This window comes from Flavobacterium salmonis (genome assembly GCF_903819435.1).
Classification (GTDB): Bacteria; Bacteroidota; Bacteroidia; order Flavobacteriales; family Flavobacteriaceae; genus Flavobacterium; species Flavobacterium chungangense.
Genome location: NZ_CAIJDP010000060.1, coordinates 115,343 through 346,028 on the forward strand (window position 1 = coordinate 115,343; position 230,686 = coordinate 346,028).

Below are 230,686 nucleotides of genomic sequence, written 5' to 3' on the forward strand. Positions count from 1 at the left end.
CCATGGCAAAGTTCGTTTGTGATATTATTGTTTGTCTTGAATCTGCATCTTTTAAGATTTTATTTAAATCAATCTTATCAGGAACAATCTTTATTAATTCTTCAGTATTATGCCAAGCTAATGGTCTTGAAGTTATTTTCTGATTCAACTCCTTTCCTCTAATATTTTCTTTGATATATTCAAATTCACTGGGTGAAAGAATTGTAGATAATAGAATTGGATATGTATCATTATTCTTTGAATCCTCTAAATAAATACCTCTAAGTCGAAGTAAATATTTTAACTTCGTATCTGATAATGATGGATGGTTCAAAACGTCTTGAAGGGTTGCTCCGAAAGGAATATGCTTATTTACTTCTAATTTTTCCATAGTATTATCGTAAAATTGGGTTATTATAATTAACAACTTCTAATTGAGAGGTAAAAGAAGCATCATTGAAGATTTGCTTAATATTATTTACAGTAGGTAAATGCTCAGTTTCTGAGTAGTTAGGAAAACTAATTACTGTTGATCCTTGTGAATTACATCCAATATTTTTGGCTATCCCCATATATTTCATCAAATCATCTCTATCAAAATTTTCTATTGCATTAATTATGATAGTTGTTTCATTATCTTTTGATGCTCTTAGGGGTAAAATGCTGGAATTAATGTATTGGACAGGCATAATTTTTCCATTCCTTGGATTTCTGTCATCATTATTCAATCCATTATTAAAATAGATGAAATCTATATCATGATAACGATATTTTAATTGGGCAAAACAAATTGAATCATATATAAATTCAATTCGCTTATTATCTACTAAAAAAATTCCATCATGATTAACACCTGTATTTAATTCAATCCTTGATAAGCGGCTTATTAAATCGTTTTCGCCTGTTCCGGAGTTATTAAGCCAAAAAAGAATTCCTCTATCGAAATGTGTATCAATGTTTTGATGAAGATTAATGGTGTATTGCTTTAGTTCTGATTTTTTAAAAGATTCAATTGCCTTAGCTAATTCAAGATAACGATCTTTAAATTGTGTGGTAATTTGTGATATAGGGTAAGGATCAGTACTATATTTTGAAGAGTAGATTACATTTTCAATGGTGCTACTGACCATTGGATTAATATAATGGAAATATCCATCAATACCATTTGTTCTTTTTCTGAAATCAGTATCAATACTTTCAATATCATCATTTCTCAAAGGATTTTTCCATCCAATCAGGTTTAAAAAATCTACTACAACATTTTCCCCAACCTCACCTATACGTTTTGAATATTCACCCATAAAATTTAATTAATTGAAGCTAAGCTTCTTTATTTTTTTAGACTTTTTTTTAATCACTAGATTATATTTTTATAATTTTTGCCTTAGTATTCTTTGTTTTAAGTTCTAAGTAATTAAACGACTAATATAAAAAAATTCTTGTTATAACTTCCACTTGCGGTCAAATAATTCCACTGACTGCCAGTTTATGATTACGCTTTGATTTCCATAACATCTTTGTTTTCAAATCCCGCAGGATGCGGGAAAAGAACAACAATTTAATCTGTTTTAATCATGGAAAAACAAAGAAAAAAAGTTTTGCTGGCAGGCCTGGCAATACTGTCAGGAATTAGTGCATCCGCACAGGGAAATGGTACTGCAGGTATCAATGAGGCGACCCAGATGGTCACCTCTTATTTCGATCCCGCCACTCAGCTCATCTACGCTATCGGTGCTGTCGTTGGATTAATCGGCGGTGTTAAGGTATATAACAAATTCAGCAGCGGTGATCCCGATACCAGTAAAACGGCCGCAAGCTGGTTTGGCGCGTGTATCTTCCTTATTGTAGCTGCTACGATTCTTCGTTCTTTCTTCCTTTAAAAACTGATATATGAACAATTACACTATCAATAAAGGGATTGGAAGTACAGTAGAATTTAAAGGACTCAAAGCGCAGTATCTATTCATTTTTGCAGGCGGTCTGCTAGGTATTCTTGTCCTGGTGATGATCCTGTATATCATTGGGATCAGTTCTTATATCTGTTTAGGGCTTGGTATTGGCGGCGCATCACTTATTATCTGGAAGACCTTTTCCCTGAATAATAAGTATGGAGAACATGGGCTAATGAAAGTGGGCGCAAAAAAAAGACACCCACGATACATTATTTGTCGCAAGCCCATCTACCGCTATGTTTCATCAGTAAAAACCAAACAGCTATGAGAAATACCTCAAAAGCCGCCACATTGGAAAATAAATTTCCTTTACTGGCAGTAGAAAACCATTGTATCCTTTCTAAGGATGCTGATATAACGGCATGTTTTCAGGTGCATTTACCCGAGCTGTTCACTGTAGCTTCTGCGGAATATGAAGCCATTCACTCCGCCTGGCATAAAGCAATTAAAACACTGCCAGATTTTACAGTGGTACACAAGCAGGATTGGTTTATTAAAGAAGACTATGCTCCAAAAATGGATCAGGAAGAAGTAAGTTTTTTAGGGAAATCCTATCAGCAGCATTTTAATGAACGCCCATTTTTGAATCATTACTGTTATCTCTTTTTGACCAAAACCACTAAAGAAAGAATGCGCACCCAGAGTAATTTCTCTTCCTTATGCAAGGGCACTTTAATACCAAAAGAAATTCGCGATAAAGAAACCATTCATCGTTTTATGGAAGCCGTATCACAATTTGAAAGAATTCTTAACGATTCGGGATTTGTAAAACTTACAAGGCTGAGCGAAGAAGAAATAGTCGGGACAGATGAAAAGCAGGGATTACTTGAGCAATATTTCACCCTCTCACGAGAATCCGGGACACCGATGCAGGACATTGTCCTGGGGACTGAAGAAGTACGCATCGGTAACAAAAGACTATGCCTGCACACCTTGTCCGACACAGATGATCTGCCCGGTACAGTATCGGCAGATACCCGTTACGAAAAGCTTTCCACAGACCGAAGCGACTGCCGATTGTCGTTTGCTGCTCCGGTAGGATTGTTATTGAACTGCAATCATATCTACAACCAATACTTGTTTCTGGATAACAGTGATGAGAACCTTAGAAAATTTGAGAAGTCTGCAAGGAATATGCATTCCCTGGCACGCTACAGCCGAAGCAACCAGATAAACAAAGAGTGGATTGAGCGTTACCTGAACGAGGCACATTCCTTCGGACTTTCTTCAATAAGAGCCCATTTCAATGTGATGGCATGGTCGGATGACCCCAGCGAATTAAAACAAGTAAGGAACGATACCGGGAGTGCACTTGCACTCATGGAATGTAAACCAAGACACAACACTACCGATACAACAACCTTGTACTGGGCTGGTATTCCTGGCAATTCCGGTGATTTTCCAAGTGAGGAAAGTTTTTATACTTTCATCGAGCCTGCTTTATGCTTTTTTACAGAAGAAACCAATTATCAAAATTCACTATCGCCTTTCGGAATCAAAATGTCAGATCGTCTGACCGGAAATCCCATCCATCTGGATATTTCCGACCTACCGATGAAAAAAGGAATTATTACCAACCGTAACAAATTCATATTGGGCCCTTCAGGAAGCGGGAAATCTTTCTTTACCAACCACATGGTACGGCAGTATTACGAACAGGGAGCCCACGTGCTTTTGGTAGATACCGGAAACAGTTATCAGGGATTATGTGAACTTATCAAAAGTAAAACCAAAGCAGAAGACGGCGTGTACTTTACTTATACCGAGGACAATCCGATTGCCTTTAATCCTTTCTATACCGATGACGGGGTATTTGATATTGAAAAACGAGAAAGTATCAAAACCCTGATACAGACGCTTTGGAAAAGAGATGATGAACCGCCAACCCGCTCGGAAGAGGTAGCACTTTCCAATGCTGTAAGCGGTTATATCGAGCGAATCAAACAGGAAAATACAAAACCTTCATTCAATGGTTTTTATGATTATGTACGCACTGATTACCGCAAAGTATTGGAAGAAAAACAGGTCAGGGAAAAAGATTTTGATATTGCAAATTTTCTCAATGTACTGGAGCCTTACTACAAAGGCGGTGAATACGATTACCTGCTGAATTCAGAACAACAGCTGGATTTATTATCCAAACGCTTTATCGTATTTGAGATAGATGCCATCAAAGATCACAAAATCCTTTTCCCGATCGTAACGATTATCATTATGGAGGTTTTTATCAATAAAATGAGAAGGCTCAAAGGTATCCGAAAGCTTATCCTGATTGAAGAGGCCTGGAAAGCGATAGCCAAAGAAGGTATGGCAGAATATATCCGCTATTTATTTAAGACTGTGCGTAAATTTTTTGGAGAAGCCATTGTAGTGACTCAGGAAGTCGATGATATCATCCAGTCACCGATTGTCAAGGAAAGTATTATCAACAATTCCGACTGTAAGATCCTGCTGGACCAGCGCAAGTACATGAACAAGTTTGATGATATACAGGCCATGCTGGGTCTGACCGACAAGGAAAAAGCGCAGGTATTGTCCATCAACATGAACAATGACCCTTCGCGATTGTACAAAGAGGTCTGGATTGGACTGGGTGGAACACATTCTGCTGTATATGCCACCGAAGTAAGCCTTTGTGAATATCTCGCATATACCACTGAGGAAACCGAAAAACTCGAAGTGATGCAGCTTGCCCAAGAGCTGGGCGGCAATGTCGAACAAGCCATTAAGCGAATTGCCATCAGGCGGCGTGATCAGGCAAATCAATAATAATTACTAATTTAAAAATCGAACAACAATGAAAAAATTAATGTTTTTGGTGTATACGGCGCTTATCCTTGCCGCAGCACCTTCCGTAAAAGCTCAATTTGTAGTTACCGATCCGGCAAATCTGGCCTCAGGTATTCTCAACAGCGCCAATGAAATAGTACAGACCTCTAACACGGTATCCAATGTCGTCAAAAATTTCAAGGAAGTAGAAAAGGTATACAAGCAGGGCAAAGAATATTACGACAAACTCCAAGCGGTAAACAATCTGGTGAAAGATGCGCGCAAAGTGCAGCAGACCGTTCTGCTGGTGGGCGATGTATCGGAAATGTATGTAAAGAATTTTGGCAAAATGATGAATGACCCCAATTTTTCTGCCCAGGAATTGACTGCTATTGCCAATGGCTATTCGGCACTTCTGGGAGAGAGTACCGAGCTGCTGAAAGAACTCAAACAGATTGTAAATTCCTCCAGCCTGTCACTTAATGACAAAGAGCGCATGGATATCATTGACCGTGTGTACAAAGAAGTCAAAGAATACCACAGCCTGGTGCGCTACTATACCAATAAGAATATCTCGGTAAGCATTCTAAGGGCGAAAAAGCAGCACAATACCAAAAGAGTGCTGGAACTCTATGGAACACCAAACCAAAAATACTGGTAAGCCATGGAATTTAATAACCTTCATCAGGTACTGCGCTCTTTGTATGATGAGATGCTCCCGCTGTCCGCCGATATGGCGGCAGTGGCTAAAGGGGTGGCTGGTCTTGGAGCCTTGTTTTATGTGGCATTAAAAGTTTGGCAGGCACTCAGCCGTGCAGAGCCTATTGATGTTTACCCGCTGCTCCGCCCATTTGCTTTAGGGCTTTGTATCATGTTTTTTCCGACCGTTGTACTGGGAACCATCAATGCGGTCTTAAGTCCCGTGGTTACAGGTACCCACTCCATCCTCGAAGACCAAGTGCTTGACCTGAACGAGCTGCAGGCAAAAAAAGACCAGCTCGACCGCGAAGCAATGCTCCGCAACCCAGAAACTGCCTATTTGGTGTCAAACGAAGAATTTGACAAAAAACTTGATGAATTAGGCTGGTCACCCGCCGATGTCGGGACAATGGCAGGACTGTATATGGACAGAGAGGCTTATAGGATAGAGAAAGCAATAAAGGAATGGTTTCGCAATCTGCTGGAAATACTTTTTCAGGCAGCAGCACTCGTGATCGACACCATTCGAACTTTTTTTCTTATTGTCCTATCCATACTCGGACCAATAGCATTTGCCATATCGGTATGGGATGGGTTTCAATCGACACTCACGCAGTGGCTCAGCCGATATATCAGCGTTTATTTATGGCTTCCGGTAGCAGACCTGTTCAGTTCGATGCTTGCCAAGATACAATCGCTGATTGTTGAAAGGGATATTGAAATGCTTGCCGATCCGACTTTCATTCCCGATACCTCAAACAGTATTTATATCATCTTTATGATTATCGGTATTGTGGGCTACTTCACTATTCCGACGGTGACGGGCTGGATCATCCAAGCCGGCGGTGCTGGAAACTTTACCCGTAATGTCAACCAAACGGCTATGAAATCGGGAAATATTGCCGGAGCCGGAGCGGGTTCGGCAGTTGGAAATATCGGCGGCAGGCTGATAAGCAAATAAAACAACTAATTATTCAAGAAAATGGAATTTAAAACGCTAAGAAATATCGAAAACAGTTTCAGGCAGATACGCCTGTATGCTATTGTGTTTGCAGTGCTCTGCACAGGTGTTGCAGGATATGCGGTATGGAAGTCCTACAGTTTTGCCGAGCAGCAGAGACAGAAAATTTATGTACTGGACAATGGGAAATCACTTATGCTGGCACTCGCTCAGGATGCCTCAATCAACCGTCCCGTCGAAGCACGGGAACACGTAAGGCGGTTCCATGAACTCTTCTTTACACTTGCTCCGGATAAAAACGCGATTGAAAGCAATATGAAAAGGGCCTTTAATCTTGCCGATAAAAGTGCCTTTGACTATTACAAAGACCTTTCCGAGAAAGGATATTACAACCGTATTATATCGGGCAATGTGCAGCAGCGCATCGAAATAGACAGTGTGTCCTGCAGCTTTGAGACCTATCCCTATTCAGTACATACCTATGCCAAACAGTTCATTATCCGTTCAAGCAACGTGACAAAACGTAACCTGGTTACGTCCTGTTTTCTGGTAAACTCCGTCCGTTCGGACAATAACCCTCAAGGCTTCAATATCGAAAAGTTCGCCGTGAGGGAGAACAGGGATATTGAGGTCGTTAAACGCTAAATTAAAAAGATATGAAACAGGTAATTGATTTAGAAACATTCTCAAAAAGCCTTTCGGATAAAGGCTATAATGGCTATTTCCATACGCAGTCTGCACATCCCGGCAGGTTAAAAGAAAGTATCAGTGACTATCTGGAAAGCTGCCAAAAAGGAAAGGAAGTTTTTTCTAACAGCGAGTTTACGGTCACCGGCTATCTTAAATGGACAGGTGATGAACACCCGAGAATTGAATGCCGTATGCGGGTGAAACATGAAAACGGAAATTTCGAGCTTCAAAAAATGGAAATAACCCAAAAAGACCAGTTCGGCCAGCTGTTAAAGCAATCGAAATTAGAAAATCTTTCAGTAGATACTATGCCAAAAGCAAGTGAAGCAATTGCTATGGTTAGTGATGTGATTGAGCAGGAGACTGTGCCAGCCCGCAGGCATTTCAAGCTATAGCTAGAAAACAATACGATTATGAAAAATCTAAGAACCAATATGAGCGAGTGGTTTGACAGGCTGGATCAGCGCTGGCAGGCACTGCCAGTAGAAAAACAACACAGCTGTACACTATACTTTTTTGCAGGATATGTACTGATTACTGCAGGGGTTATTTTTAAAACAGTACTCGATACCGCGGGATCCGATAATGATATGGAGATCAGGCATATTGAAAACCCTGCCCTGAAAAAGAAAGAAAGTCCTCCGACTTTAGGGGACAGTTTGATAACAATTCTAAAAAATAAAAATTATGAAGGAAAATGAAAAAAAGGTCAGCCTTCTTATTGAAGAAGGCGGCCAGAACAACACATCCAATCTTGCTGATGATCAAAAAAGCAAGCAGGAACGGCTTAAAAAACCACTGGTATTCGTTTTAATGGGCATCGTATTTTTAGGCTGTATGTACCTGATATTTAAACCGTCTTCCTCGAAAAAAGAAATCGAAAACATCGGACTGAACGATGCCGTACCGCAGGCAAGTGATGCAATAATGCAGGCAGACAAGCAAAAGGCCTACGAACAGGAGATGCTGGAAGAGAAAGACCAGGAAAAACAGAGTGCCCTTACCACGCTGTCAGACTATTGGAACCAGGACAATTCAGCCGATAACCCAACAGCGGCAGCAGCTGATGAGCAAGACCCGGACAATGGTACTGTCGGCGGTACTGGAAAACCCGGCAACCCGGCACTCAACAGCTATCGCAACGCACAAAGTACGCTAAGTTCTTTTTATCAGGACGATAACAGCGAAACACAGGAACTCCGCAGGAAGCTCGATGAGCTAAAGGAAAAGCTGGCTGAAAAGGAAGTGCCTGCCAGTGTAACGACAGCTGACCAACTGGCACTCATGGAGAAATCCTATCAGATGGCTGCCAAGTACCTTCCCTCAGGAACCGTTACCAATCAGGTCCCAAACAGCAATAGTATAAGTATTGTTACTCCTGCGGCAATACAGGAAGGAAATTTTGTACCAGTGATCAAAGCAACAAAAAATACAGTATCATCGCTGTACCGCGAACCCAGCGATAGTACTTTTTGGGCAGAATGGAGCGGCGCCAGAAACCGCAGTTTTTATACGGCTGGTTCGTCCAGACAAGAGGTACAGCCAAAGAACAGCATCAAAGCCTGTGTGCAGCAAACGCAGACCATTATCAGTGAAAGCCTGGTACAGCTGCGTTTATTGGAACCTGCCCAGACTTCTGGCCGTATCATTCCCAAAGGTACCATCTTAACGGCTGCGGCTAAGATTCAGACAGGGCGTTTACAGCTAAAAGTTACTTCTATAGAAATCGACGGTACTATCATCCCTGTCGAAATCACAATCTATGACCTTGATGGACAGCAGGGTTTGTCTGTTCCTTATTCAGCGGAAATGAATGCCCTTAGCGAAATGACCGGCAATATGAGCCAGCAATCAGGAACAAGCCTGATGCTGACCCAATCGGCAGGACAGCAGATAGCTGCAGAGATGAGCAAAGGAGTGGTTCAGGGGATTTCCGGTTACTTCTCCAAAAAAGTAAGGACACCGAAAGTTACCCTAAAATCTGGGCATCAGGTTTTTCTTGTTTCAAAAAATAAAAAATAATAGTAAACTTAAAATCAATAACATAATGAAAAATCATTTAAAAACCTTTTGGGCTTTTGCCTTAATGATCGGCTCTATTGTGTCCTCTATGGCACAGGATGCTGTACAATCGCCACTTACTATGGGCGCTATACAGCCCTATCAGATGGAAGTAACTTATGATAAGACTTCCCATCTGATTTTCCCCACTGCCATCCGTTATGTGGATCTCGGAAGTGAATACCTGATTGCCGCAAAGGCTGAAGATGCAGAAAATGTGCTTCGTGTAAAAGCATCGGTAAGGGAGTTTGAAGCTGAAACCAATTTTTCGGTGATTACCGATGACGGCCGCTTTTACAGTTTCAACGTGTATTATAATCCTTCTCCGGAGACATTGGGCTACAGCCTTATCACCATGCAAAAGACAATGGATAAATCTGCCGCAAACGATGTGCTTTTTGAAGAGCTGGGCAATAATTCGCCGTCTCTGGCAGGACTGGTGCTGGAAACCATCTATAAAAAAGACAAACGTTTTGTAAAGCATATCGGGGCGAAAAGTTTTGGCATTCAGTTTATCCTGAAAGGAATTTACATCCATAATGGTAAATACTATTTCCATACCCAGCTGGCAAACCGCACCAATGTTCCCTTTCAGATTGATTTTATCAATTTCAAAGTGGTGGATAAGAAAATAGCCAAACGCACCGTGATACAGGAAAGATCACTGATACCGCTTCGAACCTATAAGCCGCTGGATGAGATCGGCGCAAAAGCAAGCGAACAAAACGTGTTTTTGTTAGACCAATTTACCATGGCTGATGATAAAGTACTGCTGGTAGATATTTTCGAGAAAAACGGAGGCAGACACCAAACGCTTGCGGTAGAAAATTCGGATCTGATAAAAGCGCGACTCATTAATGATATGCACCTGAAATTTTAGTAATCCATTAAACGACAAAATAAAATGAAAAAATATATCTATACCGTGATGCTTGTTTTGATGGGCATCACAATAGCACAGGCACAACGCATGCTGGCAAAACAAAAAGGACTGGAAGTAAATGCAGGTGTATTATCCAATGATAAAATTGGCAATGATTATTACCTCAATATCGGTATGACCGTTAACGGAAAAAACGGCAATTACCTGCTTTGGGCATTGGAATACACGCACCAATACCACGATTATAAAAACCTCCGTATTCCGCAGGAAACCTATACCGCCGAGGGCGGGTACAGTTTTTTCCTATTGGGAGATGGACGTAAGAACATTACCCTCAATGCCGCAATAACCGGCGTAGCCGGTTACGAAAGCATCAATCGGGGTGAAACTATATTGTATGACGGAGCGAAAATACTAAGCGGGGATAATTTTATCTTCGGAGCTGGGGGGCGTTTGACTATTGAAACCTACCTGTCAGACCGATTTGTGTTAGTGCTGCAGGGACGTGCAAAGGCTTTATGGGGTACGGATCTAAAGCAGTTCCGGCCATCTGCAGGTGTGGGATTAAGGTTTAATTTTTAAAACAAAAAACGATGACAACATCTTTTAATAAGTTCAGAATAAAATTACTGCCGTTATTGCTGGCAGTGCTGATAAGCTCTGTTACGCTCTTGTCCTGTAATAAGGACGAACTGGAAATACAGAATGATTTCCCTTTTGAGGTAAAAGTAATGCCCGTACCTAAAGACATTTCGAGTGGTGATACCGTGGAAATAAGGTTAACCATACAGCCGGCGGGTAATTACACGGGCACGCAGTATTTCATCCGCTACTTTCAATTTGACGGGCAGGGAACCTTGCAGTATTACAATGAACCGCCTTACCAGCCCAATGATCTGTATCCGATATCAGCGGAGCAATTCCGGTTGTATTACACTTCAAATTCCACTGTTTCCCAGTCTTTCGAAGTATGGATTTCGGATAATTTCGGGAATGAAAAACAGTTGAGTTTTCAGTTTAATAATACTGATTAGGCTAATTGCTTACACGGCTTATCTTTTGGATAAGCCGTGCTGCTTTACAGGATATTTGTAAAAGAATAATTTTAGAAGTTCTTAAATATTTTTTAATTTTATATCAGGAAACTATTAAAAATAAAGTGTATGACTTCATCATTGGTAATAGGAATACTATTTTTGGTTTTGGGCTTGGGATTACGCTACTGGATTAACCGGCGAAAATTTTACAGGCGTGGTCCTATGGGAGCTGAGGGTTTCTCATCTTATGAAAAATCGGTTGCTATTAAGTTTATTGAACTAGTAGGAAAATGGATCGCTTATGCGATGATTATTTTTGGACTACTATCATTGTGGGTTTATTCACGTGAGAAAAAAGAAAAGGAAAAGCAGGTAACAAAAATAGAAAAAACTGTTCCATACTGATACTTATTCTTATTGTATAGAAACTGATACAGTGCAAAAGTTGATGCGAGGTCTAATGTTCAATTAACCAAACCAGCCACATTTTGTCAAACTGCTTCATGCTGTGCACTTCTTTACTTATTATATTATACTATATTATAGTGTTTAGATAAATCACACTATAAACAACTAAAAATAGCTTCAACCTTAGCAACGTACTTCTCTGCTGTAGGCTTATCAATAATATCACTGGTACAAACACTATTACTATAAGTGTGTCCTGCACAATTTCTCAAATCTAATATGTTTCGACAGGTGTTAAATAATCCTTCTGCTGTATTATAATCTGCAAAAATAATTTTCAAATAATTTGAAAATTCGACCATTAAAGGAACAGAATTGTAATTGTAAGTAGAATTTTTTGTCGGGGAGATATAGTAAAATAATTCAAAGATTTGAGTTAAGTTTCCAAATGCCCATTTATTAGCATTTTGCACGTAATTAAATAGATTAAATAGGTTTACTTTTTGATTTGTGTTTATCTCATAATTAGAATTACTATTATCAAGTGCTAATCCTAAATCAGTAAATACACTTCTAATTTCATTCGCATAGTCTGTGCACCATGTATTTATATCAGCAGTACTTTTAATGCCTTTAAAATCATTGACCCATTTTATCATCTCAAATTCAACTGCTCGGCCATACTGTATGATAACAGGTGCAAAATCTGCATTGTTGTCTAAATTCTTTAATAGAAATTTACCTGTTGATAAATATTTAAGTGTTTTTGAACTGTTAATTTTATTTTCATTTATAATCGTTTTAATTTCTGCTAAATATTTTAAATAATTAGTTTTATCTGTATAATTATCAATGTTATCTTCTTGCTCTTTTATGATTGCTTGAAGTTTTAATTCTTTTTCATCTTTCTCTCTTTTAATTCCATCAAGTTCCTCTTCTAATTCATTTTTTCCCGTAGTTGCAGTTGACAGTTTTTGATTGAGTTCCTCTATTTTGACATCATATTCTTCAAGCGTTTCAGTAGAATTTTTAAGTTTTTCTTTTATTGTTTCATAATCTTTTACAAAACTATTTCTTTCAATATTCAATAAACTTAGTTTCAAATTAGTCTGTTCGTCAAAAAATCCTTTTCCAAAATATTTTTCATAATCAATACTACCATCTTTACCTATTTTTACTTGATTAATGTAGTTATCTTTGAGTCCTTCTGTGACATCATTAGGATGATTGAAATAATACATCTTAACATCATTTGAAGAAACTATTTTTCGACCTATATATTCTTGAAATTTATAAATTAGATACTCACTATGAGTCTCTATAAGAAACTGAATATTGAATCTCGAAGCAGCATCAATAAATAACTCCGCCATTTTTGACTGTAAGGAAGGATGCAGGTTAGCTTCTGGTTCTTCTATTAACAAAGTGGAAGGACTAAAATATACTGCCTGGCTTTGATAATCCCCTTCATTATAATCATATTCATGAACCCTCTTTTGTTCTTGGGCAATAATGGCTATTTTCATAATGATTGGGAGTAACTGAGATATTCCATATCCTAAATCGATCAGAGGTGTTTTTGTTCCATCAAAATTAACTAGGAAAATTTTAGTTAACCCAATGGTTTCGTCTCTAAAAAATGAAAGCTCTTTTCCAATTTTAAAGCCTTTTTGTTTCTTTTTTCCATTTTGGTCAAATTCGTTAATCTCTCCTTTTCCAATCCAAAAGTTTACAAAATTTTTGATTTGAGGTTGACTATCTAAATGTATAGCGGAAAAATCTCTTACAATATGAATCTCTTCACCATTCTGTTCGTCAATAAACCATTCCCTGTTTCTGCCTCTTGAAGTGGGCAGAAAATAAACTTTTTTTAAACTGTCGATTTTTTTCTGAATAGCATCTGAAAAATCTTTTTCTATTGCTGCTAATAGGCTAGTAAAAACTTCGCTAGTAGGTGTTGTTTGAAACGGTGAGGAGTTATAACGAGCAAGTAAATCTTCTTCCTCTCCGGTTTTTTCTTTTTTCTCAGAGTTCTCTTTTTCTTGTTCAGCATTTACAATCTCTCTTTCCATTCCATTTAAGATATTGGAAAAACTATGTTTGAAACATTCGTGAACTTTGGATTGACTATTATTCTTCCCTTTAAGAAGATCAATAATAATTTTTTTTTCTATTTCTAAAAAATTTAACTTTTCTTCTTCTGTTAATTCTGAATAATCAGAGAATAAACTTTTCCCTTGGATAATTTTTTTTGTGAAACCTTCATAACCATCCTTTTTCTTTTTAAAGAAAGGTAAGTCTAAAACGACACCCCCGAATTTTTCAATTCTATTAAATAGATCAACAGTAAAATATTCTTCAGTTTGTTTATTGGGTTCTAATTCTGTTTTTATTTCTACGAAAGGTGTATCTATGATAAATTGAATAATTTTTTTTAAATCAAGACTTGTTATCATTTCCCATTCAGGAGATTCATCATAATACTCTCTGTAAGCGATTATATTCGACCAATGTAGATATTCCCCATTCTTTATAATCGCAATATTTTTAAAGTTGTGATAAATTTTAGTTTCATTGTTTTGTATAGATCGGTTGAGTTCATATCTAATCTCTAGAATCGCATTTATATCTCGACTGTTTCCAAATTTTATTGGAAAAGCAAATACTAAATCTTCATCTTCTTCAAAAATAGGTCGAGCACCTGAGTATTCATCATATTTTTCATGAAAATCTGAAATTCGCGAATACATAGTTTGATCTTTTGGAATTCCTGAGTTTTTAAAAACCGCCATTGTAGCTCGATTAAAGATTCGGTCAAGATTTCCAAGTTCATGTTTCATAGTCTTAAAATCTAAGGTTTCTGAATCAATTCCATCTTTAAAATTATGAACCAAAAATTGTATTGCTTTGAAAACAGAGCTTTTCCCCGCATTATTTGTACCTGTGATTAATGTAATAGGTGCAAATTCAAGATTTTCTTTATTATTGAAAGTCCTAAAATTTTGTAAACCTAATCCCTCTAAGTTTGGCATTATTATAGATTGTTATTTTTATGTGATATCCTTTATTGGCTTTGTCTTGAGTTACGACTTATCTCGAATATGTGCAATTCGCATTTTAATATTATTATACATTTTATTCGCAAAGTAAATTTACTAAATTAATTTTATCTACAGCAGACTGTAAGCCAAATCCATTAGAAACCAAGCAGCGTTCTTTTGCTCTTTTCTTCGGTCGCTTATGTGGAAAGAAAAGAAGCCCAAAATGTGGTTGAGGGATGTGTATCCCTGCCAAAAACGTCACAACCGCTTTGGTAAAATGTAAGGGAAAGGAATTTGGGAAGGGACATTTTTCCAATGTGGTTGTTCCGATTTTATGCAAAAAGACTGTCTCGACCATCGGAAGGGTCTGTCTTTTTGCCGCCGAAAATTGGTTTTCAGCCAACTTTTATCGGATGGGTTCGGAAATCCTTCAGATTGTGAAAAAATCCCCTGTATCGGGTCATTCCGTTGCGGAACAATCCCCAAAGCAATGAGCATCCCATCTGGGTCAAAGAAGAATTGATAAACAAATCCTGTTTGTCCAACGCTTCTGCTAAACTGCAACTTGGAGTGTCGTCCTGCTGTTCGGACTCTTTGAGCAGTTCTGCAAATTCATCTGTGACCATTGGCAGGCTTGCCACCGTTTGGTATTTCTCTGAACTAGGCTGTTTTATCTCTGTGATAGTAGATAGCAGGACTTGCCCTGTGTGCTGGCTGTTGCCAAAGTCCAGCCAATATTTTGGCTCGTCTTGGTAGTTTCTGCGGTTGCTTGCTTCTTTTAGGATTTCAGCCACTCCAAACCTTGCCTGTACGCTGTCCACACAAGTAATATAAAGTGTAGCCATTGCAAATTGGGGCAACCTGCCGAAATTGTCCTTTTCAAATTTTACCGTTTCCGCTTTCCAATTAGTACCTGAAAAGCGGTTGACACGATTGATTAAAGCAACGGATTTGTACAATCCTATTTCGCACTCTGCAAAACGCTGTCTGCCTAGATTGGCATTCGTTATTACATCATCATCCCAAAGTCGAACGGATAATCCTGCGTGTCCGAGTTCAATTAAACTGTGGTTCATTTCCATCAGGGCAGTCAAGACTTTTGAGCCTGTGCCACCTGCACCGATTAAATTTACGGCAATCGGATTGGCGGAATTAATCAGATAGTTGTCCGTAAAATGGACTTTTATTTTTTCAGTGTTCATCTGATTAGGTTTTTAAGTGTTTTGTTATTTGGTTTTAATACTTCTTTCGGAAAGGTTTTATCTGTGCCAATTAGGTTTTTCCATAGGGTTGCACAATTTCCTTTTATTGGATTGTAGTTTCCCAATAAATGACTGAAATAACTGTTGAAAAAGTAATGTTCCCAAGCAGTGGTAAATTCCTCTACCGAAACTGAATTTTTGATATCTATACTTACCGTTCCCATACATACGTTTCCGTTTTCATAGACATTGAAAAAAGGGGCATAATATAATGGTGTTTTCTCTGTGGGTCTTCTCTCGCTTGCAAGGGCAAATACGCAGAGGCTGTTTTTATTTGCATACCAAACCATTGGCGGAACATAAGACATTCCGCTCGAAATGTCCAAACCATTCACAAAAAACAATTGTCGCTCCTGTGCTTTGGTGTACCAAAGCACTGTCCCTTTTTCACTCGGGTTGATGTGCAGAATGTTGGTCGGCAAAATTCCCTTTGGCTTTAAAAAGGCTTTGCTTTTTTCTTCATGGGTCTGCAATGACTTTGCCAATACGCTGGCTTCCTTTACGGTCAAAGGATGGGCATTGATGGGATTTCCGTTTTTGTCCATATCAAAATGCTCCACATACATATTGGTGTCAGTTCCTTTGGTTTCATAAAAAACCAAAGCGGATTTCGGGTGGTACAATGTCCCGAAATTCTCGGTGATGTCGTTTAAATTGTTCATTTATATTCCGTTTTATATTCATATAACAACCCGCATAAATCGTTCAACAAGGGAAACAGGCGGTTCTCAAAATCAAGGCTTCCCGCTGTTATTGCACTTGCGTCAAAGTGCTTGCAGATGGTGGGTTCTTCCATTTCCCCGTACTCGTTAAATTCATTGTTGATGCTGTCCGAAAGGCTTTCGTATAGCCAGCCTTTGGTATAAGCTATAAAGGAAATGTACTTTTCCATCCCGATGGTTTCATTGTCACCCTCATCATTATAAGGGTCTTGTTCCGAAATAGGTGCATTTCTAAAAATGCCTGCTGTGGGATATTCCGTAAAAAGTGCAAAGGCATTGCAAGCTACCTGCCAACACTCTCGGTCAAAGGCATCAAGGCTTTTGAAGCTGTTTAAACGCTGTTCAAATACCTGCAAATTGATACGGTTGAATAGTTTTTGCTCTATCAAATCGCCAATCTGTTCAGCTTGCCTAAGTTCGCTTTTATAGCCCTCGGTTTCGTCCGTTTCATCGTCCTGTTCCACCCAATCGTTCATCATTTCATACATCCAGTAGAGGTACGTGTTTTCCTGTCTGTAATACGGAATGTCGGCAATATGGTACAGATAACTGCAAACCGACAGAAGTAACTGTGCGGTCTTTTTCCGATTTGGATCGTGGAGCATTTTAAAGAGCGGAACTATGGGGATATAATACAACGTAGTTCCTGTATTGTATCGCTCCTCGCTTACCAAAAAGGTTTTGTTACTGTCCTGTACCAATCGCAAACTATCCCAATTGGTATGGGTGCGTTTTAATTTAGTTTCTATATCCCGCATCGCCAAAGCGATATTGTAGGGATAGCCGTAAAGCTGTGTCTGCATCAATTCAATGCTGTAATGCTCGGCAAGTTGGGAAAGGGACTTATAAAAATCCCTTTCCAGTTTTGCTGTTTCCTTACAAGCTTGTACGAATGGTGCCGTTTTCAGTTTGGGCAGAAAGCTGCACTTTAGAATACCATTGGTAGCATGGCTGTCGGTACAGATTTCTGTTTGTCTTTGCCCACCTCGTTTGCATCTTTGGGTCTCTGCATCCAATTGGCGAACTCGCCCAATTGTCGGTGCAACTGCTGTTGCCGTTTGGGTTCGGGCAGGGTAATAACTCCCGATATGATGTTGCGCTTCATAATTCATCGTTTTTACTGTTTTGGTTTAACCTTTCGTACCCATTACACTTTCAAATTTGTACTCAACTGCATCGTCCCTGATTTGTGGAGCAGATACTTTTGCAGTGGTCAGTATTGGGTACGTATTGGCATAAAAATTCATTACGGCTTCCACGCTCCAACGTGGTTCGGGGTCGGTAAGTCTGATGTCCTGTCCTTTATCCTTGAGTATAAACACTCGTTCCAATTGCGTTGCTAATAACATAGTTTCTGATTTTGGGGTTAATATTCCTGCTCGTCTTTGTTTTCCAACTCCATTTCCTGTTCTGCATCGTTTATTGCATAATCGGGATAAAGTCCCTCTTTGGATGGTTCGGGTTTTGCTTCTTCCATTGCTCCGAAAAGGCTCGGTGTCGCAAACTTGTCGGACAATGCTGTTTTACGTCTGCGTATCTCGTCTGCTTTTTCAGGAAAAGCTGTTATTTCGGGCACTTTCATCCATGCTTCACGGAATCTGCCTTCTTTTTCGAGTTCGTCCGCTTTTACCATTGCATCATTAAACTTCTTGTCTTTGGCTTCCTGCTCTTTCTTCTGCTTGTCGGCTTTTTCCTTTTCCATTGCCGATTGCTTTTTGGCTTCTTCCAACTGCTTCATAAAGTCTTCCATATTGACCATTAAGCCCGAAGCAGTCTGTATGGGCGTAGTTATGGTCTGAAAAAAACCGTTATCAAGTTCCTCGGCTGTTCCCCGAAGATTAAGGGGCGGTATGATGTTCTTTGCAGTATCCCCGCACCCATCGTTTTGGAGCATTATCGATATTATAAGGTTGTTATCTGCTCCCTTTGCTATTGTCAGTTGCAGGTTACCTGTAAAATTCAACTGTGCTATCTGATTGAAAAAATTAGTTATCGTTGCCATAATTTAATTTTAATTTTTTAATGATTAATTCTATGATACTTTGTTCATCATGCCCTAACGCCCAAAGGCGTTTGATGAATTGCTCCATCTGCTGTTTGTATTCCTGTTCTCCCTGCTCTCCTCTAAGGAGTAGCAGATGGGTATTCCAATCCCTTACGGCTTCCCCGATTATATTGGAAAGCTTTTGGGCATATTGTCTTTCCTCTGCTTGATTTTCTTTTGAAAGACCAAGTTTTATGTAACTGCCCAAAACATACCAATACACTCTGGCATCTTTACCATATTTACGGTGGTTCTCTACAAATTCATTATAGAGATATTCCGCAAATTCAAAATTGTCTCCGTCTTGCTGTACCATGATTTTTATTTTTAGGTCATTCAAGTTAATTAAGGCTCATTATTTTCTCTTACCATCCCTGTATAGCTTTATAAGGGTGCTTTTTCTGACGTATAAACTCCATTATTGTAGTAGCCCAAAAGCTGTTCCCAAACTCGTATTAAGCTATCGGTATCTACATAGAAATTTCCTGTTCGGTTACAATGGATGATATATAAAGTCTTGTCTTTGTATTTCTTGTCAAGACTTTTCGCCTTAGCGTTGCTTTTCGCTCCTTCTAATGATTTGAATTTCTTCATAATTTGAATTTAAAGGCTACCACCGATTAAGGCGGTAGCCGTGGGTTATTTAATTAAAATGCAGGATTTCTGCGCCATCTGTTACAAATGAGGTACACAGTTCAAAAGCCTTTTGGGACTTTAGCTGTGCCGTACCACCTAATACAATACTCTGCAACTTTGCTTCGTCATTTTTGTAACTACGTACATTTTGATAGTAGCCAGTAACTGCATTGTATGCCCCGAACAAAGTGCCTTTTGTGGTGTCCATCTGCTGGGTTTCGCTTATCATCGCATAGGAAAAAGCATCATCAACGGTGTTTTTGAACACGGTTGAAATTTCATCTTCCGCACCTTTTTTAATTAAGTCAAGGGTTTCCTTGTTCGGGCAGAGTGCCAATTGGATTAGCTTTCTTACTTCTTGGTCAGTTACCTTAACTTTTGCCCACTTATTGAATATGCCCTCCAATTGACTGCTGAGTGTGTTGGCGAGTCCCATAATCTTGTGTGCGTTCTCAATACGCTGTTTTGCCCCTGAAGTGTGTTTGATACGCACTACATTGGTCATCGAACGTAATGAAGCATTAAGGGTATTTTGACATACAATCCGGATAGGTGTAAATGCGGCTGTAATGCTTCCACTGCCATCATGCGAAGTGGTCAGGAAAATGTAACGCTCGGTTACATCATCACCATTGCCCACACGGATATAATCAGGCAGTTTGGCTGTGATAAATATGCGTTCTCCCTGTCCCAATGCTCCTGCGGTTTCGTAGAGAATTCCATCGCCACCCCCTACAATGGCATCAAAAAAGTTGAAGGCTTCACGGTTTTGTACAATGTGGTAGTCTTTGCCTACCACGCCCAATACTGCATTGTTATCGGTGCGGATGTTGGCGAAATAATTAGGTACTTCCAATTCGTTACTGCCTATTTCAATGCCGTTAGCCGTTTCAATAATGCCCGAACCTTTGGTAAAGAGCGGGGATTTTGCGACTTGGTAATCCAATCCTGCATGCTTTATAGCTTCTTCACTGGTTGGGTACTCTGAAACGATTTGCCCTAAACCGTGCCACGCTTTCTGTTGAACACTAAAGAATGAATAACGTCCTGTTTTCTCGTTGAAATTGATATTATGTGCCATGATAAAATGATTTAAAAATTTGATAATTATTTGAATACTTCTTGATTAAAATGGGAGATCGTTTTCAGGCTTCTCATTGCTTGTTCCTTTGTTAGCCTGTGCCGTTTCCGATTTTTTACCGCCCGCATGCAGTTTGATTTGGGAGGTATTGAAATTCAGTCCTGCGCGGGCTTCCCCGTCACTGCCTGTCCATGCCCTTGCGCTTACCGTGCCTGTGAGTTCCACAAGAGAACCCTTGGTAAGTATTTTGGCAACCTTGGAGCTAATCCAATAAGCGCAGTCGAAGTACGTTGTCTGCTCTATGCGCTCGCCCGCTTTATTTTTGTAGCTCTCGTTGATAGCTACTGAAAAGTTTACTACTGTTTTGCTGTTCGACACATTGCGTACCTGCGCATCTGATGTCACCCTTCCAATGATGTTCATAATCGTTTTTTTAGTGTTATACAATCCTGTTACGTTTGTTTTTCTCTTAACCTGCCTGCCTCAAAAAATATTTATCCAAAAGAAAAAACGGAAAAAAAGAAAGCCATAAAAAGGTATGGACAATGCGGAAGGCCAAAAGGAAACGGAATAATTGGAGGGGTACCCTTTAGGGGAGGAGACCGTTTATGCCGTAGTCTTTTGGCGGGGGATTCGGCGGGTGTCCATAATACCTTAGCTGCCTTTTTATCCTTTTTCGTATTGGAAAGTATTCTGGTATCTGGATTCGATGTTTATTCTGCGTATCAATGCAGAACAACAAAAACAGTGTTGGAACTGACTCAGCCAGCCAAATACAGACCTAAGAAAGCTGTTTAGCGAAGAATAATAATCATGGACTTAGGAGAACTATTAGATTATCTGGCTATCATTGAAAATGACAGCAGACTGAATGTCTGGCATTTTGCCCTGTTGAGTGCTATCCTATATCTGGGATACCGTCAGGGACAAAAAAAATCCATAAATGTGAGCAGAAGCAAAATTATGGCCTTAGCGCATATCCATACTTTACCCACATACCACAAGTATTTTAAGCAATTGCAGGAAATGGAATATATCAGTTATCTACCATCTTATCATCCTGGTTACAGAAGTAAAATTGATTTACTGATAAAACTATAAAATTGTGTTCTGAATACAGAGATAGAGGCAACAATTGCTGAATGAGATAAAAAAACAGAAATAAATGGCTACGTAAACTCAAAAAAGTAGTAAAACAAACGAAATATATACCAATGCAATTAAAAAAAACTTTCCGCAAATTAAAAGTGTGTTTAATGATTTGTAAAAATATATTTATAAATTCGTAACACAATTTTTTCATACATTTATCACACATGTAATTAAGTTGGCAGTAATATTACCGCAGAAGAGGAGAATTCAATATGTTTAATAAAATGATAATAGAAGGTTTAAATATATTTATAACTTGGGATCAGTATAAAATTTTATTGAATGATAATGTTCGTGAAAAACTTGACAATTTACAACCAATCGACCCCGATAATGTCAAAAAAGTTTTCAAAGAAAAAAATAAAATTTTATTTGATGCAATAGAAACAAGATATAGAAATAAAGAAAATGCTCTTGAATTTCTAAATAGTTGGATGAAATTTGACATTGAAGGTAAAGAAGCAAAAGAAAATGCTTGGAATTTACTTAACGATTATTGCCGTGAAAAAGATTATACTTATCTAAAAGACAATAGAAGTTTTGACGAACAATTGAGAGCCGATTGTTTGGGAAATTCATATACATATTACCCATTGAGCAAGAAATTTTCATTAATTTACCATATACCTGAAAGAAAAAATTGGTTTGGCAAAATAATACAATTTAGTTCAGAAATAGAAATATTAATCGATACTGATAAAATAACAAGAATTGAAGGAGAATTTAAATTTATATTTAAAATTCACACACTTGAATATGAATATATTTTTGGTCGAGGATTATCTATAATTCCTAATAATAAATAAAAATACTACTGCCAAACATACGTTATTATAAAACAAAAAATGAGCCTAGAATTATTACAAAAAATTTATAAAAATAGATTTGACATGTCGGATTATCTAATTCATTTCACAAGAAAAAACGATGATAGTACCGCATTTCAAAACTTAAAAAAAATCATCAAAAGTGGAAAATTAAAAGCAGGCTGGTCTGTTAGAAACACCAAAAGAACAATTTTCGGAAAATATCCAGCTGTTTGTTTTACGGAAATGCCTTTGTTTAGTTTCTTAACATATGTACAAAATAGAAATGATATTGAAAAAATTGATTTATATGGAATTGCTATTTCTAAAGATTTTATGTTTAAAAAAGGAGCCCGAAATGTAATTTACGGACTAACCCGGGGAAATAATGACGAAACACATTCTGAAAACGGAGAATGGTTTACACCACATCTACCCGAGGAAGAACAATATAGGTATATGTTGACTGATTTTTCAGATAAAAATGATTGGACACATGAAAGAGAATGGAGATGGAGAAATTGTTTTGAATTTTCAAAAGGGGATTATTTCCCAATTTGGAAAAATGATGAAATAATAAGAGTTAGTGACAAAAATTGCGGTGATGCGCGCTTTAATCAAGATAAAAACATTTACATTATCGTCCGTAATTTGCTTGAAGCTGATGAATTAAAAGAAATTTTTAATTCATTAAATTCCGATGAATTTAATCCACGTAACATAGAAAAAACATATGTAATAGTAATAGAAAGTATTAAAAAACCATACAAATATGATTTATTAACTTTTGAGTATTTGATACAAAATAAAATTTGCATACCAATGTACAGCAGCTAACGGCCGTTACAAGGTATTTTATAAGTTAAAGTGGAATTAGTATTTTTTATCACATTTACGTTTAGCCGGAAATACTCAGTTTTATAACTCGCAATATCTTGTAGCACCAAGACGTCAGGCTGTGAAAAAACCTCTGAAAATTTAAGCAGTATTCGGATAGCTACCAAAGAAAAAACTCAAATACGGGTTTCTCAAGAGGGTAATTTTAGTTTTTTCACAGCCTAACGTTGTACCTCATTTTGAAACCAAAAAGACTTGCTCCTTAAATAAAATTTTATATGATTAACACATTAGAATACCAACTCTCGATTAATCGTGAACTTGACACAATAAAAAATCGAGTAAGAAATTTAATTGGAGATGCTCATTGGGGAGAAGACGGAAGATATAAAGAAGAAAAACTTAAATCTATTTTAAGAAGTAGATTGCCGAATAATTTATCTGTTGGGACAGGATTTGTTCTGAATCAAATTTCTCCTACTGAAAATACTGTTTCAAAACAGATCGATATATTAATTTATGACAATACTCAACCTACGATATTTAAAGAAGGAGACTTTGTAATTGTTACACAAAATAGCGTTAAAGCATTAATAGAAGTTAAATCAAAAGTATCGTCAAGTCGAACACATAAGAATGGATTGTATAAAGTTGTTGAAAATTTCAGTTCGATTCTTAGATTTCCAGAATTGTCAAGAACAGATAACAATCGAATATTCAGAGGTCTTATTTCTTTTGATTATCAAGGAGGGATAAAGTCATCCATTATTGATGAATCATTAAGACTTTCAGAAGGAATAATTAATCATTTTTCATTAGGTGGTAACATATTTATACGTCATTGGTTGACAAGTGAAGGGTTGTATCCGCCAATTCAAGCAAATTGCGACTCCAATTTCTATAATGTTTATAAGTTAGACGGATTATCTCATTCGTATTTTATTTCAAATCTTATTCATATGACTACAACTGCAGATTTGAGTGACAGATATTTTATGGACTTTCCCATAGAAGGAACGAAAGAGATCAAAAGAAACAGAACAGTTTGCCTATAAAAACGAGGCGTAATTGGAGTTACGTGATATTTAAGCAAAATGATAGAATTCAAAATTTAATAACCAAAATAAACTAATGAAAAATACACGAATTACATTTGCAATTATTATTTCAATGCTATTTTTTAGTTGCGGAAATCCGAAATCTGAAAAAACTGAAACTGTAATAGTAGCTCCAAAAACTGAAACTTCAAATTTGGAAAAATTAGAAGTTGAATCTTCAAGATTAAGAGCAGGTGGTTCAATAAAAAAAGTTGAACTTAAAAACGGAAAAGCAATAATTGAATATGTCAAAGATTATAATGAATACAAAAAATTAAATCCTCAATCAGGATTAACTGAATTAGATTTAGAAAATTATTGGAATTCCTCAGATGCTATTGAAAAAGCACTTGTTGATGGGTCAATTAAATTAATGACGAAACTTGATTTCCTTGATCAAGTAGAAATTATTTTGCCTAATAAAGGAACTGTCAATTCTATAAACGTTAAAAAATCTGAATTAGAAAAATTTATTGGGGCAGATTTTGGCACAATTAAAAATAACTTAGATGAAAAATTTTCAAAGCCATATGTTTATAATGACAGTGGAAGAGAAAAATTATTTTCAAAATTCGGAAAAAAGAAATAAAAAATTATAACAATAGGAGTCCGAATATAAAAAAATGGAGGTTTTTTATACAAACTGACGGTACCAGCCATATTTTGAAAATCATGCTAAATAGATACAAAACTCATCAAAAAATATTAACTCATTTAAAAGATGAGTATAAAAAACACAACCAAGAAAATTTAGATTTGTATGCTTTCAACTCTGAAAAAATCGCAGCAAAAGTAAATTTTACGATTACTAAAGTTGAGGCTGCTTTATATGAACTTAAAGAATTGAATCTTGTCGACTTTAGAAAAGATGGTGAAAAATTTAAAATTAGCGACTCTGGAATTGCTAAAGAAAAAACAAATTTTTACAGAGAAAAACAATATGATTATGTAGTTGCTCGGTTAAAAGACTTGGCTTTATTCACAACCTCAATACTTGCAATTTTTTCTTTTATGATTACAATTTATAAAATAAGCTCTGATAATTTTGAGAGTAAGGAATTGAAAAAAAGGATAAATTATTTAGAATTAAAATTAGAAAAACAAAAAAGTATAAATAAGACTGGTAAGTAAAATATAAACAGACTGTTATGAAAAGAATAGTATTTTTTATAATTATTGGTTTAGCATCAATTACGGCTCTTGCTCAGAATACAACTGGAGTACCTACGCAAAATATTTCTGGAGATAGTAATATTGCATATCGACTTTTTTCGACACGGAATATGTATACGTTTATTAAACTGGATACAAGAAATGGACAAATGTGGCAAGTTCAATGGGACACAGGAAAGAATCAATTCGAAACTCCTTTATCTCTAAAAAAATTTGCTTCCAGCCAAGAAGAAAAAACGGGAAGATTCTTTCTTTATCCAACGCAAAATATTTATAATTTCATTTTGCTTGACCAGCTTGATGGACGAGTTTGGCAAGTTCAATGGTCGACTGAAGTTAAAGAAAGGATAGTTGTCCCGATACAATAATTGAATGTTGTACATTTAATGTTGAAGTTAAAAAGTTGATTATGTATAAAAACAAACTGCAATTGGTTCGTGATAATAGAGTGGTATTACCAAATCGCCATAGTAAATAAATCTTATCGAATCGCCGAACCCATTACCTACGTTACAAATCATTGTGTGCTTTTGGGTAGCTGTAAGATGAAAGTTTCTCATGAAGCAGCATTATACTAAGGCAGAGAGAAATCAGCCCGTTTTTCAAGTAACATCGTGAAAACGGCCTAACGTTTATAGCAGATATTTAAAAAAAAACTAGGAAGAATGACAGAGAATGAACTAAAATATTACTTTCCATATTCAATTGATAAAGCATATAATTTCCGAGAACTCATGGGAAATAAGGAGTTGTTAGATAAGCTTCAGCCTGAATATGAGCGAATATTTGAAAATGGGAATTATGTGTCAAGAATTAAAGATTTTGATAAAAATCATTACAATCTTACTAAGAATAAATACATAAAAGAGAACTATAATAATTGGCTAAATTGGTATAAAAATGGACGTAATATTTTTTCTTTCTCAAAAGAATTGCTCCAAATGCTTGAAAAAACTGATGTCGGTGATGTTACATACAAATCTTTTAATTTACCTTATGATAATTTTTATGTTTCACTAAAACAACTAGAAATACCTGTCTCAAATGACAATACCAAAATAATTGATGGTGTTTATGTATCAATAGACAGGCGTGCGATGGAAAATACATTTAAAGATGAAAACCCATTAATCTATCTTTACGCAATAAGTTTTGATTTCGTTGGAGACTTTGAAGAAATGAAATTAAAGTTCTATGATAAAATTTGGGATAGTTACGGAGACGGAATTGGTGGAGTGAATTTTTGGCATTATTCTTTTTATTTCATTAATGATGAAATAGAGAGCGTTTTAACAATAGAAGATGCAATTTCGGACACAAAAAAAATGTTTAAATCATCATATTTTCCTGAAAACAGTGAAGAAATTGAAGATTACCACTTGGATGCTTATAATTATCAAATTGATTTTATTGAAAGAACATGTAAAGTTTTAGTAAATAGTCTGCTATACTTATCGCTTCCTAAAGAAGCTCAAGAAATAACATCATCTTATCCTGTTGATTTACCTCATAATTACAACAAAAAAATTAACTTTTCAGTAAATAATAATGATAGAAAAAAAATTGAACGCAAAATAAGCGAAAATGGTTTTTCGAAAATTAAATTTGTTGGAAGTTCTTTTAAAGATAACAATAGAAATAACTTTAATCGTGAAAGTGAAGTATCACCTCATTGGAGAAGAGGTCATTGGAGAAACCAGCTTTTTGGAATCGCTTTATCTGAAGCTAAACTGATTTGGATTAAGCCGACAATTGTGAACAAAGAAAATGGAGAACCTCAAAAAGGACATATTTACACTGCAGAATAAAAAAAACTTTTGCTAATCGTCTTGGTTAAGGAAAACGTTTATGTCGTAGTCTTTTAGGGTTTTATATATAGATTAATGGAAAACAACCTTACAGCTGCATACTTTCGAATAATCGAACGATTACCTTAATTAATTGATCCGAAAATTTGGGACAAAAATTTTGCTGAAATAAAAATAAAGTTTAATTTTACGCTTCAATAGGAAATGGTGTTCTTCCTAACCCAACCGCTTTTAAGTGCTGATGGCGCCTGATTATAGTAATGTATTACACATTTAATCAGGATAATTATGACCAATCGTAAGCAAAAGAAATCAGCAGCCAAAAAAACTCAAATTCGTTTCAATTTATTTTTTAGAAAATTCCCGGCAATCCCGTATATCATTAAATGGTTATTAATCTGTTTAATTTTAGGCATTTGTATAGGTTCCGCCTCGGCAGGATTTTTAGTTTCTCTTAACTGGGCTACTAATTTCAGAGAAAATCATTTATGGTTGATTGCACTGCTTCCTATCGGAGGGTTACTGATTGGCCTGCTTTATAATTATTTAGGCAGAGACATTGAGGCCGGAAATAATCTACTTATCGACAGCATACACGATCCCAAAAAAACAATTCCTTTTAGGATGGCTCCATTTGTATATATTGGAACTATAACGACCCATTTTTTTGGTGGTTCTGCAGGTCGTGAAGGAACTGCGTTACAAATGGCAGGAGCCATTGCAGATCAGTTTACCAAACCTTTCAAACTCAATTCAGGTGAACGTAAAATATTGCTGATTTCAGCTATAGCGGCAGGTTTTGGCTCCATTTTCGGCACTCCGCTTGCAGGAGCTGTATTTGGCCTAGAAGTATTTTTAATCGGTCGAATAAAATACGACGCCATCTTTCCCGCATTTGCCTCAGCAATTCTTGCCGATTTAGTCACCAGTCTCTGGCAGGTTAAACACACCCATTATCATATACCCATTATTCCCCATATCGCAGCACTTCCTATTATTTACAGCATTTTAGCAGGTATTGCATTTGGTTTGTGCGCGGCTTCATTTAGCAAAACCATACATTATGTTTCGGCTGTTTTTAAAAGCAAAATTACCTATGCGCCCCTTCGACCATTTATCGGCGGTATAATTGTTTCTGCCGCCGTATTTGCAATCGGCACAACAAAATATATCGGTTTAGGCATTCCAACGATTTTGGAGTCATTTGACCAGCAGCTTCCATTCTACGATTTTGCTTTAAAAATGGCTTTTACAATTCTCACACTTTCTGCCGGTTTTAAAGGCGGAGAAGTGACACCCTTATTTTTCATCGGTGCTGCCCTGGGGAGTGCTTTATCGCTCTTTATCCCCTTACCTACAGGTCTTTTAGCAGGGATGGGATTTGTAGCGGTTTTTGCAGGGGCAACCAATACACCCTTGGCCTGTATGTTAATGGCAATTGAACTCTTTGGGGCAGAATGCGGTATTTATGCCGCTATTGCCTGTGTGGTTTCTTATCTGCTCTCCGGTCACAATAGTATCTATAGCAGACAAGTCGTTGGAGAGCCTAAAAACTCGCGTTTTGAGAGTTATTCAGGGAAAAATATTAATCAATTATAAACCCCTGAAGCAGCAGAAAAACAGTATAGAGTTACAAAACAGAAAAATAAATTATTTTGTGAATTTGCGCATTATATAAGTTTAAGCAATCTGGACATTCATTAAATGATATTGGCGAATCAAAAGAAACCCAAAGAAGAACTTAAATCCTCAAGCAAAGTAAAACCCATTGGAACCAAAAATAAAAAACAATTTTAATAGTAAAAACAGTCTTTAAAAAACAACATCATGCTCGAAAAAATAAACCAATTTGATACCGAACTATTTCTCTACCTCAATGGTAAACACAATACCTTTTTTGATCCTCTCATGTATTGGGCAAGTGATAAGCTATTTTGGATTCCATTTTATTTGATTATGGTATTGCTGCTTATCAGGGAATACAAAAAACAAAGTATTTATATCCTAATTAGTATTGGAATCCTGATTACACTTTGTGACCAGACTGCATCTCACTTAATCAAAAATACAGTAAAACGCTTACGTCCCTCGCATGAGCCGTTGTTAAAGGATCTAATCCATTTAAGTGAAGCGGGACCCGGAGGCCAATACGGTTTTGTTTCGTCTCATTCTGCCAACGATTTCGGACTAGCAGCTTTTTTGATACTCTTGCTTCCTGAAAAATACAATCCTTTAAAATGGATTTTAGGTTTTTGGGCCGTTCTGGTAGCCTACAGCAGAATTTACAATGGTGTCCATTATCCAGTAGATGTAATAGTTGCAGCATTAATTGGAATATTTTTCGCAGTGGTCTTAATTAGAATTTTAAAAAGTGCTTTTTTTGCAAGATTACAGATATTTCAAAAAAAATAAAGAAACCATAGACTTCATGGTAACTTTTAGAAATTTCATAATTAAGTCTTCTTATAAATACTCCATTAACATTGATTTTAGATAGTAGTTTTAGAATGAAAAACGCTATCTAATGATTTTTATAGTTAGTGTATTCAAGTATATGTCATTTGTTTTTTTACAGCAAATTATCTTTCTTTATTTTAAATTTACTTCAAATTATTTTTTGCATGAAAAAATATATTCCATTTATTCTTTTATTATAATTTCCTGCAATCAACAATAAGGTAAAACTAAAATTTTGCAAACCCGGATTGATTTAATGTGACAATAACTCCTATCCCTAATGATGATTTTCAAATAAAAATTAACTATGTTGAAACAATTAATAAATACAGATAATTCAAAAACAACTATTTTGGTACGCCTGATCATTGGGGCAGTATTTCTCTCAGAAGGTATACAGAAGTTTTTGTTTGCGGATACTTTAGGCGCAGGAAGATTTACAAAAATTGGTTTACCAGCACCAGAATTTTTAGGTGGTTTTGTTGGTGTTTTTGAAATATTTTGCGGTGCATTAATCCTAATTGGGCTTTTTACACGTTTAGCAAGTATTCCAATTATTATAATTATGCTTGTTGCAATGGCAACAACAAAAGCCGAGGTATTAAAAAATGAAGGTTTTTGGGAGATGCTTCACGGCAGCAGAACCGATTGGGCCATGCTGCTCGGAGGGATTTTTCTTTTGATTGAAGGTGCAGGAAAATGGTCACTTGATAAGAAAATCAACCCAAATGGAAGATAAAGAAAATTTAAAAGAAATTGCTAAATTATTTTTAAAACTTGGCATTATTGGTTTTGGCGGCCCGGCAGTTCATATTGCAATGATGCAGGATGAAGTAGTAGTTAAAAAAAAGTGGCTTACCCAGCAGCATTTTCTTGACTTAATCGGTGCAACAAATTTAATACCCGGTCCCAATAGTACAGAAATGGCTATTCACATTGGTCAGGAAAAAGCAGGTTGGAAAGGACTGATTGTTGCGGGAATTTGTTTTATTTTCCCTGCTGTAATTATTACAGGATTTTTTGCATGGTTATATAAAGAATATGGACAAATTCCAGAAGTAGAACCATTTTTATATGGTATAAAGCCCGCTATTATCGCTGTAATTCTATCAGCGGTTTTTCCCCTGGCAAAACAATCTTTAAAAACCATTCCATTAGGAATTATTGGAGGTGTCGTTTTGCTGCTTTCACTTCTAAATTACAATGAACTATTTTTAATGTTTGGTGCAGGAATAATGGCGTTAATCATGTATTATCTAAAACAAAACCCGAATAAAAGTATAAATGCTTTTATTCCGCTGACACTTTTTCAGGTTTCAACTCATAATTTGATTACTGCATCAAACTTGAATTTATTTTTAATTTTCCTTAAAATTGGTGCCATTTTATACGGAAGCGGCTATGTGCTTTTCGCTTTTCTAGATGCAGAATTAGTTTCAACAGGTCTTTTGTCAAGGACGCAATTAATGGATGCAATTGCTGTTGGGCAATTTACACCAGGTCCCGTTTTTTCATCCGTAACTTTTATTGGTTATCAAATTAATGGATTCTCAGGCGCAGTGCTTTCAACTATTGCTATTTTCCTGCCCTCCTTCTTTTTTGTTGCACTGTTAAATCCTCTGGTTAAGAAAATGAGAAACTCTGCGGCATTCTCTGTTTTTTTAGATGCTGTAAATGCAGCTTCTATTGCCATGATAGTTTCAATCTGTTTAGAAATGGGAAAAGAAACGATAACAGACTGGCGAACTATTTTAATTACTCTGTTAAGTATTGTTATACTATTTAATTACAAGAAAATCAATAGTGCTTTTATAGTTTTTGGAGGTTCACTAGTAGGATATATATTGACTATAATTTAGATTTAAAAAGTTGAAATTAGGCAATTAATATTTTTTTTATATTAGTATGGTAATAATTTATTCCCCTTACACATCACATAGGTAAATAAATATAACTGATTCCTTTGAGATTCGATTATAAAAGGCTCATATACATCTTCCGCCAAGTTAACAGAATTTAAATAAATCTGTGGGAAGAAGTATTTAAAAATTCGCATCAGAGCGCAAGTTTTTAAATCCGAATTTGGATCGGGTCTATTTTTAACTTTCATTACATTTTTTAAATTAAATACTTTTCTTTTCAAACCTCTGTCAAGTTTTATAAAAGCTGAAAATCTTCAAGTAAAAGGTTTCGAATTTTGTACCAAGGAGTTCACAAGAAAAAAAGCATGAAAATCATTTTTTTTCAAGGCTTTTATATGGTTCGACAAAATCTTAGATGAATTTTATTGATTAGTAATCCCTTATGTTTATTGAGTTCTTCGTTTTGAATACTGTAATGTTTTTCAGCTTACATGTTTAACAATTGAAAGGACGTGAGTTTTAATTTATAATTCAATTTTTCTTAACTAACTGTCTACTTTTTGTTTGCACGTCCATATAAGCTTTAAATAGTGTCTGTTAAATGTTTTAATGGCAGGGTTACTGTAAATTCAGCACCATTGTCTTTTTCGCCTGTTGCGGTAATTGTGCCATTGTGCCTTTTTGCAATTTTTCGACAAAGGGAAAGCCCCAGTCCATTTCCTTCATACTGATCTTTGGAATGCAGTCTTTCAAAGGCAGTAAATATCCGCTCGGCAAAAGCAGGATCTATTCCTATACCATTATCTTTGATTGTAATTTGTATGAAATCCACTTCATCAATATTTACGGCACAACAGGTTATTATAACCCTTGGAGGCTGGTCTGCTTTTGAGAATTTAAGTGCATTTTGTATGAGGTTATAAAAAAGCTGTGTAATTAGAATAGGTGCGCCTTCTATCTCTGGAAATTCATACGTGATGAGTATGGCACCTTTCTCTTTTATGACAAGCTCCAGATCTGTTTTTATATTTTCAATAACCTCATTAAGATCTATTTTTTCAATAGGCTGCCTGGTTTTATCTAAAGTCGAGTAAGCTAGAATACCCTCAATGATATTCTGCATCCTTTGGGAGGACTGTTCTATTTTATTGAAGTATTTTTTAGCATTTTCACTAAACTCTGCTTCTTTTTCATTTCTTAAAAGATTATAGAAAATTCTAATTTTCCGAATAGGCTCTCTCAGATCGTGACTCACTACGTTGGCAAAGTGTAAAAGATCATCATTGGATCTGCGAAGTTCGCGGGTATTTTCAGCTACTTGTTTTTTTAATTCCTCTTCAAATTGCTTCTGCTCATTAATATCCTGAATAATGCCAATAATAGTTATGGGACTGCCGTTTTCATCCTTGATAATTTTACCATTAATCTTTACCCATTTTATGGTTTGGTCATCGTTTACGATTCGGGCTTCATAATATATTTTGCCGGTAATCTGGGCCTGCTTATGGGCTTTCTCACGTAATTCCTGGTCATCAGGATGCAGTTTTGCAATAAGCTGCTCATTGGTAATTTCATTGTCAATTGACCAGATGGCATTAAAATTTCCACAAGTAGAAATTTTCTTTGTGATAAGGTCTATTTCATACGTTCCCATTCCGGATGACTCTATGGCCATTCTGAGTCTTTCATCCGAACTTTGAACCTGCTCCTTTGCCAGATGCAGGTCAGTTACATCAGTACCTGTATTCATTACACCGTAGACTTTTGCTTCTGCATCAAAAAGAGGTATGAAACTATAGTTAAAATAATGAGATTTCATAATTCCGTTAATCACAAGATCTACTTTTTTGTCCTTGGCATGAAAAGGAATTCCGGTTTTAAACACAGTAAGGGCCTGGTCAAAAATTTGCTGTTTTTCAATTTCAGGGAGAATCTCCAGATAATTTTTGCCGACCACCTCATCTCCTTTGCCCCAAATCTCAATCATGGCAGAATTAGCAAGTTCTATTTTTAATTCTTCCCCAATGTATACCGCTATTGGCAGAGGGGTATAATCAACAATATCTTTTAAAAGTATTAATTTATCATACATCGTTGGCTGTCTTAGATTTACACGAAAATAAAATATTTAAAATTATATTTATTACATATTTTTGACAAACTATTTTATAATTTTAAGATCAAATAGTTTCTTTACTGTAATGAAAATATTTTTAATTAGTTAATAAGTTATTGTTACCTACCTTTGATTAAAGTCTTATTATTGCCTTGCATTATTTCGTCAGCACTTATTTTAAAGTTTACGATTTGGCGCACCTTTTAAATTGCAAAATCAAACAACATTTTCTTAACTTGGTCTTCAATTTGTAAAACCTCTTCAATCGGCATGCTGCACGGCAAACATGGAGCAAAAAAAGGAGTACCGCAATTACCATATTAAGCCATAAACTGTTAGAAAGAAGTTGGGCACATTCCTTAAAATTTAATTTTTTATTTTCTGCGAAATGAAAGGTGTTAATCCATAAGCTAACCCAATAACCAAAACCAACGTAAAACCCGAATGCACCAGCGAGACAGCAGCAAATGGTATTGTTCTTGCATAACGCCCGATAATAATGGTATCAGCAGTCTGCACCAAAGTATGGCTCAGCTGCGAAATTATAACAGGTCATACCTATTCCATCTGAAAACTAAGAAAATATTCCCTTTTGATAATCTGAAATAAACTCGCTGCTGGTTATTCCGGTTTGGGTTTTAAAAAATCGCATCATATGTCCGGGTTCCGAAAAATGAAGATCATAAGCGATCTCAGCAATAGTCTTTCCGGAATGTATCAGGTCATTTTTTATTTCAAACAACAGTCTCTGTTTCAAGAGTTCGGTAGCGGTAACATTAAACTGTTTTTTCACACAAGTATTAATGGTAATCCTGCTCACATTTAATAAATCCGCATAGTACTCAATTCGCTGTTTATCCCTGATATTCATCTCTAATAACTGCTTGAACTGATAAGCATAGTTATTCTCGGCCCTTTCAATCGAGAGATTGTTTCTCTCGGCATATACTCTGTTGAACTTCAAAAGCAGGTAGTACGTTAACGAGCGTATGATATGAATGCTGTCCTTCCTGCCATTTACAAGTTCCGATTTTATTTCCATAAGCTGATCCAATGCTTTTTGAAGCTGCTCATTTTCAATAGTAATATTTAAGGGATAATTCAACTGATAAAAATAAAGAAGCCGGTAAGTAAAGAATTTATCCGAGAAAAAATCGTTAAGAAAATTTTCCTGAAAAACCAAAACAGTGAAGTCTAATCCCTCTTTCTCCAAGTTCCATTGTCTTTTCTGAAAAGGCGAAATAAAAACAATTGTATTGTCAGAAATATTGATTTTCTGCTGATTTAAAATTAAAGATCCTTTAGCTTTTTTAAAAAGCAAAATTTCAAAAAAATCGGTATTATAACTATCACGTTCCAAATATGTTTCGCTCAGCACATCTCTGTGCAATACATTGAGAAGCATCTCAACACCACATTCGCTTTTATGAAATTTGACTGTTTTCATTTTAATTTATTTAATATCTAAAATATGAAATTAGTTGCTGTAATTTCCCAGGTCTTCTTAAATAGTATAATTAAACACAACCGTTTTTATCTATTCTTCACATTATAAAAAAGTGCAAAACTCTTTCTGATGCTGAAATTCTTATAAAGGTACACAGCCCCAAATATGATGATAGACATGAGCAGCACCTGAAAATAAAAATAGGAGTAAGAGGCATTATAGAGGATCATAGGAAGAATAGCCATAGCGTAAGCCGGAGGAAGCCTGAATTTAAAAATCTTTAAAATTAAAGCTACTGCCAGGATATCTGCCAAAACAACCAAGAGAAGGTTATTCAAAAAATGTAAGGCCTGTATTCCGACAAACGAAGCTAAAAAAAGACAGACAATCTGTTTTTTTAAGGTTACCATATCATACACCTCTTTGTGTGCCGCTTCATAACCAGTAACAATTACTGGAGGAAGAGCAGCCATAAACATCCATTTTTCCTGATCACAAATTAAAATCCATAGTGCAATGAATACCATATAAAGGATACCGTCCCTGGAATTCTCCTGTTTTGGCAGACCAATGTTTTTTTTCTCAGTATTTGACAAAACTACATACAATGATAAGGCACAGGTAAAAAGCAGAATCGAAATAATAAAAGAGTAAGAACTAGCATTAGTTATCACAGGAAGCAAACCTGTTGCCAATGCCGGAGCCAGGAAACTTTTAAAAAGTCTCAAAACCAGCAACATTAGAGCGAGTATTAAAACAAGTTTGTAAGCATATTCAATAGGAAGCATGTTGACTAAAAAGCCCAATACAGCAGTAATGGAAGGCAGTAAAAATAGGTGCAGAGGCTTCGAGAGCCATATTGGATTTTGATAAACCAGACATCCTACAGCCAATGCAGCAATTTCCGGAAGTATTATTTCCTTGCTTTTAAAAACCATAGCGGCAATTATCATTAAAATAATGATTGTAAATCCAACTATGCTTTTATTGTAAAATATTTTATTCATAGAAAATATAACTTGGTTGAGCAAATTTACAATTTCATTTGCAAATAATTTAAAACAACAAAAATGAGCAGTAATAATTTACCGCTCATTTTATAAAATTGATTGTTTATATGCGATCTATTTACGAAAGCAGATATTGTTCTGTTGTTACAATCTTGGCGTAAAAGAATTCTAATGCTGCTAAAAAGGCATTGTGTACATCGGCAGCCTTAACATTCTGACCATTAATCTGAAGGTCCATTGTAGCGCAGGCATCACCAATTACTGTGCACTCAAATCCAAAATCAAAAGCAGCCCTTGTTCCTGCATCAATACACATATGAGTCATCATTCCGGTAATTACTAAATGTGTTATCTCATTTGACTGCAAATATTCCAGCAAATCAGTCCCCCTAAAACTATTAGGAAATTGTTTCGTAATTATTTTTTCTCCTTCTAATGGTTTTACATTTTCATGAATTTCTACCCCTTGTGTTCCAGATACAAAAAAGGGAATTCCTTCTGCGGATATATGCTGCACATGAACAATGGTGTCATTTTCTTTCCTGAAATGCTCCAACACTCTTTTTGCATTTTCACTTGCGGGAATTGGATTTACCAGTTCTAATGCGCCATTTTCAAAATATTCTTTCTGTACATCTATTATTATTAAGGCTTTCTTCATTTTAGTTTATTTTTTTTAATTTTTATCTATTACAAAATTAAAACTTAGATTATCCCTATCAGATACCAAAACAGTTTCAATGCATACCATTTTGATAAGCAAAGTAATTTGCAGCCATATTAATAGTTCTGAACTATGCATCATAATCCTTTTGCTTCGCACCATTTTTTAATTTATCATCGAATTCACCAGCAGCAGTTATGGTTATGAAGAGTATCAGCATAATAAAATAAAGATCATTATAATCGGGTTTTGGCGCGAAGATTTCCGTTAAGCCGTCAAATACAAAAAAGGACAGCAGTACCAGGCTAAATTTACCAGTACTATTTTTAAAAGCACGTATAATGTCAAATTTTTCATCCGGCTTTTTAAATTTACGCAGACTAGGAATTAATGCAGGTACCTGCTCTGCCCATACTGAATATTTGAATCCATACTTTCGTTTGCAATGAATCTCTTCGGCAATCATAATTCTTTCAAAAAATACACAGCAGAAAAGCAGAAAGGAAATAATAAAAAAAAGATTACCCGTTACCAGAGCCGGTCCGAGCCACATTAGAAGCATACCATAACAAAGCGGGTGCCGTACTACTGAATAAGCCCCGTTTTTATTAAGCGTTTCATCTCTCCTGTCCCTACTGTCCAATGAAGTTCCATTGGCAGAATACCCATTGGTATATACCATAACAGCAAAGCCAAGCAAGCTGAAAAGCAAGCACGTTAATTCATAGATTGATTCATACTTCGAATTCTGAAAAAAATAATTTTCAGGATAAGTAGCTGATGTCAATAAAAATATATAACCCAAAATCAAAACAAACAAAGGAAGTCCCTTTGCTGAAGTGCTAAGATTAAAACCTTGTTTTTCTAACTCCTCCTGAAGTGCCATTATTGAGCCATAATTTTAGGATTTATTACTTCTTTAAAAAAGAAGCCCTGCGTGTGTCAGCAGCAACAGGGCTTCAGACTACCAAAATTTAAATGAAACTTTTTTTGTGGAACACTTTTTAACTAATACAGTCCCTTTATAAATTGATAATCCTTTTCTAGTGGGTTTTCTTTGTTATTTACTTCTTTTGACTTTACCAACTGTAGTGTAACTGATTTTATTTTTATCAGAAAAATAATTGCAAGAAGTACAAAAATTAAAATCATAATGGAAAAAACTTGAATCATAATATTCTTTTTTTTTAGTTAAAAAATCAATTAAAGTTGCTGGTTCATGAGCTGAATTATTTAAAATTGCGACTTGTTCTACAGTCTGACAAAGCACTCTGCTCTGTTATAATTTCTTTATCCTGCATTTTTTATTTCTTTTTAAATCTTGTTTATCCTGTATAAAACGCCCGTAACAACATGAAAACAATCAACGGAAAGAGATAGCAGACAGGAATTATATAAAATCATTTTAAATTTATTTAATCGTCAGGATATACTCTGCCAGCTGATCCAGCTTCTGTTGATCCAACTGCGATTCAAAACCTGGCATTTGTGGATAATCGGGACGTTTTTTGCCAGGATTTTTTATCCATTTCTGTAAATCTGCAGTATTACCTTTATAGATTTTTGCCATTTCCAAAACGGGCGGTCCCACTAATTTTTCATCGATTTTATGGCATGCAGTACAATATTGGCTGAATACCTTCTGCCCTTTCTCTGCCTCTGTCATATCTGCCGAAGCTGCTCCTGCTTCCTGGGCTTTCACTTTAGCCAAAGCTTCCTTTTTCAAAATTTGAAATTCTGCTGTTTTAATTTTTACCAACTCCTGATGTTTTTCAAGTGCATTGGCCCTGTATATCTGTCTTCCTGATCCCATACACAAAACAGTGACTCCCAAAAGAATTGCTATTTTATAAAAATCTTTTTCTATATTTTCCTTCTCCCCTGTAAGTCTTTTCCATATCAGCCACATGGCGGGAACAGCAAAAATAACTCCAGAGAAAATGATCAGAATCAGGTTCCATCCCATCCCTTTGGAAGGCAGGGTCAGCAATACCAGCGGACCAATCATGAACTGGCATATGGAGGCGGTAAATGCCAAAGAATAACCTTTCTTTTGAATATCATATCGGGTAAATTTTTGATAGATTTCTTCAAATGGGTAACTCTTGCGGCTGTTATACCAAAAAATAAATAAGCCTGTTACTGCCAGTGAAGACAAGATAAAGTGCAGGTATCTGGGAAAAATATTAGGGAGAAACAGTGCATCAACAAAACCTTTTACTACTGCCCACTTTTCAGGAAAGAGCATTAAATTGATATTGGTCAAAAATATAAAGGGGATAAACAGAAAGATAATGGTTGCCAAGGCCAAAATTGAAATATGAACTGCTTTGTGATTTTCTAATGTCTCCCAAGTATACTTATGCAGGTAAGTAAGCAGGAATGCTACAGTCACCAGCGGTATTACCGCGATCCACATCAAGCCTGTAAGTGCATTTGCCGAGTAAAAATAGATGGTATACAATACATTAATACTCAAAAGCGGTGCAATACCCAGTACAACAGCGATACTTTTGTTTACTGTTATTGTTTTTGCTATTTCATGTGCAAGTATATCGTATTCCTTATTTTTAAGACCTTTGATCTGAGCTATCAAAGCTAGAATTGAACCTCCAAGCATCAGGTTAACAAAAAGAATATGTAATAGAAATGACAGCACCAAAACAACTACAAAGAACCATTCAGGCATTGGCAGCGGCAGTGGAATATCTTTTGGAACCGGAACGTTGTTTTGCAACGCAATATATAAATTGATCATTTTAAACTTTATTATTTTTTATTTGCTAAAACTACTTTTGTATCTTGTAGTCCACTTACCTCTACACCTTCTGACTGTGCTCCTTCGAGAACATCTCCTGTATCCTGAATACTGCGGATATAGGCCGCCAAGGCTTCACTTTCTTCTTGGGTACCTGGAAAAGGAGGCATATAGGTTCTTCCGTTATGCATATTGGGAATATAAGATGCCATCGAGTTAATATCCAGCGGTTTTCCAACTCCATACATACGCTCAAAAACATCAACCACACTATTGACTCCCTGAGTTGTATGACAGCGACTGCATGCAATTGCAAAAACATTTCTGCCGGCTTCTACTTTGTTTTCCGCTGTAATCTCGGTTACTGTAGTATAGGTGGCATTTTTAAGAAGTCCGTATTGCTGGTAAACGGGATAATCTTCTTCCAATAATAAGTTGGAATACATATAACCTCCAATTACATATGGTTTTCGGACAAATTCACGCACCCTTTCAAAAAATCCAAGATATCCAAAAGCCATAACTACGGGAAACAATACAATATAACTTCTAATCCATCTGGCTTTAAATAACCCTAAAACTGCCATTATGAGAGAAGAGGAAATTCCAAATAGTATAAAATACTTCATCAAATCGTAGTATTTATTGAAATCCATTGTACCGACAGCTGTACTCATATTGGCGATCATAGCCTCAGGAATAGCACGATAGTAAATCACTGCCCCAATAAGCGAAATAGGAGCCCACAGAATGATCCATTTTGACACATATTTAACTGCCTTAAGCCTTAAATTGGTGCCTTTTTTAAAGAACAGCGTTACCAGCATCATTCCAAAACTGCCTGCCACCAGCATAGCAGTGGGCGTCCTGAATAATAATTGAGGAAGATATATAGGGTTGGTAAAACCATTAAGCAGACTCTTATGGGCGTTCCAGTTTCCTGGATCCATCATAAAACTCAAAATCGAAACAATGATTGCCATAGTAATCCAGGAGAACAAACTTAAGAACCATCCAAAACGAATGTGCAATAATTTAGCCTTTAGTGATGTATTGCTGCTCTTCCATGTCAAAAAGTAAATCATGATTAAAATCACTTCGGTAACAAAAACAAGCCATTCTATAAACCATGCCCAGTAAAAAACGCGTATTAAACTTCCAATTGAGGTGGGACTCACAAGAGCCACAGAGAACCATATACCCACACCGGTCATTGCCCCGAGTGTTGTTGTGATGATAAAAGCAACCTTCATCATATTATAAATCCTGTTGTCCCAATCTAAATCGGTAATCTGTTCCCTGCCGCTATTTTTTACGCCTTTCTGTTCCAGCCAGGTTATAAGTGGCATAAAACCAACTGCTAAACCGTGATTAATCATTACGTGAATAATGGCAATGATTGCGATAAGCATTCTATTGTTGAGCCAGTCTAAATGAAAAATTGGAAAGTCCATAAAATAATTCTGTTTTTATACCGCAAATTTCGGACAGTAATTCCAAAACTGCTAAAAACAAAAAAGCAGGAAGTTTAAAAAAACGTTACTTTCAGATTCGTTATTAGTACTTTTTATACCACACTTTATTACTCTTAATTTAGCTTTTCAATCCTTTCTATTTGCTAAATACACTATTCTCGTAAAACTATCTAAATATACATCAATCTAAATTCAAAAAAATAAACACAAACAACTCAAAAACAGATGCTTAATGCATAAATAAAAAGCTTTCTGCTAAAATCCGTGTACTGTTTTCAAACTGTAGCATATAGTTTATTTAAGATGTTTAGATTCAGCTATTTTTGTATTGCCAAAACATATTAAATAAATAAGAAATCCATCAATATTATATTTCAGTTTAAAAATTATAATTGCTTTTTTGTTTGACAAACAGATCAAAGAAAACGAATTACGGTGCAGCTAATACAGTTACGGTAAATTTTAATTTAACAAGCTGTTTTCAGGTAGGGAAAAAGCTTGTTTTACTGTTATATATAAATATTCAAATAATAATAATAATAATAAACGGACATGCCGAACACCGTTTTACAAAGTAGGCAGTTTAATCAAATTGAAAAAATGAACAATCAATCCAAATCACTGGTAATGCTATTCGCAACAATACTATTGGTCTCTTGTAACAACACAACAAAAACAGAAAAATCAAATTCACCTTCTACTACAAAAGAAAATTTAAAACCTGTAATTTCTCATGTAATGACCAAGGAAGAACAGACAAGGCTTACACCTGACGCTATTTTACAGGAATTTATAGAAGGCAATAAGCGTTTTCAAAGCGGCACTACTACGGTACGTGACCATAGTAAACAAGCCAGAAAATCAGCACCGGGCCAGTTTCCAAAAGCAGTTGTACTCAGTTGTGTAGACAGCCGTGTGCCGGTAGAAGATGTATTTGATCAGGGTTTGGGAGATATTTTTGTGGGAAGAGTAGCAGGAAATTTTGTAAACGAAGACTTATTAGGGAGTATGGAATTTGCCTGTAAAGTTTCCGGTGCAAAATTGGTTTTAGTAATGGGACACCAGCACTGCGGAGCTATAAAAGGTGCAATTGATGATGTAAAACTTGGAAATATTACCGCTATGCTTTCAAAAATAAAACCAGCTGTAGCAATGAGTCAGGATTTTAAAGGCAAGAAAACTTCTAAAAATGACGAATTTGTAAAACACGTTTCAGAAAACAATGTGCTTTATTCTATGGATCAAATTCGCAAAAAAAGCCCAATTCTTAAAGAAATGGAAGATAAAGGAGAAATAAAAATCGTAGGTGTGTTTTATAATTTGACAGACGGAACCCTTGAATTCTTAAAATAATGAGCATTAAAAATTATTTATTCACCATCCTTTTTTTAATTTGGAGTTCACAGTCAGTAATCGGGCAAAATAATCGTATTAGTACAAACAACAGCATTGGTTGGTATAACTTTTTTGGAACATTCAAAATCTCAGAAAAATTTGGAATACATAGCGAATACCAATGGAGAAGAAATGAAATGATTACCCAATGGCAGCAAAGTTTATTACGGATTGGGATAAATTACAACTTAAATTCAAGAGTGTTGTTCCGGATTGGCTATGGCTTTATCGAAACTTATCCTTATGGAGAAATACCCATAAATGGAATGGGCAGAGATTTTACAGAACATAGAATTTTTGAAATGGTACAGCTGAATCACAAAGAAGGAATCCTTGATTTCTCGCATAGATTTATGTTAGAACAAAGATTTGTAGGCAGGTACAGTTCCATAAATGAGACAACAGAAGACGAATTTCCGTTATTGAACCGAATTCGGTATATGATAAGAGTTCAGGTGCCTTTAAAAGGAAATGAGATAAAAGACAAAACACCCTATTTAGCTTTCTATGACGAAATTTTTATTGGATTTGGAAAAAATGTAAACATGAACGTTTTTGATCAAAACAGAATTGGAATTTTGTTAGGCTACAGATTTAATAAAAATATAAGAATTGAAGGTGGATATCTAAATCAAACCCTGCAATTGGGAAGACAGCTAGGCGGAAGAAATGTTTTTCAAAACAATAATGGAATTATATTGAATACCAATTTAAACTTTGACTTGACGAAAACAAATAAAACCATTGAATAGAACTTATTAAGAATCAGATAAAAAGACTAAAAAGTGTTACTTTTTAGCCTTTTTTATTTCCTTTAGAATTATTACTTCTTGTTTTTAGCCAGATATTCATCTGGTTTTTTCATAAAGTCATCTTTACATACCGTTGAACAAAACCCGTACAATTTCCCTTTATAAGTAACGGTATCACTAACGCCATACTTGCTGACATCCATATTACAGCTAAAGTCTATGTTGCTGGCGTAGGTCAATTTATTAAGCGGGTTTTTAGGATCTTTATACGTTGTTTCAGATTCCATCGTATGTGGATGATCATGTGGGTGTACTTTTGTTTCTTTTTTATTACAGCTTAACACAGCGGTGATGGCAACAATTACAAAGATTTTTTTCATAATATTAAATTTTGATGATTATTTTATTAGAGCAGAATTATAGCGGGCGCTCACTTCATTCCAGTTAATTACATTCCATACTGCCGATAGATAATCGGCTCGTTTATCTTGATATTTCAAATAGTAAGCATGTTCCCAGATATCAATACACAAAATAGGAATTCCTTTATTTTGCACATCATCCATTAAGGGATTATCCTGATTGGCGGTAGAACTAATCTCCAGATTGTTATTCCCAGACACACAAAGCCATACCCATCCGGAACCAAAACGGGAAAGTGCAGCCTGATCTAATTGTTGTTTTAAATTCTCAATACCTCCAAATTTTTCAGTTATAGCTTTGAGTAGCGCAGCCGAGGGTTTTGTATTTTTCTCCGGCGTTAAGAGCGTCCAGAACATCTGATGGTTATAATGCCCTCCTGCATTGTTTCTCACTGCCGCAGGCAAAGATGAAATCTTTGAAAAGAGCTGCTCCAGTGTCATTTTTTTATCTGCTGTAACTTTGAGCGCATCATTCAAATTTTTCACATATCCCGCATGATGTTTACTATAATGAATTTCCATCGTCTTTGCATCAATATAAGGTTCCAGAGCACCATAGGCATAAGGCAGTGGCTTTTGAACAAACTGAGCTGAGACTGATAAACTCAGGGTCAACATTACTATTAAAATCTTTTTGTTTAACATGTTTTTTGTTTTTATTGATTTGATAATCTTCGGAACTGCTCGGGTGTCGTGCTGGTCTGCCTTTTAAAAAAAGTAACAAAATAGGATGCATTTTCAAAACCCAGCTGATCCGCAATTTCATTTATAGAATAATTCGTAAAATGAATGAGCCGTTGGGCTTCTATCACAATACGTCTGCGTATGAGATCCCCTGCTGTATAATTTGTTACTTCCTTACATATCTTATTTAGATAATTTGGCGTTACGTGCAGCAGGTCTGCATAGGCAGCGGGCATTTTTTTCAATTTAAAATCCTTGTCAATAAGTTTCTCAAATTCTTTTATTTTTTGCTGTTTAGGCGTATTGTTTCCAACAAATCCCAAGGGATCATAAAGGTGCTCTAAATCGAAAAGCAAAATATTGAGATACGACCTAAGCACTTTCATCGACTCTCTTCTATGGAGAACAAACTCTTTAAAAAATATTTCCAGCAGGTATATCCACTTGTTTTTCTCCTCATCACTAAACCTTACAAATAATTTGGAAGTATCGTGAAGACAGGAAAATTGATCTAAAATGTTACTATTATAGCGCAGGGAGAAAAAATCTTCCGTGAAACAGATTATTTTTCCTTTCGCTTTCCTGTTAATGTCTATACTGCTTATGCAGCGTGGCTTTATAACGATAACCTTGGCATTATCGAGACGGATTTTCTGATTGTCAATGCTAATTTCTCCAGCTGCATCATCAATAAAGACAAGCATAAAGAAATCCTGCCTGTGAGGGTATTCCAATAAAGGAAATCGCTGCAGCAGGTTTGACAGGTTATCCATCCAGAAATGACTATCATCATCAGTAAATAAGCCCAGACCACGCAATGGTATTTCTGAGATTTGCATTTTTTTGATTTTATGATTAATACTAAAACGAGAGTATTACACGCATCTTGGAGGGTGGTAAATCGAAAAAACATAATTGGACTTTTGATTGCTCATCTGCAGCATTGGATGCTTTTTTTTTAATACAAAGCGTACCACTGTAAATGAAAACTGAACCTGAGTTTGTAAAAACAGCTGTAATTCCTTATAGGTTACCGTTGGAAATTTCTGCTCCTGCTTTTCATTTTCTTTTAATTTATTCTCCAGGTAGCATTTTCCATTACAAATCGGCACAGCATCAAACCTGTTGATACAGAAATTTTTGGCAATATAATCCTGATTGATGTAAAAATCACCAATAATCCAGATACTGCCTGCATTTTGAAATACAAGCAACATTAGAATAAATAAAGTGATACATTTTTTCATCAGTGAAAAATTTATTTAGTGGAACTTTCTTCTAAAAGATTTTTTACATCAGCGATCAGCCTTGTAGTTTCCTTTGGATTTGTCCCATCGTAAACACCACGAACATGCCTGTTCTTGTCAATGAGCAGAAATCCACCACTGTGCACAAAACCGCCAGGTTCATTTTTATCAGGATATGCTGTTGCAAAATAACTCTCGGTTGCAATTTTATAGATGCTGTCTCTGTGCCCCGTTACAAAATGCCAGTTCTTTTTTATACCGTTATCTACCGTATATGCTTTTAGGCGTGGTATAGTGTCATTATCCGGATCTATAGTATGAGAAAGAAACAATACCTCATCATTGGTTTTATATTCATCATATACTTTTTTGAGCTGCACATTCATTTTCGGGCAGATTGAAGGGCAGGAAAGGAAAATGAAATCAGCAATATAAATTTTGCCGTCAAAAGTTTTATTGTTTATCTCCAGACTGTCCTGATTGGTAAATGAAAAGTCTTTGATACGAGGGTACTGGGTTTCATTGCCCTTTACTATAGGATTTCCTAAAATTGGAAGCTTTTCCTGTGCTTTCTCACATGATATTACCAACAGACAGTGTATGATTATCAAAACTATTTTTTTCATGTTTTTATTTTTTTAAGTATTTATAAGAATAGATTATTATACAAACCTACACGTGATTTTTTTATAATGTGTAATTTAAATTGACACTCCATCTGTAATTGGCTTCCATTTTGCCCGATGATAAATTTTGATTAATTGGAAGCATGGCATTTACACCTATAGAAAATTTATCTTTTCCGGCTTCAAAACCAAATTTACCAAAGAGAATATCCCCAGCTGTATTGGGCAGATCCAGTCCGTGCTGTTTGTTGGTCTGGTAAACCTCACCTGCCACACCTGCCTGAGGTACTATTTGTACGGTATTTAAATCGAATAAATAAAACAGCGTAGCGGCATAATTGAACTGATCTCCATATTGATATTCTTTTTTATTCTCCGTTTTAAATACATAATTAAATGTCGTATTCAGACCTAAATCTTTTCTGTTGATGACATATTCCGAAACCACAGAATAGTCCCAGCTTCCGGTTCCAAGCTGGAAACTTTGATTGATACTTCCCCGATTATTAGCCTCGGTAAATTTACCAGTTGGCATTTTGATCCCTGCTCCAATGTTTATTTTATGAGTAAAAACCGCACTGTCTTTTTTTGTCTCAAAAACGGTGTACAATCCCATTACGGTAATATCGCCCAAACCGGAAATATTCTCAGTCCCTGTGATTAATTCCCTCTGGTGAAAATGATAGGGTAACAGTGCTGAAATCTGGATTTTATCAGTAATCGGAATCCTTGTCCATGCCTGAATCGTATTGAAAATTTCATCAATCCAGGGCGAATTGGCAAAGATTCCGTCTCGGCTGGTATAACTTTGCTTAAAATAGCGAATCCCTACAAAGTTATTATTGAGCATAGAACTAAATCCCATACTACCTCCGCTTGCAGAGCAGCCGCAGGCATCGCAGTCAAAGTCTTCCATCAGGGCCAGACGTTGAAAAGTAAATCTTGAAATACTATCTTTCTCTGTTGAACAGAAGGCTGTACTACTGACTAAAAGCATCAATACTGTTATTATCTTTTTCATTTTTTTGTTGTATTTATTCTGAAAACTGCTTATCGTTTAAATATTGATAATCGGTCAGCGTTTTCAAAAAGGCAATCAATTGTTTTTTTTCTGCTTCAGAAAGTGAAATGCCTAATTTTCCATTTTTATTCAATATAGGATCTAAAGTTGGCGAAGCCAAAACACCACTATTGTAATGTTCAACTACCTCCTGCAAAGTTCCAAATCTGCCGTCGTGCATGTAGGGACCTGTTTTTTCAACATTGCGAAGCGTTGGTGTTCTAAACTTTCCTAAATCTTCCAAATTATTGGTAATCCTGGCTCGGCCTCTTCTCATCATCAGCTCGGTATCATCTGTAAAATCATTATCGATTCCGTTATTATGGTATAAATTATCTGTCAGTAAAGGTGCTGCATGACAGGAAAAGCAAAATTGTTCTGCCAGTCCGAGTCCTTTAAGTTCCTCTTCATCCATCATACCGCCTGACTCACCACGCAGATACTTATCATATCTTGAATTTGCGGAGATCAATGTTCTCTCAAACTGAGCAATTGCCTTTACGATATCCGCTTGGTTAATTATCTTTCCAAATGCTTTTTCAAACATTTTCGGATAAGCGGCATCGGCATTTAATTCCTCAAGTAGTTCTTCCAGATTTTGGTGCATCTCATCGACGTGCGCCAAAGGGGCAAATGCCTGAGATTCCAGATTAGTAGAACCTCCATCCCAAAACAACCCATTATTGGCCCAGGCCAGATTGATGAGCGCCGGAGAGTTACGTTCCAGTGCATTTCCTGAAATTCCCTGTTTGGTAAGCGCAAAGCCGTCAGAGAAAGCTAAACTCTGCTGATGACAGGTAGCGCATGAAACCTGATTATTACCTGAGAGCCTTTTATCAAAAAACAACTTTTTCCCCAGTGCAATTCCGTCAAACGTCAAAGGATTTGTTTTTGAATCCACAAACTCAGGAAAATTACCAGGAACCAAAACCAATGGCTGTGGCTCCTGATAGTTATCATCAAGATCATTACAGGAAAAGCTTAAAAAAACCAAACCTGCAATGCTCCCAATTTTTATAATTCTATCTAACATTAATTATTCTACGCTTTTAACTGTAAAAACATTATTTTTATAATTATCAGCTGTTTTTGTCATTAATTCAGGCGTTTTAGCCGATACTTTTGGATTGGCTACCAAATCAATATCTTTTACAATTTTCTCCACATCAACATTCAAATTCAATTTGGCACTTTTGCCTGCGCTTACCACCAAAGGAGTCGGCAAAGTAATTTCTACTGTTCTGTAATTTGTATTTAAACCTGTTTCAACTGAGATAGCAACCGGAGTTCCCGGGCTAACATTTTTACCTGTAAGGCTGGAGAAAATATAACTTGTATGCCACATCCATGATACATTAGTCATACCGTTGAGTTGTGATAATTCACCATCCTGAATACTCATATTATCATTGTGGGCAGCATCAACTCCGACAGAGAAAATAACTTTAGTGTAGGATGCTGATGGAACATCTTTTAAATCAATGGTTTCTCTTTTAGCCGCTTTGTAGGTGAATTTTTCCTGAACCAGTATATCTGTGGTTTCTTCCATTAGAAAGAAAGAATTAGAAAGCGCATAAGTTTCATTTTTATCGCTTACCAGTTTAACATCACTGATCCAATAACGAAGATGGTCAAATTGAAACGACTGACCATTTATGGTAAAGGGAGTGTTTAATACAAAATCTGCAGCTCCTACCTTTGAATCAAAATTAAGCTGCGTATCTCCGCTTGTTGCCACCACTGCATCAGCAGCATCACTTGAACATGAATTGAGAGAAAGTAAGGCAATAAGGGCTAAAGAAATATTCTTAAAGTTTTTCATTGTTGTATTTTTTAAAATAAATTAAATTTTTAAAATTCCGAAAATCGTTTATCGGTTAAATATTGTGTGTCTGTGAGCGTTTTTAAAAAGGCAATGATCTGTTTTTTTTCTGTTGGTGAAAGTGCAATTCCAAGCCTGCCGTTTTTCTTTAAAAGCGGATCCAGTGTCGGGGAATCTTCTACGCCTGATTCATAATGATTCAAGACTGCTTCCAGTGTACCAAAACGACCGTCGTGCATATAAGGTGCTGTAACTTCAATATTACGAAGGCTCTGCACCTTGAACTTGTAATAATCCGAGGCTTTTTCAGTTACCTTGTAACGCCCCACGTCATTAACTTTTGGGTTTACAGCAAGACCGTTATTACGGAAAGAGTTGTCGGTCATTAGATCTGTTGCATGACAGGAAGCGCAATTGGTTTTAAACAAATTATATCCCGCAGTTTCATCAGCCGAAAAGTTACCTCCGGGTTCACTTCGCCTGAACTTATCAAACTTTGAGTTGGATGAAACCATCATCACCATAAATTGTGATAATGCCTTTAGCATATTCTCGGTTGTGATGGCTTTATCTTCAAAAGCCTGTCCAAAAAGCTTTTGGTATTCCTTATCACCTTTCATCATGGCAAGGATTGAATTCAGGTTTCCATTCATTTCAATTACGCTTGTAAGAGGAATAACAGGCTGTAAATCTAAATTTTCAGCCGCTCCGTCGTACATATAACTAGTTTGAAATGCCATATTTTGAATTGGCGGCGCATTACGAGTGCCTACTGCATTATCCACACCATGACTTACTGTATGCCCGTGATGGGTAAAGGCATTAGCCTGCAGGTGGCAAAAACCGCACGATACCAGTCCATCTGAGGCCAGCCTTCCATCATAGAAAAGTTTTTTTCCTAATTCAAAACCTTTTTCAGTGGGTTTGTTTCCTTCGATGTTATAGGCCGCAGACGGAAAGTTGGACGGTATCGCAAAATCCAGTGGAACATTGACGTACTGCTCTTCTTCATTATCAGAACAGCTTATCAAAAGGGGAACCACTAAACAAATAAAATATCTTAATTTCAACATATTTTTGAGTTTAAAAAAGCAAGTATCAATTCAACGTACATCAAAACAGGGAGCACTGCTTCATCCGCATAAATGCAGATAAAGGGGTATTCCGCGAAAAAAGAACGCGAATTAATTCCTGATTACTGTAAATATTTAGTCGTTGTGCACGTGATCTATTCTGAACATTTTTGAAATGTTAGTGGTTATTTTAGGCAAGGCTTCACCACCCATAATCATAGCTCCCATTTCGACTTCATTGTAGTCTGAGAGTTTTATGGTATTCTCTCCATCAAGAATTTTAGACAAGTCTGCTACGATATGAACAGCTGGAGTAATATTGCTTCTTACCAGTGCTTTTATAGGCAAATCCAAAGTTACCTCAGTATAATTATATGCACCTCCAATTTGTCCGGTATGAATCATAAAAGAAGCTGGTGAAGTAACACTTGCTGAAGTAAAAGTTCCCTCGAAAGCGAGATATTTATAACCCGCAGACCAGCTCCAAAGTAAATCTTTGGCCTGTGCTTTGGCTAAAAAATCACCCTGACCAGCAGCGCCCAATTGCCATTGCTCTTTATCAACTCCAATTCCAAATTTTACTTTGGTATAATCACCCGACGGAATATCGGTAAGATCAAACTGATAGCCTGTCGCCGTATCATTTTCATCGGCAATAAAATAGCTTTTTGCTTTTGGGTAGATAAAAGTCGTCCCGTCTGATTTGGTCAGGACAATGTTGCTTACAATGTAGCGTACCACATTTACCCTGAGTTTTTCATTGTTTGCTGTTGTATTGGTCTGGGTGTCCAGAATAAGATCATTACCATTAAAGGAATTATCAAATTTCAATGCTATTTTCCCCGTTTCAGCTGTTGTATTGTCCTGTTCCTGATCACTTGAACATGAGGTAATAAAAGCGCTCAAGGCTACTATTACTACTTTGTATAGTATCTTTTTCATTTGTATTTTATAAAAATTAAATTTAGTTCAGAGCATGAATGCTCCAATCACTGCGCAAAGCACAATGAGAAATTATCCCAATGAAATTGAGAAGGAATTTAAATTTATAAAATAGTGGTGGGTGGGCGGAAAGTAAGTGAGCAAACTCCAACAGGTTTGCTGTTTAAAAAAGCAAAAGTCTTTTGCTGTGCTTCTACAGGCTCCTCGAAAGTAAAGTTTACCTCAGATGAAATGCTGATATAGACAAGCTCTAATTTTTCTTTTAGGCTGTCCTGCATTTGTTTTTCGTTATCAGAATATTTCTTAAGGCTTTTCTGCAGTTCACATCGGCCGTTACACGAGTTAAAAACAAGTTTACGCTGTACACAGATGGTTTTGGCAATTTCCTGCTGATTTAATTTGAAGGAGGCATAAACAAACAAACTGCCCAGAGAAGGCAGAAAAATGAGACCGCAAAGTAATATGATAATATACTTTTTCAAGAATGTCAATTTGTTTATAAATGCAAAAATACACTAATTTTGTTTTTATTCTGAAGAAAGTTCCTGTTTTATTAAACAAAAAATATACTACAGGCTCTAATGGCGTCCTTTAGGGAAAGTAAATCAAAAGCCAGATAAAGTAAAAAAACAAAATTAAATTATCACCAATACTGGTTCGAATCAATGAGATACGGTCTGCTTCTGATCTCGCTTAGTAAACTGCGAAAATTCAAATAAAATTTTATCTTTACAAAAAAAGGGCATTGAAACAAAGCATTAAAAAAAATTCTATTAATGATATCCTTGAAGCATTGGGCGACACCCCTCAGTCGGAAGGACTTCATATCTATATGAGCAAGGAAGATATCAGCGAAAGCCCTTTTCCTTATCCATTCCGCTCAGACAGCTATACCATTATGATCATACTGTCCGGGAGTTCGAGAATTCAATTTAATTTACTTGATTACAGTATTCAGGCGCATGATATTGTGCTTATTTCTCCTCATACGGTCACTCACATTAAGGAGATAGAAAGCAGCATGTCCCTTATTGCAATTAGCTTCACCATGAATTTTGCATTAAACCACAGCCTTAACCGCACTGATGTAAACGCCTTTGAGTTTTTTGCTTCCAAAACTGCACTGAGCCTTAAATTAAAACAAGCGGAAATAGACAGCCTTGTGCAGCTTACTCAATTACTGTACGAAAAGAACACTACTGTAAGTACGTTTTATGGCAAGGAACTTTTAATACACAGTTTTAATTTATTAATGTATCAGGTTGCAGCCATTTACAGCGAAAAGTATGCTTCCATTGTTACTAAAATGACCCGCAAGGAAGAACTTACTTCCAAATTTATAAAACTCCTGGAGGAAAATTTCAAAAAAGAAAGAAAAGTACAGTTCTACTCTGACGCCCTGAACCTGACTGCAGCACATCTTTCTAAAATACTTAAAGAGGTATCGGGTAAGACAACGGGAGAACTCATAGATGCTGCCATTATTACTGAGGCTTGTATCCTGCTTTCCAATCCGGCATTAAACGTATCGCAGATATCTGATGAACTGAATTTCAGCGACCAGTCTTTCTTTGGTAAATTTTTTAAAAAACATATCCGTTTATCACCATCAGAATACAGGAGAAAGGCATAAGATACCAGCTGAAACAAACCTGCTTCATACTATAATTAACCAACAGTATCCCTCTATTCTCCTATTTCTGATTTTGCATTACCGGACGGAGTCGAAAACAAAGGAATCATTAAATTCTATAGGGCTGTCGGGCATGAAATACGAGATCCCCATATAACTTGCTACAACGCCTCGTCCCTGTTTTAGTTTATTCCCGCTGCGAAGAAAAATGATAGGGCTTATCGTCTTACTTCCCCCATAGCTGATGTATCTGAATTTACCCCGCAGGGTATCCCCAGATATCTCACCTTCCACGGCCCCCGAATCCTTCATAGAACGGCTGACGTAATACACTTGATAGGTGCCGTAAAATCTCTTTTCATATGCTGTGATCTCTAAAAATGCCGTATCCTTTGCTTTTACTGCGGTATATAAAATGCGCTGTTGTTTTACATCATTGCAGCTGAAGAGGCAAAAAAGTACAACAGCTATAACAGCCCCGTAAATCCCATATTTTAATATTTCAACCTTCATCTTAATAATTTTTAATACTACATTTATTTTTGAACATTCTTATCGCTAATAAAACCTGTAAAATGTTGGTTTAATGATAAAACCGACCCTGAGCATTCCCCGCTCTGATTTAAAATCAATAAGGCTCTCGCTATAGCCCTGCCACCACTGCAGGGTAATGAGCTGATTGGCATTTTTTGTAAGCCGGTAGCTCACAGCTGTATTAACACTACCCTTAAAATCCCAGTCTGCTCCTTTTCTTACCGTTATGTCAAAAAACAGTCTGTCTTTATCCAGTGCCCACTGCAAGTGCCCTTCCCCATAGCCAATATATCTGGGCAGAGAGGGATTATTATCAATTAGAAAAGGGATCCATGCTTTAAGGCTCAGAATGAGTCTTGGCGAAAATATCCTTGTAAACCCAACTGAAACAGTATTCAGGCTTCGTGAATAAATACTGTCACGCCCATTGGATTCATGCTCAATTCCAAGGGTTAGTGCTCCAAAGAACTTATCATCCCTAAATACAGGTTTTAACAGCATAAGGCCGGGATTATAGTTGCTTTCCTCAAATGGGCTTGATGCTTTATATACTTTCCAGAATGATTTCTGGGTATAGGTTAAATAGGGATAAAACCCCGTTAAAGGTTTATTGGATAAACGCTGTTTAAAACTGAATTGAAATTTTGCGTCCATAGTGTTTCTCGTAGGTGTCTGGCTGAGATCAACGCCGGTTACAAAATAATTATCCTTGTATATCGAAAATGCGGGAAGCCTTGTGATAACAGCATGGACCGAATCCCTTTCAAGGGGAATCTGTCCATAAGTCCATGCGGTAAAAAAAAGCAGTAAAAAATTTAGTTTCATGTAATGGTATTCATTACTGCAAATTTATTGCGGTAACCTTGTCTGGAAAAGGTCATTTTTAAGCCAAAATTAGTCAGTTTCTGGTTTTTTTTCAATCGGAGCTTATACCAATGAAATGATCAGGTGTGTTTAAACTCAGTTCCACCTTAAAGAGGAAATATATATCGTTTTTTACTTCTGTCTTAAATAAAAAATTCAAAATATTTTATTTTATAAATTTGACAGTTTACATTTACAAAGAATCTTTTAACAGAAGTGCATCTTTTGATCAAGATGTACAGCCGGGATTCCTATTCTCTATTTTCCTTTAAAGATTTTCTAACTATTTAATTATAATAAACAATGTCAACAACCAAAAATCTAAAATTTGAAACACTTCAGGTGCATGCAGGACAAGTCGCTGACCCGACAACGGGTTCCCGTGCTGTACCTATTTACCAGACAAGTTCCTATGTATTTGAAAATGCGGAACACGGCGCCAACCTGTTTGCCTTAAAACAATTTGGAAATATCTATACGCGGCTTCAAAATCCGACTACGGATGTTTTCGAAAAACGTGTCGCTGCATTAGAGGGAGGTATTGCAGCACTGGCTGTTGCCTCGGGACAGGCAGCACAGTTCATTGCCTTGAACAATATTTTAGAATCCGGAGACAACTTTGTTTCAAGCAGCAATATATACGGGGGCACTTACAACCAATTTAAAGTATCCTTCAAAAGACTCGGCATTACAGTTCAATTTACAAAAGAAACTTCAGCCGAAGGCTTTGAATCACTTATCAACGAAAACACAAAAGCATTGTATCTGGAAACAATAGGAAACCCAAGTTATGATATTCCGGACTTTGATAAAATAGCAGCTGTAGCTAAAAAATACGATTTGCCCCTTATAGTGGACAATACATTTGGAGCAGGCGGTTATTTATTCAGACCCTTGGAACACGGTGCGGCAATTGTAGTAGAATCGGCAACAAAATGGATCGGCGGCCATGGAACCAGCATAGGCGGAGTGATTGTCGACGGAGGCACTTATAACTGGGGAAATGGAAAATTTAAACAATTTTCTGAACCTTCAGAAGGCTATCATGGAATGGTTTTCGCTGATGCCTTTGGAATCAACAGCCCTTTTGGTAATATTCAGTTTGCTATTCGTGCCCGTGTTGAAGGACTTCGTGATTTCGGACCAGCTATCTCTCCATTCAACTCTTTCCAACTGATTCAGGGTTTAGAAACATTATCACTTCGTGTGCAGCGCCATGTTGATAATACCTTAGAAACTGCCAAATGGTTAGAAGCACATCCGCAGGTCGAGAAAGTAAATTACCCGGGGCTTGAAAGTTCTCCAAGTTATGCCAACGCCCAAAAATATTTTAAAAATGGATACGGAGCCGTTCTTTCTTTTCAAATAAAGGGTGATGTGACAAAAGCGGATTCGTTCATTGACAGTTTGGAACTGATCAGCCATCTTGCAAACGTGGGAGATACAAAATCTTTGATCATTCACCCTGCGGCAACCACGCATCAGCAGTTAAGTGCAGAAGCGCAAAAAGCGGCGGGCGTATTTGTGGGACTGTTGCGCTTATCTGTCGGTATTGAGCATATTGATGACATCAAAGCTGATTTACAACAGGCCTTTGACAAAATAAAATAATAGCTTTGCTTTACATGAAATCCTGCAAAGAGATTTAAGTAAGTCGAAAGTTTTAAAGTCAAAAGAATCATATTAAAATAAACAGCTTTAAACCAATACATTACATGATTTAAAAACACGGCATTATACTGTGTTTATTACTTAAATAAAAAAATAATTGAATAAAAAAAGCCTGCAAAAATAATATTGCAGGTTTTTTTCTGTTCATTATTTTAAAGAGTTTGTATATCTAAATATTACACGATTTACATTTTTAATAATTAGAGAACGCCAGTAATGGTATTTCCAATCCTGCTGCCATCATTCTGGTTTTACTTGTATGAACCAATGAATCCCAGAAGCCGTATTTTTTAGGCACCATCACTAAAACATCAGGATTATACTTTATAATTTCTTTCTTTATCTCATCAATAACGGCATTGGAATGCACTGTCTTATAAATGTATTTTTCATCTTCAAATTCTTTTGCTGAATTTGATCCTATCTGGTTCTCTTCTTTAAGTTCCTCTATGCTCTGATTAACATTAAAAAATTCGATTTCCATTCCAAAGCCTTCAACGAGTCCTTTAAGCCAGCCAAGTTCTTTAATGGTGCTCCAGCTTAATGCATCGCATGCATACAGTATTTTTTTCAGGCCTTGAAAACGGGCATTTTTCGGCACTGCCAAAACAGGAAAATTTATATTCTTAATTACCGATGTGGTGGAGTTCCCCAATAAGTCCTGTTCAAAAGAATGCTCCGCCATTCCCATCACTATTAGATCAGCACCTGCTGCATCAATGACAGACAAAAGTTCATCTTCCAAGAAAGAATAACTGCAGTAAGAACTTACTTCAATCTTGAACACGGCTGCTGTTTCACGGCTTAAAGTATCCAGTCTTGAACTGGCTTTATCTAATTCTTTCTGCATTTCATTGGCACTGATTAGTGAATTGGCGCTATGCACACTTAGTGAGAAAGCGTTAAATAAAACTAGTTTTGCCCCTATTGCTTTTGCAAATCCGGCTGCATAGATAACAGCATTTGATGCGGTTTGAGAATAATTCGTGGCGGCAATAATGGTCAGCTGTGAAGTCATTGTGTTTATTTTTAAATTTAAAAACTCATCGTATTCTATTTCTCAGGTAATTGAAGTACTATTTAATACTCCCCAATTGTTTTTTTGTATTTAGCTTCCATAATTTTATAGCCGGCTTTAGCATCAATAACCTCAGCGTATGCTTTCTGCCAGAGCACCTGTGCTTCTAAAACATCTTCTCCCAGAACTGTTCCTGCATCAAAACGGTCCTGATTCAGACGCAGGTTTTCTTCTGCCTGCTGCAGTGATTTTTTGCTGAGATCAATTTGTGTAACCGACTGGTTGAGCATGAGCCATGCATTTTGAATCTCGATGCTTAATAATTCTTTGGTTTCTTCCAGTTCAAATTTTCTGGCTTCCGTTTGAAACCCCTGCTCCTTAACTTTTTGCTTCCTCCCTCCCCAATCGAGTATAGGCACCGACAGGGTCACTAATCCTACAAAGGCCTGCATATCATCATTACCGTTAGAAAAATTGATCTTTTTGCCATAGGATGCAAGACCGTTAGCGCTCACTGCCAGTGTGGGCTTTTGGTTTCCTTCTAATAATTTACCCTGATACTGCTGAATTTCGACTGCCTTATTAAGTATACCAATTTCCGGACGTTTGTTTATTGCTGTTTTAACATCTGAATGGCTTATGAGCGCTACTTCTACAGCAGAATCCTCTTTAATATCAAAATCAACATTATACAGCCCTGTTATTTGTGTAAGGTTTAACTTCGCCATTGCAAGACCGTCATTTGCCCTTGTTAAATTCAGCATCGCTTCATTGTGTTGCACCTCAACTTTCAGAAGATCATTTTTGTAAATAAGTCCTGCATCAAAAGAATTCTGAAGATCATTTTTCAATGTATTTAATAGTTTCAGGTATTGCTCAGCCAGAGCTGCTTTTTCTTTTAAATTGACAACCTGCCAATAGGCTGTTTCGGCACTTAGTAATACCTCATCTTCTGTCAGCTCTTTCTGTGCAGTCTGCAGTTCAACAGCAGAACTTGTCATTTTTTTTACTGTCTGAATTTTATTTCCTGCATATATAACCTGCGTTAAAGCCACTGAACCGTTTGCACTATATTCCGGAAGTAACGTTTTAAAAGGATCCGAAAGATACAATCCAAAAACGCTTGCATCAATTGTGGGTTTTGCTGCCGCTTTTGCAGCCGCATTCGCCGCTATGGAGGCATTAATATTACTTTGTGCTTTTTTAAGTTTTTTATTATTTTCTAAAGCCTTACTTTTTACCTCCTGCAATGATAATTGCTGCTGAGCCTGAACATATCCTGACATCAACATCATCAAGACTAATAAAAATGCTGTATTGTGTTTTCTTTTCATGTCTATTCATTTTTAAAACTTTCCTGCCGAATCTTTTTATTCCGACTCAACAGGAAGTTTAAATTTGTTATTTATCAATGCGCCGGTTTGTACATTACATCATCTTCCCCATCAGGCTGATCTTCCGGCGCCTCATCATGGATAATTGGATTTTTTAAAAATTTATAATACATCACAGGAACTACAAAAAGTGTCAATATCATTGAGAAAATAAGGCCAAAGGCCAGTACGCTTCCCAGAGGCGCCCACATAGGTGACTTTCCTACAATCATAGGCACTACTCCCACTGCTGCTGCTGCTGAAGTAAGAAAAATCGGTCTCATTCTTCTTTTTGCAGCTGCTATTGCCGCCGCCTTATGCTTGTAACCATGATCCCGAATAAGCTCATCGGCATAATCGACCAGTATAATTCCGTTCCTCACCACAATACCAATCAGACTTATGATCCCCATAAAACCGGTCATTCCCAGAGGATTTCCTGTTACAAGAAGTCCTAAAAAAGCACCGAAAAGACTCAGTAAAAATGTACAAAGCACAATTAGTGCTTTTGCCAGACTCTTAAACTGAAAGAGCAGCGTTAAGAAAATTAAAATAAGACTTACCCCCAGAGACACTCCCATACGCGGTGCATTCTCTCCGCTTGATTCTGCATCTCCCCCATATTGTATCGTAGTTCCGGACGGTAGTTTAAGAGCATCTATTTCAGGCTGGATATCCTGAAGAATTCGAGACGGTTTTCTGCCCAGCTGCGCTTCAGAATATACGCTCAGCATTTTGAGTCCGTTTCTTCTGAGCAGCATTCCTGTATGCCACTGCGGATCGAGGGTAGCAACAGCTTTAAGCGGCACTTTTTTTCCATATCGGCTTGAAATGTGGAGGTTTTCCAGTGCAGTAAGGTCTTTTCTGCTCTTCTCATCAAAACGAAGAAATATGTCCACTGTTTTATCCCCTTCCCACAATGTTGAAATGGAATAGCCTTTTAAACCCGCCCCTAAAGTTTGCGTGATTGCCTGAGTGCTTATGCCCAGACGATTGGCTTTGGCATTGTCTACATTGAGTTTTACCCCCATATAGTCGTATTCATTACTCAGACGAACATAATTTACACCTTCCGCCTTTTCTAAAATTTTCTTTATTTGTAATGCTGTTCTTTTTTGATCCGCTTCATTTTCGCTTATCACACGAATATCAATCGGAGCCCCTTCCTGAAAGCTCAGCTGTTTGATCTTCACCGCGCCATCCTGCATAAAGCCTTTGAGCTTCTCTAAATACTCTTTTGCCATTTCATTGGTGGCATCACTATCCGTTGTAGTAATAAATACCTGTGCAAAATGTTTTCTTGGCGTTTCTGGAGCGTAAGAAGTATGGAAACGGGGCGAACTCATCCCGATAAAACTCGTCACATCAACCACACGCTGATCTTTTTTCAAGATTTGTTCGAGCTCTTTTACTTTTTCTACTGTTTTTTCCAATGATGTCCCATTGGGCATCCAGACTTCCATATTAAACTGGTTTCTTTCACTTAAGGGAAAAAATTCTGAGTCAACTTTAGTAGCTATAAAAAGAGCAGCTAGGATAGAAAGTACTCCCAAACCAATAGTGATTTTTGGATTTCGAAATGCGGCCTCTACCCCTTTATCAAAAGCAGACTGAAGATGATCCAGCAGATTTTTCTTTAAAGGCCTGTCGCTTACTTTGTGTTTTAACCCCTTTTTAATAAATACATAACAGGTATATGGAGTAAAGAGCAGGGCAACCAGCATGGAAACAATCAGCGCAATGGCTACTGTTACAGGCAGGTAAAACATAAAATCCTTGGCAATACCGTCCATGAAAATGGCCAGTGGCAAAAATGCAAATATGATGGCCAGCGTTGCAGTAAAAATAGGAACCATCAACTGTTTGGCAGCCTGCCATGCACCTGTCCAGGGTTCTACACCTTCATCCAGTTTTTCGATATAATTATCTACTACCACTATGGCATTATCCACTACCATTCCCAGTACAATGATAAGCGCGGCCAATGTTACCTGATGCAGTTCAACCCCCATCATGTTCATAAAAGCAAATGTGATCAGCATCGAAATTGGTGCTGCTGCAGAGGCCACTAAGGCAATACGGAAAGGCAGCAACAGCATAACCACCAAAAGTACTGATACAATAGCCAGTCCAAATTCCTTCATGAAATGGCTGATGCTGTGCTCGACATCATTAGGCTGGTTTACAATGGTTTTCATCTTCACATCCGGCGGGAAGGTTTTTTGTATAGCGGCAATCTTTGCTTCTACTTCTTCACCAAATGCTACGATATTATTTCCAGGAAGCATATCAACAGATAATACCATGGCTTTCTCTTCGCCTACGCGCACAAATGAGGATTTTTCTTCAAAACGCCTTTCAATCTGTGCAACATCTTTCAATCGTACAATGGTTCCCGAAGGTGTTGTATAAACAATCTGGCTGGCAATATCATTCTCATCCTTATAGCGGCTGTTGGTGTATACAGGAATAATATTATTGGAACCCATAGAAACTTCACCTGTGTAACCGGTAATATTCTGCTGCTGCAGCACTGCCATAAGTGCGCCGGCATCTAAACCGTATTGCTGCAGTCTTTTGTCATCTATCTTAATATAGATCTGCTGTCTTTGTCCTCCTGAACGATTGATTTTAGAAACCATCGGGATCACTTTGAGACCGTCTTCTAGTTTATCGAGGTATTTTTCTATCTCGGCGTACGAACGTTCCTTTGACGATACAGAGATAATCATCGCCGTTACATCTGCAAAATTACTGTTGATAAACGGGCCGATAACTCCCTGAGGAAGTTTTGAGCGCAGATTGGCATCCATATCCAGCTGGAGTGTATGCCAGAACTTTTTACGGTCTTGTACTGTTGTATAAATTTCTGTTGTTATAAAAACCTGTCCTTCACGAACCTCAGACTTTACTTTTTTCTTCTTGATTTCTTCAAATGAAAACAAGTACTGTTCTATTTTTTTTGCTACTTCTTCTTCTACCTGATGCTCGTCGGCACCCGGATAAATGGCATAAACCAAGGCTGTGGGCATGTCAATTCGGGGATTTTCGCTTCGGGGCATATTCACTAAAGAATTAATCCCCATAATCATCAAAAGGACAACAAGCACAATGACAACCTGTTTATGTTTCATTGCGGCTTCCAAAAAGTGTATGTTACGCTTTGTCATGTTTTAAAATAATTTTAGGAGATTAAAATTTGACAGGTGTCCCGTCTTCTAAATTGGTTTGTCCGTTTACAATAAGTTTATCGCCCGCCTGTAAACCATCATTCACAATAACATCACTGGTTCCTGTCATTTTAGAGATATTTACCCTCTTCTTGAATGCGGTATTATTAGCTTTGGCAATAAATACATAGTTTATATTATCGGCATCCCTCACAAGAGACTGTGCCGGAATGATTACAGCATTCTGAGTCCTGCCCGAGCTGATGCTGATATCGGTAATCATTCCAGGCAGAAGCCCACCATTTGGATTATCCAATCTTATTTTCACAGTATAAGTTTTAGACATATCATCGGCCTGGGGATTGATTATGGTAACTTTGCCGTTAATATTTTTATCCAGTGAAGGAATTGTAATTTTTGCATTGGCGCCGATTTTTAATGAACTGATTTCATTTTCATTAATAGCTGCAACAGCATAAACTTTATCTGTTTTAACAATCGTAAAGGCAGGAATTCCAGGCGCAGCAGTAGCTCCAGTTTCGGTTAGTTTATGGGTGATAATTCCGGAAAAAGAAGCATATAATTTGGTGTCTTGTAAATTTTTAGATGCGGTTTCTTTATTGGCTTTTGCTTGTGCCAGACTCGTTTTTGCTGCGATATGATCACGCTGCGGAAGACTTCCTTTTTTGTACAGCTGGTCGAAACGGTTGAAATTGTCCTGAGTTTGTTCAAGGCCGGCATTCGCCACAATAAGATTGTTTTGATAAGAGTTCTGCTCAATTGTGGCTAATAGTTGTCCTTTTACAACATACTGCCCTTCCTGCACCATTACAGCGTTTACCCTCCCTGGTACACTAAAACCTATCGAGACTGTATTATCTGCTTCAATAGTACCGCTGTATTGTAAAACCTCAGACTGAGGCGAAACCATTATCTCTTTTACATTAACTTTTACAGGTTCGGCTGCTTTGTTTTGATCTGGTTTGGTTTTACCACATCCCGCTCCTAATAACATGACACTTAGAATAAAAAAAATATTCTTTTTTAACATTACCATATGATTTGCTTTTAATTATCACTAAATCCCAATCGGTTCATCCAACTGATTGCTGCAAATCTCTATAGAATGGCTAAGGCATGAAAGGTCTGTTTCTTGCGCATATTGGTCAAAAACTCATTTTTTTAAAATTACTAAAAAACTATTCCCAGATATGGTCAGGTCTAAAGGTTATTGATTACAACTTCAAAGTATAAAAGAACTTCAGAAATACTGAAAAGCTTTTGATATTGAAAGAAATAGTAACGATTATCTAAATGAATGCACCAAAAATCAAAACAGACTAGCGCTTTTTTAAATTTAAATTTGCAACAAATCAATTTTAATCTACCTATTGAATTCAAAACTTGAAAAATAAGAATATCAGTATAGACAAACATGAACTTGTTTCGAATAGAGATCAAGGTATAAAACCAATCAATATGTTTAAAAAAAGTATTTTAGCATTAACCTCAATTGCTTTACTGGCTTCTTGTGAAAAAGATGAAGTATCTGCACCTGTAACAGGAGAATCAGGGAAATTCCAAGTAAATTTCGATAATATGGTCGGTACCGAAGATTTACAACTTCAGAAAAACTATCGTATCGATGGAAAGAATTACACATTTGAAAATTTCAGGTATTGGGTAAGCAACATTCGCTTACAAAAAGAAGATGGTTCCTGGCACAGCGTTACGAATTCCTATTATTTAATTGAAGAAACAGGTGCGATAGCCATTCAGGAGGGACAATATAATTATGCAGCCCGGAAAAGAGAAAATATAAGTCTGCCAAATATTCCACAAGGTACTTACAAAGCAATTGAATTTGGAATTGGTGTAGACAAAGAGAAGAATGATAATTTAAGTATTACTGGCGGAGAATTATCAATTATGAACGGAATGACAAATACTGCATGGATGTGGCACACCAGCTATATCTTTAGCAGCCTAAAAGGTATGGTCGAGAACAACACAACCAAAGTGCTCAAACTGGAAACCGGACTTAATGATAGTTATCGAACAGTTAGGCTTAATCTGGCTTCTACGATTACTTTCGAACTAGGAAAAAATGCTGTCATTTCTCTTAGAGGTGATATTCTTACACTGCTTGCTTCATTTGATAATTGGGAAAAGCCTACGGTCGGTGCCCAACAAGTCAAAGAGATGAAGAATATCTCAGATAATTTTAAAAATATTTTTTTCACTATTAAATAACCCAAAATGAACATTTTCAATAAAATAACTTTTTGTCTATTAAGCGTATCTTTTCTAATTACGAGCTGCTCAAATGATGATAAAAAAGCTGAACCAGAAAAAACTGAACCAGTTTGCCAAATAACGTCCTATACCGACCAATGGTTTATGGGAGAAAAATCAAGTAATAAAGTAGTAAGGAAATTTGTTTATGATGCTAAAGGCAGAGTAATAATTGCACCGGAGGGGAGTACTCAAATTTCATTCGAATATTATGATGATCAGATAATTGTAAAATATTCTAATCCAGCACCTAATATAGTTACAGACTATTATACCTTGGATGCTGAGAAAAAAATTACGCATCTTGTAAGAAAAGCAATGAATTCCTTTAGAGGAGATACAGAAATAAAAGATTATGTAATTTTGGATTTTGAATATAATCAAGACAAACAATTAACTGTAATTAAAGAAGGAAATAAAAAAGCCACTCTTACCTACTTAAATGGTAATTTAGTAGAAATGCATGATGGTTTGAATGGAGAAAATAAAACATATAAATTTTCATATAATCTCGAAGAAGAGTATCAAAATTTATTTTTATTTTCACTTTCACCAATCTACCATTTAAACTCCTTACATCGCATTCCAACTCCTAGCAATAATCCTATTGGAATGGGAGTGTTAACATCATCAGGATATTTTGGGAAATTGTCTAAAAATCAAATAAAATCCATTAATACTTATGAATTTTCCTATCGTAAAAATGAAAGCAAACAAACAATCGGTGTTGTAGAAAAGAATTCAGAAGAATCAATTGACTATACAGAATACAATTTTGAATACTTATGTAAGTAAATGACTAAAAATAGCATTTGCGACAGGATCTTCTTTTTTTTTATGTTACTCCAGTAATAATGATTTTATTGATTCAAAAAAACTACTGAACGATTTTTGTTTCCGAATGACTTTGAAATTTTCATAATAGAATGGCATTAAATTAAAAAAAAAACGGGACGGAATAGCTTAAAAAGCCAACCGTCCTTGTTTAAATATTACAGGTTTTGATTAACCCCAAAACTCATTTTCTGCAGCTTGGTTTTCTGAAAACAGCCAAACCTGAATAATTTTTTCATTTACAACTTCAAACAAATCGACACCATTCATGTCAACTGTTTTCTCGCCAATTTTACCACTGAAATGAACCGGGAAGGAAACTAAATTTCCGTTAGCCATCAAAGTGCCTGTAGGCTCTATAACCAATGAACCCTGCGTTGCACCCATCATATCACCAAGCATTTTTCCAATGGATTCAAGACCTGTTTTTGTTCCGGCAAACTGATGATCACCGGGCTGGTGCCATTTTGCATCTGGACTGAAATGTGAAAATGCTGTTGGAATGTCTCCTTGTGAAAGGGCTACTGAATAAGCTGTTACTACTTCTATTGCTGTCATAATTTAATTGTTTTTAAAGTTATTTAATTGTCACTTTTATTGAAAAATTTCACTAAAAAGTACTTAAGAATTGGATTATTGAAAATAATAACTATTCAATATTTCTTTATTTACTTTTACGTTGAGTTATATAAAAATAATGTATTTTATCTACTATTTTCTCCCTTTGATAAGAAAACAGCGTTATTAAAACGTAAAGTTTAAAAACAGGAACGATTTAGTTTAAATACTAATCATCCTGCTTAAATATTACAGGCTCTACTTTCCAAAGAAATCATCATCTATTTGTTGGTCATCTGAAAATGTCCAAACATGAACAATCTTTCCTTCTTTGACCTGAAAAAGATCCATCCCTCCCAAATCCATCGTTTTCGTTTCTTTTTTAGCTGTAAACCAAACAGGAACGGATACCAAATCACCGCTTTCCAGCATTGCTCCATTCGGTTTCACAACCATATTACCAGATGTATCGGTCATAATACCCTCAAGCATTTGGAAAATTTCACCAAGATTATTTTTTAAACCAGAAAATTTATTATTTCCTGGCTGGTACCATTTGGTTTGAGATGTAAAGTTGGAAAATGCTTTTTCAATTTCGCCATTTGCCAATGCCTCGAAATAGGCTGCTACAATTTCTTTTGATCCCATAGATTATAAATTCACTTATTTAATGAAATAAGATTTGTTCTCGCTTGCCCATTGTGCTAACGAAGTCATTTGAACAGGAAGTACTTCCAAAATTTCGTTCATTTTAGGATTAAATTTTGAAGGATATTCTGATGCGTTTTGAAGCATTTCATAGTAAGCTGCAACACTTGACGCTCCTGCTTCTCCTACAAATGGTTTTAATATATCTCCAAATTCTTGTGGTTTTTGTGGATAATAAACGATTTGCTGCTCAACACCTTTAGAAAATTGTGCTGCGGTATCATTTCCTTTTAGATTATCTAAACCGCTAATTTTAAATGAATCTGCTTTTAAATCATTGTTGTAAATCGCTTCAACAACAAAAGCACTTACATCTCTTGATGCAATCCAGCCAATTGGCATTGTTTCAGGCGTTGGGTAAGCCAATTTTTTCTCATTTGTTATAAATGGCGCGCAAAAAGGGCCCATCATATTTTCCATATAAATGGTAGGCTGAATGATTACATAATCCAAACCGCTGTTTTTTAAATAATCAAGAACATCCAATTTGACATCATCTACCGGAGAACCTACTTTTTGTGCTTCTAACCAGCCACTTGTATTCCAAACGAGTTTCTTTACACCATTTGCTTTAGCAGCATCAATCACATTTTTGGAATATTGTAATCCATCAAATGGATTCGGCAATGAAACCGGAATCATAAAAGCAATTGCATCAACGCCTTTGGTAATTTCCATCATTTTAGCTGCGCTATCCAAATTTGCCAGTACGGGTGTTGCACCTGCCTGAGCTAATTTTTCAAAACTTCTCTCTGAACTGGTCGCAGCGATTACCTCTGCTCCTTTTTTCTTTGCTTCTCCTATTACATTAAATTGTTGTGAGCCTGTAGCTCCAAATACTAAAATTTTCATATTTTTTATTTTTTTTATTTAATTTTAAAAAAAGTGTCTTTTTTATAGAATTTCTTTGTTTTTTCGAATAAAACTTGTACAAAATTACAAAAATACATACTTTTGCACAAGTACTTACCTGTTAGTTGGGTACATACCAAATGGTTAGAATAATTGAATATCAATGGAAAAAAAAATAAAAATAAATTCTCCTTGTGATGAAAGATGTCCTGTAAAAGCCTCTTTATCCCTTTTAAGCGGTAAATGGACACTGATGATATTGTTTCAAATCAACGATAAAGCGGTGCGATATGGTGAACTGAAAAGAGCCGTTACAGGCATTAGCGAAAAAATGCTCATCCAAGAATTGAACATGCTTGTTGAGAATAAACTGGTCAGTAAAAAAGTATTTCCCCAGATCCCTCCAAAAGTGGAGTACCGGCTCACTGAATTAGGATTGAAGACTTTGCCCATCGTTGATCAGCTGGCTCAATTCGGACTTGAAAATTTAGTTTGATGAACTTTTTATATTGATTTATAATAAAGAAAAATTAATTGTAATGACATCAAAGCCCTTAAGGAAATATCGATAAGAAGTCAATGCATATCCATAAAAAAGCCTGCAAAATAGTATTTGCAGGCTTTGTCACTTTGAAACCCTGTGGTGAAAAAATTATTGAATTCGGCTACTGCCTGTCGGAAAAAAATCGAAACAATTCTATTTAAAATTAAAATCCCAATTCAACCCCCATCCTATTTATTAATTTTTCACTTGTAGAATACGGAAATTTATTTACCGATGCGTAAAATGGTATTTTTTTTAGGTTGTCTTTTAGAGTTTTCAAATCAGAATCACATAACAGGGCCAAATCACTTTTACTGAAATTGACACCTTTTTCCAATCTTTTAAAATATTTGTCTTGATCCCTATTCAAATCCAGATTTTCCTCCGCCTTTAAAAAGAACGCTTCAAAAATCTCTATGTACTCGTTTATGGTAATCTTTCTATCTTTTCTAACAAATCTATCGTCAAAATGAATTTCAAGCCATTTTGTTAAAGTTCTCTTGTTAGATTCAAATTCTTTAGCGATAGATTCTTTAGTCATATAAACTATTTTTTTGGTAAGTTCTTTACTTTCTTCTCTGGTTTTACTCTCTAAATCAATGTCAAATAAAGTCTTAAGATGATATATTGCCAATGGTTTGTATATCTCCACCATCTTTTTAAAACCCTCATGATCCGTAATTAGGTTACATAATCCATCCGTGTCCTCATGCATCTTAGAGGTAGTTTTAATCACTTCTGTAATATTGTTAAATTGTATTCTTTCTAATACTTTTGAGAAAAAATCTAAATTAGTTTCAATTTTCAGAATTTTCAAAATTCCCTCTTCATACTTTGATTGTTGTTTCAGTTCAGTAAATCGGGATATTAATTCTTTTTCACCTCCATAGAACATGACAAAGAAATTATTTGTCATTTCCTGTTGTTTTTCAAAGGACAGCTTATTATAATTTTCAAAATAATTATCTGAGAATTTATTTAACATAAAGATGGTTTTCTAAAACTTGTAAAAAGAAGAAGATCTAAAAATAGTAAATTATATCAAGGCCTGATGATAGAAGTTTGAAATAAATCATGAAACTATTTTGCACTTAATTATGATTAAATTCCCAATCATCACCAAAAGCATCCTGATCCCAATCGCAATGCTCGTTTTTTTTCACATTTACTTTTGCATTATTTTTTTCACGCGAGTTACGATATTCCCTGTTATTGGGATTTAATTGATTCGACCTATTCTCTATTGATTTTTGTTTAACCTGATTTGTTTTCATTTTTTTTTGACATTTATAAGTTTCGTATTTCAAAAGTAAGACAAAGAAAAAACACCAATCTAAATTCTGCACGATAAGTCTATTTGTCCAGAGTGTGGAGTACAGAAAACCAAATTACCTGACAAGAATTATTTATACATTTAAAGCAAGCTAACCATGTGCATCATTTTAATATCAAGGAAGAGCATTGCCGAAATTTATATAAAGACTACTATTTTCATAATCCAATTACTTTAGTACTAAAATTTGCATTAATTAATTATGTAATTTTGTTATTAGTGATCAGAACTATATATTTTTGTAAAAACAAGTTATCTCTCTCTATTGGAATTTTCTCAAACAGCACTTCTTAAAAGTGATTTAAAAAATATATTCGACGCCTATTATGAATCCCTTGTTTCGTATGGCTGCCGGTTTTTATCATTGAGGGATGAGTGTGAAGATTTAGTTCAGGATATTTTTGTTGAGTTATGGGAAAAGGAACTTGCTTTTCCTGATGAGATATCATTGAAAGTTTATTTATACAAAGTAACACGTAATAAATGTTTTAACTTCATTAAACACAGCAAAGTAAAAGATAAATATACAGCCGGCATTATACAATCACTGGAAGACGATAGTTTATTCTTAGAACAAATTATGGAAGAAGAAATAGTAAGACAGCTTCATAAAGCCATTGAATTGCTTCCGGACCGTAAAAAAGAAATTATAAAGATGAGCCTTATCGGGCTTAAAAATACTGAAATTGCCGAAGCGCTAAATATAAAACTTCAAACTGTTAAAACCTTAAAATCGCAATCTTACGCTATTTTAAGAAGTCAGTTTAAGGATCTGGAAACGTTATTATATTTCCTGATTGCGCAATAATCTGTAAGTATTTACGTGGTTTTAACGAAAAAATCACTTTTTATTAAAAAAAAATCACTTTTCGATAGTACCTTTTCATTTCTTAGTTGTTCTATATAAAAGCACTAATAGAATGAAAAATATTTTCAATATATCCAAACTGATTATTAAAAAGAAATTGAAAATTTTAAACGATGAAGAAAAGTCACGTTTGAAATTATTCAAAGAGGAATATCCATTTGTGAAATCTGTCGATTTTCAAAAGATTGTCCAAAAAATCAGCGACTATTCTTTAATCAATAAAGATAGAGCATGGAAAGCCATTCTGGAAAAATCAAATAAACAAGAGAATAAACCTTCGGTTATTTCAATCAACAGATCGTGGTATAAGTATGCGGCAGCGGCTTCTTTGTTTTTTTTATTTTCGATTTCCTATTTGTTTTTTTTCAATAAAGAAACTTCCTCAAAAAATCCTGTTGTGGTCAATGCTGCTATTGAAATAGGAAACAGCAAAGCAACATTAACATTAGAAGATGGTTCTAAAATAGCTTTAGAAAAAGGAACTAATTACACCACAAACAACGTAAGTAGTAACGGGGAACATATTATATACGATTCGAAACGTAATTCAGGCTCAACAGCAATAGGATCCAATTTTTTAACGATTCCCAGAGGAGGGCAGTTTTTTATACAACTGGCTGACGGAACCAAGGTCTGGCTGAATTCAGAATCTCAATTAAAATATCCCGTTGCATTTATTGATGGCGAAGTGAGAAAGGTAGAATTAGTTTACGGAGAAGCCTATTTTGAGGTTTCTCCAAGCACTGCGCACAAAGGTTCAAAATTTGAAGTTTTTACCAAAAAACAAACTGTAGAGGTTATTGGAACGCAATTTAATATCAAAGCTTATCATGAGGAAAAGAATATCTACACGACACTGCTAGAAGGAAAAGTAACCGTAAATATTGCAGGTCAAAAACATCTGCTAATTCCTAAAGAGCAATCTAATTTTGATCTTACTGATAACCAAGTAAAAATTTATAAAGCAGATGTTTACAGCTCTGTTGCATGGAAAGAAGGACTATTCAGTTTTAACAATATGTCTCTTAAAGATATAATGAAAGTATTATCCCGCTGGTACAATGTCGATGTAACATTTGAAAATGCGAAACTTGAAAACGTAAAATTTAATGGCGTTTTGAGAAAAGACCAGGATTTAAAAGAAATATTAACAACCATAAAAACAACCAAATTTATCAATGCCTATGAAATAAAAAACAGACAAATTATTATAAAATAAAAAGGGAATAAAGTCACGACCTCTCACAGTAATGTACTTTATCCCTCCTATGATGTCACCTAATTAAAAAATTTAACTAACCAACATTCAAATTTATGAAAATTAAGTTTACTAACAATGTTTTCCTTTCCAGGAAATCGTTTACACTGTTTATTATGAAAACTTTTATATTTTTATTTTGCACAACAGTTTTCAGTTTTACTCCGGGGAAAATATTCTCTCAGAATGATAAAATCATAATTGATGCAGATAAAACAGTAACCGTTGACGAGGTTTTCGATATGATTCGAAGACAAACAAAATATGCTTTTATTTACCATGAAGATTTATTTGATAAAGTCCCTAAAGTCAGCCTTAAAAAAGGAACTATAGATGCTGGTAAACTTCTGGAAGAAAGTCTAAAAAAAGGTAATTTTGAAGTAACTGTCACGGCAAACAAGACCATTCTTATAAGAGAAAAAGAGGTAAAACCTGTATATGCGAGCAACATGATTACGGGAAAAGTGCTGGATGAAAATGGCCTGCCGCTTCCTGGTGTAACGGTTTCACTTGTGGGAGGAAACAAAAATGGAGTATCTGATTTTGATGGACAATTTTATATTGAACTGCCCTCAGGAAAGCATACCCTTAAAGTCTCTTACCTGGGGTATAAAACACAAGAAATTACAGTTGAAAACCAAACTTCCATTACCATCAAAATGCAGCCCGATTTAGCTAAGTTAGATGAGATAGTCGTGATTGGTTATGGAACAACTACCAAAAGAACAACCACAGGATCTGTTGTAAAGATTACTGCTGAAGATATTGAAAAACAACCCGTAACCAATATTCTGCAGACATTACAGGGAAGAACTCCCGGGGTTTTTGTTACACAGACATCCGGTTATGCAGGAAGTGATATGAATATCAGCATTCGAGGCAGAAATTTTATTGAGGGAAAAAACCTGCCGCTTTATATTGTTGACGGTGTTCCTTATATTGGAGACGACATTAAACAACAAACACAGAATGACAATGTACTGCGAGGAGCTCAAAAATCAACGAGTCCGCTAAACATTATTAACCCAAATGATATTGAAAGTATCGAAATTCTGAAAGATGCTGATGCAACCGCAATTTACGGTTCCAGAGGTGCCAATGGTGTTGTACTAATCACTACTAAAAAAGGAAAAGCAGGAAAAACAGAATTTACAGTAACCACAAACTCCGGATTTTCTGAAGTAGCCCATATGGTTAAAACATTAGAAACTCCTGCTTACCTAAATATGCTGCAAACGGCATTAACCAATAGTGGTGCTGTCGCCAATGTAAGAAATAATGGTATTGCTCTTAGGGAGTGGGACCCCAATGTTAACAATAACTGGCAGAAAAAACTAATAGGCGGTACAGGTAATTTTAATAATTTCTCTGCTTCCTTAAGAGGTGGAAACGAAACCACAAACTTTCTTGTAAGCGGTGCTTATCATAAAGAAACTACAGTGGTACCGGGAGATTTCAGTTATGACAAATTCTCGACCAACTTTAACATCAATCATACTACTCTAGACAAAAAATTAAAAATAGGGGCTTCAGTAATTTTTGCGACAGACAACAACAACCTTCCTTTCTTTGACATTACAACATATGCAGTAGGGATTGCACCAAACCGTCCAATATACAATGCAGACGGGAGTTACTACTGGTCCTCAACTTATGGTAGCGACATTAACCCACTGGCTGCTTTAGACAAAAGGGTAAGAGATAAAGGTATGAACCTGATTACAAGTTTAAGCCTTCAATATGATATTGCGAAAGGATTTTCTTTCAAGACTGATTTAGGATACGGCAGAGCGCAAATGCAGAGTAGTGAGACCATGCCCGGATCGGCAATCAATTATGTTTTTTTTGAATCAATCGGCAGTAATGTAAACTTTCAAAGATCCTATACAGCGTCAACCAATAATACCAATAATTTTAGTGTTGAACCCCAGCTTAATTATACAAAAGATTTATGGAAAGGAAATCTGACAGTACTTGTGGGAGGATCATGGCAAAATAGAAAATCTGAAATGCCTTCGTATGTTAGTTCAAGAGGATACAGTGCTGACAATTTAATTGGCAATATGGCTGCTGCAGAATCCATAACAGCTACTAATGGCAGTACGGAATATAAGTATATTTCACTTTTTAGCAGGATGAATTACAACATCCAAAATAAGTACATTCTAAATGCAAACTTTAGAAGGGACGGTTCTTCTAAATTTGGAGCTAATAACCGTTTTGGGAATTTTGGATCTATTGGAGCTGCCTGGATTTTTACCGAAGAGAATTTCTTAAAAGACCAAAACTGGTTAAGTTTTGGAAAACTGCGTACCAGTTATGGAGAAATAGGAAGCGATGACATTGATAATTATCAATTTGCTGATAGTTTTCAGACAGCTTCCTATGGCGAGGGAAACACGGCTATGACTGCTGCCAGAATTGAAAATCCTAACATTAAGTGGGGAACAACCAGAAAATTTGAAGCTGCATTAGATTTGAGTTTCCTTAAAGATCGTGTTTCTTTTACGGCTGCTTATTATAAAAACACTTCCATCAATCAGTTGGTAAGCTACACCCTTAGTGCGCAGGCAGGCTTTACAACTTACACTGCCAATTTACCGGCTGAAGTCGAAAATAAAGGTTGGGAATTTACGCTGGCTACAACCAATATTCGTAATAAAAGTTTAAATTGGTCTACCGCTTTCAATATCTCTACCAATTCCAATAAATTGTCAAGATTTGATGGAATTGAGTTTACAAGTTATTATGGCACCTATGAGGTTGGAAAGCCTTTAAACAGCAGGTACATATTTAATTTTACAGGTGTAAATGCTGCCGGAATTGCACAATTTGAAGATGTAAACGGAGACGGCAGAATATCAAGAGAACTTGCCCAGACAGGCAGAGGGGATAGAAAATACTACGGACCAACTTATCCTAAATACTATGGAGGAATTTCAAATACAATAAATTACAAAGCCTTTACACTCGACTTTCTATTTCAATTTGTAAAACAAGAAGGAACTACTTTAATGGCTTCTACTGGTGCCCAGCCTGGTTCTGCTACCATAATTGCGAATTTTCAGGTAGATGAATATAATGATTACCTGGAACAAGGAAATGTTTTAAGTTCCAGGTTCCAAAACACTTTTGTCAACTACATAGAATCTAATGCTTCTATTGTAGATGCATCTTATATAAAACTTAAAAATGTAAGTGCCTCTTATCAAATCCCTTTAGATGAGGCCACAAAGAAATATTTGCAAAGTATACGTCTTTCGCTTCAGGGGCAGAACCTGGTAACCTTTACCAAGTATAAGGGACTTGATCCTGAAACACAGGGATTGGCTTTGCCTCCATTGCGTACAATTACTTTAGGAACACAGTTTACATTTTAAATCTAAAAATCATGACAAATATTGCTACTAAATATACCTATATATTTTCGTTATTTCTTTTATTAGGACTAGCGGGCTGCGAGGAATCCCTTGAGGTTGAACTTCCGAGAAATCAATTATCATCAAAAACGGTTTATGAGTCAGATCCAACAGCTGAGGCTGCCGTAAACGGAATCTATCAAAGTATGGTTGCCGATTTTTATTACAGTACCGTACATGCTGTTCTTGGACAGACTGCTGATGAATTAGTCCCTACAACAGGTATTGCAAATGTTTACAGTTCCAATGAAATCCCAGTGACTGACGGCACCATGAACGGTAACTGGGGTGACTTGTATAAAACTATTTACAATGCCAACAACGTTATAGAAGGAGTATCCAAAAGCACTACTCTTAATGCTGTTAAAAGCAAACAATGGATTGCCGAAGCAAAATTTATAAGAGCGTATTGTTATTTTTACCTGACCAATCTTTGGGGGAATGTACCGTTAGTACTCACTACAAATGTAGATGTGTCTGCTTTGCTCCCACAATCCTCCCAAGAAGTTGTTTATGCACAAATTACACTTGATTTAACGGATGCGGCAAAAGATCTTCCAACAGATTATGCCAATTATAAAAGACAAAGAATCAGAGCCACAAAATGGGCCGCTGAGACTTTACTGGCAAGAGTAAATCTGTATTTAGGAAAATGGACCGACGCAACGGCACACGCCACTGCAGTAATTAACGAAACGGGAATTTACAAAATAACTACCGGTTTAACCAATACAAACAGTCCATTTGTGGCAGATAGTGAGGAGTCAATTCTTCAAATACCTTATCATAACATCTTGTACACTTATGAAGGCTCTACCGTATTTACAACAGCAGGGAACTTATTACTAAGAAAAGGAAATGCGCTTTTTGAAACAGGTGACGACCGAAAAGCCAAGTGGACAATTGATATTAGTAATAATAACGGCATATTTTTAGGCATTGCTCCCCATAAATATAAAAATGACTTTGGTGCTTCTCCTTCAGAACGCTCAACGGTACTTAGACTGGCAGAATTGTATCTGATAAGAGCTGAAGCCAGAGTTCGATCAAATGATATTACAGGAGCTCAGCAAGATATTAATGTAATTCGAAACAGGGCATTATTAGGCAATACGACTTTAACAAACACTAACCAATTGCTTGACTTAATTGCGCTGGAAAGACAACGTGAATTTTTCGCAGAAAACGGACACAGATGGCTGGATCTTAAAAGAACCGGCAAACTTGATGAAACCCTCTCTGTTTTATCAGATAAAATCTGGAAATCTACTGACCGTTTATATCCAATACCAGAACCTGCTCTTCGTTCTAATCCCTTTTTAATCCCAACTGAAGGATATTAAATAATAAAAATTAGGCAGGAATGTATTGTACTGAAAATACATTCCTGCAATTTTAAAAAATACTATGGAAACAACAATTGTAAGAGTTGAGGGCTTATCGCATCAATATAGTAAGGATTGGGCAATACAGAATATCAGTTTTGAAATCAAAGAAAACAGAATTTTAGGTCTTTTGGGTTCAAACGGTGCAGGAAAATCAACTACGATGAATATTCTTTGCGGGGTCTTAAACCAGACTCATGGAAATATATTTATTAACGGAATTAATTTAAAAGAAAACCCTGTCGAGGCAAAAAAGCTAATTGGTTTTTTACCACAAACGCCACCTTTGCATTTAGATTTAACAGTAAACGAATATTTAATACACTGTGCAGAACTGCGTCATGTTAAAAAAGAAAATTTACATGATGCTGTTGAGAGAGCCAAAGAAAAATGCGGTATTACACATTTCAGCCACCGATTAATTAAAAACTTATCGGGCGGATACAGACAACGTGTGGGAATTGCGCAAGCCATTATTCACGAACCAAAACTGGTAGTTTTAGACGAACCAACCAATGGACTGGATCCTAACCAGATTTTAGAAGTCAGAAATTTAATCAAGAAAATCGCCAAAGATAAAGCCGTAATATTTTCTTCGCACATTCTGTCTGAAGTTCAGGCAACCTGCCAGGACATCAGAATGATTGAGAACGGACACATGGTTTTCTCCGACACACTTGACGCTTTCAATAATTATATCGAAGCCGATAAATTGATTGCAAATTTTGAAAATCCGCCGGCTCTTGAAGCATTAAAAGAAATTCCTCAAATTACAGCTGCCGTTTTTATATCACCAAAAAAAGTTCAGGTAACCTTTACCGGAAGTCAGGAAGTTGCAGAAAAAATTATTTCGCTAAGTATATATAACAACTGGAAATTGCGCGAGATCCAATTCGAAAAAGTCTCCCTTGATGAAATTTTTGCCCAATTATCTAAAAAAGCACCTTCTAAAAACGCCATTCTTTCTTAAAAAAAAACAAATGAAAACAATATACAGAATTGCTAAAACAGAGCTCAACACCATGTTTTATTCACCGGTTGCATGGGTGGTTTTAGTCATATTTTCTATCCAGTCCAGCTGGAAATTTTTCGACTCAATTCAAGGTTTTGAAAAAGCACAAAAAATAGGAGAAAGCTTTGGCAATTTGTCGCAATATGTTTTTTCAGGCTTCAACGGATTGTATACTGAAATGCAGAATTACTTGTATTTATATGTGCCTCTTTTGACAATGGGACTAGTGAGCCGTGAGATTAACAGCGGATCTATCAAGCTTTTACTTTCGTCACCGATTAAAATTAGAGATATTGTATTAGGCAAATACTTGGCCATTGCAGCCTACTGTTTGTTATTCGTTAGTATATTAGGTTTACAGGTTATAATCGGTTATTTCTCTATTGACAATTTTGATTTAAAATTTGCTGTTTCAGGACTTATCGGTTTGTACCTGCTAGTTTGTACCTACGCCGCAATAGGGCTTTTTATGTCTTGCCTGACTTCCTATCAGGTGGTAGCTGCTATTAGTACTTTGGTAGTTTTGGCAGGTTTGAATTTTATTGGAAAATTATGGCAGGATATCGAGTTTGTAAAGGATATAACGTATTTCCTGTCCATCGCAGGCCGTGCCAATGAAATGCTGGAAGGACTCTTAATCAGCAAAGATATATTTTACTTTATTTTGGTAAGCGGTCTTTTTATTGGATTGAGTATTTATAAATTACAAACCGGACGAGATGCACAATCTACTGTTCAAAGAGTGGTAAAATATACTGCCTTAATAACTGTTGTTTTGGCATTGGGTTACATTACATCAAGAGCCTCACTTACGCTCTATCAGGATATGACTCGTACAAAAGCCAGAACCCTTACAGCAGCAAGTTTAGATGTCGTCAAAAAAATAAAGGGTCCGGTTAAAATAATTACGTATGTTAACTTACTGGATATAAACTATTCCATGGTCATGCCATATTCACAAAATTATGATATGGCCCGCTTTGAACAATATACACGATTTCTGCCCCAGATAGAGATGGAATATGTGTATTACTATGACAAATCAAACAATGAAGCCTTGTACACCCAGAATCCGGGATTAAATGACAAACAACTTGCTGATAAAATGATCGAAACACAGGATTTAAAGCTGAAAAAATTATATACTCCAGAGGAAATTAAAAAAGTTATTGATTTAGGCCCAGAGCAAAACCGAGTAGTCAGAACGGTAGAATACAACGGAAAGAAAACCTTTTTAAGAATGTATGATGATTTATTCAAAGCTCCGAGCGAAAAAGAAATCACTGCGGCCTTAAAACGTTTGGCTTTTCATGCTCCCAAAATTGTTTTTACTGCCGGAAACCTGGAGCGCAGTATTGACAAAATTGGGGATAAAAATTATAAAACAGGATTTAACGAAATTACATTCAGGTATTCGTTAATCAACCAGGGATTTGATGTGGCTTCTGTCGATATCAATGCACAGAATATTCCGGAACAAACCAATATTTTAATTATCGCCGATCCAAAAACGCAATTGAGCCATGGAGCTATTGATCGAATTACAAAATACATCGATCAGGGGAAAAACCTAATGCTTTTAGCAGAGCCTGAAACGAATTCGGCATTGGCTGCAATAACCGATAAATTAGGTTTAAGCTATACAAGACAAGCCCTAGTTCAGGAAAGTGAAACCAATGCTCCTGATTATTTAGTTACGGATCTTCAAAAAAATACAGCCCCAAATAGTTTTAAATTTAGTAAAAGCCGAGATAACAACCCCGTTCCATTTTTAGGTAGCAGCGGCATTAAAATTACTAAAGATGCTGGATTTAAGGTAACACCACTTTTAAGAACCAATAAACAGCCGGCATGGGAATCTCAAACTGCTATTACATCTATTTCAGAAGATTTAAAAAAGCAGCCTTCATCAACTGCTGTTCCCCTTGTAGTATCACTAACAAGAAATGTAAATGGTAAAGAACAAAAAATAATTGTTTCGGGCGATGCTGATTTCATGGGTAATGCTGAGTTAAGCCGTGGCGGTTCGGGAACATTTCAATTTTTTACAGATATTTTTAGCTGGTTCACTAATTACGAATTTCCAATTGATACGACGCGTCCTGAAAACACCGACAACAAAATAACCATTAATGCTAATCAGATTTTTATTAACAAAATTATCTTTATCGGACTGTTTCCTTTATTAATCATATTAAATGCCGCCTTTATATTAATTAGAAGAAACAGAAGATAAAAAATCTTCCCAGTGGTGTCGTTGGAAATGATATTTCACATGTTTTTGTTCCCCAACCAAAAACATTCCAATCGATTTTTTAACGACAACCATTGGATAAAAAATAAAAAAATGACTAAAAAAAATATCCTCTTTGGGATTCTGCTGCTGTGTTTTCACGCTGCTTTCTCTCAATTCAAAACTACAATTCCACTTGATAAAAATGTTACAACCGGAAAATTAAAAAACGGTTTAACGTATTATATCCTGCATAACGAAGAGCCAAAAGACAGAGCGAGTTTTTACTTTGTTCAAAATGTTGGAGCTATTTTAGAAGACGACAATCAAAACGGACTGGCGCATTTTCTGGAACATATGGCTTTTAATGGAACCGAGCATTTTAAGGATAAAGGCATCATTAAAATGCTGGAAAGAAATGGTGTAAGTTTTGGCAAAGACATTAATGCCTACACAGCTCACGATGAAACGGTTTACAACATCAGCACTGTTCCTGTTGGCAATGAAAAACTGATCGATTCTACCCTGTGGGTTTTACATGACTGGTCAGGATCCTTATCTTTAACCAATGCTGAAATCGATGCCGAGAGAGGCGTAATAAGGGAAGAATGGAGAACCCGAAGAACAAGTGATTTCCGTTTAAAAATGCAGACCGATCCGGTTTTGTACAAAGGATCAAAATATGCAAAAAGGGATGTGATTGGTGATTTGGATATCATCAATAGTTTCAAATATGCTGAATTGCACAATTACTATAAAAAATGGTACAGACCCGATTTACAGGCTGTAATCATCGTTGGAGATATCGATGTAAAAGCCATTGAGCAAAAAGTTAAAGCAATATTTTCTGATATTCCTCTGGCAAAAAAAGCGGCTGTAAGAACGTATGAAACAATTCCAAAACATGATGAATTGTATTTTGGAACCGCTTCAGATAAAGAAGCTTCATCAACAGTTATTACTTTGCGATATATAATTGACGAGCCAATGGTAAAAGACAGTATTACAACGCGTAAAAACATCATGAATTCTTTTTACACCAGTATATTAAACAATCGTTTCAAAGAATTACTTATAAAAAAACAAGGTTCAAGTTTAAATTTAAGCTCCTATTACAGCGGAATTTCAAGATTAAATACCACTTATAATATTTCGGCTTTAGCCAAAAAAGGAAAAACAATTCAGGCTTTTGAAGAAGCTTATACAGAAGCCGAACGCTTAAAACGTTTTGGTGCCGCAAAGGCCGAATTAGAGCAAACCAAAAAGATTTTTATAAGCTCGTACGATGATTTTATCGGCAATAAAGATAAAATCGACAACGAGAGCTGGGCAGATAAACTAACGAATTATTTCTTAAAAGCAAAACCTTTTCTTTCTGCAGAAGATGATTATAAACTGATTGTTGGCATTATAAAAAGCATCAGTTTAGAAGAATTGAACACTTACGCGAAAACCATTCAAAAACCTACAAACCAAGTGGTTTTAGTAACAGGCTCTGATCAGGATAAAAATGATTTTCCCAACAAGGAAGCTGTTGTGAGTGTGATGAAAAAGGTCGAAAGTATGACTTTAGCACCTTATATAAAAAAAGAAAATAATGCTCCTCTAATAGAAAAAGAATTAAAACCCGTTACCATCAAAAAAACATTTGAAGTGGCCGGAATCAAACAGGCAAAAGGGTATATTTTAGAGAATGATGCTAAAATAATTGTACTTCCAACCACGTATGCGCAGGATCAGATTGTTTTCTCTGCATTTTCAAAAGGCGGTAAATCACTCATAGAAACAGAAGATCTGGCTTCTGGCGAAATTGCGACAACATTGGCAAGATCTTCCGGTTTAGGCAATTTTGACAATATTGGCTTAAAAGAAAAATTAAGTGGAAAAGTAGCGAAGGTCTCCCCATTTATTGGCGAAAACACACAGGGTTTTCAGGGAGGTTCAAACAAAGCCGATTTCGAAACGATGCTTCAATTGGTTTATCTTTCTTTTGAAGTACCACGTTTTGACCCCAATATTTTTAATATTCTAAAAGAGCAGTATAAAAACAATCTGGAAAATATTAAACAAGACAACGCAAACGCATTTAAAGATTCTATTGCCCTGGCAAATTCAAATCACAATGCGCGTACTTTTATTTTCAACGAAAAATTCCTTGAAACTATTGATCTGAAAAAAGCAGAAGATATTTACCGTGACCGATTTAAAAACGCGGCTGATTTCACTTTTATTTTTGTTGGAAACATTCCGGATTCCGCCTTAGAGATGATTGAGAAATACATCGGAAACATCAAATCAAATCCGGCTTTAAAGGAAAATTATACCGATCATAATATTGAACCTAAAAAAGGAAAAACTGAAGTTCATTTCACACGTCCGATGGAAGTTGCCAAGACAACGGTTTATTTAAACTTAACCGGAACCATAGAATACAGTAAAAAAAATGTTTTGTCGATGTATGTCATCGGAGAACTATTATCAAAACGATTCCTGCAGACCATTCGCGAGGAAGAAGGCGGCAGCTATGGTGTTGAGGTTGGAGGAAATCTGGAATTACTCCCGAAACCTTCTTTTAGTCTTGAACTGACTTTTGACTGTAATCCTGATAAAAAAGAGAAATTAATGCAGATTGTCTGGAAAGAATTAAACGATTTAAAAACCAATCCGGTTAATGCAAACGATTTGGAAGACATTAAAAAAGCACTTCTTAAAAATAGGGAGGAGTCATTAAAAACCAATTCTTTCTGGAATACGACCCTTTACAACAACAGTTTAAATCAGATTCCTTTTTTACAGGATGAAGAATATAAAAATTTAATTTCTAAAATTAATCAAAAAACTATTCAGCAGTTTGGTAAGCACGTTTTGGATAGTTCAAGCAGTGTTGAAGTCATTATGAGCCCGGAGAATCCATCGGGAAAATAAGAGAACTGAGATACATTTTTTTTTATTTTATTAGTCATTAAAGGTTGTCTTTTGCCGGACAGCCTTTTTTGTTATTAATGATATCCTGGATATGCAAACAAAAAGTAGAAAAAAAGTTAAGCTACATTTTTGTAATTAGTTAATTTATTAAATTCTTTAATAGTTTTATAGTTCAAAGCAGAGTGTCTTCTTTTTTTATTGTACCAAATTCTATGTATTCAAAAATTTCAAGTTCCATTTGTTCTTTAGTAATTAGTTTATTTCCATAAATTAATTCTGTTTTTAGCGATTTGAAAAAACTTTCTGCAACAGCATTATTCCAACAATCTCCTTTACGGCTCATACTTCTATTTACAGTTTTAAAAGAGTCAAGCATATTGGTAAAGTTTTTATTAGCATATTGAATTCCTCTGTCGGAGTGGAATATTAATTCATTTGTGATTTTTCGATTTTTAAGTGTCATTTTCCAAGCTGATAAGGTAGTTTGTTTAGTACTCAAACCATTGCTTAAACTAGCCAATTATTTTCTGTCGAACAAATCCAAAATAATTGTGAGATACAAAAAATCCTTCCTTTGTTTGAATATAAGTTATATCTGAAATCCAAGCCTTAGAGGGTTCTTTTACTGTAAATTCTCTTTTTAAAATATTTGGGACAACGAAATGATTATGTTTTGAATTGGTTGTTACTTTAAATTTCTTACTCAATTTACTGTACAACCCTAATTGCTTCATGTATTTGGTTACCGTTATTCTGCATATTTGACACCCTATATTTTACAGTTCTAAAGTAATCCTTGGGCTTCCATATCGCTGTTTAACAGCATAATATATGTTTATTATTGCTTCTTTATATTAAAATCATTCGTTTTTGTCTTTCTGAAACAACCTGTTTTTTCCATTTATAGTAACTGCTGTTGCTTATTTCTAAAACTTTGCACATCTTTTCAATCGAATATATTTTTTCATGGTCTTTTATAAAAAGATAAATCATCGAACTCTCTTGGAAAAGATGCTTATTGACTTTTTTAAGATATCACGTTCTAATTCTGCTTCTTTTAATTTTTTTTCAAGTTCATTAATTTTTTCTTGTTCAGGGATTAGTTTTAAATTGCCTTTTCCAGTAAAACTCCCCTTTCCAAATTCTTGATAATATTGGTGCAACTTATAAAGCAAAGCAGCTGTTATCTCAAGTTCCTTGGCAAGTAAAGAGATATTGTCTCTTTCATAACTTAATTGGACTGCTTTCTCTTTGAAATGCGGTCGTAATTTTTACGATTTTCTTTCATGGTCTAAAGTTAATATTTTGTTCTTAACTAGAACTCTACGCTAAGTTGGCATATCCAAGTACTTTTGAGCATAATAATGTCCAAGGTTTAAAAGAACGTTTTTAGATAATAAAAAAGCTTTTTTGAACAATATATTTTATTAGTGTATAATATACATTTGTTTAGTTGAATTGATCCAAATTAAATAATAAAATTTTATATTTGAATATATATGTATAATATATAAATTATTTCTTCATGATATGATTTTATTAATTTTTGAAGCAAAGATTTTTATATTCTTTTTCAATAAATTTTTATTAAACGAAATAAGCAAAAGCGGAAATATATAATATGTTTAAAAATGTTCTTGTGATTTATTTACAATACAGAACTATCAAAAAATAAAATTAAAAATGAAGAAAATAACAATTATATTTCTCTTACTTATCCCTATGCTTTCTATTGCACAGGCAGTTAAAAGCTATAAAAAACAAAATGATAAAGTAGTTATAACTCTTGATAAAGGAGAACTTCATTTAATTCCTTTGACGGATAATACTATTAGAGTTCAGTATGGCTTAGATATGAAAAATCAATTGCCCGAGCTTGTTTTCGTTTCAAAAGTTAAAATGCCTGATTTTAAGGTTTCAGATTCCAATTCATTCCTTGAAATTAGTATAGCAAAAATGACTGTTGTAGTAGATAAAATTAGTGGTACAATATCTTATCGCAATTCTGAAGGAAAGGTCTTTCTTAGCGAAAAACCAGGTGGACGCATTTTTAAACAAAGTTCAGTACAAGGAGAACCAACTTCTATTGTGGAACAAGGTTTTACTTCTTTACCCGATGAATATCTGTTTGGAACTGGTCAGTTTCAGGATGGATATTTGAATATTAAAGGATTACCAAGGAGATTAACCCAAGTCAATACCCAAATTTCTATTCCATTTCTAATGTCTAGCAAAGGTTACGGTTTGTTATGGCACAATTACGGACTTACCGATTTTAACCCCGCAGACAATGTTGTCAATTTTGATGCAGCTGGTGCATCTGGAGAAGCTGTTACAGTTAATGTTACTACTACTAACGGCACCCAAAAGGAAACGCGCCAAAATGGTACGTTTAATGGAAGTTTTATTATTAAGGAAGCAGGTGAATATGCAATTTTGCTTGATGTCGGTCAAAAAATGGCTCGAAAATGGCAATTAACAATTGACGGAAAAGACGTTCTTAATTTTAAAAACCATTGGTTACCACCTACAACTAGTATATTAGTAAATCTAACAGCAGGCAAACACAATATGGTAGTTACAGGAGAAAAAAATGATCTTCCTGTGGTATATTATCGTAAAGTAACCAATGAAACAGTCTTTAGGTCTCCTGTTGCTAATGTGTTGGATTACGTTGTTTTCGCTGGAAATCCCGATGAAGTTATTTCAAGCTATCGTAATCTTACAGGAAAGGCACCACTTATGCCCAACTGGGCATTGGGATACATTCACTGTCGTGAACGCTTTACAACTCAGGATGAATTACTTGCAAATGCTAAAGAATTCAGAAAAAGAAAATTACCAATGGATATGATTGTTCAAGATTGGCAATATTGGGGAAAATATGGCTGGAATTCGATGAAATTTGACGAGAAAATGTATCCCAATCCCTCTCAAATGGTAAAAGAATTACACCAAATGAATATGCGATTGATGCTTTCTGTTTGGTCTAAAATTGATAAAGAAAGTCAAATTGGGATAGAATTTGATAAAAAAAAGTACTACATACCAGATACCCAATGGATAGATTTTTTTAATCCTGATGCAGCCAATTATTATTGGACAAATTTTAGTAAAAAGCTCTTAAAACCCTATGAAATTGATGCTTGGTGGCTCGATGCTACTGAACCAGAAAATGATGATTTAGTGGGACGAAAAATAAATAGCGGAACAATGTCGGGAGAGCAAATGAGAAATGTTTATCCTATGTTTGTAACTAAAACTGTATATGAAGGTTCCCGAAAAGATGCTCCAGATAAGAGAGTTTTTATTCTTACTAGAAGCGCATTTTCTGGACAACAGCGATACGCAACAGCAGTTTGGACAGGAGATGTAGGTAATGATTGGGAAACCTTACGCCGACAAATCACCGCTGGACTAAATTTATCAATAACAGGATTACCTTGGTGGACTTTTGATGCAGGAGGTTTTTTCCGTCCTGACGAAAGTCAATATACAGATCCTAAATTTCACGAACGTTTTTTAAGATGGTTTCAATTAGCGACATTCAGTCCCTTGCAAAGAGTGCACGGATATACAACCAATACTGAATTCTGGAGGTTCGGTGAAAAAGTAGAAACGGAAGCTTTAAAATACTTAAACCTTCGCTATCGTTTGATGCCTTATATTTATTCGCAAGCGGCAGATATCACATTTAAAAACGGAACATTTATGCGTCCATTGGTAATGGATTTTGCAAATGATACAAAAGCACTTGAACAAAACTACGAGTATATGTTTGGATCTGCCTTTCTTGTTGCTCCAGTGGTTTCAGAAGGTATGAAAAATTGGGATGTTTACTTGCCGGAAAACCAATCTGGTTGGTTTAACTTCTGGACAGGAAAACAATACAATGGAGGGCAAACCGTACAAACAGATGCATCTCTTACAACCATTCCATTGTATGTAAAATCTGGTTCTATAATTCCAATGGGTGAAAAAATGCAATATACAAATGAAAAACCTGCCGATACCCTTGACATTAGAGTTTATGCCGGCGCTAATGGTAAATTTGAATTGTATGAGGATGAAGGAGTAAATTACAACTATGAAAAAGGAGCTTTCTCAATCATACCATTTGAATGGAATGAACAAAAACAAACCCTAATAATTGGAAAACGTAAAGGGCAATCTTTTAATGGATTAATTAAAAACCGTGTATTTAATATCGTTTGGGTTGACGAATCAAATGGTATTGGTCTCGAAAATCAAAGAACAAATATTTTGGTAAAATATAATGGGAATAGTATTGAGGTTCAAAAGAAATAAAAAATGAATAACAAGAATTAAGTAGTTTCATTTTAACAATTACGCATTTAATTTAACATTTATCAAGGAGGATTTTTATAAAATCAATTACTAAAAAATACAAAATGACTGATTAAATCCTTTAAATTAACACATTATGATTTTTAAAAAAATATGTTACACCTGTGATTTAGTTGATAATCCAGAATTAATAGAAGAATATAAAAAATATCATTCTAAAGAAAAGACCTGGCCTGAAATTACTAAAAGTATAAGGGATTCAGGGATTATAAATATGGAAATTTACCTTTTAGCAAATCGACTGTTTATGATTATAGAAGTCGATGTAAACTATACTCCGGAACGCAAACAAAAAATGGATGAAGCCAACCCAAAAGTTCAAGAGTGGGAAAATTTAATGTGGAAATTTCAACAGGCACCTCCAGGTGCAAAAGATGGCGAAAAATGGTTACCTATGGAACAAATATATAAATTAGAATGATTTTATTAATAAATAATCCAAGTTTTTAGTTTGGAATGTTCAATTGTAAATGATATAAAATAATAATTAAAATAAAAATAATGAGAACGAAAATTTTATTCACGCTATTGCCTTTACTTCAGATTGGTCTTTATGCTCAAGAAAAAAATCCTATGCCAGCAATACCAGCTCCCTTAGCTTTGAATAGTGTACCAATGGGAGATTCGAATACATTCACTGAGGTAAACTTAGAAATACCTATTGCAAAAGGTCCTTTTGAACCTACTTGGGAATCTATAGAAAAAAATTATCCAGGAGAGCCAGCTTGGCTTCGTGAGGCAAAATTTGGTATATGGGTTCATTTTGGACCACAAGCTGCTGGAGAAAGTGGCGATTGGTATGCACGTAATCTTTATAATACAGATAAAGAAGCCTATAAAAATCATATTAAAAAATACGGTCATCCCTCTGAAGTAGGTTACAAAGAAGTTTTGCGCGACTGGAACCCTACAAAGCTTGATCCAGCGAAACTTACAAAAATTTATCAAGATGCAGGTGCTCGTTTCTTAATGATTCAAGGAGTACACCATGATAATTATGATTTATGGAATTCTAAATACCAACCTTGGAACTCCGTAAATATTGGTCCTAAAAGGGATTTGATTGGTGAATGGGCAAAAGCCTGTAAAGCAAACGGAATGCGATTTGGAGTCACATTTCATCACGAATATACTTGGTGGTGGTGGCAAACAGCTTTTGGAAGTGATAAAGAAGGAGCTAAAAAAGGAATTCCTTATGATGGTAATCTTACGCTTGCTGATGGTAAAGGAAAATGGTGGGAAGGATACGACCCAAAAATGCTTTATGGTATTGATTTGCGTGAGTACAAAGATGTAGAAAAGAGCGCTCATACTGATTGGTCACCGCCACCAGCAGGAATCTTTAGTAACCATTTAGGATATGCTAAATGGTATGCAACAAATTGGGCTTTAAGAATGATGGATGTTGTAAAAAATTACGATCCTGATTTTATTTATACCGATGGTACAGTTCAAGGACCATTTACAGGAGACGGAACAGGAACGGGTTATAAAGCCAATGCGATGCAAACTGTTATGGCTGATTTTTACAATACTAGTTTACAGCGTCGTGGAGAGGTAAATACTTTTAGCATTGTTAAGTTTCGCAATAATACTAATGGTACCGTAAATACCGAGGAGTTTGGAATTCCTTCAGAAATTAAAAAAGACCAACCTTGGATTGCTGAAGCTCCAGTAGGAGATTGGTTTTATGCTCCAGATTTTACCTATGATTCCGGTATGATGATTCGTTACATAATTGAAGCGATAGCAAGAGATGGAAATGCTGCAATATGTATTTCTTTATTGCCTGACGGTTCAATTAATGAAGAGAGTCAAAAGATGTTGAAAGAAGTAGGAAAATGGATGCGATTGAATGGTAAAGCAGTATATGGAAGTCATGCTTGGGTAATACCTGCAGAAGGAGAAATGATTAATGGAAAGTTAAAAATGCTTCCTGGAGGAAAATTGGGTAGTAAACAAGCTGAATTTAAGTTTGACGCTCAGGATATCCGATTTACAGTCGGTAAAAATAATAAACTGTATGCCTTTTGTATGAATGTACCAGCTCCAAATACTCAAATAAAAATTAAGTCTCTTGGTAAAGAGGTAAAGCAGTATGGCAAAACAGTTAAAACAGTTAAGTTGCTAGGTTATGAAGGACAACTAAAATGGAAAGAAACTGCCGATGGTTTATTGATTACTTGTCCTAACAGTATGCCATTCGTTACATCTGTAACTTTTGAAATTGAGTAAAATTAATTTAATTATCATTAGCCTATAATATTAAAAAACAAGAAAATGGCGACACAAGAAGAGATGGAAAATATAGGCATAATTCTGGGCGTGATTTAAATGAAGATTATACCATTTTGAAGAACCAATGGGGTTGGGCAATTTAAAAACTATCTTAAACCTCATTATGTTTAACAACAATTTATTTTAAAAATATGAAAGGACAAATCAAATCACTTTTAACTGTTACATTTTTAATTATAACTATTTCAGCTAGTGCGCAAAAAAACAAAATCAACACTATTAATTCAGGGATTCCATGGTTTGATACTAATTTAAATGTTGTGAGTGCACATGGAGCTGGAATAGTTAAAGATCTGGGAAAATATTATCTATTTGGCGAATTTAAAAGTGATTCAATTATTGATTTTACTGGATTTAGTTGCTATTCTTCTGATGATTTATATAACTGGAAATTTGAAAAAATAGTGCTACCTGTGCAAAAATCTGGAAAATTAGGTCCGAACCGTATTGGAGAGAGACCAAAAGTCATGAAATGCCCTAAAACTGGGGAATATATTATGTATATGCATACTGATGATCTAAAATACAAAGACCAAGCTGTAGGCTACGCAACATCAAAAACTATTGACGGTGTTTACATTTTTCAGGGCGCAATACTCTTTAACGGAGAACCTATTAAAAAATGGGATATGGGTACTTTTCAGGATACTGATGGAACGGGTTATATTATTACACATTCAGGAAATTTATACAAATTAAGTGAAGATTATAAAAGCGTTACGGAACAGATAGTAAAAGATATGACTGGACATTGTGAATCACCCGTTATTTTCAAAAAAAACAATACTTATTTTTGGTTAGGTTCTGGTTTAACTTCTTGGGAACGAAATGACAATTATTATTTTACAGCCACTTCGTTAAAGGGACCTTGGGAAGCACAAGGAAATTTTGCTCCTAAAGACTCCTCAACATGGAATTCTCAAACTACATTCGTACTTCCTATCGTAGGATCTAAAGAAACCAGCTATTTGTTTATGGGAGATCGATGGGCTTTTCCATATCAAAAATCAGCTGCAACGTATGTGTGGCAACCGCTTATAGTTTCTGGAACTCAACTCACAATACCCAATTATAAAGAAAACTGGAAAATCAATACAACAACGGGAAGATGGTCTAATGTGAAATTGAAAGGAAAAAATATTAAAAATACAGATGAAAAAATAATATACTCTGATAGTTGGATTAAATCTCCTTTGAAGGATATTTTTTCATATTACAATTCTAACAAAAAAGAAGCCTCTTTTTCATTATGTTTTAAGGGTACGCAAATTGGTTTATATGGAATAGCTAAACCAGACGGAGGATTTGCACATATTGAAATTCAAGATAGTAATAACAAAATAATTCATTCTAGTTTAATTGAAATGTATTGTAAATATGCGGAATCTTCATTGAAATATTTAAGTCCCGTTTTTAAGAAAGGAACTTATAAACTGATTGTAACCGTAGCCGGAAAACACGGTAATTGGTATAAAAAAGATGGAACTGAATTTGGTAGTACTGGAAATTTTGTCTCTCTGGACAAACTTATCATTATAAAATAACAATAATGTGAAGTCAAAAAAAAACTACAATTGAATTATCTAATATGTGTTTACTTTTTGTTATTGAGGGCAGATGTGTATGAAATGCCGACAAATTAAGTTTAAAAAAACTTAAGTTTTATAGATTATCAAAACGGTAGTTCTTAACTGTTTTTTGGTAGGCTATACTCTTCTTTTCTGAAGTAATTTTGTAAAATAATTTAAAGTACAAATTATGAAAAGTAAAGATATAGATACTACACAAAATAAAAAATCGGCTTTCGGAGCTGTTACTAAACAAGGAAATGCTCCCGTGCCTATTTCGATTCTAGATGTAGCAACCACAGGGAAAGGATATTCAGCTACAGAAGGTATTAACAATAGTATTGAACTTGCAAAATTAGCAGATCAACGAGGATTTGCCCGTTATTGGGTGGCCGAACATCACGCTATGCCTGCCGTTTCAACTTCATCACCTGCAATGTTACTTTCCAGACTTATCGGAGTAACAAAACAAATACGCTTGGGCTCTGGCGGAATGATGCTGTCTAATTTTCCGCCTTTGGTTATTGCCGAGCAATTTGGTATGCTTCAGGCAATGGCTCCCGGTCGAATTGATTTAGGGATAGGACGTGCTCCCGGAACCAACGGGCTTACATCTCACGCACTGCGTCGTAACCTTGTTGGAGAGGAAAATTTTCCTGCCCAAGTAACAGAATTAATGCATTTTCTGGATGATGATTTTCCATTAGGTCATCCGTATAAGGATAAAGTATTTGCGGTTCCTGGACCTGGACAAGATCGTGAAAATGGAATAGCAAGATCTTTTGATAGTCCGTCTTTGTGGCTATTGGGTTCTTCAGGATATTCCGCACAATTGGCTGGAAAGTTAGGATTACCTTTTGCTTTCGCAGCACAGTTAGCACCCGAAAATTTAGTAGTGGCATTTGAACTTTATCGAAAAAACTTCAAGCCGTCAAACGTCCTTGATAAACCACATACCATAGCCTGTTTTTCTGTATTTGCAGCAGACAGTGAAGAAGAAGCCAAGACACAAACTTTATCTTTTTCTCATAGTATGTTGCGTATGATGAGCAGTCAATCCTACGTAATTCCTTCTCCAGAAGAATTGAAAAACTATGTTTATAGCGAATCTGAACGATATGTATTGGAAAGTTGGAACGAAAAAATAATACAAGGGACCGCCGATCAAGTAGTAAGTCAATTGAATCAATTTCAAAAAACTTCGGGAGCAGATGAATTGATGATAGCCAACTTGGGGCATTCTCTCAAAGGTATATTGCATTCAGCGAAATTGATAGCTGATGCTTATGGAATGCCGAATAATTAAAACAGAAAAAGATTGGAACTAAGACCCAATAAATTACTATTTGATTATCAAAATGGTAGTTAACAGTGAACTATTGGTAGCATCAAAAAGTGAAGAGACTTGTAAATTTGCATTATAATTAAATACATAAATTATGAATATACAATTGATACGAAACGCCACTATTGTTATTGACTATGCTGGAAAGAAAATGTTAGTAGACCCTATGTTTTCTAAAAAAGGAGAATTAGCCCGTGGTCCAATGCCGTCCAAAGACTGGAATTGGAAAAGAAATCCGTTGCATGAACTTCCAATTTCAATTGAAAAAATTATTAAAGATATTGATTTTGTTTTTTTATCACATCTTCACTTTGATCATTGGGACAAAGCTGCCGCTGATGCATTGCCAAAAGATATTAAAATTTTTGTTCAGGATGAAAACGACAAAAAGGTAATAAGCAAATTAGGATTTAGCAATCTGGAGATTTTGGGTGAAAATTCAAACTTTGGCGATATTAAATTGATCAGAACTAAAGCCCAACACGGCAAAGGATTTATTCTCAATCTTGCAGGTCAAGTATGTGGAATGGTCATGCAGCATCCGTCAGAAGATACACTCTATATTGCAGCAGATACCGTTTGGTACAACGAAGTTGAAAAAACAATAAATACATATAAACCCGAAGTAATTGTGGTAAATGGCGGTGATAATCGATTCATCATTGGTGATCAATTAGTTATGAATAAAGAAGATATCTATCGCACATATCAAGCTGCACCAAAAGCAAAAATAGTAGTAGTACACATGGAAGGAGTATACCATAATACACTTTCAAGAAAAGAGTTAAAACAATTTGTTGACAAAAAATCAATTAGCAATAGTATAATCATTCCAGAGGATGGAGAAAAAATAATTTTATAATGGAAAATAATATAGAACAAAACAAGCAATTAGTGCGTGACTTTTATGCTGCTGTAAATGATGAAGATTACGACGCTGCAAGTAATTATTTGCATAACGATTTTACCTTTTACCATCAGGTGGATCACCGCATTCCTGGAGCCGAAGGATTTGTAGCATCGGAAAAGAAAAATTTTGATGCGTTTGGAGAGTTCTCTTTTCAGATCTTAGATCTTATTGCAGAAGGCAATAAAGTAGCAGCTTACATGATTCACGAAGGAAAGCATGATAAAAATCCGCTGATGGGACTTGAGCCGAAAGGAAATAATATTCGTTTTTCTCTAATGATGTGGCTGACTATTGAAGACGGAAAAATCATTGAAAAACGAGCTCATTTTGACAGGGCAGATATTAAAGAACAGGCAATTCTGTAATGACTAGCTGTTTTTCAAAATCAATAAGAAAAGCGAACAACATCAAATGAAAAATATTAAAATGCTTTTAATTAAGTGATTACTAATCTTGCATGATGGTGCTACGTTTGACTTTGTACTTATAAAAATTCAATAATAAATTTATGAAATCAAATATTAAAGCCGTTTGGCAAGGAAGTTTTAAAGAAGGAAAAGGAAAGTTCAACAATGAAAATTCAAAGTTGGATGCCGTAACTTTCAAGCCCTCGTATGCAAAAAATGATGGCAGTTTTACCAATCCGGAAGAATTGCTGGCTTCTGCTCACGCTTCCTGTTATACAATGACACTGAGTTACATCCTGTCAGAAAATGGATTTTCTGCTGATAATTTAGAAACAAAAATTTCACTGAGTATGGAGAATAACGTGATTATTCATTCAAGTTTAACATTGGAAGCTAAGATCCCTGCTATAACGGAAGAAAAATTTCAGGAACTTGCCATAAAAGCGAAAGGAATGTGTCCCGTTGGGAATGCTTTGAGTTTTGAAGTTAGTTTAGAGGCATCATTAATACAATAAATAAAGATTTCAAAATTTGAGAGCAGTATTATATTTCTCTGGAAGTGTACTGCTTTTTTTTTGTGATAAAATACATAAGACTGACAAACTGTACCAACGTCATTGAATCACCAGAGATGGTAAATCTGTGGAAAATGAATTTTCAAAAACGGATATATGAACTTTACCTGCTCCCCTAACTTTAAAGTAGATTTATCAGATAGTGACGATTAAGAAATGATACTTTGGTTAAATTCTCAACACTTAAAAACTGGTTATAAATTAATTCCGGAAGAAATTAATCAACATAATGCAACTATTCTCAGAAAACATGAGTAAAATATGACTGAGGAAGATTTAAAAAACTTTAAGAACATTGAAGGCGTTTTGAAAAAATTTAGCATCTGAGAAACATCAAAATTAAATTTATTAATAAATTTGATAATCAAAGCAATGTAGCTTTTAACTTTTGCTATATCTTCCGAATCAGTGATGTCTAGTTTTATGTAGATAACGTCTAACGACAAATCACGTAAAGTAGCTTCTGCATTTTTTCCTTCGGGTTCATTTCTTGCACCTAATGAAACCTTGATGTTGTGCTGTGCAAGTTGTTTTGCTGTTTCAAAACCAATGTCTTTAGCACTGGTCACTAATGCTATCTTTGTCGTATGGATAATTTTACTAAGGGTTCAAGTATTAAATTTAGATTATTATTAATTACTCCAAAGTTATTTTAAATAAACTTTGTTTGTTTTTTCTTGTAAGTTCATTTTATGAAAACTAATTTTGAACAAATCATTGATATCTTAATAAACTTATACAAAATAGTTTATCCTGGCATGTTTTTACCTTATGATTTTATTATTAGTAAGTTGTGTTATATAAAATAAATAATCGTAAAAGCAACGCACAAAAAAATATTCTTAGAGTTTATGCCATTTTGCTAACCAGATTGCTGATTTATTTTCCGACACAGATTGATGGTTTGAGGATATTTAATAGGTAAGTTATTGATTAAAAAAGATTACTTAACCTATTTAAAATAAAGTTCCTTATAATATTGATATTCATAAACTTCTAGCAGGACAAATTAGTCATCTATCAGATGATATACTTGAACAGCCTTCCATTAAATCTTTTATTAATTCTATAAACGAATCCTATTTTTCCTTTGAAAAAGAGAAGGAATTAATGAATCATTTTTTTAAAGAAAATGAAAACAAATCTGATAAGGCAGAAGTGAGCTTGAGAAATGAGCAAGAACTAAAACAGAAGTCTATTTCAAGTTTATTTGATAGCCTGCAAGAATTAGATCATAATTATACTTTAAGAGAAGATAAAAAACAAGATATTCTTTTCCTTTCTAAATATCTGGGAAAACAGATAAGTAAAAGAAAATACACTGAAAAGAAGTTATTTGAAACAGTTGAATTTTTGAAGGTTCTTTTAGATAGCCTACAGTCTGGAATTGTTGTAGTAGATAATAATGATACTATTTTGTTTGTAAACCAATATTTTTGTAATATCAGGGGATTAAAAGTATCTCCATCGGAAATGATTGGCCAGAAGCCAGAAAGATATCTTGATCAGGCGCAGTCACTATTTTATGATTCTAAAAATTACAGGGACAGGGTTGCTGAAATCTTAAAAGAGGGTAAAATTGTATTAGGTGAGATACTGGAAACCAGGGATAATAGGTTTGTAGAAAGAGATTATATTCCTATTATTATAGAAAACCAATGTATAGGACATTTATGGAAATCTCAGGATGTAACCTTACGAATAAAAAATAAGAATCTTTTAAATCAGAGTGAAGAGAGAAACCGTATTATAATGAACTCTTCATTAAATGCAATAATAACGGTTGACAATAGTGGCCGAATTACATTTTGGAATAATCAGGCTGAAGTCATTTTTGGCTGGAAAAGAGAAGAAATTCTTGGAAAGATGTTAAATGATACCATTATACACAAAAAGAATAAAAGAACGTATGTAAACATCTTAAAACATTATATTAATACTGAAAAAGAACTCGTACTAAACAAACCATTTGAGCTTTTTGTAATAGATAAAAATAATATTGAGTTTCCCATAGAGCTTTCATTAATCCCCTTGAAACAAAATGGCGAATTATTTTTCTGTTCTTTTATTCAGGATATTTCTGAACGCAAAAGGGCTGAAACGAAATTGAGATTTCAGGAAGAAAAATACAGGAATATTATTGCCAACATGAATCTAGGACTTATAGAGATCAACAATGATGGTGTTATTCAATTTGCAAACCAGGGATTCGCGAAAATGTCAGGATTTGAAGTAAGTGAATTAATAGGTCTAAATCCAACTGACATGCTTGTTTTTGAAAAAAAGTTAGATTTTATAAAAACTAAAAAAGAATTAAGAAAAAAAGGAATTTCTGACTTATACCAAATACCTGTAAAAAACAAATCAGGAGAACTTAGATGGTGGGCTGTAGGTGGAGCTCCTAATTACGATGACACTGGTAATTTAACCGGCTCAATATGTATCCAATTAGATATTACCGAGCAGAAGAAACTAGAAATTGAACTCGAGAATGAAAAGGTTAAAGCTCAGAAAGCATCAAAAGCTAAAGAGATTTTTCTGGCTGATATGAGTCATGAAATAAGAACACCCTTAAATGCTATAATTGGTTTCTTAAGAGAGATGGAAAGACAGCAATCACCAGATATTCAAAAACAGTACCTTAAGGACAGTACAATAGCATCAAACCATCTGCTTTCGATAGTAAACAATATTCTAGATATTTCAAAAATTGAGGCGGGTGAAATGGCTCTATTAGAAGAAGATTTTGTTTTTTCTGATGCCATAAATAATATAGTTACAGTACTAAAACATTCTGCCAAAGAAAAGGGGTTGAAGTTATCTTCACACATTGACAATGATATTTATCCGTATTTCAAAGGAGATTTTTTAAGATTAGGACAGATTTTATTCAACCTGATTGGCAATGCTTTAAAGTTTACAGATAATGGCGGAATCAGCTTAAGCTGTACTTTGATAAAAGACTTTGGATCATTTCAGCAGATAAAAATTTCTGTTGTAGATTCAGGTATAGGAATGGAAAAAAATTATGCAGAAAATATATTTAATAAATTCTCCCAAGAGAATACTGCCATAACAAGAAAATTTGGAGGAACTGGTCTTGGAATGGCTATTACAAAAGAGCTGCTTCATTTAATGAATGGAGAAATTATAATTCAAAGTACAAAAGGCAAAGGGACCACTGTAGAAATATTGCTTTCTTTTAACAAAGGAAATATTGATACTATAAGAAAAGCTTCGAAAGAAGTATTAATGGACATAAGTGGAATAAAGGTACTTTTGGTTGAGGATAATATTATCAATAGAAAGGTCGTGATTAATTCTCTTAATTATTTTGACTGCATAGTCACCGAAGCCGTTAATGGAATTCAGGCTGTGGAAATTCTAAAACAAAAAGATTTTGACATCATTCTCATGGATGTTCAAATGCCACAAATGGATGGTTTTCAAGCAACAAAATACATCAGAAATAATTTAAAAATAACTACTCCTATAATTGCCTTTACTGCCAATGCCTTTAAAAGTGAAGTTGAAAAATGTAAAACGGCTGGTATGGATGATTATGTTACTAAGCCTTTTGAAGAAAAAATATTAGTACAGACTATAGCCAAACATATAACTAAAAAACAAAATACTAATTTAATAATGCAGAAAGAAATAAAATTATATGACTTGAAAAATTTTCATCTAATGAGCAAGGGGAACCAGGATTTTGTTCAAAAGATGATTTCTGTTTTTATAAATAAAACTGTTAATGTTATTGATAAAATTGATTTTTTAATCGAAATCAACGATTTCCAAATGGCCCGCAAGCTGCTACACAAAATTAAACCCAGTCTTGAAATTATGGGAATAACATCATTTTACGATGATATGAAAGAAATAGAAAAAATGAAAAATGGAATTGAAGAAAAAGAAAAAGAAAAAATTACAATCCTATTTTTACAAATAAAAAGTACTTTGATCCAAACAATAGAACAGCTAAGAATAGAGTTGGAAAATATATAAAATAAAAAATATTTAAATGATATTTAGGTGAAATATTTTTGCTGTTAATGCATATATAATCCCAAAATTAAAGCAGTATTAAGAGAGAGTCCAAGAACAATTATTATAATTCCAATGTATCTCCAAGGAAAATGTAACCAGCGCTCGATTGGAACAAATCAATTGAGTAGTATCATCGCAATTAATCCTAAAAGAAAATAAATTGGAGGAGGTATTGAAGTTTTCATGATGATTTGATTTAAAAATTCCTTACTGCGAATAGTTAACAACAATGTACAAGTTTATTCTACTGCTTATGCTACGTTGAGTCAGACGCCATAACGCCAGCCGTATATTATATGCAGCTATTATTCTTATTTTGAAAAATCTTGTTCTGTCATTACTTTATTTAATAGTACGCCTGTATTATTCCCTGTTGGTACAGAAGGAATATAATTGGTATTGTCCCCTCCAGCGAATATATTATCCACCGTTGTTTTCTGAAATGCATCTACCTTGATAAGTCCCTGTTCTGTCAATTCACAACCTATAATTCAGGGATTTTACAGTGCTGTTCAAAAGGAGGTCTTGAATAGACAGCTGTCAATTCAAAAGTTGAATTGTCTGAAAAAATTATTTCTTCAACTAGTCCCTTTTTGTGTTTCAATGAGCTAATTTTCTTGTCAACTATTGAAATATTGTGTCTTTTTACCCGGAATAGACTGTTCACTTTACTGGTTCTTCGTCAATTTTTCTTAATAACGGAAAACTAGCCCTTCCGTACATCATTCTTTTTATATTCTTCAATCTGTTTACCTGACCTTCAACTTGCCCATTGCTATATTGAGTAACCACCGCATTATTAACAGCTTCATAATCTCTTAATAGATTTTTAGCAAAATTTTTAATGGGTGGACTGTCAATCATCTGCGCTTTAGCGATACATTTTGATAACGACTCCAGTTCCTTTCTTTTGAATAAATCCTTAAATTGCTTTACCAGCATTTCAATCTGTTTAATTTCTGGACATACATCAAATAACAGATTCATAAATTGATTATTTTCAACGCTTAATTTTTGTTCATCAGTGTAAAGTAGAAATGAAAGCTTATTTGGAGACCAAGTACGTATCTGTTCCACTTTTGGGGCAATAACTGTTTTCACAATCCTGTTTACACGTGTCATTCAATCAACAGGGAAATTAGGTGGTTATATATGGGGAACAACTCGTAAAACAGCAATTATTGGCTGGGAAGCTTCAAAAATAAATATTGAGCAAGAAATGGATTTTATAAAATAAGAAACAGTTGCAGTTTTGCATCATAAATTTAAAAGAATAAATGATGACAAAATTAAACAAAAAAGTAGCCTTAATTACAGGTGGAACAAGCGGAATTGGCAAAGCTACGGCAATAGATTTTATTGAAAATGGAGCATCTGTAATTATCACTGGCCGATTTCAAAATACGATTGACGAAACAATTAAAGAACTTGGAGAAAAAGCCAAAGGTATTGTTTCTGATGCAGGAAAGATGACAGATTTGTTGCAATTAGGTGATAAAGTAAAATTAATTTCCCCACAAATAGATATCTTATATGTGAATGCGGGTTTCGGAAAGTATGCTCCCATTGAAGAAATAGACGAAAATCATTTTGATGAGCAGTTTAATGTTATTGTAAAAGGAACATTATTTACAGTTCAACAAATTTTGCCATTAATGAAAGAAGACGGAGCTATAATTTTAAATACTTCTATTGTTACAGAAGTTGGTATGCCAAATTCTTCTCTTTATTCGGCTGCAAAATCAGCAGTTCAATCTCTGGTTAAAACGTTTGCTTCTGAATTAGCATCCAAAAAAATTAGAATAAATGCCGTTAGTCCTGGTCCAATTGCAACCAATTATTTTGATCGTTCTAATTTAACATCAGAACAAATAGAAGGCCTTGCCGGAGCAGTGCTACCACAAGTTCCGCTTGCCCGATTTGGACAACCATCCGAAGTGGCAAAAGCAATAACATTTCTTGCATCAGAAGACGCGTCTTTTATGCACGGAACAGAAATATTTGTTGATGGTGGATTTCCTAAAATTAAATAAAATAGCAATTTGTTAATCTTTCAAGTATCAATACATTTTGAAATAAAATTTTGCAAAGAGTAGAATAAAAAAACTTAATTTAAAATTAAGGATGATTGTTCAGTAACTTTGAAAAGGAATAAAGACAATCACCTTCACTAAAAAATGGAATTATTAAATATAACCACAAGACGACTTAATATTAGACATCTTAAATTATCTGACCTATCTGATTTTCATAGCTATCGTTCAAATCCAGAAGTTACAAAATACCAAGGTTTTGATGTTATGACAATCGAACAAGCCGAAGAATTTATTAAAGACAACTCAATAAAGTATTTTGGCAAAGCTGGAGAATGGGTTCAGTATGGAATTGAAAATAGTGTAACAAAACAGCTCATCGGAGATTGTGCAATTAAACTTGACCAATATGATAGCCGAATTGCAGAAATTGGAATTACTATTTCGCACCTTGAACAAAAAAAGGGTTACGCTAAAGAAGCGCTACTTAAAATTTTGGCTTTTTTGTTTGAAACAAAAGAAATGCACCGAGTTGTTGAAATTGTAGATGCTGAAAATAGTGCTTCAATTAATTTATTAAAAAGTACTGGATTTAAACAAGAAGGACATTTTATTGAAAATATTTTTTTTAAAGGAAAATGGGGAAGTGAATTTCAGTATGCCATGCTAAAACGAGAATGGAAAGACTTAAAAGAGACTGTTTAACAAACACGAGACTTAATCTATTTTATAAACGACCAAACTAATTGATAAAATTGATGACCAAAATTTACAGACAAGGTGCAATTGGCGCATTACTTGACGAATATGAAAGAGCAATTATAGACTTGCAACAGGTAATTGCTGATATTTCCGATAATCAACTTATTGCAATTATACACCATAAAACAACAGATGCTAACTGCGAATCGGTTCAGACAGTTTTAGCACACGTTGTTAGTTCAGGATTTGCTTATGCTATGGACATTCGACAACATTTAGGAGAAGAAGTAGATTATCCAGATGATGTACTGCATTTGACAGTAAATGATTTTCACAAAGACCTGAACAGTTGTTTTAAATTCATGGCAGAGACTTTTAAAAATATCCAAGACAATCAACTTGAAGAATTTGACAATGAAAAAAAAATAATTACTCCATGGAGACAAGTTTATGACATAGAACAAATAACAGAACACGCCATTGTTCACATATTAAGACATAGACGACAAATTGAAAAATTTAAGATTATAATTGATACACTAAAATAGAAACTTCCGATAAAGTTTCATTGGTCTAAAAAAGAATTAAATATTTGTATTTCTTGTTACTATTTAGACGTTAGCAGTCAGCTAAAAAACATCACATTAGATGATAGCTACTTAAAAAAAAATAGTAAATGATTTGAATTTATTTACCAATACATAAGAAAAAGAATGAAATTAAAGTTTAGTCATATAGATGTTTTAGTCAAAGACCTACAGGTTGCATGTGACTATTATGCTAAAATCCTTGGAGCTGAGATCTCAAAAAAATTCATATGGGAAAGAGATGGTCTTCATGTCACGTATGCCCTTGTGAGAATCGATAAAGAACTCTTTATGCTTGTGCAACCTTTTTCTGGAAATCTTAAAAACCTAATAGATACTAAAGGAGAAGGAACTATTTATCGTCACTGCTATTCAACTGTAGATATTGAAATGACCTATGACCAATTGATAGCTTCTGGTGTTCAACCAGAAGACGAAAATGGTAATGCTCTATATCGAGAAAATCTCAACTCTCCAAGTGGAGTTAGAATTATTTGGCTTCCAAAACGTTTTGGAGAATTCTCAATTGAAATACTTGAAGAAAAAGGAATACAACAATTCATTGAAGAAGCCTTTTCAAGCCAATAAATAAAAAAGCTCAAATTTGGCACTAGTATATTCAGATATAAAATTCCAAATAGTAATTATTGATTAGGATGCTTCAAAAATAGATATTTAACAATACATAAAAGAAATTAACAAAATAGAACAACGACTTTATAGGAACATTTTTTCAATAACACGTCATTTTTATATCAATTTACTCACTTCTGATTCAGTAAACTAAGCTTTTTCCTCATTTCATTTAACTCCTTCTCCATACTCTCAATGTTTGTTAAGTTAATTTACCGGAAACTTCTTCCTTATCGGCAAGTCTTTTTTTTAACCCTTGCATCTCACGACCAATGGAAATCTGTTCAGTTAAAGCATATTCCATAATTAAGTTTGTTAAATTCCATATCGTCAACCCCATATTTATAAAGTATAAAGTCTTTAACATGTTTTTTTGAAATTTCAAAACGTACATGGGTACCAATTGCATATTCACCCTTCTTGACTAGTGTAAGCATTTGATCATTATGATACTGAAATTCCTGAAGCACTATAGTTTTTTGTTTGGTTTTCCCCGCAATAAAATTAATCAGCTTTACGCTGCTGCTCAGGGATTCCTGCTTTTCTGTAATCTGGTCTGCAAACTTTCTTATTTTCATTTCAAGGGAGTGCAAAAAGAAATTTAAAGTTTTTGCATCTTCTTTATTTCCTGCTGTGCGACCTGTTCTCTGTTCAAACCTATTGGCGCTCCACTTGCGTTTGGTCGAAGTTTCTTTAGGCACACCATCGACGGTAACTCTAAGATAAATAAATCTTTTATTTGCTCCATTTGTAGAACTCTTCAAAAAGAAGCTAATTCCGTATGTATATTTCATTTTCTCAACAGATTTATAATCAAAATTTTAATTTGATTATCTTCAAAAATACTCAAATTTTTATGGCTGATTGTGGCATGGCAAATTTAATTTTTAAAAAGGCATGTAAATAAAAGACGAAGACTCTCAGGTTCGAATCTTTTATATCCTTGCTGGCTATTATCTATTTATTTCGATTATGATTATAATTCAATACTTCTGATTCGATTTCCTGTATTGTTTTCTTTTTCCCTTTAGAAATCCATTCTAAAAGTTCTTCTTCAAAAAAATAGAGTTTTTTACCATACTTATAACACGGGATTTTTCTCTGCCTTACAAGAGCGTAAATTGTAGGCTTTGCTTTTCCTATTAACCGGCTTACTTCTTCAATACCAATAGGAACACTTTTTTCTTTAGATTCATATACCTGCACATTCTGAATCATAAGTTTAATCTCGGCAATTTCTCTCGCTAAGTATGCTACTGCTTTGGGCAGGTTCTCAAATGAGATTTCATTTATGTCCATAACTATCGTTTTTAATTGTTATGGTGTAAAAGAAAAAAGTGTTTTCACTGTGTCCTAAACCACGACAAAAACACTTAAAAAACACATTGTTTTATAACTTTTGGTATTTAAAAATGAGTAAGATCTTCTATTATCTTTACACTCCCTTTTTGATCATCATCTTTCAGATGCGTTTTAATGCTGTTCTCTTCAACATCTTTTAAGGATTCCGCAAAAGTTAATTTTAAAAATTGTGCGACACTTTCCTGCTTACCTACTTTAAAACAATTCCAGATATTCCAGCCAAAATGATACAAATCAAGATTCGACAAATCTTTTACTTTTACCGGTTTAATTTTTTCGAAATTTATGTCTTCAGCATATATTATTATGTTCTTACACAATTGTTTCAAATCATCATCCATTGTGTATAGTGCGAATTGTTGTTGCGTATAACGAATTACAATATCAATTCTGACTTGTTTTTGTTTTTTGATTATATTTTGCTGCTGCTCCCTTATCTGTTCAATATCTCTGGCTGAATCTTTATTTTCAGACAATTCGGGTTTAATTAAAGTATCCTGACGCTCGTCTTCCATCTTTTCAAGGTCTTCATTGGCAATCTGGCTTTCAGGTGATTCATTTTTTTTAACCTTCAAAAAACGATTCAGTACGCGGGCGGCCAATTCGTTTAGAAATAAACTTAGAATTGCAAACATTAAAACTCCAAATCCAGTGCTGATCCAAAAGAAAACGCCGGCAGTATAATCATCAGCACCTTTTTCCAGCAGCACTAGTCTTCCGATTATGCCGACAAAGACACAGACTAAAAATACAGACAGGTAAACTGTAATATATTCGAAGTACTTTATTTTCATTTCTCTTTTTTCTTTAAAGATACCAATTGTATAGCTTCTGATGCTTTGTTCTTCTTTTCATCTATTACTTTTGCATAGATCTGAGTAGTTTTTATGTTGGTATGCCCCAGCATTTTACTGACCGTATAAATATCTGTCCCGCTCGACAATTGCAGTGTTGCAAACGTATGGCGAAAGCAGTGGAAGGTAATATTTTTTTTAATGCCTGCCGATTCAACCCATTTTTTCAGCGGGCGTGAAATCCATGACGGGTCCGGCAGATCCTCAAAAACAAGCTGCGCGGGAAGCCTCGGCTCTCCGCAGAGCTGTAAAGCCTGCTGAGAAATAGGCATATATTCAACGCCCTTTGTCTTTTTCTGTGTAAAATGTAGTTTCGCTATATCATTTTCCAGACTAATCTCTTTCCATCGGAGCTTCTGAATGTCGGAATGCCTCAGACCTGTAAGCGCGGAGAAAAGCGCAGCCCGTTTAAGGACGTCTTTTTCACAAGGCGTTGCTGCCAAGACATTCAATTCTCCAATTGTGAGATATTCGCGTCTTGACTCCTGCTCCGGGATGCCTTTTATTTTTGAAGATAAATCAACTATTAAATATCCATCGATGAAGGCCTGCTTCAAAGCTGCTTTAAATATGGCAAAATAGGTTCCTGCAGTGTTGCGGGAAATGGTTCCTTTTTTACTTCCTCCGCACGGAGCTGATAGTAAAAACATTTTAAAATCTTCAGCCATTCTGCTGTCAATCTGGGAAAAAATTAGGCTGCCTGTCGAATAGCTTTTTAAAAATTCTCTAGTCCGCTCCCAATGGATCTGAATGGATTTTGAACTGCGAGCGTGTCTTTTAGACGCCACTGCATCAATGTATTTAATAAAATCCTCTTTTCCTTTCTCTTTCTGTTCAGCCAATAGGTTCTCAACATCACTGTACAGATCTGTATTATCGTATTCTTTCTGCCTGATTTTGCGCACTCCGTCAGCATACAGCATTATTTCCCGGTCGCTTTCGCTTCTGCACATTATAATTCCGTTATCGCTGCGTCTGGGTTTATAGGATTTTATTCCCTCTGCATCTGTACGGGAAGATCTTTTTTTGTCCCACTCCACTGTTGTTACGATTCTGTTCAAATATTCACGGATTCTCTGTGGAGTTTTCTTTCCAGAAACCTCAACAGGATAGCTTTCTATGTAAACATACCATTCTTTTCGGTCTTGTGCCTTTCGTAGACGAACAGTAACCTTGGTTTTTGCTAATTGTTTCATATGAAATCATTTCCGTTATACAAGTTATCAATTTCACTTTTTGGAGCATATACATGCTTTCCAATCTGTCTGGTCGGAATTGAATATTTCCTGATATGGCTGTAGACAGAACCTTCAGATATTTGAAATCTATCAGCTATTTCACCGATTGAATAGCAGTCCTCTTTTTCAAGGCTGTATAGTTTTTTCTTCGGTGCGCTTTCAGCCTGCGGCAGGCTGCGAGCAGGGCCGAACATCCCTTCCATAACTCTGCGGTCTATTCTTATAAGGCGGGTTCCCAGATTAACTGAAGGAATTTTTCCCTGACCGACAAGCCGGTAAAGGGACTTAATGTGAATGCCAAAAAGTATACCAGCTTCAGGAACAGAAATAAATACCCTGCTATCGGGTATTTTATCCGTAATAGCTTTGAGCTCCCCTTCACTTTTAAGCCGTATCATCTTCTGTTTGTATGCTTTTTTACTGCATACATGCGAGCAGTAAACAGAAGTCACGGTTTTAGGCAGAAATTCCTTCCCGCAGTTAAGACATTGTTTATTAGCTCTTTTCATCATCTTTGTCTCCTAATTAAGTACCACAAGGGCATATAAGTCCCACTTTGTCTACTTTTAAGTGACAGGTACAAATATGGTACAAATATATGATAAAAAACGATTAAAAAACAGCACCATTAAAAAAGACGCCAAAAGAAAAAGCGCTGTAAACATAATGTTTACAGCGCTTTAGCACTTATTCTTAACTGATGTTAATCAGTACTTATTTGACTTATTCCAATATAACTGAAAAATCTAATGATGGGTATATTGAGTATTCTTACACTAATCAAGATAATGGCTATTTGGACAAAGACCCATTCGTTCACGCATCTTATAAATTGATTGCTTCAAATCCAAGAAAACTTTTTGGGAAATTAGATTTGGAACGCGGACAGCTTTTGAGTACAAAATATTATATGGAAGATAAGTTTTTACAAAAAAAAGTTTCAAATGAATATAATGACGATCCTTCAAGATATAATAGCTATGTCAGATCTGTAGGAGATATTACGGAATCATATACTTGTTTGGGTTATGCAAAAGCTTCAATTCCTATATATACATTCTACTCGTATATGAAAAAGCAAACAACCGAAGAATATTTTCGAAACGGCACTTCAAATAGTAATACCATTAGTTACACATATGATCCTAATAGTAATTTACTCAGAACAACTTCTACTATTAATTCTGATGGCAATGAAATAAAAACCAGATACAAATATCCCGGAGATTTCGGTTTTGTTTCCTTATCTCAAATAGCACCTACTAATGAAATACATGATATAGCACAATTACAAATAAACAATGTTGTTAATGTCCCTATGGAAATTAATAATTCTATAATAAAAAACGGAGTAGAATATATAACTGGTGGAAAACTGAACTATTTTGAAGATTTAAAACTTGAAAAAACTTTCGAGTTAGAGACCAATAGTCATATTAATATTACTAATTTTGAATTCTCAACAGTTAGACCATCTGCGGGTTTTTTATCTGATAGCAGATATAAAGAAAAAATATCTTTTATAAAATATGATAATAAGGGTAATATATTAGAAATAAGACCTACAAACGGCTTTTCTACCAGCTATATATGGGCATACAATAAAACTCACCCTATTGCCAAACTATTCAATACTACCTACAATCAAATTGAAACCCTATTAGGTGTAACTGCTCTTAACTCTTTAAATATAAGTTATGATAATGCTTTTATCAAATCATCTACAGATCAGTTACGTCAAGGATTGCATGGTGCTCAGGTATATTCATATCTTTATAATCCTAATATTGGTATACTATCAGAAACACCTCCTAACAATAATTCGACCAATTTCAACTATGATATTTTTGGAAGACTTGATTATGTTACAGACCATGCTGGCAATATTATAAAGAAAAATGAATATAACTACAAAAAATTCAAAAGAATAAGTTTATCAACCAATACTTTAAATTTTGAGAGCGTACCATTTGGAACTTCCAAATCAAAAAGTATAAGAGTTACAAATTCCAGTACTTTACCTTTTACAATAAGCGGTTTAATAATTCCATCTGGATATTCATATGTAATTAATGGTTCGAGTGTTTTATTACCAGGTGATTATGTTGATATTACAATTACTTTTTCACCTACAGCCGCCAGTACTTATTCAGGCAATATAACAGTTTTATCGGATGCAGATGGTGTAAATACAATTCCTGTGAGTGGAAGTGGTGCGATAACAAAAATTATTAATATTTCCGGAAATCTTGATTTTGTATTATTCGCTGATACAGGTTGTGTATTTCAAAATATGACCATTTCAAATACTGGTAATACAAATTTGAATATTACAGGAATAAATGTCGGGTCTCCATTTGCTGTTAATTGGACTAACGGAGTAATACCTCCAGGGCAGAGTAAAAATGTTACTGTAAGATTTTGTTCCATGGGTGATAGAATTTACCAATCTACAATAAATGTTCTTTCGGATAAAACAGATGGAGTTAGCACTATCGGAACTTACGCTATATTGATGGAGTAAATAGCCTATATTAATTTATGATATAATGATTATAGTAAAAAATAAAGTGCATCATATTGAATAACAATTAAAATAATAAGAACATAAGTAATAATATAAATTAAAAAATCTATTTCTTCAATTATATACTTTTTTTAAAATATAGCTATTGAGTAAATAATATCCACAAAATAATAATTAATATAAAATGAAGAATATAATCTTATTATTAATCCTGCTTCCTAGCTTACTTATAGGACAGACCCAGACAGAGAATTACATAAAGACGACTACCTACAAAGTAGAATCAACAACAATTATAACAGATCCTACAAATACACAAGCCAATCAAAATGTTACCTATTTTGATGGTTTGGGTCGTCCTATACAGGAAGTAGCTCATCAACAATCAGGAACAGGGAAAGATATTGTAACGGCTACCGAATATGATGCTTTTGGGCGTCAGGTAAAAGAATATCTGCCTTATGTTCCAGCGGCAGCTTCACTCAATTATAAAAGTACGGCACTAACCGATGTTGGTACATTTTATAATACAGCTACATACGAAAATACCCTAAACCCTTTTTCTCAAAAAGAATTTGAAGCATCTCCGCTTAACAGAGTTTTAAAACAAGCTGCACCAGGAGAAGATTGGAAACTTGGTAATGCTCATGAAATAAGATTGGACTACCAAACCAATACCAATACAGATCAGGTTAAACGTTTTGGAGTTTCTTTTATCGGAGACAATAAGAACTCTCCATATTTAGAGGATAATGGTATTTATGCTACTTCACAATTATACAAAATAATTATAAAAGATGAGAACTGGAAAGCAAATCAAACTTTTTCAGACGATCATACTACACAGGAGTTTAAGGACAAACAAGACCGAATTGTCTTAAAACGATCTTTTGATACTGGAAAATGGCATGATACCTATTATGTTTATGATGATTATGGAAATTTGACTTATGTACTACCTCCCAAAGCGGCGACATACAATACAATAGCGCAAGCTTACACTAATCAAGAAATATTCGAAGATCATGCTGATTTTTTTGTAAATGGTGTAGAAAACGACTATTGCATGATTTATATATATAAAGCATATAATGATTTTGGACTAGCTTTTTATGCATCAAATTTTACATCAGGGACTATATTGAAGTCTGGAAAGATAGCTCACTTAAATTTCAGTCCTAATTTGCCTAATATGTCTTTGGGGAACATTATGGTGCTAAATGCAAATGGTGAATCTGTAATAGGAGCTACTGCGTACATTCAGGACGGTGATTTGTATTTTTCTTCAACCGGAGCAGCGGTGTATCCAGACCAAAATGGAGAGTTTTGGTTTCAAACTCAGAATTTTGCCAATTCTGCCCTTGTAGCTTTTGACAGAACAGCTTTAAATGATCTTATCTATCAATACAAATATGATAAACGTAACCGTCTTGTAGAAAAAAAACTACCGGGTAAAGACTGGGAATATATTGTGTATGATGAACTAGACAGACCTGTTCTAACCCAGGATGCCAATTTAAGACTTAATCAAAAGTGGTTGTTTACAAAATATGATGTATTGGGTAGGACAGCTTATACAGGAATACACACGAACGGAACTTATCTTAGTAGAATAGATATGCAAAATTATTTTGATACCCAGAATGATGTAGCTTCTAAAATGTATGAAACAAAAGCAACCTCAGGGACAGGTTATGATAGTTCATATTACAGTAATACAAATTTTCCAAACACTAATATTGAAATTCATACAATTAATTATTATGATGATTATAATTTTGATATAAATGGAAGTAACCCGGTTACTCCCGTTGTCAATACGAAAGGTTTGGCTACCGGGAACAAAGTCCGCATATTAGGCACGACCAACTGGACAACTAATGTAAGTGGTTACGATGCAAAAGCAAGACTTATTTATAGCTTTAGTAAAAATGATTATCTGGGTACCACAAGCACGACTAAAAGCGAGCTCGATTTTATCGGACAACCTTTAAAAAATATTTCCACCCATCTCAGAGATGGTGTTACCACGACAATAGAAGATTCGTTTAATTATGACAATGCCGGAAGGCTTATCAAGCAAACACAAAGCATTAATGGGGCAGCAACACCAGAAGTGATTGCTGAGAATGTTTATGATGAACTCGGGCAGCTTATCCAGAAAAAAGTGGGTGGAAAAACGACCCAAAACGGTTTGCAAACAGTGGATTACAGTTACAATATTAGAGGTTGGCTGAAAGCAATAAATGATAATGATATTATTAATAATAATGTTATTTCTATGGGTTCAGGAGATTTATTTGGTTTCAAGATAAATTACAATAAACCATCTACAGGTATATCATTATACAACGGGAACATTAGCCAGACCTTTTGGAAAAGTGCCAATACAATGGACACAAATTTAAAAAACTATTCTTACACCTATGATGCATTAAATAGATTTAGGACAGCTAAGTATGCTGAAAATAATGTTTCAAATTCGAAATTTGATGAAACTATTTACGAATACGATCGTAATGGAAATATTTTGAACTTAGTTCGTAATATGCAAAGCCCTTATGATACCAGATGGTCTACCACTATTGATAATTTAGCCTACGAATACGACAAAGGAAATAAATTAATGAAAGTCAATGACTCTTATAAGGGAGCAACTTACGGTGGTGAAGGATTTAAAGACGGAAATAACACGGGGAACGATTACAGCTACGATGTCAATGGAAATTTAACTAAAGATCTCAATAAAAAAATAGGTACAGCTACATCTGAGGGAATTACTTACAACCATCTGAACCTTCCAACCAAAATAATTTTTAATACAGGAGAAACTATTGATTACATTTATGATGCAACAGGAATTAAACAACGTAAAATTGTCAGTACAGGAACAACAACCGATTATGCCGGAGGATTTCAATATGAAAACAATATTTTGAAATTTTTCCCTCAATCAGAAGGTTATGTAGAATATAATTCAGGAAGTTTTAATTATATTTACCAATACAAAGATCATTTAGGTAATGTACGACTAAGTTATAAAGACATTAGCCTTACAGCGACTCCATCTTTACAGGTTTTAGAAGAGAATAGTTATTATCCTTTTGGTTTAAAACACAAAAATAACGATGTTGTAAATTCTACCAATCCTGGTTTAAAGTATAAGTACAATAATAAAGAGCTCCAAGACGAGTTACAGCTTAATGTTTATGACTACGGTGCGAGAAACTATGACCCTGCTCTTGGACGTTGGATGAATATTGATCCACTGGCAGAGCAGATGAGAAGACATAGCCCTTATAATTATGCTTTTAATAATCCTGTTTATTTTCTTGACCCAGACGGAATGGCTCCTGATAATGAGGCTCCTGATAATGAATATGATATTGATTTAAAAACTGGAGCAACAACTCAAGTTAGTAATAAAGGAGGGGATATAACAGATTATCTAAACTTTAAAAAAGAAAATGGAGAAACTCTTTACACTCATGAAATAACTGTACAACATAATACTGAAAACATTCAAAGTGAAGGAGATGAAATTGGTCGTACTATTACCTCTAGACAGCCAGGAGAAGTACTGACGACTAATATCAAACCTACTGCGGGAGCTTTACATGATCCTTCTGCGGAGATATTTGCAGCTATCTATGGGGGCGAAATATTAGGATTAGGATTAAATGGTTTGTCAAAAGTAGCGACAAGTCTTTTTTCTAGAGGAGGAATGGCAGAGGCAAGAGCATTAGGTATTGCAGGAGAAGAAGCCGTTGGTATAACTGGCTCAAAAACTAGAATACCTTCTTTAACAGAAACAGCTAATTATAGAATTCCTGATAGACTTACCTCTACTACATTAGAAGAAGTAAAAAACGTAGGACATCAAAGTTTCACAAGTCAACTGAAAGATTTTTATAAATATTCACAAGAAACAGAACGAGAATTTATTCTATATACAAGAACAAAGACAACGTTTTCTCAGCCTTTGCAAAATCTTCTAAATGATGGAAGCATAACTCATAAAATAATACCAGGAAAATAATGATAGTTGAAGCAAACAAAATAAAAGCAGAATTAGCAAAAGTAGGTATTAATATAGAAGATATTTATGATTTAGTAAATACAGACAAACCATATCCAACAGCGATACCAGTTTTGTTAAATTTATTAAAACAAGGTATTGAGCATAGTGGTATCAAAGAAGGTGTTATAAGAGCATTAGCTGTTAAAGAAGGTATAGGATTAGCAAGTCCAGTTTTAATTGACGAGTATTATAAAACTCCAAAAGATAAAATGTTGTTACGCTGGGCAATTGGAAATGCCATTTATATGACTATTACTAGTAGTGATACAGAGAATGTTTTACAAATCGTAGAGAACAAAGAAAATGGAATGTCACGACAGATGTTTGTTTTAGCATTATCAAAAGTAAAATCTGAAGAGGTAGAAAATGTTTTAATTAAATTGCTGGATGATGACGAAGTTGCTGCACATGCTATTGAAGCTTTAGGAAAAATGAAATCACAAAAATCAAAAGAAAAAATATTTAGACTTTTAGATCATCCTAAAGACTTGATTAGAAAAGAAGCCAAAAAAGCGATAAAGAATTTTTAATTATATTTACATTTAGGTAATATACGATTGAGTTATAAAGATTTTAGTCTAACCCTACCAAGTGTTCTCATAAAAAAACTACAGTAGTGCGTATTCTATGATAAAAAACAAATAAAATCATTAAAAATCGAAAACTTATTCTTTATACTTTAAATTAAAATAATAATGAAATTCAATTGTCTGGGAAAATCGAGGAAAATATAGAATTGATTTAATTAGATTGGAGAGACAAAAAAAGACTGCTAAATTAGCAGTCTTTTTGGCTTAATGCTTATGCTCTAAACAAAGTATATTTATTATAATCGTATAAAACCTTATCGTAAGGCACTAATAAAGTCTCTATTTTTTCTGAAGACTCTTCAAAAGTGATTCCGTTATGTTTTCTGAAAAGATAAATTTCTTTCAGGCAATTCGATAAACTCTGATGAATTTCGGATGTAAATAATGGCAATTGTTTATCACCTACCAGCAAATCTATCTGATAATTTGAACTGCTTCTTGAAAGGTTGTTACCAATTATTCTGATGGTGAATTTCGTATTGTTTCCGTGTTGTTTACCCTGATAATGTATTACCATGACGTTATTATTAAAGATTAAAATTTATTTTAGCTGATTTGAACCGCATTTTGAATTCAATAATTAAAGTTATGAAAAAAAAGCAAAAACGTAAAATTAGGGGTATTAAATTATTATTTTTTTAGCATAAAAAAACCGTAACGAATTACGGTTTTTTCACAATTAACTAAAAATATTAATCAACTTTTTTCACGAGTAAAATTCATTCATAAGCAAGATTAATTTACGGTACTATTATTTCTAATTTCTTTTTCTTCATTTACATCCAGTAAAAACGGATTTCCTTTCTGATCAAACATGGTCATGTTTAAAGCGTCCAGCAAAGTGAGCTTTTTTGAAACAGAACCTTTAAATCTATTGTACGAAAGATTCATTTCAGACAAATGATTCAGGTTTTCAAGTTCCTTTGGAATTTCGCCTTCAAAACTGTTGTCAAACAAACTCAGATTTTCTAAAACATTAAAATTTCTTATTTTATAGCTAAGACTTCCTGAGAATTTATTATTATTCAAAAGCAGCACTTTCAAAGTTGAAATTTCGTATAATGAATCCGGCAGCCCTCCTCCTATCTGATTGTCAAAAAGCGCCAGTATTTGCAAATGCTGTAAACTTCCAATAGCCGAAGGCAATTCTCCTTTCAAATTATTATTGGACAAATTAAGTCCGACCACTTTTCCATTATTAATTTCAACACCAAACCAGGCAGAAACTGATGAGGTTAAATCCCATTTTACTTTCCATTCCCCTCCATTTGTCGCATGATATATTTTAATCAGAGCGTCCTTTTCTTTATCAGAAACCGTATCTGCAAAAACTGAATTTGACAAAGCAAATACTAAAAACAAAAAATAAATTTTTCGCATAGATTAAGGTCTGGAGATTTTCTGCAAAATTATATTTTTTAAACCTTTAAGACAAGCAATGTCGATAAAGTGTTAATAAGTAAAAACGGCCTTTTTAATACTTAAATAAAAATCTTTCAAGCTGAATTTTTAAGTAAATTTGATTCACTAATTATAAAACCTAAAATCATGAAAATTAACTTTATCACCTTTTTGGCTGCTGCAGTTGTTACACTTGTAATTGGATTTATCTGGTACAATCCAAAAGTTTTTGGAAAAATCTGGATGAGAGAAAATAATTTTACCGAAGATGATCTCAAAAAAGGCAATATGCTTAAAATATTTGGATTTACTTATATTTTCTCTGTACTGATTTCTATGGCTCTAATGTCGTTTACAATTCACCAGTCTGGTGCTTTGGGGATGATCGGCGGACCACCCATGATAGAAAGCGCAAAACCGTCATTTCACGCTTTCATGGCCGATTACGGAACTGCCTACAGAACATTTAAACATGGAGCACTTCATGGTTTTATGGCGGGTTTATTTTTTGCTTTTCCTGTCATTGGAATCAATGGTTTGTTCGAAAGAAAATCATGGAAATACATCTTTGTCCATGCAGGATACTGGATCGTTACACTTACCATTATGGGCGGAATTGTATGCGCATACGCCTAATAAAAATCATAAATTTCAAAATCCGTTTGAAATTCAATTTCAAACGGATTTTCTTAATAATAACTTAAAGAAAAAAAGTTATTGTAAATATTATCTAATTTTGAAGAAATTAGCACACACCCTTGAATACAATCTATTCTTTCCAAATATATAAAAGCGCGTCACTGCTGCCTTTTGAATGGAACTCGCTTGCTTTAGAAAACATTTTTTTGACACGTGAATATCTCGAAGTACTCGAAAATTCCTGTCCGGTAAACATGACTTGCCATTTCATCGGATTCTTTGAAGAAGAAAAACTTGTCGGAATTGCGCTGACCCAATTTTTATTTGCCGAAAAACTGGAATCATTTGGAGAGCGGGATAAATGTTTAAAAACTTCTGTTCGGAATTTTGCCCTTAAAAATTTCGCTTCGCATGTACTTTTTGTAGGCAACAATATGCTGACGGGACAAAATGCCTTTGCTTTTGATAAAAACGTAAGACAATCAAAAGCAATTAAAACGCTCCACAAAGCAATTACTCAGCTGAAAAAGGATTTAAAATCGAGCGGAAAAAAAGTTCACATTACCAGCATAAAAGATTTTACAGCTGAAGAAATCAAACCATTACAGGCTGAATTCAAAAACAATTATACGTTTTCCACACAGCCCAATATGATTTTTGAAATCAATAAAAACTGGAAGACTGAGCAGGATTATATTGATGCTTTATCAAAAAAATATCGGGACCAATACAAACGTGCCCGAAAAAAATCGGAAGGAATCATAAAACAAAAAATGTCTTTGGCTGATATTCGACAATATGAAGATGTTATTTATGAGTTGTATTTTCATGTGGCGAAAAATGCTCCTTTTAACACCTTTTTTCTTGCCCGGAATCACTTTAGCTTTTTTAAAGAAATCATGAAAGATGATTTTTTATTGTATGGGTACTTTTTAGATGAAAAACTAATAGGTTTCAACACATTGATAAAAAACGGAAATGTAATGGATACGTATTTTTTAGGGTATGACGAAAGTGTACAACGCGAAAAGATGCTGTATTTAAATATGCTTTACGATATGATTGGGTATTCCATTAAAAAAGGTTTTAAAACTATTGTTTTCGCGCGAACCGCCCTTGAAATAAAAAGTTCTGTGGGAGCCAAACCTGTAAAAATGTATGGTTTAATTACGCATAGCAATGCTTTGATAAATCACAACATTGCACACTTTTTTAATTACCTGGAACCTAAAACCGACTGGCAGGAACGAAATCCTTTTAAATAACCCTTCCTTTTTAAGGAATTGCAATTTTCATTTGCTTATGCAAAATATGGATCTCCAACGATGTCTGGGCTCCGCAATATTCACCGTCAATCTGAAAACTTACCGGATAATCTGTTTCTATCGTAGCTTGGTCTGTTGAAATAATAACAACTTCCTCTGAATCGATAGGCATGTTGCCTGTAATTATTTTCCCGATTAAAAGTAAATCAAGGTTTTTCAGGATAACCAATTCAAATTTACCATCATTCATGGAGCCATTTGGGTTAATAGTCACACCTGTTCCGTATTTTTGAGAATTGGCAATTACGATCATTCTTGCTGTATGTTCAACTGTTTTTTTATTGGCCGTAATTGTCGCCACAAACGGTTCGTTTGATTCTGTCAGGGTTGTAAATGCCTGCAAAGCGTATCCCCAAAAACCGCGTACATCGCTTTCTTCATAATTCTTTACCAAATCTGCATTTAACCCTAAATCGCTTAAATGAATACTCTTTTTACCGTTAATGCAAATCATATCCATTTCGATGTAATGGTTCAAAAAGGCAATTTTCAGATTTTCTTCTATTGTTGAAGGCAAATTTAAATCGACTGAAAGGCCATTTGCTGAACCGGCGGGCAAAATACCAATAATGACATCGTGCTGTTCCATCGCTTCGGCTACCATTTTAATAGTACCGTCGCCTCCAGCCACCACAATTCGTTCTGGTAAATATTGATTGTAGAGTAATTGTATTTCTTTCGAATCATTTTTTCCGGTAGTTTCATACACTTCTAAATCAAAATGATTTGTAGCCGCAAATTCGCTTACAGCCTCGATTAAATCTGATTTATCCAAATCTCCGGAAATTGGATTTACAACAAATAGGATGTTCTTTTTCAAAATTTTATTCTTAAAACCAATTAAATTAATTAAATTACAGTTACATAAATATACGTAATTAATGAAACCAATTTTACAATTATATCGTGGTTATGCAAATGAACAAGAGTTAATTGTGATGGGGCATGTTTTTAAGAGAACGTATGAATATGATTTCCAGAAGAAAAACTTAAAAAATGCACGTTCAATTATTAATCAGTTCAGGATAAAAACGATTCAAAATTTTGATGTTTACCTAAAATTTGGAGAAAAAGAAATCCATACCAAAACGTTGGATGATGGTTATTTCAAATTTTGTATTCCACTTGAAAAAGAATTTCATTTTGGATGGATGGAATATCAAGTCAGCATTAAATATAAAACAGAAACAATTACTTCCAAAGGGAGTTTTATAAGACCTCATGATGGAAATCTGGGAATCATATCTGATATTGACGATACTTTTTTGATTTCACATACAAAAAACATTTTCAGAAAAATTTATATCCTATTATTCAAAAATGTAAATGACAGAAAAGTTTTTAAAGATGTTGTTCAGCATTATCAGGCCTTAAGTTCTGCAGGAAGAAACAATAAAGATGAACAAAATGCTTTTTTTTACATTTCAAGCAGCGAATGGAATTTGTACCAGTTTATCGTAAAATTTACCAAAATACATCAATTGCCACGAGCTGTTATTTTATTGAAGGATATTAAGCGTGGCATTACTGATTTTTTCATGAGCGGACGCGGTGACCACAATCATAAATTTGATAAGATCAAACATGTTTTGGAGTTCTATCCGAATCTCAAATATGTATTATTGGGAGATGATTCACAGCATGATCCTTTTTTATATGAGCAAATCTGCAAAATATTCCCTGTTACTGTGATTGCGGTTTATATAAGACAAACCGGAAAAACTCAAAAAAAGGAAGTCAAAAAAATTATGAAAAATTTAGAATCACTTGATGTTTCTGCCTGCTATTTTAAAGAAAGCAGTGAAGCGATTATGCATTCAAAATCTATTGAGATCATTAAGTGATTTGTGTGTTGTTATCAAAACAACCATTTTTAATTGATTTATTGTAGCCCGGATTACTTCACTAAATTTTTATTTTAATCGGAGTTCAGTGAATTTCATTTGAAGTGGAAAGCCACGCAGCTAAAAAATATGATTTTTCTTACCAAAAAGCAGCAGCCAGCGGAAGCTTGTTTTATGATTTAGAAAAATCAGGGTTTTGTGTCCCGATAGCTATCGGGATGTAACGGAAAGCCGGATTAGCTCCCGAAAATTATATTAAGCGTTAAAATTATCAATTTCCTCCTGAACGATTTCCCAATCGAGAAGCAACTGATCCAGATCTGCTTTCTTTTTGTTGTATGCGGTAAAAAAAGAGGCGTCCTCGATATGCTTATCGTAGTTTGAAGCCAGCATTTTGTCATCGTGCTGAATATCTTTTTCCAATTGTTTGATTTGACTTTCGACTTTACTTAAGCGATTTTGCAAAGCTTTCCCTTTTTTCTGGTCTTCGTATGAAGTTTTATTGTTTTCTTTTGGAGCTGCTGTTTTAACAACATCTTTTTTCTCTACTTCACGCATGTTTTCGAGATTACGCTGTTCCAGAAAAAAGTTGATATCTCCTAAATATTCTCTGATTTTTTGATCTTTAAACTCATAAACGATATTTGACATTCCCTGAAGAAAATCTCTGTCGTGAGAAACAAGTAATAATGTACCGCCAAATTTTTGAAGCGCTGCTTTAAGTACATTCTTAGATTTAATGTCTAAGTGGTTTGTAGGTTCATCCATCAACAATACGTTGATTGGCTGTAACAATAATTTACAAAGTGCCAATCGGTTACGCTCACCTCCGGAAAGTACTTTTACTTTTTTCTCAACATCATCTCCACGAAACAAAAACGAACCTAGCATATCACGGACTTTCATACGGTTAGTATCGGTTGCCGCATCTTCCATCGTTTGAAGCAACGTAATTTCTCCGTCTAAATATTCAGCCTGATTTTGAGCAAAATATCCTAATTGAACATTATGTCCTAATTTAATATTTCCCTGGTATTCAAATTCGTTTACTAATGCTTTAATGAAAGTCGATTTTCCTTGTCCGTTTTGACCAACAAAGGCAATTTTGCTTCCTCTTTCTACTAATAAACTAATATCTTTCAGAATCGTTTTATCTCCGTAGGCTTTTGTAACATTTTCAGCTTCGATTACCACTTTTCCAGGCTCTTTTGAAACTGGGAAAGAGATATTCATTACCGAATTGTCATCTTCGTCAACTTCGATTCTTTCTACTTTATCTAATTTTTTAATCAACGATTGCGCCATCGAAGCTTTTGAAGCTTTCGCTCGGAATTTCTCGATTAATTTTTCTGTTTCTTCAATCTTTTTGGCCTGGTTCTTTTGAGTAGCCAATTGCTTTTCGCGAATTTCATGACGCAATTCTAAATATTGTGAATACGGTTTATTAAAATCGTATGCTTTTCCTAATGAAATTTCGATGGTACGGTTGGTCACATTATCCAGGAACATTTTATCGTGCGATACGATTACCACAACTCCAGGATAATTACGAAGAAAACTTTCTAACCAGATGATACTCTCGATATCTAAGTGATTGGTAGGCTCATCCAGCAATAGAACATCATTTGATTGCAAGAGAAGCTTAGCAAGCTCTATACGCATTCTCCAGCCTCCGGAAAATGTTTCGGTCTGATTATTAAAAACTTCTCTTTTGAAACCTAACCCCAAAAGGATTTTTTCTGTATCTCCTACATAATTGTAACCTCCCAAAAGTTCAAAACGATGTGTGTAATCAGAAAGATCCTCAATAATCTGGCTATATTCTTCACTTTCATAATCAGTTCTGGTAACCAGCCAATGATTAATTTCCTCCAGCTTTTTTTCAACAATCTTAATTTCAGTAAAGGCTTCATAAGCTTCTTCCAAAACAGTTCTCCCTTGTTCAAAATCAATATCCTGACGTAAAAACCCCATACGAATATCTTTTTCCTGAGAAATAACTCCAGAATCAGGTTTAAAATCTCCTGCCAGCATTTTAAGCATTGTCGATTTACCCGCTCCGTTTTTACCAACAAGACCTACGCGGTCACCGGCACCCAAACGAAAAGTAACTTCTTCAAATAAATAAGTTCCTCCAAAAGAAACCGAAAGATTGTGTATATTAAGCATTAAATTATTGTTTAATGTTTAAAGTTTCAAGTTTTGATACCTTAAACAGAGAATGAAAATTGTAAATTTGCTTCACCTAAATAATGGTAAACTAAATTTTTTGCAAATGTTAAAAAAAGGATCGAAATTAAATAGTATTTTAACAGGAAGTTGTCCAAAATGCCAAAATGAGAGCATGTATTCCGACAAAAATCCGCTAAACCTGACTAAAGTTCTAAAAATGAACGAAAAATGTAGCCATTGTGGATTAAAATACCAATTAGAACCTTCATTTTTTTATGGAGCAATGTATGTAAGTTATGGACTAAATGTAGCTGTTGGAATTCTAGCTTTTATCGTTTCTTTTGTGATTTTTGGAGCTAGTATTGGTTACGCATTTATATCTATAATTGTAACCTTAATTCTTCTGCTTCCATTTATTTTAAGATTATCAAGAAACATTTACATCAATATGTTTGTTTCGTATGATCCTTCAACAAGCTCAAAAAATAAATAATTTAAAATTTCAAAACAGTTTCTTCCTATATCTGTAATATTTTGAACCGAACCCTGAATTAAAAGGATTTCCATTTTTATGAACTAGCCATCCTTTTAAAAGAATATTTTATATCCAAGAATAAAAATCACTTTCTTTTTTTGTAAAAACGATAAATATCAATTGTTGGATCTAACGGTTTTTGATTTTCGATATAATCAAATAAATCTTTTGCCATTGCAGGTCCAAGCATAACACCACGGGTTCCTAATCCGTTTAGAAGATGTAGCTGTTGATGCTTATAATGAGTCCCAATCAGGGGTCTCCTGTCTCGTACTGTAGGCCTTACACCTGCAAAATGTGAAAAAATTTCGAAATCGCAGTTTAATATTTCCTGAATTCTTTCAAGTAGTTCTCTCTTTCCTTCATCTGTAGGTATATCAGTTTTGTCTTTCCAATTATATGTAGCTCCTACTTTAAAAAATCCATTCCCTAATGGTAAAATAAAGACGCTGGTATTCACAATTATATCCAAATCCAGTTCCGGAGCTTTAATAATAAACAGCTCTCCTTTGGTGCCATCAAGGGGCAAATCATTGAAAAATGGATTCGCAAGCATCCCGTATCCTTCCGCAAAAATTATATTACGGGCCTGATAATCTTTGTACTGAACAAAATCTTCATTAAAAATCAGTCTATGATAGTCAAATGTCTCTTCAATGAGTAAATTATTCATCATTAAATACTCCTGATATTTATCTAATAAAAGTGCTGTGTCAACATAACCGGTATGCAAGACCTCACCAAAATCGTGTGGAGATTCAATTCCATTGTATTTTTTATGAATTAATTTAGTCGAAAGAAAAGGTGCTAAAAAAGGTTTATCAGAAGCTGAAAACCAATTATTTTGTTCTTCTATAGAAAAGAACTTTCTAAGAATTGGAAGTTTAAAATTAAACTTTGTTTGCAACTTCGTTTCAACCTGATTGTAAAAATAATCCAATATAACTAATTGTTCTTCTGCTTTCCAAACCTCGCTAAAACGTTTTAGAATTACAGGATTATACAACCCTCCAGCTATTCTGGATGATTTTTGCGACTTATCATTAATTACTAAAATTTTTTTGTTATTTGCGAGGGCTATTTCTGTAAAAGATATGCCAGCTAATCCAGATCCAATAATCAGGTAATCAATCATGATAAATTTTTAAATAAATAAAAAACTCTTACTACAAAGGTAGTAAGAGTTTTTTGTTATAATGTAATTTGAATACTTAGTAGTTCCACATATCTTGTTCAAAGTTACGAATCTTCTCTTTTACTCTTTCAGACTCTAACAATTGATTTTGTGCATTATCCTTCATGTATTCCTTAATCTCACGATCTCCATACAAGTTTTCTTCTTTATACACAACCGCATTGAAGCGTCTTGAATTTAAGATTTGATCGAATGATATTGGAAGAGCTGAATTGGTATCGTTAAAAGCTTTTGCCTCATGTAAAGCCGCTCTTGAATTTGGATAAAAAATCCAAAACAATTCAATATAATCCTTTTCATCACTGTTCATAGTGTAAACATCAGGAGTTACCGGGCAAATTCCCAGTAAACGATATTTCAACTCACTTTGACGTTTGTCAAAATACCAGTATCCTTTTATTTTATACTGAGAAACATCAGCAGCAGTAAGATCCTGTTTCAAAATATACTCAGAAGGAACAGTTCTTGTAGGCCCAACAGTTTCGTCAACATAAGTAACTACTTTCTTTTTACCAGTACCAGTAACTACTTTTTTCTTAACAACATGTGCCTTGTAATCATCTGGATATTGGTTGATTAGTTCTCTACCAGCATCAGTTGTATCAATACGTGATAATGATCCTTCGATGTCTTTCAAAGATTTTTTAGTATTGAAATAACTATCAGAATAAACTTCAGTTATTTTGCCATTTTTCATAGCTTTCGTCAAAACATCATAAAGAGAACGTCTATCAGAACCAATATTTGCCGTATCTACAGGAAAATATAAAGGAAAGTTGATTTTTTCATTCAAATCAATAATTTCCCAAGTAGTTTTCCCCATTAATACATCTCTATCATCTACGTAACCATAAGCCAAAGGCTTGTCATTATCTGAGATAAGCTGTGCAGGAGTTTTAAGTCCTATCTGATCAGGTGTTTTTGCATTAAGCAAATTAGATTGCGCATTAGAAGCAAATACCCCTGCGATAGAAATAATAGCTATTAAAAAATTTCTTACTTTCATCATGATATCATTATAAGATATTGAACGTAGTTTTACCTACTTTATTATTGTATTTCGTAAATTACCGGAGCAGTTCTTGGTAATAAATAACTTCCAGCCCCAACAAGTTTTGTTTTAATTTCAGAAATAGTAACCTGATCTCCTTTACCTGCTTTTGAAAGAACTGATTTACACTGTGCATTTAATCTGTTACCGTTAACCACAACAGTAGGCTGTCCGGTAATTTTTAAATTAAATCCAACTACATCTAAACCAACCTCGAAATCAAAATCTTGTAATTTAGCGCCAATTGTAGCAATTTCTAAGTTAGATTTAGGCCCTTTAACAACACCCATTTCTCCTCTAATTGTACCTGTTGGACCAGGAATACCTTTAATTCTAAATGTTTTCTTATCTGTAACTTTATCTCCGTTTGGCAATGTTCCTGTAACAGAAATTGTAGCTTCTGTACCTGAACCAGGACTCATGTTATATTTACCTGGTTTACCAGCAGAATTTAATCCAGGAGCACTTGCAACAATCTTGTTAGCGTCAACTCCTGCAAATGAAACAGAAATTGGGTTAACAACACCTCTGTAGACAACATTCATCTTATCAGCAGAGATTGTAGCTGAATTTGGTCTTGGAACTACTACATATTTACCAGCAAATTTTAAAGGAATATTTTTACCATCTTCTAAGAATGTAAACTGTCCATTAATATCCTGCTCTCCAACACCTCCTGCAGTTAATGAAATAACTGCCTGTCCATTAACAATTTGTCCAGGACCTTGAAATGAAGTAGGTTTTGTATTTTCATCATAACGACCTAAAACTACTTTACCTGTTACTTTTTCACCTTGGAAATAAGCATTTTTATCCAAAACAACAATTGCCTGGTAGTTGCTGTAAGAAGCAGCAGCTACTGCAGCCTTTCCTAAAGCACTGTTATAAACATCAGTTTCTGCTTTTTGAACGTCATTTTGCCAAGCTGAAAGTTTAGCTAAAGAAGCAACTGCTGGAAAACCTTTAAAATGATAAGCTAAATATTTATCTTTTAAGCCTTCTTTGTTTTTAACATCTGAAACATCAAATTTCTTTTCAATCTCAGCAACAATTGCAGCATACTTTTTATCAGATAAAGCGGCTTTCATATCAGCTTTATACTTTTCAATTTTAGAAATAATATCATTTCCTTTAGCAGTATAACCTTCACCTGTAAACCAGTTATCGATATTATCACCTTTATCCATTGCTTCATAAGGTAATTTACCAGTTTCTTTATCCGTTTCAAAACCTTTTAAAACATCACCTTTTAAACCACCGATATAGGCATAAAATTCTTTTGAAGCTGTTTCAACTTTATGAGCTGTTATTGCTGCCGCTGCGAATTCTCCTTTTGCTTCAGCAGCTTTTTGATCTAATGACGATAATAAACCGGCATTTGATTGCTCAGATGACGTATTCGCACTTTCAAATTTTTCATTCATTAATCCAAAAGCAGACAATACTTCTTTGGACATATTCATTGCTAACATTGCGATGAAAACCAGATACATCAGGTTAATCATCTTCTGTCTAGGGGTTAATTTTCCTCCTGCCATTTTTTTCTAATTAGTTTTTATTAATAAATTTAATATATAGTTAAAAACTAATTATCCTTTGTTACTCATTGCAGAAAGCATCCCACCATAAACATTATTTAAAGAAGCAATATTCGCAGTCATTGATTGCATTTGCTCTTTTAATTTAGATGCATTCTCAGCAATTTCTTTATTAGCATCAGCATTTCTTGCAGCACTTTCTAATTGAACTTTGTACAAACTGTTTAATGATTCCATTTGAGCAGCAGCCATAGACAGTTCTTCACTGTATTTTTTTGTTGACGCAATAGAATCTACAGTTGGAGAAATTGCTTTAGCAGCTCCTTCAAAATTCTTAATACTGTTTCCTAAACTTGACATTAATTCTCCGTCAATTTTAGCTTCTTTAAGCATTACATCTAATTTTTGAGACAACAATCCTTGGGCATCAGATGGTGTTTCAACTTTATCAGCTTTCTTTTTAGCCTGACCATTTGCCAATTCAGGATACACAAGAGTCCAGTCTAATTCATCTTCTACAGGTTCGAAAGCCGATAGTGCAAAAATTAACGCCTCTGTTACTAATCCTACTGAAAGCATCAATGTACCTGTTAAAGGTCCAATCTCAAAGTGAGTAATTTTGAATAATGCTCCAATAATTACTACTGCCGCTCCCATACCATAAGCGAAATTCATTGCTTTTTTACTTAATAATGCCATAATAATACTCTTTTTTTAGGTTTTAAATAGATTTGGTTATTGAATTGAATTTAATTTACTTTTTACTTCCGGTAACTTGAGTCCCCATATAATCCTGAACGGTTCTGAAACCGATATAACTTCTTGCAGAATCTGCATATTCATGGTCACGAGTTCCTACTTGTAAAAAGTAAGCAACATCTTTCCAGGAACCTCCACGAACAACTTTTCTTTGATTGTTTCCATCAATCACGTTTGGATTCATTGTAGAAACATACTCATATGCATTTGGATTGTAAGCTGAATCTGTCCACTCCGAAACATTCCCCGCCATATTATACAAACCATAACCATTCATTTCATATGATTTAGCCTCAACTGTATACAAAGCTTCATCAGCAGCATAATCACCTCTGCTTGGCTTGAAGTTAGCTAAGAAACATCCTCTATCACTTCTGGTATATGGACCACCCCAAGGATAAGTTGCAGATTCTAAACCTCCTCTTGCCGCATACTCCCATTCTGCCTCTGTTGGCAACCTGAAAGCATTAACTAAGTCACGTCCTTTTTTCTTTGATTTAATGTAACTGTTTTTATTTAAAGTTCTCCATGCACAGAAAGCTTTAGCTTGTTTCCAAGTTACACCAACTACAGGGTAATCTCCATATGCTTTATGCCAGAAATAATCATTATGCATTGGCTCATTGTATGAATAAGCGAAATCTTTAATCCAAACAGCTGTATCAGGATAAATTGGCACTTCTTCAGTTTTCACGAAATCTTTTCTCTTACCAACTTTAGCTTTAGCAGCAGCCTGAATATCCATCCATGAATAACGGAATTTCAATTTATTTACATCAATTGTTCTTAAACCATTATATGATTCTTCAATTGGCAAATACATAGAATCCATTACCTCAGTATAATACTCATCCGGATAAGCTTTTGTATCTCTTATTAACTTAACCTTCTTATTTAATTTTCTACCAGCATAAGGATCATCTTTTGTTCCTACACTATAATAATTATCGTACATATATTTATCATAAGCCGTCATTTTATCCGGCTCTGAATCATTAAATGCATAATCTGCAATACTACCGGCATTTTTACCTTTACCCGTTGTACCAGCTGCTGATTTTTGTCCGGTTTCGTCTGCTAAAATAGCTAAACGTACTCGCATTGTAGAATCTTTTACCCATTCGACAAACTGACGGTATTCGGAATTTGTAATTTCTGTTTCATCCATATAAAATGAACGAACCGTTACTGTTTTTGTAGGAGCGTCTTCTACTGCAGCTAAATCACCATCGGATTTACCCATGATAAAAGATCCACCTGGAACCAAAGTCATTCCATAAGGCTTTTCAGGATGCCATTTTCCTCCTTGCACACCAACTAATTCGCCTTTATCACCGGATTTACCACAGCCAATTACTAGTGTTAACATTGTCGCAAATGCAATAAACTTCTTCATATAAATTTGGGATTTCTATTCATTATTATAAGTCGTAAACGTATTTATTATTTTTTAAAAAAACAATACTATATCTATATTTATTTCAGCGGTCAAAATTAATGTTAAAAAAAATAAAAAAAAAATATTTTGATGATTAAGTGTTTGAAATAATCACCATAAAACGTTAAATTTTATGTTTTACACTTCGATTTTTACTAAAACAGACAAAATAAAATATTCATAAAATCTAAAAATTAAGATTTTCAACAAAAAAACTGATTATAAAGCATTTTTTCGTTGCGCTTTCCACCACCTTTCCGGCAGTTCCTGATTACAAGCACACAAATACTCGTCATAAGAACAAGGTAACAACGTATTTCTTTTCAATTTATTGTGTCCATTTGACAAGGAAGGGATTTCAATCCACCAACGGTCTGTCTTGTCACTTTTGTAAAAAATCAACTCTTCATTTTCAAGCGGAACAATATACTTTAAGTAATTTGTTCTGCTTCCAAAAGGATATTCTTTAGAACGATAATGATAACCCTCAACAAAATACCAAATTATTTGAGCAATCATAGCCGATTCATGTACAGTACTATTATGATTAAAAATTCCAAATGATGAAACCTTATCACTAATTCCCGCATAACGCGCTAAGGAACAAATCTCTTTCCCATTAAAACCATTAGGTTCAAAAGAAACTGTGTTTCCAGAATCCGAAGACTTTACCGAATTCAAATCAATACTAACTAAATCCGCATCTCTAAAAACTGGTTCTGCTAAAGATATATTGTTGGAAATTTCACCTAAACGATAAGCATCAAAAAACAACTTTTCGATCAAATCAATTTCTTCCTGAGAATTATAATAGGTTTGATAACCAATATTACAATAGTTAAAAAGATTATTAGGCTCATCAATTATGATTTTTGTCAGGTAAGAATTAGACGAAACCGTTTCATCTTCTTTACCAAAATCAAATCTGTTATCCACAGAAACCATATTAACCATTTGCTCCAAATCATCATAAGCACGGTACAAAGCATAGGTCAAATCCTGTGAACCTCCCAGAACTATCGGAATCACTTTATTTTTTATTAATGCTGAAGTTACTTTTTTTAGTGCAAAATAAGTATCATCTACTGACTCGCCTGCCAAAATATCTCCTAAGTCAGCAATAGATGCATCCCAGTTACCAGGAAACATGCTATAAAGTTTTTTACGAACTGCTGTAAGATTAACTTCATTAACAATATCAATATTTCTACGATCTTCTAAAACACCAACAATAGCTATATTAATCTTGCTAATCTCAGGAAACTGATCCTGAGTATGCAAAACAATTTTACTACCTAATTCTTGAGAAGATAAAGAACTAATGAATTTTAAAACTCCTTCGCTAACTGGTTCCAGAAAATCAAATTCCATTTTTATTTCTTTTTAGCAGCTGTTTTTTTAGCCGGAGCTTTCTTTGCTGTTGTTGCTTTTTTTGCAGGTATTTTAGCAGCAATCATTTCCTGAACCTGAGCCAATGTTAATTTTGTTGCATCAACATCTTTACTTAATTCAATTTTGATTTTACCTTTTGTTATAACAGAACGCCCCCAACGTGCTTTTTCAACCAGAATTCCTTCGTCTTCCCAATTATGAAGCACTTTGTCAATGTTTTTCTGTAATTTATCTTCAATCAATTCCTCAACATCCGTTTGTGATAAATTATCAAAATTGTATTTTTTACTCACATTTACAAAAAGACCATTCCATTTGATGAACGGCCCAAAACGCCCCACACCTTTTTGAACTGCTTCTCCTTTATAAACGGCAATAGGTGCATCTGCAAGAGCTTTTTCATCTATTAATTCCTGAGCTCTTTCTTTTGTAACTGCTAGTGGATCTTCACCTCTTGGCAACGAAATAAATACACTTCCATGACGTACATAAGGCCCATAACGTCCATTACTTACCTCAACTTCTTCTCCTTTATACTCTCCTAAGTTTTTAGGCAATAAAAATAAATTCAAAGCTTCTTCCAAAGTAATATTTCCAATATTTTGATCCGCCATTAAACTGGCAAACTTCTTATCTTCATCATCTGCTTCTCCAATTTGAGCCATTGGACCAAATTTTCCTAAACGAACAGATACTTGTCTTCCATCTGCATCTTTACCCAGAATTCTTTCACCGCTTTCTCTTTCCGCATTTGCTTCAACATCTTTGACATTTGGATGAAACTTATCATAGAATTCCTGCATCATGGTTGCCCAGTCAATATTCCCTTCAGCAATTTCGTCAAAATCCTGCTCTACTTTTGCCGTGAAATTATAATCAAGGATATTTCCGAAATTCTTAACTAAGAAATCAGTAACAATTGTTCCGATATCTGTGGGAACCAACTTCCCTTTATCAGAACCTGTATTTTCTTTCAGCAATTTCTCTCCTACTTTATCAGCCTGCAAAGTAAGTTGTGTATAATTACGCTCCTGACCTTCAAGAGTTCCTTTTTCTACATAATTTCTATTGATAATAGTAGAAATAGTTGGTGCATATGTAGACGGGCGCCCGATTCCTAATTCTTCTAACTTTTTAACCAAAGAAGCCTCAGTATATCTTGCCGGCGGTCTTGAATATCTTTCTGTTGCCGTGATGTAGTTATTGGCTAATTTTTCATTCACTTTTAAAGCTGGCAACATTCCTTCTTGTTCTTCCTCGTCATCATCATGCCCTTCAAGATATACTTTAAGAAAACCTTCAAAAAGCAAAACTTCTCCAGAAGCCGTAAAGATTTCACTATGATTATTAGCTTCAATTTTCACGTTTGTTCTTTCTAATTGCGCATCACTCATTTGAGACGCCAATGTTCTTTTCCAGATCAAATCATATAAACGAGCCTGATCACGATCTATGTTTACCGTATGACGTGACATATCTGTCGGACGAATTGCCTCGTGCGCTTCTTGTGCACCTTTGCTTTTGTTAGCGAAAGTTCTCGGTTTTGAAAACTCTTTCCCGTATGATTTTATGATTTCAGCTTCAGCAGCATCCATTGCATCTTTTGAAAGGTTCACACTATCCGTTCTCATATAAGTAATAAGTCCGGCCTCATACAAACGCTGTGCAAGCTGCATGGTGATTCCTACTGGCAAATACAATTTTCTCGCTGCTTCCTGTTGAAGTGTCGAAGTTGTAAATGGTGCTGTTGGAGATTTTTTGGTAGGTTTAGTTTCTAAATCGGCTACCTTATATTTTGACCCGATGTTTTTGTTTAAAAAATCTTCGGCTTCTTTTTTTGTATTGAAATTTTTTGGCAATTTGGCTTTGAAAGCTTTTCCTGCTTCGTTTACAAATTCTGCTACAACTGAATAACTGGCAACTGCATTAAAACTTTGAATTTCGCGTTCTCTCTCTACAATCAAACGCACAGAAACAGATTGCACACGTCCGGCAGAAAGTCCTCCTTTAATTTTTCTCCACAAAACTGGAGACAATTCGTAACCTACCAAACGATCTAAAACACGGCGTGCCTGCTGGGCGTTTACTAAATTATAATCAATTTCTCTTGGATTATCGATCGCTTTAAGAATTGCACTTTTGGTAATTTCGTGAAAAACAATTCTTTTGGTTTTCTTAGTATCTAGTTTTAATTCTTCCGCCAAGTGCCATGAAATAGCTTCTCCTTCGCGGTCCTCATCACTTGCCAACCAAACCATTTCGGCATTTTTAGATAGTGTTTTAAGCTTGCTTACTAAGGCTTTTTTATCAGAAGAAACTTCGTATTTAGGTTTAAAACCATTTTCTACATCTACTCCTATTTCCTTGGAAGGCAAGTCCGCTATGTGTCCATAACTTGACTCCACCTGAAAATCGCTACCGAGAAATTTCTCGATTGTTTTCGCTTTTGCAGGTGACTCCACTATTACTAAATTCTTTGCCATAGTCTATTTTTCTGCAACAAAAGTAGAAGTTTTTTTTAAATATCAACCCTGATAATTCATTTTTGAAGTATTTTGACAATATGATTCTAAAAATTGCAGATTTGTCTATAAACAGATTGATTATATATATAGGTATGGTTTTTAAGAGTTCATGACCGAGAAATGTACTTATTATTCCTAAATACTTTTATTTTTCTTTTTGAAAAGCTTCCAAGACAAATTTATCTGTATTTTCAAAATCTTTATTAAACATTTCAAATAAACATTCTACATATTTAAACTCTTCACTTTCATTCTCCAAGTCCTCCAAAGTGGTTATGCTATCTAAATCAATTCTTTTTTTTTCTAAGAAAAATTTCTTGTGTATAAATTCATTAGAAAACTCATTCTTACGGGAACAAACGACATGTATAATATAACTACTTTCGTTATCGTAATTAATCATATATAAAGGTTCCTTTAAATTTTTAAATAGATTTTTCTTTAGCGGCTTATACTTTCCGATTTTATATGCTAATGCTTCTGAAAGATTTAAATTTCTATGTTTAAGAATATAAAAATTATTTTCAGATATTTCAAATTCGTCGCCATCTAATAAATTTAGAAAAGTTAATAATGTATTATTTCGCTTAAGAAGCCTAACAGGAATATATTTTTTCCCAATTCCACTATAACAACGATCTACTAAATAATAATAGTGATTAATTTTAAACACATTTTCTCTCTCTTTTCTTAATACATTTTCATTCATTTGTACGTGATTTTATGTTAATTCACAAAGATACAGCCTCTTATAAGTATTTCCAAATTACTTAATTTCAAACACATATTTCTTCCGAAACCGAATGCCATAGCCCGGATTGAAGTGTAAAGCCCGGAGTTAAAAAAGCAAAAGTTCCCGTTTTAAAAAAGCGACCAGCGGAAGCTCTTTTTAAAACATTAGAAACTTTGCTTTTTTAATGAGGACTTGAAACGGAAAGCCGGAAATAGCTCCTTATAAATAAAATGCAATTTGTAAAATGTATTTGCAAAATAGTATTGACAAACGCTTCTGAAAACATTGTTAATTCTTTATCTGACATCTTGTCATATTGATGGTATTTGCGTTATCTTTGCACTTTGAAATTTTACAATGGAAAAGATTATTGAAGAAAGCAAACAGGGCGAAAGTCTTGTTTTAGAAAATAAGCCTGAGAATACTAAAAAACTATTTATAGAAAGTTACGGTTGTGCGATGAATTTTTCGGACAGCGAAGTCGTAGCTTCGATTTTATCTGACGGTGGTTACAACACTACTTCGGTTTTAGAAGAAGCAGATCTTGTTTTGGTTAACACTTGCTCAATTCGCGACAAAGCCGAACAAACTATCCGTAAACGTCTTGAAAAATACAATGCGGTAAAACGTATTAATCCAAAAATGAAAGTGGGCGTTTTGGGATGTATGGCCGAGCGGTTGAAAAGTCAGTTTCTGGAAGAAGAAAAAATAGTAGATCTTGTTGTTGGTCCCGATGCCTACAAAGATCTTCCGAATTTATTAGCAGAAGTTGAAGAAGGACGTGACGCCATTAATGTAATTTTATCAAAAGAAGAAACGTACGGAGATATCTCGCCTGTTCGTTTGATGAGTAACGGAATTACAGCTTTGGTTTCAATTACCCGTGGTTGTGATAATATGTGTACCTTTTGTGTTGTTCCTTTTACACGCGGACGCGAGCGCAGTCGTGAACCGCAAAGTATTATGACTGAAATTCAGGATTTGTGGAGTAAAGGCTTTAAAGAAATTACACTTCTTGGACAAAATGTTGACAGTTACCTTTGGTATGGTGGTGGTTTAAAAAAGGATTTTGTAAATGCTTCTGAAATGCAAAAAGCGACTGCGGTAGATTTTGACCAGTTGCTTGAAATGGTTGCTGTCGGTTTCCCAAAAATGCGTATTCGTTTTTCGACTTCTAATCCGCAGGATATGCATGAGAGTATTTTGCACGTTATTGCAAAATATCCAAATATCTGTAAACATATTCACCTACCAGTTCAGTCAGGAAGCAACAGAATTTTAAAAGAAATGAATCGTTTGCATTCTCGCGAGGAATATATGGCACTGATTGATAAAATTAGAGCGATTGTTCCCGATGCTTCAATCTCACAAGATATGATTGCCGGTTTCCCAACAGAAACCGAAGAAGATCACCAAGACACTATGAGTTTGATGGAATATGTAAAATATAACTTTGGGTATATGTACTCGTATTCTGAACGTCCCGGAACTCTTGCGGGAAGAAAAATGAAAGATGATGTTGAGGAAGAAACCAAAGCAAGAAGATTACAGGAAATTGTTGATTTACAACAAAAACACGCCTGGTTTAGAAGCGAAGAATTCGTAGGTAAAACTGTTGAAGTGTTAGTAGAAAAAGTTTCTAAGAAATCTAAAGAAGAATTCTCAGGAAGAAATTCTCAAAGCATTACAGTTGTTTTCCCTAAAGAAAATTACAAAATTGGGGATTTCGTAAACGTAAAAATCACAAGTTGTACTAGTGGAACTTTGAAAGGTGAAGCGGTTGGGTATTCTGAAATGAATTAATAATTTTAAGTTATAAATTAAGAATGGAAAAAGAAATTATTATTGAATACAAGCCTAACGTAGATACATTGGTTAAAGTTTCTAAATACCTGCTTTTCAGGATGGGGTTTGTAAAGTGGATTATGTTTATTTTCTTTTTTGTTATTATACAAAATGCTATTTTATCAACCACGCAATCTGAAACTAATTTAGAGTGGAATTTTCTGGATTTTATTCCTTTCGGAATAGTTATTATAGTTTGGTTAGCCATTTATTTTCTGACTATTTCCAGTATTAAAAAAAACATTCTTAAAAACAAAAAAAACTTAGAGCTCCAAAAAATAACTTTCAATAGAGAGACGTTCACACAAGAGGGCGAAAGTTTTAAAATGTTAAATCTTTGGAAAGAATCTTTTCAAATCAAAGAAACCGATAAATGGTTTTTGATCTATCTAAATAAAACCTCTGCTTTACCTATTATCAAAGAAGATTTAAAAGACAATCAATACAATGAATTAAAACATCTTTTTAATTCAATCGATATAAAAAAAAGTTTAAAAAAATAAGATTTAAGTCTGCAAAGAACTTGAAGCTTGAAACTAATAAAACTTGAAACAAAAAAATGGAAACAGTTCAAGCAATAAAACAACGATTTGAGATTATTGGGAATGACCCAAAATTAAATCGCGCCATTGAAAAAGCCATTCAGGTTGCACCTACTGATATTTCGGTAATGGTAACCGGAGAAAGTGGTGTTGGTAAAGAAAATATTCCAAGAATAATTCATTCGCTTTCTCACAGAAAACATGGTAAATATATTGCTGTAAACTGTGGCGCTATTCCGGAAGGAACAATTGACAGTGAACTTTTCGGGCATGAAAAAGGAGCTTTTACAGGTGCTACAAGTACACGTGAAGGTTATTTTGAAGTAGCCAACGGCGGGACCATTTTTCTTGATGAAGTTGGCGAATTGCCTCTGACAACTCAGGTTCGTTTACTTCGTGTACTTGAAAATGGCGAATTTATAAAAGTAGGTTCTTCACAAGTTCAGAAAACGAATGTGAGAATTGTTGCAGCCACCAATGTAAATCTATTTAACGCAATCGAAAAAGGAAAATTTCGTGAAGATTTGTACTATCGTTTAAGCACAGTAGAAATTACTTTACCTCCTTTAAGAGAAAGAAACGACGACATTCATTTATTGTTCAGGAAATTTGTTGCCGATTTTGCACACAAATATAAAATGCCTCCATTACGATTAGGTGATGATGCTGTACAGCTTTTGCAAAAATTCAGATGGAGCGGAAATATTCGTCAGCTTCGAAATGTTGCTGAACAGATTTCGGTTTTAGAAACCAATCGCGATATTACACTTGCAACCTTAAAATCTTATTTGCCTGCTGAAGGCAGCAATCTGCCTTCTGTAATTAACGACAGTAAAAAAGAAAGTGACTTTAGTACCGAAAGAGACATTTTGTATAAAGTGCTTTTTGATATGAAAAGTGATTTAAATGATTTAAAAAAACTCACTTTAGAATTAATGAAAAATGGGTCTTCAAAAGTTCAGGACATCAATCCAAATTTAATTCAGAAAATTTATGGCTCACAGGAAAACGACAGTGAAATAGATTTTGAAGAAGAACCAAGGACAGCGGTTATGACGCCGGCAGCGCATGAAGATAATTATCATATACCAGACGACAACAACTATTTAGACGCTGAAACGATTGAAGAAGAAGAGATTTTACGTTTAGAACAAAAAGAAATCGAAATGATCAAAAAATCACTAGAAAAAAACAAAGGTAAGCGAAAAGCTGCGGCTGATGAATTAGGTATTTCTGAGCGAACTTTATACCGAAAAATCAAACAATTTGACTTATAAACTAATCAATTCCAAAAATTAAATTGCAAATTCCAAATTAGTATATTTGAACAAAATTAGAATTTCATTAAAAACTTTATGAAAAAAATATATTCTCTATTAGCCCTAATCAGTCTTTTAACACTGAGCGGTTGTACTGTAAAATATAACTTTACGGGCGCTTCTCCAATTGAAGGCAAAACATTTCAGGTAAACTTTTTTCAGAATAACGCTGATTTGATTGAACCTGGAATCGACAGAGAGTTCACATTGGCTTTACAGGATTTAATCATGAATCAGACTAATTTAAATTTAGTAAGCTCAAATGGTGATTTGCTTTATGAAGGTGAAATTACAGATTACCGAATTACTCCAATGAGTGCAAGTGCTGTGACTACAAATGGTGATGCAACAGCTTCCCAAAACCGTTTAACGATTCGTGTAATGGTTCGTTTTTCAAATAGAAAGAAAGAAACTGATGATTTTGAAAAAACATTCGAATTTTATCATGACTATCCGGCGCAATCTCAACTTGTAGGATCAGTCTTAAATGAAGCCATCAGAGATATTTTTGAAAGAATTACCCAGGATATCTTTAATGAATCGTTAGCTAAATGGTAAAATTGCTTAATCGGTTTTATTAACAATTAAACAACAATAACTAGGTTAAAATAATGAATGTAACTAATTATACATACTTAATAAATAAGCCTGATGCCATCACAGAAAAGCATACTGAAGCATTGGAAAATGTTCTGTATGAATTTCCGTATTTTCAAAGTGCCCGTGCATTGCGATTAAAAGGACTTTATAATAAAAATAGCTTTAAGTATAATTATGCCTTAAAAGTTACAGCAGCCCACACAACCGACCGCTCTGTTTTATTTGATTTTATTACTTCTGAAACTTTTACGACTATTCAAGGCGAATATTATGACCGTCAACTTAGAGATCTTTTAAACATAACGGTTTTTGACAGTGAAATTGTCTTAGCGGAAGAAAAGAAAAAACTGACAGAAGTTCACATTGATCCTATTGAGAAGTCTATTTTAAATTCTATTAAAGAGTCTACAACTATCCCAAACGTTACTTTTGAAGAAGCTGCAAAAATTGAAGAAAAACCAATTGACTTAATTACTGAACAATCGATTTTAGATTCTTTTAAAGAAGTAACAAACGTTACTTTTGAAGAGCCTGTAAAAATTAAAGAAAAGCCAATTGATTCAATTACTGAGCAATCGATTTTGGATTCTTTTAAAGAAGTAACAAACGTTACTTTTGAAGAGCTTGTAAAAATTAAAGAAAAACCAATTGACTCAATTACTGAGCAACCTACTTTAGATTCTTTTAAAGAAGTAACAAACATTACTTTTGAAGAGCCTGTAAAAATTAAAGAAAAGCCAATTGACTCAATTACCGAGCAACCAATTTTAGATTCTTTTAAAGAAATAACAACCACCACTTTTGAAGAGCCTCTAAAAATTGAAGAAGAGTCAATCGATTCAATTACTGAGCGACCAACTTTAGATTCTTTTAAAGAAATAACAACCACCACTTTTGAAGAGCCTCTAAAAATTGAAGAAAAGCCAACTGACTCAATTACTGAGCAACCAACTTTAGATTCTTTTAAAGAAGTAACTCCAGCTATTGAAGAAGTACCTGTTATAAAGGAACAAACACGAACTTTTTTTGATGAAATTGTAGAGGATGAAGTTCCCGAAGTAAGAGTTGAATCAATTGAAGAATGTGTATATACTTCATTACAAGATGCATCAACAGTTGTCTTTGAAGAAGCTGTTGAAGAACCTACAGAAACTAAAGTTCCGGAATCAGTAAAAATTGCCGAAGAAAATCTGGAAATTGGAAAACCATTGGATTTTTCTGTTAGCGAAAAGCATTCTTTTCAGGAATGGCTGCAATTAGCAAGACCGGAACCAATTGACAGAACAAATGAAGGTCCAAAAGAAGCAGTAAAAACAGAAATTGAAGTTGAAAACATAGTCGAAAATGAAATAATGGACGAAGAGAAAAAGAAAAAAGCAGAAATAATAAATAAATTCATAGAAGCGAATCCGAAAATTTCACCAATCAAACAAACCGCAATAACTCCGGCAGTACAACCTGACTCACATAAAGAAGATAACTCTTATTTAATGACAGAGACGTTAGCCAGAGTTTATTTGGAACAAAAAAAATATACAAAGGCAATACAGGCATATGAAATATTAATTTTGAAATATCCAGAAAAAATTACTTTCTTTGCAGACCGCATATCGGATATAAAGATTTTACAACAAAATAACAATAACAATAATTAAGTAATGAGTACATTTTCAATTTTTTTAGTTTTAATCACAATAGTTTGTTTTCTATTGATCGTAGTAATTATGGTTCAAAACCCTAAAGGAGGCGGATTATCGTCTACAATTAGTGGAACTCAAATGTTAGGCGGAGTACAAAAAACGACTGACTTTTTAGACAGAAGTACCTGGACGCTTGCTACTATTTTGATTGCTTTAATCTTGCTTTCAAGTTTAAGCTTCCCAAGTATTTCAGGGGGAACAGACTCTAAAATTATTGAAAAAACTGAAGCACCCGCAGCTAATACTCCTGCTGCTCCAGCTCAACAAACTCCTGCTCCGGCAACTCCGGCAGCTAAATAATAATTTAAATATAAAAATGAAATGCCAGCCTGTCAAAGCTGGCATTTTTTTTAGGAAAAAATGTCAGTTTTAAGAGCATGGCACAATTTCTGAAAGTCAAATAGAACATTAAAAAACGTATAACTATAATAATATAAAATCATGGCCTTAAACATTAAACCGCTTTCAGATCGCGTACTTATCGAGCCAGTTGCAGCCGAAACCAAAACTGCCTCAGGGATTTTTATTCCGGATACTGCTAAAGAAAAACCACAAAAAGGAACTGTAGTTGCAGTAGGAAACGGGTCTAAAGACCATACTATGACCGTAAAAGTTGGCGACACCGTTCTTTACGGTAAATATGCCGGAACAGAATTAAAACTGGAAGGAACTGATTATTTGATCATGCGTGAGGATGATATCTTGGCGATAATCTAAAAAAAATACAAGTATTAAGTTCTGAGTATTAAGAATTAAGATATTTCAAACTTGAAACAAACAAACTTTAAACAAAATTAAAAAATGGCAAAAGATATAAAATTTGATATTGAAGCACGTGACGGTTTAAAACGTGGTGTTGATGCATTAGCAAATGCTGTAAAAGTAACCCTTGGACCAAAAGGTCGTAACGTAATTATCGGAAAATCATTTGGTGGACCAACTGTTACTAAAGATGGTGTTTCGGTTGCAAAAGAAATCGAATTAAAAGACCCATTAGAAAACATGGGCGCGCAAATGGTTAAAGAAGTTGCTTCTAAAACCAATGATTTAGCGGGTGACGGAACTACAACTGCTACAGTTTTAGCTCAGGCTATCGTAAAAGAAGGTTTGAAAAACGTTGCTGCAGGTGCAAATCCAATGGATTTGAAGCGTGGTATTGATAAAGCTGTTGAAGCTATCGTTGCTGACTTAGCAAAACAAGCTAAAGTGGTTGGAAGCGATTCTGATAAAATCAAACAAATTGCTTCTATCTCTGCAAACAATGACGAAGTAATTGGGGAACTAATCGCTACTGCTTTTGCAAAAGTGGGTAAAGAAGGTGTTATCACTGTTGAAGAAGCTAAAGGAACTGATACTTTTGTGGATGTTGTGGAAGGAATGCAGTTTGACAGAGGATATCTTTCTCCTTATTTCGTAACAAACCCTGAGAAAATGGAAGTTGAATTAGACTCTCCATACATCTTATTATACGACAAAAAAGTATCTTCTTTAAAAGAATTACTTCCCGTTTTAGAGCCAGTTGCCCAATCAGGGAAACCATTATTGATTATTGCTGAAGATGTTGACGGAGAAGCTCTTTCTACCCTTGTAGTAAATAAATTAAGAGGTGCTCTTAAAATTGCTGCTGTAAAAGCTCCAGGTTTTGGAGACAGAAGAAAAGCAATGTTAGAAGATATCGCAATTTTAACCGGCGGAACTGTAATTTCTGAAGAAAGAGGTTATACTCTTGAAAATACAACTATCGAAATGCTAGGAACTGCAAAAAGAGTTTCTATCGATAAAGACAATACTACAATTGTAAGTGGTGCTGGTGAAGCTGATATAATCAAAAACAGAGTAAACCAAATTAAAGGTCAGATGGAAACTACTACATCTGATTATGATAAAGAAAAACTGCAAGAGCGTTTGGCTAAATTAGCCGGAGGTGTTGCAGTTCTTTATGTTGGTGCAGCTTCTGAAGTTGAAATGAAAGAGAAAAAAGACAGAGTTGATGACGCTTTACACGCGACTCGTGCTGCTGTTGAAGAAGGAATTGTTGCTGGTGGTGGTGTTGCTTTATTAAGAGCAAAAGCTGCTTTGGCAGACCTTAAAGCCGATAACGCTGATGAGGCAACAGGAATTCAGATTGTTTCTCGTGCAGTTGAATCTCCATTGAGAACTATTGTTGAAAATGCAGGTCTTGAGGGCTCTGTAGTTGTGGCAAAAGTTGGTGAAGGTTCTGGTGATTTTGGATACAATGCCAAAACTGACGAATACGTAGACATGCTTAAAGCAGGAATTATAGATCCTAAAAAAGTAACTCGTGTGGCATTAGAAAATGCTGCTTCTGTTGCCGGAATGATCCTTACTACAGAATGTGCATTAATTGATATTAAAGAAGAAAACGGTGGTGGAATGCCAATGGGTGGCGGAATGCCGGGAATGATGTAAGAACCCTTTCCAACTATATATAAATCCGTTTACTTTTGGTAAACGGATTTTTTTTAGCTTTTATTTTTTAATCTTATCATGATAAAAATTTTGATGTTTTAAACAAAACATTAAGAATGCGTTAACTACAACAGATTGTTATTGCAATTAAATTTATGTGCTGATTTATTCAACATATAATTTAGCTTAAACATTTCTTTGTATGAAACTATTTCCCAGATTTTTTAGTTTGTTATTCTGTTTGCAATCCTTTTCTCAAACTGCTAATAATTCGGAAAAAATAAAGGAATATATCAATACTTATTTTCATTATGACAGGGAAATTATCCATGTACAATTCAACAAAAATATTTACATAAACAATGAAGATATCGCTTTTAAAGGATATGTATTCAGCAAAAACAACAATATTCCAAACAACAATACTACAAACGTTGAATTGGTAGTCTATAATGATCAGCAGCAAATAATTCAACAGCAATTACTTTTTACAGAGAATGGCACTTTTAAGGGCGGAATTCATTTGAACGAGAAATTTAAACCCGGTAAATATAACTTCCATTTTTATACTAACTGGATGAATAATTTTAAGGAAGATGATTCTTTTAACCAAACAGTTGAAATTATAAGTAAAAACAATCCCTATGTTTTTGAAGCTAATGAACCTAACTGGAAAACGGCAGAAATAAGTTTATTTCCGGAAGGTGGTAATATAATAGACGGCATCATTAATACAGTTGGAATTAAAATTAAAGATTGTAATAAGAAAGGCCTTGAAATAATAAACGGAGTTATTTTGGATTCTAAATCAAATGAGGTTGCACATTTTCAAACCAACTCAATGGGAAATGGCGTTTTTTATTTAAAAGCGGATTTAAAAGAAAAATATACGCTCAAAATAAACTCTGAAAAATTAAACATATCACAGCCATTGGGCAAAATCGCTGAAACCGGGATTATTTTGAGTTACAATAATAATCTGGCAAAAAACAATTTGCTTGTTGTTCTTAAAACCAATGAAAAAGGTCTTCAGTTATACCAAAATAAAAAATTCATTTTGCTTATTGAACAAGATGGCAATTTTATGCAACAAGAAATTACTTTCAATAATAATAAAACAGAACAGCCTTGCTTTTTTGATAAAAAAAATTTATCAAATGGAGTAAACACCATTAGAGTACTGGATGAAGATTTGAATGAAGTTACTGAGCGACTTGTGTACATCGAGAATGATATTACTCCCATAACAACTCTGGAAGCAAAAGCAACATCAAATGACAGTATTATTTTATCCGGAAAGACAGAAGTCAATAAGGCTCATTTAAGTATCAGCATACTTCCTGAAAAGAGTGTTTGTATGAATCAAAAAAAATCAATTTCAGGTACCTTTTACCTGAATGCGTATTTAGAAAAACCCGAAACAAATACGTATCCTTATTATGATCCGGACAACAAGAATCGAAAACAAGACCTGGAACTCTTAATGCTTAATCAAAATAAGGGCAAATTTCTCTGGGAAAATATTAAATCTGATCCGCCAAAAATGAATTATCAATTTGAAAAAGGGGTTACTGTGAGCGGTAAAGTAGAGAAAGAACTAAAACCCAATTCAAAGAACAAAATTTCTCTTATATCCTTAAAAGATAATTTATTTGATGAAGCTAGTATAGATGAGCATAATGATTTTAAGTTTGAACATTTTTATGCGCAGGATTCTACGGTATTAGCTGTACAAATGATAAATGAGAAAAATTCTACAATATTTACTAAGATAGAAGCCCGAGTTTCCAGAGACGAACCCCGATTTATTTTAGGACCTTCATTCGAAAAAATTACTTGCCCTGCATTAAAAACTACAGATAATGTTTTTAATTTCGCTCCGCCAAAGCCAGAAGACAAGGCTATTGAACTGGAAGGAATCGCAATAAAAAACAATTTCAAAAAAGAGATTTTAACGCACAAAAACAGCATGAGTCCTGTTGCTAAAGCCTTTAAAATTAAAGAAGGAGAATACAGAACCGTTTTGAGCTTCCTGACATCAAACGGATACGATACCGGCATCAACCCAAATGATAATACTGTATATGTTCGCAACTCAAGAGGAGCATATTTGGGCGATTCAGCAAGTTCTCCATCAGTATATATTGATGACATTTTAGCTTTTGATTTTAATCAATTGTTAACTCTTACTTTAGATCAGATAGATGAAATTTATATTGATCAATCAGGCAGTTCGGATGTTTCAGCTGTAGGGCATGGTACGATTAAAATTTACATAAAAAAAGGACAGAAAAGTAATTATTTTAAGCCAAAGTTTACCACGTTCATAGTAACAAAGGGTTTCGCTCAAAACATTAATTACAAAAATAGCAGATTTGAAAATCAGGAGGAGTTTAATTATTTCGGCACTTTAAACTGGTCTCCGGATATAGATTTAAAAGACGACCACTTAGACTATCAGATAAAATTTCCTAAAAACAATCAAAAAGAAATTCAGGTCTTAATTGAAGGATTTTCTGAAGAAGGACAATTAATTTCAGAAGTCAAAAAAATTCATATTGGAGGAAATTCATAATTTCCTCATGATTATTAGAACTTAGTTTTTATGATGAAACCACTTTGTAGGCAGGATCTTCAATTACATTTACATTAATAACTGCATCGGCATTTTTCAGCAATTGACTGCAGTCTTCGCTTAAATGTTGTAGTTCGACTAGTTTATTTAACTGATTGTATTTTTTTGTCAGATTATTTAAAGCTTCAATTGCCGACATATCTGCAACACGGCTTTCTTTAAAATCTATTATAACATGATCCGGATCGTTTTGAATATCAAATTTTTCAAGAAAAGTAGTTATTGAGCCGAAAAATAACGGTCCATAGATTTCATAATGCTTCACTCCTGCTTCATCAATAAAATGACGTGCACGAATTCTTTTGGCACTTTCCCAGGCAAAAACCAAAGCTGAAATAATAACACCTATTAAAACTGCCAAAGCCAGATTGTGCAATACAATTGTAATTACAGCAACCAGAATTCCAACAAAAATATCATGTTTTGGCATTTTGTTTATAATCCTGAAACTTGCCCATTCAAAAGTTGTAATGGCAACCATAATCATAACGCCAACCAAAGCAGCCATTGGCAGTTTTCCAATTATAGGAGCTCCAAAAAGTATGATAATTAAAATGGTCAAAGCAGCTATAATTCCGGAAAGTCTTGCTCTGGAACCTGCACCAAGATTTACTAAAGTCTGCGCAATCATTGGGCAGCCTCCCATTCCGTAGAAAAAACCGTTTAAGATGTTCGAACTTCCCTGAGCTATACATTCTCTGTTACTATTTCCACGTGTTCCGGTAATTTCATCAACTAAATTCAGCGTAAGCAAACCTTCTGTCAAACCAACAGCCGACACAATTACCGAATACGGAAATATCACTTTTAAAGTTTCAAAAGAAAGTGGAATATCAGGGATATGAAACGGAGGAAATCCGCCCTGAACTGATGCTATATCTTCAACCGTTTTGGTTTCGATATTAAAAACAATTACCAAAGCAAAAACTACCATAATGGCTACTAAAGAAGCCGGAACTGCTTTTGTAATCTTCGGAAAAATTAAAACAATCGCAATTGTTAAAGCAACCAAACCAAGCATAATATATAAAGGAGTTCCCTGAAGCCAGGAAACCTGACCATTTACAATTGTTTTAAACTGTTCTAGTTGCGACATAAAAATCACAACCGCCAAACCATTTACAAAACCAAACATGACAGGCTGAGGGACTAAGCGAATGAATTTTCCGAGTTTAAAAAGTCCAATGCAGATCTGGACAACACCTCCTAATGCTACAGCTGCAAAAACATATTCAATTCCGTGCGATTTCATTAAAGCAATCAAAACGATTACTGTCGCTCCTGCTCCACCTGAAATCATTCCGGGTCTTCCACCAAATATTGCCGTTACCAGGCCAGCAATAAAAGCAGCATATAATCCAACTAAAGGCGGAAATCCGGCCAAAATAGCAAACGACAACGATTCCGGAATCATCGTCATAGCTACAGTTAAACCGGCTAAAATTTCATTTTTGTAATTGACTTTTTGAGTAAAATCGAAGAGTTGGAATGCTTTTTTCATAGGGCACAAATTTAAAAAAATAATGTGCATAAAATCAATAAAACCTTTCTCTACAAAAAGGAACTTCTGTACTTATAACTGCTCCAACAACAACATAATACAAGAAAAAATAAAGCTGATCATATTTTTTATTCTAAAGGAACACAAACGTATCCCAGATGATTTACATATTCTACAATATTTTCAGGTTGCAGTTCATCCCCTTCAACCCTTAATATTTTATCGCAGTCTTCTAAATCAAAATTGATTTTATAAGAAGGAAACTGAGTCTGGATAACAGTCATGACATGATTTTTATCTGCCTCTTCCTGAACATTTGTTTTAAAAATTTCGACTTCCATAATCATTAATTTAAATTATAAATCTAAGAACTACTGTTTTTTATTAAAAAGATTATATGAAATTCCAAATCTAAAATACCCCTGAGTATCTTCTTTCTGATCATAAACATATTGGTTGGTTCGTTCCCCTTTTTCGGTAATTCGGGTGGTCAACACATGATTAACACCTCCTTTTACAAATGCTATTATTTTGGGCGAAAAACTATATTCATACGTAATTCCGGATTTTAACTCTAACTGGTTAAGTTCATAGACACCTTTCAGATTGGCAGTGTCTAAATTGAGATAAAAGTTTTCAGAATTTAATTCTGTTCCAAAAGAAATTCTACCGTCTTCGAGCAATTCTCTTCTAAACAAAATTCGTTGTGGCAAAATAAAATCCATATCCCACTTTGAGTTTTTAAACTTATGATTCATCGAAAAAAGCGGCGTAACGGGAATTATCGATGACGGATCTAATAATGCTAAAGCTCCTGCGGTAATTGTAGTAGAAGGTGTTTTTTTAAGCACCAAAACTACCGAAACAAAACCTTTTAGACGCTGAAAATCATCTTCGTTCCCATCAACAGTAGCAGTAGCATTGTAAATAACCGGTTTGTGAAAGAGCGAAGACATGTAGGTTGCGCTTAATCCTCCTGCCCAATATTGCGTATTTCGATTGTCACGGGTATACGTTTGATCTGTACTGTAATTATAAATTTTTCCAAAATCATAACTTTCATATTTATACCGCAATGAAGTCGTCAAAACAAACTGTTTGGATTTTGAAGCATAAAAAGGCAAATTAAACGCTGCTTTAAACCGGCTATGATTTTCAATTCTGCCTCTTTCAAATTTATTCCCTAATAATTCCGAATTGTAATTTGATGGTCCTAATTGCTCATATTGAATATCAAAAGTTCTTGTACTGGGAAACTTATCAATTATAACTTTGCCAAACGTTTTCATATCAGGTTCTTTTTCCTGGGCTATTGTTTGCAAAGATGTAAATACAACGATTAACGAAATGATTTTTGATTTCATGAAAACTGTCTTATGATATTAAATCCGAATCAAAAATAATCTAGTTATCCTGATTTCAATCACAATTTTATACCAGTGGCGTATGTTTTATACGAATGGCGTTTGTATAATTTACCTATCACAAACAGTTATAAACTATACTATTATAGTATTTTTGCCGTTATGACAATTGCAAAAATTTATCAAAACTTTTTTCTACGCAATCTCTTCGTAAATACGCTCGTATATCTGATTATTCTGGCTTGTATCTACGATGAAGTAAAACTTGACGGTCATGACTGGACTTATATCCTCAGTAAAATTGCTGTTGGTTATTTTCCAACCATTGTCTGGATAACCTGCTTTAATCTTTTTATTATCAAACCTTTTTTATTCCGTAAAAAGTTCAAGCTTTTTTTTACGCTTCTTGTCGTTTACTGGACAGGTTTTTATTATTGTATGACCTGGTTTTTCCCCGAAGTCGGATTAGGAAACTTAAAAACCCTTCAAATATTGTCACTTATTATAAATGGTACTCTTTTCTATTTTGTACACATCTTTATTACTAAAAAAATCACACAGACAGATAAAGACATCATGAATTTTAAGTCGGAGCTTTTGTTTTTAAAACAACAATTGAATCCCCATTTTCTATTGAATGCCATGAATAATCTTTACGGGGAAGCATTGGCAGAACCGGACAAAGTTCCTGATCGAATCCTGAACCTTTCGGATATGCTTCGGTATCAGATTGAAGCGACAAAAAAAGATTATGTTTTAATTGAAGAAGAAATTGCTTTCATAAAAAAATACATTGAATATTACACTTTTAGAAATGAAAGATTGTCTGTAACCCAAAACATCGAAGGTGTTTATGATCTGACCGAGATTCCGCCATTGTTCTTTTTGCCACTGGTAGAAAATGCCGTAAAATTCTCTGCCGAAACTACAGAACCTTTTATTAAACTGGACTTAAAGGTAAAATGTCGAAATTTGACTTTTACTTTAAAGAACAATTATCTGGAATCATCACGGCTTTCGGGCACCGGAATTGGAATTGAAAACCTTAAAAGGCGTTTGAAAGTATATGGTTTAAAACACCATTTGAGCTGTAAAAAAGAGAAAAATATGTTTGTTGTAAAATTAAGTATATGGCAATTACCTACCGCTGTCTCATAATTGATGACGAATCGCCTGCACACAAAGCACTGATTTCGCATATCTCAAAATTTGATGAACTGGAACATTCCGGCAGTGCTTTTAATGGTATGGAGGCTATTAAAATGCTTAATGCCAATCAATACGATATTATTTTTCTGGATATCAATATGCCTATTATTTCGGGTGTAGAATTAATGGAATTACAACCCAACAGACCACTCACTATTGTTACAACTGCGTATTCTGATTTTGCGCTTTCGGCTTACCAAAATGATGCGATTGATTATCTTTTAAAACCTATTTCGCCTGAAAAATTTGCCAAGGCCATAGAAAAAGCCAAAACTTATTTTTCCGGAAACAGCCTTAAAAAAGAAATCAATACCAACGTAAAAACATTCTCCTATCGTATAAACGGACAAATGACAGACATGCCACTCGAAGATATTATTTATATCGAAAGCCTGGGCAACTACATGAAACTCTACAGCACCAGACTTAAATCGCCTGTTATCATTTACGGTTCACTTTCCAACATTGCTTCAGAAATTGAGTGCTCTAACTTTTTACAAGTACATCGCTCTTTTATTGTAAATGTGAATAAAATTACTGCTGTCACTTTTAAAAATATTACTATGCTTAATGGTGAAGTTGTTCCTGTAGGAAGGAAATATCAGATTTTATTGAACAATTTGCCAATTAGATAATTAGATAATTTTTGAAAAGCTCAACTTTTATGGTTGGGCTTTTTTGTTTTTAGTGTTTACACGAGAACGGGTATTTATACTTGGGGATTAGGGTTTATTTTGTGGAATAATTTTTTAGGAGATTATGGATTTACGTAAAGATTCAAATTTATAATTACAGATTTTTGTTTTTTTAACTAACTTAAAAAACTATATGTATTCAACAACTGAAAAAGAAAAAGATTTTTTGAACCAACAAAAATTATTGACAACAAGTTCTTTAAAAGATTTTAATGATCGGGAATTGCTGGAAAAGCAAACTATTTATTTAATGAATATTGAAAAAAGCAATGAAAGAATAAAAGTTAATTTGCAGTTTTGGTTTTATTTCGCAATTATTAGCGGCGTATCCGGTTTATTATTTTTAATTAATTAAAGGTTTTTCGAAGATTTTACACTAAAAACTGTGCAAACCTCTTTAAGTTTATGCAGGCTTTTTTATTCCTTACAAATCAAAATCTACTGACTCATAACTTGTTAAAAAACAATATTTGCCCTCATCCAACATTGTAATTTTAAACTTACTTTTACTGTAACTTTAATTCCATAAATTATGGCTGCTAAAACTACGCTTGATACGCTTTATTTAATTAATGATTCCAATCGAATAGTTTCAATCGAAATAATCGTTGGGGATCAGGGACAGACCTCAACTTTGAGTATTGCTTTAGACAAAGAAGACATTGTTGCTAATCATATTGGCAATTTGCCTAAAACAGCCATTCAGGAAAATAAATTGCTGCACGGAAAAAGTCTTAAAATACAGGCAACGATCACTGATACTTCTAAGGAAACCAATGTAACTTCGTTAAATATAAAGTTGTCCGGCGGTTTCTTAACCCGAAACTATCCTTTATATAAAATGGTTGATAGTGACGGAGATTCAGCAGATTATTATTGCAATATTGAGTTTATTAATCCTTCAAAATCATGATCATGAAAATAGCCCTAAAAATTATTTTTGTATCCATCTTGCTGACCAATTTTATACTGGTGGCACAGCAAAAAGACAACAGTCAGGAATTTGATTTATTAAAGGCGCCTATTTCTCCGGCTTCAAACTTATTAGGTTTTTCACAAAGTGATATTGATAAACCTACAGATGTTTCAGCTTTTATGACATCCCTTCAAACAGCGACCAATTCATTTTCGCAATTACCATCTAACTACGCTATTGATATTGCACCGTACTGGCTGTTCAAAAAAAATAGTTTAGGAGATATTTCTACTAAAGGTCTTAGCAATTCTTATGGCAAAAAAGTTTTAAAACAGACTTTGGTATTATCTTTTGCAGTTAAGAACACAGACTCGGTTTCGAATAATTTCAATCCTGAAAGTACATACGGCGCCATGGGTTTCCGATTTTCAATCTATCGGGGAAATTATGACAGTACAACGGTAAGTCAATTAAGGAAAATTGCAATACTGCAGCAGGAAAAACTTACGCTGATGAAGAAAAACCAAACTAAGGTATATGATAATCTTCCTCAGGAAATTGATAGTCTGAAACAAGCAAGAAAAAATATTTTTGCAGGATTCGATACTAAAGATGAATCAAAGGATAATCTATTACTTGGTGAATTATTACTAAAAAAAGCAAGCAAATTAGACTCCGTTATTGGTGCAAAAATAGAAATTCTCCTGGATGATAATAAAGATGCAGAACAATTTACTAAAATAGATTCCAAGGTAAAAGAATTGGCAGGCAAATTTCAACTGGCCAGAGTAAACTTTACGTGGGATATTGCGGGCGGTATCAGTGCCGAATTCAGGAACAAAAATTTTAATAACTCAAAAGTTTACAATACGGGAATATGGACCACTTTTGGATATACTTGGGAAAAAACCGGGTCTTTATTAGGGTTAATAAGATATCTGTATAATCCTGATAAAATTTTCGCATTGGATAATCAGGTTAATGAAATTGATAATATTTCTACTCTTGATACAGGAATTAGATATATTTTTGGAAAATCTCAGTCTAAATTTAATTGCAGTATCGAGGCAATCTACCGAAGTGCCTTGTCACAGGATTCTATTAATTCTTCCTGGAGATTTATAGCAAACGCAGATTATGCCATATTAAAAAATCAGAAACTAACATTTTCTTTTGGACGTAATTACGATGGAACAACAACTAAGGATGGCAATTTAATAGCTGCTTTGGGTCTTGTAGTAGGATTTGGCAATAATAGGTAATTAATATATTTAGTAAATATTATACTATAAATTTCATTTTTTACCATTCCATTAAAATAAAAGCAGATAAATTCTCAATCAGATCATTCTCTTTTAAACAATAACTAAACTTTAATACAATTACCACTTAAAATCAAATTTCGAGTGGTATTTTTGCGTTTAAGAAAATACTACTAAGATTAAAGTATCCAAATTCATATGACACGAGAACATTACATTCCTTTTAACAAGGAATTCTTACTCGATCAACAAATAGCTGCTTTTGCAGAAGATCAAAAAAAAGCAGAAGATTTTAAAAAATTATTCGATATCATCGAACATTACTATCATTATGAAGCTTTTAATCTTAATCGAAATCTAAAACAAAACTATGCTTTATTTGATCCGGATTTAAGTGAGAAAGAACGTGAAGGATTTGTAGGCAAGAGTGATTTTTCGATCTTTAAAGAAACACTTCTTAAAGTTTTAGATCATGGCAACTATCGCCGCGTTGAGCAAGAAGCATTGGACAAAGCTTTTAAAGATTCTGATTTGATTGGTTTAAAACTTTCAATAGACCTTAATGCTTTTAAAGAATATGAACTGTATGTTCGCGGTCATCACAAAGCGAAAGAAAAAATTACTAAACATATTTTCTGGAAAAAAGAAATAGAGATTGAATATTATGATCGCGTTATGATTTATCTAAATTATAATGAAGCCGATTATCTTAAGAAGAAAAAAGTAAAATTAGGAAAGATGCCTGTAGATCCGGGATCGATCGTTTTGAAAATATTTAAACGTGTCCCTAAAAACGATCTTGAAACCATTTTTCCAAATGCAATTCCAAGAATGTCTACTACCGATAAATTACTTCTTTGGATACCAGGAGTTTTTGGTGGAGTGTCACTATTAAGTGCAAAAGTAATTCCGGCTTTGATCAATATGTATGATGCCTATCAAACAGGTGAAGCTATTGATATACTAAACAGTAAAACTTCTTTAAATCAGGGATTAATTGCATTGGGAATTTTATCTGCTTATTGTTTTCGCCAATACAACAATTTTGTAAATAAAAAAATCAGATATTCTAAAATGCTTTCGGACAGCCTGTATTTTAAAAATTTAGGAAATAATAGTGGTGCTTTTTATTCGCTGTTAAATTCATCTGAAGAAGAAGTACTTAAGGAAACTATTTTGGCCTATACCTTTTTACACGAAAGTAAAATTCCGTTAACAGCAGAAGAAATTGATAATCAAATAGAATCATGGTTTAAAACTAAACTAAACACAAACCTTGATTTTGATGTAAAAGATGCTTTATTAAAACTAAAAAACATTGGTCTTGGAATTGAAACCAATACTAAATGGGAGGTTATTCCGCTCGACAAAGCTCTGATTAAAATTGATAAATTATGGGATGAAGCTTTTGATTATAACCAAAAATAACTTTCCTGTTTCCAAAAATCACAAGTAAAATTCTCTATCACAAAAGCACAACATACTAGTTGTGTGTTTTTTTGCTTTTTTTAGTTGAAATTCTATACCCGTATCAAGCAAAACCTCAGTGTTTTCAACCTATTATTAAAGTAAAATCCTGTTTATTTTTTTTAAAAAGTATTTTATCGGTTTATTTTGTAGTTTATCGATTTAATTCGTAATATTGACCTTATTAATAAATTTAACAAAATCAGTTAGTTTTATTTTTTTTGAAGTCGTTTTCAATCAAAAGTTAAAATTACAAATCATTAAAATCGAGAAAAGAGATGTCTCATACAAGCTATAAAAAAACAAAACATATAACGACAAAAATACTTCTAGTCTTATGGATTTCATTTGTTGTTGCCGCTATTATTGTCTTGCTTTTGCAAAATGAACTTTAACATCTGTCCTTCAAAACCTCAAAGGCGTTGCTATAGGATTGTACGCTTTTGAGAAAAGAAAAACTTGTTCTTAAGAGGGTTCTTGTCAAGAATAAATTCATACAAATTTTTACTATAAAATAAATAAAGTGCTTACCAAATTATTTAAAACAAAAAAGAGAACCATAAGTTCTCTTTTTTGTTTTATGACTAATTATCTCATTGATAATTAGTCTGTTTCTACTTCAGTAAAATCCTCTGCCGTTTCTCCCACAGCAACCAATTCTGGTTTAGAAGCTTTGAGGGCATTGAATCTTTCTAATTGCTCCAACTCTTCTTCTTCACCACTGAAATAAGGAAAAACATCCATAATTGGTGACTCTGAAATAGCCGGAATTGTATAATCGCCCATCGTGTTTTTCATTACTGAAACGGTGTTATCATATGCTTCTTTTACATCATTGGCCTGTACTAACAAATACATGTTTGTTTTGCGTTCTTTTCCAGTTTCTTCATCAAAAGCTATTAATGATACTTTCGATTTAAACCAACGGTCTGCATTTTCGAAAGGATGAATTTCTGCATAATTTGCCACTTTTATATTCGTGATTTTAAATTCTTCACTTACATACGCCTTCATTTCTTCATTAATTCTGCTTTCAGCTTCCGTGTAGGATATTGCGTCTACCAAATAAGGTTCTGTTGTAACCTTTTGTGATCCAATATCATCCGTTTTTCTATATTTTACCTTGCACTCATACCAAATTGCACTCATCTTTGTTTTTTTTAAGGAAGCCAAAGATAGATTTTAACGGAAATAAAATCGTCTTTTCGTAAAATAGATATTCACAATTTTGAAATCCAGAATTTTTAACGAAATTTACAACAAACTCAAAAATATTTAATAGCTTTGATATTCACCTAAACCCTGAAAAATGAGAACATTAGAACAATGGTTTGAAGAATATGCAGTGAGCCACCAAAATCCAAAGAACAAAGCGATACATTATATATGTGTTCCGGCAATTTACTTTTCTATAGTAGGATTATTAATGAGTATCCCGGCCGGGCTTATCTCAAATACTTTAAAATTAAATGCTCCAATTATTGAAAATTGGGCTTTTGTGGTTTTACTTTTTGTACTTATTTTCTATATCAGATTATCAATCGTTATGGCTCTTAAGATTGCTGTTTTTTCAGCACTTTGTTTGATTGCCAATTATTATATCGCACAGTTATTGCCCCTGTGGATATTTTCAATAGGTGTGTTTGTTATTGCCTGGATTGGGCAATTTTATGGTCATAATATTGAAGGCAAAAAGCCTTCTTTCCTTAAAGATATCCAGTTTTTAATGATTGGTCCGGCATGGGTTGTGGAGAATTTGTTTTCTAAGAAATAACTTCTCAACTAAATTTAATATTACGTTATGAAATTTATAGCTATATACTCTAAAGAGCAATATGAATTCATAAAAGAATCCCGTGGGATATTGTTTGAATTTTGTAAAACAATTTCAAATGAAGATTTTGTTAATCAAAATACTTCATTTGGCCGTGGAGGAAGCATTAGAAATCTGTTAGTTCATGTTGCAAACACTTACGAATACTGGATAGCGAATATTGTTTTGAAAAAAAATGTAATCTATGCTGAATACGAAAGCTTTAAAACAATACAAGACGTTATTAGACTGTTTGATGATGTAGATAATTTTATGTTGGAATTTATCTCAAAAATGGATGATTTTGAAGATGAAATAGTATATGAAGTACAAAACATCAAAAATTCAGCAAAACCGTTTAAGGTTTTTACTCATGTTATTACTCACGAATATCATCACAAAGGGCAAATTTTATCCTTAAGCAGGCATTTAGGCTATACTACTGTTGACACTGATATAATGCGGTAATTTCTATACCCAAAATAATCATTACCATGAAAATAAACAATCAGGAAGTAAAAATTGAAAATTATGATATTTTTACTTATCGAAGAATTCGACGTGCGATTGGTTATCTGGGAATTAGCCTGCCGATACTGTTAGTTGTTTTGTCTTTTATTTCTTTTTTCGAAACTCCTGTTCAACATTCGATAAGTCATTATTATTATACGAATCTAAGGGAAATTTTTACCGGAGCTTTATGTGCAGTAGGTTTATTTTTGATTTGTTATAAAGGTCGTGGCAATATTTCAGTCTGGAAAAACGACAACTTATTAACTAATATTGCAGGAGTTATGGCTTTGGGAGTAGCTTTATTTCCTACAAATCCTGATATTATATCCGATAAAATGTACAGCCTTATTCCGCTTAATGAAAAATGGATTGGCTGGCTTCACTATGGATTTGCGGCTTTATTGTTTTTAATATTCGCTTTACTGGCTATCAATGTTTTTACAATTCGTCAGGAAAAAGAAATTCAAACTCCTAAAAGTGTCCTGAATGAAAACAACATTTACCGATTTTGCGGCTATTCGATATTGATATTTATTATCATGGTACCTGTAGCGGAAAAATTTTATCTTTTTCCTTATTCGACTTTGGTTTTTGAATCACTTTCGCTTTTTGCTTTTGGAATTGCATGGTTAATCAAAGGACGGGCTTTAGGTGATAAAGGTGTTATTGGGCAAAAATTGTATCAGGAAAATAATTCTGTGAGTACCGAAAAAGTTTTTGAGGAGTAAATTATTCTTTTCTTCTACTGAAAACTAAAGCCCTAGCCCGGACAGTAGTGGCATCCTTTTGTGGCGGGGTTCGCCATAAAAGATATAGCGAATGGCCGGATTAAGCTTCTAAAATTGTAAAAGCACTTTTTTCTATTAGAAATTATCCCAATTTGTATTTCTGAACGCATTGGGATAATATTTCTATCCAAAATTAAAATGCAACAAAAGGTAAAAATTAAATTTTAGTTTATGAAACTAAATTTGTCTTCAAATATTTTTCCGATAACCGGAATTGGTTTCTTTTGTTCGTTGGCTGCATTGATTATTCCGAAAATCCACAGAATAAAAATGGCGTAACCAATGTAGTTAAGAAAATAAAGCGACGTAACCGTGAACACAACTACAGAAAGTATAATATTTACTGCGAAAGAAAATAGAAAAATTCCGAAGCCCTGCTTAAGATGATACGTTACAAGATCGCTTTTTGGCGTTATGTCTTTGCTTTTTACGAAGGCTATGATCCAACCAATAATGGTGATGTAGCTCAGGATTGATAAGGTTTTATTATTCATTGTTCTAATTATTAGTTGGACCAAAAATAGATACAATGAAACGAATGTGAAACCACCACTTTGTCATGGGTAGCTTTTGGTTGGTATTTGCCGTAGTTAAATTTATATACTGTAAATCGCTGTTGTAAAATTAAATTTCGTCTTTCATCAGTTTGAAAAATTGCTCCTTTTTTGCTCTCGAAATTGGCACAACCGATTTGTCATTCATGTGAATCATTCCTTCGCGGGAATAGCTCAAAATGGCATTTACATTGATAAGATGTGACTGATGTACCCGAAAAAAAACTGGCGGAACCAGAATATCCTCATAATTTTTTAGCGGTTTGGAGACCATGATTTTTCGGCCATCGGTTAGGAAAAAAGTGGTGTAGGAGCCCGAAGTTTCACATCTTAAAATTTGTTCTAATTTCACAACATACATTGCTTCCTGAGTTGGCAAAACAAGTCTGTCAGGCGTTTTAGAAAGATTGGTCTGCAATTCGGTGATTTGCTGTTTTTCCAGAACCCTTTCCTGCAAAATGGCAATACGTTCAATTGCGGTTTTTAGTTCCTGCGGATCTATAGGTTTGAGCAAATAATCAACAGCGCTGTATTTGAATGCGTTGATGGCATGCTGTTCATAGGCCGTAGTAAAGATGAGATGAAAAGCATTAAACGAAATTTGCTGCAGGACCTCAAAACCGGTTCCGTCTTTGAGCATTATATCCATAAAAACCAGATCAGGCTTGAGTCTGTCTATTACCTTTTTGGCTTCATCAACGCTTTCAGCATATCCGATAATCTGAATACTGTCCCCGGCAACCATTTCCAGCATAATCGACAAGGCTTCTCTTAATCGGTGTTCGTCTTCAATAATTATTGTTTTGTATATCATTGTAGTATTGGAATATTTATAATTACGATACAACCCTGCCCCTCAGTTTCCGGATCTCTTTCTTTTACCGTAAAACCGGCATCGGGATTCTCTTTTTGCATTTTTGTCAACCGTTCCTCTGTGATAGTTGTGGATAAAGATTGATGTGCATCGTTGATTTTTAATTTTCCCGAAGCTGCCAGCCCTATTCCGTTATCCTTAATTGTACATATTAAACTTTGCCCGTTCTCATCTTCTTTAAAATAAATTTCGATTCGTCCGCGTACATTATTCTCCTGTGGTTTTAAGCCATGTTCGACAGCATTTTCCACAAAAGGCTGAATCAATAAGGGTGGAATTAAAACATCTGTTTCAACAGCATCGTCGCATTCAATTACATAGTCAAAACCATTGTTTAGACGTAGCTGCTGCAGTTCGATGTAATTCTTTAAGGTATTGATTTCTTCTTCAAGAGAAATGGTTTCTTTGCGTGATTGTTCTAAAACCTGCCTGGTGAGTTTTGCAAATTTATTGAGATAAGAAACGGCCGGAATAGTATCTTTTTGCAAAATCATACTTTGGATGTTCCCTAAGGCATTAAAAATAAAATGCGGATCCATTTGCGAGCGCAGCAATCGTCTTTCTAATGATAATCTTGCCGAAAGGTTTTCGATGGTTTCTTTTTCCATCAACTGTACTTTAAGATAGCTATTGGCTTGTTCCTGCTTTAAAAAATCTTCTCTGTTCTGATAATAACGCTGACGGTAGTAATAAGACCTGAACATAAATATTAGTCCTATCAGTAAAACTCCTGCAATGGCATAACCCAACAGCTTATTTTTCTGTTGTAATTCGTTTTCGAGTTCCAGTTGTTTAATACGTTCTGCTTTTTTGGAAGATTCATATCTGGCCTCAGCATTTTGGAGTTTTGACTGTGTCGACTCGTTGTATTTTAACTGATTGTATTTTGCATAAAGCGTATCATAACCATAGTAGGCCTGAAAATCTTTTCGCTTTACCGAAACATCTTTTAAAGAGCTGTAAAATGTAGCTAACAGATAATTATCAGTATACGGAAGGCTTTTTTGATAATTGATTCCGTCAATAAAAAGAAGTTCTGCTTTTATATAATCGCCTTTTTGGGTAAAATAATATCCCTGAAGTCCAATCGCACTTCTATAGATGATTTTTACATTGTATTTTTTGGCAATTGCAGTGGCTTTTTCGAGGTTTTTCAGAAAAGCCTTTTCTTCAATTGGCTGTGGGCTTTTGGTATAAAGATCAGCAAGATTGATATAGGCAATTCCGATGTTGCTTTTACTCACAATTTGATCTGATTTTTTTTCTGCCAAAGAAACTGTCTCCTTAAAAAAATCCATGGCAGCTTCCCAATCTGCTATCCCTACGGTTTCGAGTTTATCGGTCAAAAAACTTCCAAAAGCTAATCTTGCATACAACTCGCTTTCAGCATCTCCGGATTTTGCAGCATGAACCATTGCTTCTCTCGCATATTTTTCGACTTTTGGAGGTGATGCAGGTGAAAAAAGGTACGAGATATCTGAAGCAATTTTGGCACATTGATCGTGTGCCTTTATTTTAGAAAACAATTTATAGGCTTCCAGAGAATACTCAAGTGCCTGAGGCTTATCATCGATATACGATTTTAAAGACCCCATTGCCCCAGCCGCATATGCTTTTGCCCTAACTTTATTTATTTTCTGCGAAAGGTAATAAGCGGTATCTGCATAATGCAAAAACTGTTTTAAATGCAACAGACGCCTCTGTGTTAATGCCAAATACGAATAACAAATCACTTCATCTTCTTTGTTCTTATTTTTTATTGCCAAATTAAGAGCCTGTTGCTGGATTTTAAGAGAAGCTACAGTATCAGAAAAACGTCTGGCATAACCATGACTCGCCATTTTTTCGACAGCAGAGACACTTTGCGCCTGCATTGCGATTGTCAATAAAAAGCAAAATAACACCAAAAAAGGGCAGTGAATTTTTCTCGTTTTTTTGAAATCAGATGTAAAAATTTGAAGCATAAATAATGGTAATTGTCGCCAAAGTACAAATTGTGATTAGACTTACCAAACATTTCATCATGGTTTTTAAATGATAAAAAGCTGATTAAAAATACTTAATTGGAGACCAAAAACTGCCTGTTTCCTGATATATTTTAGAATTAACCAAATAAAAATCTAAACATTCCATTTACCAATTCGCAATTGCTATTGGTTTTTGTATGGAGTAATCTTGTTCTGTTAAATTATTTTAAAATCAATACTATCATGAATAAGAAAATCCTTTCACTACTGTTTATCTTTTTCTGCTTTTTTACTCTAATCAGCTACGGTCAAACTGACGAAAAACGTACAAAAATTGAAATCACCGTAAAAGATGGAAATAAAACTATTACAGCAGCTGTTCGCTCTGCAACAGTTTCGTTTACGAGAAACTCAACTTTGCCATCAAAAGATTCGTTAGACAAAACAGATTCAAAAAATCATTATCTGGCAATTGATTTTGAAAAACAAAATATTGCTTTATTAAGCGCTTTTGCTAAAAATAAAAACGGAATCGACGGTGAACTGACTATGACTGATACTTACGGGAAAACGCCATCGAGAAAATTTGAATTTAAAGGTGCAACATTAGATGCCTTAAGCGATCAGCTAAACGGCGATTATTCGAGTTCATATTTTTCACTGAATTGCCGTTCCTTAATTATAGACGGTGTAACCATAGAATAAGTTCCCCATGACGCAGCTAAAATATTTTATAAAAGAGGGCAATAAATATGTCATGAAACGTGAATATGGCTTTTCTATAATGATCAGCACAGGCCTTGCTGCTTTTGCAATAGGCGGAATTTGGATCGACAATATGGCTATGTTCTGGATATTTGGTGTTTTGTCTGTTTGTGCTGTTATATCTATTTGGTCAAAACAGGTTATTATAGATTTAGACACACAGGAAATCATCATCAAAGTAGGACTAATTGGGAAACCTGTTCCTATTGCCCTGAAAGATTTTCAAAATTTTGAACTGATAAGAATGAAGCAATATTTTATTACTATCAACACTTCTCTAAATATCAATTATTTAAAAGACGGAAAAGAAAAAACGCACTTGATTGCTCAGGGCTTTACCACAAGAGCAATGCAGAATCTGGCAAACGAAATAGACGAAATACTTGACAAGAATGAACATACGGGAAAAATATAATATTGAAGAAAACTCAAATTCGTTTTCATTTCAGCCTGTAAAACCACTCCAGAAATTATCATCATGGTTTTTAGCAGGGATTTTTACGGCAGCAATTCTATTGCCATTATTTAGAGAAATACTGGATGAAACTTTATTTTTTGCCCTTTACTTTTTATTAGCCTATGGTGTTATTCATAGTTTATACGATATTCTGATAAGAGCAAAAATTAGCTATACTTTTGATCTGAGAGCTAACTCAGTTTACAGAATGAGTCCTGTTTCTGAAAAGAAAAAAATCATGAAACTGGAAGAAGCTGTGATCTTTGTCAGTTCCGAAATGGGCAGCTGGCATTATAGCCTTGGTGCAAAAAAAAGTCATTTTGTAAAAAGTTATGCGATAAGTGAAAATTTCAGTTCTGGAAAAAAAAGCGATGCGAAGCAGGAAATATATGAAGAACAAATACTGATCAGAATTAACAAAATGATTGACTCTGCTCAGGGTTTAACAAATTAGAATGTGCCAAAAAAGACAATCAATAAAACTGAGAAAATTAATATTAAAAATGAGTATTTAATTAAACAGAATAGTTTACATAGACAGTACACTTACGATTGCTTTTTCGAATTACCAATTGGTAGATAATAGAGTAAACCAATACCTATTAAAAATAATATAAAAGAAGCGAAAAAAGCAGGAATAAGAATTTCTTTATTATTATCCAAAGCATTGTTTAAGGAGGCATACAATTTAGAATGTTTTCACATTTCTACTACACTATTGTTTCTGACAGCTCTATGCAAATAAGCACCCAGCGAATCCTCAATTTTCAGATAACGTTTTTCATTCCAAAAGTCAACGAATATATCCTGCACTATGTCTTGCGCCATATCATAGGAGTCACAATATCTCACAGAATAGACACAAAGTATATCATAATACTGATCAAAAAGTATTTTGTAGGCTGAAGCATCTCCTTTTTTTAGTTTCACTAATATTTCGGATAATCCAGAAAAGCTTTTCACGAATTGTTCATTATTTTCAGAAAAAAAATACAATCTGGAAAGTATTAGAGGATCTGTTAGCCTAAAAAAACAAGGGAAGTTAAAATCCTTAATTTACATGGAACACACATCATTGCTTTTTTTATATACTTTAAAGTTTATGTTTAAAAGATTTAAGTACCAAAAATTACAACCAATAATTAAGAAACAATAATTTACATCTAAAACAAAAAAGGACAAATCAGAAAAACTGACTTTATCCTTTTAGTGAACACCTTGGCACAACATTCGAACCTTATGTTCGAAGGTTTCCATATTTTAAGTAAGTTGACAGAGATTGAAAAACATAAATACTTAACTTTCAAAGTTATACACAAGCATTAAATAGACTTGAATCTCTTAATTATGTAATTGATTTTTGAGAGCGTATAGCTTGCTTCTAAGATTTTTCAACATTAGAGGGTCAGAGACTTTGCCTTTAGTTCTAGTTAAAAAAATGGGCTCTCCGATATTCATCTTTAAAATATGTCCTTGTTTATTAAAGAGCTCCGAGATCAGTTTTAAAGTTTGTAACATGGGATGAATTGATTTTAACATACCGAAGAAAAAACCATTATTTCCATGAAAATATATAGGTAAAATAGGAACGTCTGCTTTACAGATAATTTTTCCTACCACAGGATGCCATTCCGGATCTGTGATTTTACTCGTCTTAAAATCATAAGATGAAACTTCTCCGGCAGGAAATATTGCAACAGGAATACCTTCTGATAAAGTTTTGAGTGTCATTTTTAATCCCGTAATACTCGCAGAATTTTGCACATTTTCAAATGGATTTACCGCAATAATGCATTTCTCAAGATTTGGTATTTCCTTTAATAAAAAGTTCCCCATATACAATGTATCAGGACGTATCTTCGCAATTGTACTTAATAAAGCCAATGATTCAATACCCCCATAAGGATGATTTGCAACAACTATAAATGCTCCTTCACGAGGAATGTTTAATAATTCAGCAGGATCAAATTGAACTTTTACACCAATTTTCATTAAAACATAATTAGCAAAATCTGCGCCCTCAAGATTACCAGCCTCTTTTACAACTTCATTTAAGTTGTTAATCTTCATTACTTTCATTAAATAAGAAGATAATCCCGGGATAGGAATTTTAGAAAGGCCAGCAGCTTCAGAAAATTTTTCTTTAGATATCAGTGTCATATGTTGTAACGGTTAAGGTTGAATACGAAAGCTAATAAACCTAAAAAGAACTAAAACTAGCAATGGTTATTGATAAATCTTGTTTACTATAACGTTATGACTAGAAACAAGAATTTTGTGTTATGAAAGGGAGAGATGGTTAATCATCTGCATATTCTTTATCGCAATCGTGGGTAAAGATACTCGATTTTACATGCGAAAGTTCAATAAGTAAATAAAACAATTATGAAAAGTACGGATTTCTTAACATTGTCTTTGTAATTATAGAAATAAAAAAAGGTAAAATACATTATGTATTTTACCTTTCTTGTGACCTTAGAAGGACCGAATACGAACCTTTTGCTTGAAGATTTGAAAACTTCAAATGAAATTTTAATATTCTAATTAAAAATTTAGAACTGCTCTTTTTAATTCATATTAAACCTTATTCTTTTGATTAATCTTTTTGAGTCTATATCTATTTCGTCTCGTCCATGCAGTAGTAAATCATTTCTGAATAATACTAAATCTTGCTTTTTTAATTTAATTTTAAACGAATTAGCTTCAAAAATTTTGTCCAAATTATTTAGTTCTTCAATTTCCTTCTCATTGATTTCGGAAAATGATTCCATAGTTATTCTATCATAACAAATGTGATAGTTGCCATTGTTGCCACTTAAAATACTTCTATACTGATTTCGGAATTTCCATTTTTTATGTAATAGATTATGGATTACATTTTCAGATAATTGATTTATTATTTTTCTTAAAAAAACAAAGTTATTTGCACCTTGTTCCTTGATGGCTGGCTCGACGCATAAAAAACCTACACAGTTTGGAATTACATCAAAATCAGCACAATCAGTATGTAAAGGAAAGGCAAAAGCAGAAGCAGCAATAGAAGTAAAAAAATTATTTTGCTTAGATATTTTGACATCAAAAATGTCTTGCCTACAATTGTTTCTATTTTCTTTTACAGAATCTCCAATACTATTGATAAATGATTGAAATTCATGATCTAATAAAGGGAAGTTTTCTATGAGAACTATAGTTTTCCCTTTTTGTAATGTTTTAATTATATTTTGAGAATTAAAATCTTTTTCAAAATCAAAACTAGTTAACAAGTCCAATACCTCCATCAATAAATAAGCTTAATTCATTATTAAATCCATTTTTCGGAAAACTATTAATTTTTTGATTTAAATTCTCAATAATTGTAAATTCTCCAAATTCATTTCCTGATTTATAATAATAACTACAGGATATTTTCTCTACATTCCCACCCCATTTTAACTCTCTGAAAACCGGAATTTCAGTCATTTCATGGATTTTTGAAAAGAGTTCTCCAATTGTAAAGCTTTCATTAATATCAAGAACATTTAAAATTACTGGGACTTGGTTGTCATCATTCAACTCTGAAAAAAATTCAATTTCCATCTCTTCGTATTTAGTTACTTAGCTTTTACTTAAATTTTCTGGCTAATATAAATATTTTTATCTATAAAAAGCATTATAAAAAATAGCTACACTTTCGCTGGTTCGGGCCAAAATTTATCATAACCACTGATTTTATAAAAATGAAAAAAAAATCAAACTACAAAAAAAGCCTGAGAATATGTATTCTCAGGCTTTAAAAAAACTTATAGTGACCGCGACAGGGTTCGAACCTGCAACCCTCAGAGTCGAAATCTGATATTCTATCCAGTTGAACTACGCAGTCAGTATTGTAATAATTTAGATTGTATTATCTTAATTATTAATTTAAACTAATAATTTTTTCACAATTGCAGAAATGGTTTTTCCTTCGGCAGTTCCGCCCAATTGAGCAGACGCCAATCCCATTACTTTGCCCATTGAAGCAATACCTGAAGCTCCGGTTTCAGCAATAATCTTAGCGATAATGCCTTCAACTTCTTCTTCACTTAACTGAGCTGGTAAAAACTTCTCGATTACCGCAACCTGAGCCAATTCTGGTTCAGCTAAATCAGGACGGTTTTGCTCTGTAAAAATTCGAGCACTTTCTTTACGTGTTTTAACTAATCTCTGAAGTAATTTAATTTCTTCATCTTCTGACAATTCTTCTTTAGAACCAGATGCAGTTGAAGCTAATAATAATTCAGATTTAATGGCTCTTAATGACTCTAATGCTACTGTATCTTTTGCTTTCATGGCAGTTTTAATCTCATCCATGATTTGTACTTGTAAACTCATCTTTAATTATTTTATTTAAATAAGCTTAGTTGATGCTTATCCTATTCATTTGGATTTGTTTTGACTTGGTTTGCACTGAATTAATAGATCCATTTTCAATATTTTTAAATAGCTATTCAAAAAGTCAAATTCTAAATTCTGTGCGAAGATAAAAAAAATAACCCGAAAATTAAATCCAATTTTCGGGCTATCCAAATATTATGATTTTTAAAACTAATCTACGTTGTCGTGTAAGAAAGAATTATTTGAACGCAATTGCAAATCATTATTACTATCTGTTCCGACTGAGATTCTGGAATTAGTATTATTTGACTGTGAATTAGACAAATCGATTCCTAATCTTTTGTAAGCAGGCTCTTTTTCAAGCTCATCAATTCTCGAAACGTTATTATGAAATTTATAATTAAATTCTTTTAATTTCTTTCTTCTTTCCTCAGCTCTTAAGCGCAGAGTTTCTTCAATTGTCAATTCCAGAGGAGAAATTTCTGAAGTCGTTGTAAAATCAGGTTGGCTTTCAAAATCACCTCTTGGTTTCAATGTGATATTTAATTCTTCCGGAACTACATTTTCTATCACTTTTTCAACTGGTTTTGAACCCATTAAATCATTCTCAACCTCCATATATTCTTCCAGTGAATATTTGATGATTCCATTTTCAGAAAGTTCTGTTACCGGCACAAATGAAACTGGCTCGTTTACTTTTATATTACGAGTCTCATTTGTCAATTCAAATAAAATTTTATTATCCTCAACAACCAGCGGTGCTTTTTTCACTTCAGGTTCAGCTCTAAAAAGTGGCAAATCAAAAGAAAAAGCAGTCTGCTCTTGTCTTTCGAAAACTCTTTGCTCAACTTGTTTCGTTTCCTGAAAAGATTGCACTTCCGGACTTGAAATAGTAAAATCAATATCTGTAATTGGTGAAACGATTTCAAAAGTTACATCAAGATTTTTGATAAACTCTGACATCACCACTAATTCTTCCTGATTAATTGTTGGTGTAACTACCGGAGCAACTGGGGTTTGTACCACAGGAGCAACAACCGGATCTTCCATCAAATCAAAAACAATTTTTTCCTCTGATTTTATTACTGGTGTTTCAGTATTTAAATCAAAAGAAGCAAGAGACCTGTTTGTCAGATTATGAACACTTCTTTGCTCATCTTCTAAGGTATGAATAATTTTTTTAGGCTCAGTATTTACTATTTCGTTTTGTTGTTCAACATCAAAACCTGTAGCAATAATAGTTACAGCAATAGCTTCACCAAGAGTTTCGTCTTCACCAACTCCCATGATAATATTAGCATTATAACCTGCTTCTGCCTGAATATGATCATTGATTTCTCCTATTTCATCAAGCGTTATTTCATTAGATCCAGAAACGATAAGCAACAATACGTTTTTGGCTCCTGTAATTTTATTATCATTTAACAATGGAGAATCTAATGCAGACACTATAGCATCTTTAGCTCTATTGTCACCCTCTGAAACTGCTGATCCCATAATAGCGGTTCCGCTGTTTGCCAAAACCGTTCTGGCATCACGTAAATCGATATTTTGAGTATAATGATGCGTAATTACTTCGGCGATTCCTCTTGAGGCTGTTGCCAAAACTTCATCCGCTTTTGAGAATCCTGCTTTAAAACCAAGATTTCCGTATACTTCTCTTAATTTATTATTATTGATTACAATTAGCGAATCAACCTGCTTACGTAATTTTTCAATTCCTATAAGCGCTTGTTCCTGACGTACCTTCCCTTCAAACTGAAAAGGAATTGTAACGATACCTACCGTTAAGATTTCTCTTTCTTTTGATAATTGTGCTATAACAGGAGCAGCACCCGTACCGGTTCCACCACCCATACCCGCAGTAATAAATACCATTTTAGTACCACGATCAAGCATCTTTTCGATATCAGCGATACTTTCAATAGCCGATTGTTGTCCTACATCAGGATTTGCACCTGCTCCAAGACCTTCTGTTAAATTTACTCCTAACTGAATTTTGTTAGGTACCGAACTATTTTGAAGTGCTTGTGAATCTGTATTACAAACGATGAAATCAACACCCTTAATACCTTGTTTAAACATATGATTGATAGCATTGCTACCGCCTCCACCTACACCTATTACTTTGATAACATTTGATTGGTTTTTTGGTAAATCAAATGAAATACTTCCAAATTCTGAGTTGCTCATCATCTTTTTGGTTTTGAAATTCTTATTTAATACATTTTTTACTTCTTGACTTGGGGCCAATAGTAATTCCTTTTCTTTATTCTGCGTTATCTAAAAAATCTTTTATTTTATCGACATATCTGTCAAAAAATGATCTTCTGATTTTTATTTCGGTAGATTCTTCTACAACAACATTATTTTTAACTTCTCTTGGTTGTTCAATAGTTTCAACTCTTTCAACGTAGTTTTCTTCAACTTCGTATCGCTGTTGCGTTACCGGAGGAACATTTCTGTAAACCACCCTTGGCTGCTCATTTACAACCTCCATTCTAACAGCGCTTTGCGTACTGTTTTCAATACTGTTCATTACTAATCCAACAGCAGTTGCAAATAACGGACTAGAGATTTCTTCACTTGAATTACCTGCTAAATGCTCGTTTGGATATCCAATTCTGGTATCCATCCCTGTGATATATTCTACTAACTGCTTAATGTGTTTTAACTGGGCTCCTCCGCCTGTAAGCACAATCCCGGCAATTAATTTTTTACGTGGATCTTCATGCCCGTAAGCTTTAATTTCAGCAAAAACCTGTTCTATTATTTCTACAACACGAGCGTGGATAATTTTAGATAGATTTTTAAGCGAAATCTCTTTTGGCTCTCTTCCTCTTAAACCCGGAATAGAAACAATTTCGTTATCTTTATTTTCTCCCGGCCATGCTGAACCGAATTTTATTTTTAAAAGTTCTGCCTGCTTTTCAATAATCGAACAGCCTTCTTTTATGTCTTCTGTAATTACATTTCCTCCAAAAGGAATAACTGCAGTGTGACGAATAATACCATCCTTAAAAATGGCTAAATCTGTTGTTCCGCCACCGATATCGATAAGTGCCACACCAGCTTCTTTTTCTTCCTGACTTAAAACAGCATCTGCAGAAGCTAATGGTTCTAAAGTCAATCCTGATAATTCAATTCCCGAGCTCTGAATACATCTTCCAACATTTCTAATTGAAGATGCTTGTCCTACTACAACGTGAAAGCTTGATTCCAGTCTTCCGCCGTACATTCCAATTGGCTCTTTTATCTCAGATTGTCCATCGATTTTAAATTCCTGAGGCAAAACGTGAATGATTTCCTCTCCCGGCAACATAGCCAGTTTATTTACCTGATCAATCAAAAGCTGAATGTCTTTTTCGCCAATCACTTCCTCAGGATTACTACGGCTAATATAATCTGTATGCTGTATACTTCTAATGTGTTGTCCGGCAATCCCTACAACTACATCCTTAATTTTGTACCCTGAATTATTTTCGGCTTCCAGAATAGCTTGCTGAATGGATTGAATGGTCTGCGTGATGTTATTTACAACACCTCTCGCAACACCCAGACTTTTGGATTTACCAATACCCAGAATTTCCAATTTCCCATACTCATTCTTCTTGCCTATCATGGCAACTATTTTTGTTGTTCCAATATCTAGACCTACTGCAATGTTATCTTTTTCCATTTTCTATTATTTTGTGCAAACTACTTGTTCCGTAAACCTGAGATCAATTTTATTGTATTTATATAACGAACTATCTAAAACTGCTTTTTGAAAAAAGGCTTTATAATTCCTGAATTTTTCATCAACATTCATCGTTCTTCCAAAATCAATGATGTAATTGTAATTTCTATTAAACATTTTTAAGCTGCCATTAGGCATAATTTCGATTGCAATGATGTTTTTTTTCAAAAACGCATCGTCATAAATTGTGCGAAATAGGGCAGCTAAATCTTCGTTATTTTTTTTATTTATTGTTCCCGAAACAAGAGGAACACGCGCTGTAAAATTGTCTGACAAAGGCATTTTATTTCCCTCATAGTCAATATAGAAAGAGCCTGCACCATCATAAACTCTTACTATCGGTGTTCTCTGTTTTACCCGCGCTTTTAGAACTCCATCGATACTTACAAAAACATCTGACTTTTCAATCATCTCTTGCGTATCAAGGGTTTTTTCTATTTTATTCAAATCTAACTCATCTTTTCGGATACTGGAAGCGTCTCTTTTATTTTCTATCAACAATTTATTAACCGTTTCAGGCTTCACAAAAAGCATATTATCTCCTACAAAAACCACCATGGATTTCTTCAGTTTTCGATCTCCGTTTCGATGTTGCGCAAACGAATACAGAAACAAAACAAGTCCGAAAATAAGTACTAATCTTATGTTTGTCCAGTTAAATATTTTCATTCAGCATCTTTTTAATTGAAGGTACCATTTCACCAATATCACCAGCCCCTATTGTCACAATTATTGGCGCATCACTGGTTTTAACAGCAGCCAATAAATCTTCTTTAGCAACAATTCTTTTGTTCGAATTTGTCATTTTTTCCAACAGCCAGGACGATGTAATTCCTTCCATTGGTAATTCTCGTGCCGGATATATATCCATTAATAGTACATCATCAAATTGAGACAGGCTTTCAGCAAACCCATCAGCAAAATCCCTTGTGCGGCTGAATAAGTGCGGCTGAAAAACAGCCAGTACTTTTTTACCCGGATACAACTCCCTAACTGCCTGATGAACAGCATTTATTTCTGTTGGATGATGTGCATAATCATCAATATATACTAATTTATCAGTCTTAATCTGATAAGAAAAACGTCTTCTGATTCCATTAAATGAAGCAAGTGCTTTTGCAATAGAATCTGTAGGCGTACCATAAGTTCTTGACATTGCAATAGCCATTAATGCATTCATCAAATTGTGTTTTCCGGGCAAGCCAAAACGCAGATCCTTCATTATTTCTGATGGAGTCTGAACATCAAAAACATAACTTCCGTCTTCAATTCGAACATTGTAAGCTTTATACACAGCATTTTCATTTATGGCGCATTGAACACCATTTAGAGGCAACTCTTTTGTTATAAACAGCTTATTTACATCTTCGACTTTAGAAGCAAATTCAACAAACGAAGCTTCAATTGCATCACTTGTACCATAAATATCCAAATGATCGGCATCCATAGAAGTTATACAGGCTATATCCGGATGAAGGTGCAAAAATGACCTGTCAAATTCATCTGCTTCTACAACTGTAACTGTCTTTCCTGTTCCAATCAAATTGGAATTGTAATTCTCAACAATTCCGCCTACAAAAGCTGTAACATCCGCACCGCTTTCATATAAAATATGCCCTAAAATACTGGATGTTGTTGTTTTACCGTGTGTTCCGGCCACTGCAAAACTAAAAGTATCTCTGGTAATAATTCCTAAAACCTCAGCACGCTTTTTAACTTCGTACTGTCTTTCTATAAAATAATTCCATTCTGAATGGGTTATAGGAACAGCAGGTGTAAAAATGACTAATGTATTTTCTACAAAATAATCCCCCTGAATCAAATTAATATTATCCTCAAAATGAATATCGATACCACTCTCCATCAATTCATTTGTTAGCATTGATGGTGTCTTATCGTAACCTGAAACTTTTTTCCCGATATATTTAAAATAACGGGCCAAAGCACTCATACCGATTCCTCCGATGCCAATAAAATAAACGTTTTGTATTTGATTTAAATTCATTTCAATTTTAATTTTGAGCTATTTACATAATTAAAAAACTAGTAATTAAGCTTTTGTGTTTTCTTTATTTAATAACTCAAAACGCCTAAAAATAACGTTCTGATTTGTTTTTCGTGTTGTATAATTATAGTTTAAAGTTATATTATAACAACTTTATAATTTCATTTACAATAATTTTTGTCGCATTTGGCTTAGCTAGTTTTTTAATATTTTCGCTTAATTGTTTTTGTTTACCCTGATCTTTTATTAAAGCTTCAAAAATAATATTAAACTGAGTTTCCAATTCTGTTTCTTTCAGTAAAATTGCTCCTTTTGCATCTACAATAGCCTGAGCATTCTTAGTTTGATGGTCTTCAGCTACATTTGGAGACGGAATAAAAATTACTGGCTTCCCAACAATACATAATTCCGATACCGATGATGCTCCTGCACGGGAAACAATTACATCTGCAGCAGCGTAAACAAAATCCATTCTTTCAACAAAATCAACCACTATTATATTTGACTGATTGTGTTTTTTATAATCCTCAAAATATAATTTTCCACACTGCCAAATCAACTGAATATCTTGCGAAACAAAATTTTGCAATTCTTTTTCAACTAACTGATTAATTCTTCTGGCACCTAAGCTTCCTCCTAAAATCAATAATGTTTTTTTATTAGGATCTAAACCGTAATAAGAAATCGCTTCTTTTCTTTTACTATCAATATCAATTAAATCCTGACGAACAGGGTTTCCCGTAAGAACTATTTTTTCTTTTGGAAAAAATCGCTCTAGATTTTCATATGCAACACAAATTGCATTTGCTTTTTTGCTTAGCAATTTATTTGTTATCCCCGGAAACGAATTCTGTTCCTGAATTACTGTAGGTATCCCTGCCGAACCAGCTGCCTGCAGTAAAGGTCCGCTCGCAAAACCACCTGTTCCTATTACCACGTTTGGCTTAAACTGTTTGATAATTCTTCTTGACTCTAATAAACTAGATGCTAATTTTAAAGGAAACATCAAATTTTGCAATGTCAGTTTTCTTTGTAAACCAGCAATCCAAAGCCCTTTTATTTCGTAACCTGCCTGAGGCACTTTTTGCATTTCCATTTTATCCTTGGCACCTACAAAAAGAAACTGGGCATCAGGAAATTGTAATTTTAACTCGTTTGCAATCGCAATTGCAGGATAAATATGTCCTCCTGTCCCTCCACCACTTAGTATGAATTTATACTTTGTCATATTATTTTAAAGGCTATAGTATTTAAAACTATTCTCTTTTTAAATTTTACTTATTCAATACCGCATTCATTGGATTTCTGGAATTATCTTCAATAGAATACCTCAATCCTTCTTCTTCATAAATTTCATCGGCCGGCAAATCTTCTTCAGCCAATTCTTTATCTATTAATCGTTGAAGTGCTTCTTTTCGTTTTTCCTTCTCTTCCCTTTCTTCTGCAATTTCTTCTTCTTTTTTGGTCACACTTATAATAATTCCAAGAGCAAAACAAGTCATCCAAATCGAACTACCTCCACTACTTATCAGTGGAAGCGTTTGCCCTGTAACCGGTAATAATTCGACCGCAACAGCCATATTGATCATTGCCTGAAATATCATCGGAAAACCAAGTCCAACAACAACTAATTTTCCAAACAAAGTATTTGCTTTATGAGATGCAATTACAAATCGGAATAACAGCAACAGATACAAAATCAATATTGAAACTCCCCCAACTAAACCATATTCTTCAACTATAATAGCATAAATAAAATCGGAAGATGATTGCGGTAAAAAGTTTTTCTGAACACTTTTACCTGGTCCTAAACCACCTAATCTTCCTGAAGCGATCGCAATTTTTGCTTTTTCGATTTGATAATCATCTTCATCAGGTTTATCTGTTGTAAAATTCATAATACGACTTTCCCAAGTCGATACCCTGCTGAAGAATCTTGAATCCGGAAAAGCTTTCGCCACCAAAAGAAAAAATACCAACATTGCAATTCCTGAGCCAATAATAAAACCGATATATTTTAATGGATATTTACCAATGAAAGTCAGCATCATAACCATACAAAAAATCAACGCTGTTGTCGAAAAGTTTGCCGGTAAAATAAGCGCCAATGTGATAAAAACCGGTAACCAAAGCTGTATTAATGAAACCTGAAAAGGTTCGTTTTCTTCTTTGGTTTTTGACAAGTAACGTGCCACGAAAATAAAAAGAACAATAGAAGCTAAAGTTGAAGTCTGAAAGGTGATCCCAATAAATGGTACCTGAATCCAACGACTTGCATTTGCTCCGGCAATTACAGTTCCTTTTAACAAAGTATAAAGTAATAAAAACCAGACTACAGGCAATGCTATTTTTGATATAGCCCTGAAATAATGATACGGCACTTTGTGCACCCAATAAATGATCAAAAATCCAATACAAATATGCGCCAGATGTTTTACAAGATACCCTAAAGTATTTCCCGTTCCATGACCTATATAAGCTAAATTACTACTCGCACTAAAAACAGGCATAAACGAAAACAATGCCAATAAAGCCACAAATGACCATATTACCCTATCTCCTTTTAATTTGTTAACCAGCTCTTTCATAATCACTTTTATTTCAGGTTTCTCTTGCCTCAGGTTTTAAGTTTCTTCATAAAGTAAAACTAAAACTTGAAACTTTTTTTTACAAGTTGTGCACCGCTTGTTTAAATTGTTTTCCTCTTTCTTCGTAGTTTTCGAATAAATCAAAACTTGCGCAGGCTGGGGACAATAAAACAGCATCTCCTTTTTCAGTTAATCGTTGTGCTGTTTTTACGGCGTCATTCATATTATTCACTTCAACCATGATATCCACCACGTTACCAAAAGCTTCGATAATTTTTCGATTATCAATTCCTAAGCAAATAATTGCTTTTACTTTTTCACGAACTAATGACATTAATTCGTTATAATCATTTCCTTTATCAACACCACCTACAATCCAGACAGTTGGAACATTCATACTGTCTAATGCAAAAAAAGTAGCGTTTACATTTGTTGCTTTTGAGTCATTTATGTATTGTACATTCTGAATTTTAAGAACTTTTTCTAAACGGTGTTCAACACCTTGAAAATTTGATAAACTTTCTCGAATTGTTGCTTTTCTAATTTGCATCAACTTTGCTACAGAGCTTGCTGCCATTGCATTTTTTAAATTATGTTTTCCTTCTAACGCAATGTATTCTGTTTCCATTGTAAACTCTTCGTTGTTGATGTTTATTTCCATTTTGTTATTTTTTATGTAAGCTCCTTCACCGAATTGTTTAGATAATGAAAAAGGAATTAATTTTGCTTTTGTTTTATTATTTTTCAACCACTCTGTGATTGCCTCATCATCTGCATCGTAAATAAGATAATCGTTTTCGGTCTGATTCATTGTTATTCTGAACTTTGAATCAATATAATTTTGATATTTATATTCGTAACGATCTAAATGATCCGGGCTAATATTGGTTATAATTGCTATATCTGGCCTGTATTCTATTATTCCATCAAGCTGAAAACTGCTTAATTCCAGCACATAGGCATCGTATTTATTTTCTGCTACCTGCCAGGCGAAACTTTTTCCTATATTCCCTCCCAAACCAACATTTAAACCTGCTGATTTTAGCAAGTGATGCGTTAGCATTGTTGTGGTCGTTTTACCATTACTTCCGGTAATTCCAATTGTCAATGCTTCTGTAAAAGGTTTGGCAAATTCTATTTCCGAAATCACTTTAACTCCAGCTGCAATAAGCTTTTTTACTATCGGGGATTTTTCAGGAATTCCCGGGCTCTTCATTACTACATCGGCATTCAGAATTAAATCTTCAGTATGCTGTTCCTCTTCCCATGCAATTTTATTAATGATAAGAACTTCTTTATAACTTTCTTTTATCTTTCCAAAATCAGATACAAAAACATCATATCCTTTTTTCTTTCCGAGGATAGCAGTACCTACACCACTTTCTCCCCCTCCTAAAACCACCAGCCTCATCTATCTTAACTTTAAAGTAACGATTGACAATATGGCTAACATGATGGCAACAATCCAGAATCGGGTTACAATTTTACTCTCATGGTATCCCTTTTTCTGATAATGATGATGCAACGGAGACATCAGAAAAATTCTTCGGCCTTCACCAAAACGTTTTTTGGTATATTTAAAATAGGCTACCTGAATAATCACTGAAGCACTTTCTGCAAGGAAAATTCCGCAGAATAAAACAATCAATATTTCTTTACGAACTGCAATGGCCAATACAGCAATGATTCCTCCAATGGTCAAACTTCCTGTATCCCCCATAAAAACTGAAGCAGGAAAGGAATTATACCACAGAAACCCAATCAAAGCACCTGTAAAAGCAGAGATAAAGACGGTCATCTCTCCCGAATTAGGGATGTACATTATATTAAGGTAATTTGAAAAAATAATATTCCCCGAAACGAATGTAAAGATCCCGAGCGCAAGAACGGATATCGCCGAAGTTCCCGCAGCAAGACCATCAATTCCGTCAGTTAGATTTGCTCCGTTTGATACAGCTGTGATAATAAAAATAACAACCGGAATAAAGATTAACCATGCCCATTTTTCGTATCCTTCTCCCATAAAGGACAGAATTTCGGCATAATCAAATTCATTGTTTTTCACAAACGGAATTGTTGTTGCTGTTGATTTTTCTTCAACCGGAGCTGGCAAAACTACTGTTGAACTTACATTTTTATAGACACTTGTTCTTCCGGTATCTGTTCTTACCGTTACAGCCGGATTAAAATATAAAACAGCCCCAACAATAATTCCAAGACCTACCTGACCAATAACTTTAAAAATCCCTTTAAGACCTTGCTTATCTTTTTTAAATATTTTAATATAATCATCAACAAACCCAATTGTACCCATCCAAAGAGTTGTTACAATAAGCAATACGATGTAAATATTATGCAATCGTGCAAATAACAAAACGGGGACCAGTGTTGCAAAAATGATAATAAGTCCTCCCATAGTAGGAGTTCCTGCTTTCTCATTCTGACCTGCAAGACCTAACTCACGCACTGTTTCACCAACTTGCTGATTACGCAAAAAATTGATAATTCTTTTTCCGTAAATAGTTGACAAAAGCAGCGAAAGCATGAATGCCAAAGCCGATCTAAAAGTGATATACTGAAAAACTCCCGTTCCGCTTATATCTAATGTTTTGTCAAAATATTCAAATAAATAGTATAGCATATTTTTCTATTTTTTAAATTCCAATTTGAAATTCCAAATTCTAATGACCCTTGTGGTATTTGAACTTAGAAATTCGTTGTTATTTATTTAGTTGATCTAAAATTTCTTTTACCGTTTCCATATCATCAAAATGATGCCGAACGCCATTTATTTCCTGATACGTTTCATGGCCTTTACCGGCAATCAAAACAATATCATTAGGCTGGGCTAATTGACAAGCTGTTTTTATCGCCTGTTTTCTATCTGTAATACGTAAGAGTTTTTTATAGTTATGAGGTTCAACACCTTTCTCCATTTCATCCAAAATTACTTCCGGATCTTCATTTCTTGGATTATCAGAAGTCAAAATAGCTTTATCAGTTAAATTGGTAGCAATTTGAGCCATAATTGGTCTCTTGGTTTTATCTCTGTTTCCTCCACAACCTACAACAGTAATCAATTGTTCATTTTTAGTCCTGATATCATCGATTGTTTTTAAAACATTTTCCAAAGCATCCGGTGTATGTGCATAATCAACAATCGCTGTAATATTTCCTCTTGAAACGATATATTGAAAACGTCCCGAAACACTTTCTAAATCAGAAAGCAAACGCAACGCTTCGAGACTATCCATACCTAACTCTATGGCAGTGCCGTAGATAGCTAAAATATTATAGGCATTAAAAGTGCCAATCAGTTTTACCCAAACTTCATTATCGTTTACTTTTAACAATAATCCGGACAATTGGCTTTCTAAAATTTGTGCTTTAAAATCTGCATATGTTTTCAAGGCATATGTAAACTTTCTGGCAACCGTATTTTGTAACATTACTGCTCCGTTTTTATCATCAATGTTTGACAAAGCGAAAGCTGTCTTTGGCAACGAATCAAAAAATGATTTTTTTACATCTCTGTATTCTGCAAAACTGGGATGATAATCTAAATGATCGTGTGAAAGGTTCGTGAAAATTCCTCCCACAAAATGCAAAGCTTCTGTTCTTTTTTGATGAATTCCGTGTGAACTCACTTCCATAAAACAATTCGTCACTCCTGCTTCAATCATTTCATTTAAATAATGATTAATTGTAATGGAGTCCGGAGTTGTATGCGTTGCTTTATATTCTGTTTCATCAACCATTATTTTTACGGTTGATAATAAACCAACTTTAAAATCTGCTTTTTGAAATAATTGAAATAATAAGGAAGCAATCGTTGTTTTTCCGTTTGTTCCTGTAACACCAACTAATTTTAATTTTTCAGAAGGATTTCCAAAATAATTGGCAGCCATAAAAGCCAAAGCCGTATTGGTATCCTTTACCTGTATATAAGTTATTCCTTTTTCAATATGTCCCGGTAATGTATCGCAAATAATTGCTGTCGCACCTAACTGAATCGCTTTTTCAATATATTCATGCCCATCAGAAAGTGATCCGCGAATAGCTATAAAAACATCATTTTCTTCAATTTTTCTTGAATCAAAATCAATTTTATGAATAGCAATTTCTGTTGAACCTATTACCGATTCAATGCGTACTTTGTATAATATGTCTTTCAGTATTTTCACGATAATTCTAATACTATTGTTGCGTTTTTACTAATACTTTCCCCAGCTTGTAAAGACTGTTTTTTTACTTTTCCTACTCCGCTTACTTTCACTTTCAAACCTAAATTTTCCAATAAAGCGATTGCATCCATCCCCGGCATTCCTTTTAAATTTGGAATCAGTTTTGGCTTTTTATTTGATTCTACATCAAACTTATTATAACTATTTTCCTGTTTTGGGATTTTTAAATCTAAACGCTTGATTTTATTTGTTGAAGGCGCATCTGTAAATATTTTTTGAGCGATTCTTTTAAAAACCGGTCCTGCAACATCTGCTCCGTAATAATTATTCATAGCTGTATTTGGTTTATGAACCACTACAATACAAGAATACTTCGGATGATCTGCCGGAAAATATCCTACGAAAGATGATGCATAATACATTCCTTCCCTTCCTGCTTTATTATAATTAACCATAGCTGTTCCTGTTTTTCCTGCCATTGGAAAATCTTTCGAATACAGTTTAGAAGCTGTTCCTTTTTTTACCACATTCCCTAAAACTGCCCTTACTTTTTTAAGTGTTTCAGGCGAACAAATTCTTGGATTAATTACCTCAGTATCAAATTTTTTAATCGTTTTGTTCCATTCTTTAATTTCTGAAACAAATTGAGGCCTTACCATTACGCCATTATTTGCAACCGAATTATAAAAGGCTAAAGTTTGCATTGGAGTAACTGAAACTGAATATCCAAAAGCCATCCACGGAAGTGAAATTCCGGACCAAATTTTATCACCAGGATGTGGAATAATTGGCCTTCCTTCTCCTTTAAAATGCAATCCTAAAGGCTTATCCAAACCAAAACTTCTGATATGATTTACAAATTTTGCCGGATTATTTTTATAATTATCATAAACTGCCTGAACCATCACTGTATTTGATGAAAGTTCAAATCCACGGGCTAATGAAATCTTTCCATAACCACCTGTATGCGAATCTCTCACAGCTCTTCCGTAATACTTAATTATACCACCATGACTATCATACACCGTGCTTGTATCAGCAACCTTATCTTCTAAAATTGCCATTAAATCAACCAACTTAAAAGTCGATCCCGGTTCGTGAGATTCTGCTACTGCATAATTTATAGTTTCTGTATACGATCCGTCTTCTTGTCTTCCTAAATTAGAAATTGCTTTTATATGACCCGTTTCTGTTTCCATTACGACTACACAACCATGATCAGCTTCGTAATCCTGAAGCTGTTTCAATAAGGCATGGTGGGCAATATCCTGAATAAAAACATCAATTGTTGAGATTACATCGTAACCATCTATAGGATCAACTTCGTTCAAATCACGAATGGGTTTCCACTGCCCTTTAGCAATTTTTTGCTTTAAGATTTTACCATCTTTTCCGTTAAGATAACTTTTAAAAGCCCATTCAATTCCTTTTCCAACTTCAACACCCGTTGCAGGATCAATACGGTCATACCCAATTGTTCTTTCAGCAATTTTCCCTATCGGATGTTTCCTAACGGTTTCCTGCTCAACGATAATTCCTCCTTTGAATGCACCTAAATTAAACAACGGAAACCCTTTAATTCTCACATAATCAGTATAGCTTAATTTACGTGCAATTAAATAATAACGATTTTTATTGTTTCGTGCTCTTCTTAATTCATTTTGATAGTAACCGCTTGGTCTGTCAAAAATAACGGCCAAAGAATCTGAAAGAGGTTTTATATATTTTTCAAAATTTTCTTCTTTTGGTGCTTTCGAATCAAAACGGATTTCATAATTTGGAATTGATGTTGCAAGCAAACTACCATCAGCAGAATAAATATTTCCTTTATTGGCCGGAATCACAAAATTTCTTACTGTACGCTGTTTGGCTAATTTTCGATAATAATTACCCTCAACCCACTGAATATTAGTTAATTTAACAACAATAGCAATTGACATCACAAAGATGAAAACTGCTACGAGGTAAATTCTGTAGGATATATGTTTATCGTCTACTGCCATATTCTTTTAAAAAAACTTTTTTCTTCTTCTTTTTTAACTTCTATTTTTGTCGGAGGAACCGTTGATGGATAAATTTGTTTTTCAAGCATTTTATTAGAAACTGTTGATTCCATTTTCAGTTTCATTAGTTCTGATCTTCTGTCTACAAATTCAGAACGTAATTCTTTTACTTCATTATTCAGTTTTGCAATTTCAAAAACCTTTTGTTCATATCGTTGTGTATTTGCAATCATTATTATAGCAAGCAGAATGATAAAAACAATGAATCGCCAGTTTTTCACAGCGTCATCATTAATCAAGAATCTTGCTTTTAATATACCAAATACACCACTTTTCATTTTACACCTATATTATTATATCTTTTCAGCAATTCTAAGTTTGGCACTTCTTGCCCTGTTATTAATTTTGATTTCGGCATCATCCGGGACAATCAATTTACCGACAGTTTTAAACGGAACTGAAAAATTTCCATAAAAATCACGTTCAGGCTCGCCTTCAAACATTCCGTTTTTAATAAATCTTTTTACCAGCCTGTCTTCTAACGAATGATAAGATATCACAGAGAATCTTCCGCCGGGTTTTAAAATTTCTAGTGATTGCTCAATAAATTCTTTTAAAACATCCATTTCCTGATTCACTTCAATTCGAATAGCCTGATAAATTTGAGCCAATACTTTATTACGAACCCTTTCAGGTAAATATTTCGCCAAAACCTCTTTTAATTCATCAGTCGTTTTTATTGGATAATGCTCTCTGGCTTCTATAATTGTTCTTGACAAAACCGGTGCATTTTTCAATTCTCCATAATCCGAGAATACTCTTCTCAAATTTGCATCATCATATTCATTAACTACACGATAAGCATTTAAATCATTCTTCTGACTCATTCTCATATCCAGCTCGGCATCAAACCTTGTTGAAAAACCTCTTTCAGGAACATCAAACTGATGAGATGAAACTCCTAAATCAGCCAGGATTCCGTCTACAGTTTTTACACTGTGAAAACGCAAAAATCTTTTTATAAATCTAAAATTCTCATTAATTAAAGTAAACCTTTCATCCGGCAATGCATTTGCAAGAGCATCTTCATCCTGATCAAAAGCAAACAACTTCCCGTTTGGACCTAATCGTTTCAAAATTTCTTTTGAATGTCCTCCGCCGCCAAACGTTACATCCACATATATTCCGTCAGGTTTAATATTTAAACCATCAACTGTTGGATGAAGTAAAACCGGATTATGATATTCCATTGTCGTCGTCATTAATATTTCCCATTACTTCTTCGGCTAAATCTGCAAAATCCATATCTTCGCCGCTTATTGATTTTTCATATAAATCCTTATCCCAAATTTCCACAATATTAACCGCAGATGAAAAAACCACATCTTTCGAAATACCCGAAAAAGCAACCAAATCTTTCGGAACCAACAATCTACCTAATGCATCGATTTCTACTACTTTAACTCCCGCTGTAAATCTTCTGATAAAATCATTATTTTTTTTTACAAAACGGTTTAGCTTGTTAATTTTTTGCATCATCAAATCCCATTCTTCCATTGGATACAATTCTAAACACGGCTGAAAAACTGAGCGTTTCAAAACAAATCCGTTTTGAAGAGAGGAAGCTAATTGCTTTTTCAAAGGTGCAGGCATCATTAGCCTTCCTTTAGCATCCACTTTACACTCATATGTTCCTACAATAGTGTTCAAAAAAAATCATTAACATGTTACACAGCAAAAATATAAAAAATATTACCACATTTTACCACTATATACCACTTTGTTGATAAGTTTACCCACTTTCACTCCGCTTACTTTAATCAATAGACTATCAAGATGTTATACATTAATCATTTTCTAAATCCATTCCTTTCGCAATTATAAAAAATACATAGTCTTTCTCTTAAAAAACCAATTATAACGCAATGATTTTAACAACTTAAAAATTCAACAAAAACCACTCTAAAAGCTGATTTTTAAACAATTATAAATTCTACTTAAATTATATAGTTAAAAAATGACAGCAAAAATTCATTTTTATTTATTAAACCCTATATTTGTCCAAATTGAAATTGGCATTAAATTAAATGGACAAACACTACAAAAAAGAGGGCAAATACAGCTATTTTGAAGCTGGTGAAGGAACTCCTATCGTAATTCTTCACGGATTAATGGGAGGTCTTAGTAACTTTGACGGTGTAGCGCAATACTTCCCAACAAAAGGATACAAAGTTGTAATCCCGGATTTGCCAATCTACACTCAAAGTATTTTAAAAACAAACGTGAAAAGTTTTGCGAAATACGTTAAGGATTTTATCAATTTTAAAGGTTTTGATAAGGTAATTTTATTAGGGAATTCTTTAGGAGGACATATTGCCCTTTACCACACTAAACTATATCCTGAAAAAGTAGCAGGACTAGTAATTACAGGAAGCTCAGGTCTTTACGAAAGCGCAATGGGAGACAGCTACCCTAGAAGAGGTGATTATGAATACATCAAAAAGAAAGCTGAAGCTGTATTTTATGACCCAAAAATTGCTACTCCTGAACTTATTGATGAAGTATACGCAACCGCAAATGACCGTATAAAACTGATTAAAACATTAACGATTGCCAAGAGTGCAATTCGTCATAATATGGCAAAAGATTTGCCAAAAATGACAGTTGAAACCTGTATCATCTGGGGTAAAAATGACACCGTAACCCCTCCAAATGTAGCTGAAGAATTTGATAAGTTATTACCTAATTCAACTCTATATTGGATAGACAAATGCGGACACGCTGCTATGATGGAACATCCTCAGGAATTTAATGAAATTCTTGAAGAATGGCTTGCTAAAAAGAATTTTTAGTATCTAAACTGTAGAATTTAAGAAGTTTTAAAAATCAAAAAAACATGAAAATTACTACTGCCGAATTCATTGTCAGTAATTCTGAAGTTGCAAAATGCCCACAAGAATTTTTACCGGAATATGCTTTTATCGGAAGATCAAATGTAGGAAAGTCTTCTTTGATAAACATGCTTACAAACCATAAAAATCTTGCAAAAACTTCAGGCAGGCCTGGTAAAACACAATTGATAAATCATTTTAAAATCAATAATAATTGGTTTTTGGTCGATTTACCGGGTTATGGATATGCCAAAGTTTCTAAAAAAACCAAATCGGTTTTCCAGCAATTTATTACTGATTATTTTGAAACCAGAGAACAATTAGTTTGTGCTTTTGTTTTAATTGATATACGCCATGAAGCTCAGAATATTGATATTGAATTCATGTCTTATATGGGCGAAAGCGAGATTCCGTTCTGTATTATTTTCACAAAAGCAGACAAAATCAGCAAAGTAAAAATTGATTCACATATTGCAGCATACAAAAAACAAATGTTTGCCAACAACTGGGCAGAAATGCCTCAGTATTTTGTTACCTCATCAACAGAATCAACAGGAAAAGAAGAACTTTTATCCTATATAGATGAAGTAAATCAGGAGGTTTTTAAAAACAATAGCGGATTTTAAACCTAAATTCGAATCTTTAAATACTCCTGGCCGCACCTTCATTTTATCATTCTCTTTGAAGAACAAGAAGATACTTCTTTGGATCTGAATTTTATTTTACGGATATAACCAAGTCAATATCTTTTTTTAAATTATATTTGAAACAAATTAATTTCATTCTTTTATGAAGAAAACTCTTTGCTTTTTACTTTTATTACTCTTATCTGCCTGCAATGTCACTCACTACTTTTTACACAGTACAGATAAAGCGAATAGTTTGGATTTCACTAAAGGCACATGGCTTGTTGGCGATATTGAAGTTGATCAAAATACCAAAACAAAATTAACCCGTTATGTAATGGCTGATTTTTCTAAATATTTAGGAAGGAGAGCAAAGTATTCAATGGACGAACGAAAATACTTCGCTACCAAACAAGTCCCATTGAAATTAGACAAAGCAGCAATTTTAGAGCTTAAAAAAGCAGCTGATGCTGATTATTATGTCAATATAAAATGTAAAAATGCAAAAAATGACTTTAGTAGTTTTGAATTTCAAAATCATTTTTACTACAAGAAACAAATGACATACGCTGAAGTCATTTTAGAAGTCTACGATTTGAATCGCGGAGAGATAATTTACTCTCAAGCATCGGGAGGATGTCTGGAAGAAGAGCTTAGTATTACAAACTACCCCACATCCGTAGTGATAATGGGATGTTACAGGAAAATTATAAATGACATCAAAAAGAATTCTATCAAGCCTGTAAATCGCCTGCCGACCTATCAGGAGAAAAAAAATTCCAGATCCTAGTGTAATACATGGAATCTGGATTTTTTTTATTAGATACTACTTGGTAAGTTCCAGTTTTTCTGCAAAATAATCACAGAAATCTTTCATTGTATCTGACATTTTTACATCATCAGTTGCACGTTTAAAAGTGTCAGACATCGCTACCAAAGTTTGGTGAAAGAAAATTTTCATTTCATCAACAGGCATATCTTTCGTCCAAAGATCAATTCTCATTGTTTCTTTAGCTTTGCTGTCCCAAATCGACAACATAATTGCCTTAGCTTCTTCGGCCTGAACTCCTCCATCCTGAGCGCTCCATGTTAGCTTTTCAGGAACACGGTTTTCATCTAACTCAATATTGAATTTAATTTCTGAATTTATTGTATCTGACATTATTTCTTAGGTTTGTATTTTGACTTTTCAAAGATTTCTTTCGCGCTTGTTTTTAATAACTCCGGCAAAGTTACGGTATTATTTTTCATGTACGAACGTACCATTTGCCACCCTATCCAGGCACCAACCCTTCCTGGAGAATCATTATCTATTTCCAGATAAAATTTTGAAAAAGGTGCCGGAGCAATAAATCGGGTTGTCAACTTTGGATCGACACTATACAACATCTCTTTTTCTATAAAATAACGCCACATGTATGCTTCATTTTCTTCACACCATTTTATCTGCTCAGTTGTGTAACCTATTTTTTCAGCATCTGTATATTCAGGTAAAAGCAAATCTTTGGCATATAATTGTTTTCCTTCGAAAATCATTTGAGATACCAGATTTTTATCAGCATAAGCCGGAATATTCCTGTAAGCAAAACTTGAAACCACATCTGGCATTATTTGTCTTTCTTCAAAATTTTGTTTCAGGTAATTTGGAAACTGATAAAATTTATGCTCCTTTCCCAAATATAATTCAAGTGCTACTATAACCAGACTATCGGCATAAATAGCTTTGGCATTATAATCCATTTCTCCAATCACCGTAATTACTTTTGGCGTTTTTGATTTTGGAAAATAATATTTTACATGTTGAAAAAGCGCATTAAACTCCTGACGAACCGGCTCAAAATTTGAATATTTTTTTTGAACTTCAGTATAGACTTCTCTCCAAATCGGTTCCTGCATTTTACTTAACCAGACGCTATCATCGTTTCCTGCAGGAAAAAAGAAAGGGAACTGTTTTTTGACTTTTTCTAAATCTTCAGGTTTGGTTTCAAAAAAAACTTTATCAAAACGTTCAACCTTAATGTCAACCGGAATTTCTTCAACAGCTTTTTCTACTTTGTTTTTTTGATTACAGGATAAAAAAAACAAGGACAGAACCACTACAAAGCGATATAATTTCATTTTATTTTAATTAGATTTGTGTTACTTATCTTAAGTAAACATATACTTAAAAATATTTGTGCAAATATACATCCCTACATCTTAAAACTTGAATTATTATGGCTAAAAAAAGCACTATTCAGACAGAAAAAGTAAATAACCACATTGTAGAGTGGCTGAAAAATTATGCTAATAAAGCAAAAGTTAACGGTTTTGTAATTGGAATTTCCGGTGGAGTTGATTCTGCTGTAACTTCTACATTATGTGCTCAGACAGGATTGAAAGTTCTATGTGTAGAAATGCCTATTCATCAGGCACCAAATCAGGTTTTGAGAGGAAGAGAACACATTGAACAATTAAAAAAACGTTTCCCAAATGTTTCAGATGTCAAAACAGATTTAACAGCAACTTTTGAAGCATTCAAAAGTACAGTTCCAAGATCTGATGATGACGCAAAAGTAAATCTTTCACTTGCAAACACCCGTGCTCGATTAAGAATGACTTCTTTATATTATTTAGCCGGAATTCATGGTTTATTAGTTGCAGGTACTGGTAACAAAGTAGAAGATTTTGGCGTTGGTTTTTATACAAAATACGGAGACGGAGGTGTTGATTTGAGTCCGATTGCAGATTTGATGAAATCTGATGTATATGCTCTTGGAGAATTTTTAACAATTCCTGACTCAATTTTAACAGCTGCTCCCACAGATGGTCTATTTGGTGACAACAGAACAGATGAGGATCAATTAGGCGCAAGTTATGACGAACTGGAATGGGCTATGTTAGCCGAAGAAGCAGGAAATACAGCAGATAATTTTAGTGGAAGAGAAAAATCTGTCTTCGAAATTTATAAACGTCTAAATACCAGCAACAAGCATAAAATGGAAGAAATTCCGGTCTGTATCATACCAAAAACGTTAAAATAATACTTTTTAACATTTGTCAGCTATAAACTACAGAATTTATTTATTAATTTTACAGCTCCAAAAACAATGTACAATTCTAAAAAGGTAAAATTATGATTAAAGTATGTCTAGCAGACAACCACCCTGTGACTCACTTTGGCGTTAAGTCTTATTTTAAAGACCACGATCAAATTTCAATCGTTGCCAATGTAGGTAATTTTTCAATGGTTAGAGATATTCTTCAGACGAAGGAGATCGACATCCTAATTCTAGATTTAGAGTTAGAAGGTCTTTCGAGTATCTTTGAAGTGAAATCTATCCTGAAAAATTTTCCTAAAACGAAAATTGTAATCTTCAGCGATCTGGCCGAGCAAATGTACGCTCCTAATGCGATTAAAGCGGGTGTTTCCGGGTACGTGCACAAAACAGAAAAACTTGAAACATTAGGTGTTTCAATTATTAAGGTACACGAAGGAAAAGTTATTATTAACGAAACTGTACGTAAAAACATGGCACTTATTGCTAAACAAAGCAAAAGTGAGCGTTTGTACAGAAAACTTTCCAATCGTGAAATTGAAGTTTTACGTTACTTAAGTGACGGTAAGAAAAACAACGAAATTTCTAAAATTTTAAACCTGAATGAAAAAACAATTAGTACTTATAAACTAAGACTATTGACTAAATTGAATGTGACCAATTTAGTTGACTTGGTTAATAAAGCTAAGACTTTAGAAATTATTTAAACAATATGACTGATTCTTAAGTGAATCATCAAAAGTAAAAAGCTCTATATTGAAAAATATAGAGCTTTTGTCTTTATGAATGATAAGGTACGACAACCCTACCTAATTTTTTTGAAAAATTATTAAGCAGTTTAGAATAATCAACAACCATAGATAATATTTCTGAATTATCTTCCTGAGGGTCAATTAATAAGGTATTTTTTAATTCATGAATAATTTTAGAAATTAAATACCATCGCATTGAAAAAATGGTATCTGACACATTTTGCTCAATGGTTGCATCTTTGTGTTTTGGAAAAATATTCTGTCCCTCCCAGTTGTGAATAGTCAGTCTTTCATCTTCCATCAAAATATTCGTTACTTCCTGAGCAAACTCTGGTTGAAGATGCATCAAATATTTATCTAAGCTAAAAGTTTCATTTTGATTATAAAAATCAATTATATTATTAAAAATATTTTGAAATAATTGATTTGATAGTTCTACTTCGTCTTCCTGCAAACTCAGGTAAACTTTCTCATAAACCTTATATTTTCTTTTTTCTGTAACCTCTTTTACATTTCCTTCTTCGTCAGCCTTTAAGAAAACGTCTTCAAAATCTTCGGTAACACTTCCATAGAGCAATAAAATTTCAATGATTTTTCTTTCTAAACCGTACAAAATATCTATTTTTTCAGACGGCTGTTCCATATCTCCAGGAAAAGTTGGGTCATCATAATATCTAGGATCATCCGGCGGATAATTATTTCTATGGACCTCAAAAGCTTTTTGTTCTTGCTTTTGCTTTTTACCAGCGTCAGCAATCTCTTTTTGAGTTAACTGTGCCAATGTACTTACCAAAACCTGCTCAGAAATATCCATTATTCGAGCACATTCCTGTATGTAAACTTCACGCTGAATACGGTCTGGAATTTTAGAAATACTGGTAACCATATCCCGGATCAAATCGGCTTTTTTTATAGGGTCGTTTTTTGCTTCTCCTATTAAAATTGAAGCTTTAAACTGTATAAAATCTTTACTATTGTTTTCTAAATAAGCAACCAAATCATCATGTGAATTTTTTCTGGCAAAGCTATCAGGATCTTCCCCATCCGGAAAAGCACAAACCCTTACATTCATACCCTCTTCCAGAATCAAATCGATTCCGCGAATTGCAGCCCGGAGACCCGCAGCATCTCCATCAAAAAGAACCGTAATATTTCTGGTCAATCTATTTACCAAACGAATCTGATCCGGAGTTAAAGCTGTTCCGGAGGAAGCTACAACATTTTCAATACCGGCCTGATTAAACTGAATCACATCCGTGTAACCTTCAACCAAATAACAATTATTTAGTTTAGCAATTGATTGTTTAGCCTGAAAAATTCCGTAGAGCACTTTACTTTTATGGTAAATATCACTTTCAGGTGAATTCAGATATTTTGCTGCTTTTTTATCATTGGTTAAAATACGCCCTCCAAAACCCAAAACACGACCCGACATACTTTGTATCGGGAACATTACGCGTCCTTTAAAACGGTCAAAAGGTCTGTCTTCTCTTGGAATTGTTAAACCGGTACTTTCCAGAAACTCTAGTTTATAGCCTTTCCCTAAAGCTTCTTTGGTCAGAGCATCCCAAGTCTCCGGCGAATACCCTAAATTGAATTTTTTGATAGTTTCATTTGTAAAACCTCTTTCTTTAAAATAAGACAACCCTATGGCTTTCCCTTCTTCTGAATTCAAGAGAGTATCATTAAAATACTTTGCAGCAAATTCTGAAACCAAATACATACTTTCGCGAACATCTGTTATAGCTTTTTCAGCATCCGTTTGTTCGGTTTCTTCTATTTCAATATTGTATTTCTTGGCCAGGTATTTAATAGCTTCCGGATAAGTAAACTGTGAGTGTTCCATTAAGAATTTAACAGAATTCCCACCCTTTCCTGTACTAAAATCTTTCCAAATCCCTTTTGCAGGCGAAACCATGAATGACGGTGAGCGCTCATCTGAGAATGGACTCAATCCCTTAAAATTACTTCCGGCACGCTTTAAATTAACAAAATCACCAATAACCTCCTCTACACGAGCAGTTTCAAAAACAGTATCAATTGTATTTTGTGAGATCAAACTTAAAATATTTTTAAAAAATAATAGCCTGTAAAAGTACACAAATCCTTCTTTAATTTACTGCTTTTACATAAAAAAAAGCGCCTCTTATAAAGCGCTTTTTCTACTAATTAACAAAATTGTATACTTAATTAAAATCAAACCTTAAGCCTAATGAAATATTATTTTCTTTAACTAAATTGTCCTGGAATAATGGATTTAAATCATACTTTAAATACAAGCTCAATTCTTTGTAACCAATATAAGAACTCAATCCGTAAATAAAATTATTCACGTTATAATCGCCTTTTATTGTCGTTTTATATTTCAGATCATCTTCTTCAAATTTTAAAATCTGTTTCGATTTCACATTGATTCCGGCATACCCTCCAATTCCAAAACGAAAACTTTTATGCGTTCTAAAATACGTTTTCCCATCTTTTTCTTTGGGTTTTGTAAAATCAAATTCTAAATGTACCGGCAAAACTAAATATACATTTCTAAAACGTGATTCTTTTAAATTTACAGGATTTATCTCTAAATCGGTCTGATCTCCGTTGACTACAAAACTGCGATTATTAGTTGGGCGAATATTATTGTACATTAATGACAACCCGTATTTTGCATGCAATAAATTATAGTTTTTCATTAATCGTGAATTATAAGTAAAACCCCATTCGTAAAAATGTGAGCCCATAAACTTATAATTAGAATCCTGCAGTTCCCCATCTGCTATAATATTATTGAGACCAATGGCAAAAACAAATTGCGAAGTTGTTCTTTTTTCTCCACGAATAGAGTCTTTACCATTTTTATTATTCCAATCGTTTCTGTCCCAATGAATTATTAACCTGTTTTTCTTTGTTGAATCCTGCTCTTTCAGATTCCCGTCTACTTTCTGCTGAACCAGGTCATTAAGTTCATTTTGAGCAAGAGTTACTTTCTCTTCGATAATGACAGCTCTTGCTTCTGCTAACTCTTTTTTACGTTTATCAGCCTGCTCTCCAGTAATTACTCCATTTGAAAGCTGTACATTTATTTCTTCAACTTCTTTTTTAAGGGTTTCTTTTTCCTGTTTAGTAATTTTTTCAATTTTATTTGCAATTTGTTTTGCTCTTGATTCAAAAGTTTCCTGTCCCAGCACTTTACTGACAAATAAAAAGACTAAAATAACGAGGTAAATGGTAAAATTTTTCATGATTGATTTTTAAATTGATTGATGATTTTATTCTTATTTTTTTGCATTGAATTTGTTATTTGCAATTGAGATTGAATTTGCAATTATTCCTGCTGATTTCTACTGGCTACGGCAACTTTTACTGTCTGATAATTTTTATTGACTTTTGAAATTACTTTTTCCCTAAAAGACAGTTCTAATTCTCCGTCAACCTGATTGAGTAAATCATTGGCATTGACTTTTACCTTTGATTTTGGTTTAGCCGAATTTTCTGCTATGACTTTATTTTCTGCCGTTTCTAATAATTGATCTACATTTGAATTTTTAGTGCTTTCGGCAATTACAGTTTGATTGTTGATTGATTGTTTTTCCTGATTGTTTTTGATGATGACTGAAGACTCCGTTATTAGATTTGATTCATTTTTAATGATTTTATTTGAGATTTGATTACGTTTTTTTTCTTCTTTATTTAAACTTTCTTTCAAAGGATTTTCTGAGACAACAATTTTTGTTTTTACTGAATCTGTATTATCCAAAACCGGTTTCAGAACCGAATCTTTTTTAGTATTTTCCTCAATAACAACTTTCTTTGGCGTTTGGGTTGCATTATTATTTTGAGTAAAAAAGAAAGTTCCAACCAATAAAATTCCCATGACACTCGCTGCAACATAAAGCCATTTATTACTCTTTTCCGGCTTCTTTTCTTCGGCAATACTTAACATGGCATCCAATCTGTCCCAGGCTTTATTGCTTGGTTCAATTTTGCGCTGATTTAGTTTTTCACGGAAATCCTTTTCAAAATTATTCGGTTCCATTTTCTTGTTTTTTTAAAATAGTAATTTGTGTTTGCAGCATTTTCCTTGCATGCGATAATTGCGATTTTGATGTTCCTTCATTAATTCCTAACATCTTAGCAATTTCATTGTGTTTATAACCTTCAATTGCATATAAATTGAAAACCATTTTATATCCGTCCGGCAAGGCATCTATTAAAAACTGAATCTGATCAACAGTAAACTGGCTATCAATTTCGTTGAAACTTTCTTCTGTAAAAAACTCATCTTCTGCAAATTTTACTTTTTTCTGAACTCTCAAATACGAAATACATTCGTTAACCATTATCCGGCGGATCCAGCCTTCAAAACTTCCTTTATGTTCAAAGTTCTTTAGATTCGTAAATACTTTCATAAAAGCGGTTATCATTACATCTTCTGCTAGCTGAATGTCCTTTATATATTGTCGGCACACACTTAACATTTTCGGAGAAAACCTGCTATAAATCTGCTGTTGTGCTTGTCGGTTATTTTCGACAGCCAACTTTATGATTTTGGTTTCTTCGTGATGTAACTGAATAATTTTCATTAATAAGCGTTCAGATTTTGTTTTACTAACAGACTTCTATTAGCATAGACGAGTATTGTTTTAAAATGGTTGCATGTGAGTAGAAAAAAATCAAAAAATAAATTTAAAATCCTAATACATAAATACAAATTATTGATTTACTGATACTTAAATTCATGTTCTTTTTATTTTGATTTAATAAAAAAAACAGCATCCGGCTAAAACCAAGAAAACATACAATAAAAAAACCTTGCTATAAAATTATTGCAAGGTTCTTCAAAATAAAATATTTTTCAAAATAACTCTTTACAGGCAAGTTTTACCAACCGCCTCCGCCTCCGCCGCCACCGCCGCCACCGGAACTTCCGCTACCAGAGCTACCGCTGCTCCAACTGCCACTACTTCCTGATGAAGAGTTCGATGATCTGGAGGGTGTTGGATCGGTTCCTGCTGCACTTACAGAATTTCCAAAACCTGATAAAAACAGTGTTGGCTGTCTGTAAAAAGTATCGTTTCCTTGATACCAATCCGGATTATATTTTGCGAGTTCTAAAATTTCTTCAAATTGTTTTCCCCATTTTATTTCGACTCCCAATGCTATTGCGTACGGAAGTAACTTTTCGAATAATTGAGGTGTCAGCTCAGGCGGATTCAACATATTCATTCTGTCTTTCTCCGCTGTTTCGAGATATAACTTAAATCCTTCTAATCGATTAAATTCTTCTGCACCTTTTTCTGTAAATTTCCCCAAAGTCACTACGTAGAAGATATACATTAAAAAAACGATACCAATAACTACAATTTGTATTGTGCTTAAAAAAGGAATTGTCATTAAAAAAATTCCAATTGCCAGTGGATAAGTAAAGAAAGCAAAAAGGAATCTTAAAATTACTAAACCAGTTCTCTCTTCTTTTTGTAAAAACCAATAGGTTAATGCCGCCACTGCACAAATTAATCCTGTATAAAAAGTATAATTTACGAATCCTTTGTTTTTAGACAATATTTCATAAATCAATCCTCCAATTACAAAAACGGCAAAACCAATCCATTTTAATCGCGTATTGTTTTGGTAAATCTCTTCTAACTTAATTTGATCTTCTATCGCTTTAGTCCATTTAGAATAAGCTTTCTCAAAAATCCTATAGTTAGAATCCTGCACTTTTATTTTTGCTTTTTTAGAAAAACTATCTACTATTGCTGATTCTTCAGAACTTAAAGATTTTGAATCTTTTTCTAAAACTTCAATTTCGTATTTGTTTTCGTTTACAAAAATACCGCTTTCTATCGTAGAAGAAATTTTAACAGCACCCTTTACTGCGGTATTTATAAGGGAAGCCATATGTATTTTTGCATTGAGTTCTCTATGATAGACATATCCTACAAGCGCAGGAGACCAATCAAAAGGAGGCAAAAATTCTGGTATTACTGTTCTTTTAACGGGATCTTTTCCATGTTTTCTCCAACTAAAAAAGAAAAAAATAAACATTCCAATTCCAAAAACAACAGACCAGAAATAGGTTTTGATTTGTTTATAAAAAGAATTTGATTTTTGAGCAAGAGTTGGAGGATCAATAATTCCTTTAGGAAATGAAGCTGCAACTGTTAAACCTTCATTTGATCGAAGTTGGCGAGCGGAAAAAGTAACAATTGTTTTACTGTCATTTAAGGAACTAATACAATTTGAAGCCGAAGATCCTTCACTACCGGTATAACAATGTAAGTTTTCAAATTTATTATCTTCAGATGGGAGATAAAATTGGCAGGTTGCTTTGTCAATAGGAAAATCCCAGCCATTTCCGGTTACATTCCAATAGAGTTCATCATAATTGTCAAAATATCCAATCTGAAACGGAACGCTGTAACTGATCTGGTATTTATACGCTCCGTTTTCTAATTCAACAGCTGCATCTCCAATGTAAATTTTCCAATAATTTCCTTCTTCTTTTGTAAAATAAACTTCGGTTTTTCCGTCTTTTTCAATGGAGTTTATCGAATATTTTACATCGATCTCATTACCGTCTTTATCTTTTCGGGTTAGCGGAAAAGTTCTTAAAAGTCCGTGTTTAAAAACATTTCCTTCTGCTTTTATCGTAATATTTTCGACAACCTCAATGGTTCCTGATTTTTCGATTTTAACTTTAACATCAAAATTTAAAATTCTTTCCTGAGCGTGCAGTTGATTTACGAAAATAGAAAATAGAACAAAAAATATTTTTTTTAGCTGCATATAATAAAGGAATTAAAACTGAACTTTTGGTGTTTCTCTTTGATCTTGCTCTTTTAATTCGAGGTAATCTTTTTTCGGAAAACCAAAGATACCGGCAATTAAATTACCCGGAAAAGATTCTACAGCAATATTGTAATCTCTTACTGTTCCGTTGTAATATCGTTTAGAGCGTTCTATTTCAGTTTCTATTTCTCCTAAATCAGATTGCAGACTTAAAAAATTAGTATTGGTTTTTAAGTCGGGATAACTTTCTGCTAAAGCAAAAACTGATCCCACAGCATTATTAAGTTTTTGATCCAGTTTTAATCTTTCATCTGGATTATTAGTGTTCAAAGCCTTATTACGAAGATTTACAATAGAACTAAATGTTTCTTTTTCATGACTCATATATCCTTTTACGGCTTCTATAAGATTCGGAATCAGATCGAATCGTTTTTTTAAGATAATGTCAATGCCGCTAAAAGCCTCTTCTGCCCGATTCCTTCTGGAAACGAAACCATTATAAAGTACAATAAAGAGAATAAGAATTAGTAAAGAAAAAGCAGATATAAGTATGATAATCATATTTTAGAATTAAATTCGGAATCAAATTTAACAATAAAAATATTAAAAAATTACACAGAATTATTTCTTTCTCTCAATAACGTAATTCACCATTAAGGTAAGCGCTGCTTTGAATTCAGAATCCGGGCAGTTTTCTAAAAGAGAAAGTGCTTCCTGCTGAAACTGCACCATTTTGTTTTCGGCATAAGCCAAACCATTATTGTTTTTTACAAAGGCAATAACTTCTTTAACGCGCTTTTTGTCTTTGTTATGGTTTTTGATGGAGTTTATCAGCCACTTTTTTTCCTGCGGGGTACAGGTATTTAAAACGTGAATTAAAGGCAAGGTCATTTTTTGCTCTTTAATATCGATTCCGGTTGGCTTTCCAATGGCTTCTTCACTGTAATCAAATAAATCGTCTTTGATTTGAAATGCCATTCCGATAAGTTCGCCAAATTTGCGCATGTTCTCAACCTGAATATCGTCTTCAATTACCGATTTAGCACCAAGCGCACAACAAGCTGCAATAAGTGTAGCGGTTTTCTTTCTGATGATTTCATAGTAAACATCTTCCGTAATATCGAGTCTTCGTGCTTTTTCAATCTGAAGTAATTCGCCTTCACTCATTTCGCGAACGGCTACCGAAATAATTTTCAAAAGGTCAAAATCGCCATTGTCGATGGAAAGCAGTAATCCTTTTGAAAGTAAATAATCCCCAACCAAAACTGCAATTTTATTTTTCCAAAGTGCATTGATAGAAAAAAATCCACGGCGGCGATTACTGTCATCTACCACATCATCATGCACTAAAGTAGCAGTGTGAATCAGCTCAATTACCGAAGCTCCACGATACGTTCTCTCATTTACAACACCCCCAGAAACCATTTTTGCGGTTAAAAAAACAAACATCGGACGCATTTGTTTTCCTTTTCTATTTACAATATAATAGGTAATGCGGTTGAGCAAGGCAACCTTTGAAGTCATCGATTCATAGAACTTTTTTTCGAAAAGTTCCATTTCATTAAAAATAGGCTGCTTTATTTGAGAAGTAATATTCATTTCGTTTTCAAATATACTACTTTGAAAATAAATCTGGCACTTGAAAACTACTTTTGGAAGTAAATTTATATAACATTTAACCTTCTTTATTTGCCAATTGTCCGCAAGCAGCATCAATATCTTTTCCACGGCTGCGGCGTACTTTTACCACTACTCCAATATTCTCCAATGCTTTAATATACGCCATGATTGATTCTTCTGAAGCCTGCTGAAATTCACCATCATCAATTGGGTTGTATTCTATTAAATTTACTTTGCAGGGTACATATTTGCAAAACTTAACCAAGGCATCAACTGAAGCTTTATCATCGTTGATTCCTTTCCAGACCACATACTCGTATGAGATTTTGCTTTTAGTTTTTCTGTACCAGTATTCCAACGCTTCACGCAGGTCTTTTAATGGAAAGTTTTGACTAAAAGGCATAATTCGCGCACGAATTTCATCAATCGCAGAATGCAGGGAAACCGCTAATTTGAATTTCACATCATCATCGGCCATTTTTTTAATCATTTTTGGGATTCCTGAAGTTGAAACCATAATACGTTTTGGCGACATTCCTAAACCTTCTGTAGAGGTAATCATATCAATAGCCTTAATTACATTGTTATAATTCATTAAAGGCTCCCCCATTCCCATAAAAACAATATTCGAAAGCGGATGATTATGATACAGACGGCTTTCTTTATCGATTGCCAGAACCTGATCGTAAATTTCGCCCGGTTCCAGATTTCGCATACGTTTTAATCGTGCAGTTGCGCAAAAGTTGCAATCCAGACTGCAGCCTACCTGACTGGAAACACAAGCAGTTGTTCTGGTTTCGGTAGGAATCAAAACTGATTCTACTACCAAACCATCATGCAGCCGAACAGCATTTTTTACAGTTCCATCACTGCTTCGCTGCATCGTATGAACCTCAATATGATTGATTACAAAATTATTTTCAAGCATCGCCCTTGTAGGTTTTGCTACATTGGTCATATCATCAAAACTATGTGCTCCTTTGCTCCATAACCATTCATAAACCTGATTCCCGCGAAAAGCTTTGTCATTATTAGCGACAAAAAACTCACGCAACTGATCTTTTGATAAGGCTCTTATGTCTTTTTTCTCGATTTGCATGATGCAAATTTAATCACTTTTGTTCTTTTTAAATGCTTTTTTGAGTCATTCTTGCCGGTAAAGCCCAATTTTTAAAGTTATTTTAGGAAATTCTCAATTATTTTGTCCAAATAAAAGACTTTATATACCACATCCAAAATATTCAGACATCGCAATTAGCATCACCAACAAGTTGTTAAATTTCAAACAGATACAAATTTCAAACCTTTTAATCAGAGCTCATTTTAGTAATAAAAGATTGTACCTACTATTATTATAGTCTTTTAAAACAATTTTATCTATGATTTTTATCATCAAATATGCTTTGTATTCACAATAAATTTGATACAAGAATTAAGGAGATGATTGTTGACATAAGATTTCATTAGACTATTAAAACATCATTCCCTTAATTAAATGATTAACAAAATAAATCAATAAAAAATGAAAACTCTCAAATCTTTTTTTCTAACAGTTATCTGTTTAGGAATTACATTTTACACCAATGCTCAAAAAAATTATACGGTAAATACAAAATCAAAATTTGAAGTCGCGGGTACTTCCACTGTTCACGATTGGGTAATGAAATCTACAGAAGGAACCGGCACCGCGAATTTAACGGTTAAAGATTCTAAACTAACCGATATAAACAGTTTAACGATTATATTACCTGCAGAAAGTTTAAAAAGCGGCAAATCAAGTATGGATGACGTGGCTTATGAAGCTTTAGACACAAAAGCACACAAAAACATTAAGTATGTTTTAAAATCTGCTGATAAAGTAAATGAAACCGTTTGGAATCTAACCGGTACTTATACCATTTCTGGTATCAGCAAAGAGTACAGAACGCAGGTAAACGTAACGGCTGTTAATGGGAATTTTGTTTTAAGAGGTTCTAACCAAATTACTTTTGCTGATTTTGGAATATCTCCTCCAACGGCAGCACTTGGAGTTGTGAGAACAGGAAAAGATCTGACTATCCTTTTTAATATTACTTTAAATGATTATACACAAAGTGAAAATGTCTTAGTAATTAAATAAATCCTGATTGAAGTAAACTATATTTACTACTTTCAAAATGAAAGGAGTCGAAGGCTTTTTATCCAAAAAGGCTTTGACTCCGTTTTGCTTTCCTGCTGTTTTGCTTTCCTGCTGTTTTGAATTAGATACAGTCGTAAAAATATTTTTCTTTAAAAAAAATCAACAGCATACCTAAAAAAATAAATTTTGGCACGGGAATTGTCTTGCACTCGATAGGAAAATAATCTTACAAAGAGCGCTTAATTTTAAAATTTGTACTTTTATTTTTTCAGCTTTATACCCTTTATATATTATCAATTTTAAAAAATTAAATTATCATGAAAAAACAAATTTTAAGTTTAGCAGTTATCGCTTTGTTAGCATTCGGTGTTCAGTCTTGTGAAGACAAAAAAGCAACTAAACCTGAAGAGGAATTAACTCTTGGAAACAAAGTAGACTCATTAACAACAGATATTGAAGAAGTAAAAGACAGTGCTGTTGTAAAAGCAGAAAATGCAGCTGATAAAGCAAAAGCAGCTACTGAGGAAGCAAAAGAAAAAACCAAGGAAACGATAGAAGATGTAAAAGATGCTACTAAAAAAGGTGCTGAAAAAGTAGAAGCTGCTGCTAAAGCTGCTAAAGACGGAACAGTGAAAACTGCTAAAGAAGTAAATGAAGCCTTGAAAAAATAATTTCATCAGAATTCAACATTAAAACCATCCACTTTACGGATGGTTTTTTTATGACCAAAAGTGAGCTTATATTTTGTATTTTTACAGCCAAATTTGAATAGACTACGCAATGCATTTTATCTCACAAGACTTAGAAGATTATATTGAACAGCATTCTGAAAACGAACCGGAATTGTTAGCGAAACTTAATAAAGAAACGTACCAGAAAATCCTTTTGCCAAGAATGTTAAGCGGGCATTTTCAGGGGCGTGTTTTAAGTATGTTGTCTAAATTGATCCGACCGGTGAATATTTTAGAAATTGGAACTTATACGGGTTATGCCGCTTTGTGTTTGTGTGAAGGAATGCAGGAAAACGGACAGCTTCATACCATTGACATCAAAGAAGAACTCATTGATTTTCAGCGTAAATATTTTGATGCATCACCATGGGGTGCACAAATTTTTCAGCATTTGGGTGAAGCAATCGATATTATTCCGACTCTGGATGTAAAATTTGACTTGGTTTTTATTGATGCCGACAAAGAAAACTACATTAATTACTGGGAAATGATTGTTCCTAAAATGAATAAGGGCGGAATCATTTTGTCTGATAATGTTTTATGGAGCGGAAAAATCCTGGAACCGGTACATCCAAATGATGTAAGCACCAAAATACTTTTAGAATATAATTTACTTTTGAAAAATGACCCAAGAGTAGAAACGGTTTTATTACCAATTCGCGATGGATTGACAGTCAGCAGGGTTTTGTAAATTTTAAGATTCTGAGACGCTAAGTTTCTAAGATTTTTTCGTAATAAACGTGATATTTCAAAATTTAAAATGAAGAATTTACATCAAATAAACACTGACGGATTTACAATTATTGATAATGTTTACAACGAAGAGGAAATTCAAAAAATAATTTCTTTAATTGAAAACACAACGGAAAATAATCCAGAAAATGATACTTTCAGAAAATCTCAGGATTTATTTGCTGTAAGGCAATTTCATAAAGAAATTCCTGAGACTTTACCTTTTATATTCAATCAAAAATTACAGAAAATTATAGAAACTGCTTTTGGAAAAGGCTATTTTATAACCAAATCCATTTATTTTGACAAACCCGAAAAATCGAACTGGTTTGTTGCCTACCATCAGGACCTGACTATTTCTGTCAATAAAAAAATTGAGGTTGAGAGTTTTGAAAACTGGACTGTAAAACAAAATCAGTTTGCGGTTCAGCCTCCTGCAGCAATTCTTGAAAATAATTTCACTATCAGAATTCACATTGACAAAACCACAAAAGATAATGGTGCTTTGAAAGTCATCAATAATTCACATTCAAAAGGAATTTTAAGAATTGAAAAGCTTGATTTCGAAAACGAAAAGGAAACTATCTGCGAAGTTGAAAAAGGTGGTATTATGATTATGAAACCTTTACTGTTTCATGCTTCAAACAAAACTACAAACAACGAACGAAGAAGAGTTATTCATATTGAATTCAGCAAGCAGGAACTTTCTGATGGATTGGAATGGAGCGAGAAAACGGTTCTTTTGAACTAATGTTTTCTTTTTGAATTATAATCCGAGAGTTTAGATTTGTTTTCTATTTCCTAATTCACGAAGATCTTGCGGTAAGTCAAATTTATAGAGAATATTTAAATGTTTGAATCATTCATCTATGTAAAAAAATAAATTTTGAATTGGATAATAAGAAATACAGAAAAATTATACTGCCACACAAACTTAAATGATCTTTTAAATTCATCATGGATAAACATTTCCGAATTTAATTGGGTGATGTCTGACTTAGACATTATAAATTTTTCAAAACAGCAATTACCAATTGATCTGGAAGATGATTATTCAATAATAACACCTGAAAATTTAAAAAAAATAGTTAAAACAGATTCTCAAATCATATGGGGTGTAATATCTGCCGTAAAAAAAACTGAAGAGCCAATATTTGATATAAAAAACCCTCCATTTGCAGAAGGAAATAATGATGTTTGGATTAATGACAAATTTCAAGTTGAAAACTCATCCTGCGAAATTACCGCTTGGGATAGTTCTTTTACAATTGTAAAATTTAAAGATGGAGAATTATCTAAAAAGTTTAAGGCTTATTTTGACGAAGCAATAGAATTAGAAGAATTTAATTTCTAAGAAAGTATTTTTAAAAACAGGTATATTTAATAATTACATCTGTTTTTAAAAATTTCTTTTTGAAAACGAGTGCCCTAGCCCGGATGGAAGTGAAATCCTTTTGTGCCAGGGTTTGGCTCAAAAGATATAGCGGACAGCCGGAATCAGTTCCTTCTTTCGACTACGCTCAGGATGACAATAAGTATTATTCCGGAAAGTATTTTGGTTTTAAATTTTGATATACTTTGAACATCAAAAATCCAAACAAAGCTCCAAAGAAATAGCCAGTCAGAATGTCTCCCGGGTAATGCAAACCTAAATAGATACGGCTATAGGCGAAGATTAATGGCCATAAAAACAGAAACCCAAGGTATTTGAAATGGCGTTTTAAAACCAGAAATAAAAACGTAGCCACAGCCATTGTGTTAGCAGCATGCCCAGAGAAAAAACTATACGATTTTCGGGATTGCACTACCCTGATAATTGTGTTGATTTCAGGATTATTGCAAGGTCGTAAACGCTGAAAAGTGTTTTTAAAAAGATTGGTTGTCTGATCTGTAAAAGCAATCAAAACTGCTATAAAAAGCAATAAATACAAGGTTTGTTTTCCTCCAATTTTTCTATAAATAAGATAAAACATTAATAAAAAAACGGGAGTCCAATTTAACTGACTTGTAATAATCAGCCAGAAATTATCGTATGTTTCAGAACCTAAACTGTTAAGATAAACTAATAAATGAGTATCTAATTCTTGTATTTTTTTAAGCATATTATCTTTGACGTTTTACAGGTCCTGCGATGGAATCAATATCTTCTTTTACTTTGTCAATTTCTGTAGCTGTGTCGCCCAATAAATTTGTTGTATCACCTAATAAATTAGATTTGGCATCATTAATTTGAGCGTTGATATTACCTGTTATATCTGAAAGCGATTTTGCATCAAGACCATTTGCTTCAGCCCCTTTTTGAATTTCGCTTTTAATATCATTTGTTGCATTTTTTAACTGCGCCATCGCTTTACCCATTGTACGGGCAATTTCAGGCACTTTATCTGATCCAAAAAGCATTAGTACTATAAAAAGTATAAAAACTAATTCTCCTCCTCCTATACCAAACATATCTTTTATTTTTTGTGTCACAAAGATATTAAATTTTACAGGCTGGTGTTTTAAAATTTACTTAAAAAAAAAGACTCTTTTCAGAGTCTTTCTAATTTTATATTTAATCAAATTTTGACTTTTGCTCGATTTTTGGCCAAGAGTTGTTGGTTACATCAATATCAGCGGTCAATAATTTCGGGTCTATCTGAATGCTTTTGACAGGTTTTTCAGTTGCATACACTTTTTTGGCTGATTCATTGCCTTTTCTCCATATTTGTGCAGGATACTGATAATTGTCTTTTGTACCGTCTTCATAGGTAATTTCAACCAAAATTGGCATAATCATTCCGCCTGGTTTATTGAATTCTACTTCGTAGAAATATTTAGGCGATTTAATGCTTGCTTTTTCCTCTGCCGTAAAAGTCTGATCTACATAATCAGCCAAAGGCTTAAAATCTTCTACTTTTAAAGCCTTTTTCTTAGATTCCTCTACTTCTGTATTATCACCTGCCACTAAATAAACAAAAGGTCCTTTTTCGTACCCGAAACGTCCTTTTCTAACTTTGACATCTTTGATATCTGCAGTTGGAGTTTCTGAAACATAATATTGCTTTACCTCTTTGATTCCGATATCTACAAAGTCAGTTGAATAAAACCACCCTCTCCAAAACCAGTCTAAATCTACTGCAGAAGCATCTTCCATCGTTCTGAAAAAATCTTCCGGAGTTGGATGTTTAAATTTCCATCTGTTTGCATAGGTTTTAAAAGCATAATCAAACAATTCTCTTCCCATCACTACTTCTCTTAAAATATTAAGTCCTGTAGCCGGTTTTCCGTACGCATTATTCCCAAATTGATGAATGGTTTCAGAATTAGACATAATGGGTTCCAAAAACTTCTGGTCTCCGCTCATGTACGGAACAATATTTTTTGCAGGTCCGCGTCTTGAAGGGAACTTTGGATCCAATTCCTGTTCTGCCAGATATTCTAAAAATGAATTTAAACCCTCATCCATCCAGGTCCACTGACGTTCATCAGAATTTACAATCATCGGAAAGAAAGTGTGCCCAACTTCGTGGATTACAACACCAATCATTCCGTTTTTTACTTCTTTGCTTGTTACACCATTTTCGTCAGGACGACCAAAATTCCAGCAAATCATAGGATATTCCATTCCCTGATCTTCTGCAGAAACGGATACTGCTTTTGGATATGGATAATCAAATGTATGTGACGAATAACTTTTTAAAGTATGGGCAACTGTCATAGTTGAAGTTTCTCCCCAAAGCGGGTTTGCTTCTTTCGGATAAACAGATTCAGCCATTACTATTTTTCCACCCAATTTTACAGCCATTGCATCGTAAATGAATTTTCTTGAAGAGGCAATTCCAAAATCACGTACGTTTTTTGCACTGAACTTCCATGTTTTTTTCTTTTCAGAGAAACCTTTTTCAGCAGCTTCAGCTTCTGCCTGTGTAACAATTACAACCGGTTTATCAAATGATTTTTGAGCCTGTTCATAACGTTTTACCTGTTCTGCCGTAAAAACTTCAGCTCTGTTGGTCAATTCTCCCGTAGCATCAATAATATGATCAGCAGGAACTGTAATATTTACATCAAAATTTCCAAAAGGAAGTGCAAATTCCCCGCTTCCCCAAAATTGCATATTTTGCCATCCTTCAACGTCATTGTAAACTGCCATTCTTGGATAAAACTGGGCTATTACATATAATTTATTACCGTCTTTTTCAAACAACTCATAACCGGAACGTCCGCCTTCTTTTCTGTAATTATTGATGTTATACCACCATTTTACAGACAATGAAATCTTTTCTCCATGTTTTAAAGGCGAAACCAGATTAATACGCATCATGGTTTCATTGATGGTGTAGGACATCGGATTTCCTTTAGCGTCTTTTACATATTCGATATTAAAACCGCGTTCTAAATCTTTCTTTAGATATTTACCCGAAAAACCCTCCAAAGGCAAGACCTGATTAATTTTCTCTCCTTCGGCCAAAGCAGATTGTGTATTGGCTTTAGCCTGATTTTGATCCAGTTGAATCCATAAATACTCTAAATTGTCAGGTGAATTATTTGTGTAAGTAATCGTTTCAGATCCGCTTAATCTTGAGTTTTTATCATCCAGTTCAATATCAATCTTGTAGTCTGCCTGCTGTTGATAATAAGCAGGACCCGGGGCTCCTGATGCCGTACGAAACATATTTGGCGTAGCCATCAAGTCATACATCTGGCTAAACTTGTTTGTATCATACTTTCCCTGTTGTTTTGGAGCAACAGTGGTATTTTTCTCCTGAGCCATTAGCACAGCAGGAAAAAGCAATAGTAATGAAAGTCTTTTCATAAATATTTTTTGGAGTTTTTGAAGCCGTGAAAATAGGAATTAAAACAACAATTTTACCCGTTCATTAATACTTTAACACTTCTTTCTTTGAAGATTCTGTAAAAAGCACACTTCGTTTAGTTCCATATGCTGAAATATGTGTAATGTTTTGCTGTTCAGCATTCCAATCAACTAAAACTGTATTTGAAATTTCTAATACTTTAAATTTCTCTACAGCAGTAATTCTGGAATAACAAACCAAAACATCATCGGATTCGAGTTCTTTTGATAAAAAAGTAATAGGTTTTAGCTGACCATTTATTTTTATATTAAAATTTTCTGAAAGGTATCTTTTTAATAAATCAATATCAGCCTGAGTTTCCTTATCAGTAGCCAGAAAGGTCTTTTTATTGTATTTTTTTTCTATCCCCTTATTCAGATCATCAACAAATATTCTGGAGGTAATTTGAATCATTTTTTTTTCAGTCGAATAACTAACCTGAAAAACTCCCATGTAGAATTTATGGAATGCAAATGCAGACAGGGATAAAAATAATATTCCAATTAAGGAATAAAGGAGATTCTTTTTCATTTCTGTTTCACCACAACCTTTTTGAAATCTTTATTTTTATTAATCATAAAATCCATCAGTTCAAATTTTTGATCTGTTTTTAAATGTCTTTTAGACTCTGAATCATTCGAACAGTACATCAAAAACAAATCGATTTCATCTTCTTTCAGCCCTAATGTCTTTATATAAAAATCAGGTGTAAAATTATCTTTCGAATATTCAACAAAAGCGATGTCACTTATCACTTCCTCTTCAACTTCTTTATCTTTTCGAAGCAGCTTTTTAACATCTTTAAAAATTCGGACAAAATCAGTTCCGTATTTAATCGTCTGATTTGAATACATTGCCGTGTTTTTAGCAGTTGATTGTTTGTCGTCTTCAAATTGCATATCAACAAAACGCTGCGAACCACCATCCAAAGAATTAATTTTTAAGTCTTTATGAACCAAAACTTCTTTTAACTCAATATTGACTAAATCTAAAGAGATAAATAAAAGCGTTTCCGCACAGTCTTTTTCTGTTAAAACAATTTTTTTAGACTGAAACGCCAAACCCGTAAACAATAGAGTGTCTTTTGGTCTTGCTAAAAGATCAAACAATCCTTTTGGACCAATGTAAGTTCTTATTTTAGCATTTATATTCATCACATAACCTGTCTCTATTGGAAGAGAACTGTTAACTACCTGGCCGTGTAAAGTTTTTCTCGAATTAGTTTGCCCCACTACAAATTGACAAAACAAACACAGTACAAATATTCCTAATTTATTTTTCATACTCTATAATTGTTAGATATTCCTGCGCCAAACGAGTTATCAAAAACATACTCATTGTTTTGTTCTTAGTATCCAAAGATACAGCAAATTCAGGATTATCCACACAGTAAAGCTGAAATCCTTTTATATGTTCTAACGGAATTTTAAGACGATCCGTGTAATATGCTTCCTCAAAAAGATATTCCAACTTCTTAAAAAGGGTTTCTTTTTTCTCAACTTTAACCTCCTTTTTTAACATCTTAGTTCTTCCGGAAATTGCATTTATTACTTTATCAACAGAAGTCGATGTTGCTGTACGAAGCTTTCTTTCAGCCGGAGTGTATTTTTTTTGTCCATGTGGAATAATCCCGAGATTTTCAGCTGTGATATTAGCATTATCATTTACAACTACTTCTTTTAGCTCAATTTGTTTTGCTGTCATTTTTATTACAAGCGAACTTGAATTTAGATCATCAGCAGTAATGCGGCGCTTTAAAGGCTCTAAATTTACTGATGAAAAAACCAGAACATCTCCTGATTTTACCACAATAGAAAACATTCCATTTACATCTGAAACAGTAGTAATTTGTGTGTTATTATTAATAATATTTACACCCTCCACAGAAGTAGACTGCTCAAAAATTTGTCCAAAAATTTCTTTTGAAACTTTATTTTGCCCAAGACAAATTTGAACAAAAAAAAACAAGATTATATATAAGGTATTATTTGTTTTCAATAGCAATTATCTCTTTGTATTTAACAGCCAATTCTCCTAATAAAAATTCTGTCGAAGTTTTATTTTTAGAATTTAAAATAGCTGTAAATTTATCATTTTCTACGACATAATACTCAAATCCTTTTACATATTCAAGAGGGATTTTTAGTTTGTTTACAAAATGATCCAATGTAAATAAATTTTCTAAAAGCCGCATGTAAGACTCTTTTTTCTCTACAGCAACTTCCTTTTTCAACATTGCCGTGCGCCCTGAAAAGAAATTCAATAAAGGATCAACAGAAATAGAACCTCCAGCCATTGTTCCTGCATTTGCAGTAGGATTTAATGCCGTAGCTGTGTGCAACTTTCTCTCAGCATCTGTATAGCTTTTTTGTCCCGAAGGAATAATACCTAAAGCAACAGCATTAATATTATCGTACCGTTTTACAATTACCTCCTGCAATTGATACATGAGAAGATTTAATTTTACAGTATAATTAAGGTCTGAAAAATTTTCAGGCGTCAATAGCACCCGGTTTTCCTTAAATTGAATTGACGAAAAAACAAGTGTATCTCCACTTCTGGCCTTTATAGAAAATGATCCATCTGCAGTAGTTGTTACCATTACTTCAGTTTGCGCATTCACCACATATACTCCTTCCAAATCATTTGTGTTTGAATTAATCCTTCCGTTTAAAACAATACGTTCCTGATTCTGAGACCAAACAACCTGACTCAAAAACACTACTACTAAACAGATAATTTTATCAATCAAAATCAAAAAATTAGAATTATTCTTAAAAATGTAAAAATATCCTAATGTGTTCCAAATTTAATACTAACAGCATGGTAAAAATATGTTAATTTAAAAAGGCTTTTAACAACAGAACAGGCTTTTCAATACCTTTATCCTTAAACAATCAGAGTTTCTAATTTTATGAAAAACATCATTATTGCAAGCACCTCTACACTACATGAAGGCCGTTATTTAGAATATTTGCTACCTGTATTGCAATCGCATTTTAAAAATTGTTCAACTATCTTATTCATCCCCTATGCCCGTCCTGGCGGAATTTCGCATGATGAATATACTCAAAAAGCAGCTTCAGTTTTTCAAACTATCAACATTTCAGTAAAAGGAATTCATGAATTTGAAGATCCTGAAACAGCTTTAAAAAACGCTGAAGGAATATTTACTGGAGGAGGAAATACTTTTTTACTGGTTACTCAATTATACAGAAATAATATTATGCAGATTCTTTCTGAAACGGTAAAAAACGGAATACCTTATTTAGGAACCAGTGCCGGAAGCAATATTTGCGGTCTTTCAATGCAAACCACAAACGACATGCCTATAGTATACCCTCCTAGTTTTCAGACATTAGGATTAATTCCTTTTAATCTAAACCCTCATTATTTAGATCCTAATTTACAATCCAAACACATGGGAGAAACCCGCGAAACAAGAATAAAAGAGTTTCATGCTTTTAATACTATTCCGGTTTTAGGATTAAGAGAAGGCAGCTGGATTGAAGTAAAAGGAGAAAAAATTACTTTAAAAGGAAATCTATCAGCCCGTTTATTTCTTCAGAATCAACAGCCAACTGAGTTAAATCCCGAAAGCGACCTTAGTAATTTAAAATAACCTAAAAACAAAAAATCCTCAAACAAATTGTTTGAGGATTTCGAAGAGCGAAAGACGAGGCTCGAACTCGCGACAACCAGCTTGGAAGGCTGGAGCTCTACCAACTGAGCTACTTTCGCATTAACAGGGTGCAAATATAAAAAAATAAATCTTTTAAAAAAATAAAAAACAAATTATTTACATTTTAAATCTAAACCTAAGTTTTGATTAGAGCGAAAGACGAGGCTCGAACTCGCGACAACCAGCTTGGAAGGCTGGAGCTCTACCAACTGAGCTACTTTCGCATTACTGTGGTGCAAATATAAAAAATAAGTAAGGTTTAAAACAAGCTTTTTTTGAAAAAAAATAAATTAAAAATCACTATTTTTAGTAATCTATTTAAAATTAAAATGTTATAGCTTTGTTTTTTTATTCAGAACATGACATTAATTAAAGAAATATCTGCACAGGAAGCCATTATTGTAAGACATCCTGTACTTCGAAAAGAAAAATCCATCGAAACCTGCATTTTTGATGGGGATGATTTAGAAACAACACATCACTTCGGATTATTTAAAAATTCAAATTTAACAGGAATAATTTCGTTATTCCTAAAAAGCAATCCTATCTTTGCAGAAATTTTTCAGGTGCAAATTCGTGGAATGGCTATTTTAGAATCACACCAAAAAAAAGGTTTTGGAGAGAAACTAATAATACATTGTGAAGAATATTGTATATCAAACCAATTCGATTTGATATGGTTTAATGCAAGAACAGTCGCTGTTGGATTCTATAAAAAACTGGGATATAAAATCAAGGGAAATCCGTTTGAAATCCCAAATATTGGAGAACATTATTTAATGTACAAAAAAATATAAAATGAATAAACTTTACTTTCTGTTGATACTGTGTTTCTTTATAAGCTGCAAAAAGAACCAAAAAGACGCACTTCCAAAAATAAAAAAAGCTTTACCTGCCATAGTAATTACAGATGCAAGAACTGTTGACATAGATACTGCACTTATAAACGCTTATAAAAGTGAAACATTAAAACAATTTTATCTTTCATCTGACAATAAAACCATTTGGGGAAATCTAAAAAAAAGAACTTATATTTTATCGCAACTAAAAAAATCAGAAGATTTAGGTTTAAATCCAAATGATTATCGCGTAAAGAAAATGGATGTTTACGAGAATCAAATCAATAAATTAAGCAGCAAACAACTAGCCGAATATGATTTGCTGCTGACTCATAATTTTGAAAAATATGTTACCCATTTATACGAAGGAAAACTAAACCCCAAATTTTTATATCGGGACTGGGCACTTGAAGACAAGGATTTAGACATTAACACTGCATTAGTAAAAAGTTTCAATCACAATACTTTGGATAGTTTAGTTAAAAATATCCAGCCTAAATCGGAAACTTATAAACAATTACTAAAAGCCTTAAAACTTATCAATAGTTTTCCTGACGACCCTATTAGTACTATTGAATCAAAAGAAAAAATAGTACTGCATGATACTAATCGCGCATTAATCAATATTAAAAAAAGACTTTTATATTGGAATGATATGTCAGGTAAAGACAGTTTAACGGCTATCTACGACAATAAAACATTTGAATCTATGAAAAAATTCCAATCCCGTCACGGTTTAGTTCCGGATGGTGTCATTGGAGCCAGCACTATTCATCACCTAAACTTTTCTAAAGAAAAAAGAAAACATCAGATTATTACCAATTTAGAGCGCTGGAGATGGTATCCGAATGAATTTGCTGAAAATTATTTTATAGTTAACATTCCTGATTTTAGTTTGCATGTTGTAGAAAATAAGGATACGACTGCTGTTAGAAATGTTGTTGTTGGAACCAGTAAAAGAAAAACACCGGTTTTAACCTCTACTCTTAAAAGCATCGTTTTCAATCCAACATGGACTGTTCCTCCTACTATTTTAAAGGAAGATGTGGTTCCTGCAATGAAACGAAACAGAAATTATTTGAAAAACAAAAACATCACCATTTATGATAGCGCCGGACACGAAGTCGATCCTGCAAACTGGAACATAAATAAACCCCGCAGCTACAGGTATATTCAAAAACCAGGTTATTATAACTCACTTGGATTAATAAAAATTATGTTTCCTAACAATTATAGTGTTTACTTACACGACACCAATCACCGAAATTATTTCGAAAGAAGTAATCGTTCTTTGAGTTCCGGCTGCGTACGTGTTGAAAACCCATTAGAATTGGCACAGCATATTTTAGATGATTCTAAAAACTGGTCAAAAGATAAAATTGACACCATAATTGCCCGTAAAAAAACAACGAGCATTAAGATTACCAAAAAATATAAATTATATCAATGGTATTGGACTGCCTGGAGTAGAAAAAATCAATTGATTTTCAGATATGATGTTTATGATCTCGATGAAGATTTGTATTCTAAATTACGAAATTAGTTGCTCCATAGGAAAACTTCGCGAAGGGTGATAGATATACAAACATGATTTACCCTTTATGGCCTGAATAATTTCATCTGTCATTTCAACGGGAATTGCCGGACATCCCTGACTTCTTCCTAATCTTTTGTGATCTCTGATAAACGATTCAGAAACATAATCGGCTCCATGCATGACAACGCCTCTGTTACGAGCCTGATCATTTATTCCTTTTTCTAAACCATCTAAGCGTAATGAAATACCATGTTTTCCCTGATAAATTTCTCCGGTACTATAAAACCCTAAGCTGCTTTTAAAAGATGAACTAACATTTGAAAATGCTGAAGCAAACTCTTCACCGGTATTTCTGCCGTGCGCTACAAGAGATTGAAATAAAATAGTATGGGTCGATAAATCAATAACCCACAGACGTTTTAAGTTTGATGACAAACTAAAATCAACCAGAGTTAAAATATCTTTTTGAATAAAACCTTTTTCTTTCAATAAGTAAAAACCTTTCAAGGCTTCCGTAAAAGTTTTTAGTTCAGGAAGAATAAAACTATTCGTATTTAATGTGTTATAAATATTTTCAATCTTCGCATCAATAGCCAGTTTTTCAACTTTAGCAATGTTGCGTACTGTTACTTCTTTAGCTTCAGTGTTATTTTTAGTATCTGTACCAAAAGACAAAAACAAAAATAAAATTGCGGGATAAATCTTATAAATCATTGATTTCGTTTAGATTACACTTCTTTTGAGGTTTGACAAATTTATACTTTATTTGTAATTACAAAAATTAATATCACTAAATTAGGTGATATTTGTTCAAACTTTAACACTAAATCGCAAAAAAAGTTAAATTAAGCTAAATATATCATTTTTTTTTGCAGGAATTTACCTTGTTTCATAAACATAATTCATTATTTTAAAAACAAATTGAATTGTTTTTAAAACCTAATTAATATGAAATCAAAACCTTAGTAATATTTTTGTATCTAAAAAACGTATAAATCACTAAAACTATTTAGTTAACATAAAATACTATTCAACTACTACAGAATCTCAAACCTGTCTGCATTAATTTTAAAAAACAAAGCTTTCTTCAATTAAATTATTATTTTTTTGCACTGTTCATTTTATAAAACATAATTGTCACAATCGTTTCTTGCCTGTTTTATAAATGGTTTATCTTTGCCAAAAACTAAAAACCATGAATAAAAAAGTAATCCTTATGATTTTAGACGGTTGGGGAAAATCTCCTGACCCTAAAGTATCTGCAATAGACAATGCAAATGTTCCTTTTATAAATAGCCTTTACCAAAATTACCCAAGCGCACAACTTCGTACCGACGGATTAAACGTTGGCTTACCCGAAGGACAAATGGGAAACAGCGAAGTTGGACATATGAACCTGGGTGCCGGAAGAATCGTTTATCAGGATTTAGCCAAAATAAATTTAGCAGTAGCACATCAGACACTTGCCAAAGAGCAAGTTTTGGTTGATGCTTTTACTTATGCTAAAGAAAACAATAAAAAAGTACACTTTTTAGGATTAGTATCTGATGGAGGCGTACACTCTCATACCTCACACTTACGCGGGCTTATCGACGCTTCTCAGGAATATGGTTTAGAAAATGTATTCGTTCACGCCTTTACAGACGGACGTGATGTCGATCCAAAATCAGGTGCCAAATATATTCAGGATTTAGAAAACCATATTAAAGATACTACTGTAAAAATCGCCTCAATTGTTGGACGTTATTATGCAATGGACCGTGATAAACGCTGGGAGCGTGTAAAACTGGCTTATGATTTGGTTGTAAATGCAATAGGAACTCCGTCAAAAAATGCTGTCGCGAGTATTCTTGAAAGCTATTCAAAAGATGTAACCGATGAATTTATTGCACCAATCGTAATGGTTGATGAAGAAGAAAAACCATTAGCAACAATTGTCGAAGGCGATGTTGTGATTTTCTTCAATTTCAGAACCGACAGAGGCCGTGAACTTACAGAAGCCCTTTCTCAACAAGATTTCCACGAGCAGAACATGCACAAATTGAACTTGTATTATGTTACGCTTACCAACTATGACGAAACTTATTTAAATGTAAAAGTTGTTTACAATAAAGATAATATCACTGAAACCCTTGGTGAAGTTTTAGAAAAAGCCGGCAAGAAACAAATTCGAATTGCTGAAACAGAAAAATATCCGCACGTAACTTTTTTCTTTTCCGGAGGAAGAGAAGTACCTTTTGAAGGAGAATCACGTATTTTAAGAAATTCTCCAAAAGTGGCCACTTACGATTTACAGCCTGAAATGAGTGCATATGAATTAACAGATGCCCTTGTTCCTGAATTAAACAAAGGTGAAGTAGATTTTGTTTGTTTAAACTTTGCTAACGGTGATATGGTTGGACATACCGGAATGATGGAAGCAGCAATTAAAGCTTGTGAGGCTGTTGATGCCTGCGCAAAACAAGTTATTGAAACCGCTCTTGAAAACAATTACACCACCATTGTAATTGCCGATCACGGTAACTGCGAAACGATGATCAACCCTGATGGAAGCCCAAATACAGCGCACACAACAAATCCGGTGCCGATTATTTTGGTTGACAAGGAGTTAAAAAACATCCAAAATGGTGTTTTAGGCGATATTGCCCCTACTATTTTAGAATTGATGGGTGTTCCACAGCCTGAAGCAATGACTTGTCATTCATTACTATAGAAAACCACTTTTTTTAATAGAAGAGAGACAAGTTTTAGGATTTGTCTCTCTTTGCTTTTATTTACATTACAAAATAATGGTAGGTACATTCAACTCCATATATTATAAGTCCGATAAATCCGCCCACTAAAGTTCCGTTGATTCTGATGTACTGAAGGTCTTTTCCGATTTCAAGTTCTAATTTTTCAGAAACCTCTTTTCCATCCCAACTTTTCACAGTTGAAGAAATTAAATCCCCAATTACCTTTTTATTATTCAGAAGAACAGAAAGCAAATCGTTTTTAATAAAATTATTGATTTTATCAACCATTGTCGAATCTTCTTTGAGTCCGTTTCCAAAATTCTGAATCAAACCGGCAATGTTTTTTCGGATTGAAGATTCCTCACCTTTCTCTAAATCATTTGTAATTGATAATTTTATTTCATCCCAGATCCCGTTAATGTAATCCTGAACTTCTGTTTTTCCGGCAAAACCAACAATCAGATTATTGATTTTGATTCGCATTTCTTCCGAGTTCTTTACCTTATTCAGGAAATCAGAAATGTATTCATCTATTTTAATTCTAACTGCGCTCTCCGGATTTTTGGCTTCATCAAGAAACTCCTGCAAGCCATTAAAAATACCTTCCGAAATGCTTTTATCAGCAAGGCCAAAACTCAAAAAAGGGGTAGATTGTTTTACTTTCTTTCTAATTAAGTCTTTATTTTCGCTTAATTCGGCACTCATCACTTCAAGAAGATTATTCAATAATTGGTCTTTTACATTCCGTTTTTGTAAAGGTTCAAATGCCAGCGCCACCCAGTCTCCGAAATTAATTGCTTCGAGTTTTTCTTTAAACTGTACCTGAATGAATCGCTTTATATCTTCATCTTTTATCGTTTTTAAAACCCCCGGAATAATATTTAGAGTTATAGCATCTGCAACTTTATTGGCATTTTCATCCTGCGAAAGCCAATCAGATGCTTTAGAGGCAAAATTGAATTCATCTAACTTAATTTCCAGCTTTTCACGATTCAGAAATTCTTCAGAAACAAAATTGCCGAGATTTTCACCAATCTCATTTTTTTTGGTCGGAATAATTGCCGTATGCCAAATCGGAATTCCCATCGGATGGCGAAACAAGGCTACAACTGCAAACCAATCCGCAATTCCGCCCACCATTGCTGCTTCGCTAAACGCCTGCAGCATAGGGATTTTAAAATAAATGGCAATTATAAACAACAGAACTGCCACGCCCAAAAGTGCCAAAGCATTTCGCTTCATTTTCCTAAGAGCGTTTACTTTATCAATATCCTGATCTGTAATAGTTTTCATGATTAATAAGGTTTTACTACTAATTTATGTCTTTTTTCCGAAATGCTTTTTAAAAAAAATGTTAGAATTGAAAAGAAACTTTGATTTTTAGATAAATTATTGAAATTTCAGTTCTAATTAATTTCAAAATCAACTTAAAAAAAATAAGATTAAAATTGTACTTTTGCGAACTGAAAATCTGAAAAATATGATTATCCAAAAAAACCGTGAGGAAATAGAATTAATGCGCGAAAGCGCTTTGATCGTATCGAAAACATTAGGAATGATTGCTTCTGAAATCAAAGAAGGAGTCACTACATTATATCTTGACAAATTAGCCGAGGAATTCATTCGCGATCACGGTGCTGTTCCAAGCTTTCTTGGTTTGTACGATTTTCCGAATTCGCTTTGCATGAGTCCGAATGCTCAGGTTGTTCACGGAATTCCGAATAATACGCCTTTACAGAATGGTGATGTTATTTCTGTAGATTGCGGTGCTTTCAAAAATGGATATCATGGAGATCATGCCTATAGTTTTGAAATTGGAGAAGTTGCACCAGAAACCAAAAAGCTTTTGCAGGTAACCAAAGAATCTCTTTACGTAGGAATCAGGGAATTTAAAGCCGGAAACCGTGTTGAAGATGTTGGAAATGCCATTCAAAAATATACTGAATCTCACGGATACGGAGTTGTCCGTGAATTAGTTGGACACGGATTAGGTCAAAAAATGCATGAAGCACCGGAAATGCCAAATTATGGTAAAAAAGGAAGAGGAAAACTTTTCGTTGAAGGAATGGTGGTTGCCATTGAACCTATGATCAACATGGGGACAAAAAATATCAAACAGCTTAAAGATGGCTGGACAATCCTGACTGCTGACGGAAAACCAAGTGCGCATTTCGAACATGATGTTGCTTTAATCGACGGAAAACCGGAAATTTTATCGACTTTCTATTACATTTACAAAGCATTAGGAATTGAAAGTACCGAAGAAGACGAATTTAGAAAAGTGCCTTTAGTTTTATAAGTTATTCCACAGAGATTCACAGAGATAAATGCCAAGATTCATAAAATTATTTATTTACAAGCCTTTTAAATGTTTGAAGAAAACAATGAATCTCGTAATAGATTAGATGCAATTACTTATAAAATAATTGGTGTTGCAATTGAAGTTCACAAATAATTAGGTCCTGGGTTATTAGAATCGGCTTATCAAGAATGTTTGTATTATGAAATAGTAAATACCGCCCTGACTGTTGAAAGACAAAAAGTTTTACCAATTGTTTATAAAGATATAAAACTTGATCATGGATATCGAATCGATTTATTAATAGAAAACACAATTGTCATTGAATTAAAAACTGTCGAAGCATTTACAGATGTTCAATTTACACAAATATTGACTTATTTGAAACTCGGAAATTATCCATTAGGATTACTCATTAATTTTGATTCAAAAATTTTAAAAAATAATATAAAAAGATTTACAAATACTTTGTGAGCCTCTGAGCTAACTTTTTGTAAATCTGCGAAACAACCCCAATGAAAAAACTATTCAAATTAGTACTTAATACAATACCCCGTCCATTATTAATTCGTTTGAGTTATGTGGTGCGCCCAATTTTGGCTTTATCGTTAAGAGGAAGCAAATTTACCGATCCTATTGACGGAAAAAGCTTTAAGTCGTTTTTGCCTTACGGATATGGTAAACAACGTAATAATGTACTTTCGCCAAGTACACTTTCATTAGAAAGACACCGTTTGCTTTGGCTGTATTTAAACGATCAGACTGATTTTTTTACAGCACCGAAAAAAGTATTGCATTTTGCTCCGGAACAGGCATTTTACAAAAGATTCCGCAAGCAGAAAAATCTGGATTATACAACAACCGATCTACTTTCGCCTTTGGCAGATGTAAAAGCAGACATTTGTAATTTGCCTTTCAAAGACAATGAATATGACGTTATTTTGTGTAATCACGTTTTAGAACATATTCCGGACGATACCAAAGCGATGCAGGAATTATTCCGAGTTTTAAAACCAGGCGGAATGGCAGTTTTGCAAATTCCACAAGATTTATCCCGCGAAGTTACGTTTGCAGACGATTCGATTACAGATCAAAAAGAGCGTGCTAAAATCTTCGGGCAGTACGATCACGTTCGAGTTTACGGACGCGATTATTTCGATAAATTGAGAAGTATAGGTTTTATTGTTATCGAAGAAGATTACACGAATAAAATTGCACCAGAGTTGGTTGAGAAATACTGTTTGGCAAAAGGCGAAATTATTCCGCTTTGCTTTAAACAGGAAAACTAATTTTTTTTTCACCATATAAGTGATATAAGTTCATTTAAAAAAGCGTTTTCAAAATAGAAATAATTTGAAAACGCTTTTTTTTAGCACAATTCCCAAATTACAAGCCTAACCAAACCTTTAAACCTTGGAACCTATTAAATCATTTCAGTTCTGTTTTGACATTAGTTTTGAAAAAAATCTGAATACCTATATTCCTACAGCCTATATTGTTGAGAATACGAGCGAAATAAAATATCTCAACAAAAAAGCTACAAAAGTTGTATTGGATAGTTTCGGAATTGATTTTGAAAATTTAGATTCAAATACTAAAAAAATCCTGACAGCCTGCGAATCCTTAAAACCTGAATTCATTTTCAAGAAGTTCGGTGCCAAAATCAAATCAGCGAAAACAATAGCTGATCTGCAAAAAGATTCTAAAATTGAGTTTGCAATCCGTCAGTATTTAAAATTTAATTTAAGTTCCTTTTATTATTTAATCGTGAAGGAGCAATTTCCTTTATCACTTAACATGAGCGCTGAAAAGGACTTTTACCGTTCGCGAGTTACAGTTGAACCACTTGAATTTGAACCTCAGATACAATTTGAAAAACATTCGAAAGGTATTACTTACACCCTTTCGCTAAAAGAAAATAAAACTACTTTTTCACCCATGAATAGTAGTATTGATATTCTTTTGGATGAACCGGGGTGGTTAATTATTGATAAAAAATTAGGGCAGCTAAAAGAACTGAATGCTAAAAAACTGACTCCGTTTTTAAAGAAAAAATCAATTGAAATTCCATCAAAATTGGTGGATGATTATTTTAAAGGATTTATACCCGAAATAGCTAAAAAAATTGATATTGAAGCTACTGGTTTTGAAATGGAACTTCGTGACCAAATAATTTCGAGTACAATTCAGCCTGTTTATGATTTTTTTAAAAACTGTTATTACCTAAATCTTTACTTCGATTACAACGGTTATGTTTTTGATGCCGGCAAAACCAAAAAAACACATTCTTTTGTTGATTTCAGTATTGCTAACGAACCCAAAATAATTCAGTTTAAAAGGAGTGCCGTAGAAATTTTATACACAAAAAAATTACTTGAAATTGGTTTAGTAAAAGTCAAAAACGAATTGTTTGGACTTGAAACAGAAGTGAATGATCCTTATATCAATATTCAATTGATTATTGACAACAAGGAAAAGCTTGAAAGTTTAGGCTTTACAATCCAAAACCTGAAACTTGAAAGCAAAGAAATCATTACAGAAAGTAATACGATTTCGATTGCAAAAGAAACAAAAGCCGATTGGTTTGATATTAAAATCATCGTTACTATTGGCAATTATAAAATCAATTTCAGCGAAATTATTCCGAATATAAAAAGCAAGGAAAGACTTTTTATGTTACCTGACGGAAATTACTTTTTAATTCCGCTGGAATGGTTTAGCAAATATGGTTCTTTGGCAAAACTGGCAAAAACAGAAAACGGAGCATTACTTTTACGTAAAAGTAATTTCACCGCTTTGGACGGAATTTCAGAAATTGATAATAATGTAATTACTCATGCTGAATATACTCCCTCAGATTTACTAAAAACAACTTTAAGACCGTATCAAATTGAGGGTGTAAAATGGCTTTTGGGACATTTCAATTCTAATCTGGGTGCTTGTCTCGCGGATGACATGGGACTTGGAAAGACATTACAGACTTTAGCTGTTTTGGTTTCTGTACAGGAGCAATTAGGCTTTACAACGAAAACGACCAATTTTGATTTGTTTGCAAATGAAACGACTGTTGAAAGAGAGCCTCTAAAAGCTTTGATAGTGCTGCCTTCCTCTTTGGTTTTTAACTGGTTTAATGAGACTGGAAAGTTTACGCCACACTTTTCAAAAATGCAATATGTGGGTAATGACAGAAAATTACTCGCAGGCAGATTAGATTCAACTGATTTGATTTTTACCAGTTACAGCATCGTTCACCGGGATATTTCCATTTTAGAAAAGTATAATTTCCGCTATCTGATTTTAGATGAAAGTCAGTATATTAAAAACAAAAATTCTAAAATTTTTAAAGCCATCAATAAAATCAGTACAGGTCATAAAATTGCGCTGAGTGGTACGCCAATCGAAAATTCGCTTGACGATTTATGGTCGCAGATGCAGTTTATCAATCCGGATATTCTGGGCAGTTATGCTTTTTTTGTGGGAAATTTCAAAAATCCGATTGAGAAAAAGCAGAATGAAGAAGTTTTAACCGAATTAAAAAACCTCATCCAGCCTTATATTTTGCGACGAACCAAAGAACAGGTTTTAAAAGATTTACCGGAATTGACAGAGCAGATTTATTATTGCGATATGGATCCGGAACAGGAAAAATTATATGAGAAAGAAAAATCTAAAGCTCGTAATTTCCTCCTTAAAACCGATGGTTCAAGCCCAGATAAAATCAGTATTATCAATACTTTGATGAAACTGCGACAATTGAGTAATCATCCGAAAATGGTCGATGCAGATTCCGAAATTGATTCCGGAAAATATATTGCTGTTACCAATTATCTTGAAAATTTAGTTAAAGTAAAACAAAAAGTAATCATTTTCAGTTCGTTTGTTACCAACCTGAACTTTTATACCGATTGGTGCAAACAAAACAAAATCGAATTTTGCGAAATTACAGGAGAAACCCCAGCCGGCAAACGAGAACAACAGGTAAAATTGTTTCAGGAAAACGAAAATCCGTTGTTGTTTTTTATTTCGTTGAAAGCAGGTGGCGTTGGTCTAAATATCACAAAAGCTTCTTATGTTTTATTTTTAGATCCGTGGTGGAATCCTTTCGCAGAAAAGCAAGGAGTTGCACGAGCACACCGAATTGGGCAGTTGAATAAAGTAAATGTAATTCGTTTTATCTCGAAAAATACAGTTGAAGAAAAAATAGTGAAACTTCAGGAAAATAAAAAGCTATTGTCTGATTCTCTTTTGGAAGAAAGTTATATCAATGACGAACTTGAAGGCAACTTAGCCTATATTTTGGGATCTTAATGATGAAATCCAATACAAAAGCGTCTTTTTCGTTCTATAAAATTGTTATATTTACAATCTTACAAACGTAATCTGATGTTAAAATTTTCATATACAAGCTTTATTTTTCTTTTTATTTTCAGTTTGGCGAAAGCCCAGGAAAAAGAAATTAATCCGCCATACAATATAAAAACAGTTTCATTTGTACAAAATGGCAGCAATGTAGTCCCAATATTTGAATTAGGTTCCACATTTGAACTTCAATTTGATGATTTATACGGCAACGAAGCCAATTATTATTTCGAAATTGTACATTGTGACTACAACTGGAAGCCTTCAGAAATCCCTAAAACAGATTATATTCGGGGTTTTGACAATCAAAGAATTATGGATTATTCGAATTCTTTCAATACGCTCCAGAATTACTCGCATTATAAGTTACCTTTTCCAAATCAGTTTGCTACTCAGCTAAGAATTTCAGGTAATTATATGGTCAAAATCCTAAATGAAGACAGAGAGCTTATTTTCTCCAGAAAGTTCATTTTATACGAAAATCACTCTACTGTAGCAGCTCAGGTTAAACGAACCCGAAATTTAAACAACATTGAATACAAACAAAATCTTGATATTGCCATTACTTCAAATGACATTGCTTTTCAGACACCATTACAAAACGTAAAAATACTTTTAATGCAGAATGGTGATTTTAATACGAGTATTAAAAATATTCCCCCACAATATACACTTGGTAATCAATTGGTTTATAAATACGACAGTGAAACACAATTTTGGGGCGGAAATGAATTTTTATACTTTGAGAATAAAGATATTAGAGCTGCAAATAACAATGTAGCGAAAGTAAATTCAAGCAGTGATATTTACAGTTCATTTTTATACACAAGCCCAGCAAGAGGCAATCAGATTTATACGGTATATCAGGATGTCAATGGAAATTTTGTAGTCAAAAATATTAACGGATCCAATCAGGAAATTGAAGCTGATTACGCCTGGGTCTATTTTAGCCTTTCAGCTCCTGCATTCAGGTTAAACAAAGACATTTATATTACCGGAATGTTCAATAATTACAGTTTGTCGCCAGAATACAAAATGGATTATAATGCAGATAAAGGTATTTATGAAAAAGCCGTAATGATTAAACAGGGTTTTACAAATTTTCAATACACAGTTGCTGACAAAAATGGTGTTATTGATTATGAAAATGCCATCGACGGAAACTTTTATCAAACTGAAAACGAATACACTATTTTAGTCTATTACCGTGAAAATACAGACCGTTACGAAAGAGTTATCGGAAAAGGAAACGCCAACTCATTGAACATTATTAACTAAACATTCTAAAAAAGGATTTCAATCGAATCATTTTTTTTCGTAATAGTCTATTACCGTGAAAATACAGACCGTTACGAAAGAGTTATCGGAAAAGGAAACGCCAACTCATTGAACATTATTAACTAAACATTCTAAAAAAGGATTTCAATCGAATCATTTTTTTTCGTAAGTTTGCACATATAACGCACACATATATACTACGTTAGTTATGGTTTCTCAGATAACAAGAGGCATAAAAATATCTGTTTTGACTAGTTTTGAAGGTACTTACTTCAAGAACTACAAGATTCATTTTGCTTTTAGTTATGTGGTCACAATCGAAAACCACAGTAAGGATTCAGTTCAATTAACATCCCGCCACTGGGAAATTTTCGATTCCCTAAATGACTTAGAAGTAGTTGATGGAGAAGGTGTTATTGGAAAAAAACCTGTTTTAAAACCAGGCGAAAATCATACTTACAGTTCAGGTTGTTTATTATCATCACCTTATGGTTCGATGAAAGGTCATTTTAATATGATTAATTTTACTACAACCAAAATATTTAAAGTTATAGTTCCTACGTTTAGGATGTGTGCTCCATTTGCTTTGAATTAAATTAGTTTTTAATTTCTATTACTTCTCCTTTTGCAAGAGCATACACTTTGTCATTTTCTTCGGGAATCAGATAAAAATTACCTGTAAATTCTCCAAAAGCCGGAAAAATCATTTGATTCGTTTTTCTGAAAAAACAAGACAAGCTTAAGAATTGCTTTCCTAATCCTTTTAGTTTAATTCCCGGATGAATGTGTCCGCAAAAATTGAAGAGATTTTCTCTTTCTGTTGGATGATGTGTTAATAAAAAATCATGAATTATGAGTTCTGAATAAATTTCTATATGTAAATCTATATAATTTTTTTTCGAAATGATATCGTGATTACCTTCCACCAAAATAATCTGATTTTTTATCCTTTTAGTCCAGTCTGAAAACAAATTCCATTCTTTATTCATTTTACTATGAAATAAATCCCCTAAGAAAATTATAGTTTCAGCATCAAATAATTCTAAAATATTGTTTAACCGTTTAAAATTCTCCGGAATCGCTTTCTCCGGAATCGCCATTCCGTGTTTTCTGAAGTGTGATACTTTGCCTAAATGCAAATCTGATATTAAAAGTATTTTTTTTTCTTCCCAGAAAGCCGCACCGCAAGGATGTAAAATAAAATTTTGCTTATTGATTGTAATTTTCATATTATTATTTCATATAACTCGCTGTCATCTTTTTGATTCTTTCCGCCAATGTTTCGCTTGATAATTTTTCCCTCAAACGATCTGTAATGATTGGAAAACTGAATGGTGTAGGTTTTTTGCATTGTTTCCAGACAATAGTCTGTTGATTTACCCTTTCTAAAGCCTGAATCAAACGACCTTCTTCCAAATGATGTTCAAATGTTTCTGTATAAGCCTGCTGGAGTAATAAATTATCCGGCTCATAATCTCTGAAAACTTCAAAAAGCAATTGCGAGCCACTCTGCAAATGTTTTGTTTTAACAGGTCTTCCGCGCATTCCGGTAAAAACTAGTCCTGCAATTACGGCAATATCCCTGAATTTTCTGCGAGCCATTTCTGTTAAATTAAGGCTCTTCTGCAAATCATGATGCACATATTCGGTAGAAAACAAATTGTTATCAAAAACCGACTGCATGTCAATTTCCTGATCGGAGAGCAATTCAAACCCGTAATCATTATAAGCCAAAGAAAAAGTAATTGGAGATAATAAACTAATGCGATAGGATAAAATACTGGCTAAAGCTTCATGCACAAACCGACCTTCGAAAAGATAAAAAACAGCATGAAAACCTTCTCTGGTTTTAAAGGTTTCAATTAAGAATTCATCATCGCCAGGGACAATACTTTCCTTTCGCTGCCTTGCAAAGATAGGCTGCAAAGCTTTTAATTCCGGGGTCAGATTCTCACTATTAGCAGCGTATAATTCTTCCCGAAGCAATTCGCTCATCTGGACAGATAATGCCATGCGCCCTCCCATCCAGCTCACAGTTCGTGACTCTTTTTTGGGATCAGCCTTTCGAACCAAAACCTGCATATTTTTTACACGAAATAATTCCAAACGTTTTCCTGCAAAGGTAAAAACATCTCCCGGCTGTAGTTTTGAGGCAAACCATTCTTCAATATTTCCAATATAACCTCCGCTTAAAAATTTCACATTTAATGAAGCATCACCCACGATGGTTCCTATCTGCATTCGGTGATGCAGTGCAATCAATCGACTGTTAATTTTAAAACGTCCGTCTACTTCAATTTCTACTTTTTTGAATTCCTCATACGCTTGTAAACTTTGACTTCCGTTGGTAATAAAGTTCAGAATCCAGTTCCAGTTTTCTTTTGTAATATTTTGATAACAGAATGTTTGTCGGACTTCTTCAAAAATTTCATCCGGAAAAAATCCGTCAGAAACAGCTAACGTATTCAGATATTGTACCAAAACATCCCAACTGTTCAAATAGGGTATTCGGTCTTCGACAATAGTTTTGGCAACCGCTTTTTTCAGTGCTGAAGCTTCAATTAGTTCAATGGCATGTGTAGCAAGAAAATAAATTACACTTTCTTTTCCGGGTTGATGGCCACTTCGTCCTGCTCTTTGCAGAAAACGGGCAACACCTTTTGGTCCACCCACCTGAATGATGGTTTCAACAGGAGCAAAATCAACTCCTAAGTCTAAACTAGAAGTACAAACCACTACTTTTAATTCTTCATTTCTAATCGCATTTTCAACCCACAAACGGGTTTCCCTGCTTATGCTTCCGTGATGCATGGCCATATCTCCGGCAAACTCCGGATATTTCTCCAATATTGCCTGAAACCACATTTCGCAGGCAGATCGTACGTTGGTAAAAATTAAAGTCGTTTTGCTTTTCCGAACTATTTTGGCCACCTCATCAATTAGATGTAATCCCATGTGACCACGCCACGGATAACTGTCCATTTTGTCGGGCAATATTGAAAGTACTTTTATTTTTTTGTTGATATTGGCTTTAATCAAAACCGAATTATTATAAGTTTCTGAATTTACACCTAACAATACCTGTTGCGCCAGTTCAAGATTTCCGATGGTGGCTGAAATTCCCCAAATACGCATTTTTGGTGCAATAGTTTTTAATCGGGATAAAGCGAGTTCCATTTGAACGCCCCTTTTTGTACCTAATAATTCGTGCCATTCATCGACCACAATGGCGGAGCAATTGGCAAAAGTTTTTGCAAATTCTTTAGATGCCAAAAGCAATTGCAGACTTTCAGGTGTCGTAACCAACAGATCCGGCATTTTTTTACTTTGCTTTGTTCTTTCGCTCTGGGAAGTATCTCCAGATCGGATTCCGACCGTCATTTGTGTATCCAGATCGTTAAGAATTCTTTCAGCTGCTTGTTTTATTTCTACTGAAAGAGCGCATAACGGTGTTATCCAAATCGCCTTTAATCCTGGTTTATGTTTAGCTACGCTCCGTTCGGCTTTGCCTCGGGTGGTTTTATAATTCGGGTTTTTCTTCATGTAATCGAGAAGGATCGGAAACCATAAGGCGTAGGTTTTTCCGCTTCCTGTTGGCGCGTTTAATAACCCGTTTTTGCCTTGCAGAAAAGCTGTCCACGTTTGGGTTTGGAATGGAAATGCTTTCCAGCCCTGATCTTGAAACCAGTTTTCTGCAATGGTATAAAGTTCGTCTCTGTTCATTTTTATGATTTTGACTTCTAAGAAATCATACTTTTTAAATCTTCAATTGAATTGGCTTCCTCAATTTTCTTATCCTGTCGCCACCGCAAAATTCTTGGAAAACGGGTTGCAATCCCACTTTTATGTCTTTTGGAAAGTGCGATTCCTTCGAAACCAATTTCGAAAACCAATTGGGGCGTTACACTTCGAACCGGACCAAATCGTTCCAACGTATTTTTTTTGATAAAGTCATCTACTTTTCTGAATTCCGCATCCGTTAAACCGGAATAAGCTTTGGCGAAGGTTACTAATTCTCTTTCTCCGTTATCGTTAATCTGCCAAAGTGCGAAAGTATAGTCTGTAAATAAATTAGATCTTCTTCCGTGACCGCGCATCGCATACGTTAAAACGGCATCAATCACCAACGGTTCTATTTTCCATTTCCACCAATCACCTTTTTTTCTTCCCACCTGATAGGGCGAGTCGTTTCGTTTTAACATCAAACCTTCGCTTTTCATTTCGCGGGCACGCATTCTTTCGTTTGTAACATCTTGCCAGGAATGGAGCAACACCCTTTCTGATAATTGAAAAGAAGCCGTTTTATCTTTAATTGAATTGTATAATTGTTCTAATAATAATCTTCTTTCGGAATACGGTAAATTTCGAATATCCTGACCTTCCCATTCTAAAATATCATAGGCTTTTAATATTACAGGCACTTTTTCAAGTAAACTAACTGATATTGTTTTACGTCCAATTCTGGCTTGCAAATCATTAAAAGTCCCAATTTCTTTTTCGGGAAAAGCTAAAATTTCCGCATCAATAACGGTACCATCCGGAATAATTCCGACGAAAGACCGAAACTCAGGGTATTTATCGGTAACAAGCTCCTCGCCTCTTGACCAGACATAAATTTCATTGTCCCTAATAATCGTTTGCGAGCGAATTCCGTCCCATTTATGTTCAATTGACCAGTCTTCAGGATTTCCTAAATTATCGACTTCGCCTTCAATTGGATAAGCTAAATAAAACGGATATGGTTTTGACAAATAATCACTGCTTTTTTCATCCAGAATCAATTCCTGAAACGTAATTTTATTCGGATCCCAATTTCCCATTAATTTATAAGCCAAAGCATCTTCATCTACATTTTCTGCTTTAGATAAAGCTCTGGTCATTAATTTTTGGCTTACGCCGATTCTTAAACTTCCGGTAATTAATTTGGTAAAAACAAAGCGTTCGTAATAATTGAGTGCTAACCAATTTTCGTGCAAATATTCTTTTTTCTCAATATCTGATTTCTTTTTTAACGCAATAATTTCCTGAAGATATTCGGTTAAACTTTTGTCAGAATGTTCTTTGGTTGTTGGAATGATTAAAGCGATAGTTTCCGCCAAATCCCCAACAATATGATAACTTTCCTCAAAAAGCCATAGCGGAATATTCGCCAATTCATTTGCCCAAATCCGCAGTAAAGTGGTATTAACCGGTCTTGGCGGACGACGATGTGACAAAATCGCAATCGTCCATACTTTATCTTCTGGCGATGCATTTTTAAAATACGTCGTCAGAGCATCGACTTTTACGTTGGTTTTATTAGAACTGTCGAGTGTCTTAATGAGTTGGGCGAAATTTTTCATCTACAGTTCCTTATTTTCAGAAATATCCGAAGTTTCATTTTGTTCAAATACAACTTCCTTATTGTCTTTTTCCATTTCTGCTGCTTCACCTTCGTACTGTGTTTTTTCAGTTCTGGCATCGTAACCTAATTCCCTTAAATATTTGGAGAAAATATCGGTATAACCATGCGTGCAGATTATTTTTTCTGCTCCTGTTGATTTGATACTATCTAAAAGCGAATACCAATCGCAATGATCGCTTAGAACAAAACCTTTGTCAATGGCACGTCTTCTTCTGGCTCCGCGAAAAGCCATCCAGCCGCTTGCTGCACCGGTTACAAAAGGCGTCATTTTTCTGATCCAGATACTTCCGTGGGCACTTGGCGGAGCGAGAACAATATTTCCTGCGAATTCTTCTTTTTTAGTTTCGCGTTTTACTAAAGTTGTTGGCGGAAAATCCACCATCGGACGTAAAACATTCGTCATATTTTCGATAGCACCATGCGTGTATATTTTACCGATATCGGTATCTAAATATTTCAAAAGTCGTTGTGCTTTCCCTAGAGAATATCCAAAGAGAATGGAGGTTTTTCCCTCTGCTTTATTTTCTGCCCACCAATTATTGATTTCCGTAATGACTTCTGCCTGTGGCGTCCAATTGAAAGCTGGTAATCCAAAAGTACATTCCGTGATGAAAGTGTGGCATTTTACCACTTCGTACGGAACTGATATTCCATCGTGTTCGGTTTTGTAATCGCCAGTAAAAACCCAGACTTCGCCTTTGTGTTCAACGCGAATTTGAGAGCTTCCTATAATATGTCCAGCTGGATGTAATGAGAATTTCACATTATTAATCACAAAGGTTTCTCCCCACTCTTTTCCGGTCACATTTATTTCTCCCAAACGATGCCGAATTATCGGAACATTTGTATGATGTGTAATATAATTTTGATGTCCCCAACGGGAGTGATCTGCGTGACCGTGCGTAATAATAGCATTTTTTACCGGCCGCCAGGGATCAAGATATACATCAGCCTGTTGGCAGTAAATTCCTTTATCGTTAAAAGCCAGAAGCGGAATTTTCATAGTCCTGTAAATTGAAGTCACTCAAATTTAAACTTTTATACAAACATGCGTTTTATAGCTTGACGTGATTAGTTTATTAAATTACAACATTTTAGTATTGTATTGTGATATAATCAAAATAACCTTTGTACTTTTGCCTAAAATTAAACAATTCGTAATTTTAAAATATCTCATCCCATGTTAAAAGGATTTTTTAATGTACCTAAAGCGGTCAATGAGCCCGTAAAAGGATACGCACCCAACTCTCCGGAAAGAGCAGCTGTTCAGGCAGCTTACACTACAATGTGGAATTCTCAAATTGATGTTCCTTTACATATTGGAAGCGAAGAAATCAGAACCGGAAATACAAAAAATATAACAGCTCCTCATGATCACCAGCACGTTGTTGGAAAATATCATCTGGCTGAAAAACAACATATCGAAAAAGCGATTGCCAATGCTCTTGAATCAAGAGCAGCGTGGGCAAATATGGCGTGGGAACAGCGTGCTGCTATTTTCTTAAAAGCGGCAGAATTAATCGCAGGACCTTACAGAGCACGTATTAACGCAGCAACCATGATTGGCCAGTCTAAAAATATTCATCAGGCAGAAATTGATGCTTCTTGTGAATTGATCGACTTTTTACGTTACAATGTAGAATTCATGACGCAGATTTACGGAGATCAGCCAAAATCTGACTCTACAACCTGGAATCGTTTAGAATACCGACCTCTTGAAGGTTTTGTTTACGCTATTACTCCTTTTAATTTTACGGCTATTGCTGCCAATCTTCCTGCAAGTGCCGCGATGATGGGTAACGTTGTAGTTTGGAAACCAAGTGATAGTCAGGTATTTTCTACAAAAATTATTTTGGATGTTTTCAAAGAAGCGGGAGTTCCTGATGGCGTTATCAACGTTGTTTTTGGTGATGCTTTAATGATTACCGATACTGTTTTGGCAAGCCGAGATTTCGCTGGAGTTCACTTTACAGGATCAACCCATGTATTTAAAGATATCTGGGCTAAAATTGGCGCCAACATCCACAACTATAAAACATACCCAAGAATTGTTGGTGAAACTGGTGGTAAAGATTTTATTATTGCACATCCAAGTGCTAATGTAAAACAAGTAGTAACCGGAATCACTCGTGGAGCTTTTGAATTTCAGGGGCAAAAATGTTCCGCAGCTTCCAGGGTTTATATACCGCAAAGTTTATGGCCAGCTGTAAAAGAGCAATTAATTACGGATGTAAAATCTATGAAAATCGGTTCTCCGGAAGATTTTGGAAACTTCATTACAGCAGTTATTCACGAAGGTTCTTTTGACAAATTGGCCAGTTATATAGATCAGGCTAAAAAAGACGCTGATGCTGAAATTATTGTTGGAGGAAATTACGACAAATCTGTAGGTTACTTTATTGAACCAACGGTTATTGTAACGACAAATCCAAAATATACTACGATGGAAACCGAATTATTCGGACCAGTTGTAACGCTTTACATTTACGAAGATGCAAAATGGGAAGAAACTTTAGAATTGGTTGATACTACTTCTGAGTATGCTTTAACAGGAGCTGTTTTCAGTCAGGATCGCTATGCTATTGAAGTGGCTACTGTGAAATTGCAAAATTCAGCAGGTAACTTCTATATCAACGACAAACCAACAGGTGCAGTCGTTGGAATGCAGCCTTTTGGCGGAGCAAGAGCTTCAGGAACAAACGACAAAGCAGGTTCAGCATTGAACTTATTGCGTTGGGCCTCTCCAAGAACGATCAAGGAAACTTTTGTAACTCCTGATGATTACAGATATCCATTTTTGGGATAATCTTTTGTTTCAAGTTTCAGGTTTCAAGTTCGAAACTTTGTCTATATAAAAAATCCGTATCTAAATTAGATTCGGATTTTTTATAGGTTTCAAAACTTGAAACCTGAAACTTTTAAACTTGAAACCTTTTTAAGCCTTAAACTTCAATGGTAAATGAACCACTTTTTTAGTTTCGAAAAACTCATCCTCAAAAATACCAGCTAAATCATATAAGGTTGCTTTTGGAAAATCTTTCAATTCCTCAGTCAAATCACCTCCTTTTAAATATAGGATTCCATTTTTTAAAGTGTGTTTGTGCTGCTTTTTGATTTTATCATGAATCCAGGAAACAAAATCCGGCATATTGGTTACGGCACGGCTTACTATGAAATCGAAATCACCTTTTACCAATTCAGCACGTTTTTGTTCTGCTTTTACGTTCTTTAATTCCAAAGCATCTACAACGCCCTGAACTACCTTTATTTTTTTGGCAATCACATCAATTAAATAAAAACGGGTTTCCGGAAAAAGAATGGCAAGTGGAATTCCGGGAAAACCTCCTCCGGTTCCAACATCCAAAACGGTTGCTCCGGGTTCGAATTTCATGATTTTTGCAATTCCAAGAGAATGCAAAATATGTTTGGTATATAAGGCATCAATATCTTTTCTTGAAATAACATTGATTTTTTCATTCCAGTCGTGATATAAAAAGTCTAATTTTTGAAACTGTTCGATTTGAATGTCGGTCAAATCCGGGAAATATTTCAATATCTCATCCATTGCTCTAAATTTTTAACAAAAGTACTACTTTACGATTGAAATATTTAACTCAATTTTGCAAATTGAAAATTTATAATAATTACCTTTGACAACTATTTAAAATTAATATGAATAATACCGCACCGACATTTTCAAAGCAGGATAATCTGAAGTTTTTCAGAACGCTTAACTCACGGGTAAACAATTACTTCAAGGAGAACAATATCCAAAAAACCGGAAACTGGAAGTTGCACTTAAAGGCGATTATTCTTTTCTCCATCTTCCTTACACCTTATTTTTTAATTTTAGCACTGGATACCATGCCTTTCTGGGCACAATTATTATTGAATATTTTGATGGGAATAGGAATGGCCGGAATCGGTATGAACGTAATGCATGATGGTAATCATGGTTCTTACTCATCAAAATCATGGATCAATAAAATTATGGGCGGCAGTATATACGTTTTGGCGGGAAATGTTTACAACTGGCAAGTGCAGCACAATGTTTTGCATCATACTTATACAAATATTCATGGTCATGATGAAGATCTGGATGCAGGAAGAATTATCCGTTTTACACAAAATGCCGAGTGGCATCGTTTTCATAAATTCCAGCATTATTATTCTTTTTTCTTATATGGTTTGCTGACTTTCAATTGGGCTTTAACAACCGATTTTAAGCAGATGAAAAATTATCTGAAAAGAAAATTATCATACGGAACTCCTCAAAGTCCAACTAAATTATGGACGGTTTTAGTAATTACAAAGATAATCTATGTCATGATTTGGATGGTTCTACCAATGCTTTTAGGAGTAATCTGGTGGAAAGTTGTTATCGGATTTTTTGTAATGCATTATACTGCCGGATTAATTTTAAGTATCGTTTTTCAATTGGCACATGTTGTAGAAGAAACGACAAATCCTATTCCGAATGAAGAAGGGGAAATCGAAAATACCTGGGCAATTCACCAATTATATACTACCGCTAATTTTGCACCAAAAAACAAAATTGTAAACTGGTTTACCGGTGGATTAAATCATCAGATTGAGCATCATATTTTTCCAAATATCAGTCACATCCATTACGGAAAAATTGCTGAAATTGTAAAACAAACAGCCCGAGAATGCAATTTGCCTTACCATGAATTCAGAACGATGAGGGGCGCCGTTTGGGCACATTACAAACACTTAAAAGATCTTGGGAGAAAACCCGAATTAGCATAATCAAAAATCTATTAATAATTAACCTCTCTTAAATACACAGCAAATTAAGAGCAATTAAATTTTTTATAATGAACCATATTCTTTCAGACAGAATTAACAACTTAGCTACTTCGCAAACTTTAGCGATGGCCGCATTAGCTCGCGAGCTAAAAGCACAAGGAAAAGATATTATCAGTTTAAGTTTGGGGGAACCTGACTTTAACACCCCTGATTTCATTAAGGAAGCGGTTAAAAAAGCAGTAGACGAAAACTATAGCACTTATTCTCCGGTAGAAGGATATTTAGAATTAAGAGAAGCCATTTCCAGAAAATTCACAAGAGATAACGGATTAGATTACAAACCTTCTCAAATCGTAGTTTCTACAGGAGCAAAACAATCTTTATACAACATCGCACAAGTAATGCTTAACAATGGTGACGAGGTTATTTTACCTGCACCATACTGGGTTTCGTATTTTGAAATCGTAAAACTTTCAGGAGGAGTTCCTGTAGAAGTTCCAACTTCTGTTGACACTGATTTCAAAATTACACCTGCTCAATTAGAAGCTGCCATTACACCAAAAACAAAAATGATGTGGTTCTCTTCTCCATGTAATCCTTCTGGTTCCGTTTACAGCAGAGAAGAATTAACAGCTTTGGCTAAAGTTCTGGAAAAGCACCCAAACATATATGTTGTTGCTGACGAAATTTACGAACACATCAATTTCTCAGGAACTTTCTGCAGCATTGGTTCAATCCCTGGAATGTTAGAAAAAACAATCACTGTAAACGGAGTTGCAAAAGCATTCGCTATGACAGGATACAGAATTGGTTATATAGGAGCACCGGAATTTATCGCAAAAGCATGTACAAAAATTCAGGGCCAGGTAACTTCCGGAGCAAATTCAGTGGCACAACGTGCTACTATTACAGCTGTAGATGCTGATCCAAGTGTATTAAACCATATGGTTCAGGCATTCCACACTCGCAGAGATTTAGTAGTTGGATTATTAAAAGAAATTCCAGGAGTAAAAATCAACGTTCCGGAAGGAGCATTTTACGTATTCCCAGACGTTTCTTCTTTCTTCGGAAAAACATTAAAAGGAACTGAGATTAAAGATGCAAACGACGTTTCGATGTACCTTTTAGCAGAAGCAAACGTTGCAACAGTAACCGGAGACGCATTCGGAAATCCAAATTGTATTCGTTTCTCTTACGCTACCAGCGACGATATTTTAAAAGAAGCATTACGCAGAATCAAAGAAGCTTTGGCTGCATAACGACATAATCGTTTTATTAAAACGGCTTAAGGTTTAAAGTTTCATCACTTTATACTTTGAGCTGTTTTTTTTTGGCGTGTCCCAAAGGCCGGGCTATTCGCTAAATCTTTTATGGCGAACACCGCCATAAAAGGATATCGCTTCTATCCCTCACGCAAAAAAGAACATCAGAAATATCATTTTTTTCGAGGAAGAGTCTGCTATCATCTGCATGAACTGTTTTTATAGTTTCAAAATTTCCATTCCATAATAATATAAAATAACAGCGTAATCCTGTAAAAAAGAAAATGTTATAAATTCCATCTTTGTAATATATAAATTTTAAATCATATTTATCATGATACATACACATGAAACTACAAGAGAAGCAGTTAAAACTTTAGAAGGATTAATTTCAATTTTGGAAGATGGAAAACTGGGCTATACTAATGCAGCTGAACATGTAGAAAATTCGGCAATGAAAACTGATTTTCTGGAGTATGCCCGTGAAAGAGCCTTATTTATTGTCGAATTACAAGACGAAATCAATAAATTAGGTAAATCAACAGATACTTCTGGCGGAGGCCCGCTTGGAGCCTTACACCGTACCTGGATTGATATCAAATCATCTTTTACAGGGGGTGACACCGAAGCAATAATCAACGCATGTGTCACTGGTGAAGAAGCAGCCATCGAAAAATACAAAATGGCACTTGAAGAAAACCATTTAGAACACAATCAGGTTTCTGTTGTTTCAAAACAATTAAACAGCATTCAAAATACTTTGTCATTAATTAAAACGAAATCCAATTAATCGATCGATCGATTAATGCTTTTTTTTTGAGAAACTGCCTTGTCTTCGGATTGGGCAGTTTTTTGTTTATTTTTAAGACCATCCTCAAATTGAAAATAGGTATATTTTTTTTATACTTTTGACTTCAATCAAAAAATCAATCATACATGAGATATATTTTTTTTACTTTAATAATTTTTCTTTTATTAACCAACTGTGTAAAAAAGGAATTAAAAAATATTAATATTAAATTCTCATCAGAAGAAGCTTTTGATTCCGGCTATTTAAAAAGAAATGAAAGTAAAACTGCAGAATTAATTACATCTAAAAAAACAAAAAAGGGAATTGAAATCATAATTGAAAAATATGAAACAGGAGGCCTAAAATATTATGGAGATGCAAAAGTAATTAATGACACTTTATTTCTTTACTATTGGATTAATACAGATCCAATGGATATATCAGCAGTATTAATCCCAAAAAGATTTAAATACGAAATTAGAAATGTATCCTATAAACAAATACAATTTGAAAACTTAGGAAATAAATTCAAAAGCAAGGCAGAATAAAATATCAACTCTTTCTATATTAAGTTAACAATTTCAAAAAAACACCTTTAACATTAGCAATCTCAAATAATTTATAAGACCTTTGCACACTTTTTTTCGTGAATACCACAAAAGCTAAAGTTTTAGAAATGAAGAAGAAAATAGAAATATTAGCTCCGGCAAGAGATTTAATTGGCGGAATGGCAGCTATAAACAGCGGTGCAGATGCAGTATATATTGGTGCGCCGCAATTTGGAGCACGTTCTAATGCCAACAACTCAATCGAAGATGTTGCTGCTTTAGTAAAATATGCACACTTATTTAACGCTCAGGTTTTTGTGGTAATGAATACCATTTTGTACGACAACGAATTAGAAACTTGTCGCTCGATGATTTGGGAATTATACGATATTGGTGTCGATGCCCTGATTATTCAGGATATGGCGATTATGGAAATGGACTTACCCCCTATCGTACTTCACGCAAGCACGCAAGCCAATAACCGTGACGCAGACAAAATCAAATTCCTTAAAGATGCCGGAATTAAACGTGTGGTTTTAGCACGCGAATTAAACCTGCATCAAATTAAAACAATATACGACCACGCTGATGTTGAATTAGAGTTTTTCGTAACCGGGGCTTTATGTGTATCCTTCAGTGGAAACTGCTATATGAGTGTAGCAAACGGAGAACGAAGCGCCAACCGTGGTTCCTGCGCTCAAAACTGTCGTCTTCCATATAACTTAATTGACGGAAACGGAGAAACTTTAATCAAAAACAGTCACTTGCTTTCGATTAAAGATTTAGATGTTTCAGATCAGATTCCGAATTTGATTGAAGCCGGAATCGTTTCTTTTAAAATCGAAGGCCGATTAAAAGATGTAGCTTACGTTAAAAACAACGTATCTTAT

General features: G+C 34.2%; 219 protein-coding genes, 3 tRNA genes, 1 pseudogene and 1 riboswitch (2 of these 224 cut by a window edge). Of the genes and pseudogenes, 106 read left to right on the forward strand and 117 right to left on the reverse strand.

The window, feature by feature from the left end; all coding sequences use genetic code 11:
• Positions 1-370: the start of a GapS4b family protein gene (gene gapS4b / locus FLACHUCJ7_RS05160; protein ID WP_180908144.1), read on the reverse strand. It extends 767 nt beyond the left edge of the window; the window shows 370 of its 1,137 coding nt (coding positions 1-370); its start codon is at positions 368-370; its stop codon lies off the left edge, out of view.
• 4 nt (positions 371-374) lie between these two features.
• A complete protein-coding gene (gene gapS4a, locus FLACHUCJ7_RS05165) occupies positions 375-1,280 on the reverse strand; it encodes a GapS4a family protein (protein ID WP_180908145.1) in 906 nt (301 codons plus the stop codon).
• Between the two features lie 273 nt (positions 1,281-1,553).
• Here gapS4a and FLACHUCJ7_RS05170 point away from each other — a divergent pair, with 273 nt between their 5' ends.
• From FLACHUCJ7_RS05170 to FLACHUCJ7_RS05230, 13 genes are all read left to right on the forward strand, one after another.
• A complete protein-coding gene (locus FLACHUCJ7_RS05170; RefSeq protein ID WP_180908146.1) occupies positions 1,554-1,859 on the forward strand; it encodes a DUF4134 domain-containing protein in 306 nt (101 codons plus the stop codon).
• 10 nt (positions 1,860-1,869) lie between these two features.
• Positions 1,870-2,199, forward strand: coding sequence for a DUF4133 domain-containing protein (locus tag FLACHUCJ7_RS05175; RefSeq protein ID WP_180908147.1), 330 nt, complete (start codon positions 1,870-1,872; stop codon positions 2,197-2,199).
• Complete coding sequence (locus FLACHUCJ7_RS05180; protein ID WP_180908148.1) at positions 2,196-4,700, forward strand: TraG family conjugative transposon ATPase; 2,505 nt, start codon at positions 2,196-2,198, stop codon at positions 4,698-4,700. The genes FLACHUCJ7_RS05175 and FLACHUCJ7_RS05180 overlap by 4 nt, the downstream gene beginning before the upstream one ends.
• 28 nt (positions 4,701-4,728) lie before the next feature.
• Positions 4,729-5,361 carry a DUF4141 domain-containing protein gene (locus FLACHUCJ7_RS05185; protein WP_180908149.1) on the forward strand — a complete coding sequence of 211 codons (633 nt, stop codon included), beginning with the start codon at positions 4,729-4,731 and terminating at the stop codon, positions 5,359-5,361.
• Positions 5,362-5,364: 3 nt separating this feature from the next.
• On the forward strand, positions 5,365-6,360 hold the full coding sequence (traJ, locus tag FLACHUCJ7_RS05190; RefSeq protein WP_180908150.1) for a conjugative transposon protein TraJ: 996 nt from the start codon (positions 5,365-5,367) through the stop codon (positions 6,358-6,360).
• A 21-nt stretch (positions 6,361-6,381) separates the two neighbouring features.
• On the forward strand, positions 6,382-7,005 hold the full coding sequence (gene traK / locus FLACHUCJ7_RS05195) for a conjugative transposon protein TraK (protein ID WP_180908151.1): 624 nt from the start codon (positions 6,382-6,384) through the stop codon (positions 7,003-7,005).
• 11 nt (positions 7,006-7,016) lie between these two features.
• Entirely contained in the window at positions 7,017-7,445 is a 429-nt protein-coding gene (locus FLACHUCJ7_RS05200; protein ID WP_180908152.1) for a hypothetical protein, read from the forward strand.
• A gap of 18 nt (positions 7,446-7,463) precedes the next feature.
• The gene (locus FLACHUCJ7_RS05205; RefSeq protein WP_180908153.1) at positions 7,464-7,751 is read left to right on the forward strand and encodes a nitrogen regulatory IIA protein; all 288 of its coding nucleotides are present in this window, start codon (positions 7,464-7,466) and stop codon (positions 7,749-7,751) included.
• Positions 7,738-9,072, forward strand: a complete 1,335-nt coding sequence (gene traM / locus FLACHUCJ7_RS05210) for a conjugative transposon protein TraM (protein WP_180908154.1) — start codon at positions 7,738-7,740, stop codon at positions 9,070-9,072. The genes FLACHUCJ7_RS05205 and traM overlap by 14 nt, the downstream gene beginning before the upstream one ends.
• Positions 9,073-9,097: 25 nt before the next feature.
• Positions 9,098-9,991: a conjugative transposon protein TraN gene (gene traN, locus FLACHUCJ7_RS05215; protein WP_180908155.1), complete on the forward strand. Its 894-nt coding sequence runs from the start codon at positions 9,098-9,100 to the stop codon at positions 9,989-9,991.
• Positions 9,992-10,015: 24 nt separating this feature from the next.
• Positions 10,016-10,576: a conjugal transfer protein TraO gene (locus FLACHUCJ7_RS05220; RefSeq protein ID WP_180908156.1), complete on the forward strand. Its 561-nt coding sequence runs from the start codon at positions 10,016-10,018 to the stop codon at positions 10,574-10,576.
• An 11-nt stretch (positions 10,577-10,587) separates the two neighbouring features.
• Positions 10,588-11,028 (forward strand): DUF3872 domain-containing protein, encoded by a 441-nt coding sequence (locus FLACHUCJ7_RS05225; RefSeq protein ID WP_180908157.1) that lies wholly within the window; start codon positions 10,588-10,590, stop codon positions 11,026-11,028.
• 129 nt (positions 11,029-11,157) lie between these two features.
• Positions 11,158-11,436, forward strand: coding sequence for a molybdenum ABC transporter permease (locus FLACHUCJ7_RS05230; protein ID WP_180908158.1), 279 nt, complete (start codon positions 11,158-11,160; stop codon positions 11,434-11,436).
• Between the two features lie 158 nt (positions 11,437-11,594).
• On the opposite strand, the gene FLACHUCJ7_RS05235 is transcribed toward FLACHUCJ7_RS05230, so the two are convergent.
• The 11 genes from FLACHUCJ7_RS05235 to FLACHUCJ7_RS05285 all read right to left on the reverse strand — a co-directional run bounded on the left by FLACHUCJ7_RS05235 (position 11,595) and on the right by FLACHUCJ7_RS05285 (position 20,648).
• Positions 11,595-14,471, reverse strand: a complete 2,877-nt coding sequence (locus FLACHUCJ7_RS05235) for a DUF3696 domain-containing protein (RefSeq protein ID WP_180908159.1) — start codon at positions 14,469-14,471, stop codon at positions 11,595-11,597.
• A gap of 103 nt (positions 14,472-14,574) precedes the next feature.
• Positions 14,575-14,883: a hypothetical protein gene (locus FLACHUCJ7_RS05240; protein ID WP_180908160.1), complete on the reverse strand. Its 309-nt coding sequence runs from the start codon at positions 14,881-14,883 to the stop codon at positions 14,575-14,577.
• Entirely contained in the window at positions 14,876-15,682 is an 807-nt protein-coding gene (locus FLACHUCJ7_RS05245; RefSeq protein WP_180908161.1) for a PRTRC system ThiF family protein, read from the reverse strand. Before FLACHUCJ7_RS05245 ends, FLACHUCJ7_RS05240 begins: the two co-directional genes overlap by 8 nt.
• Positions 15,679-16,404, reverse strand: coding sequence for a PRTRC system protein B (locus tag FLACHUCJ7_RS05250; protein ID WP_180908162.1), 726 nt, complete (start codon positions 16,402-16,404; stop codon positions 15,679-15,681). The genes FLACHUCJ7_RS05245 and FLACHUCJ7_RS05250 overlap by 4 nt, the downstream gene beginning before the upstream one ends.
• Complete coding sequence (locus FLACHUCJ7_RS05255) at positions 16,401-17,576, reverse strand: hypothetical protein (RefSeq protein ID WP_180908163.1); 1,176 nt, start codon at positions 17,574-17,576, stop codon at positions 16,401-16,403. The genes FLACHUCJ7_RS05250 and FLACHUCJ7_RS05255 overlap by 4 nt, the downstream gene beginning before the upstream one ends.
• An 18-nt stretch (positions 17,577-17,594) precedes the next feature.
• The gene (locus FLACHUCJ7_RS05260) at positions 17,595-17,813 is read right to left on the reverse strand and encodes a PRTRC system protein C (RefSeq protein WP_180908164.1); all 219 of its coding nucleotides are present in this window, start codon (positions 17,811-17,813) and stop codon (positions 17,595-17,597) included.
• Between the two features lie 17 nt (positions 17,814-17,830).
• Positions 17,831-18,466 (reverse strand): PRTRC system protein E, encoded by a 636-nt coding sequence (locus FLACHUCJ7_RS05265; RefSeq protein ID WP_180908165.1) that lies wholly within the window; start codon positions 18,464-18,466, stop codon positions 17,831-17,833.
• On the reverse strand, positions 18,450-18,824 hold the full coding sequence (locus tag FLACHUCJ7_RS05270; protein ID WP_180908166.1) for a hypothetical protein: 375 nt from the start codon (positions 18,822-18,824) through the stop codon (positions 18,450-18,452). The genes FLACHUCJ7_RS05265 and FLACHUCJ7_RS05270 overlap by 17 nt, the downstream gene beginning before the upstream one ends.
• Positions 18,825-18,892: 68 nt before the next feature.
• Entirely contained in the window at positions 18,893-19,102 is a 210-nt protein-coding gene (locus FLACHUCJ7_RS05275; RefSeq protein ID WP_180908167.1) for a DNA-binding protein, read from the reverse strand.
• Positions 19,103-19,151: 49 nt separating this feature from the next.
• Positions 19,152-20,225, reverse strand: a complete 1,074-nt coding sequence (locus FLACHUCJ7_RS05280) for a DUF932 domain-containing protein (protein ID WP_180908168.1) — start codon at positions 20,223-20,225, stop codon at positions 19,152-19,154.
• 45 nt (positions 20,226-20,270) lie between these two features.
• A complete protein-coding gene (locus FLACHUCJ7_RS05285; RefSeq protein WP_180908169.1) occupies positions 20,271-20,648 on the reverse strand; it encodes a single-stranded DNA-binding protein in 378 nt (125 codons plus the stop codon).
• A 390-nt stretch (positions 20,649-21,038) separates the two neighbouring features.
• On the opposite strand from FLACHUCJ7_RS05285, the gene FLACHUCJ7_RS05290 reads away from it, so the two are divergent.
• From FLACHUCJ7_RS05290 to chrA, 12 genes are all read left to right on the forward strand, one after another.
• Positions 21,039-21,326, forward strand: coding sequence for a hypothetical protein (locus tag FLACHUCJ7_RS05290; RefSeq protein WP_180908170.1), 288 nt, complete (start codon positions 21,039-21,041; stop codon positions 21,324-21,326).
• Positions 21,327-21,601: 275 nt separating this feature from the next.
• A complete protein-coding gene (locus FLACHUCJ7_RS05295) occupies positions 21,602-22,183 on the forward strand; it encodes a hypothetical protein (protein WP_180908171.1) in 582 nt (193 codons plus the stop codon).
• Between the two features lie 39 nt (positions 22,184-22,222).
• Entirely contained in the window at positions 22,223-23,020 is a 798-nt protein-coding gene (locus FLACHUCJ7_RS05300; protein ID WP_180908172.1) for a hypothetical protein, read from the forward strand.
• 278 nt (positions 23,021-23,298) lie between these two features.
• A complete protein-coding gene (locus tag FLACHUCJ7_RS05305; protein ID WP_180908173.1) occupies positions 23,299-24,075 on the forward strand; it encodes a DUF6602 domain-containing protein in 777 nt (258 codons plus the stop codon).
• Positions 24,076-24,151: 76 nt separating this feature from the next.
• Entirely contained in the window at positions 24,152-24,706 is a 555-nt protein-coding gene (locus FLACHUCJ7_RS05310; RefSeq protein ID WP_180908174.1) for a hypothetical protein, read from the forward strand.
• A gap of 83 nt (positions 24,707-24,789) precedes the next feature.
• Positions 24,790-25,248, forward strand: coding sequence for a hypothetical protein (locus tag FLACHUCJ7_RS05315; RefSeq protein WP_180908175.1), 459 nt, complete (start codon positions 24,790-24,792; stop codon positions 25,246-25,248).
• Positions 25,249-25,265: 17 nt separating this feature from the next.
• Positions 25,266-25,658, forward strand: a complete 393-nt coding sequence (locus tag FLACHUCJ7_RS05320) for a hypothetical protein (protein ID WP_180908176.1) — start codon at positions 25,266-25,268, stop codon at positions 25,656-25,658.
• A gap of 297 nt (positions 25,659-25,955) precedes the next feature.
• Positions 25,956-27,098 carry a hypothetical protein gene (locus FLACHUCJ7_RS05325; protein WP_180908177.1) on the forward strand — a complete coding sequence of 381 codons (1,143 nt, stop codon included), beginning with the start codon at positions 25,956-25,958 and terminating at the stop codon, positions 27,096-27,098.
• A gap of 191 nt (positions 27,099-27,289) precedes the next feature.
• Positions 27,290-27,356: riboswitch (Fluoride riboswitch) on the forward strand.
• Positions 27,357-27,386: 30 nt separating this feature from the next.
• Positions 27,387-28,697, forward strand: coding sequence for a voltage-gated chloride channel family protein (locus tag FLACHUCJ7_RS05330; RefSeq protein WP_180908178.1), 1,311 nt, complete (start codon positions 27,387-27,389; stop codon positions 28,695-28,697).
• Positions 28,698-28,925: 228 nt separating this feature from the next.
• Positions 28,926-29,510 carry a phosphatase PAP2 family protein gene (locus FLACHUCJ7_RS05335; protein ID WP_180908179.1) on the forward strand — a complete coding sequence of 195 codons (585 nt, stop codon included), beginning with the start codon at positions 28,926-28,928 and terminating at the stop codon, positions 29,508-29,510.
• Positions 29,511-29,862: 352 nt separating this feature from the next.
• Positions 29,863-30,294 carry a DoxX family protein gene (locus FLACHUCJ7_RS05340; protein WP_180908180.1) on the forward strand — a complete coding sequence of 144 codons (432 nt, stop codon included), beginning with the start codon at positions 29,863-29,865 and terminating at the stop codon, positions 30,292-30,294.
• Positions 30,284-31,414, forward strand: a complete 1,131-nt coding sequence (chrA, locus tag FLACHUCJ7_RS05345; protein WP_180908181.1) for a chromate efflux transporter — start codon at positions 30,284-30,286, stop codon at positions 31,412-31,414. Before FLACHUCJ7_RS05340 ends, chrA begins: the two co-directional genes overlap by 11 nt.
• A 586-nt stretch (positions 31,415-32,000) precedes the next feature.
• Here chrA and FLACHUCJ7_RS05350 read toward each other — a convergent pair.
• From FLACHUCJ7_RS05350 to FLACHUCJ7_RS05380, 8 genes are all read right to left on the reverse strand, one after another.
• Complete coding sequence (locus FLACHUCJ7_RS05350) at positions 32,001-33,509, reverse strand: PAS domain-containing sensor histidine kinase (protein ID WP_180908182.1); 1,509 nt, start codon at positions 33,507-33,509, stop codon at positions 32,001-32,003.
• A 390-nt stretch (positions 33,510-33,899) separates the two neighbouring features.
• Positions 33,900-34,079, reverse strand: coding sequence for a hypothetical protein (locus FLACHUCJ7_RS25610; RefSeq protein WP_379780286.1), 180 nt, complete (start codon positions 34,077-34,079; stop codon positions 33,900-33,902).
• A gap of 28 nt (positions 34,080-34,107) precedes the next feature.
• On the reverse strand, positions 34,108-34,980 hold the full coding sequence (locus tag FLACHUCJ7_RS05355; RefSeq protein WP_180908183.1) for an AraC family transcriptional regulator: 873 nt from the start codon (positions 34,978-34,980) through the stop codon (positions 34,108-34,110).
• A gap of 86 nt (positions 34,981-35,066) precedes the next feature.
• Positions 35,067-35,987 carry an HPP family protein gene (locus FLACHUCJ7_RS05360; protein ID WP_180908184.1) on the reverse strand — a complete coding sequence of 307 codons (921 nt, stop codon included), beginning with the start codon at positions 35,985-35,987 and terminating at the stop codon, positions 35,067-35,069.
• A gap of 121 nt (positions 35,988-36,108) precedes the next feature.
• Positions 36,109-36,651 carry a cysteine hydrolase family protein gene (locus FLACHUCJ7_RS05365; RefSeq protein WP_180908185.1) on the reverse strand — a complete coding sequence of 181 codons (543 nt, stop codon included), beginning with the start codon at positions 36,649-36,651 and terminating at the stop codon, positions 36,109-36,111.
• A 133-nt stretch (positions 36,652-36,784) separates the two neighbouring features.
• Complete coding sequence (locus tag FLACHUCJ7_RS05370; RefSeq protein WP_180908186.1) at positions 36,785-37,540, reverse strand: methyltransferase family protein; 756 nt, start codon at positions 37,538-37,540, stop codon at positions 36,785-36,787.
• Between the two features lie 525 nt (positions 37,541-38,065).
• On the reverse strand, positions 38,066-39,412 hold the full coding sequence (locus FLACHUCJ7_RS05375) for a c-type cytochrome (RefSeq protein ID WP_180908187.1): 1,347 nt from the start codon (positions 39,410-39,412) through the stop codon (positions 38,066-38,068).
• Positions 39,413-39,423: 11 nt separating this feature from the next.
• The gene (locus tag FLACHUCJ7_RS05380) at positions 39,424-40,866 is read right to left on the reverse strand and encodes a c-type cytochrome (RefSeq protein WP_180908188.1); all 1,443 of its coding nucleotides are present in this window, start codon (positions 40,864-40,866) and stop codon (positions 39,424-39,426) included.
• A gap of 621 nt (positions 40,867-41,487) precedes the next feature.
• Between FLACHUCJ7_RS05380 and FLACHUCJ7_RS05385 the strand changes: the two genes are divergently transcribed.
• Both FLACHUCJ7_RS05385 and FLACHUCJ7_RS05390 read left to right on the forward strand, forming a co-directional pair.
• Positions 41,488-42,240: a carbonic anhydrase family protein gene (locus FLACHUCJ7_RS05385; protein WP_180908189.1), complete on the forward strand. Its 753-nt coding sequence runs from the start codon at positions 41,488-41,490 to the stop codon at positions 42,238-42,240.
• Entirely contained in the window at positions 42,240-43,034 is a 795-nt protein-coding gene (locus FLACHUCJ7_RS05390) for a DUF2490 domain-containing protein (protein ID WP_180908190.1), read from the forward strand. The genes FLACHUCJ7_RS05385 and FLACHUCJ7_RS05390 overlap by 1 nt, the downstream gene beginning before the upstream one ends.
• A gap of 71 nt (positions 43,035-43,105) precedes the next feature.
• Here FLACHUCJ7_RS05390 and FLACHUCJ7_RS05395 read toward each other — a convergent pair whose 3' ends face one another.
• The 11 genes from FLACHUCJ7_RS05395 to FLACHUCJ7_RS05445 form a co-directional block, all read right to left on the reverse strand.
• Positions 43,106-43,414 (reverse strand): YHS domain-containing protein, encoded by a 309-nt coding sequence (locus tag FLACHUCJ7_RS05395; protein WP_180908191.1) that lies wholly within the window; start codon positions 43,412-43,414, stop codon positions 43,106-43,108.
• An 18-nt stretch (positions 43,415-43,432) separates the two neighbouring features.
• Positions 43,433-44,101: a superoxide dismutase gene (locus FLACHUCJ7_RS05400; protein WP_180908192.1), complete on the reverse strand. Its 669-nt coding sequence runs from the start codon at positions 44,099-44,101 to the stop codon at positions 43,433-43,435.
• Between the two features lie 11 nt (positions 44,102-44,112).
• Positions 44,113-44,979 (reverse strand): helix-turn-helix domain-containing protein, encoded by an 867-nt coding sequence (locus FLACHUCJ7_RS05405; RefSeq protein WP_180908193.1) that lies wholly within the window; start codon positions 44,977-44,979, stop codon positions 44,113-44,115.
• 36 nt (positions 44,980-45,015) lie between these two features.
• Positions 45,016-45,387: a hypothetical protein gene (locus tag FLACHUCJ7_RS05410; RefSeq protein WP_180908194.1), complete on the reverse strand. Its 372-nt coding sequence runs from the start codon at positions 45,385-45,387 to the stop codon at positions 45,016-45,018.
• Positions 45,388-45,398: 11 nt separating this feature from the next.
• The gene (locus FLACHUCJ7_RS05415; RefSeq protein WP_180908195.1) at positions 45,399-46,013 is read right to left on the reverse strand and encodes an SCO family protein; all 615 of its coding nucleotides are present in this window, start codon (positions 46,011-46,013) and stop codon (positions 45,399-45,401) included.
• Positions 46,014-46,074: 61 nt separating this feature from the next.
• Positions 46,075-47,034 (reverse strand): transporter family protein, encoded by a 960-nt coding sequence (locus FLACHUCJ7_RS05420; protein ID WP_180908196.1) that lies wholly within the window; start codon positions 47,032-47,034, stop codon positions 46,075-46,077.
• Between the two features lie 13 nt (positions 47,035-47,047).
• On the reverse strand, positions 47,048-48,106 hold the full coding sequence (locus tag FLACHUCJ7_RS05425; RefSeq protein WP_180908197.1) for a cytochrome-c peroxidase: 1,059 nt from the start codon (positions 48,104-48,106) through the stop codon (positions 47,048-47,050).
• A gap of 3 nt (positions 48,107-48,109) precedes the next feature.
• Positions 48,110-48,895, reverse strand: coding sequence for an MbnP family protein (locus tag FLACHUCJ7_RS05430; RefSeq protein WP_180908198.1), 786 nt, complete (start codon positions 48,893-48,895; stop codon positions 48,110-48,112).
• 29 nt (positions 48,896-48,924) lie between these two features.
• Positions 48,925-49,968, reverse strand: a complete 1,044-nt coding sequence (locus tag FLACHUCJ7_RS05435; protein ID WP_180908199.1) for a cytochrome-c peroxidase — start codon at positions 49,966-49,968, stop codon at positions 48,925-48,927.
• A gap of 135 nt (positions 49,969-50,103) precedes the next feature.
• On the reverse strand, positions 50,104-50,910 hold the full coding sequence (locus FLACHUCJ7_RS05440) for an MbnP family protein (protein ID WP_180908200.1): 807 nt from the start codon (positions 50,908-50,910) through the stop codon (positions 50,104-50,106).
• Positions 50,911-51,014: 104 nt separating this feature from the next.
• Entirely contained in the window at positions 51,015-51,392 is a 378-nt protein-coding gene (locus FLACHUCJ7_RS05445; protein WP_230408796.1) for a hypothetical protein, read from the reverse strand.
• Positions 51,393-51,655: 263 nt separating this feature from the next.
• Between FLACHUCJ7_RS05445 and FLACHUCJ7_RS05450 the strand changes: the two genes are divergently transcribed.
• On the forward strand, positions 51,656-52,543 hold the full coding sequence (locus tag FLACHUCJ7_RS05450; RefSeq protein ID WP_180908201.1) for a helix-turn-helix domain-containing protein: 888 nt from the start codon (positions 51,656-51,658) through the stop codon (positions 52,541-52,543).
• A 78-nt stretch (positions 52,544-52,621) separates the two neighbouring features.
• Here the strand turns inward: FLACHUCJ7_RS05450 and FLACHUCJ7_RS05455 are convergent, their stop codons facing one another.
• Both FLACHUCJ7_RS05455 and FLACHUCJ7_RS05460 read right to left on the reverse strand, forming a co-directional pair.
• The gene (locus FLACHUCJ7_RS05455) at positions 52,622-53,056 is read right to left on the reverse strand and encodes a hypothetical protein (protein WP_180908202.1); all 435 of its coding nucleotides are present in this window, start codon (positions 53,054-53,056) and stop codon (positions 52,622-52,624) included.
• Positions 53,057-53,101: 45 nt separating this feature from the next.
• A complete protein-coding gene (locus FLACHUCJ7_RS05460; protein ID WP_180908203.1) occupies positions 53,102-53,902 on the reverse strand; it encodes a phospholipase A in 801 nt (266 codons plus the stop codon).
• A gap of 342 nt (positions 53,903-54,244) precedes the next feature.
• On the opposite strand from FLACHUCJ7_RS05460, the gene FLACHUCJ7_RS05465 reads away from it, so the two are divergent.
• The gene (locus FLACHUCJ7_RS05465) at positions 54,245-55,552 is read left to right on the forward strand and encodes an O-acetylhomoserine aminocarboxypropyltransferase/cysteine synthase family protein (RefSeq protein ID WP_180908204.1); all 1,308 of its coding nucleotides are present in this window, start codon (positions 54,245-54,247) and stop codon (positions 55,550-55,552) included.
• A 253-nt stretch (positions 55,553-55,805) separates the two neighbouring features.
• Here FLACHUCJ7_RS05465 and FLACHUCJ7_RS05470 read toward each other — a convergent pair whose 3' ends face one another.
• The 4 genes from FLACHUCJ7_RS05470 to FLACHUCJ7_RS05485 form a co-directional block, all read right to left on the reverse strand.
• Positions 55,806-56,630 (reverse strand): universal stress protein, encoded by an 825-nt coding sequence (locus FLACHUCJ7_RS05470; RefSeq protein WP_180908205.1) that lies wholly within the window; start codon positions 56,628-56,630, stop codon positions 55,806-55,808.
• A 62-nt stretch (positions 56,631-56,692) separates the two neighbouring features.
• Positions 56,693-57,964: a TolC family protein gene (locus FLACHUCJ7_RS05475; RefSeq protein WP_180908206.1), complete on the reverse strand. Its 1,272-nt coding sequence runs from the start codon at positions 57,962-57,964 to the stop codon at positions 56,693-56,695.
• A 74-nt stretch (positions 57,965-58,038) separates the two neighbouring features.
• Complete coding sequence (locus tag FLACHUCJ7_RS05480) at positions 58,039-61,173, reverse strand: efflux RND transporter permease subunit (protein ID WP_180908207.1); 3,135 nt, start codon at positions 61,171-61,173, stop codon at positions 58,039-58,041.
• Between the two features lie 22 nt (positions 61,174-61,195).
• Entirely contained in the window at positions 61,196-62,230 is a 1,035-nt protein-coding gene (locus tag FLACHUCJ7_RS05485; protein ID WP_180908208.1) for an efflux RND transporter periplasmic adaptor subunit, read from the reverse strand.
• A 347-nt stretch (positions 62,231-62,577) separates the two neighbouring features.
• Here FLACHUCJ7_RS05485 and FLACHUCJ7_RS05490 point away from each other — a divergent pair, with 347 nt between their 5' ends.
• Positions 62,578-63,426 (forward strand): MbnP family protein, encoded by an 849-nt coding sequence (locus FLACHUCJ7_RS05490; RefSeq protein ID WP_180908209.1) that lies wholly within the window; start codon positions 62,578-62,580, stop codon positions 63,424-63,426.
• A 6-nt stretch (positions 63,427-63,432) separates the two neighbouring features.
• On the forward strand, positions 63,433-64,263 hold the full coding sequence (locus tag FLACHUCJ7_RS05495; protein WP_180908210.1) for a DUF4595 domain-containing protein: 831 nt from the start codon (positions 63,433-63,435) through the stop codon (positions 64,261-64,263).
• 210 nt (positions 64,264-64,473) lie between these two features.
• Here FLACHUCJ7_RS05495 and FLACHUCJ7_RS05500 read toward each other — a convergent pair whose 3' ends face one another.
• The 3 genes from FLACHUCJ7_RS05500 to FLACHUCJ7_RS05510 form a co-directional block, all read right to left on the reverse strand.
• Positions 64,474-64,860: a nuclear transport factor 2 family protein gene (locus FLACHUCJ7_RS05500; RefSeq protein WP_180908211.1), complete on the reverse strand. Its 387-nt coding sequence runs from the start codon at positions 64,858-64,860 to the stop codon at positions 64,474-64,476.
• 258 nt (positions 64,861-65,118) lie between these two features.
• Positions 65,119-65,508 (reverse strand): nuclear transport factor 2 family protein, encoded by a 390-nt coding sequence (locus tag FLACHUCJ7_RS05505; RefSeq protein ID WP_180908212.1) that lies wholly within the window; start codon positions 65,506-65,508, stop codon positions 65,119-65,121.
• A gap of 15 nt (positions 65,509-65,523) precedes the next feature.
• Complete coding sequence (locus FLACHUCJ7_RS05510) at positions 65,524-66,420, reverse strand: SDR family oxidoreductase (protein ID WP_180908213.1); 897 nt, start codon at positions 66,418-66,420, stop codon at positions 65,524-65,526.
• A gap of 163 nt (positions 66,421-66,583) precedes the next feature.
• Here FLACHUCJ7_RS05510 and FLACHUCJ7_RS05515 point away from each other — a divergent pair, with 163 nt between their 5' ends.
• Positions 66,584-66,916, forward strand: a complete 333-nt coding sequence (locus tag FLACHUCJ7_RS05515; RefSeq protein WP_180908214.1) for a winged helix-turn-helix transcriptional regulator — start codon at positions 66,584-66,586, stop codon at positions 66,914-66,916.
• A gap of 211 nt (positions 66,917-67,127) precedes the next feature.
• On the opposite strand, the gene FLACHUCJ7_RS05520 is transcribed toward FLACHUCJ7_RS05515, so the two are convergent.
• The gene (locus FLACHUCJ7_RS05520; RefSeq protein ID WP_180908215.1) at positions 67,128-67,949 is read right to left on the reverse strand and encodes a hypothetical protein; all 822 of its coding nucleotides are present in this window, start codon (positions 67,947-67,949) and stop codon (positions 67,128-67,130) included.
• A gap of 106 nt (positions 67,950-68,055) precedes the next feature.
• On the reverse strand, positions 68,056-68,238 hold the full coding sequence (locus FLACHUCJ7_RS05525) for a hypothetical protein (protein ID WP_180908216.1): 183 nt from the start codon (positions 68,236-68,238) through the stop codon (positions 68,056-68,058).
• Between the two features lie 324 nt (positions 68,239-68,562).
• On the opposite strand from FLACHUCJ7_RS05525, the gene FLACHUCJ7_RS05530 reads away from it, so the two are divergent.
• The 7 genes from FLACHUCJ7_RS05530 to FLACHUCJ7_RS05560 all read left to right on the forward strand — a co-directional run bounded on the left by FLACHUCJ7_RS05530 (position 68,563) and on the right by FLACHUCJ7_RS05560 (position 81,397).
• A complete protein-coding gene (locus tag FLACHUCJ7_RS05530) occupies positions 68,563-69,105 on the forward strand; it encodes an RNA polymerase sigma-70 factor (RefSeq protein WP_180908217.1) in 543 nt (180 codons plus the stop codon).
• Between the two features lie 112 nt (positions 69,106-69,217).
• On the forward strand, positions 69,218-70,384 hold the full coding sequence (locus FLACHUCJ7_RS05535; RefSeq protein ID WP_180908218.1) for a FecR family protein: 1,167 nt from the start codon (positions 69,218-69,220) through the stop codon (positions 70,382-70,384).
• Positions 70,385-70,539: 155 nt separating this feature from the next.
• A complete protein-coding gene (locus FLACHUCJ7_RS05540; protein ID WP_180908219.1) occupies positions 70,540-73,803 on the forward strand; it encodes a SusC/RagA family TonB-linked outer membrane protein in 3,264 nt (1,087 codons plus the stop codon).
• A gap of 11 nt (positions 73,804-73,814) precedes the next feature.
• Positions 73,815-75,185, forward strand: a complete 1,371-nt coding sequence (locus FLACHUCJ7_RS05545; RefSeq protein ID WP_180908220.1) for a RagB/SusD family nutrient uptake outer membrane protein — start codon at positions 73,815-73,817, stop codon at positions 75,183-75,185.
• A gap of 64 nt (positions 75,186-75,249) precedes the next feature.
• Positions 75,250-76,197 (forward strand): ABC transporter ATP-binding protein, encoded by a 948-nt coding sequence (locus FLACHUCJ7_RS05550; protein WP_180908221.1) that lies wholly within the window; start codon positions 75,250-75,252, stop codon positions 76,195-76,197.
• Positions 76,198-76,207: 10 nt separating this feature from the next.
• Complete coding sequence (locus FLACHUCJ7_RS05555) at positions 76,208-78,475, forward strand: Gldg family protein (RefSeq protein WP_180908222.1); 2,268 nt, start codon at positions 76,208-76,210, stop codon at positions 78,473-78,475.
• Positions 78,476-78,586: 111 nt separating this feature from the next.
• Positions 78,587-81,397 (forward strand): M16 family metallopeptidase, encoded by a 2,811-nt coding sequence (locus tag FLACHUCJ7_RS05560; RefSeq protein ID WP_180908223.1) that lies wholly within the window; start codon positions 78,587-78,589, stop codon positions 81,395-81,397.
• A gap of 172 nt (positions 81,398-81,569) precedes the next feature.
• Here FLACHUCJ7_RS05560 and FLACHUCJ7_RS25300 read toward each other — a convergent pair whose 3' ends face one another.
• Together FLACHUCJ7_RS25300 and FLACHUCJ7_RS25615 are read right to left on the reverse strand one after the other, a co-directional pair.
• Positions 81,570-81,860 carry an IS3 family transposase gene (locus FLACHUCJ7_RS25300; protein WP_230408797.1) on the reverse strand — a complete coding sequence of 97 codons (291 nt, stop codon included), beginning with the start codon at positions 81,858-81,860 and terminating at the stop codon, positions 81,570-81,572.
• 526 nt (positions 81,861-82,386) lie between these two features.
• On the reverse strand, positions 82,387-82,611 hold the full coding sequence (locus FLACHUCJ7_RS25615; RefSeq protein WP_379780289.1) for a transposase: 225 nt from the start codon (positions 82,609-82,611) through the stop codon (positions 82,387-82,389).
• Positions 82,612-83,080: 469 nt separating this feature from the next.
• Between FLACHUCJ7_RS25615 and FLACHUCJ7_RS05570 the strand changes: the two genes are divergently transcribed.
• The 8 genes from FLACHUCJ7_RS05570 (at position 83,081) to FLACHUCJ7_RS05605 (ending at position 92,808) form a co-directional block, all read left to right on the forward strand.
• Positions 83,081-85,705 (forward strand): glycoside hydrolase family 31 protein, encoded by a 2,625-nt coding sequence (locus FLACHUCJ7_RS05570; protein ID WP_180908224.1) that lies wholly within the window; start codon positions 83,081-83,083, stop codon positions 85,703-85,705.
• Positions 85,706-85,841: 136 nt separating this feature from the next.
• The gene (locus FLACHUCJ7_RS05575; protein WP_180908225.1) at positions 85,842-86,186 is read left to right on the forward strand and encodes an L-rhamnose mutarotase; all 345 of its coding nucleotides are present in this window, start codon (positions 85,842-85,844) and stop codon (positions 86,184-86,186) included.
• Positions 86,187-86,266: 80 nt separating this feature from the next.
• A complete protein-coding gene (locus tag FLACHUCJ7_RS05580) occupies positions 86,267-88,000 on the forward strand; it encodes an alpha-L-fucosidase (protein ID WP_180908226.1) in 1,734 nt (577 codons plus the stop codon).
• A 194-nt stretch (positions 88,001-88,194) separates the two neighbouring features.
• Positions 88,195-89,607, forward strand: a complete 1,413-nt coding sequence (locus FLACHUCJ7_RS05585; protein ID WP_180908227.1) for a family 43 glycosylhydrolase — start codon at positions 88,195-88,197, stop codon at positions 89,605-89,607.
• A gap of 214 nt (positions 89,608-89,821) precedes the next feature.
• The gene (locus tag FLACHUCJ7_RS05590) at positions 89,822-90,937 is read left to right on the forward strand and encodes an LLM class flavin-dependent oxidoreductase (protein WP_180908228.1); all 1,116 of its coding nucleotides are present in this window, start codon (positions 89,822-89,824) and stop codon (positions 90,935-90,937) included.
• A gap of 133 nt (positions 90,938-91,070) precedes the next feature.
• Positions 91,071-91,838, forward strand: coding sequence for an MBL fold metallo-hydrolase (locus FLACHUCJ7_RS05595; RefSeq protein ID WP_180908229.1), 768 nt, complete (start codon positions 91,071-91,073; stop codon positions 91,836-91,838).
• Complete coding sequence (locus FLACHUCJ7_RS05600; protein WP_180908230.1) at positions 91,838-92,251, forward strand: ester cyclase; 414 nt, start codon at positions 91,838-91,840, stop codon at positions 92,249-92,251. Before FLACHUCJ7_RS05595 ends, FLACHUCJ7_RS05600 begins: the two co-directional genes overlap by 1 nt.
• Positions 92,252-92,394: 143 nt before the next feature.
• Positions 92,395-92,808: an OsmC family peroxiredoxin gene (locus tag FLACHUCJ7_RS05605; RefSeq protein ID WP_180908231.1), complete on the forward strand. Its 414-nt coding sequence runs from the start codon at positions 92,395-92,397 to the stop codon at positions 92,806-92,808.
• Positions 92,809-93,089: 281 nt separating this feature from the next.
• Here the strand turns inward: FLACHUCJ7_RS05605 and FLACHUCJ7_RS05610 are convergent, their stop codons facing one another.
• Entirely contained in the window at positions 93,090-93,437 is a 348-nt protein-coding gene (locus tag FLACHUCJ7_RS05610) for an SDR family NAD(P)-dependent oxidoreductase (protein ID WP_180908232.1), read from the reverse strand.
• 541 nt (positions 93,438-93,978) lie between these two features.
• On the opposite strand from FLACHUCJ7_RS05610, the gene FLACHUCJ7_RS05615 reads away from it, so the two are divergent.
• A complete protein-coding gene (locus FLACHUCJ7_RS05615) occupies positions 93,979-96,876 on the forward strand; it encodes a PAS domain S-box protein (RefSeq protein ID WP_180908233.1) in 2,898 nt (965 codons plus the stop codon).
• Positions 96,877-97,229: 353 nt separating this feature from the next.
• On the opposite strand, the gene FLACHUCJ7_RS05620 is transcribed toward FLACHUCJ7_RS05615, so the two are convergent.
• Both FLACHUCJ7_RS05620 and FLACHUCJ7_RS05625 read right to left on the reverse strand, forming a co-directional pair.
• Complete coding sequence (locus FLACHUCJ7_RS05620; RefSeq protein ID WP_219634060.1) at positions 97,230-97,394, reverse strand: hypothetical protein; 165 nt, start codon at positions 97,392-97,394, stop codon at positions 97,230-97,232.
• Between the two features lie 187 nt (positions 97,395-97,581).
• Positions 97,582-98,040 carry a transposase gene (locus tag FLACHUCJ7_RS05625; RefSeq protein WP_230408798.1) on the reverse strand — a complete coding sequence of 153 codons (459 nt, stop codon included), beginning with the start codon at positions 98,038-98,040 and terminating at the stop codon, positions 97,582-97,584.
• Between the two features lie 158 nt (positions 98,041-98,198).
• Here FLACHUCJ7_RS05625 and FLACHUCJ7_RS05630 point away from each other — a divergent pair, with 158 nt between their 5' ends.
• The 4 genes from FLACHUCJ7_RS05630 (at position 98,199) to FLACHUCJ7_RS05645 (ending at position 100,828) form a co-directional block, all read left to right on the forward strand.
• The gene (locus tag FLACHUCJ7_RS05630; protein ID WP_180908452.1) at positions 98,199-98,951 is read left to right on the forward strand and encodes an SDR family oxidoreductase; all 753 of its coding nucleotides are present in this window, start codon (positions 98,199-98,201) and stop codon (positions 98,949-98,951) included.
• A gap of 144 nt (positions 98,952-99,095) precedes the next feature.
• Positions 99,096-99,656, forward strand: a complete 561-nt coding sequence (locus tag FLACHUCJ7_RS05635; protein ID WP_180908235.1) for a GNAT family N-acetyltransferase — start codon at positions 99,096-99,098, stop codon at positions 99,654-99,656.
• 53 nt (positions 99,657-99,709) lie between these two features.
• A complete protein-coding gene (locus FLACHUCJ7_RS05640; protein ID WP_180908236.1) occupies positions 99,710-100,201 on the forward strand; it encodes a DinB family protein in 492 nt (163 codons plus the stop codon).
• 165 nt (positions 100,202-100,366) lie between these two features.
• Complete coding sequence (locus FLACHUCJ7_RS05645; RefSeq protein ID WP_180908237.1) at positions 100,367-100,828, forward strand: VOC family protein; 462 nt, start codon at positions 100,367-100,369, stop codon at positions 100,826-100,828.
• A gap of 329 nt (positions 100,829-101,157) precedes the next feature.
• Here the strand turns inward: FLACHUCJ7_RS05645 and FLACHUCJ7_RS05650 are convergent, their stop codons facing one another.
• The 5 genes from FLACHUCJ7_RS05650 to FLACHUCJ7_RS05670 form a co-directional block, all read right to left on the reverse strand.
• Positions 101,158-101,667, reverse strand: a complete 510-nt coding sequence (locus FLACHUCJ7_RS05650) for a hypothetical protein (RefSeq protein WP_180908238.1) — start codon at positions 101,665-101,667, stop codon at positions 101,158-101,160.
• A 163-nt stretch (positions 101,668-101,830) separates the two neighbouring features.
• Positions 101,831-102,172, reverse strand: a complete 342-nt coding sequence (locus FLACHUCJ7_RS05655; RefSeq protein WP_180908239.1) for a helix-turn-helix domain-containing protein — start codon at positions 102,170-102,172, stop codon at positions 101,831-101,833.
• A 107-nt stretch (positions 102,173-102,279) separates the two neighbouring features.
• Positions 102,280-103,029, reverse strand: coding sequence for a hypothetical protein (locus tag FLACHUCJ7_RS05660; protein ID WP_180908240.1), 750 nt, complete (start codon positions 103,027-103,029; stop codon positions 102,280-102,282).
• A complete protein-coding gene (locus FLACHUCJ7_RS05665) occupies positions 103,026-104,285 on the reverse strand; it encodes a site-specific integrase (RefSeq protein ID WP_180908241.1) in 1,260 nt (419 codons plus the stop codon). The genes FLACHUCJ7_RS05660 and FLACHUCJ7_RS05665 overlap by 4 nt, the downstream gene beginning before the upstream one ends.
• Positions 104,282-104,839, reverse strand: a complete 558-nt coding sequence (locus FLACHUCJ7_RS05670; RefSeq protein WP_230408799.1) for a helix-turn-helix domain-containing protein — start codon at positions 104,837-104,839, stop codon at positions 104,282-104,284. The genes FLACHUCJ7_RS05665 and FLACHUCJ7_RS05670 overlap by 4 nt, the downstream gene beginning before the upstream one ends.
• Positions 104,840-105,027: 188 nt before the next feature.
• On the opposite strand from FLACHUCJ7_RS05670, the gene FLACHUCJ7_RS05675 reads away from it, so the two are divergent.
• The 3 genes from FLACHUCJ7_RS05675 to FLACHUCJ7_RS05685 all read left to right on the forward strand — a co-directional run bounded on the left by FLACHUCJ7_RS05675 (position 105,028) and on the right by FLACHUCJ7_RS05685 (position 111,465).
• Positions 105,028-106,851: an Ig-like domain-containing protein gene (locus FLACHUCJ7_RS05675; RefSeq protein ID WP_180908242.1), complete on the forward strand. Its 1,824-nt coding sequence runs from the start codon at positions 105,028-105,030 to the stop codon at positions 106,849-106,851.
• 187 nt (positions 106,852-107,038) lie between these two features.
• Positions 107,039-110,893, forward strand: a complete 3,855-nt coding sequence (locus FLACHUCJ7_RS05680; protein WP_180908243.1) for a DUF6443 domain-containing protein — start codon at positions 107,039-107,041, stop codon at positions 110,891-110,893.
• Entirely contained in the window at positions 110,893-111,465 is a 573-nt protein-coding gene (locus FLACHUCJ7_RS05685; protein WP_180908244.1) for a HEAT repeat domain-containing protein, read from the forward strand. The genes FLACHUCJ7_RS05680 and FLACHUCJ7_RS05685 overlap by 1 nt, the downstream gene beginning before the upstream one ends.
• Positions 111,466-111,736: 271 nt before the next feature.
• On the opposite strand, the gene FLACHUCJ7_RS05690 is transcribed toward FLACHUCJ7_RS05685, so the two are convergent.
• Positions 111,737-112,042 carry a hypothetical protein gene (locus FLACHUCJ7_RS05690; protein ID WP_180908245.1) on the reverse strand — a complete coding sequence of 102 codons (306 nt, stop codon included), beginning with the start codon at positions 112,040-112,042 and terminating at the stop codon, positions 111,737-111,739.
• Between the two features lie 218 nt (positions 112,043-112,260).
• Complete coding sequence (locus FLACHUCJ7_RS05695) at positions 112,261-112,905, reverse strand: leucine-rich repeat domain-containing protein (protein ID WP_180908246.1); 645 nt, start codon at positions 112,903-112,905, stop codon at positions 112,261-112,263.
• A 168-nt stretch (positions 112,906-113,073) separates the two neighbouring features.
• Between FLACHUCJ7_RS05695 and FLACHUCJ7_RS05700 the strand changes: the two genes are divergently transcribed.
• Both FLACHUCJ7_RS05700 and FLACHUCJ7_RS05705 read left to right on the forward strand, forming a co-directional pair.
• Positions 113,074-113,562 carry a DUF1761 domain-containing protein gene (locus FLACHUCJ7_RS05700; protein WP_180908247.1) on the forward strand — a complete coding sequence of 163 codons (489 nt, stop codon included), beginning with the start codon at positions 113,074-113,076 and terminating at the stop codon, positions 113,560-113,562.
• Positions 113,563-113,684: 122 nt separating this feature from the next.
• Positions 113,685-114,830, forward strand: a complete 1,146-nt coding sequence (locus FLACHUCJ7_RS05705; protein ID WP_180908248.1) for a GNAT family N-acetyltransferase — start codon at positions 113,685-113,687, stop codon at positions 114,828-114,830.
• Between the two features lie 10 nt (positions 114,831-114,840).
• Here FLACHUCJ7_RS05705 and FLACHUCJ7_RS05710 read toward each other — a convergent pair whose 3' ends face one another.
• Positions 114,841-115,710 carry a diacylglycerol/lipid kinase family protein gene (locus tag FLACHUCJ7_RS05710; RefSeq protein WP_180908249.1) on the reverse strand — a complete coding sequence of 290 codons (870 nt, stop codon included), beginning with the start codon at positions 115,708-115,710 and terminating at the stop codon, positions 114,841-114,843.
• Between the two features lie 61 nt (positions 115,711-115,771).
• Between FLACHUCJ7_RS05710 and FLACHUCJ7_RS05715 the strand changes: the two genes are divergently transcribed.
• A complete protein-coding gene (locus FLACHUCJ7_RS05715; protein ID WP_078227447.1) occupies positions 115,772-116,734 on the forward strand; it encodes an App1 family protein in 963 nt (320 codons plus the stop codon).
• A gap of 255 nt (positions 116,735-116,989) precedes the next feature.
• On the opposite strand, the gene abc-f is transcribed toward FLACHUCJ7_RS05715, so the two are convergent.
• Positions 116,990-118,903 carry a ribosomal protection-like ABC-F family protein gene (gene abc-f, locus FLACHUCJ7_RS05720; RefSeq protein ID WP_180908250.1) on the reverse strand — a complete coding sequence of 638 codons (1,914 nt, stop codon included), beginning with the start codon at positions 118,901-118,903 and terminating at the stop codon, positions 116,990-116,992.
• A 106-nt stretch (positions 118,904-119,009) separates the two neighbouring features.
• Here abc-f and FLACHUCJ7_RS05725 point away from each other — a divergent pair, with 106 nt between their 5' ends.
• Positions 119,010-119,399, forward strand: a complete 390-nt coding sequence (locus tag FLACHUCJ7_RS05725; protein ID WP_180908251.1) for a DUF983 domain-containing protein — start codon at positions 119,010-119,012, stop codon at positions 119,397-119,399.
• A 127-nt stretch (positions 119,400-119,526) separates the two neighbouring features.
• Here FLACHUCJ7_RS05725 and FLACHUCJ7_RS05730 read toward each other — a convergent pair whose 3' ends face one another.
• The 8 genes from FLACHUCJ7_RS05730 to FLACHUCJ7_RS05765 form a co-directional block, all read right to left on the reverse strand.
• Positions 119,527-120,576, reverse strand: coding sequence for an NAD(P)/FAD-dependent oxidoreductase (locus tag FLACHUCJ7_RS05730; protein WP_078227445.1), 1,050 nt, complete (start codon positions 120,574-120,576; stop codon positions 119,527-119,529).
• A 76-nt stretch (positions 120,577-120,652) separates the two neighbouring features.
• A complete protein-coding gene (porN, locus tag FLACHUCJ7_RS05735; RefSeq protein ID WP_078227444.1) occupies positions 120,653-121,642 on the reverse strand; it encodes a type IX secretion system ring subunit PorN/GldN in 990 nt (329 codons plus the stop codon).
• A gap of 44 nt (positions 121,643-121,686) precedes the next feature.
• Positions 121,687-123,225, reverse strand: a complete 1,539-nt coding sequence (porM, locus tag FLACHUCJ7_RS05740) for a type IX secretion system motor protein PorM/GldM (protein WP_180908252.1) — start codon at positions 123,223-123,225, stop codon at positions 121,687-121,689.
• A gap of 51 nt (positions 123,226-123,276) precedes the next feature.
• The gene (porL, locus tag FLACHUCJ7_RS05745; RefSeq protein ID WP_031454644.1) at positions 123,277-123,924 is read right to left on the reverse strand and encodes a type IX secretion system motor protein PorL/GldL; all 648 of its coding nucleotides are present in this window, start codon (positions 123,922-123,924) and stop codon (positions 123,277-123,279) included.
• 55 nt (positions 123,925-123,979) lie between these two features.
• Positions 123,980-125,380, reverse strand: coding sequence for a T9SS ring complex lipoprotein PorK/GldK (porK, locus tag FLACHUCJ7_RS05750; RefSeq protein ID WP_180908253.1), 1,401 nt, complete (start codon positions 125,378-125,380; stop codon positions 123,980-123,982).
• A gap of 261 nt (positions 125,381-125,641) precedes the next feature.
• On the reverse strand, positions 125,642-126,793 hold the full coding sequence (locus tag FLACHUCJ7_RS05755) for a formimidoylglutamase (RefSeq protein ID WP_078227442.1): 1,152 nt from the start codon (positions 126,791-126,793) through the stop codon (positions 125,642-125,644).
• A 2-nt stretch (positions 126,794-126,795) separates the two neighbouring features.
• The gene (gene topA, locus FLACHUCJ7_RS05760) at positions 126,796-129,297 is read right to left on the reverse strand and encodes a type I DNA topoisomerase (RefSeq protein WP_180908254.1); all 2,502 of its coding nucleotides are present in this window, start codon (positions 129,295-129,297) and stop codon (positions 126,796-126,798) included.
• A 187-nt stretch (positions 129,298-129,484) separates the two neighbouring features.
• Positions 129,485-130,048, reverse strand: coding sequence for a hypothetical protein (locus FLACHUCJ7_RS05765; protein ID WP_180908255.1), 564 nt, complete (start codon positions 130,046-130,048; stop codon positions 129,485-129,487).
• 381 nt (positions 130,049-130,429) lie between these two features.
• Here FLACHUCJ7_RS05765 and miaB point away from each other — a divergent pair, with 381 nt between their 5' ends.
• The 9 genes from miaB to FLACHUCJ7_RS05810 all read left to right on the forward strand — a co-directional run bounded on the left by miaB (position 130,430) and on the right by FLACHUCJ7_RS05810 (position 141,083).
• Positions 130,430-131,875: a tRNA (N6-isopentenyl adenosine(37)-C2)-methylthiotransferase MiaB gene (gene miaB / locus FLACHUCJ7_RS05770; protein ID WP_078227439.1), complete on the forward strand. Its 1,446-nt coding sequence runs from the start codon at positions 130,430-130,432 to the stop codon at positions 131,873-131,875.
• 23 nt (positions 131,876-131,898) lie between these two features.
• Positions 131,899-132,420, forward strand: a complete 522-nt coding sequence (locus FLACHUCJ7_RS05775) for a YcxB family protein (RefSeq protein ID WP_078227438.1) — start codon at positions 131,899-131,901, stop codon at positions 132,418-132,420.
• Positions 132,421-132,476: 56 nt separating this feature from the next.
• On the forward strand, positions 132,477-133,736 hold the full coding sequence (locus FLACHUCJ7_RS05780) for a sigma-54 interaction domain-containing protein (protein WP_180908256.1): 1,260 nt from the start codon (positions 132,477-132,479) through the stop codon (positions 133,734-133,736).
• A gap of 78 nt (positions 133,737-133,814) precedes the next feature.
• Positions 133,815-134,336 carry an LptE family protein gene (locus tag FLACHUCJ7_RS05785; protein ID WP_031454636.1) on the forward strand — a complete coding sequence of 174 codons (522 nt, stop codon included), beginning with the start codon at positions 133,815-133,817 and terminating at the stop codon, positions 134,334-134,336.
• A gap of 53 nt (positions 134,337-134,389) precedes the next feature.
• Positions 134,390-136,033 (forward strand): tetratricopeptide repeat protein, encoded by a 1,644-nt coding sequence (locus FLACHUCJ7_RS05790; protein WP_180908257.1) that lies wholly within the window; start codon positions 134,390-134,392, stop codon positions 136,031-136,033.
• Positions 136,034-136,036: 3 nt separating this feature from the next.
• Positions 136,037-136,378, forward strand: coding sequence for a preprotein translocase subunit SecG (gene secG, locus FLACHUCJ7_RS05795; RefSeq protein WP_078227435.1), 342 nt, complete (start codon positions 136,037-136,039; stop codon positions 136,376-136,378).
• A gap of 141 nt (positions 136,379-136,519) precedes the next feature.
• Positions 136,520-136,795: a co-chaperone GroES gene (locus FLACHUCJ7_RS05800; RefSeq protein WP_012023920.1), complete on the forward strand. Its 276-nt coding sequence runs from the start codon at positions 136,520-136,522 to the stop codon at positions 136,793-136,795.
• A gap of 84 nt (positions 136,796-136,879) precedes the next feature.
• The gene (groL, locus tag FLACHUCJ7_RS05805; protein ID WP_031454632.1) at positions 136,880-138,508 is read left to right on the forward strand and encodes a chaperonin GroEL; all 1,629 of its coding nucleotides are present in this window, start codon (positions 136,880-136,882) and stop codon (positions 138,506-138,508) included.
• A 202-nt stretch (positions 138,509-138,710) separates the two neighbouring features.
• Positions 138,711-141,083, forward strand: a complete 2,373-nt coding sequence (locus FLACHUCJ7_RS05810; protein ID WP_180908258.1) for a hypothetical protein — start codon at positions 138,711-138,713, stop codon at positions 141,081-141,083.
• Positions 141,084-141,111: 28 nt separating this feature from the next.
• Here FLACHUCJ7_RS05810 and FLACHUCJ7_RS05815 read toward each other — a convergent pair whose 3' ends face one another.
• The 3 genes from FLACHUCJ7_RS05815 to FLACHUCJ7_RS05825 form a co-directional block, all read right to left on the reverse strand.
• Positions 141,112-142,644 (reverse strand): SulP family inorganic anion transporter, encoded by a 1,533-nt coding sequence (locus FLACHUCJ7_RS05815; protein WP_180908259.1) that lies wholly within the window; start codon positions 142,642-142,644, stop codon positions 141,112-141,114.
• A 128-nt stretch (positions 142,645-142,772) separates the two neighbouring features.
• Positions 142,773-142,985, reverse strand: a complete 213-nt coding sequence (locus tag FLACHUCJ7_RS05820) for a hypothetical protein (RefSeq protein WP_078227430.1) — start codon at positions 142,983-142,985, stop codon at positions 142,773-142,775.
• Positions 142,986-143,015: 30 nt separating this feature from the next.
• A complete protein-coding gene (locus FLACHUCJ7_RS05825; protein WP_180908260.1) occupies positions 143,016-144,008 on the reverse strand; it encodes a hypothetical protein in 993 nt (330 codons plus the stop codon).
• A gap of 75 nt (positions 144,009-144,083) precedes the next feature.
• On the opposite strand from FLACHUCJ7_RS05825, the gene FLACHUCJ7_RS05830 reads away from it, so the two are divergent.
• The 6 genes from FLACHUCJ7_RS05830 (at position 144,084) to FLACHUCJ7_RS05855 (ending at position 149,518) form a co-directional block, all read left to right on the forward strand.
• A complete protein-coding gene (locus FLACHUCJ7_RS05830; RefSeq protein ID WP_223255419.1) occupies positions 144,084-145,166 on the forward strand; it encodes a sensor histidine kinase in 1,083 nt (360 codons plus the stop codon).
• The gene (locus FLACHUCJ7_RS05835) at positions 145,139-145,852 is read left to right on the forward strand and encodes a LytR/AlgR family response regulator transcription factor (RefSeq protein WP_078227427.1); all 714 of its coding nucleotides are present in this window, start codon (positions 145,139-145,141) and stop codon (positions 145,850-145,852) included. The genes FLACHUCJ7_RS05830 and FLACHUCJ7_RS05835 overlap by 28 nt, the downstream gene beginning before the upstream one ends.
• 193 nt (positions 145,853-146,045) lie before the next feature.
• The gene (locus FLACHUCJ7_RS05840) at positions 146,046-146,267 is read left to right on the forward strand and encodes a hypothetical protein (protein WP_078227426.1); all 222 of its coding nucleotides are present in this window, start codon (positions 146,046-146,048) and stop codon (positions 146,265-146,267) included.
• A 177-nt stretch (positions 146,268-146,444) separates the two neighbouring features.
• A complete protein-coding gene (locus FLACHUCJ7_RS05845) occupies positions 146,445-146,825 on the forward strand; it encodes a hypothetical protein (protein WP_180908261.1) in 381 nt (126 codons plus the stop codon).
• A gap of 2 nt (positions 146,826-146,827) precedes the next feature.
• Positions 146,828-148,090: a hypothetical protein gene (locus tag FLACHUCJ7_RS05850; RefSeq protein WP_180908262.1), complete on the forward strand. Its 1,263-nt coding sequence runs from the start codon at positions 146,828-146,830 to the stop codon at positions 148,088-148,090.
• Between the two features lie 198 nt (positions 148,091-148,288).
• Positions 148,289-149,518 carry a TMEM143 family protein gene (locus tag FLACHUCJ7_RS05855; RefSeq protein ID WP_180908263.1) on the forward strand — a complete coding sequence of 410 codons (1,230 nt, stop codon included), beginning with the start codon at positions 148,289-148,291 and terminating at the stop codon, positions 149,516-149,518.
• Positions 149,519-150,160: 642 nt separating this feature from the next.
• Here FLACHUCJ7_RS05855 and FLACHUCJ7_RS05860 read toward each other — a convergent pair.
• Positions 150,161-150,706, reverse strand: coding sequence for a DUF4494 domain-containing protein (locus FLACHUCJ7_RS05860; protein ID WP_180908264.1), 546 nt, complete (start codon positions 150,704-150,706; stop codon positions 150,161-150,163).
• Between the two features lie 160 nt (positions 150,707-150,866).
• On the opposite strand from FLACHUCJ7_RS05860, the gene FLACHUCJ7_RS05865 reads away from it, so the two are divergent.
• The 3 genes from FLACHUCJ7_RS05865 to FLACHUCJ7_RS05875 are packed head-to-tail and all read left to right on the forward strand — an operon-like array spanning position 150,867 to position 152,611.
• The gene (locus FLACHUCJ7_RS05865) at positions 150,867-151,331 is read left to right on the forward strand and encodes an Mpo1 family 2-hydroxy fatty acid dioxygenase (protein ID WP_078227422.1); all 465 of its coding nucleotides are present in this window, start codon (positions 150,867-150,869) and stop codon (positions 151,329-151,331) included.
• A gap of 27 nt (positions 151,332-151,358) precedes the next feature.
• Positions 151,359-151,838, forward strand: coding sequence for a DinB family protein (locus FLACHUCJ7_RS05870; RefSeq protein ID WP_180908265.1), 480 nt, complete (start codon positions 151,359-151,361; stop codon positions 151,836-151,838).
• Between the two features lie 26 nt (positions 151,839-151,864).
• Complete coding sequence (locus tag FLACHUCJ7_RS05875) at positions 151,865-152,611, forward strand: hypothetical protein (protein ID WP_180908266.1); 747 nt, start codon at positions 151,865-151,867, stop codon at positions 152,609-152,611.
• A 224-nt stretch (positions 152,612-152,835) separates the two neighbouring features.
• On the opposite strand, the gene FLACHUCJ7_RS05880 is transcribed toward FLACHUCJ7_RS05875, so the two are convergent.
• The 3 genes from FLACHUCJ7_RS05880 to FLACHUCJ7_RS05890 all read right to left on the reverse strand — a co-directional run bounded on the left by FLACHUCJ7_RS05880 (position 152,836) and on the right by FLACHUCJ7_RS05890 (position 156,063).
• Positions 152,836-153,165 carry a DUF4870 domain-containing protein gene (locus FLACHUCJ7_RS05880; protein WP_031454617.1) on the reverse strand — a complete coding sequence of 110 codons (330 nt, stop codon included), beginning with the start codon at positions 153,163-153,165 and terminating at the stop codon, positions 152,836-152,838.
• A 130-nt stretch (positions 153,166-153,295) separates the two neighbouring features.
• Positions 153,296-154,039 (reverse strand): LytR/AlgR family response regulator transcription factor, encoded by a 744-nt coding sequence (locus FLACHUCJ7_RS05885; RefSeq protein WP_078227420.1) that lies wholly within the window; start codon positions 154,037-154,039, stop codon positions 153,296-153,298.
• The gene (locus tag FLACHUCJ7_RS05890; RefSeq protein ID WP_180908267.1) at positions 154,036-156,063 is read right to left on the reverse strand and encodes a sensor histidine kinase; all 2,028 of its coding nucleotides are present in this window, start codon (positions 156,061-156,063) and stop codon (positions 154,036-154,038) included. The genes FLACHUCJ7_RS05885 and FLACHUCJ7_RS05890 overlap by 4 nt, the downstream gene beginning before the upstream one ends.
• 246 nt (positions 156,064-156,309) lie before the next feature.
• On the opposite strand from FLACHUCJ7_RS05890, the gene FLACHUCJ7_RS05895 reads away from it, so the two are divergent.
• The 3 genes from FLACHUCJ7_RS05895 to FLACHUCJ7_RS05905 are packed head-to-tail and all read left to right on the forward strand — an operon-like array spanning position 156,310 to position 157,742.
• Positions 156,310-156,771, forward strand: a complete 462-nt coding sequence (locus FLACHUCJ7_RS05895; protein ID WP_078227418.1) for a hypothetical protein — start codon at positions 156,310-156,312, stop codon at positions 156,769-156,771.
• A 7-nt stretch (positions 156,772-156,778) separates the two neighbouring features.
• Entirely contained in the window at positions 156,779-157,246 is a 468-nt protein-coding gene (locus tag FLACHUCJ7_RS05900; RefSeq protein WP_078227417.1) for a hypothetical protein, read from the forward strand.
• Positions 157,224-157,742, forward strand: coding sequence for a hypothetical protein (locus FLACHUCJ7_RS05905; protein ID WP_078227416.1), 519 nt, complete (start codon positions 157,224-157,226; stop codon positions 157,740-157,742). Before FLACHUCJ7_RS05900 ends, FLACHUCJ7_RS05905 begins: the two co-directional genes overlap by 23 nt.
• A 245-nt stretch (positions 157,743-157,987) precedes the next feature.
• Here the strand turns inward: FLACHUCJ7_RS05905 and FLACHUCJ7_RS05910 are convergent, their stop codons facing one another.
• The 19 genes from FLACHUCJ7_RS05910 to mraZ form a co-directional block, all read right to left on the reverse strand.
• Positions 157,988-158,251, reverse strand: coding sequence for an RNA polymerase sigma factor (locus FLACHUCJ7_RS05910; protein ID WP_180908268.1), 264 nt, complete (start codon positions 158,249-158,251; stop codon positions 157,988-157,990).
• Positions 158,252-158,629: 378 nt separating this feature from the next.
• Complete coding sequence (locus FLACHUCJ7_RS05915; RefSeq protein ID WP_180908269.1) at positions 158,630-159,448, reverse strand: lysophospholipid acyltransferase family protein; 819 nt, start codon at positions 159,446-159,448, stop codon at positions 158,630-158,632.
• Between the two features lie 407 nt (positions 159,449-159,855).
• Positions 159,856-160,566, reverse strand: coding sequence for a TauD/TfdA family dioxygenase (locus FLACHUCJ7_RS05920; protein WP_180908270.1), 711 nt, complete (start codon positions 160,564-160,566; stop codon positions 159,856-159,858).
• Positions 160,541-160,864 carry a hypothetical protein gene (locus FLACHUCJ7_RS05925; protein ID WP_180908271.1) on the reverse strand — a complete coding sequence of 108 codons (324 nt, stop codon included), beginning with the start codon at positions 160,862-160,864 and terminating at the stop codon, positions 160,541-160,543. The genes FLACHUCJ7_RS05920 and FLACHUCJ7_RS05925 overlap by 26 nt, the downstream gene beginning before the upstream one ends.
• Positions 160,865-161,073: 209 nt before the next feature.
• Positions 161,074-161,147 (reverse strand) — tRNA-Arg (locus FLACHUCJ7_RS05930).
• Between the two features lie 41 nt (positions 161,148-161,188).
• Positions 161,189-161,638 carry a GatB/YqeY domain-containing protein gene (locus FLACHUCJ7_RS05935; RefSeq protein WP_078227413.1) on the reverse strand — a complete coding sequence of 150 codons (450 nt, stop codon included), beginning with the start codon at positions 161,636-161,638 and terminating at the stop codon, positions 161,189-161,191.
• Positions 161,639-161,851: 213 nt separating this feature from the next.
• Positions 161,852-163,837, reverse strand: a complete 1,986-nt coding sequence (ftsZ, locus tag FLACHUCJ7_RS05940; protein WP_180908272.1) for a cell division protein FtsZ — start codon at positions 163,835-163,837, stop codon at positions 161,852-161,854.
• 73 nt (positions 163,838-163,910) lie between these two features.
• Positions 163,911-165,320: a cell division protein FtsA gene (ftsA, locus tag FLACHUCJ7_RS05945; protein ID WP_031454595.1), complete on the reverse strand. Its 1,410-nt coding sequence runs from the start codon at positions 165,318-165,320 to the stop codon at positions 163,911-163,913.
• A gap of 6 nt (positions 165,321-165,326) precedes the next feature.
• Complete coding sequence (locus FLACHUCJ7_RS05950; RefSeq protein ID WP_078227412.1) at positions 165,327-166,049, reverse strand: cell division protein FtsQ/DivIB; 723 nt, start codon at positions 166,047-166,049, stop codon at positions 165,327-165,329.
• Positions 166,036-167,385 carry a UDP-N-acetylmuramate--L-alanine ligase gene (murC, locus tag FLACHUCJ7_RS05955; protein ID WP_180908273.1) on the reverse strand — a complete coding sequence of 450 codons (1,350 nt, stop codon included), beginning with the start codon at positions 167,383-167,385 and terminating at the stop codon, positions 166,036-166,038. The genes FLACHUCJ7_RS05950 and murC overlap by 14 nt, the downstream gene beginning before the upstream one ends.
• 142 nt (positions 167,386-167,527) lie before the next feature.
• A complete protein-coding gene (gene murG, locus FLACHUCJ7_RS05960; RefSeq protein WP_180908274.1) occupies positions 167,528-168,613 on the reverse strand; it encodes an undecaprenyldiphospho-muramoylpentapeptide beta-N-acetylglucosaminyltransferase in 1,086 nt (361 codons plus the stop codon).
• A gap of 46 nt (positions 168,614-168,659) precedes the next feature.
• Positions 168,660-169,973 carry an FtsW/RodA/SpoVE family cell cycle protein gene (locus tag FLACHUCJ7_RS05965; RefSeq protein WP_031454591.1) on the reverse strand — a complete coding sequence of 438 codons (1,314 nt, stop codon included), beginning with the start codon at positions 169,971-169,973 and terminating at the stop codon, positions 168,660-168,662.
• A gap of 79 nt (positions 169,974-170,052) precedes the next feature.
• Positions 170,053-171,384, reverse strand: a complete 1,332-nt coding sequence (gene murD, locus FLACHUCJ7_RS05970) for a UDP-N-acetylmuramoyl-L-alanine--D-glutamate ligase (RefSeq protein ID WP_180908275.1) — start codon at positions 171,382-171,384, stop codon at positions 170,053-170,055.
• Positions 171,385-172,614, reverse strand: coding sequence for a phospho-N-acetylmuramoyl-pentapeptide-transferase (gene mraY, locus FLACHUCJ7_RS05975; protein ID WP_031454589.1), 1,230 nt, complete (start codon positions 172,612-172,614; stop codon positions 171,385-171,387).
• Between the two features lie 79 nt (positions 172,615-172,693).
• Complete coding sequence (locus tag FLACHUCJ7_RS05980) at positions 172,694-174,157, reverse strand: UDP-N-acetylmuramoyl-L-alanyl-D-glutamate--2,6-diaminopimelate ligase (RefSeq protein WP_180908276.1); 1,464 nt, start codon at positions 174,155-174,157, stop codon at positions 172,694-172,696.
• The gene (locus FLACHUCJ7_RS05985) at positions 174,154-176,160 is read right to left on the reverse strand and encodes a penicillin-binding protein (RefSeq protein ID WP_078227407.1); all 2,007 of its coding nucleotides are present in this window, start codon (positions 176,158-176,160) and stop codon (positions 174,154-174,156) included. The genes FLACHUCJ7_RS05980 and FLACHUCJ7_RS05985 overlap by 4 nt, the downstream gene beginning before the upstream one ends.
• Positions 176,151-176,498 (reverse strand): FtsL-like putative cell division protein, encoded by a 348-nt coding sequence (locus FLACHUCJ7_RS05990; RefSeq protein ID WP_031454586.1) that lies wholly within the window; start codon positions 176,496-176,498, stop codon positions 176,151-176,153. The genes FLACHUCJ7_RS05985 and FLACHUCJ7_RS05990 overlap by 10 nt, the downstream gene beginning before the upstream one ends.
• 15 nt (positions 176,499-176,513) lie before the next feature.
• The gene (rsmH, locus tag FLACHUCJ7_RS05995; RefSeq protein ID WP_180908277.1) at positions 176,514-177,422 is read right to left on the reverse strand and encodes a 16S rRNA (cytosine(1402)-N(4))-methyltransferase RsmH; all 909 of its coding nucleotides are present in this window, start codon (positions 177,420-177,422) and stop codon (positions 176,514-176,516) included.
• Positions 177,397-177,870: a division/cell wall cluster transcriptional repressor MraZ gene (mraZ, locus tag FLACHUCJ7_RS06000; RefSeq protein WP_031454584.1), complete on the reverse strand. Its 474-nt coding sequence runs from the start codon at positions 177,868-177,870 to the stop codon at positions 177,397-177,399. Before mraZ ends, rsmH begins: the two co-directional genes overlap by 26 nt.
• A gap of 377 nt (positions 177,871-178,247) precedes the next feature.
• Here mraZ and FLACHUCJ7_RS06005 point away from each other — a divergent pair, with 377 nt between their 5' ends.
• The 3 genes from FLACHUCJ7_RS06005 (at position 178,248) to FLACHUCJ7_RS06015 (ending at position 180,467) form a co-directional block, all read left to right on the forward strand.
• Positions 178,248-179,012 (forward strand): alpha/beta fold hydrolase, encoded by a 765-nt coding sequence (locus tag FLACHUCJ7_RS06005; protein ID WP_078227406.1) that lies wholly within the window; start codon positions 178,248-178,250, stop codon positions 179,010-179,012.
• Between the two features lie 44 nt (positions 179,013-179,056).
• Entirely contained in the window at positions 179,057-179,677 is a 621-nt protein-coding gene (gene yihA / locus FLACHUCJ7_RS06010; RefSeq protein ID WP_031454582.1) for a ribosome biogenesis GTP-binding protein YihA/YsxC, read from the forward strand.
• Between the two features lie 163 nt (positions 179,678-179,840).
• Positions 179,841-180,467, forward strand: coding sequence for a hypothetical protein (locus FLACHUCJ7_RS06015; RefSeq protein WP_180908278.1), 627 nt, complete (start codon positions 179,841-179,843; stop codon positions 180,465-180,467).
• Between the two features lie 36 nt (positions 180,468-180,503).
• Here FLACHUCJ7_RS06015 and gldC read toward each other — a convergent pair whose 3' ends face one another.
• Together gldC and gldB are read right to left on the reverse strand one after the other, a co-directional pair.
• On the reverse strand, positions 180,504-180,839 hold the full coding sequence (gene gldC / locus FLACHUCJ7_RS06020; RefSeq protein ID WP_031454580.1) for a gliding motility protein GldC: 336 nt from the start codon (positions 180,837-180,839) through the stop codon (positions 180,504-180,506).
• Entirely contained in the window at positions 180,839-181,795 is a 957-nt protein-coding gene (gene gldB, locus FLACHUCJ7_RS06025; protein ID WP_078227404.1) for a gliding motility lipoprotein GldB, read from the reverse strand. Before gldB ends, gldC begins: the two co-directional genes overlap by 1 nt.
• Before the next feature lie 98 nt (positions 181,796-181,893).
• On the opposite strand from gldB, the gene nadE reads away from it, so the two are divergent.
• On the forward strand, positions 181,894-182,700 hold the full coding sequence (gene nadE / locus FLACHUCJ7_RS06030) for an NAD(+) synthase (protein WP_180908279.1): 807 nt from the start codon (positions 181,894-181,896) through the stop codon (positions 182,698-182,700).
• Between the two features lie 92 nt (positions 182,701-182,792).
• Entirely contained in the window at positions 182,793-183,422 is a 630-nt protein-coding gene (locus FLACHUCJ7_RS06035) for a response regulator transcription factor (RefSeq protein WP_007810686.1), read from the forward strand.
• 73 nt (positions 183,423-183,495) lie between these two features.
• On the opposite strand, the gene dnaG is transcribed toward FLACHUCJ7_RS06035, so the two are convergent.
• From dnaG to rlmN, 8 genes are all read right to left on the reverse strand, one after another.
• Entirely contained in the window at positions 183,496-185,526 is a 2,031-nt protein-coding gene (gene dnaG / locus FLACHUCJ7_RS06040; RefSeq protein WP_180908280.1) for a DNA primase, read from the reverse strand.
• A 127-nt stretch (positions 185,527-185,653) separates the two neighbouring features.
• The gene (locus FLACHUCJ7_RS06045; protein ID WP_180908281.1) at positions 185,654-186,703 is read right to left on the reverse strand and encodes a hypothetical protein; all 1,050 of its coding nucleotides are present in this window, start codon (positions 186,701-186,703) and stop codon (positions 185,654-185,656) included.
• Between the two features lie 83 nt (positions 186,704-186,786).
• Entirely contained in the window at positions 186,787-187,497 is a 711-nt protein-coding gene (locus tag FLACHUCJ7_RS06050; protein ID WP_180908282.1) for a hypothetical protein, read from the reverse strand.
• Positions 187,484-188,044, reverse strand: a complete 561-nt coding sequence (locus FLACHUCJ7_RS06055; protein ID WP_031454574.1) for an RNA polymerase sigma factor — start codon at positions 188,042-188,044, stop codon at positions 187,484-187,486. Before FLACHUCJ7_RS06055 ends, FLACHUCJ7_RS06050 begins: the two co-directional genes overlap by 14 nt.
• Before the next feature lie 298 nt (positions 188,045-188,342).
• A complete protein-coding gene (locus FLACHUCJ7_RS06060; protein ID WP_180908283.1) occupies positions 188,343-190,250 on the reverse strand; it encodes a DUF2207 domain-containing protein in 1,908 nt (635 codons plus the stop codon).
• 12 nt (positions 190,251-190,262) lie between these two features.
• Entirely contained in the window at positions 190,263-190,814 is a 552-nt protein-coding gene (locus FLACHUCJ7_RS06065; protein ID WP_180908284.1) for a LemA family protein, read from the reverse strand.
• A gap of 60 nt (positions 190,815-190,874) precedes the next feature.
• Positions 190,875-191,852, reverse strand: coding sequence for a polyprenyl synthetase family protein (locus FLACHUCJ7_RS06070; RefSeq protein WP_180908285.1), 978 nt, complete (start codon positions 191,850-191,852; stop codon positions 190,875-190,877).
• Between the two features lie 76 nt (positions 191,853-191,928).
• Complete coding sequence (gene rlmN, locus FLACHUCJ7_RS06075) at positions 191,929-192,972, reverse strand: 23S rRNA (adenine(2503)-C(2))-methyltransferase RlmN (RefSeq protein ID WP_180908286.1); 1,044 nt, start codon at positions 192,970-192,972, stop codon at positions 191,929-191,931.
• Positions 192,973-193,395: 423 nt separating this feature from the next.
• Between rlmN and FLACHUCJ7_RS06080 the strand changes: the two genes are divergently transcribed.
• From FLACHUCJ7_RS06080 to FLACHUCJ7_RS06100, 5 genes are all read left to right on the forward strand, one after another.
• Complete coding sequence (locus tag FLACHUCJ7_RS06080; protein ID WP_035136433.1) at positions 193,396-193,992, forward strand: YceI family protein; 597 nt, start codon at positions 193,396-193,398, stop codon at positions 193,990-193,992.
• A 317-nt stretch (positions 193,993-194,309) separates the two neighbouring features.
• Positions 194,310-194,663, forward strand: coding sequence for a hypothetical protein (locus FLACHUCJ7_RS06085; RefSeq protein ID WP_031454566.1), 354 nt, complete (start codon positions 194,310-194,312; stop codon positions 194,661-194,663).
• 109 nt (positions 194,664-194,772) lie between these two features.
• Positions 194,773-195,414, forward strand: a complete 642-nt coding sequence (locus tag FLACHUCJ7_RS06090; RefSeq protein WP_078227394.1) for an O-methyltransferase — start codon at positions 194,773-194,775, stop codon at positions 195,412-195,414.
• Positions 195,415-195,483: 69 nt separating this feature from the next.
• Positions 195,484-196,206 (forward strand): phytanoyl-CoA dioxygenase family protein, encoded by a 723-nt coding sequence (locus tag FLACHUCJ7_RS06095; RefSeq protein WP_180908287.1) that lies wholly within the window; start codon positions 195,484-195,486, stop codon positions 196,204-196,206.
• A gap of 135 nt (positions 196,207-196,341) precedes the next feature.
• The gene (locus tag FLACHUCJ7_RS06100) at positions 196,342-196,809 is read left to right on the forward strand and encodes a hypothetical protein (RefSeq protein ID WP_180908288.1); all 468 of its coding nucleotides are present in this window, start codon (positions 196,342-196,344) and stop codon (positions 196,807-196,809) included.
• Positions 196,810-196,993: 184 nt separating this feature from the next.
• Here the strand turns inward: FLACHUCJ7_RS06100 and FLACHUCJ7_RS06105 are convergent, their stop codons facing one another.
• From FLACHUCJ7_RS06105 to FLACHUCJ7_RS06135, 7 genes are all read right to left on the reverse strand, one after another.
• Positions 196,994-197,557, reverse strand: a complete 564-nt coding sequence (locus FLACHUCJ7_RS06105) for a phosphatase PAP2 family protein (RefSeq protein ID WP_180908289.1) — start codon at positions 197,555-197,557, stop codon at positions 196,994-196,996.
• A 1-nt stretch (position 197,558) separates the two neighbouring features.
• On the reverse strand, positions 197,559-197,906 hold the full coding sequence (locus FLACHUCJ7_RS06110) for a Sec-independent protein translocase subunit TatA/TatB (RefSeq protein ID WP_031454562.1): 348 nt from the start codon (positions 197,904-197,906) through the stop codon (positions 197,559-197,561).
• A 103-nt stretch (positions 197,907-198,009) separates the two neighbouring features.
• Positions 198,010-200,253 carry a M1 family metallopeptidase gene (locus FLACHUCJ7_RS06115; RefSeq protein ID WP_180908290.1) on the reverse strand — a complete coding sequence of 748 codons (2,244 nt, stop codon included), beginning with the start codon at positions 200,251-200,253 and terminating at the stop codon, positions 198,010-198,012.
• A gap of 64 nt (positions 200,254-200,317) precedes the next feature.
• Positions 200,318-200,824, reverse strand: coding sequence for a DUF6702 family protein (locus tag FLACHUCJ7_RS06120; RefSeq protein ID WP_078227389.1), 507 nt, complete (start codon positions 200,822-200,824; stop codon positions 200,318-200,320).
• Positions 200,821-201,576, reverse strand: a complete 756-nt coding sequence (locus FLACHUCJ7_RS06125; protein WP_180908291.1) for a hypothetical protein — start codon at positions 201,574-201,576, stop codon at positions 200,821-200,823. The genes FLACHUCJ7_RS06120 and FLACHUCJ7_RS06125 overlap by 4 nt, the downstream gene beginning before the upstream one ends.
• Positions 201,566-202,291 (reverse strand): carboxypeptidase-like regulatory domain-containing protein, encoded by a 726-nt coding sequence (locus tag FLACHUCJ7_RS06130; protein ID WP_180908292.1) that lies wholly within the window; start codon positions 202,289-202,291, stop codon positions 201,566-201,568. The genes FLACHUCJ7_RS06125 and FLACHUCJ7_RS06130 overlap by 11 nt, the downstream gene beginning before the upstream one ends.
• Positions 202,278-203,045 carry a hypothetical protein gene (locus FLACHUCJ7_RS06135; RefSeq protein ID WP_180908293.1) on the reverse strand — a complete coding sequence of 256 codons (768 nt, stop codon included), beginning with the start codon at positions 203,043-203,045 and terminating at the stop codon, positions 202,278-202,280. Before FLACHUCJ7_RS06135 ends, FLACHUCJ7_RS06130 begins: the two co-directional genes overlap by 14 nt.
• A gap of 162 nt (positions 203,046-203,207) precedes the next feature.
• Between FLACHUCJ7_RS06135 and pepE the strand changes: the two genes are divergently transcribed.
• Positions 203,208-203,915, forward strand: coding sequence for a dipeptidase PepE (pepE, locus tag FLACHUCJ7_RS06140; RefSeq protein WP_180908294.1), 708 nt, complete (start codon positions 203,208-203,210; stop codon positions 203,913-203,915).
• A 46-nt stretch (positions 203,916-203,961) separates the two neighbouring features.
• Here the strand turns inward: pepE and FLACHUCJ7_RS06145 are convergent.
• Both FLACHUCJ7_RS06145 and FLACHUCJ7_RS06150 read right to left on the reverse strand, forming a co-directional pair.
• Positions 203,962-204,034: transfer RNA gene (locus tag FLACHUCJ7_RS06145), tRNA-Gly, on the reverse strand.
• A 92-nt stretch (positions 204,035-204,126) separates the two neighbouring features.
• Positions 204,127-204,199, reverse strand: a tRNA-Gly gene (locus FLACHUCJ7_RS06150).
• A 135-nt stretch (positions 204,200-204,334) separates the two neighbouring features.
• On the opposite strand from FLACHUCJ7_RS06150, the gene FLACHUCJ7_RS06155 reads away from it, so the two are divergent.
• Complete coding sequence (locus FLACHUCJ7_RS06155) at positions 204,335-204,772, forward strand: GNAT family N-acetyltransferase (RefSeq protein WP_078227386.1); 438 nt, start codon at positions 204,335-204,337, stop codon at positions 204,770-204,772.
• A gap of 1 nt (position 204,773) precedes the next feature.
• A complete protein-coding gene (locus tag FLACHUCJ7_RS06160) occupies positions 204,774-206,357 on the forward strand; it encodes a L,D-transpeptidase family protein (protein WP_180908295.1) in 1,584 nt (527 codons plus the stop codon).
• Here FLACHUCJ7_RS06160 and FLACHUCJ7_RS06165 read toward each other — a convergent pair.
• On the reverse strand, positions 206,346-207,065 hold the full coding sequence (locus FLACHUCJ7_RS06165; protein WP_078227384.1) for a murein L,D-transpeptidase catalytic domain family protein: 720 nt from the start codon (positions 207,063-207,065) through the stop codon (positions 206,346-206,348). The genes FLACHUCJ7_RS06160 and FLACHUCJ7_RS06165 overlap by 12 nt on opposite strands.
• Positions 207,066-207,546: 481 nt before the next feature.
• On the opposite strand from FLACHUCJ7_RS06165, the gene gpmI reads away from it, so the two are divergent.
• Positions 207,547-209,064, forward strand: a complete 1,518-nt coding sequence (gene gpmI, locus FLACHUCJ7_RS06170; protein WP_180908296.1) for a 2,3-bisphosphoglycerate-independent phosphoglycerate mutase — start codon at positions 207,547-207,549, stop codon at positions 209,062-209,064.
• 61 nt (positions 209,065-209,125) lie between these two features.
• Here gpmI and FLACHUCJ7_RS06175 read toward each other — a convergent pair whose 3' ends face one another.
• Positions 209,126-210,379 (reverse strand): DUF445 domain-containing protein, encoded by a 1,254-nt coding sequence (locus FLACHUCJ7_RS06175; RefSeq protein WP_180908297.1) that lies wholly within the window; start codon positions 210,377-210,379, stop codon positions 209,126-209,128.
• Between the two features lie 187 nt (positions 210,380-210,566).
• On the opposite strand from FLACHUCJ7_RS06175, the gene map reads away from it, so the two are divergent.
• From map to apaG, 6 genes and pseudogenes are all read left to right on the forward strand, one after another.
• Positions 210,567-211,385, forward strand: a complete 819-nt coding sequence (map, locus tag FLACHUCJ7_RS06180) for a type I methionyl aminopeptidase (protein WP_180908298.1) — start codon at positions 210,567-210,569, stop codon at positions 211,383-211,385.
• Positions 211,386-211,553: 168 nt separating this feature from the next.
• Positions 211,554-211,859 (forward strand): annotated as a pseudogene (locus FLACHUCJ7_RS06185) (GxxExxY protein); the annotation flags it as partial.
• A gap of 41 nt (positions 211,860-211,900) precedes the next feature.
• Positions 211,901-212,674: a class I SAM-dependent methyltransferase gene (locus FLACHUCJ7_RS06190; RefSeq protein WP_078227379.1), complete on the forward strand. Its 774-nt coding sequence runs from the start codon at positions 211,901-211,903 to the stop codon at positions 212,672-212,674.
• A 124-nt stretch (positions 212,675-212,798) separates the two neighbouring features.
• Positions 212,799-215,693, forward strand: coding sequence for a DEAD/DEAH box helicase (locus FLACHUCJ7_RS06195; RefSeq protein WP_180908299.1), 2,895 nt, complete (start codon positions 212,799-212,801; stop codon positions 215,691-215,693).
• Positions 215,694-215,768: 75 nt separating this feature from the next.
• Complete coding sequence (locus FLACHUCJ7_RS06200; protein WP_180908300.1) at positions 215,769-217,022, forward strand: type IX secretion system plug protein; 1,254 nt, start codon at positions 215,769-215,771, stop codon at positions 217,020-217,022.
• A gap of 208 nt (positions 217,023-217,230) precedes the next feature.
• On the forward strand, positions 217,231-217,617 hold the full coding sequence (gene apaG / locus FLACHUCJ7_RS06205) for a Co2+/Mg2+ efflux protein ApaG (RefSeq protein ID WP_031454545.1): 387 nt from the start codon (positions 217,231-217,233) through the stop codon (positions 217,615-217,617).
• 1 nt (position 217,618) lies between these two features.
• Here the strand turns inward: apaG and pdeM are convergent, their stop codons facing one another.
• From pdeM to FLACHUCJ7_RS06225, 4 genes are read right to left on the reverse strand one after another with little or no spacing between them, the layout of a single operon-like run.
• Positions 217,619-218,251, reverse strand: a complete 633-nt coding sequence (gene pdeM, locus FLACHUCJ7_RS06210; RefSeq protein ID WP_180908301.1) for a ligase-associated DNA damage response endonuclease PdeM — start codon at positions 218,249-218,251, stop codon at positions 217,619-217,621.
• A gap of 4 nt (positions 218,252-218,255) precedes the next feature.
• A complete protein-coding gene (locus FLACHUCJ7_RS06215) occupies positions 218,256-220,745 on the reverse strand; it encodes a ligase-associated DNA damage response DEXH box helicase (protein WP_180908302.1) in 2,490 nt (829 codons plus the stop codon).
• Positions 220,746-220,762: 17 nt separating this feature from the next.
• Positions 220,763-222,364, reverse strand: coding sequence for an ATP-dependent DNA ligase (locus FLACHUCJ7_RS06220; protein ID WP_180908303.1), 1,602 nt, complete (start codon positions 222,362-222,364; stop codon positions 220,763-220,765).
• Entirely contained in the window at positions 222,365-223,429 is a 1,065-nt protein-coding gene (locus FLACHUCJ7_RS06225) for a ligase-associated DNA damage response exonuclease (RefSeq protein ID WP_180908304.1), read from the reverse strand.
• A 177-nt stretch (positions 223,430-223,606) separates the two neighbouring features.
• Between FLACHUCJ7_RS06225 and pruA the strand changes: the two genes are divergently transcribed.
• A complete protein-coding gene (gene pruA, locus FLACHUCJ7_RS06230) occupies positions 223,607-225,232 on the forward strand; it encodes an L-glutamate gamma-semialdehyde dehydrogenase (RefSeq protein WP_180908305.1) in 1,626 nt (541 codons plus the stop codon).
• A 129-nt stretch (positions 225,233-225,361) separates the two neighbouring features.
• On the opposite strand, the gene rsmG is transcribed toward pruA, so the two are convergent.
• A complete protein-coding gene (gene rsmG, locus FLACHUCJ7_RS06235) occupies positions 225,362-225,991 on the reverse strand; it encodes a 16S rRNA (guanine(527)-N(7))-methyltransferase RsmG (RefSeq protein WP_180908306.1) in 630 nt (209 codons plus the stop codon).
• 107 nt (positions 225,992-226,098) lie between these two features.
• Here rsmG and FLACHUCJ7_RS06240 point away from each other — a divergent pair, with 107 nt between their 5' ends.
• From FLACHUCJ7_RS06240 to FLACHUCJ7_RS06260, 5 genes are all read left to right on the forward strand, one after another.
• Entirely contained in the window at positions 226,099-227,196 is a 1,098-nt protein-coding gene (locus FLACHUCJ7_RS06240) for a fatty acid desaturase family protein (protein WP_180908307.1), read from the forward strand.
• 68 nt (positions 227,197-227,264) lie between these two features.
• A complete protein-coding gene (locus tag FLACHUCJ7_RS06245) occupies positions 227,265-228,455 on the forward strand; it encodes a pyridoxal phosphate-dependent aminotransferase (protein ID WP_180908308.1) in 1,191 nt (396 codons plus the stop codon).
• A 337-nt stretch (positions 228,456-228,792) separates the two neighbouring features.
• Entirely contained in the window at positions 228,793-229,248 is a 456-nt protein-coding gene (locus FLACHUCJ7_RS06250; protein WP_180908309.1) for a ferritin-like domain-containing protein, read from the forward strand.
• Positions 229,249-229,394: 146 nt separating this feature from the next.
• Positions 229,395-229,796: a hypothetical protein gene (locus FLACHUCJ7_RS06255; RefSeq protein ID WP_078227366.1), complete on the forward strand. Its 402-nt coding sequence runs from the start codon at positions 229,395-229,397 to the stop codon at positions 229,794-229,796.
• 128 nt (positions 229,797-229,924) lie between these two features.
• Positions 229,925-230,686 carry the 5' portion of a peptidase U32 family protein gene (locus FLACHUCJ7_RS06260; protein ID WP_078227971.1) on the forward strand. Its footprint extends 1,107 nt past the window's final position, so only the first 762 of its 1,869 coding nucleotides appear in the window; it begins with the start codon at positions 229,925-229,927; the stop codon falls past the right edge of the window.

Bases quoted from the DNA above. Each gene is read 5' to 3' on its own strand.
- gapS4a (WP_180908145.1), bottom strand. From the start codon at position 1,280: ATGGGTGAATATTCAAAACGTATAGGTGAGGTTGGGGAAAATGTTGTA.
- FLACHUCJ7_RS05170 (WP_180908146.1), top strand. From the start codon at position 1,554: ATGGAAAAACAAAGAAAAAAAGTTTTGCTGGCAGGCCTGGCAATACTG.
- FLACHUCJ7_RS05175 (WP_180908147.1), top strand. From the start codon at position 1,870: ATGAACAATTACACTATCAATAAAGGGATTGGAAGTACAGTAGAATTT.
- FLACHUCJ7_RS05180 (WP_180908148.1), top strand. From the start codon at position 2,196: ATGAGAAATACCTCAAAAGCCGCCACATTGGAAAATAAATTTCCTTTA.
- FLACHUCJ7_RS05185 (WP_180908149.1), top strand. From the start codon at position 4,729: ATGAAAAAATTAATGTTTTTGGTGTATACGGCGCTTATCCTTGCCGCA.
- traJ (WP_180908150.1), top strand. From the start codon at position 5,365: ATGGAATTTAATAACCTTCATCAGGTACTGCGCTCTTTGTATGATGAG.
- traK (WP_180908151.1), top strand. From the start codon at position 6,382: ATGGAATTTAAAACGCTAAGAAATATCGAAAACAGTTTCAGGCAGATA.
- FLACHUCJ7_RS05200 (WP_180908152.1), top strand. From the start codon at position 7,017: ATGAAACAGGTAATTGATTTAGAAACATTCTCAAAAAGCCTTTCGGAT.
- FLACHUCJ7_RS05205 (WP_180908153.1), top strand. From the start codon at position 7,464: ATGAAAAATCTAAGAACCAATATGAGCGAGTGGTTTGACAGGCTGGAT.
- traM (WP_180908154.1), top strand. From the start codon at position 7,738: ATGAAGGAAAATGAAAAAAAGGTCAGCCTTCTTATTGAAGAAGGCGGC.
- traN (WP_180908155.1), top strand. From the start codon at position 9,098: ATGAAAAATCATTTAAAAACCTTTTGGGCTTTTGCCTTAATGATCGGC.
- FLACHUCJ7_RS05220 (WP_180908156.1), top strand. From the start codon at position 10,016: ATGAAAAAATATATCTATACCGTGATGCTTGTTTTGATGGGCATCACA.
- FLACHUCJ7_RS05225 (WP_180908157.1), top strand. From the start codon at position 10,588: ATGACAACATCTTTTAATAAGTTCAGAATAAAATTACTGCCGTTATTG.
- FLACHUCJ7_RS05230 (WP_180908158.1), top strand. From the start codon at position 11,158: ATGACTTCATCATTGGTAATAGGAATACTATTTTTGGTTTTGGGCTTG.
- FLACHUCJ7_RS05235 (WP_180908159.1), bottom strand. From the start codon at position 14,471: ATGCCAAACTTAGAGGGATTAGGTTTACAAAATTTTAGGACTTTCAAT.
- FLACHUCJ7_RS05245 (WP_180908161.1), bottom strand. From the start codon at position 15,682: ATGAACACTGAAAAAATAAAAGTCCATTTTACGGACAACTATCTGATT.
- FLACHUCJ7_RS05250 (WP_180908162.1), bottom strand. From the start codon at position 16,404: ATGAACAATTTAAACGACATCACCGAGAATTTCGGGACATTGTACCAC.
- FLACHUCJ7_RS05255 (WP_180908163.1), bottom strand. From the start codon at position 17,576: ATGAATTATGAAGCGCAACATCATATCGGGAGTTATTACCCTGCCCGA.
- FLACHUCJ7_RS05260 (WP_180908164.1), bottom strand. From the start codon at position 17,813: ATGTTATTAGCAACGCAATTGGAACGAGTGTTTATACTCAAGGATAAA.
- FLACHUCJ7_RS05265 (WP_180908165.1), bottom strand. From the start codon at position 18,466: ATGGCAACGATAACTAATTTTTTCAATCAGATAGCACAGTTGAATTTT.
- FLACHUCJ7_RS05270 (WP_180908166.1), bottom strand. From the start codon at position 18,824: ATGGTACAGCAAGACGGAGACAATTTTGAATTTGCGGAATATCTCTAT.
- FLACHUCJ7_RS05275 (WP_180908167.1), bottom strand. From the start codon at position 19,102: ATGAAGAAATTCAAATCATTAGAAGGAGCGAAAAGCAACGCTAAGGCG.
- FLACHUCJ7_RS05280 (WP_180908168.1), bottom strand. From the start codon at position 20,225: ATGGCACATAATATCAATTTCAACGAGAAAACAGGACGTTATTCATTC.
- FLACHUCJ7_RS05285 (WP_180908169.1), bottom strand. From the start codon at position 20,648: ATGAACATCATTGGAAGGGTGACATCAGATGCGCAGGTACGCAATGTG.
- FLACHUCJ7_RS05290 (WP_180908170.1), top strand. From the start codon at position 21,039: ATGGACTTAGGAGAACTATTAGATTATCTGGCTATCATTGAAAATGAC.
- FLACHUCJ7_RS05295 (WP_180908171.1), top strand. From the start codon at position 21,602: ATGATAATAGAAGGTTTAAATATATTTATAACTTGGGATCAGTATAAA.
- FLACHUCJ7_RS05300 (WP_180908172.1), top strand. From the start codon at position 22,223: ATGAGCCTAGAATTATTACAAAAAATTTATAAAAATAGATTTGACATG.
- FLACHUCJ7_RS05305 (WP_180908173.1), top strand. From the start codon at position 23,299: ATGATTAACACATTAGAATACCAACTCTCGATTAATCGTGAACTTGAC.
- FLACHUCJ7_RS05310 (WP_180908174.1), top strand. From the start codon at position 24,152: ATGAAAAATACACGAATTACATTTGCAATTATTATTTCAATGCTATTT.
- FLACHUCJ7_RS05315 (WP_180908175.1), top strand. From the start codon at position 24,790: ATGCTAAATAGATACAAAACTCATCAAAAAATATTAACTCATTTAAAA.
- FLACHUCJ7_RS05320 (WP_180908176.1), top strand. From the start codon at position 25,266: ATGAAAAGAATAGTATTTTTTATAATTATTGGTTTAGCATCAATTACG.
- FLACHUCJ7_RS05325 (WP_180908177.1), top strand. From the start codon at position 25,956: ATGACAGAGAATGAACTAAAATATTACTTTCCATATTCAATTGATAAA.
- FLACHUCJ7_RS05330 (WP_180908178.1), top strand. From the start codon at position 27,387: ATGACCAATCGTAAGCAAAAGAAATCAGCAGCCAAAAAAACTCAAATT.
- FLACHUCJ7_RS05335 (WP_180908179.1), top strand. From the start codon at position 28,926: ATGCTCGAAAAAATAAACCAATTTGATACCGAACTATTTCTCTACCTC.
- FLACHUCJ7_RS05340 (WP_180908180.1), top strand. From the start codon at position 29,863: ATGTTGAAACAATTAATAAATACAGATAATTCAAAAACAACTATTTTG.
- chrA (WP_180908181.1), top strand. From the start codon at position 30,284: ATGGAAGATAAAGAAAATTTAAAAGAAATTGCTAAATTATTTTTAAAA.
- FLACHUCJ7_RS05350 (WP_180908182.1), bottom strand. From the start codon at position 33,509: ATGTATGATAAATTAATACTTTTAAAAGATATTGTTGATTATACCCCT.
- FLACHUCJ7_RS05355 (WP_180908183.1), bottom strand. From the start codon at position 34,980: ATGAAAACAGTCAAATTTCATAAAAGCGAATGTGGTGTTGAGATGCTT.
- FLACHUCJ7_RS05360 (WP_180908184.1), bottom strand. From the start codon at position 35,987: ATGAATAAAATATTTTACAATAAAAGCATAGTTGGATTTACAATCATT.
- FLACHUCJ7_RS05365 (WP_180908185.1), bottom strand. From the start codon at position 36,651: ATGAAGAAAGCCTTAATAATAATAGATGTACAGAAAGAATATTTTGAA.
- FLACHUCJ7_RS05370 (WP_180908186.1), bottom strand. From the start codon at position 37,540: ATGGCACTTCAGGAGGAGTTAGAAAAACAAGGTTTTAATCTTAGCACT.
- FLACHUCJ7_RS05375 (WP_180908187.1), bottom strand. From the start codon at position 39,412: ATGATCAATTTATATATTGCGTTGCAAAACAACGTTCCGGTTCCAAAA.
- FLACHUCJ7_RS05380 (WP_180908188.1), bottom strand. From the start codon at position 40,866: ATGGACTTTCCAATTTTTCATTTAGACTGGCTCAACAATAGAATGCTT.
- FLACHUCJ7_RS05385 (WP_180908189.1), top strand. From the start codon at position 41,488: ATGAACAATCAATCCAAATCACTGGTAATGCTATTCGCAACAATACTA.
- FLACHUCJ7_RS05390 (WP_180908190.1), top strand. From the start codon at position 42,240: ATGAGCATTAAAAATTATTTATTCACCATCCTTTTTTTAATTTGGAGT.
- FLACHUCJ7_RS05395 (WP_180908191.1), bottom strand. From the start codon at position 43,414: ATGAAAAAAATCTTTGTAATTGTTGCCATCACCGCTGTGTTAAGCTGT.
- FLACHUCJ7_RS05400 (WP_180908192.1), bottom strand. From the start codon at position 44,101: ATGTTAAACAAAAAGATTTTAATAGTAATGTTGACCCTGAGTTTATCA.
- FLACHUCJ7_RS05405 (WP_180908193.1), bottom strand. From the start codon at position 44,979: ATGCAAATCTCAGAAATACCATTGCGTGGTCTGGGCTTATTTACTGAT.
- FLACHUCJ7_RS05410 (WP_180908194.1), bottom strand. From the start codon at position 45,387: ATGAAAAAATGTATCACTTTATTTATTCTAATGTTGCTTGTATTTCAA.
- FLACHUCJ7_RS05415 (WP_180908195.1), bottom strand. From the start codon at position 46,013: ATGAAAAAAATAGTTTTGATAATCATACACTGTCTGTTGGTAATATCA.
- FLACHUCJ7_RS05420 (WP_180908196.1), bottom strand. From the start codon at position 47,034: ATGAAAAAGATAATAACAGTATTGATGCTTTTAGTCAGTAGTACAGCC.
- FLACHUCJ7_RS05425 (WP_180908197.1), bottom strand. From the start codon at position 48,106: ATGTTAGATAGAATTATAAAAATTGGGAGCATTGCAGGTTTGGTTTTT.
- FLACHUCJ7_RS05430 (WP_180908198.1), bottom strand. From the start codon at position 48,895: ATGAAAAACTTTAAGAATATTTCTTTAGCCCTTATTGCCTTACTTTCT.
- FLACHUCJ7_RS05435 (WP_180908199.1), bottom strand. From the start codon at position 49,968: ATGTTGAAATTAAGATATTTTATTTGTTTAGTGGTTCCCCTTTTGATA.
- FLACHUCJ7_RS05440 (WP_180908200.1), bottom strand. From the start codon at position 50,910: ATGAAAAAGATACTATACAAAGTAGTAATAGTAGCCTTGAGCGCTTTT.
- FLACHUCJ7_RS05455 (WP_180908202.1), bottom strand. From the start codon at position 53,056: ATGAAGGTTGAAATATTAAAATATGGGATTTACGGGGCTGTTATAGCT.
- FLACHUCJ7_RS05460 (WP_180908203.1), bottom strand. From the start codon at position 53,902: ATGAAACTAAATTTTTTACTGCTTTTTTTTACCGCATGGACTTATGGA.
- FLACHUCJ7_RS05465 (WP_180908204.1), top strand. From the start codon at position 54,245: ATGTCAACAACCAAAAATCTAAAATTTGAAACACTTCAGGTGCATGCA.
- FLACHUCJ7_RS05470 (WP_180908205.1), bottom strand. From the start codon at position 56,630: ATGACTTCACAGCTGACCATTATTGCCGCCACGAATTATTCTCAAACC.
- FLACHUCJ7_RS05475 (WP_180908206.1), bottom strand. From the start codon at position 57,964: ATGAAAAGAAAACACAATACAGCATTTTTATTAGTCTTGATGATGTTG.
- FLACHUCJ7_RS05480 (WP_180908207.1), bottom strand. From the start codon at position 61,173: ATGACAAAGCGTAACATACACTTTTTGGAAGCCGCAATGAAACATAAA.
- FLACHUCJ7_RS05485 (WP_180908208.1), bottom strand. From the start codon at position 62,230: ATGGTAATGTTAAAAAAGAATATTTTTTTTATTCTAAGTGTCATGTTA.
- FLACHUCJ7_RS05495 (WP_180908210.1), top strand. From the start codon at position 63,433: ATGAACATTTTCAATAAAATAACTTTTTGTCTATTAAGCGTATCTTTT.
- FLACHUCJ7_RS05500 (WP_180908211.1), bottom strand. From the start codon at position 64,860: ATGACAGCAATAGAAGTAGTAACAGCTTATTCAGTAGCCCTTTCACAA.
- FLACHUCJ7_RS05505 (WP_180908212.1), bottom strand. From the start codon at position 65,508: ATGGGATCAAAAGAAATTGTAGCAGCCTATTTCGAGGCATTGGCAAAT.
- FLACHUCJ7_RS05510 (WP_180908213.1), bottom strand. From the start codon at position 66,420: ATGAAAATTTTAGTATTTGGAGCTACAGGCTCACAACAATTTAATGTA.
- FLACHUCJ7_RS05515 (WP_180908214.1), top strand. From the start codon at position 66,584: ATGGAAAAAAAAATAAAAATAAATTCTCCTTGTGATGAAAGATGTCCT.
- FLACHUCJ7_RS05520 (WP_180908215.1), bottom strand. From the start codon at position 67,949: ATGTTAAATAAATTCTCAGATAATTATTTTGAAAATTATAATAAGCTG.
- FLACHUCJ7_RS05525 (WP_180908216.1), bottom strand. From the start codon at position 68,238: ATGAAAACAAATCAGGTTAAACAAAAATCAATAGAGAATAGGTCGAAT.
- FLACHUCJ7_RS05535 (WP_180908218.1), top strand. From the start codon at position 69,218: ATGAAAAATATTTTCAATATATCCAAACTGATTATTAAAAAGAAATTG.
- FLACHUCJ7_RS05540 (WP_180908219.1), top strand. From the start codon at position 70,540: ATGAAAACTTTTATATTTTTATTTTGCACAACAGTTTTCAGTTTTACT.
- FLACHUCJ7_RS05545 (WP_180908220.1), top strand. From the start codon at position 73,815: ATGACAAATATTGCTACTAAATATACCTATATATTTTCGTTATTTCTT.
- FLACHUCJ7_RS05550 (WP_180908221.1), top strand. From the start codon at position 75,250: ATGGAAACAACAATTGTAAGAGTTGAGGGCTTATCGCATCAATATAGT.
- FLACHUCJ7_RS05555 (WP_180908222.1), top strand. From the start codon at position 76,208: ATGAAAACAATATACAGAATTGCTAAAACAGAGCTCAACACCATGTTT.
- FLACHUCJ7_RS05560 (WP_180908223.1), top strand. From the start codon at position 78,587: ATGACTAAAAAAAATATCCTCTTTGGGATTCTGCTGCTGTGTTTTCAC.
- FLACHUCJ7_RS25300 (WP_230408797.1), bottom strand. From the start codon at position 81,860: ATGACACTTAAAAATCGAAAAATCACAAATGAATTAATATTCCACTCC.
- FLACHUCJ7_RS05570 (WP_180908224.1), top strand. From the start codon at position 83,081: ATGAAGAAAATAACAATTATATTTCTCTTACTTATCCCTATGCTTTCT.
- FLACHUCJ7_RS05575 (WP_180908225.1), top strand. From the start codon at position 85,842: ATGATTTTTAAAAAAATATGTTACACCTGTGATTTAGTTGATAATCCA.
- FLACHUCJ7_RS05580 (WP_180908226.1), top strand. From the start codon at position 86,267: ATGAGAACGAAAATTTTATTCACGCTATTGCCTTTACTTCAGATTGGT.
- FLACHUCJ7_RS05585 (WP_180908227.1), top strand. From the start codon at position 88,195: ATGAAAGGACAAATCAAATCACTTTTAACTGTTACATTTTTAATTATA.
- FLACHUCJ7_RS05590 (WP_180908228.1), top strand. From the start codon at position 89,822: ATGAAAAGTAAAGATATAGATACTACACAAAATAAAAAATCGGCTTTC.
- FLACHUCJ7_RS05595 (WP_180908229.1), top strand. From the start codon at position 91,071: ATGAATATACAATTGATACGAAACGCCACTATTGTTATTGACTATGCT.
- FLACHUCJ7_RS05600 (WP_180908230.1), top strand. From the start codon at position 91,838: ATGGAAAATAATATAGAACAAAACAAGCAATTAGTGCGTGACTTTTAT.
- FLACHUCJ7_RS05605 (WP_180908231.1), top strand. From the start codon at position 92,395: ATGAAATCAAATATTAAAGCCGTTTGGCAAGGAAGTTTTAAAGAAGGA.
- FLACHUCJ7_RS05615 (WP_180908233.1), top strand. From the start codon at position 93,979: ATGAATCATTTTTTTAAAGAAAATGAAAACAAATCTGATAAGGCAGAA.
- FLACHUCJ7_RS05625 (WP_230408798.1), bottom strand. From the start codon at position 98,040: ATGACACGTGTAAACAGGATTGTGAAAACAGTTATTGCCCCAAAAGTG.
- FLACHUCJ7_RS05630 (WP_180908452.1), top strand. From the start codon at position 98,199: ATGACAAAATTAAACAAAAAAGTAGCCTTAATTACAGGTGGAACAAGC.
- FLACHUCJ7_RS05635 (WP_180908235.1), top strand. From the start codon at position 99,096: ATGGAATTATTAAATATAACCACAAGACGACTTAATATTAGACATCTT.
- FLACHUCJ7_RS05640 (WP_180908236.1), top strand. From the start codon at position 99,710: ATGACCAAAATTTACAGACAAGGTGCAATTGGCGCATTACTTGACGAA.
- FLACHUCJ7_RS05645 (WP_180908237.1), top strand. From the start codon at position 100,367: ATGAAATTAAAGTTTAGTCATATAGATGTTTTAGTCAAAGACCTACAG.
- FLACHUCJ7_RS05650 (WP_180908238.1), bottom strand. From the start codon at position 101,667: ATGAAATATACATACGGAATTAGCTTCTTTTTGAAGAGTTCTACAAAT.
- FLACHUCJ7_RS05655 (WP_180908239.1), bottom strand. From the start codon at position 102,172: ATGGACATAAATGAAATCTCATTTGAGAACCTGCCCAAAGCAGTAGCA.
- FLACHUCJ7_RS05660 (WP_180908240.1), bottom strand. From the start codon at position 103,029: ATGAAAATAAAGTACTTCGAATATATTACAGTTTACCTGTCTGTATTT.
- FLACHUCJ7_RS05665 (WP_180908241.1), bottom strand. From the start codon at position 104,285: ATGAAACAATTAGCAAAAACCAAGGTTACTGTTCGTCTACGAAAGGCA.
- FLACHUCJ7_RS05670 (WP_230408799.1), bottom strand. From the start codon at position 104,839: ATGATGAAAAGAGCTAATAAACAATGTCTTAACTGCGGGAAGGAATTT.
- FLACHUCJ7_RS05675 (WP_180908242.1), top strand. From the start codon at position 105,028: ATGTTAATCAGTACTTATTTGACTTATTCCAATATAACTGAAAAATCT.
- FLACHUCJ7_RS05680 (WP_180908243.1), top strand. From the start codon at position 107,039: ATGAAGAATATAATCTTATTATTAATCCTGCTTCCTAGCTTACTTATA.
- FLACHUCJ7_RS05685 (WP_180908244.1), top strand. From the start codon at position 110,893: ATGATAGTTGAAGCAAACAAAATAAAAGCAGAATTAGCAAAAGTAGGT.
- FLACHUCJ7_RS05690 (WP_180908245.1), bottom strand. From the start codon at position 112,042: ATGGTAATACATTATCAGGGTAAACAACACGGAAACAATACGAAATTC.
- FLACHUCJ7_RS05695 (WP_180908246.1), bottom strand. From the start codon at position 112,905: ATGCGAAAAATTTATTTTTTGTTTTTAGTATTTGCTTTGTCAAATTCA.
- FLACHUCJ7_RS05700 (WP_180908247.1), top strand. From the start codon at position 113,074: ATGAAAATTAACTTTATCACCTTTTTGGCTGCTGCAGTTGTTACACTT.
- FLACHUCJ7_RS05715 (WP_078227447.1), top strand. From the start codon at position 115,772: ATGAAACCAATTTTACAATTATATCGTGGTTATGCAAATGAACAAGAG.
- abc-f (WP_180908250.1), bottom strand. From the start codon at position 118,903: ATGCTTAATATACACAATCTTTCGGTTTCTTTTGGAGGAACTTATTTA.
- FLACHUCJ7_RS05725 (WP_180908251.1), top strand. From the start codon at position 119,010: ATGTTAAAAAAAGGATCGAAATTAAATAGTATTTTAACAGGAAGTTGT.
- FLACHUCJ7_RS05730 (WP_078227445.1), bottom strand. From the start codon at position 120,576: ATGATTGATTACCTGATTATTGGATCTGGATTAGCTGGCATATCTTTT.
- porN (WP_078227444.1), bottom strand. From the start codon at position 121,642: ATGAAAGTAAGAAATTTTTTAATAGCTATTATTTCTATCGCAGGGGTA.
- porM (WP_180908252.1), bottom strand. From the start codon at position 123,225: ATGGCAGGAGGAAAATTAACCCCTAGACAGAAGATGATTAACCTGATG.
- porL (WP_031454644.1), bottom strand. From the start codon at position 123,924: ATGGCATTATTAAGTAAAAAAGCAATGAATTTCGCTTATGGTATGGGA.
- porK (WP_180908253.1), bottom strand. From the start codon at position 125,380: ATGAAGAAGTTTATTGCATTTGCGACAATGTTAACACTAGTAATTGGC.
- FLACHUCJ7_RS05755 (WP_078227442.1), bottom strand. From the start codon at position 126,793: ATGGAATTTGATTTTCTGGAACCAGTTAGCGAAGGAGTTTTAAAATTC.
- topA (WP_180908254.1), bottom strand. From the start codon at position 129,297: ATGGCAAAGAATTTAGTAATAGTGGAGTCACCTGCAAAAGCGAAAACA.
- FLACHUCJ7_RS05765 (WP_180908255.1), bottom strand. From the start codon at position 130,048: ATGAATGAAAATGTATTAAGAAAAGAGAGAGAAAATGTGTTTAAAATT.
- miaB (WP_078227439.1), top strand. From the start codon at position 130,430: ATGGAAAAGATTATTGAAGAAAGCAAACAGGGCGAAAGTCTTGTTTTA.
- FLACHUCJ7_RS05775 (WP_078227438.1), top strand. From the start codon at position 131,899: ATGGAAAAAGAAATTATTATTGAATACAAGCCTAACGTAGATACATTG.
- FLACHUCJ7_RS05780 (WP_180908256.1), top strand. From the start codon at position 132,477: ATGGAAACAGTTCAAGCAATAAAACAACGATTTGAGATTATTGGGAAT.
- FLACHUCJ7_RS05785 (WP_031454636.1), top strand. From the start codon at position 133,815: ATGAAAAAAATATATTCTCTATTAGCCCTAATCAGTCTTTTAACACTG.
- FLACHUCJ7_RS05790 (WP_180908257.1), top strand. From the start codon at position 134,390: ATGAATGTAACTAATTATACATACTTAATAAATAAGCCTGATGCCATC.
- secG (WP_078227435.1), top strand. From the start codon at position 136,037: ATGAGTACATTTTCAATTTTTTTAGTTTTAATCACAATAGTTTGTTTT.
- FLACHUCJ7_RS05800 (WP_012023920.1), top strand. From the start codon at position 136,520: ATGGCCTTAAACATTAAACCGCTTTCAGATCGCGTACTTATCGAGCCA.
- groL (WP_031454632.1), top strand. From the start codon at position 136,880: ATGGCAAAAGATATAAAATTTGATATTGAAGCACGTGACGGTTTAAAA.
- FLACHUCJ7_RS05810 (WP_180908258.1), top strand. From the start codon at position 138,711: ATGAAACTATTTCCCAGATTTTTTAGTTTGTTATTCTGTTTGCAATCC.
- FLACHUCJ7_RS05815 (WP_180908259.1), bottom strand. From the start codon at position 142,644: ATGAAAAAAGCATTCCAACTCTTCGATTTTACTCAAAAAGTCAATTAC.
- FLACHUCJ7_RS05820 (WP_078227430.1), bottom strand. From the start codon at position 142,985: ATGGAAGTCGAAATTTTTAAAACAAATGTTCAGGAAGAGGCAGATAAA.
- FLACHUCJ7_RS05825 (WP_180908260.1), bottom strand. From the start codon at position 144,008: ATGAAATCAAAAATCATTTCGTTAATCGTTGTATTTACATCTTTGCAA.
- FLACHUCJ7_RS05835 (WP_078227427.1), top strand. From the start codon at position 145,139: ATGGCAATTACCTACCGCTGTCTCATAATTGATGACGAATCGCCTGCA.
- FLACHUCJ7_RS05840 (WP_078227426.1), top strand. From the start codon at position 146,046: ATGTATTCAACAACTGAAAAAGAAAAAGATTTTTTGAACCAACAAAAA.
- FLACHUCJ7_RS05845 (WP_180908261.1), top strand. From the start codon at position 146,445: ATGGCTGCTAAAACTACGCTTGATACGCTTTATTTAATTAATGATTCC.
- FLACHUCJ7_RS05850 (WP_180908262.1), top strand. From the start codon at position 146,828: ATGAAAATAGCCCTAAAAATTATTTTTGTATCCATCTTGCTGACCAAT.
- FLACHUCJ7_RS05855 (WP_180908263.1), top strand. From the start codon at position 148,289: ATGACACGAGAACATTACATTCCTTTTAACAAGGAATTCTTACTCGAT.
- FLACHUCJ7_RS05860 (WP_180908264.1), bottom strand. From the start codon at position 150,706: ATGAGTGCAATTTGGTATGAGTGCAAGGTAAAATATAGAAAAACGGAT.
- FLACHUCJ7_RS05865 (WP_078227422.1), top strand. From the start codon at position 150,867: ATGAGAACATTAGAACAATGGTTTGAAGAATATGCAGTGAGCCACCAA.
- FLACHUCJ7_RS05870 (WP_180908265.1), top strand. From the start codon at position 151,359: ATGAAATTTATAGCTATATACTCTAAAGAGCAATATGAATTCATAAAA.
- FLACHUCJ7_RS05875 (WP_180908266.1), top strand. From the start codon at position 151,865: ATGAAAATAAACAATCAGGAAGTAAAAATTGAAAATTATGATATTTTT.
- FLACHUCJ7_RS05880 (WP_031454617.1), bottom strand. From the start codon at position 153,165: ATGAATAATAAAACCTTATCAATCCTGAGCTACATCACCATTATTGGT.
- FLACHUCJ7_RS05885 (WP_078227420.1), bottom strand. From the start codon at position 154,039: ATGATATACAAAACAATAATTATTGAAGACGAACACCGATTAAGAGAA.
- FLACHUCJ7_RS05890 (WP_180908267.1), bottom strand. From the start codon at position 156,063: ATGCTTCAAATTTTTACATCTGATTTCAAAAAAACGAGAAAAATTCAC.
- FLACHUCJ7_RS05895 (WP_078227418.1), top strand. From the start codon at position 156,310: ATGAATAAGAAAATCCTTTCACTACTGTTTATCTTTTTCTGCTTTTTT.
- FLACHUCJ7_RS05900 (WP_078227417.1), top strand. From the start codon at position 156,779: ATGACGCAGCTAAAATATTTTATAAAAGAGGGCAATAAATATGTCATG.
- FLACHUCJ7_RS05905 (WP_078227416.1), top strand. From the start codon at position 157,224: ATGAACATACGGGAAAAATATAATATTGAAGAAAACTCAAATTCGTTT.
- FLACHUCJ7_RS05915 (WP_180908269.1), bottom strand. From the start codon at position 159,448: ATGACACTGATATCTAAAGAAAAATTTTCTGAAGCTGCTGGCCTTTCT.
- FLACHUCJ7_RS05920 (WP_180908270.1), bottom strand. From the start codon at position 160,566: ATGGAGGTATTGGACTTGTTAACTAGTTTTGATTTTGAAAAAGATTTT.
- FLACHUCJ7_RS05925 (WP_180908271.1), bottom strand. From the start codon at position 160,864: ATGGAAATTGAATTTTTTTCAGAGTTGAATGATGACAACCAAGTCCCA.
- FLACHUCJ7_RS05935 (WP_078227413.1), bottom strand. From the start codon at position 161,638: ATGAGTTTACAAGTACAAATCATGGATGAGATTAAAACTGCCATGAAA.
- ftsZ (WP_180908272.1), bottom strand. From the start codon at position 163,837: ATGATGAGCAACTCAGAATTTGGAAGTATTTCATTTGATTTACCAAAA.
- ftsA (WP_031454595.1), bottom strand. From the start codon at position 165,320: ATGGAAAAAGATAACATTGCAGTAGGTCTAGATATTGGAACAACAAAA.
- FLACHUCJ7_RS05950 (WP_078227412.1), bottom strand. From the start codon at position 166,049: ATGAAAATATTTAACTGGACAAACATAAGATTAGTACTTATTTTCGGA.
- murC (WP_180908273.1), bottom strand. From the start codon at position 167,385: ATGAATTTAAATCAAATACAAAACGTTTATTTTATTGGCATCGGAGGA.
- murG (WP_180908274.1), bottom strand. From the start codon at position 168,613: ATGACAAAGTATAAATTCATACTAAGTGGTGGAGGGACAGGAGGACAT.
- FLACHUCJ7_RS05965 (WP_031454591.1), bottom strand. From the start codon at position 169,973: ATGAAAGAGCTGGTTAACAAATTAAAAGGAGATAGGGTAATATGGTCA.
- murD (WP_180908275.1), bottom strand. From the start codon at position 171,384: ATGAGGCTGGTGGTTTTAGGAGGGGGAGAAAGTGGTGTAGGTACTGCT.
- mraY (WP_031454589.1), bottom strand. From the start codon at position 172,614: ATGCTATACTATTTATTTGAATATTTTGACAAAACATTAGATATAAGC.
- FLACHUCJ7_RS05985 (WP_078227407.1), bottom strand. From the start codon at position 176,160: ATGGCAGTAGACGATAAACATATATCCTACAGAATTTACCTCGTAGCA.
- FLACHUCJ7_RS05990 (WP_031454586.1), bottom strand. From the start codon at position 176,498: ATGAAAAGTGGTGTATTTGGTATATTAAAAGCAAGATTCTTGATTAAT.
- rsmH (WP_180908277.1), bottom strand. From the start codon at position 177,422: ATGACGACGACAATGGAATATCATAATCCGGTTTTACTTCATCCAACA.
- FLACHUCJ7_RS06005 (WP_078227406.1), top strand. From the start codon at position 178,248: ATGGACAAACACTACAAAAAAGAGGGCAAATACAGCTATTTTGAAGCT.
- yihA (WP_031454582.1), top strand. From the start codon at position 179,057: ATGAAAATTACTACTGCCGAATTCATTGTCAGTAATTCTGAAGTTGCA.
- FLACHUCJ7_RS06015 (WP_180908278.1), top strand. From the start codon at position 179,841: ATGAAGAAAACTCTTTGCTTTTTACTTTTATTACTCTTATCTGCCTGC.
- gldC (WP_031454580.1), bottom strand. From the start codon at position 180,839: ATGTCAGATACAATAAATTCAGAAATTAAATTCAATATTGAGTTAGAT.
- gldB (WP_078227404.1), bottom strand. From the start codon at position 181,795: ATGAAATTATATCGCTTTGTAGTGGTTCTGTCCTTGTTTTTTTTATCC.
- nadE (WP_180908279.1), top strand. From the start codon at position 181,894: ATGGCTAAAAAAAGCACTATTCAGACAGAAAAAGTAAATAACCACATT.
- FLACHUCJ7_RS06035 (WP_007810686.1), top strand. From the start codon at position 182,793: ATGATTAAAGTATGTCTAGCAGACAACCACCCTGTGACTCACTTTGGC.
- FLACHUCJ7_RS06045 (WP_180908281.1), bottom strand. From the start codon at position 186,703: ATGAAAAATTTTACCATTTACCTCGTTATTTTAGTCTTTTTATTTGTC.
- FLACHUCJ7_RS06050 (WP_180908282.1), bottom strand. From the start codon at position 187,497: ATGGAACCGAATAATTTTGAAAAGGATTTCCGTGAAAAACTAAATCAG.
- FLACHUCJ7_RS06055 (WP_031454574.1), bottom strand. From the start codon at position 188,044: ATGAAAATTATTCAGTTACATCACGAAGAAACCAAAATCATAAAGTTG.
- FLACHUCJ7_RS06060 (WP_180908283.1), bottom strand. From the start codon at position 190,250: ATGCAGCTAAAAAAAATATTTTTTGTTCTATTTTCTATTTTCGTAAAT.
- FLACHUCJ7_RS06065 (WP_180908284.1), bottom strand. From the start codon at position 190,814: ATGATTATCATACTTATATCTGCTTTTTCTTTACTAATTCTTATTCTC.
- FLACHUCJ7_RS06070 (WP_180908285.1), bottom strand. From the start codon at position 191,852: ATGAATATTACTTCTCAAATAAAGCAGCCTATTTTTAATGAAATGGAA.
- rlmN (WP_180908286.1), bottom strand. From the start codon at position 192,972: ATGCAAATCGAGAAAAAAGACATAAGAGCCTTATCAAAAGATCAGTTG.
- FLACHUCJ7_RS06080 (WP_035136433.1), top strand. From the start codon at position 193,396: ATGAAAACTCTCAAATCTTTTTTTCTAACAGTTATCTGTTTAGGAATT.
- FLACHUCJ7_RS06085 (WP_031454566.1), top strand. From the start codon at position 194,310: ATGAAAAAACAAATTTTAAGTTTAGCAGTTATCGCTTTGTTAGCATTC.
- FLACHUCJ7_RS06090 (WP_078227394.1), top strand. From the start codon at position 194,773: ATGCATTTTATCTCACAAGACTTAGAAGATTATATTGAACAGCATTCT.
- FLACHUCJ7_RS06095 (WP_180908287.1), top strand. From the start codon at position 195,484: ATGAAGAATTTACATCAAATAAACACTGACGGATTTACAATTATTGAT.
- FLACHUCJ7_RS06105 (WP_180908289.1), bottom strand. From the start codon at position 197,557: ATGCTTAAAAAAATACAAGAATTAGATACTCATTTATTAGTTTATCTT.
- FLACHUCJ7_RS06110 (WP_031454562.1), bottom strand. From the start codon at position 197,906: ATGTTTGGTATAGGAGGAGGAGAATTAGTTTTTATACTTTTTATAGTA.
- FLACHUCJ7_RS06115 (WP_180908290.1), bottom strand. From the start codon at position 200,253: ATGAAAAGACTTTCATTACTATTGCTTTTTCCTGCTGTGCTAATGGCT.
- FLACHUCJ7_RS06120 (WP_078227389.1), bottom strand. From the start codon at position 200,824: ATGAAAAAGAATCTCCTTTATTCCTTAATTGGAATATTATTTTTATCC.
- FLACHUCJ7_RS06125 (WP_180908291.1), bottom strand. From the start codon at position 201,576: ATGAAAAATAAATTAGGAATATTTGTACTGTGTTTGTTTTGTCAATTT.
- pepE (WP_180908294.1), top strand. From the start codon at position 203,208: ATGAAAAACATCATTATTGCAAGCACCTCTACACTACATGAAGGCCGT.
- FLACHUCJ7_RS06155 (WP_078227386.1), top strand. From the start codon at position 204,335: ATGACATTAATTAAAGAAATATCTGCACAGGAAGCCATTATTGTAAGA.
- FLACHUCJ7_RS06160 (WP_180908295.1), top strand. From the start codon at position 204,774: ATGAATAAACTTTACTTTCTGTTGATACTGTGTTTCTTTATAAGCTGC.
- FLACHUCJ7_RS06165 (WP_078227384.1), bottom strand. From the start codon at position 207,065: ATGATTTATAAGATTTATCCCGCAATTTTATTTTTGTTTTTGTCTTTT.
- gpmI (WP_180908296.1), top strand. From the start codon at position 207,547: ATGAATAAAAAAGTAATCCTTATGATTTTAGACGGTTGGGGAAAATCT.
- FLACHUCJ7_RS06175 (WP_180908297.1), bottom strand. From the start codon at position 210,379: ATGAAAACTATTACAGATCAGGATATTGATAAAGTAAACGCTCTTAGG.
- map (WP_180908298.1), top strand. From the start codon at position 210,567: ATGATTATCCAAAAAAACCGTGAGGAAATAGAATTAATGCGCGAAAGC.
- FLACHUCJ7_RS06190 (WP_078227379.1), top strand. From the start codon at position 211,901: ATGAAAAAACTATTCAAATTAGTACTTAATACAATACCCCGTCCATTA.
- FLACHUCJ7_RS06200 (WP_180908300.1), top strand. From the start codon at position 215,769: ATGTTAAAATTTTCATATACAAGCTTTATTTTTCTTTTTATTTTCAGT.
- apaG (WP_031454545.1), top strand. From the start codon at position 217,231: ATGGTTTCTCAGATAACAAGAGGCATAAAAATATCTGTTTTGACTAGT.
- pdeM (WP_180908301.1), bottom strand. From the start codon at position 218,251: ATGAAAATTACAATCAATAAGCAAAATTTTATTTTACATCCTTGCGGT.
- FLACHUCJ7_RS06215 (WP_180908302.1), bottom strand. From the start codon at position 220,745: ATGAACAGAGACGAACTTTATACCATTGCAGAAAACTGGTTTCAAGAT.
- FLACHUCJ7_RS06220 (WP_180908303.1), bottom strand. From the start codon at position 222,364: ATGAAAAATTTCGCCCAACTCATTAAGACACTCGACAGTTCTAATAAA.
- FLACHUCJ7_RS06225 (WP_180908304.1), bottom strand. From the start codon at position 223,429: ATGAAAATTCCGCTTCTGGCTTTTAACGATAAAGGAATTTACTGCCAA.
- pruA (WP_180908305.1), top strand. From the start codon at position 223,607: ATGTTAAAAGGATTTTTTAATGTACCTAAAGCGGTCAATGAGCCCGTA.
- rsmG (WP_180908306.1), bottom strand. From the start codon at position 225,991: ATGGATGAGATATTGAAATATTTCCCGGATTTGACCGACATTCAAATC.
- FLACHUCJ7_RS06240 (WP_180908307.1), top strand. From the start codon at position 226,099: ATGAATAATACCGCACCGACATTTTCAAAGCAGGATAATCTGAAGTTT.
- FLACHUCJ7_RS06245 (WP_180908308.1), top strand. From the start codon at position 227,265: ATGAACCATATTCTTTCAGACAGAATTAACAACTTAGCTACTTCGCAA.
- FLACHUCJ7_RS06250 (WP_180908309.1), top strand. From the start codon at position 228,793: ATGATACATACACATGAAACTACAAGAGAAGCAGTTAAAACTTTAGAA.
- FLACHUCJ7_RS06255 (WP_078227366.1), top strand. From the start codon at position 229,395: ATGAGATATATTTTTTTTACTTTAATAATTTTTCTTTTATTAACCAAC.